General features: G+C 59.5%; 134 protein-coding genes and 1 pseudogene (1 of these 135 running past the window's edge). 105 read left to right on the top strand and 30 right to left on the bottom strand.

Annotated elements, in window-relative coordinates; genetic code table 11:
- Positions 1-172: 172 nt before the first annotated feature.
- Both O9H32_RS09130 and O9H32_RS09125 read right to left on the bottom strand, forming a co-directional pair.
- Positions 173-619: a hypothetical protein gene (locus tag O9H32_RS09130; RefSeq protein ID WP_269865690.1), complete on the bottom strand. Its 447-nt coding sequence runs from the start codon at positions 617-619 to the stop codon at positions 173-175.
- Between the two features lie 417 nt (positions 620-1,036).
- Complete coding sequence (locus O9H32_RS09125; RefSeq protein ID WP_269865689.1) at positions 1,037-2,476, bottom strand: hypothetical protein; 1,440 nt, start codon at positions 2,474-2,476, stop codon at positions 1,037-1,039.
- 219 nt (positions 2,477-2,695) lie between these two features.
- Here O9H32_RS09125 and O9H32_RS09120 point away from each other — a divergent pair, with 219 nt between their 5' ends.
- Positions 2,696-3,046 carry a VOC family protein gene (locus O9H32_RS09120; protein WP_269865687.1) on the top strand — a complete coding sequence of 117 codons (351 nt, stop codon included), beginning with the start codon at positions 2,696-2,698 and terminating at the stop codon, positions 3,044-3,046.
- A gap of 38 nt (positions 3,047-3,084) precedes the next feature.
- On the opposite strand, the gene O9H32_RS09115 is transcribed toward O9H32_RS09120, so the two are convergent.
- Together O9H32_RS09115 and O9H32_RS09110 are read right to left on the bottom strand one after the other, a co-directional pair.
- Positions 3,085-3,630, bottom strand: coding sequence for a hypothetical protein (locus O9H32_RS09115; RefSeq protein ID WP_269865685.1), 546 nt, complete (start codon positions 3,628-3,630; stop codon positions 3,085-3,087).
- On the bottom strand, positions 3,627-3,992 hold the full coding sequence (locus tag O9H32_RS09110) for a hypothetical protein (RefSeq protein WP_269865683.1): 366 nt from the start codon (positions 3,990-3,992) through the stop codon (positions 3,627-3,629). Before O9H32_RS09110 ends, O9H32_RS09115 begins: the two co-directional genes overlap by 4 nt.
- 309 nt (positions 3,993-4,301) lie before the next feature.
- On the opposite strand from O9H32_RS09110, the gene O9H32_RS09105 reads away from it, so the two are divergent.
- The gene (locus O9H32_RS09105) at positions 4,302-5,774 is read left to right on the top strand and encodes a protein adenylyltransferase SelO (protein ID WP_269865681.1); all 1,473 of its coding nucleotides are present in this window, start codon (positions 4,302-4,304) and stop codon (positions 5,772-5,774) included.
- Between the two features lie 112 nt (positions 5,775-5,886).
- Here O9H32_RS09105 and O9H32_RS09100 read toward each other — a convergent pair whose 3' ends face one another.
- From O9H32_RS09100 to pdxR, 4 genes are all read right to left on the bottom strand, one after another.
- Positions 5,887-6,294, bottom strand: coding sequence for a DoxX family protein (locus O9H32_RS09100; RefSeq protein WP_269865679.1), 408 nt, complete (start codon positions 6,292-6,294; stop codon positions 5,887-5,889).
- A 160-nt stretch (positions 6,295-6,454) separates the two neighbouring features.
- Positions 6,455-7,117, bottom strand: a complete 663-nt coding sequence (locus tag O9H32_RS09095) for a response regulator (protein WP_269865678.1) — start codon at positions 7,115-7,117, stop codon at positions 6,455-6,457.
- Complete coding sequence (locus O9H32_RS09090) at positions 7,114-8,340, bottom strand: sensor histidine kinase (protein WP_269865676.1); 1,227 nt, start codon at positions 8,338-8,340, stop codon at positions 7,114-7,116. The genes O9H32_RS09095 and O9H32_RS09090 overlap by 4 nt, the downstream gene beginning before the upstream one ends.
- A 157-nt stretch (positions 8,341-8,497) precedes the next feature.
- Entirely contained in the window at positions 8,498-9,901 is a 1,404-nt protein-coding gene (gene pdxR, locus O9H32_RS09085; RefSeq protein WP_269865674.1) for a MocR-like pyridoxine biosynthesis transcription factor PdxR, read from the bottom strand.
- Positions 9,902-10,032: 131 nt separating this feature from the next.
- On the opposite strand from pdxR, the gene O9H32_RS09080 reads away from it, so the two are divergent.
- Positions 10,033-11,022, top strand: coding sequence for an aldo/keto reductase (locus tag O9H32_RS09080; RefSeq protein WP_269865673.1), 990 nt, complete (start codon positions 10,033-10,035; stop codon positions 11,020-11,022).
- Between the two features lie 128 nt (positions 11,023-11,150).
- Here O9H32_RS09080 and O9H32_RS09075 read toward each other — a convergent pair whose 3' ends face one another.
- Positions 11,151-12,266, bottom strand: coding sequence for a site-2 protease family protein (locus O9H32_RS09075; RefSeq protein WP_269865672.1), 1,116 nt, complete (start codon positions 12,264-12,266; stop codon positions 11,151-11,153).
- A 281-nt stretch (positions 12,267-12,547) separates the two neighbouring features.
- On the bottom strand, positions 12,548-13,477 hold the full coding sequence (locus O9H32_RS09070) for a DMT family transporter (protein ID WP_269865671.1): 930 nt from the start codon (positions 13,475-13,477) through the stop codon (positions 12,548-12,550).
- Positions 13,478-13,646: 169 nt separating this feature from the next.
- Between O9H32_RS09070 and O9H32_RS09065 the strand changes: the two genes are divergently transcribed.
- Entirely contained in the window at positions 13,647-14,144 is a 498-nt protein-coding gene (locus O9H32_RS09065; protein ID WP_269865670.1) for a MerR family transcriptional regulator, read from the top strand.
- Here O9H32_RS09065 and O9H32_RS09060 read toward each other — a convergent pair.
- Positions 14,110-14,619 carry a dihydrofolate reductase family protein gene (locus O9H32_RS09060; protein WP_269865669.1) on the bottom strand — a complete coding sequence of 170 codons (510 nt, stop codon included), beginning with the start codon at positions 14,617-14,619 and terminating at the stop codon, positions 14,110-14,112. The genes O9H32_RS09065 and O9H32_RS09060 overlap by 35 nt on opposite strands.
- Before the next feature lie 496 nt (positions 14,620-15,115).
- On the opposite strand from O9H32_RS09060, the gene fabD reads away from it, so the two are divergent.
- The 4 genes from fabD (at position 15,116) to O9H32_RS09040 (ending at position 56,683) form a co-directional block, all read left to right on the top strand.
- Positions 15,116-17,524 carry an ACP S-malonyltransferase gene (gene fabD, locus O9H32_RS09055; protein ID WP_406627286.1) on the top strand — a complete coding sequence of 803 codons (2,409 nt, stop codon included), beginning with the start codon at positions 15,116-15,118 and terminating at the stop codon, positions 17,522-17,524.
- Between the two features lie 86 nt (positions 17,525-17,610).
- Complete coding sequence (locus O9H32_RS09050; protein ID WP_269865667.1) at positions 17,611-27,435, top strand: SDR family NAD(P)-dependent oxidoreductase; 9,825 nt, start codon at positions 17,611-17,613, stop codon at positions 27,433-27,435.
- Positions 27,436-27,446: 11 nt separating this feature from the next.
- Entirely contained in the window at positions 27,447-37,868 is a 10,422-nt protein-coding gene (locus O9H32_RS09045) for an SDR family NAD(P)-dependent oxidoreductase (RefSeq protein WP_269865666.1), read from the top strand.
- 11 nt (positions 37,869-37,879) lie between these two features.
- Positions 37,880-56,683: an SDR family NAD(P)-dependent oxidoreductase gene (locus O9H32_RS09040; protein WP_269865665.1), complete on the top strand. Its 18,804-nt coding sequence runs from the start codon at positions 37,880-37,882 to the stop codon at positions 56,681-56,683.
- 91 nt (positions 56,684-56,774) lie between these two features.
- Here the strand turns inward: O9H32_RS09040 and O9H32_RS09035 are convergent, their stop codons facing one another.
- From O9H32_RS09035 to O9H32_RS09020, 4 genes are all read right to left on the bottom strand, one after another.
- Complete coding sequence (locus tag O9H32_RS09035) at positions 56,775-59,093, bottom strand: glycosyl hydrolase family 18 protein (protein ID WP_269865664.1); 2,319 nt, start codon at positions 59,091-59,093, stop codon at positions 56,775-56,777.
- Between the two features lie 725 nt (positions 59,094-59,818).
- On the bottom strand, positions 59,819-61,063 hold the full coding sequence (locus O9H32_RS09030) for a serine hydrolase domain-containing protein (RefSeq protein WP_269865663.1): 1,245 nt from the start codon (positions 61,061-61,063) through the stop codon (positions 59,819-59,821).
- Positions 61,064-61,076: 13 nt separating this feature from the next.
- Entirely contained in the window at positions 61,077-61,940 is an 864-nt protein-coding gene (locus O9H32_RS09025) for a pentapeptide repeat-containing protein (protein WP_269865662.1), read from the bottom strand.
- A 13-nt stretch (positions 61,941-61,953) separates the two neighbouring features.
- Positions 61,954-62,283 carry a PadR family transcriptional regulator gene (locus O9H32_RS09020; protein WP_269865661.1) on the bottom strand — a complete coding sequence of 110 codons (330 nt, stop codon included), beginning with the start codon at positions 62,281-62,283 and terminating at the stop codon, positions 61,954-61,956.
- A gap of 161 nt (positions 62,284-62,444) precedes the next feature.
- On the opposite strand from O9H32_RS09020, the gene O9H32_RS09015 reads away from it, so the two are divergent.
- The 3 genes from O9H32_RS09015 (at position 62,445) to O9H32_RS09005 (ending at position 65,865) form a co-directional block, all read left to right on the top strand.
- Positions 62,445-63,371, top strand: coding sequence for an NAD(P)-dependent alcohol dehydrogenase (locus O9H32_RS09015; RefSeq protein WP_269865660.1), 927 nt, complete (start codon positions 62,445-62,447; stop codon positions 63,369-63,371).
- 214 nt (positions 63,372-63,585) lie between these two features.
- The gene (locus O9H32_RS09010) at positions 63,586-64,122 is read left to right on the top strand and encodes a hypothetical protein (RefSeq protein WP_269865659.1); all 537 of its coding nucleotides are present in this window, start codon (positions 63,586-63,588) and stop codon (positions 64,120-64,122) included.
- Positions 64,123-64,455: 333 nt separating this feature from the next.
- On the top strand, positions 64,456-65,865 hold the full coding sequence (locus tag O9H32_RS09005; protein ID WP_269865658.1) for a family 43 glycosylhydrolase: 1,410 nt from the start codon (positions 64,456-64,458) through the stop codon (positions 65,863-65,865).
- A gap of 215 nt (positions 65,866-66,080) precedes the next feature.
- Here O9H32_RS09005 and O9H32_RS09000 read toward each other — a convergent pair whose 3' ends face one another.
- Positions 66,081-66,524 carry a hypothetical protein gene (locus O9H32_RS09000; RefSeq protein ID WP_269865657.1) on the bottom strand — a complete coding sequence of 148 codons (444 nt, stop codon included), beginning with the start codon at positions 66,522-66,524 and terminating at the stop codon, positions 66,081-66,083.
- A gap of 240 nt (positions 66,525-66,764) precedes the next feature.
- On the opposite strand from O9H32_RS09000, the gene O9H32_RS08995 reads away from it, so the two are divergent.
- From O9H32_RS08995 to O9H32_RS08965, 8 genes are all read left to right on the top strand, one after another.
- Positions 66,765-67,346: a TetR/AcrR family transcriptional regulator gene (locus O9H32_RS08995; RefSeq protein WP_269865656.1), complete on the top strand. Its 582-nt coding sequence runs from the start codon at positions 66,765-66,767 to the stop codon at positions 67,344-67,346.
- 64 nt (positions 67,347-67,410) lie between these two features.
- Entirely contained in the window at positions 67,411-68,451 is a 1,041-nt protein-coding gene (locus O9H32_RS08990; protein WP_269865655.1) for an NADH:flavin oxidoreductase, read from the top strand.
- Between the two features lie 267 nt (positions 68,452-68,718).
- Positions 68,719-69,312 (top strand): TetR/AcrR family transcriptional regulator, encoded by a 594-nt coding sequence (locus tag O9H32_RS08985; RefSeq protein WP_269865654.1) that lies wholly within the window; start codon positions 68,719-68,721, stop codon positions 69,310-69,312.
- 6 nt (positions 69,313-69,318) lie between these two features.
- Positions 69,319-70,020, top strand: a complete 702-nt coding sequence (locus O9H32_RS08980; RefSeq protein ID WP_269865653.1) for an alpha/beta fold hydrolase — start codon at positions 69,319-69,321, stop codon at positions 70,018-70,020.
- 128 nt (positions 70,021-70,148) lie between these two features.
- Complete coding sequence (locus tag O9H32_RS08975) at positions 70,149-70,361, top strand: hypothetical protein (RefSeq protein WP_269865652.1); 213 nt, start codon at positions 70,149-70,151, stop codon at positions 70,359-70,361.
- A 256-nt stretch (positions 70,362-70,617) separates the two neighbouring features.
- On the top strand, positions 70,618-70,977 hold the full coding sequence (locus tag O9H32_RS32870) for a glycoside hydrolase family 95-like protein (RefSeq protein WP_406627281.1): 360 nt from the start codon (positions 70,618-70,620) through the stop codon (positions 70,975-70,977).
- Between the two features lie 150 nt (positions 70,978-71,127).
- Entirely contained in the window at positions 71,128-71,256 is a 129-nt protein-coding gene (locus O9H32_RS08970) for a hypothetical protein (RefSeq protein ID WP_269865651.1), read from the top strand.
- Between the two features lie 15 nt (positions 71,257-71,271).
- Complete coding sequence (locus O9H32_RS08965) at positions 71,272-72,081, top strand: metallophosphoesterase family protein (RefSeq protein ID WP_269865716.1); 810 nt, start codon at positions 71,272-71,274, stop codon at positions 72,079-72,081.
- A gap of 216 nt (positions 72,082-72,297) precedes the next feature.
- Here O9H32_RS08965 and O9H32_RS08960 read toward each other — a convergent pair whose 3' ends face one another.
- Positions 72,298-73,524 (bottom strand): epoxide hydrolase family protein, encoded by a 1,227-nt coding sequence (locus tag O9H32_RS08960; protein ID WP_269865650.1) that lies wholly within the window; start codon positions 73,522-73,524, stop codon positions 72,298-72,300.
- A gap of 33 nt (positions 73,525-73,557) precedes the next feature.
- Positions 73,558-74,004, bottom strand: a complete 447-nt coding sequence (locus O9H32_RS08955) for a MarR family winged helix-turn-helix transcriptional regulator (protein WP_269865649.1) — start codon at positions 74,002-74,004, stop codon at positions 73,558-73,560.
- 174 nt (positions 74,005-74,178) lie between these two features.
- Between O9H32_RS08955 and O9H32_RS08950 the strand changes: the two genes are divergently transcribed.
- The 5 genes from O9H32_RS08950 to O9H32_RS08930 all read left to right on the top strand — a co-directional run bounded on the left by O9H32_RS08950 (position 74,179) and on the right by O9H32_RS08930 (position 79,426).
- A complete protein-coding gene (locus O9H32_RS08950; protein ID WP_269865714.1) occupies positions 74,179-74,724 on the top strand; it encodes a GNAT family N-acetyltransferase in 546 nt (181 codons plus the stop codon).
- A gap of 163 nt (positions 74,725-74,887) precedes the next feature.
- Positions 74,888-75,595 (top strand): response regulator transcription factor, encoded by a 708-nt coding sequence (locus O9H32_RS08945; RefSeq protein ID WP_269865712.1) that lies wholly within the window; start codon positions 74,888-74,890, stop codon positions 75,593-75,595.
- Positions 75,596-75,695: 100 nt separating this feature from the next.
- Positions 75,696-76,703: a sensor histidine kinase gene (locus tag O9H32_RS08940; RefSeq protein ID WP_269865710.1), complete on the top strand. Its 1,008-nt coding sequence runs from the start codon at positions 75,696-75,698 to the stop codon at positions 76,701-76,703.
- A gap of 88 nt (positions 76,704-76,791) precedes the next feature.
- Entirely contained in the window at positions 76,792-77,556 is a 765-nt protein-coding gene (locus tag O9H32_RS08935; RefSeq protein ID WP_269865708.1) for an ABC transporter ATP-binding protein, read from the top strand.
- Positions 77,531-79,426 carry an ABC transporter permease gene (locus O9H32_RS08930; protein ID WP_269865648.1) on the top strand — a complete coding sequence of 632 codons (1,896 nt, stop codon included), beginning with the start codon at positions 77,531-77,533 and terminating at the stop codon, positions 79,424-79,426. The genes O9H32_RS08935 and O9H32_RS08930 overlap by 26 nt, the downstream gene beginning before the upstream one ends.
- A 131-nt stretch (positions 79,427-79,557) precedes the next feature.
- Here the strand turns inward: O9H32_RS08930 and O9H32_RS08925 are convergent, their stop codons facing one another.
- The 3 genes from O9H32_RS08925 to O9H32_RS08915 all read right to left on the bottom strand — a co-directional run bounded on the left by O9H32_RS08925 (position 79,558) and on the right by O9H32_RS08915 (position 81,011).
- On the bottom strand, positions 79,558-80,151 hold the full coding sequence (locus O9H32_RS08925) for an NAD(P)H-dependent oxidoreductase (RefSeq protein WP_269865647.1): 594 nt from the start codon (positions 80,149-80,151) through the stop codon (positions 79,558-79,560).
- Positions 80,148-80,294: an SRPBCC family protein gene (locus O9H32_RS08920; RefSeq protein ID WP_269865646.1), complete on the bottom strand. Its 147-nt coding sequence runs from the start codon at positions 80,292-80,294 to the stop codon at positions 80,148-80,150. Before O9H32_RS08920 ends, O9H32_RS08925 begins: the two co-directional genes overlap by 4 nt.
- Before the next feature lie 63 nt (positions 80,295-80,357).
- A complete protein-coding gene (locus O9H32_RS08915) occupies positions 80,358-81,011 on the bottom strand; it encodes a TetR/AcrR family transcriptional regulator (protein WP_269865645.1) in 654 nt (217 codons plus the stop codon).
- A 238-nt stretch (positions 81,012-81,249) separates the two neighbouring features.
- On the opposite strand from O9H32_RS08915, the gene O9H32_RS08910 reads away from it, so the two are divergent.
- Together O9H32_RS08910 and O9H32_RS08905 are read left to right on the top strand one after the other, a co-directional pair.
- Positions 81,250-81,786 carry a DinB family protein gene (locus O9H32_RS08910; protein ID WP_269865644.1) on the top strand — a complete coding sequence of 179 codons (537 nt, stop codon included), beginning with the start codon at positions 81,250-81,252 and terminating at the stop codon, positions 81,784-81,786.
- 2 nt (positions 81,787-81,788) lie between these two features.
- Positions 81,789-82,184 (top strand): VOC family protein, encoded by a 396-nt coding sequence (locus O9H32_RS08905; protein WP_269865643.1) that lies wholly within the window; start codon positions 81,789-81,791, stop codon positions 82,182-82,184.
- Positions 82,185-82,242: 58 nt separating this feature from the next.
- Here O9H32_RS08905 and O9H32_RS08900 read toward each other — a convergent pair whose 3' ends face one another.
- Positions 82,243-83,154 (bottom strand): LysR family transcriptional regulator, encoded by a 912-nt coding sequence (locus tag O9H32_RS08900; protein ID WP_269865642.1) that lies wholly within the window; start codon positions 83,152-83,154, stop codon positions 82,243-82,245.
- A gap of 204 nt (positions 83,155-83,358) precedes the next feature.
- Between O9H32_RS08900 and O9H32_RS08895 the strand changes: the two genes are divergently transcribed.
- From O9H32_RS08895 to O9H32_RS08885, 3 genes are all read left to right on the top strand, one after another.
- Complete coding sequence (locus O9H32_RS08895; RefSeq protein WP_269865641.1) at positions 83,359-83,826, top strand: DinB family protein; 468 nt, start codon at positions 83,359-83,361, stop codon at positions 83,824-83,826.
- A gap of 44 nt (positions 83,827-83,870) precedes the next feature.
- The gene (locus O9H32_RS08890) at positions 83,871-84,188 is read left to right on the top strand and encodes a hypothetical protein (protein WP_269865639.1); all 318 of its coding nucleotides are present in this window, start codon (positions 83,871-83,873) and stop codon (positions 84,186-84,188) included.
- A 94-nt stretch (positions 84,189-84,282) separates the two neighbouring features.
- Positions 84,283-84,450 (top strand): hypothetical protein, encoded by a 168-nt coding sequence (locus O9H32_RS08885; RefSeq protein WP_269865638.1) that lies wholly within the window; start codon positions 84,283-84,285, stop codon positions 84,448-84,450.
- Positions 84,451-84,690: 240 nt separating this feature from the next.
- Here O9H32_RS08885 and O9H32_RS08880 read toward each other — a convergent pair whose 3' ends face one another.
- Positions 84,691-84,813 (bottom strand): hypothetical protein, encoded by a 123-nt coding sequence (locus tag O9H32_RS08880; RefSeq protein WP_269865637.1) that lies wholly within the window; start codon positions 84,811-84,813, stop codon positions 84,691-84,693.
- Between the two features lie 158 nt (positions 84,814-84,971).
- Here O9H32_RS08880 and O9H32_RS08875 point away from each other — a divergent pair, with 158 nt between their 5' ends.
- The 19 genes and pseudogenes from O9H32_RS08875 to O9H32_RS08785 all read left to right on the top strand — a co-directional run bounded on the left by O9H32_RS08875 (position 84,972) and on the right by O9H32_RS08785 (position 114,875).
- Positions 84,972-86,576, top strand: a complete 1,605-nt coding sequence (locus O9H32_RS08875; protein WP_269865636.1) for an AraC family transcriptional regulator — start codon at positions 84,972-84,974, stop codon at positions 86,574-86,576.
- Between the two features lie 98 nt (positions 86,577-86,674).
- Positions 86,675-87,673: an ABC transporter substrate-binding protein gene (locus O9H32_RS08870; protein ID WP_269865635.1), complete on the top strand. Its 999-nt coding sequence runs from the start codon at positions 86,675-86,677 to the stop codon at positions 87,671-87,673.
- 47 nt (positions 87,674-87,720) lie between these two features.
- Positions 87,721-88,701: a FecCD family ABC transporter permease gene (locus O9H32_RS08865; RefSeq protein WP_269865705.1), complete on the top strand. Its 981-nt coding sequence runs from the start codon at positions 87,721-87,723 to the stop codon at positions 88,699-88,701.
- Between the two features lie 37 nt (positions 88,702-88,738).
- Positions 88,739-89,728: a FecCD family ABC transporter permease gene (locus O9H32_RS08860; RefSeq protein ID WP_269865634.1), complete on the top strand. Its 990-nt coding sequence runs from the start codon at positions 88,739-88,741 to the stop codon at positions 89,726-89,728.
- A gap of 281 nt (positions 89,729-90,009) precedes the next feature.
- Entirely contained in the window at positions 90,010-90,876 is an 867-nt protein-coding gene (locus O9H32_RS08855; protein WP_269865633.1) for an alpha/beta hydrolase, read from the top strand.
- A gap of 5 nt (positions 90,877-90,881) precedes the next feature.
- Positions 90,882-91,703, top strand: coding sequence for a 2,3-dihydro-2,3-dihydroxybenzoate dehydrogenase (locus O9H32_RS08850; RefSeq protein ID WP_269865632.1), 822 nt, complete (start codon positions 90,882-90,884; stop codon positions 91,701-91,703).
- Positions 91,704-91,730: 27 nt separating this feature from the next.
- A complete protein-coding gene (gene dhbC / locus O9H32_RS08845) occupies positions 91,731-92,957 on the top strand; it encodes an isochorismate synthase DhbC (protein WP_269865631.1) in 1,227 nt (408 codons plus the stop codon).
- A 54-nt stretch (positions 92,958-93,011) separates the two neighbouring features.
- Positions 93,012-94,649: a (2,3-dihydroxybenzoyl)adenylate synthase gene (locus tag O9H32_RS08840; protein WP_269865630.1), complete on the top strand. Its 1,638-nt coding sequence runs from the start codon at positions 93,012-93,014 to the stop codon at positions 94,647-94,649.
- 61 nt (positions 94,650-94,710) lie between these two features.
- Positions 94,711-95,664 carry an isochorismatase gene (locus tag O9H32_RS08835; protein ID WP_269865628.1) on the top strand — a complete coding sequence of 318 codons (954 nt, stop codon included), beginning with the start codon at positions 94,711-94,713 and terminating at the stop codon, positions 95,662-95,664.
- A gap of 25 nt (positions 95,665-95,689) precedes the next feature.
- Positions 95,690-102,901 carry an amino acid adenylation domain-containing protein gene (locus O9H32_RS08830; protein ID WP_269865627.1) on the top strand — a complete coding sequence of 2,404 codons (7,212 nt, stop codon included), beginning with the start codon at positions 95,690-95,692 and terminating at the stop codon, positions 102,899-102,901.
- 20 nt (positions 102,902-102,921) lie between these two features.
- Complete coding sequence (locus tag O9H32_RS08825) at positions 102,922-103,158, top strand: MbtH family protein (RefSeq protein ID WP_269865626.1); 237 nt, start codon at positions 102,922-102,924, stop codon at positions 103,156-103,158.
- Positions 103,155-104,609, top strand: coding sequence for a DHA2 family efflux MFS transporter permease subunit (locus tag O9H32_RS08820; protein ID WP_269865625.1), 1,455 nt, complete (start codon positions 103,155-103,157; stop codon positions 104,607-104,609). Before O9H32_RS08825 ends, O9H32_RS08820 begins: the two co-directional genes overlap by 4 nt.
- A gap of 42 nt (positions 104,610-104,651) precedes the next feature.
- Positions 104,652-107,771: an S-layer homology domain-containing protein gene (locus O9H32_RS08815; protein ID WP_269865624.1), complete on the top strand. Its 3,120-nt coding sequence runs from the start codon at positions 104,652-104,654 to the stop codon at positions 107,769-107,771.
- Positions 107,772-108,202: 431 nt separating this feature from the next.
- On the top strand, positions 108,203-109,249 hold the full coding sequence (locus O9H32_RS08810) for an MBL fold metallo-hydrolase (protein WP_269865704.1): 1,047 nt from the start codon (positions 108,203-108,205) through the stop codon (positions 109,247-109,249).
- A gap of 301 nt (positions 109,250-109,550) precedes the next feature.
- Positions 109,551-109,892 (top strand): annotated as a pseudogene (locus O9H32_RS08805) (family 1 glycosylhydrolase); the annotation flags it as partial.
- 32 nt (positions 109,893-109,924) lie between these two features.
- Positions 109,925-110,068 (top strand): family 1 glycosylhydrolase, encoded by a 144-nt coding sequence (locus O9H32_RS08800; protein ID WP_269865623.1) that lies wholly within the window; start codon positions 109,925-109,927, stop codon positions 110,066-110,068.
- A 259-nt stretch (positions 110,069-110,327) separates the two neighbouring features.
- Positions 110,328-111,545 carry an MFS transporter gene (locus O9H32_RS08795; RefSeq protein WP_269865701.1) on the top strand — a complete coding sequence of 406 codons (1,218 nt, stop codon included), beginning with the start codon at positions 110,328-110,330 and terminating at the stop codon, positions 111,543-111,545.
- Between the two features lie 209 nt (positions 111,546-111,754).
- Entirely contained in the window at positions 111,755-113,614 is a 1,860-nt protein-coding gene (locus O9H32_RS08790; RefSeq protein WP_269865622.1) for a diguanylate cyclase domain-containing protein, read from the top strand.
- Complete coding sequence (locus tag O9H32_RS08785) at positions 113,607-114,875, top strand: ABC transporter substrate-binding protein (protein ID WP_269865621.1); 1,269 nt, start codon at positions 113,607-113,609, stop codon at positions 114,873-114,875. The genes O9H32_RS08790 and O9H32_RS08785 overlap by 8 nt, the downstream gene beginning before the upstream one ends.
- A gap of 126 nt (positions 114,876-115,001) precedes the next feature.
- Here O9H32_RS08785 and O9H32_RS08780 read toward each other — a convergent pair whose 3' ends face one another.
- On the bottom strand, positions 115,002-117,278 hold the full coding sequence (locus O9H32_RS08780; protein ID WP_269865620.1) for a preprotein translocase subunit SecA: 2,277 nt from the start codon (positions 117,276-117,278) through the stop codon (positions 115,002-115,004).
- 283 nt (positions 117,279-117,561) lie between these two features.
- On the opposite strand from O9H32_RS08780, the gene O9H32_RS08775 reads away from it, so the two are divergent.
- From O9H32_RS08775 to O9H32_RS08765, 3 genes are all read left to right on the top strand, one after another.
- Positions 117,562-118,158: a DUF1349 domain-containing protein gene (locus O9H32_RS08775; protein WP_269865619.1), complete on the top strand. Its 597-nt coding sequence runs from the start codon at positions 117,562-117,564 to the stop codon at positions 118,156-118,158.
- 114 nt (positions 118,159-118,272) lie between these two features.
- Positions 118,273-119,154, top strand: coding sequence for a TetR/AcrR family transcriptional regulator (locus O9H32_RS08770; protein WP_269865618.1), 882 nt, complete (start codon positions 118,273-118,275; stop codon positions 119,152-119,154).
- 360 nt (positions 119,155-119,514) lie between these two features.
- Positions 119,515-120,747, top strand: coding sequence for a cytochrome P450 (locus tag O9H32_RS08765; RefSeq protein ID WP_269865617.1), 1,233 nt, complete (start codon positions 119,515-119,517; stop codon positions 120,745-120,747).
- 84 nt (positions 120,748-120,831) lie between these two features.
- Here O9H32_RS08765 and O9H32_RS08760 read toward each other — a convergent pair whose 3' ends face one another.
- A complete protein-coding gene (locus tag O9H32_RS08760; RefSeq protein ID WP_269865616.1) occupies positions 120,832-121,842 on the bottom strand; it encodes a LacI family DNA-binding transcriptional regulator in 1,011 nt (336 codons plus the stop codon).
- Between the two features lie 253 nt (positions 121,843-122,095).
- Here O9H32_RS08760 and O9H32_RS08755 point away from each other — a divergent pair, with 253 nt between their 5' ends.
- The 3 genes from O9H32_RS08755 to O9H32_RS08745 all read left to right on the top strand — a co-directional run bounded on the left by O9H32_RS08755 (position 122,096) and on the right by O9H32_RS08745 (position 125,207).
- Positions 122,096-122,938, top strand: coding sequence for an amidohydrolase family protein (locus O9H32_RS08755; RefSeq protein ID WP_269865615.1), 843 nt, complete (start codon positions 122,096-122,098; stop codon positions 122,936-122,938).
- Between the two features lie 343 nt (positions 122,939-123,281).
- The gene (locus O9H32_RS08750; protein ID WP_269865614.1) at positions 123,282-123,755 is read left to right on the top strand and encodes a hypothetical protein; all 474 of its coding nucleotides are present in this window, start codon (positions 123,282-123,284) and stop codon (positions 123,753-123,755) included.
- Between the two features lie 648 nt (positions 123,756-124,403).
- Positions 124,404-125,207 carry an SDR family oxidoreductase gene (locus O9H32_RS08745; protein ID WP_269865613.1) on the top strand — a complete coding sequence of 268 codons (804 nt, stop codon included), beginning with the start codon at positions 124,404-124,406 and terminating at the stop codon, positions 125,205-125,207.
- 130 nt (positions 125,208-125,337) lie between these two features.
- Here the strand turns inward: O9H32_RS08745 and O9H32_RS08740 are convergent, their stop codons facing one another.
- The gene (locus tag O9H32_RS08740) at positions 125,338-126,381 is read right to left on the bottom strand and encodes a LacI family DNA-binding transcriptional regulator (protein ID WP_269865612.1); all 1,044 of its coding nucleotides are present in this window, start codon (positions 126,379-126,381) and stop codon (positions 125,338-125,340) included.
- A 296-nt stretch (positions 126,382-126,677) separates the two neighbouring features.
- Between O9H32_RS08740 and O9H32_RS08735 the strand changes: the two genes are divergently transcribed.
- The 10 genes from O9H32_RS08735 (at position 126,678) to O9H32_RS08690 (ending at position 144,526) form a co-directional block, all read left to right on the top strand.
- Positions 126,678-128,111 carry an L-fucose/L-arabinose isomerase family protein gene (locus tag O9H32_RS08735; RefSeq protein WP_269865611.1) on the top strand — a complete coding sequence of 478 codons (1,434 nt, stop codon included), beginning with the start codon at positions 126,678-126,680 and terminating at the stop codon, positions 128,109-128,111.
- Positions 128,112-128,131: 20 nt separating this feature from the next.
- Positions 128,132-128,977: a transketolase gene (locus O9H32_RS08730; protein ID WP_269865610.1), complete on the top strand. Its 846-nt coding sequence runs from the start codon at positions 128,132-128,134 to the stop codon at positions 128,975-128,977.
- A gap of 2 nt (positions 128,978-128,979) precedes the next feature.
- Positions 128,980-129,951 carry a transketolase family protein gene (locus tag O9H32_RS08725; RefSeq protein WP_269865609.1) on the top strand — a complete coding sequence of 324 codons (972 nt, stop codon included), beginning with the start codon at positions 128,980-128,982 and terminating at the stop codon, positions 129,949-129,951.
- 10 nt (positions 129,952-129,961) lie between these two features.
- Entirely contained in the window at positions 129,962-131,563 is a 1,602-nt protein-coding gene (locus O9H32_RS08720) for an FGGY family carbohydrate kinase (protein ID WP_269865608.1), read from the top strand.
- Positions 131,564-131,883: 320 nt separating this feature from the next.
- Complete coding sequence (locus O9H32_RS08715) at positions 131,884-133,608, top strand: glycoside hydrolase family protein (protein WP_269865607.1); 1,725 nt, start codon at positions 131,884-131,886, stop codon at positions 133,606-133,608.
- Between the two features lie 116 nt (positions 133,609-133,724).
- Entirely contained in the window at positions 133,725-134,999 is a 1,275-nt protein-coding gene (locus O9H32_RS08710; RefSeq protein ID WP_269865606.1) for a ribulose-bisphosphate carboxylase large subunit family protein, read from the top strand.
- The gene (locus tag O9H32_RS08705) at positions 134,996-136,471 is read left to right on the top strand and encodes a four-carbon acid sugar kinase family protein (protein WP_269865605.1); all 1,476 of its coding nucleotides are present in this window, start codon (positions 134,996-134,998) and stop codon (positions 136,469-136,471) included. The genes O9H32_RS08710 and O9H32_RS08705 overlap by 4 nt, the downstream gene beginning before the upstream one ends.
- Positions 136,471-139,938: a glycoside hydrolase family 2 TIM barrel-domain containing protein gene (locus O9H32_RS08700; protein WP_269865699.1), complete on the top strand. Its 3,468-nt coding sequence runs from the start codon at positions 136,471-136,473 to the stop codon at positions 139,936-139,938. Before O9H32_RS08705 ends, O9H32_RS08700 begins: the two co-directional genes overlap by 1 nt.
- A 189-nt stretch (positions 139,939-140,127) precedes the next feature.
- The gene (locus tag O9H32_RS08695; protein ID WP_269865603.1) at positions 140,128-144,087 is read left to right on the top strand and encodes a hypothetical protein; all 3,960 of its coding nucleotides are present in this window, start codon (positions 140,128-140,130) and stop codon (positions 144,085-144,087) included.
- A 121-nt stretch (positions 144,088-144,208) separates the two neighbouring features.
- Positions 144,209-144,526, top strand: coding sequence for a hypothetical protein (locus O9H32_RS08690; RefSeq protein ID WP_269865601.1), 318 nt, complete (start codon positions 144,209-144,211; stop codon positions 144,524-144,526).
- Here the strand turns inward: O9H32_RS08690 and O9H32_RS08685 are convergent.
- Together O9H32_RS08685 and O9H32_RS08680 are read right to left on the bottom strand one after the other, a co-directional pair.
- Entirely contained in the window at positions 144,502-147,228 is a 2,727-nt protein-coding gene (locus O9H32_RS08685) for a family 78 glycoside hydrolase catalytic domain (protein ID WP_269865600.1), read from the bottom strand. The two genes, O9H32_RS08690 and O9H32_RS08685, sit on opposite strands and share 25 nt — an antisense overlap.
- Positions 147,229-147,232: 4 nt before the next feature.
- A complete protein-coding gene (locus O9H32_RS08680) occupies positions 147,233-148,255 on the bottom strand; it encodes a glycoside hydrolase family protein (protein ID WP_269865598.1) in 1,023 nt (340 codons plus the stop codon).
- A gap of 215 nt (positions 148,256-148,470) precedes the next feature.
- Here O9H32_RS08680 and O9H32_RS08675 point away from each other — a divergent pair, with 215 nt between their 5' ends.
- From O9H32_RS08675 to O9H32_RS08490, 38 genes are all read left to right on the top strand, one after another.
- The gene (locus tag O9H32_RS08675; protein WP_269865597.1) at positions 148,471-149,646 is read left to right on the top strand and encodes an iron-containing alcohol dehydrogenase; all 1,176 of its coding nucleotides are present in this window, start codon (positions 148,471-148,473) and stop codon (positions 149,644-149,646) included.
- 27 nt (positions 149,647-149,673) lie between these two features.
- The gene (locus tag O9H32_RS08670; RefSeq protein WP_269865596.1) at positions 149,674-150,972 is read left to right on the top strand and encodes a four-carbon acid sugar kinase family protein; all 1,299 of its coding nucleotides are present in this window, start codon (positions 149,674-149,676) and stop codon (positions 150,970-150,972) included.
- Positions 150,969-151,967 (top strand): 4-hydroxythreonine-4-phosphate dehydrogenase PdxA, encoded by a 999-nt coding sequence (gene pdxA / locus O9H32_RS08665; protein WP_269865595.1) that lies wholly within the window; start codon positions 150,969-150,971, stop codon positions 151,965-151,967. Before O9H32_RS08670 ends, pdxA begins: the two co-directional genes overlap by 4 nt.
- 66 nt (positions 151,968-152,033) lie before the next feature.
- Positions 152,034-152,939 (top strand): 4-hydroxy-tetrahydrodipicolinate synthase, encoded by a 906-nt coding sequence (gene dapA / locus O9H32_RS08660; protein WP_269865594.1) that lies wholly within the window; start codon positions 152,034-152,036, stop codon positions 152,937-152,939.
- A 67-nt stretch (positions 152,940-153,006) separates the two neighbouring features.
- Positions 153,007-153,645, top strand: a complete 639-nt coding sequence (locus O9H32_RS08655) for an SGNH/GDSL hydrolase family protein (RefSeq protein ID WP_269865593.1) — start codon at positions 153,007-153,009, stop codon at positions 153,643-153,645.
- Between the two features lie 166 nt (positions 153,646-153,811).
- Positions 153,812-156,544: a glycoside hydrolase family 78 protein gene (locus tag O9H32_RS08650; protein WP_269865592.1), complete on the top strand. Its 2,733-nt coding sequence runs from the start codon at positions 153,812-153,814 to the stop codon at positions 156,542-156,544.
- A 69-nt stretch (positions 156,545-156,613) separates the two neighbouring features.
- Positions 156,614-157,918, top strand: coding sequence for an alpha-L-fucosidase (locus O9H32_RS08645; protein ID WP_269865591.1), 1,305 nt, complete (start codon positions 156,614-156,616; stop codon positions 157,916-157,918).
- Positions 157,919-157,968: 50 nt separating this feature from the next.
- On the top strand, positions 157,969-160,683 hold the full coding sequence (locus O9H32_RS08640; protein WP_269865590.1) for a hypothetical protein: 2,715 nt from the start codon (positions 157,969-157,971) through the stop codon (positions 160,681-160,683).
- A gap of 96 nt (positions 160,684-160,779) precedes the next feature.
- Positions 160,780-163,269, top strand: coding sequence for a glycoside hydrolase family 95 protein (locus tag O9H32_RS08635; RefSeq protein ID WP_269865589.1), 2,490 nt, complete (start codon positions 160,780-160,782; stop codon positions 163,267-163,269).
- On the top strand, positions 163,266-164,264 hold the full coding sequence (locus O9H32_RS08630; protein ID WP_269865588.1) for a sialidase family protein: 999 nt from the start codon (positions 163,266-163,268) through the stop codon (positions 164,262-164,264). Before O9H32_RS08635 ends, O9H32_RS08630 begins: the two co-directional genes overlap by 4 nt.
- A gap of 125 nt (positions 164,265-164,389) precedes the next feature.
- Entirely contained in the window at positions 164,390-166,600 is a 2,211-nt protein-coding gene (locus tag O9H32_RS08625) for an MGH1-like glycoside hydrolase domain-containing protein (RefSeq protein ID WP_269865587.1), read from the top strand.
- On the top strand, positions 166,597-167,661 hold the full coding sequence (locus O9H32_RS08620) for a sialidase family protein (protein ID WP_269865586.1): 1,065 nt from the start codon (positions 166,597-166,599) through the stop codon (positions 167,659-167,661). Before O9H32_RS08625 ends, O9H32_RS08620 begins: the two co-directional genes overlap by 4 nt.
- 410 nt (positions 167,662-168,071) lie before the next feature.
- A complete protein-coding gene (locus O9H32_RS08615; RefSeq protein ID WP_269865585.1) occupies positions 168,072-168,989 on the top strand; it encodes an AraC family transcriptional regulator in 918 nt (305 codons plus the stop codon).
- Between the two features lie 194 nt (positions 168,990-169,183).
- The gene (locus O9H32_RS08610; protein WP_269865584.1) at positions 169,184-170,212 is read left to right on the top strand and encodes a dienelactone hydrolase family protein; all 1,029 of its coding nucleotides are present in this window, start codon (positions 169,184-169,186) and stop codon (positions 170,210-170,212) included.
- A gap of 143 nt (positions 170,213-170,355) precedes the next feature.
- On the top strand, positions 170,356-171,477 hold the full coding sequence (locus O9H32_RS08605; protein WP_269865583.1) for an ABC transporter ATP-binding protein: 1,122 nt from the start codon (positions 170,356-170,358) through the stop codon (positions 171,475-171,477).
- Positions 171,478-171,493: 16 nt separating this feature from the next.
- Positions 171,494-174,463, top strand: coding sequence for an extracellular solute-binding protein (locus tag O9H32_RS08600; RefSeq protein ID WP_269865697.1), 2,970 nt, complete (start codon positions 171,494-171,496; stop codon positions 174,461-174,463).
- Positions 174,450-175,424 carry a carbohydrate ABC transporter permease gene (locus tag O9H32_RS08595; protein ID WP_269865582.1) on the top strand — a complete coding sequence of 325 codons (975 nt, stop codon included), beginning with the start codon at positions 174,450-174,452 and terminating at the stop codon, positions 175,422-175,424. The genes O9H32_RS08600 and O9H32_RS08595 overlap by 14 nt, the downstream gene beginning before the upstream one ends.
- Position 175,425: 1 nt before the next feature.
- Complete coding sequence (locus tag O9H32_RS08590; protein ID WP_269865581.1) at positions 175,426-176,325, top strand: carbohydrate ABC transporter permease; 900 nt, start codon at positions 175,426-175,428, stop codon at positions 176,323-176,325.
- Positions 176,325-177,821 (top strand): DUF5060 domain-containing protein, encoded by a 1,497-nt coding sequence (locus O9H32_RS08585; protein ID WP_269865696.1) that lies wholly within the window; start codon positions 176,325-176,327, stop codon positions 177,819-177,821. The genes O9H32_RS08590 and O9H32_RS08585 overlap by 1 nt, the downstream gene beginning before the upstream one ends.
- Complete coding sequence (locus tag O9H32_RS08580; RefSeq protein ID WP_269865580.1) at positions 177,821-179,308, top strand: DUF5605 domain-containing protein; 1,488 nt, start codon at positions 177,821-177,823, stop codon at positions 179,306-179,308. The genes O9H32_RS08585 and O9H32_RS08580 overlap by 1 nt, the downstream gene beginning before the upstream one ends.
- Positions 179,280-181,640 (top strand): glycoside hydrolase family 95 protein, encoded by a 2,361-nt coding sequence (locus O9H32_RS08575; RefSeq protein WP_269865579.1) that lies wholly within the window; start codon positions 179,280-179,282, stop codon positions 181,638-181,640. The genes O9H32_RS08580 and O9H32_RS08575 overlap by 29 nt, the downstream gene beginning before the upstream one ends.
- 437 nt (positions 181,641-182,077) lie before the next feature.
- Positions 182,078-183,172: a Gfo/Idh/MocA family protein gene (locus O9H32_RS08570; RefSeq protein ID WP_269865577.1), complete on the top strand. Its 1,095-nt coding sequence runs from the start codon at positions 182,078-182,080 to the stop codon at positions 183,170-183,172.
- The gene (locus tag O9H32_RS08565) at positions 183,169-184,062 is read left to right on the top strand and encodes a sugar phosphate isomerase/epimerase family protein (RefSeq protein WP_269865576.1); all 894 of its coding nucleotides are present in this window, start codon (positions 183,169-183,171) and stop codon (positions 184,060-184,062) included. Before O9H32_RS08570 ends, O9H32_RS08565 begins: the two co-directional genes overlap by 4 nt.
- The gene (locus tag O9H32_RS08560) at positions 184,052-185,698 is read left to right on the top strand and encodes a hypothetical protein (RefSeq protein ID WP_269865574.1); all 1,647 of its coding nucleotides are present in this window, start codon (positions 184,052-184,054) and stop codon (positions 185,696-185,698) included. Before O9H32_RS08565 ends, O9H32_RS08560 begins: the two co-directional genes overlap by 11 nt.
- 14 nt (positions 185,699-185,712) lie before the next feature.
- Positions 185,713-188,805, top strand: coding sequence for a glycosyl hydrolase 2 galactose-binding domain-containing protein (locus O9H32_RS08555; protein ID WP_269865572.1), 3,093 nt, complete (start codon positions 185,713-185,715; stop codon positions 188,803-188,805).
- Complete coding sequence (locus O9H32_RS08550; RefSeq protein WP_269865570.1) at positions 188,769-190,883, top strand: hypothetical protein; 2,115 nt, start codon at positions 188,769-188,771, stop codon at positions 190,881-190,883. Before O9H32_RS08555 ends, O9H32_RS08550 begins: the two co-directional genes overlap by 37 nt.
- A complete protein-coding gene (locus O9H32_RS08545) occupies positions 190,880-192,946 on the top strand; it encodes a beta-galactosidase (protein ID WP_269865569.1) in 2,067 nt (688 codons plus the stop codon). Before O9H32_RS08550 ends, O9H32_RS08545 begins: the two co-directional genes overlap by 4 nt.
- Positions 192,943-196,215, top strand: a complete 3,273-nt coding sequence (locus tag O9H32_RS08540) for a glycosyl hydrolase (protein ID WP_269865568.1) — start codon at positions 192,943-192,945, stop codon at positions 196,213-196,215. Before O9H32_RS08545 ends, O9H32_RS08540 begins: the two co-directional genes overlap by 4 nt.
- 2 nt (positions 196,216-196,217) lie before the next feature.
- A complete protein-coding gene (locus O9H32_RS08535; protein WP_269865567.1) occupies positions 196,218-198,365 on the top strand; it encodes a YIP1 family protein in 2,148 nt (715 codons plus the stop codon).
- Positions 198,362-200,641: a DUF5696 domain-containing protein gene (locus O9H32_RS08530; protein WP_269865566.1), complete on the top strand. Its 2,280-nt coding sequence runs from the start codon at positions 198,362-198,364 to the stop codon at positions 200,639-200,641. The genes O9H32_RS08535 and O9H32_RS08530 overlap by 4 nt, the downstream gene beginning before the upstream one ends.
- Entirely contained in the window at positions 200,638-201,504 is an 867-nt protein-coding gene (locus tag O9H32_RS08525; RefSeq protein ID WP_269865565.1) for a carbohydrate ABC transporter permease, read from the top strand. The genes O9H32_RS08530 and O9H32_RS08525 overlap by 4 nt, the downstream gene beginning before the upstream one ends.
- Before the next feature lie 55 nt (positions 201,505-201,559).
- Complete coding sequence (locus tag O9H32_RS08520) at positions 201,560-202,525, top strand: carbohydrate ABC transporter permease (protein ID WP_269865564.1); 966 nt, start codon at positions 201,560-201,562, stop codon at positions 202,523-202,525.
- A gap of 34 nt (positions 202,526-202,559) precedes the next feature.
- Positions 202,560-203,321 carry a hypothetical protein gene (locus O9H32_RS08515; RefSeq protein ID WP_269865563.1) on the top strand — a complete coding sequence of 254 codons (762 nt, stop codon included), beginning with the start codon at positions 202,560-202,562 and terminating at the stop codon, positions 203,319-203,321.
- A gap of 13 nt (positions 203,322-203,334) precedes the next feature.
- A complete protein-coding gene (locus tag O9H32_RS08510; protein ID WP_269865562.1) occupies positions 203,335-204,048 on the top strand; it encodes a hypothetical protein in 714 nt (237 codons plus the stop codon).
- A gap of 167 nt (positions 204,049-204,215) precedes the next feature.
- A complete protein-coding gene (locus O9H32_RS08505; protein ID WP_269865560.1) occupies positions 204,216-205,535 on the top strand; it encodes an ABC transporter substrate-binding protein in 1,320 nt (439 codons plus the stop codon).
- 62 nt (positions 205,536-205,597) lie between these two features.
- Positions 205,598-206,680, top strand: a complete 1,083-nt coding sequence (locus tag O9H32_RS08500; protein ID WP_269865559.1) for a hypothetical protein — start codon at positions 205,598-205,600, stop codon at positions 206,678-206,680.
- Positions 206,681-206,759: 79 nt separating this feature from the next.
- Positions 206,760-208,100 carry an ABC transporter substrate-binding protein gene (locus tag O9H32_RS08495; RefSeq protein WP_269865558.1) on the top strand — a complete coding sequence of 447 codons (1,341 nt, stop codon included), beginning with the start codon at positions 206,760-206,762 and terminating at the stop codon, positions 208,098-208,100.
- Between the two features lie 5 nt (positions 208,101-208,105).
- Positions 208,106-209,515: an S-layer homology domain-containing protein gene (locus O9H32_RS08490; protein WP_269865557.1), complete on the top strand. Its 1,410-nt coding sequence runs from the start codon at positions 208,106-208,108 to the stop codon at positions 209,513-209,515.
- 118 nt (positions 209,516-209,633) lie between these two features.
- On the opposite strand, the gene O9H32_RS08485 is transcribed toward O9H32_RS08490, so the two are convergent.
- Both O9H32_RS08485 and O9H32_RS08480 read right to left on the bottom strand, forming a co-directional pair.
- Positions 209,634-209,918, bottom strand: coding sequence for a hypothetical protein (locus tag O9H32_RS08485; protein WP_269865555.1), 285 nt, complete (start codon positions 209,916-209,918; stop codon positions 209,634-209,636).
- Entirely contained in the window at positions 209,915-210,328 is a 414-nt protein-coding gene (locus O9H32_RS08480) for a MerR family transcriptional regulator (protein WP_269865553.1), read from the bottom strand. Before O9H32_RS08480 ends, O9H32_RS08485 begins: the two co-directional genes overlap by 4 nt.
- A gap of 189 nt (positions 210,329-210,517) precedes the next feature.
- Between O9H32_RS08480 and O9H32_RS08475 the strand changes: the two genes are divergently transcribed.
- The 3 genes in view from O9H32_RS08475 to O9H32_RS08465 are tightly spaced (at most 12 nt apart) and all read left to right on the top strand, a layout consistent with a single transcriptional unit that may run on beyond the window.
- Entirely contained in the window at positions 210,518-211,219 is a 702-nt protein-coding gene (locus O9H32_RS08475; RefSeq protein WP_269865552.1) for an ABC transporter ATP-binding protein, read from the top strand.
- Positions 211,191-212,234, top strand: a complete 1,044-nt coding sequence (locus O9H32_RS08470) for an efflux RND transporter periplasmic adaptor subunit (protein ID WP_269865550.1) — start codon at positions 211,191-211,193, stop codon at positions 212,232-212,234. Before O9H32_RS08475 ends, O9H32_RS08470 begins: the two co-directional genes overlap by 29 nt.
- Before the next feature lie 12 nt (positions 212,235-212,246).
- Positions 212,247-214,145: the 5' portion of an ABC transporter permease gene (locus O9H32_RS08465; RefSeq protein WP_269865548.1), read on the top strand. 1,029 nt of this gene lie beyond the right edge of the window; only the first 1,899 of its 2,928 coding nucleotides appear in the window; the start codon lies at positions 212,247-212,249; the stop codon falls past the right edge of the window.

Below are 214,145 nucleotides of genomic sequence, written 5' to 3'. Positions count from 1 at the left end.
GTCGGGCAAACCCGTTTTGAGCCATTAAAAAAGACATCTGCTCCCTAAAAAATGGAGGCAGATGTCTTTTTTGTAACTTCTATGAGACTCCCGATGAAAAAGCGTTAGTTCTTCAGTGGCCTCGAGAGCTCGACCGGGTTTTTCAGTATAGGAGCAGACCGGCTCCAAGCGATTAGAACGGGAACAAGAGCGGGAAACCGAAGATGTACGAAGCCTCCGTATCATAGCTGCCATCCACAGGGAAGACGAGGACGCTGTACTTATGACCGGCAACCAGGTTGGCCGTCATCGTCGTATAATTCCCGTACGATTGCTTATAGGCAACCGGTGTGCCGCTGCCGTACTCGTAGATTCCGATGGCATAGTTTTTGCCGTAAGGCGGGATGAGCCATACTTCCTGGCTGCCCGTTTTGGGGGAGACAAAATTCATATAATCAAAATCATTGCTGTATTGAATATAAGAAGTCCACGTATTCTGGCTAAACTGGTACGTGGTCGTGTAGCTGTTATTCACCGGTTCAAAGGGGTCCGACGAAGCCGGCATAGCGGATGCGCTCGAAATAAACAAGGCGGAGCCCATCAGGGCAATCCCGGCCAATCTGGCGATTTTCTTTAACATTTGTTTCTTCCTCCTACATGATAATAGGTTATTCCTTGCGCTATTCTAAGTATGAAGGGCGTCAGATGCTGGCCAGCGATCTACATCTCCGATCTTACCTTATTCTCTTTGGTAGATGGGTTACATAATTTGGTATTTATATTACTTTTTGGTTCATTTCAAGGTCTTCAGCTGCTTTTGCCGGTACGCATCACCCGGCGCCTGGCGGGCTCCCTTAACCGGAACGGGGCGAACCAACTTGAATTGTCTGCGTGCAGGTGTCCCAAGCGGCAGCCGGATTCAGCTTCAGCACGATCGACGTGTTGTCGAGAGGGGCGTTCTTCGGAACGCCTCATCTTCGTTGTCCCAGGCTGCTTCAACCCAAAGTAAAGAAGCCCGCCGCCTCATCTCTGAGGCGGCAGGCAAGAGGTGCTGCGATTACTGGGCTGCAGGCTTCAACTGGGCAAGCTCGTGATCGAACCAGGTCTTGGATGCCCCGGTAAGCTCGTTCACCAGGGTATTGTTAGCCTGCTGGACGAAGATGCTCCGGTTCTTGTCGAGATAGTATTCGCCGGACACTTGCTTGGACAGGCGGACGGTCTGGAGGCTTGTCTTCAGCTCATAGAGTCCGTCGCTATCCTTGACCGTGAAATCGTCCTTGCTTCGGCCGAGCAGCACGACATACAGACTGCCGTCGGGTCCAGCCGGATTCGCCAGGCCGGAGTTGTTCAACCCCAGCGCCATGACATCGGCTTCGTCAAGCAGCTCATTCACGAGGTGGAGCTTGCCTTCCCGGTCCAGCAGGGCCACTCTTGCGCTCCCGCCAATATACCCGCTGCGGCTGGGCAGCCGGGCGGATGCGATCCACACCGTACCGTCGGGATTCGGAATCACCCGGTCGATCTTTTGGTTGAAGTCTTTCAACTCGGTCACTTGTCCGCCCCGGATCAGGAACGTATAGGTGCTCCCGTAGTTCGGACCGATAACCGGCAGCGGCAGCCTGATGTTAACCGAGAGGATCGCCGCCCCTTCTCCGGCACGAAACTCGGTATACGTATGGACCGGAGCTCCCCAATCGGCCGACTCCCACACATCGGCGTCCGTTAAGGTATATACGTTCATGCCGCCATAATAGAGATCCCGGCCTTTGCGCTGCACTTCCGCCGGCTTGCCGGCATAGGGAGAGGATGGCGCAGCCGCTTTTCCCGTCATCTCCTTCAGAGCCTTCTGCCCCATCCACTCCACATGGTTGAAGGTTTTGTCTATCTTCAACATGGACTTGGCCGGATCGGCGGAGAGCATGGAGTAGAAGTACAGGGACCGGTCATCGTCACCGATCAAGGAACTGATGATGTGCTGGCCGCCGATCAGATGAAGGCCGTCCGCCTCGCTCCACCGGATGTCGATCTGCAGCAGATCATGTACATTACGCCAGGTTAACGGCATATAGGTTACATCCCTGAAGGTGATGAAGGGGTAGGGCTCCACTGCATTATCGATGGCCGTTTGGTTCAGCCTGATCGGCCACCCGGCCGCTTTCGCCGCATAATCAACAGAACCGTTGCGCTTGCCGCTCACATCCTGTTCGACCGGCGATTCGTGGATGGGGGGCGGGAAGTTTTGGTTCGTCCAAATCTTCAGTCCTTCGTCATCGCTCCACTCGGATTCGAGGCCTAATGCCTGAAGATGGTTCCAAGTCAGAGGGAGATAAGTAATGTCCCTATAGAACAAAAAAGGGTACTTACTGTAGGCTTGGTCCAGCTTCTGTCCATTGATGCTTAAGGGGAACTGGGGGATCGACGCCCGGATGGAAGAGCTGGCTGACGCCTGAATGGGCAGGCTGGTCAGAAGAACAAGAAGTGCGATTATTGCGGCCATGCGACTTTGTAAGAATAAATTCAACACACATCACCTGTTTCTTTCGAAGGAATGATTTACATAATAATCTAGATTAGACTTCTGGCTGGATCAAAAGTTGCGATCGTGCTGCCCGAAGTCCTATTGTAAAAAGTACAGGAAGTGGTAGGATGGAAAAAATCGGCTTTGCAAAGCGGGGTTTCGCTGGAGATCACCATGGGGAAGAGGGGGATGGAATCGATGAAAGTCAAACGGATCGTCGCGACGCTCCACACAGAGGATATCTCTGCCGCGGCACGGTTCTACCAGGAGACGCTCGGACTGGATTTGTTGATGGATCATGACTGGATCGCAACGTACGGATCGCATGAGATGATGTCCGTTCAGGTCAGTATGGCGACAGAGGGGGGGTCCGGCACACCTGTGCCTCACTTGTCGATTGAAGTGGATGATGTCGACGAGGCGTACCACCGGATGAAGCGGGCCGGATATCCGATTGAATATGGACCTGCCGATGAACCTTGGGGCGTCCGGCGCTTCTATGTCCGCGATCCCTTCGGCAAGCTTATCAATATTTTATCCCATATGTAGAAGGTTGTGTTCCGCGGCCCGGATGGCAGTAATGCCTCTCACTCAAACCTCCGCTTGAGCACGAGTTTGGGGGACTTCTTTTTCTTGGAAGGAGCCAAGATGGGTTCCCGGGCCTTCATCCGTTCCAGATAAATGCCTGATATGGTCTGGGTGATCAAAAATACGGGGAACGAATAGATCAGCTTATATCCTTTTTGGAACGTGATGATATCCAGCAGGTTGAACAGCCATTGTACGGCAACACCCACGGCAGCCCATGCAAGTACATAAGGAATGAAAGTCTTGGTGTGAATCCGGAAGGTTTCGTAGAAATAAAAAAAGAAATATCCGAATGGGGCGAACAGCAAGTAATAAAGAAAATCTGCGCCCTCCAGATGGTTGGAATCGTTCACCATATAGAAGTCGACTAAACCGCCGCCGATGGTAAAATCAAACAAGATGCCTATGGCATATCCCCATACCAAACTTAAGGCACTAATGTGGGCTTGAAATTTCTTCGGGAGAAGAAAGAAAAGCAGATAGGCGCCTGCATCCATAATCAAGAGGGAAATTTCATTTTTGTCAAAGCTTTGCCACAGGGTCATTCAACCTTCGCCTCGCTTTGGTGAATTCGGTGAAAGAACTTAAAGGCGTAATAAGCGATAAGATGCAGCATAACAAAATACAAGGCATCAAAAATCGCGTTCCAATGGACGATCTTCGTGATATGGAAAAAGCGTCCCATCATACCGAATGCCACAAGTAATGTCACGGATACAAACACGATGAGCAGGGAGGTCCAGAGGGATTTGGTTCTCCGCAGCAGATTGATGGCGATCACTACAAGCAGAGGGATCGAGATGCTCCGGTGGATCAGGAAGGACGTATAGTCGATAGGCTGTTGAGAGACTTGAAGCCACTTCATCTCTTCGAATAGAATCCACGACCCATTGACGCTTATAATCATGATGAGCAAAAAAACGAATGTATTTTCGACAAACGTCAGGGTTTTGTGCATTACCGCAAAGACAGCGGCTGCGAGCCAGGATACAAAGAAAAAGAACGCGAAACCCAACCTCATCACCCTCTTTGTACCATTGATGTTTATTCTCTATTTTGTTTCATCCTGCCAGTGATTATTCAAGGCAAGGAGGAGTGAGCCTGACATATAACCTGAAAAGGGCGTCATTCCGGAGTGAAAAGGGTATAATATGGGGGCAGAAGCAAACGAACCCCAGAACCTATCATCATCTTATGGTAAGAAGAAGGAGATCCGATGACTGAGAATAATGCAAGCATCCCTGCGGGGTGGAACTTCGACAACAGTTACGCCCGTCTGCCGAAATCATTGTTTACCGCGCAGGACACGAATCCTGTACGCTCACCGAAGCTGATTATGCTTAATAGCCCCGTGGCGGAATCCCTGGGACTCGACGTCTCGTCGCTGCGAAGCAACCATGGCGCCTGGTTCTCAGGCAATCAGATTCCCGAAGGGGCATTGCCCCTTGCCCAAGCTTATGCGGGGCACCAATTCGGGTATTTCAACATGTTGGGCGATGGACGGGCGCTGCTGCTTGGCGAGCAGATCACGCCCCAAGGGAAGCGGTATGATATTCAGCTGAAGGGCTCCGGCCGAACGCCGTACTCCCGCGGCGGCGATGGCCGGGCGGCGCTCGGGCCAATGCTGCGCGAATACATCATCAGCGAAGCCATGCATGCGCTTGGGATTCCTACTACCCGCAGCCTGGCGGTAGTGACAACGGGCGAGCCCGTTCAGCGCATGACCGAGCTGCCAGGCGCCATTCTAACCCGCGTCGCTGCCAGTCATCTGCGCGTCGGCACGTTCCAATACGCTGCCAAGTGGGGCACGGATGAGGATCTGAAGGCCCTGGCGGATTACACCTTGCACCGACATTTCCCGGGTTATGAGGCGCAGGAGAACCGCTATCTATTCCTGCTTCAGGAAGTGATCAAGCGCCAGGCTGCGCTGATTGCGCGGTGGCAGCTCGTCGGCTTTATCCACGGGGTAATGAACACCGACAATATGGCCCTCAGCGGGGAAACCATTGATTATGGCCCGTGCGCGTTCATGGATGCCTATGACCCGGCAACGGTATTCAGTTCCATCGATTCGCAGGGCCGCTATGCCTATGGCAATCAGCCGCGCATCGCCGCATGGAATCTCGCGAGATTCGCCGAATCGTTATTGCCGCTGCTGCATGACGACGAAGATCAGGCGGTCAAGCTGGCTGAGGATGCGATTGCCGGATTCAACGGGCAGTTCCACGGACACTGGCTCGCAGGGATGAGAGCGAAGCTGGGAATGACAGGCGAAGAGCCGCAGGACGAGGCCCTGATCGATGACCTGCTCCGGATGATGCAGGGGCACCGGGCGGACTATACGAATACGTTCCGCGCGTTAACCTTGGAGAAGCCGGAGGATACGGTGCTGTGGGGTACGGCGGAATTTGCCCGGTGGAAGGAGCAGTGGCAGGCCAGGCTGAGCAGGCAGGAGGAACCTCTAGACTCCTCGAAGCTTCTCATGCGCAGCAGCAATCCTGCGGTCATCCCCCGCAACCACCGGGTGGAAGAAGCGCTGGAAGCCGCGGAGAACGAAGGGGACTACAGCGTGATGCAGCGGCTGCTGGATGTTCTGGCGAACCCCTATGCCTATTCGTCAGAACAAGCGGACTACGCCTCGCCGCCCGAGCCGTCGCCCCGCGCGTACCGGACTTATTGCGGTACCTGAACATGTACAAATAAAAAAAGGCCATGCGCAATATGCGTAATGGCCCTTTTTGGAATTTCTGGAAGCTATATCCCACTCGCATAGCGAAGGATAACCCGGGGTCGTGCCGGGCTTATCGATTCGCCTGCTGCATGCCGGTTGGCAGGTTCACCTGCGGGCTTTTTTGCAGCTTTAGCAGCAAGTAGTAAGAAAGCAGCACGAACAGTAACACGACGACGGATTTGATGCTGCCCATCCCATTGCCGACCGCCTGTTCCGACCAGAAGGCAGCGATGCAGTCGATCGTAAAGCCGGCATAAGCCCATTCTTTGAGCCTGTTATAGCGGGGAAACAGAAGAACCGCAATCCCTATGAGCTTGGCCACCCCGAGAAGCGTCAGAAAGTAGGCCGGGTAGCCGAGCAGCTGGGTCGTTTCGAAGACGGTTTTGGGGGAGTAAGAAAGTTCATTGACCGCGCTGAGCAAGAATCCCAGAAGTGTACAACCCGTGATGATCCAATAGGTGATTTTTAGTTTTGACATGTTGCTTAACCCCTCCTCATTTCTAGTACCTTGATTGTACCGGGATGGGGGGGCAGGCAAATCTGTAAGAAGTCATGAATTCACACGGAAAAAGGGGGAACGTTTGATCGGTAGAAGATGACTCCTCTCATGCCCTATGCCAAAAGTCATGCCCTGCCCTTTAGATGGAATGACGGACTGCGTAGATGGCGGCTTGGGTCCGGTCGCGGAGGCCCAGCTTCGCAATCACATTCGATACGTGATTCTTCACCGTACCTTCCGTGATGAAAAGCCGGTCTGCGATCTCTTTATTATTGAAGCCTTGGCCCAGCCATGCCAACACTTCTTGCTCCCGCTCGGTCAGCAGCGTGTGCTCCATCGTCTTATGTACGGGGGTTGGGCCAGCTTGATGCGGGCTGCGTTCGGACATTTTGGCCAGCTCGTTCAGGAGCAGGGCCGTGATCTCGGGCTGAAGTACGGTCCCGCCGTTGTATACGGTCTGCACCGCACTGACGATCGCTTCGGACGGCATATCCTTCAGCAGATATCCGTGCACGCCGGTTTCCAGCGCGCGTACAATCAGCTCCGCGTCATCGAAGGTCGTGAGAACCAGCACCTTTGTCTGCGGCAGATGCCTCAGGATCAGTTCCGATCCTTCCACGCCATCCATTCCCGGCATCCGGATGTCCATGAGCACCACATCCGGCCGCCATTCCAGCGCTTTGGCATAAGCGTCTCTGCCGTCCACCGCCGTTCCAATGACTTCCATACCCGGTTCCAATCCGATGAGGACCGCCAGGCCCTCTCGCATCAGCCGCTGGTCGTCTACGATGAGGATTCTCATCGGGCTATCAGCTCCTTCTCCGCTGCAGAATAAGGAAACCGCACCTTCACGGCAAAGTCCGCATGCGGATCCATACAAAATTGCAGCTCTCCGTTCCACTCGCGGACTCGTTCCTGCAGATTGATTAAACCGAACCCCGGCTTCAGTTGGGCCGGGATTTCTCCATCATTGCTTATACTAAGCGTGAAGCCGCTCTCTGAATAATCCAACAGGATTCGGGCATGCCTCGCGCGACCGTGTTTCTGGGCATTCGTGAGGGATTCTTGCACAATGCGGTAAGCGGTTAATTGGAGGGTACCGGGCAGGGCGGCGGGAATGCCGTTCACTTCGAAGGCAGTCTGTACCTCGGCAAACCTGGTGAATTCCTCGCTTAACTTCCGCAGATTATCGTTCAAGGAAGTGGAGACTGCGGGCTCCTCCCGGATTGCCCTTACCGAGAGCCGCACTTCTTGCAAAGAGGAGCGGATGATCTCTTCGCATTCCAGGTACATTTGCTCGCTTCGCAAGGAATCAACGCGGCCCAGCTTGCGGGCCGCCTGCATTTGAACCAGCAATGCCGTCAATTTGTGGCCTACCGAATCATGAATTTCCCTTGAGATCCGTACTCTCTCCCTGGCTGCCGCCCATTCTTCCGTCCGGAGCGCATATGCTTGCACTCTCTCATGGGACTGCATCAATTGGGCGTATAACCGCTGCGTATCCTGATGCGCACGTTGATAGGAGCGGATTAAAGAGCTCACAATCCCCGCGAAAACGATAAACGAGCCTGAAATAAAATATCCGGTTGCATCCAAGCGCTGATATACATACCAGTCGATGCTGACCATCAAGGCGAGATAGACGGACAACAGCAGCAGGCAAGCTAAGATGATCCTCCGGGTGTTCTTGACGAAGAGCAATATGGCCAGGGCTGTCATGCCGATGAACAAATGGTTCGGGAATTGTCCGTCGATATACACATAACCATAGCAGGCGGATACGAAGAAATCGATGATCAAGATCGGAAACAGCCAGTTCTGCTTTCGCTTCGTGTTCAGGTAAAAATAATGAACGAGCAGAAAAAACACCAAGGAGAGGATCATGGTACTTAATTTCCAGAAGAGAGTCATCGAGTGTTCCCAATAAAAAGCGCCGGTTAAAGCGAGACCCAAGGCCAGCTTGACACCAAAAAACCATTTCCACGCTAGGGGACTCCCGCCAATTCCGACGTCTTCCCGTGCCATCCTTTTCCTCACCTCCCATATCCCAAGGTCTTGCGGTACACTTCGGCCGCCGAACGAGGGGACCAGCTTCATTATGTCATTTCGTTAACATGGAATACAAGATCGCGCGGAATATCCATGCGGGAGGTTAGCGGGAGAGAAAGGTTTACTAGAAGGCTTACTTAAAAGCTTCCAGAAAACGATGAAGCCGCTCAATCCCCATCTCCATGTCCTTCTCTTCGGTATTCCCGTAGCCCAGCAGAATATGGCGGGTATGGTTTCCTTTGATCAGGCAATAGTCCTCAACGGAATAGACCTTGACTCCATACGTAACGGACTGCTGCCAGTCCACCGGACCTTGCATACCCGTGTATTCCACCTGGAAGTGCATTCCCGCCTCATCGCCCAGGATGATCATCCGTTCGCCGAACATCCGGTGTATGGCGCCAATGAGCCGGGTTCTACGCTGTCTATATATCCCTTTCATGCGGTGAATATGGCGGTCCAGCCGGCCATCCCGCATAAACCGGGCTAAGGCAGCCTGCGCAAGGGACGGGGAACGGAGGTTCAATTCCTCCTTGAGATCGGCAAACACGCGCACCAAATGGCTTGGAATTACCAAAAAACCGATACGCAGTCCGGGTGCCAGCGTCTTGCTGAACGTCCCCATATAGATCACCCGGGTGGGGCTGAGGGTATAAAGCGGAGGGATGGGGACGCCTTTGAGGCGAAAATCGCCGTCATAATCATCCTCGATGATGTAGGAATCGGCATGTTCGGCGAGCTTGACGGCAAGCTGCCGGCGTTGGATGGACAGGATACTGCCGGTGGGGAACTGGTGGGAAGGCGTGAGCAGGATCAGACTTCCGGATTGGAACCGTTCGATCTCATGCAGCCTCATCCCGGATCCGTCCACCGGCACAGGCGTGATTCCATACTGCATATGCTTGAATATATGCTGGGCAATATCGATGGTGGGATCCTCCATGTACACGGACCGGTAACTAGGGGACAAGGCTTGGGCGATCAGCGAGAGCCCTTCCGATGAACCCGATACGATGATAATCTGGCCGGGATGGCAGCGCATCCCTCTGGTTCTGTAGAGATAGGACGTGATCTCGCACCGCAGATCTTCCTCCCCCCGGATGTCTCCGTAGTCGAACAGACCGGCGGGCGCATATTCAGCCGCCGCCTTCAAATATTTGGCCCACAGCAGGTTAGGAAAATGCTGCAAGTCGGGTGTGCCGATCATGAAGTCGATGGGTCTTTCCGTTGAGGGGAACGGTTCGGGCATGTCGAAGCTCTCTGTTCCGACGGAAGTGCCGGCATGCATCGTAACCAAGCCGCCCGCCACATAAGTGCCGGAGCCGGTTTGGCCCACCAAATATCCCTCTGCGATTAGCTGTTCGTATACGTCGAGCACGATATTTCTTGCGATACCGTATTCCTGCGCAAGTCTGCGGCTGGGCGGAAGACGGTATCCTTCCGTCAGCTCTCCAGCTTGGAGCTTGCCGCGGAGTTGGCTGCATAACTGAGAAGTGACCGATAACTCCGAATTCGAATCGAGATAAATACCGAGCATGCTCCCTCCGAATTGGCTCCCCAAATTGAACCGGAATTGGCTCTGATAGGAACCGGTTTCTATGATTATAATGGCTTAGAAAACATTTGTGAATCATTTGTGAATCATTTGTGAATGGAGGCTGATGGAGTATGGAGAAAAAGATGCTGGGTACATCGGGAATCGAGGTCAGTGCCTTAGGATTCGGCTGCTGGGCCGTAGGGGGGCCGTTCTGGCTGGACGGATTGCCGGACGGATGGGGTGAGGTCGACGACAGCGAATCCGTCCGGGCGATCCAGCGGGCATTGGAGCTTGGCATCCGATTGTTCGATACGGCGGATGTATACGGGACCGGACACAGCGAAGAAATACTGGGAAGGGCACTGAACGGCCGCCGCCATGAAGCGGTCATCGCGACCAAATTCGGATACACCTATGACGCATCCACCCGCCACGTGTACACCCGCTATGATATGTCTCCCGAATATATAAGGAACGCCTGCGAAGCGTCGCTGCGGCGTCTTGGGACCGATTATATCGATTTGTATCAGATTCATGTCGGCGATATTTCACTATCCGAGCTCGATTCGGTCATCGAATCGTTGGACCGGCTGAAGGGGCAAGGATGGATTCGCGCCTACGGGTGGAGCACCTGGGATTCGGGCCGTGTCGCCGCCTTCGCCGAGCGTTCGTCCTGTGATGCCATTCAGCATTCCTTTAATATCCTGGCGGGAAATCAGGAATTACTGGCGCTGTGCGAGCGCAGACAGCTCAGCAGCATCGTCAATTCTCCCCTCGCTATGGGATTGTTAAGCGGCAAATTCGACGCGGCATCCCATCTGCCGCCTGACGATGTACGCGGCAGCAAGCATGAGTGGGTCCCCTATTTCAAGGACGGCAAGCCGAATCCCCGCCATTTGGACGCGCTGGAATCGGTCAGAGACATCCTGGCCTCCGGCGGACGAAGCTTGGTGCAGGGTGCGCTTGGCTGGATCTGGGGACGGAGCGGCCGGGCGATTCCGATTCCGGGGCTCAAAACCGTCCGGCAGGTGGAGGAAGCGGCCGGGGCCTTGGAGTTTGGGCCGCTGCAACCAGACCAAATGGATGAAATCCAAGCCATACTTGATGGGCGGCTGCCGTAACGGCTGCCTTCCTTCGGCCTAGGAATTGGATGAATACCCAACGAATGGCCGAGATCAATCAAGAGAAGTCTGTGAGGAAGCAGGCTACCGTGGCGTATCTGCTCCTACATGTCCAATGGCTCCCTTGGTTACGCCCTCTTACTTAGCTGAATGTTATGGAGCTCCATAAGAGAAAAGCCATAGATCGAAAAGAGAATCAAGACCAGCGTAAGTCCAAGATAGGCGCAGAGCACCTTCCACTTCACCGAGGCCGGGGAATCGTAATAACTATGCAGCTGCAGCAGTTTCTTCTCCAGCTGATTCATCTGCTGCTCCGCTTCTTCTATGGACCGCTCCAGAGCGTCCTCAGCGGTTTTCATTTCTTCTGCCCAAACCCGTGCCTTCTCTGCATATTGGAGATCCAGCCGCTGCCGGTCGCGCTGCAGCTTTTCTTTATCGTGCACGAAGGGGATGAACCACTTGCGTTCCGGAGGGGAAGACGTCGGCTCCAGTGCCGCTGCCGTATTCCATTGCGTGCTCGGACTGCTGAATGGGGAATCAAGAGAGTCGGTGACCTGGCGGAGAACGGTCTGGTAGTCTTCCAGCTTGCTCTTCTCGTACAAAAGCACCGACCGCCGGTACCCTTCCCGAAGGCGTGCCCACCAGGTAAGAAACCCGATCAGCAGCAGCAGGATCGGCATGGGGCTAGGGGCAAGGATCACTAACGCTCCCAAGAGAAGCAGTCCGAGGAACCATATCCGCGTAGAGAGCACAGATACGATCCGGCCGCCGTCGAGCGGCGACACGGGAAGCAGATTGAACAGATTCAAGGCGGCTCCCATAAAGATGGTCAGACCCCAGAGAGGCTCACCGGTCAGCAGGTACAGCGGTACGGCGGGCAGGAAGGAGAGCAGACCGGCCAGCGGGCCTCCATAAGCAAGATAAGCTTCGGTCTGCGCATCGCGCGGCTGTTCCTTCATACCGATGAAAGCGCCGACGAAGGGAATGAAGATCGCAGGGGACGTGCGTATTCCTTTCTTCTTCGCAGCGATCACATGACCCATCTCATGAATGAAAATCAGGTATATCAGCACAGCCCCGAATCTCCATCCGTAAACCACCGCATAGCCTCCCATGCTGATGGCCATGGACAGCAGCGTACCGCCGAACTTGCTCCATTTAAGCAGCGCGAGGATCCATTTGAATTTTGCAGCCGCAAACACCCCGAGGGCAAGGAGCAGGGACCGGGTACGGTTCTCAGACAAAAAAGCACTTCCCTTCCAGTAACGTATTGTGGGTAATTTTACCATAAAATAATGGAAGAGGAAATTTTCGGGGGAATAGACCTACAAAAAACGCGGGCTCCATGGACGGTTAGGTCCAAGGCTGCCCGCATCATCATCGATAATGGCGCCGCTGCGGCTTAGGGAGGTCGGATCCAGGAATTCCGTCCGGAAGAAGCCTGGTTCAACCACGGTCGCCTGTATCCCATGGGGACAGCTCCGAGGCGAGCGACTCCGTAAGGGGAAGCTGGCCCGCCGCCAGTTCATCTAGGGCTGCCTTTGGCGGTGAGAGGAGGCGTCCCGGTGCGTACTGCGGTCCGGGACCAGGCCGAGGCGACCACCACGCCCATGATGACCATCGCGGTGCCGACCAGCTGCACACCGGTTATGTGGGTACCTGCTGCATACGAGAGGAGCATCGTCACCAGCGGCACGAGATTGAAGAAGATCGACGTCCGACTCACCCCGATCCGGGCGATGCCGTCGTTCCACCAGAGGTACCCCAGCACGCTGGTGAATACGGCCATGAAGGCGATAGCCCCCCAAGCGGCGGCGGGAATGTCGAAGACGGGGACCGGACTCGGGGCGCTCCAAGAAACTGCGATCAGGCAGAGGGCGCCGACGGTCATCGTGTAGGCTGTCGTAGCCAAGGAGGAGGAACCGCGGATATATCGCCGGTTCAGCACACCATAGAGCGCCCAGCAGAGATTGCCGCCCAGTATGCACAGATCCCCGCCCGAGAAGCTCAGCGTGCTGATCACCTGCCAAGATCCCTGGGTTATCACGAGCAGTACACCAAGCAGGGAGAAGAAGATCCCGATGACCTGACGCGCGCTTAGTGTATCCTTGATGAGGAAGCATGCCAACAGGGCAGACACGAGCGGGTTCGTGGCCATAATCAGCGCACCATTGAGCGGGGAGGTGGTTTTCATCCCTTCAAAGAACAGCATGTTGAAGCCGAATACGCCAAGAATCCCAAGCAGTACAAACATAGGCCAGTTCGACCTCCAGGCCGGCATGTTCAACCGTTCTTTGACGAATAACAAGAGAAGAATCAAGCAAGCAGCCAGACCGAACCTCCAAGCCGCAGCTGCGGGAGCCGAGAAGAAATGAACAGCGTACGATGCCAGATTGAACGACGCGCCGATAAATATCGAGACAGACAACAGCATGACATAAATATTCATTCGCATGAGCCAACCTCCTGGTTTAGGTAGAGTAAACCCAGCTTACAAGTTAGAGCCGGCTCGAAGTCAAGTGGAGAGCGGAGGTTCTGGAAAAAAGAGGGGAACAGGGTTGACTTCGAGCTAACTCTAAGTAGTATGATGGTTTCAAAACCGGCACGGAGACAGGAGAGATGGGATGCTTACCATAAGTCAAGTGGCGGAGCGGACGGGACTCACCCCTTATACGCTGCGTTATTATGAGAAGATCGGCGTGCTGAAAGCCCCGGGGCGCAGGGACGGCGGTGCGCGCACGTACACCGAAAGCGAAGTTACGCTTATTCGGTGTCTAAGCGGCCTGAAGAGGCTGGGTATGTCGCTTGAGGAGATTACGGAGTTTTTCTGCGACGGGTGTGTATTGGAGAAAATACAGCAGGGGGAAGACCCCGAGAAGTTAACCCCCTCGTTGAACAAGCGAACCCGCATCCTTGTGAAGCATCTGGCCTTGCTGGAAGAAAGACGCCAGGAGCTCGAAGGGATTATTGAGCTCACGAAGGAGAAGCTGGCCATGTACGACGAGCTGTCCAAGGAAGCTGGCCGGGGTACGATGGAGGTTGGCAGGAGTATGATAGAAGCTGGCCAGAGTATGATGGGAACCGGTCTTATTCTTGACCTACGGCGTAGTGCAGCTGAATGACGCCGCCGCCAAGGGACTTGAAATCGAGCAACTCCATATCCTTATACTGGTAATGGCCTTTATCCAGCAGGAGGTTGAGCCCCTTACCCTCGAGCACCGGGGCTATATTGAAGATTATTTCGTCGACAAGCCTGTGGCCGAGAAAAACGTTATGCAGATCCGCTCCGCCCGAGATCAGCGCTGTTAGATGGCCTTTGTGCTGCAGATAGGCCAGGGCTTCCTGCGGGGAGCAAGCCACGGTGACGCCCGGAATCTCTTTGGCGCCTCTCGACACGACGACGATGTCCAAATTCCCAAGCTCCCCGCCGCCGCTGGCCTGCATGCCTTCGAATGTCCGGCGGCCGACGATGAAATTGCCCGCCGCTTTGGCTTGAAGAACAAAATCAGTCAGCGCTTCCGGTTTGGGCGGATGCTCAGGACTGGACTGCGCGTAGTTGCCATTAGCGGTCAAGGTTGCCCATAGAATAGTTTTCATAGTAAATGTTCCTCCTTAAAATAGCAGCTTTCATGCGGGTTACGGGTATGCCGTAGGGTGTATGTTAACCCCGGCTTCACCGCATTCCCTTGCCTTTCACCATCGTAGCTAAGCGGAGTAGATTTGAAAAGTAGTTACAATATAGTGCAATAGTTACAAAAAATGAACTATGCGAAGCCGCTTTTCTTCTTTTCCGTTCCGACTCGCCGCCGGGCTGATAAAGCCTGTAATCATCAAGTTTTTATTAAATTTGCCTCTATACAAAATTTATTAACTATAGTACTATATGGAAGGTGGTTGTTCTGACGACATAACTTATGACTGCTTAATCGACGTTTAGGCGCGTTAAGTTAGGCGTAAGGGATCATACCCATACACGCGACTAAGTGTGAATGCTTGCGGCTCCTCCATCGGGTGGAGTGCCGCAGGCATTTTTTTGTTATTTCCGCATGAAGAAGGAAGAGAAACGTTGAACGGAAGGGAAGGTATGGCGCGTATGATCACTTATGTTTTTCCGGGGCAGGGAGCCCAACGAAAAGGGATGGGCGGGGCGTTGTTCGAAGAGTTTGCCGAATTGACCGCGCAGGCGGATGCGATCCTGGGGTATTCCATCCAAGAATTATGTCTGGAGGATCCGCATTCCCGGTTGAATCAAACACAGTATACGCAGCCCGCCTTGTATATTGCGAATGCGCTTACCTATTTTAATCAGGTCGTGGAGTCCGGCCGGACGCCGGATTATACGGCGGGGCACAGCTTAGGGGAGTACAATGCTTTGCTTGCGGCAGGCGTTTTTGATTTTCGGACGGGGCTGCTCCTTGTGCAAAAGAGGGGGGAGTTGATGAGCCGGGCCGAGGGCGGCGCCATGGCTGCGGTGGTGGGACTGAACGAACACCAGCTGGCGGAAGTTCTCTCTCGTGGAAGCCTGGATGGGGTGGACATTGCGAACCTGAACAGCCCCACGCAGATTGTGATCTCGGGACCCAAGGCGGACATCGACCGCGCCAGGCACATGCTGGACGGGATGGAAGGCGTCAAAGCCGTGGTCCCGCTGAGAACCAGCGGTGCCTTTCATTCCCGTTACATGACCGATGCGGCGAGGGAATTCGAGACCTTCCTCAGCCGTTTCCAGTTCGAAGAGCCGGTGATTCCAGTCATCTCCAATACGACGGCGAGACCTTACCGGTATGAGGAGATCAAGCAGAACTTGAGAGACCAGATTACGGGTTCGGTGAAATGGAGCGAGAGCATCCGCTATCTGTTAGGGCGCGGGGATATGAATTTCGAGGAGATCGGCGGCGGCAAAATCTTGACCGATCTGATCCAGCGCATACGTACCGAAGCTGGCCCCTTGGTTATCGAAGAGAACCCTGCGAGTAGGGAAGCGGCGTCTGTGGAGAACCACCCGCTCCATGCATCCGTAGGCCTCATGACGGCGCCGGCTGCCCCAGTTTCACCAGCAGAAGCGACATCATCAGCACCGGACGCAGTGGCGGTCGCACAAGAAGATCTCCTCTCAACCGGCACCCGGGCACCGGTACTGGCAGCCATTCGGCCATCGCACTTGGGAAGCCCGGAATTCAGGAAGGACTACGGCCTAACCTATGCTTACATTACCGGCGCGATGTACAAGGGGATCGCCTCGAAGGAGATGGTCGTGCGCATGGGGAAGGCCGGGATGATGGGCTTTTTTGGGGCAGGCGGTCTGAAGATGCCGCAGATCGAAGAGGCCATCCGTTATATCCAGGGGGAACTCTCGACCGGACAAGCGTATGGGATGAATCTCGTGCATGAACCGGCAGAGCCGCATATCGAAGAAAGTATGGTGGACCTGTATATGCGTCATGGTGTGAAGGTCGTCGAGGCAGCGGCTTTCATGACGATCACGCCCGCGCTGGTGAAATACCGGGCGAAGGGGCTGCGGCGGGATGTGAACGGGAGCGTAACGTCATCGAACAAGATCATCGCCAAGCTGTCTCGGCCCGAGGTAGCCGAAGCCTTCCTGTCCCCCGCGCCCGAGAGGATCACGGCGAAGCTGCTGGGGGAAGGCAAAATTACGCGCGAAGAAGCAGCGCTTCTCGGGGAGATTGCCGTAGCGGACGACCTGTGCGCGGAAGCGGATTCGGGCGGCCATACCGATGGAGCGGTGGCCTATGCCTTGATGCCGGCCATCTTAAAGCTGCGCGACGAGATGATGCAGAAGCACGGCTACGCCAAGAAGGTCAGGGTCGGGGCTGCTGGAGGGATCGGCACCCCGGATGCCGCTTTGGCGGCGTTCAGCCTGGGCGCCGATTTCATTGTCACCGGCTCCATCAACCAATGTACTGTGGAAGCGAATACAAGCCCGGAGGTTAAGAATCTGCTCGAGCAGATGAACGTGCAGGACACGGAATATGCGCCCGCGGGCGACATGTTCGAGATGGGGGCCCGGGTTCAGGTGCTGAAGAAGGGGCTGTTCTTCCCGGCCCGGGCCAACAAGCTGTATGACCTGTACCGCCAGTACAACGCGATTGAAGACATCGACGAGAGGACGAAGACCCAGCTTCAGGACAAATATTTCAAGCGCACCTTCCAGCAGGTATATGACGAAGTTCGGGCGTACCAACCGCCTGCGGTCATACAGAAGGCGGAGCGCAATCCGAAAATGAAAATGGCGCTGATCTTCAAGTGGTATTTTGGCTACAGCACCCGGCTCGCCTTGAGCGGCAACCCGGAGAATAAGGTCGATTATCAGATCCAGTGCGGGCCTGCCCTGGGGGCGTTCAACCAGTGGGTCAAGGGAACGGAGCTCGAATCCTGGCGGAACCGGCATGTGGATGTCATCGCCCTCCGGCTGATGAACGAAACGGCAGAGCTGCTGAACCGCAGAATCCAGAGCTACATGCAGGCGGCTAACGGCGGGTAGGCGGGAGGGATGGACAGGTTAAGAGAAAGTACCTTGTTGTGAAATCAGTCTGAGGCTGCGTGGAGCAGGAAAGGTGGAGAAATGACATGGTCGGAAGAACGGAGAACGATATCGCGATCATCGGGTTGGCGTGCCGGTTTCCGGGAGCGCAGAACGCGGAGGAATTCTGGGAGAACCTGAAGGCGGGACGCTCCAGTATCGAGGAGATCCCGAAGTCGCGCTGGGACTGGGAAACCTATTGGGGCGATCCGCAGAAGGAAAGGAATAAAAGCAGCAGCAAGTGGGGCGGCTTCATTCAGGATGCGGATCTGTTCGATCCGGGCTTCTTCGGCCTCTCAGCCCGGGAGGTGGAGGCGACGGACCCCCAGCAGAGAATCATGCTGCAGCTCGCATGGGCTTGTCTCGAGGATGCGGGTGTGGTTCCGTCCCGGGTGTCGGGGCAGAACATCGGCGTATACATGGGCGTGTTTAACTTCGACTATAAAGGACTGCAGGAGAGTAAAGAGAGAACGATAGAGACCTACCATTCGATCGGAACGGCTTCGGCCGTGATCGCGAACCGGATCTCCCATTATTTCAACTTCAAAGGGCCGAGCTTCCCGATCGATACGGCGTGCTCCAGCTCCTTCAATGCGATCCATTCGGCGGCCCAGTCCATCCTCCTCGGGGAATGCAGCATGGCGCTTGCCGGCGGAGTCAATCTGATCCTGACGCCGACGAGGCACATCTCGTTCTCCAAGGCCGGCATGCTGTCTCCGACAGGCTCCTGCAAAACCTTCGATGACAGTGCCGATGGCTATGTGCGCAGCGAAGGGGCGGGCACCGTCCTGCTCAAGCCGCTCCAACAGGCACTGGAGGATGGTGATTCTATCTACGGCGTACTCAAGGGGAGTGCCGTGAACCACAACGGCAGGACCCATACGCTTACTTACCCGAACCCGCAGGCACAGGCGGATGTCATCGTGGAAGCGCACCGGAGGGCAGGAATTCCGGTGGAGAGCGTCAGTTATATCGAGGCCCATGGGACCGGCACGCCCAAAGGGGACCCGCTTGAGTTCCAGGGGCTGCAGAAAGCGTTCGAAGAACTTGGATCCGCCGCCGGACAAGCGCTGTCAAAGAACTACTGCGGGCTCGGTTCGGTGAAGACGAACATCGGGCATCTGGAATCGGCAGCCGGCATCGCCGGGGTCGTCAAGGTGCTCATGAGCATGAAGCATAAACAGCTTCCCGGGTTAGCGGGCTTCCGCAAGCTGAACCACCGGATTGCGATAGAGGAGAGCCCCTTCTATATGGTCGACTCCCTCCGGGAATGGAACCCTCCGCTCAACCGAGAGGGACTGCCTTATCCGAGGCGCGCCGGGATCAGCTCGTTCGGCTTCGGCGGCACGAATGCGCATGTGGTGCTGGAGGAGGCGCCGTCCGGTGCTGCTGAAGGCAGCAAAGCGAGCGCGAAGTACCCAGCCTATCAGCTCATCTGCTTGTCGGCGAAGACCGAAGAAGCCCTGCTTCAGAAGCAGGAAGACCTGGCCCGGTGGCTTGATATGCATGGGGAAGAGCAGCCGCTCGCTGCTGTAAGCGCTACCCTGCTTCACCGTAGAGAGCACTTTGGGGTCAGAGCGGCCTATGTGGTCCAGGATCCGGCCGAGCTGCGGGACCGGTTGGAAGAAGTGCTGCGGACAGGCGAGGCCGAGGGCTATGCCAGGCCAATGACATTGCCGAGAGGCGGCGGCAAAGAGCGGCCGCTCCTGGAACGGCTCGCCAGGCTTCTGACCCAAGAGCTGCAGGCCGGAACGAAGCTGCCGGCCGAAGAATACCGCGGTCATCTGCTGTCTCTGGCAGAGCTGTATGTCCAAGGGGTAGAGGCGGACTGGAGGGTTCTTGTTCCGGAGAAGGGGCTGCCTCCCTTACACCTGCCCACGTATCCTTTTGCCAGGGAGCGCTACTGGATTCCCGAGGAGGAAGAGGCTGCGGAGGTACCGGCAGGGATGGTTACCAGAGCAGCGTACCAGCTTCACCCGCTGCTTCACCGCAATACATCCGATTTCACGGAGCAGCGCTTTACTTCGGTGTTCAGCGGCCGGGAATTCTTCCTGAAGGACCACATCGTGAAGGAGCGGCGGGTTCTGCCCGGCGTCGCTTACATGGAGATGGCGAGGGCAGCCGCAGCGCAGTCGCTGGGCACGGATATGGACACCGCCCGGCTCAGTCTCTCCCATATCGTATGGGCGAGGCCTATTGTAGTCGGCGATAGCCAGGAAGAAGTACATATCGGGCTCTATCCGGAAGACAACGGCGAGATTACCTTCGAAGTCTACACAGGGAAGGAAGACGAGCCTGATCTGCACAGCCGGGGCGCCGTGCTGGTGCGTTCGTCCGATGAGCACCCGGTAGAAGCCCCGAGGCGTTATCTGGAGGAGATCCAAGCCGGGCTTACCCGGTCACCTGTCACCACGGAACAATATTATGAGGGGTTCCGACAACTGGGGCTTGCCTACGGCCCGGCGCATCAAGGGGTGGACGAGGTCTATACGGCAGACGAGTCGCTCTTGGCCCGGCTGCTCCTTCCTCCCCTGGTCAAGGATACGGCGGATCAGTATGTTCTGCATCCGAGTCTGATGGATGCGGCGCTGCAGGCTGCCCTGATCCTGCTTGCCGGTTCACCCCGTCAGGGTTCCGGGGGATGGAAGGGGATGAAGCTGTTTCTGCCCTTTGCACTGGAGGAATTGGAAGTGCTTGGTTCATGCACCCCGTCGATGTGGGCGCATGTCCAATACAGCGGCAATCACGGCTCAAGTGAGCGGGGGAGGACCGTTGATATCGACCTCTTCGATGAGGAAGGCACCGTCCGTGTGCGTATGAGGGGTTTAGTCTGGCGGGAAGCGGAGGAGCGTGAAGCCTTCGAGAGTTCGCCGAAGAGAGCGGGGCTGTTCCTCCTCGCTCCCTACTGGAAAACCCAGGAAGCGGTGGAGATCCAAGGGGGTGTAACCTCCGGCGAGCGGCTGATCGTTCTCTGCGGCACGGATCCGCTGCTTGGAGAGCGGCTTGCGCCTTTATTAGAGAAAGCACGGGTAGAGGAAGTCCGGGTGCTGGACCTGACTTCCAGCCTGCCTGGAGGGGTAGCGGAACGCTATGAGGCTTGCGCAGCCGCCTTGTTGGAAGCAATCCAGAGCCGCCTGAGGGGCGGATCCGACAGCACGCTGTTGATCCAGGTCGTGGCAGCCGGAGAGAAAGAAGAGAGGTACGCCGGCCTCGCCGGTCTGCTGCAGACGGCCCAATTGGAGAACCCGAGGATCGCCGGGCAAGTGATTGAGGTCGAAGCTGCGGAGTCTCCGGAGAGCTTGGCAGCGAAGCTGAAGGAGAGCAGCTCCTCTAGGGCGGGCCGGATTCGGTACCGCGGAGCAGAGCGGTTCGTGCTGGACTGGAAAGAGCTCGAGACCCCGCCTTCGAAGGAAGAGCCGCTGCCTTGGAAGGACGGGGGCATTTACTTGATCACAGGCGGCGCTGGCGGTCTCGGCCGGCTGTTCGCCAAAGAGATTGCCGGGCACGCCAAGAGCCCGTGCCTGATCCTTACCGGGCGTTCGCCTCTTCATCCCGGCATCCAAACCGCACTGGAGGAGCTCTCGGCGGCAGGAGCACGGGCCGAGTATGTGCAGGTGGACGTATCGGACGAGGGTGCGGTAGAGAAGCTGTTCGAGGGAATCCGGGCTTCGCATGGTCAGCTCCACGGCATCCTGCATAGTGCGGGCATGATCAAGGACAACTACATGCTGAAGAAAACCGCCGGGGAGCTGCGGGAAGTGTTGGCGCCGAAAGTGGCGGGCCTGATCCATATCGATCAGGCTTCGAAAGGGTTCGAGCTGGATTTCTTCGTGATGTTCTCCTCGGTATTCGGTGCCATGGGGAATCCGGGACAGGCGGATTACTGCACGGCCAACGCGTACATGGATACCTACGCGGCGTATCGCAGCACCCTTGTCGGCTCGGGTGAGCGGAGCGGACGTACGCTGTCGTTGAACTGGCCGCTGTGGGCATCGGGCGGGATGCACGTCGATCCTGCCGCCGAACGGCTGATGAGGGAGAACCTTGGGATGGCGGCCCTGCCGACAAGCAGCGGGATGCGGGCGTTCTATCAGGCCCTGGCAGCCGGCACTGATCAGGTGCTTGTGCTGGAAGGGGAGCTGGAGCTGTTCCGCCCGAAGCTTACCGGACAGCCGGGAGCGCAGCCTACCTTGTCTGCAGAGCCCGCGCCGGCCTCCGCACCGGTTGCCGTGCCGGTTCCGGAGATGGCCGGGGAAGCGCTCGAGGAGAAAGCGGCCCATTATTTGAAGACGCTGATCTCTTCGGTCCTGAAGCTGCCGGTGCAGCGGATTGATACCGATGCGCCGATGGAGGAGTACGGGATCGATTCGATTATGACCACCCAGCTGACGCATGCACTGGAGAAGGCGTTCGGCACCCTATCCAAGACGCTGTTCTTTGAGTATCAGACCCTGCGGGAACTCACGGGGTACTTCCTGAAGGCGTACCGGGAGCCTCTGCTCGGGCTGCTGGGACCGGCGGTGCAGGTCCCGGCCCGGCCGGTCACGGACGCTGCAACTGCCGCAGCTGCCTCTCGGACCGAAGAGGCGCCGGCAGTGAAGCGGAGCCGAAGCCGCGCCCGCTTCGCCGCCGCTCCAGAGGTACGCCAGACCCGTGCCGCCGCAAGGCATGCCGCAGAGGATGTGGCCATTATCGGCGTGTCCGGCCGGTACCCCGGGGCGGAAGGCATCCGCGAATACTGGGACGTGCTGAGGAACGGACGCGACTGCATCACGGAGATCCCGCCGGACCGCTGGGATTATAGCGCTTACTTCGACGAAGACCGGGATGTGCCGGGCAAAACTTACAGCAAATGGGGGGGCTTCCTCCGGGATGTGGACAAGTTCGATCCTTTGTTCTTCCAGATCCCGCCGAGGGAAGCCGAGCGGATGGATCCGCAGGAGCGCCTGTTCCTGCAGTGTATGTATGAGACGCTGGAGGATGCGGGATACACCCGGGATACGCTGGCCAAGGCGGACCGATGGGGTCTGGAGGGGAACGTCGGCGTGTATGTCGGCGTGATGTACGAGGAGTATCAATTGTACGGAGCGCAGGCCCAGCTGCTGGGTCAGCCCCTGGCCTTGTACGGACTGCCGGCGTCCGTGGCCAACCGGGTCTCTTACTTCTGCAACTTCCATGGACCGAGCATCACAGTGGATACGATGTGCTCCTCTTCGCTGACCGCGATCCATCTGGCCTGCCAGAGCCTGCAGCGGGGAGAATGCGAAGCAGCGATCGCCGGCGGGGTCAATATCTCGATCCATCCGAACAAATACCTCCTCTTGGCGCAGGGACGGTTCATCTCCGGCAAGGGCCGCTGCGAGAGCTTCGGCGAAGGCGGCGACGGCTATGTCCCGAGCGAAGGGGTGGGCGCCGTACTGCTGAAGCCGCTGTCGCGTGCCATCGCGGACGGCGATCAGATCTACGGGGTCATCAAGGCGACGGCCGTCAATCACGGCGGCAAAACCAACGGCTACACGGTTCCCAATCCGAACGCCCAGGCGAGCGTCATCGGACGGGCACTGGGGGAGGCGGGAATCGATCCGCGGACGATCAGCTATATGGAAGCGCACGGCACAGGTACTTCCCTCGGCGACCCGATCGAGATCGCAGGCCTGACGAACAGCTTCCGGCGGTACACGGAGGACACTCAGTTCTGCGCTATCGGTTCGGCCAAGTCGAACATCGGGCACTGCGAAAGTGCGGCGGGCATCGCTGGGCTTACGAAGGTGCTGCTGCAGCTGAAGTACAAGCAGATCGTGCCCTCCCTGCATTCAGAGGTGCTCAATCCCCGGATCGACTTCTCGGCTACGCCGTTCGTGGTCCAGCAGGAGCTTGCAGCGTGGAATCGGCCGCTTCTGAATATCGACGGACAATCCCGCGAGTATCCAAGAATCGCCGGGCTCTCGTCCTTCGGCGCGGGCGGATCGAACGCCCACATCCTTATTCAGGAATACGATGGACCGGACAGCGGCTGCGCCTCGGGTACTCCCGGCCCGAATCCGGCCATCATCGTGCTGTCCGCCAAGAGCGCCGGGCAGCTCCATCAGCAGGCGGAGCGCCTGCTGGCGGAGATCCGCCTGCAGCAGTGGGGGGATGAACGCCTGACCGATATCGCTTATACGCTGCAGCTCGGGCGGGAAGCGATGGAAGAGCGGCTGGCTGTCCTGGCCTCCACGATGAAGGAGCTCGAGGAGAAGCTGACCGGCTTTGTGGAAGGCCGGGGCGGGATGGAGGATCTGTATGTCGGTCAGGTCAAACGGAGCAAAGAAGCCTTATCGGTATTTGCCCGGGACGAAGAGCTGCAGGAGGCCCTGGCCAAGTGGATGCAGCGCGGGAAGTACGCCAAGCTGGCCAGCCTCTGGGTGCAGGGGCTGAGCGTCGATTGGAGCGGGCTGTACGGCGGGCGGAAGCCGCGCCGGATGAGCCTGCCGGTCTATCCGTTCGCCAAGGAGCGCTGCTGGGCGCCGGACTTCGATCTTACGCCGATGTCACCGGGTTCGGCGTCAGCGGTACACGCGTACGCGAAGCAAGACCGCCCTTCGCATCCTCAGCGGGAGATGGGGCCTCTTCGCAGCAGAACGTGCATGCTCACCAAACAGTGGGAGCCGGCTCCGGCAGCTCTATCCCGCAGCGTGTCCCGTACGATTGCCATCTTGATGACTCCAGCTACCCTGGAGCTGGCCGTCACGGTATCCAGACATTTTGCCAATACCCAGATGATCGATGTGGGTGATATGGATAGGCTGCTCGCCCGCACGGATACAGACTGGCCGTCCTATGAGGGCTGCATCGATCTGGCGGGCTGCAGCGAGTGGAGTACGGAACGAACGGCTTGGCTGACCTGGCTCCAGAAGCTCATCGAACATGGACCGCGGGATGGCCTGATGCTGCTCGGGGTTACGAAGGACCTCGAAGCCCTCGCTTCGGACGGGGCCAGCGGTTCCTCGTTGTACGGCGCCGAGCGTGCCGGCTTGTACCGCATGCTGCAGAGCGAATACGGCCGCCTTCAATCCCGTCATGTGGATGTATCCGCTTCTACAGACCTGGATACGCTGGCGGAGCAGATCGCAGGCGAATTCCGGACAGACAGCCCGGATGCCGAGGTGATCTTCCGAGGCGGCGTGCGTTACCGAGCGTATTTGAAGGAGCTGCCGGCTGGAGTCGGCCGGGTACCGGCGCGTCATTTTCCCGAAGGGCATACGCTGCTGATTACCGGGGGGACCAGAGGGATCGGTTATTTGTGCGCCCGGCATTTCGTGGAGAAGTACGGCGTCAGGAAGCTGGTGCTGACGGGCCGGGAGGCTCTGCCCCCTCGGGAGACGTGGAACGAGACCGCAGGGCATCCGGCTTCAACCATGCGGAAGATCCAGGACATGCAGGCACTGGAGAGCCTCGGAGCGCAGGTCATCACGCTCGCAGTTGATCTGACGAATGAACAGGACGTGCGCCGGGCTGTCTCAGAGATGACGGGCACGCTCGGTCCGGTCGGAGGCGTGATTCATTGTGCGGGGGTTATGGATACGCAGAATCCGGCCTTTATCCGCAAATCGGAGGAGGGGATCCGCGAGGTCTGGAACCCGAAAATCCCGGGACTCCGCGTTCTGTACCAGAGCCTGAAGGGAGAGCCCCTGCAGTGGTTCCTTCTCTTCTCCTCGGTATCGGCCATTCTTCCCGGCCTCGGTGCAGGACAGAGCGACTACGCGGCGGCGAACGCTTATATGGATTACTTCAGCGCTTCCCTCGGATCTGGGAGTCCTGTCGTGAGCATTCAGTGGCCGAGCTGGAAAGATACCGGCATGGGCGAAGTCCGAAGCCGGGTGTATGAGCGGACCGGTCTGCTCAGCATGACGAATGAGGAAGGGCTGAAGCTGCTGGATCAGCTTCTCGCAGGGGAGCTCCACCCAGTGGTGCTGCCGGCCGTCGTTGACGCGGATCAATGGAAGCCCGGGAAGCTGATGCAGTTCGAAGCGCAGGAGACGCGGCAGCAGGGCCACCGGCCTCAGCCTGCGCAATCGGCAGGAAGGGGCTCCGGGCAGCCAGCAGGCAGCCTGCCGGCGAGGACACAGGCCTGGCTCACGGATCTTCTGGCTGAAGAGCTCAAAATCGACGCCGCCAGGCTTGATACGGAGACGACGTTCCAGGAGTACGGCGTTGACTCGATCATGCTGGTCCAGATGCTGCGCAAGATTAACGAGCAGGTGAACGAAGAGATGGAGCCAACCCTGCTCTTCGAATATCCGAGTATTGAATCGCTCTCGGCTTGGCTTGTCGACACGCATGGGGCTGCGATGGCGGAGCTTCTGGACTCCCCCGTTGAACCTCGAGGAGCGGAATCTCTACATCAAGATCACATCCAGGAACAGGCACAGGCACAGGCGGCTCCGCTGGTCTTTGATCCGATCCGTTCCTATGAGAGTCGTGTTGGGGTGCCTAAGCACGAACAAGCTGCCTCTGCACGCATTGCGGTGGTCGGGCTGTCCTGCCGCTTCCCCGGGGCCGATTCGCTAGATGGGTATTGGGAGCTGCTGTCCGAAGGCCGGTCGGCGATCCGCCAAGTACCTGCCAGCCGGTGGGGGAGACCGACGCCTTATTATGCGGGGGTGCTGGAAGATATCTCGGGATTTGATCCGTCGTACTTCCTCATCCCGGAATCGGATGCCCAGGCCATGGACCCGCAGGCGCTGCTGGCGCTGGAGGAGACCCTGAAGCTCCTGTGCCATGCGGGGTATACCTCGCAGGAGGTCAAAGGGAAAGCGGTCGGCGTCTACCTGGGCGCCCGGAGCCAGCACCGGCCGGAGCGGGAGCTCCTGCTTCAGGCGCGCAATCCGATTGTCGCGGTCGGGCCCAACTATCTGGCGGCGAATATCTCGCAGTTCTTCGATCTGCGCGGGCCGAGCGTCGTTGTGGATACGGCCTGCTCGTCGGCGCTCGTCGGCATGCAGATGGCCGTACAGGCTTTGCTCAGCGGCGACATCGAATCCGCCATCGTCGGCGGGGTGAGTCTGTTGACGACGCCAGGCTCTCACGGCATCTTCGAGCAGCGGGGCATCTTGAGCAGCTCGCAGGCGTTCCACCTCTTCGACGGACGGGCGGATGGCATTGTGCCTGGCGAAGGGGCCGGTATGGTCCTGTTGAAGACCGAAGAGCAGGCCATAGCGGACGGGGACTGTATCTATGCTGTGATCAGCGGGATCGCCGTCAATAACGACGGCAGGACAGCCGGTCCGGCTTCTCCGAATGTGAAAGCCCAGAGGGAAGTGATGGAGACCGCACTGCGCAGGAGCGGCCGTAGAGCGGAGCAGATTCAGTACGTCGAAGCCAACGGCTCCGGTACGGAAGTCACCGATATGCTGGAGCTCAAAGCTATTCAAGCCGTCTACCGCTCCATGGGAGGAGCTCCACTGGGGCTTGGCTCCATGAAGCCGAACATCGGGCATCCGCTCTGTGCGGAAGGCATAGCGAGCTTCATCAAGGTCGTCCTCATGCTCCGGCACGGGCAGTTCGTTCCCTTTATTTCCGCTGAGCAGCCGATGTCGCACTATGATCTGGCGGCTTCGCCGTTCTACTTCAGCAGAGCTGCGGACAGGTGGAACAGCAGTGGCGCGCCGCGTGCGGCAGCGGTCAACTGCTTTGCTGACGGAGGGACCAACGTCCATTTGATCGTGGAAGAGGGAATGGGACCGGAAACCGGCAGGCCGGTCAGACAGCCGCTTCCAGTTCCGTTCCTGCAGCGGAAGCCGATAGGGCGGATAACAGCTGAAGCGTATGCTGAACCTGTCGGCGCTGCGGCTGGCACAACCCCAGCGATGATCTGGGAAACACTGGGATAGGAGGGGAGAACATGATCCGCGAAACATTTGACCTGTCGGACAAGAATCCATTGATCGCGAACCACAGGGTGCACGGGCAGCAGCTGCTGCCCGGTTTGGCCTATATCGATATCCTCTTTCAAGTGTTCCGAAAGCACGGCTATGACTTCAAGACACTGGAGCTGAGGCAGCTGAGCATCTATCAGCCGCTGATCGTCACCCCGGGCGCTTCCTTGAAGCTTGCCATAAGCTGCAAGGAAACCTCGGCGGACTCCTGGGATATTCGTGTAGAAGGACAGCGGATGCTCGGAGGAGTGCCGGATACCGGCGGCGTGACCCTGTATGTTACGGCGCAGATGCACCGTACAGCCCCTGCCGTCTATACGGAGCGGCTGGATCTTAGCGGGATTCGGCATTCGGCCGCCGGCAGTCACGATCTGTCGGAGGCCTATGAGCAGTACAGCCGCCAGCAGTTGGTCCATACCGGATGGATGCGGGCTCAGGGACAGATCTACGAGTCCGGCTCGGCGCTATGGATGGACGTCTCCCTGGGCGAGGAGGCGAGTCCTTCCGCGCAGCAGTTTATGTTTCATCCGGTGCTCATCGACGGCAGCGGCGTAGGTTCCGGCAGGCTGTTCGCTCCGCCGGCCGAAGAGGAGCCCCGTCTCTTCCTGCCCTTGTTCTATGAGAGCTTCCGCGCCGCCGAGCTGCTGCAGGAGCGCTGCTTCACCCGAATCCGCAAGGCCTCCGTGCTGCCTAGAAAAGAACTCATCTACTGGACAATGGAATTCTTCAATGCGGCGGGACATCAAATCGCCGAGCTGACCCGCTTTGCCGGGAAGCTTGTCCGCGAAGCGGGACTCCTTCAGCAGCAGGCAGCCGCTGAGACGCCGGGGACTGCTGCCCCGGCTGAGGCAGTCCATAGGGCCAGTACGTCTGGTGACAGGCACGACAACCGGTACGGTGTGGACGTGGATCAAGGCGGATCTTCGCTCACCGCTAGCGCCAGGTCCTTCCTGCGCGAGCTGATGGCGGAGCGCCTAGGGATGCCGCCTGCAGATATCGATTCGCGCGCCGGCTATTACGAGCTTGGACTCGATTCGCCCGGTCTGCTTGGGATGGTCAGAGTCATCGAAGACCGCATCGGCATCGCTTTATCTCCGACGCTGCTCTTCGAGTATTCGACGATCGAGGAGCTGGCCGCTTATTTACTGGAGAACCACGCGTCCGCTTTCCGTCAGGGGGAGAAGAAGGAAGCGAGTGGTGAGCTCACCCATGAAGTTCCACAGCCTGGGAATGAAGGGAACACGGAGCCGCCGGTCTTCGCACCTACGGCATCTACCGTACCTGCGGCCCGCGGTGAAGAGATTGCCATTATCGGGATGGCCGGGCGCTATCCCAAGGCAGACAGCCTCGGGGATTTTTGGAATAACCTGCTTCAAGGGAAGGACTGCATCACCGAAATTCCAAGCTCCCGCTGGGCGCCGGAACAGTTGGAGGGCCTCGCGTCCCCTTCGGGGAAACCGATGTCGAGGTGGGGCGGATTCATTGACGATCCGGATGCCTTCGATCCGAAGTTCTTCCGGATCTCCCCCCGGGAAGCTGAGACGATGGACCCGCAGGAGCGTTTGTTCCTCGAGACGTGCTGGGAAGCAATCGAGGATGCCGGCTATACGCCCCGCACCCTGGTTCAGCCCCGCGGGAGCAGTGGCAGAAGGGATGTGGGCGTATTCGCCGGCGTTATGCACAAGGACTACACCCTGGTAGGGGCCGATGCCTTATCCCAGGGGCAGGCCGTGCCGCTGTCCTTGCACAGCGGGCCTATTGCCAACCGCGTCTCGTATGCCTGCAACTTTCATGGGCCCAGCATGACGGTCGATACGCTGTGTTCTTCCTCTCTGACCGCCATTCATCTGGCGGTGGAGAGCATCCGGCGCGGCGAAAGCGAGGTGGCGCTGGCGGGAGGAGCGAACCTATCCCTGCATCCGGCCAAATACATGACCTACGGCCTGTGGGGGATGCATTCGAGCGACGGACACTGCCGGACCTTCGGCAGCGGCGGGGACGGTTATGTATCGGCTGAAGGCATTGCGGCCGTTCTGCTCAAGCCCCTCAGCAAGGCGGAGGCCGATGGAGACCGGATCTATGCGGTGATCAAAGGCAGCAGCGTCAACCATGGGGGAACGGCCAGCGGAATCCTGGTGCCCGGCCCTGTGGCGCAAGGGGAGGTCATCACGGATTGCCTGGAGAGAGCGGGCGTGGACCCGCGGACGATCGGCTATGTCGAAGCCCATGGAACGGGGACCTCCCTCGGGGATCCCATCGAAATCGAAGGGCTGGTCAAAGCCTTCGGCAGCCGTACGGGGGACAAGCAGTTCTGCGCGATCGGGTCCGTCAAATCCAATATCGGGCATGCCGAGTCCGCCGCCGGGGTGATCGGCCTCCAGAAAGCGGCGCTGCAGCTGTATCATAAGAAGCTCGTTCCTTCGCTTCATTCGGAAGAGCTGAATCCGTACATCGACTTCCAGAATTCTCCGTTCTTCGTTCAGCGCACGGCCGAAGAGTGGAAGCAGCCGCGTATGACGCCGAACGGACGGGAAGCCGAGATCCCCCGGCGGGCCGGTCTCAGCTCCTTTGGGGCGACGGGCTCCAATGCGCATCTGATCCTGGAAGAATACACAGCCGAGCGTCATTCCAGGAACGGGAGATCCGAAAGTCAGGGATACACGGAGCAGCGTCCGGTGATCGTCCCGCTCTCCGCACGGAATGCGGACCGGCTGCAGGCATATGCCCGGAAGCTGCTCCTTTATCTCGAAGGGGCAGCCGCGCTTCCTGCGGTTCGCGAGGAAACTGCCGGCAGGAAGGCGGGGGAGGAAGCGGAAGCACAAAGACAACTGCAGCTCAAGCTCCGTTCCCTGCTGGCCGCCGTCATCCATGTCGAAGCAGAAGCGCTGGAGATTGCAGACGATTGGAGCGACTATGGCATCGAACCGGTTCACGTCCGCGAGCTGGTGGAGAACCTCCAAGAGGTGTTCCGTGTGGACCTGGAGCCCGGCGTATGGGTTCATTGGAGTTCGGTCGCGGACGCGGCAGCCTATCTATGGGGCCATCACCGTCCGGCCCTGCAGGGTTACGCTGCGGCACATACGGGTGCGGGCTTCGAGACACCGCAGGAAGATGAGAGCGGGGACAACTTGCTGGAGGATCTGGCCTATACGCTCCAGGTGGGGCGGGAGGCCATGGATGCCAGGGTCGTCTTCCTGGCGAACTCTCCAGATGAGCTGATCTCCCGGATCAGAGATTTCCTCCAAGGCGCAGAGGGCGGCCAAGGCTGGTTCCAAGGGAATGCCAAGGGGCTCAGGTCCGCTGCGCAAGAGCAGTCGAAAGCGGGAGCGGAACATCCGGCGGACGACAACCGGATGACCGTTGGCCGAATGACCCTCAGTGAAATGAAGTCTCTCGCAGAGCAGTGGGCACAAGGGGCCGACGTGAATTGGCAGATGCTCTACGGGGAGGGGAAGCCGCGCAGGATCAGCCTGCCTACCTATCCATTTGCCAAAGAGCGCTACTGGATTCCGGCAGACGCAGCGGCATCGTTCGGCATGCGGCCTTCCGGTACGCTTGAATCCGATAGGATCCATCCGCTGCTGCACAAGAACCGCTCGAATTTCTTGGAGCAGCGGTTCACGAGCACCTTCACCGGGCAAGAGTTTTTCTTGGCCGACCATGTCATCCAAGGCCGGAAGATCCTGCCGGGCGTGGCTTATCTGGAGATGGCGCGGGCTGCCCTGGAGGAGTCCGAAGGGGAGAAGCAGGAACAGCTCCATACGAACCTCCGGCTGAAGCAGGTGGCGTGGGTACGTCCCTTCGCCGTCACGGAGGAGCCGGCTGCACTGCAGATCCGGCTGAAGCTGGAGGAGCAAGGCGGGATCGCTTACGAGCTGATCAGCATGCCGGCAGACGGGGAAGAACCGGCTCTCTTCAGCAAGGGCCGGGCCGAGCGGGTACGCGGCAGCGTCATGCGGCAGACACTGGATCTGGAGGCACTTCAAATCCAGTGCCGGGAATCTTCGGTTGCTGCCGGGCCCTTCTATGATACGTTCCAAGCGATGGGCATGAACTACGGCCCAGGCCACAGGGGCGTCGAAGCGGTGTATACAGGATCCAACCAGGTCCTGGCGAAGCTGTCGCTGCCCATGAGTGTATTGTCGACCCTTGAGGATTATGTGCTGCACCCGGCGCTGATGGATTCCGCCCTGCAGGCTACCTTGCTGCTGCAGCCGAATGCGGGGAAGGGGCCAAGAAACCCCGTGATGCCGTTCGCCCTGCAGGAAATCGACATTCTGGGCAGATGTGCACCCCGGATGTGGGCTTGGATCCGGACAACGGGCCTTGGACATAGGGTAGATTCAGGCAGCGAGGGGCAGACCCTCAAGCTCGATATTGATTTGTGCGACGAGGAGGGACGGATTTGTGTGTCGATGAGAGGCTTCTCGCTGCGAACCTTGGCGGGAGAGCCCTCCGAGCGGAGCGGGCAGAATAACAGGCTTTCGTCAGCGGTTCAGCCGCCGCCTCCTGTGGGCAATCTGCTGCTCAGTCCGGTATGGGAGCCGGTGCCTGCCGCGATGGGGGGCAGAATGCCGCAACCTCAGGAGAAGGTGCTGGTCGTTGGCGGAACCGGGAGCCAGCGGGAAGCGCTGCAGGCCATCTATTCCCAGGCGGAGCACTTGAGCGTGGAGCCTGGCGATTCGATTGCAGCCCTATCCCGCAAGCTCGCTGCCTTCGGGCCTGCGGATCATATCGTATGGATCGCGCCGATGGGGACTTCGCTCTCCGTAACGGATGAGCGGCTGATCGAAGAGCAGGAGTACGGCGTGCTTGCGTGCTTCCGGCTGATCCAAGCGCTTCTGGCCGCGGGCTATGCTAGCCGCAGTCTGGGCTGGACCCTGGTGACATTCCAGGCGCTGTCCCTGAACAGCAGCGATCCCGTTCATCCGGCGCATGCCAGCCTGCACGGGTTGTTCGGTTCGATGACGAAGGAGTACCCGCAGTGGAGTATACGGATTGCAGACTTGGAGGAGACGGGCGAATGGCCGCTCGCCGGTCTGCTTGCTCTGCCCGCTGACCGGCGCGGCCACCCTTGGGTCTTCCGGCGCGGAGAATGGTACCGGCACCAGCTCATTCCTGTTACTGCTCCGGAGGATGCGCAGAAGATGGGAACGCTGTATCAACAAGGCGGCGTATATGTAGTGATCGGGGGCGCCGGCGGCATCGGGAAAGCATGGAGCGAATACATGATCCGCACCTACCGGGCGCAGATCATCTGGATCGGCCGGCGGCCTATCGATGCAGGCATTCGCTCGGAGCTGGAGCGTCTGGGGCAGCTGGGCCCGCCACCGCGCTATATTGCCGCGGATGCGGCGGAGCCCCTGGCGCTGGAGAACGCTTACCGTACGATCAAGCAGGACCACGCCCGCGTGAACGGTATCGTGCATTCCGCGATGGTCCTGACGGATATCCCTCTGTCTGAACTGAGCGAAGACCAGTTCAGGGCGGGACTTGCCGCCAAGGTGGAGACGAGCGTACGCATGGCCCAAGTGTTCGCAGGGGAGAGGCTGGATTTTGTATTGTACTTCTCTTCGCTGATCTCCTTCATCAAGAATGCGGGGCAGAGCCCGTATGCTTCCGGCTGCACGTTCAAGGATGCCTTCGCACACCGGCTCTCCCGGGAGTGGGCTTGCCATGTGAAGGTGATGAACTGGGGATATTGGAGCAGCGAGGAAGCCGCCGCCTCGGAGAGCGTGCAGCAGCTGGCCCGGATCGGACTCGGGCTCATCGAGCCTCCGGCGGGCATGCAGGCACTCGAGACTCTGCTCTCGGGACCGCTGGACCAGCTGGCTATGCTCCACACGACCAAGCCTCTGCCGGTGGAAGGCATGAACACGAATGACCGGCTGCACATTCGGCCGGCCGAGGGCTCCTTCCCCATGCGGGGTATCCTGAAGAGACTGCCGGACAAAGGGCCGGCCCTCCGGAGGATCAAGGAAAGGAGCTCGGGTCCGCAGCAGGAACTGCAGGATCTGCTGTGCAGACTGCTGCTGGCTGAGCTGTGGGCGATGGGACTTGGCCGCAGCACGAGTAAGGAGATCGGTGAGCTTCAGGCAGCCGCAGGCATACGCGACAGACACGGCAGATGGCTGGCCGAGAGCGTCCGGGTGCTTGCTGAGCACCGCTTCCTTGTGGCTGACGAATATTCGTTCGGCATCAGAGGAGGAGCCCATCCACAACATCCAGATACCTTGTGGAAAGAATGGGAGCAGAAGAGATCTTTATGGAACGGGGATGCGAGCCTGAGGCCGTGGATGCGTTTGGCTGAAAGCACGCTTCGCTCCCTCCCGGACATTCTGACCGGGCGGAAGCTTGCCACCGATGTTCTGTTTCCGAACTCGTCGATGGAGCGGGTAGAGGGGATATACAAGAACAATCCGGTTGCGGATTATTTTAATGAAGTGCTGGCCGATATGCTGCTCGCTTATATAGAACAGAAGTTGGAGGAGAATCCGGATGCCTCTATTCGCATCGTGGAGATCGGGGCCGGCACCGGCGGTACCAGCAGCCTGCTCTTCGAGAAGCTGAAGCCCTACCGTGCACAGATCGGGGAGTACTGCTATACGGACATCTCCAAGGCGTTCCTGCTCCATGCCGAGCGGGTCTACGGACCGGACAATCCTTACCTGACGTACAAGCTGTATAACGTGGAGGAGCCTTCCACGGGTTCCCAAGGTCCCTCCGGCGAATTCGACATCGCCGTGGCGACGAATGTACTGCATGCCACGAGGAACATCCGCCACACCATGAGACATGCCAAAAGGCTGCTGAAGCCGGCCGGCATGATGCTGATCAACGAGCTCAGCGACAACCGTCTCTTAACCCATCTGACCTTCGGGCTTCTCGAGGGCTGGTGGCTGTCGGAGGATGAAGGAGTCCGGATTCCCGGCTCCCCCGGTCTATATCCGGATGCCTGGCGGAGGGTGCTCGAAGCCGAAGGCTTCAGCCCGGTCCTGTTCCCCGCGCAGGATGCTCACGATATGGGGCAGCAGATCATTGCGGCGGGAAGCAGCGGGGTCGTCCGCACGCAAGTGAAGGCCGCGAAGGAAGGAGGGGCCGAGAAAAGCAAGGCGTCTGGTCCTGCTGTGTCTCATTCCGCTTCGTCCCATCCTGCGGTGACCGGCCCCGCTGTGACAGAGGCAGCACAGCCGAAGGTCAGGCCGGTACGGGAAGCGGTGCATGCGGATGCCGGGATGACGGACAGCCTGCTCGAAGATCATGTAAGGATGACGATCCTGAAGAAGCTGTCCGAGGCCTTGAAGGTAGATCCCGGTGAGATCGATCACGAAGAGTCTTTCTCGGATTACGGGCTCGACTCGATTATCGGCGTGAATCTGGTCCAGGTGCTGAACCAGGCGCTGAGCATCGAGCTTGATACCACCAGCTTATTTGACTACAGCTCCGTTGATCGGCTGAGTGCCTATATCCTGTCGGAGCACCGGGAGTCTGCGGCCGAAGCGTTAGCGGGGCGTTATCCATCGGCATTGGTGGATGAAGCCCCGGCTGTACTCCGGATCGAGCAGGAGAAGGTGAGTTGGACGGAGGAACCGGCGGCCAAGTCGTCCTCAGACAAGGAACTGCGCATCGGCGAGCACTCTGCTGCGGCACCCCGCCCATCCTCGCCGGATGTCACGAAGGAGCCCATTGCCATCATCGGCATGAGCGGAAGGTTCGCGCAGTCCGATTCGCTCCGCGAACTATGGCAGCATCTCGCCGAAGGGGCGGAGCTGATCGGGAAGTCGCCGCGGTGGGATTTGTCCGACTATTATCCCGAAGGGGGCACATGCTGCGACCGCGGTGGCTTTGTGGAGGATATCGACCGGTTCGATCCTTCCTTCTTTCATATCAACGCCCTGGAAGCGGGCTGCATGGATCCGCAGCAGCGGCTATTCATGGAAGAAGCCTGGAAGGCGCTGGAGGACGCCGGTTATGCCGGCGTCCGGATGAAGGACCGGCGGTGCGGCGTGTACGTCGGATGCCTCGGGGGCAGCAGCGACTATGCCCGGCTGCTTGGCGAACAGGCTCCGCCGCAGGCGTTCTGGGGCAACGCAGGCTCGGTCATTCCCGCCCGTATCGCGTATTATCTGGACCTTCAGGGGCCGGCGATCGCCGTGGACACGGCCTGCTCCAGCTCCTTGGTCGCCGTTCATCTCGCATGCCAAGGGCTGTGGGCCGGCGAGACGGGGATGGCCTTGGCCGGCGGCGTGTTCGTACAGTCCACGCCTTGGTATTATCTCAGCACCAACAAGGCCGGCATGCTGTCTCCGACCGGCCACAGTTATACCTTCGATGAGCGCGCGGACGGGTTCATCCCGGGCGAGGGCGTCGGGGTGCTGGTGCTCAAACGGCTCTCCGATGCCCAGCGGGATGGCGATCCGATCCATGGGGTCATCCGGGGATCAGGGATGAACCAGGACGGCACGACCAACGGGATTACCGCACCGAGCGCTGCTTCCCAAGAAAGATTGGAGTGCAGCGTGTACGATGCCTTCGGTATTGATCCAGGCGGCATCCAGGTCGTGGAAGCCCACGGAACCGGGACGAAGCTCGGGGATCCCATCGAATATCAGGCGATCTCGAGGGCGTTCCGCCGTTACACCGATAAGACGGCGTTCTGCGCGATCGGCTCGATCAAAACGAACATCGGGCATGCCGCCCATGCCGCAGGCGTGGCAGGGATCTTCAAAATTCTGCTGTCGATGAAGCACAAGATGATCCCGCCTACGCTCAACTACAAGAAAGGCAATCCGAACATCCCGTTCGACGGCAGCCCATTCTACGTCAATACGGAACTCCGGCCTTGGGAGACGGAACCGCAGGAGCCAAGGCGCGCTGTGGTCAGCTCCTTCGGCTTCAGCGGCACCAACGCGCATATTGTTCTGGAGGAAGCGCCCGAAGCGATAAGGACGCATGCCCGGAAGCACGGTTACTTGATGGTCCTCTCGGCCCGTACGCCGGAGCAGCTGCGGCAGATGGTCCTGCAGTGGATTGGATTCGGCGAAGAGAACCGGGAGCTCGACTGCGGGGACGTGAGCTACACGCTCCTGCTCGGAAGAAAGCCGTTCCCCTGCCGGCTGGCCTGCGTCGTAAGCGGCCTGGACGAGTTCGCCGGTCTGCTCCGGCAGTGGCTGGAACGCGGCAGGATCCCGCAGGTGTACGTAGCGGACCGTCCGGATCCAGACCGGCGGGAACAGCCTTCCTTACGGCGGTACGGCGATCAATGCATCAGGGAGAGTCAGGCTGCTGCAGGCAGCGAGTATCTCGAGCTTCTCTCGACGGCAGCGGAGCTGTTTGTCCAAGGGTATTCGCTTGTCTTTGAGGAGCTGTTCGCAGACGGGCGCTATAGAGTCGTTTCGCTGCCAACGTATCCGTTCGCCGATGAACGCTATGGGGTGCCGGCGGACAAGACGGTCCAGGCGCCGGCCCGTGACAAGAAACCGGGTGAGCTGCCGGCCGTCCTTCATCCGCTGCTTCACCGCAATACTTCCGACCTCACCGGCCTGAGATACAGTTCGGTCTTCAGCCGCGGCGGCTTCCGCCTGAGCCCTTACAGCGACCGGGAACTCGGTGCAGCTGCGGGACTCGCCCTGCTGGAGATGGCCCATGCGGCTCTGCAGCACTCGGGTGGTCCGTTCGCAGATGGGAAGGGAACCCGCCTGCGTCAGGTGGCTTGGGGAAGTCTGCAGGGATTGCGCAGGGAAGCGTTGACCCTGCATATCGAGCTCCTGCCCGAGCCGGGTGCAGCCGTGGCGTACGAAATCTACAGTGGTTCCGAGGCGGAGGGAGACGAGCCTGTCATCTTCAGCCAAGGAAGAGCAGAAGCTGCTTCCAGCCCGGCCCAGCGTCTCGATCTGGCCGGACTCCGGTCCTCATACGACCGGGTGGCTGTGGAGAGCGGCTCCGGCTTCGCCCGAGTGGATTATCCGGAGATTCAGCAGCTGTACGCAGGCCAGGATCAGGTGCTTGCGAAGCTGCAGGTACCGGCCATTCCTGCGGATTCGCTGCAGGGCTGGGCCTTGCAGCCTTCCTCTGCAGCAGCATTGCTGCAGGTATCCGCCTGCCTGTTGACCTCAGGTTCATTGCCTGCAGCCGGGCTCCCGGAAGTCCTGCCTTACTCCCTGGAGGAGATGGATGTGTACGGAGCGTGCCCATCCGAAGGCTGGGCTGTCGTCAGGTACAAGGGCTGGAGTAAGGAGGAGCATTCGCTCCGGGTGTTTGATATCGATTTTTGCAATGAAGAAGGGGTTGTCTATGTGCGGCTCAGGGGACTGGCCGTCCGCATGCCGCAGCCGAAAGGGCCGCGTGCCCTGCTGCCAGCCACACCGCTAGGGGAGGTTACCGTATGAGAGACCAAAGGATGAGAGATCAAAGGAAGAATGAAGATCAATGGTCTGCAGAGGAGACGGGCAGGACGGAATTCCCGGTATCCCTGCTCACTCCCTATTGGAGGGAGATGGAGCTTCCATTAGAGCTTTCATTGGAGTTTCCATCAGAGCTTCCATTAGAACTTCCACTGGATTACCCAAGGAACGAATATGACCGGCACCTCGTGATACCGTGCGGGTGGGAAGGGGCAGATGAAGAGCTTCTGAGCCGGATGCATGGGGCGGAGATCGTGCGGCTGCAGGATACGGACTCTTCGATGGAGGCCGATCTGCGCTTCGAGCACTGCGCAGCGCAGCTGCACGAAGTTGTCAGCGGCCTGCTGAAGAAGATGCCGAAGAGGAGCGTGCTGCTCCAGCTCGTCCTCTCCGGCGAGGAGCAGCAGGGGCTCCTCTCGGGCCTGTACGCTTTCCTGAGGACGGCTCATGCGGAACAGCCCCGTCTGATTCCACAGCTGATTGAAGTCGGAGCGGATGCGCGGGCTGAGGAGCTCGCCCGTCTTCTTCAAGCTAACAGCCGATTCGCGGCGCAGGGCAGGTTCCGCTATCAGGACGGGAAGCGCTGGGCCGCAGGATGGAAGGAAGAAGAGGCCCTGCCGGTCCATGCGCCGCACCCTTGGAAGGAGCAAGGCGTGTACTTGATTACCGGAGGAGCCGGCGGCCTCGGCATGGCCGTCGCCCGGGAGATCGTACGGCAGGCCGAGCGGCCGACCGTAATCCTGGCCGGCCGGTCGCAGCTGAGCGAAGAACGGGAGAGGGAACTGGAGCTCCTATCAGGAACCGGAGCCGTGGTGGAATACAAGCGTGCCGACGTCTCCCGCCGTACGGAGGCGGAAGCGCTGGTGCAGTCCATCCTGGCAGACTTCGGCGGTCTCCACGGCATTCTTCACAGTGCCGGAACGGTCAGCGACGGCTTCATCCTCACCAAAAAGAGGGAGGACCTCCGCCGGGTGCTTGCGCCCAAGGTGTCGGGGCTGGTCAACCTGGACCGGGCCAGCAGGGGGGCCCAGCTCCAATTCTTCGTGCTGTTCTCCTCGCTTGCAGGAGCGCTCGGCAATCCCGGGCAGGCCGATTATGCGGCAGCCAATGCTTTCATGGATACCTATGCCGCTTATCGCAATGAACGGGTATCTTCTGGCCTGTGCCAAGGGGTCACGCTATCCATCAATTGGCCGCTGTGGAAGGAAGGCGGGATGCAGGCGGATGAACAGCGGATGAGGCAGCACTGGGAGATGACGGCCATGGAGACGGGGCATGGCCTCCAGGCCTTATACCAGAGCCTCGCTCTCGGAAGGGACCAGGTGCTGGTCATTCCGAAGGGCGCGGACCCGATCAGGGAAGAGCTGCTCTCCTTCGGAGGAGGGCCGCAGGCCGCAGGATCCCCTGCAGCCGCCAGCACGCAAGCGGCATCCGCTTCGCTGAAGGAGACAACGGGGCACTGCCTCAAGGTCCTCTTCGGAGAGGCCACGGCCCTTGAGCCTTCCAAGATTAATCTGCGCGAGCCGCTCGAGAGCTACGGTATCGACTCCCTTCTGATCAATCAGCTGAACCAGAAGCTGGAAGCGGTCTTCGGCGGCTTGTCCAAAACCTTGTTCTACGAATACCAAACCTTGGGTGAGCTCGCCGAATACTTAAGCTCGGAGCATCCGCAGAACTGCCTGCGGTGGGCGGGACAGGCGGGGCAGACCGAGACTCCGCAAGATGAAGCGGCAGCACCAGCGGATTCCGGCGGCGAAGAGGATGATTTCCCTGTCCTCGTTTCTTGGAGAAAGGACAGAAGCAGGACCTCGCCTGTGGCTGCCGAGGCCGATCCACAGCCGGAGGAAGCCTGGGAGCCGGTCGCCGTCATCGGGCTGAGCGGAGCCTACCCGCAGGCACGGAACCTCCGCCAGTATTGGGAGAATCTGAAGGAGGGAAAGGACTGCATAACCGAGATCCCGGCGGAGCGCTGGTCCATGGACGGCTTCTATCATCCCGATCCCGAGGAGGCGGCGGAGCGGGGCATGAGCTGCTCCCGGTGGGGAGGCTTCCTGGAGGGATATGCCGAGTTCGATCCCTTGTTCTTCAATATCTCCCCGCGGGAAGCGATGAACATGGATCCCCAGGAACGCCTGTTCCTCCAATCGTGCTGGGAAGCACTGGAGGATGCGGGCTACACCCGCAGGCTCCTGGCCGAGAAGCACAACCGCCGGGTCGGCGTGTTCGCCGGCATCACGAAGACCGGGTATGCGTTGTATGGCCCCGGCTTGTGGGGGAAGGGAGACGCTTCGCACCCGTATACTTCCTTCAGCTCTGCCGCGAACCGCGTGTCGTACTTTCTTAATCTGAACGGTCCGAGCATGCCGGTCGATACGATGTGTTCCTCCTCGCTGACGGCGATTCATGAAGCCTGCGAGCACCTGCACCGGGGAGAATGCGAGATGGCGCTGGCGGGCGGAGTGAATCTGTATCTGCATCCATCGAATTATTCGCTCCTGTCCGGCCAGAAGATGCTCTCGAAGGATGGGAAATGCAGGAGCTTCGGCGCGGGTGCGAGTGGGTTTGTACCGGGCGAAGGCGTCGGTACGGCCGTGCTGAAGCCCTTGTCTCGCGCCCTGGCGGATGGGGATCCGATACACGCGGTCATCCGGAGCACGAGTGTGAATCACGGGGGCAAAACGAACGGCTACACCGTGCCGAATCCCGTGGCCCAAGCGGAGCTGATCCGGGCAGCATTGGATAAAGCAGGCATAGACGCCAGGGATGTCAGCTATATGGAAGCCCACGGCACCGGGACGGAACTCGGGGATCCCATTGAAATTACGGGGCTCACCCGGGCCTTCGCACACGATACGCGGGACACCGGATTTTGTGCCATCGGTTCGGCCAAATCCAATATCGGGCATCTGGAAGCCGCTGCCGGGATGGCGGGTCTGACGAAGATCATTCTCCAGATGAAGCATCAGACCCTGGTGCCGAGCCTGCATGCGGAGGAAGCGAACCCCAATATCAACTTTGGAAAGACGCCTTTTGTGCTGCAGCGCAGGCTCGAAGCATGGCAGCAGCCCGAGGTTACTTTACAAGGCAAACGCAGGGTAGTGCCGAGAACGGCTGGCGTCTCCTCTTTTGGGGCGGGCGGTTCGAATGCACACGTGCTGTTGGAAGAATACATACCGCAGGCGGCTGCCCGGAGTACCTGGAAGTTCGCATACTCCCCGGAGCATCCGGCGGTCATCCCGCTGTCGGCCAAGAACGAGGAGCGGCTGAGGGCAAAAGCGGAAGAGCTGCTGGCATGGCTCCGGGAGGAGCAGCATCCGGACAGCTCCCTGGCCGATGTCGCCTATACGCTTCAGGTGGGGCGGGAAGCGATGGAAGCGCGTGTGGCTGTACTCGCCGGTTCCTTCGAGGAACTTCGCGAGAAGCTCGGGCAGTATCTGAACGGCCAGGAGAAGATCAGCGGAGTGTACCGCGGAGGAAGGAAGAGCAGCAGGGAAGCCTCCGTTTCGGCTGAACAAGAGCCTCATGGCATGAGCATGATGCCTAGCAGCATAGAACGGGACCCCGATGCGATAGCCGAAGGGTGGGCGCGAGGAGGAGACTGGGATTGGGACCTCCTGTATGGTGAGGCCAAGCCCCGCCGGATCCGTCTCCCTGTGTATCCTTTTGCCAGAGAGCGTTACTTCATCGGTGAGAAGGCCCGTCAGGGAGAGACGACGCAGAAGGGGGCCGAAGAGGGTATGGCGGCGGAAAGTGCCGAATGGAGCCCGGAGCAACCACAGACTGCGGAGTTGGAGGCGGCCGCTGCTGCTGGCGTCCATGCCGCTTTTTCCGGCAGGGGATGGACCAAGGAATTGCGCGGACTCAGCCTGAAGATGTGCCTGGAGCGGGACCTCAAAGAACGGATCGGGCAGCTGCTCTGCATCCCGCCGGAGCAGCTGGATCCGGAAGAGAATTTGGCCGACTTCGGCTTTGACTCGATCAGCCTGTCCCGGTTGGCCGCTGTCCTCACCAAGCATTACGGCATCGAGATCTCGCCGGCCTTGTTCTTCGGCCATTCGACGATCGACAAGATCATCGAGTATTTTCTCAGGGAGCATGAGAGTGCCCTCCAGCTGTTCTACCGCGAACCGGACTCTGCCCTGGCGGTCGTCACTTCTCCTGTCCGGAAGGCAGCCGGCAAGCAGACGGTTCGCACCGCTGATGCACGGGCGGATCAGGACCATCCCGAGCCGATTGCCATTATCGGGATGAGCGGACGGTTCCCGGGAGCGAGAACGGTGGAGGAAATGTGGGCCTTCCTTGCCCAAGGGAAGAGCGCGGTCGAAGAGATTCCCTCCGACCGGTTCCGCTGGGAGGAGTATTATGCGCGGGACAAAGCCCCGGGCAAAACCGACAGCAAGTGGTGCGGCAGCATCCCGGGTGCAGGTGAGTTCGATCCGCTGTTCTTTGAGATCTCGCCGAAGGAAGCGGAGGAGATGGACCCGCGACAGCGGCTGCTTCTCCAAGAGGCGTGGAGGGCACTCGAGCATGCGGGTTACGTCGCTTCCAGGCTGAAGGCCTCCACCATCGGCATGTTCGTCGGCGCCGAGCAGGGCGATTACCAGCGACTGACTGGAGGGGTAGGCAGCATTACGTCCAACCACAACGCCATTCTGGCGGCCAGGCTGTCTTACTTCCTCAATCTCACGGGTCCGGTCCTGGCTCTGGATACGGCTTGCTCCTCGGGCCTTGCTGCCGCACATCAGGCATGCCTGAGTCTGCGCAGCGGCGAATGCGATACAGCCTTGGCCGCAGGGGTGAACCTTCTCCTGACGCCGGAGCCCTATATCGGCATGACCCAAGCCGGCATGCTGTCGAAGGACGGCCAGTGCTATGCTTTTGACAAGCGGGCCAATGGACTCGTCCCGGGGGAGGCGGTGGCGGTCGTCGTGCTCAAGCGGTTATCGCAGGCTGAAGCGGACGGGGATCCGATTCTCGCGGTGATCCGGGGCAGCGGCATCAATTATGACGGCAGAACCAACGGCATTACCGCTCCGAACGGATCGGCCCAAGCCGCGCTGCTGAAGTCCGTGTACGACCGGTCCGGCGTAGACCCGGGTGAGATCGAATATGTAGTAACCCATGGAACAGGGACCAAGCTGGGGGATCCGGTGGAGATGAACGCGCTTCATCAGGCGTTCAAGGAATATACTCCGCAGCGGGGATACTGCGCCGTCACATCCAACAAGACCAATTTTGGCCATACCTTCGCGGCATCCGGTGTGGTCAGCCTGATGAACCTCGTACAGTCCTTCCGTTACGAGACGATTCCGGCGAGCCTTCATGTGGAGGAGGAAAATGATTTTATCCCGTGGCAGGATACGCCGTTCTATGTCAACAAGATGAGCAGGCCGTGGCCGGAGCGGGCGGAGGGTCCGCGCACCGGAGCCGTCAGTGCCTTCGGCATGAGCGGGACCAACGTACATATGGTGCTGCAAAGCTATACGGCGCAGCGAACGGAACAGCCTGCAGCAGTGCCCCCGTTCTTCCTGCTGGTGCTCTCGGCGAAGACGCCGGAAGCGCTTGAAGACAAGGTGCAGGACATGATCAGCGTATGCCGCAGCAAGGAGCTATCCCGGAGAGAGCTGCTCGATATCGCGTATACCCTGCTCGAAGGAAGGCAGCATTTCGGTTGCCGTACCGCGGTCGTTGTGAGAGATGCGGAAGACGCCGTGTCGGCCTGGAGCCGCAGCGGCGGCAGGGACCGGCTGGCGAACCGGTTCGACGGGAAGGTGCCGCGGGACTTCGCCGGCCAGCCTCTCCTTCAGCAGTATCTCGGCGACCTTCTTGCCGGGGCAGGGGAACTTGAGGGACAAGCAAGCTCGTACCGGGAAGCCCTATGCGCCTTGGCGGACCTCTACTGCCAGGGATATGAGCTGGACGGCGGGAAGCTATACGGAGGTGCGGAGCCACGCATCGCCGAGCTGCCGGCGTATCCTTTTGCCAGGGATACGTATTGGATCTCAGGAGAGAGCCCTGCGGCCCAAGACAGGAAATCCGCCAGGAAGGCCGTCCTGCAAATGCAGGATCGCTCGCTGCTCGTGAAGAAGTCCGAAGGGGCGGTTCGGACTGCGGACGCAGCCGGCGCAGCCCAGGAAGCCTACGAGCTGATGACCTTCCGGGAGACATGGGAGGAACAGGCCTTGCCGGCGGCTTCTTCCCTTACCGCGAGAACGATCGTATGCTTCGTGTCCCAGAGGGAACAGCAAGAGGCGGTCCGCGAATCAGTGGTCCGGGCAGCCGGAGCGGAGGCGGAGATCATTTGCATCTCGCGGGATTCGGACGATGCCAAGCTCACCTCCCGCGAGTACCGTCTTAACGCGGCCAACGCAGACTCTTATGTACGTACGCTCCGCAGCATCGGGGCGGACTACCCGAGCATCGATGCGGTCCTCTATCTCTGGCCGCTGGAGGAGGCGGAGCTGGCGACGGATTATCATCCGGTCGTCTCCTTGCTCAAGGCGCTGTCTATTTCCAAAATCCGGCCTGCAAGGCTGCTGCTGGCCGGGAGCTATGAGAACTCTCTCCAGCGCTGCTACCTCGAATCGTGGATCGGCATCGCGCGCTCGCTGGGCCTCGTTCTGCCGCAGATGGAGGTAACGGCGGCCGCTGTAGACGGACAGGGACGGAATCGCAGGGAAGTGCTGGCGGAAGCGCTGCCTGGTCTGTGCGCGGAGCTGGGCGTACCGCATGTTCCCGGCGTGCTGTATCAGGGCGGCAGGCGGCAGGTATGCCGGATCACCCCGACCCTGCTGGAGCTGGGCGCCAGCGTCTGGAAGCCGGACGGCACCTATCTCCTGACCGGCGGATGCGGGGGACTGGGCTTGCTGGCTGCGGAATATATCGCCGGCAAGCAGCACGTGAACCTGATCCTGACGGGCAGGTCGCCATTGACGGAAGAACGGCGCGCCCGGCTGGCTGCGTTGGAGCGCTCGGGCAGCCCGGTCCACTATGTGCAGGCGGATATCAGCGATGAATCCGCCATGAAGGAAGGGCTGCGTGCGGCCAAAGAACGTTTCGGGCCGATCCATGGGGTACTTCATGCGGCGGGAGTCACCAGCGGGGTTACCATCCTCGAGAAAACGATCGAAGAGGTGGAGCAGGTCCTCTCGCCCAAGATCGAAGGAACCCTTGTCCTCGATGCGCTGCTTCAAGGCGAACCGCTCGACTTTGTATGCTACTTCTCATCCTCCGCAGCGGTTCTGGGGGATTTTGGGTCCTGCGACTATGCAGCCGCCAACCGGTTCCAAACCGCGTATGCCCGCTACCGCAGGGAAGAGGGCCTTCCCGGTAAGACCGTCGTGATGAACTGGCCGCTGTGGAAGGACGGGGGGATGGGCTTTGCGGACGAGAGCTCGACCCAGATGTACCTGAAATCCAGCGGCCAGCGTCTGCTGGAAGCGGCAGAGGGCATGGACATGCTGGACCGCGCTCTGTCGCAAGCGGACCTGCAGCATCTGGTGCTGGCGGGCCAGCGCACACGGGTCTACCGGTTCTTGGGACTTACAGAGGAGTCAGCGGCCGCTTCGGTGCCGGCATCCGGGCCGATTCAGGCAGGCAGAGGCTGGCGTGAGGAATACAGAGGCATGAGCCTCGAAGAGTGTCTGGAAAGAGACTTGAAGGAGCTCGTCAGCGTTCAGCTGAAGATCCCGCGGGACAAGCTCGATGTGCACGAAAACCTCGCGGAGTTCGGGTACGATTCCATCCTGCTGGCGGCTTTTGCCGATAAGCTCACACAGCATTACGGTACAGACATCACGCCTGCCGTCTTCTTCGGGCACTCGACCCTCCACAGCTTGGCAGGCTACTTCGCTTCCGAACGGCTGGAGACGGTCAAGGCATTCTACCGGGAAGGTTCCGACGCAACAGGTGGGCATCTTGAAGCGGAGGAAGCTTCGATTAAATTTTCCAAGAAAGCTATGAATGAAGTCTCGAATGAAGCTTCGAGTGAGGCTTCGAGTGAAGCCGCGAACGAAGATTTGAAGGAATCCTATCCCGACAAGGAACGGCCAATGTTCCGCCGGGTGAAGCGACGGAGCCAAGAGGCTGCCCGTCCGCAGGAAGAGCCGATCGCCATTATCGGCATGAGCGGCCGGTTCCCGGGTGCCCGTGACACCGGCGAGATGTGGAAGATTCTGGCCGAAGGGATCCATGCGGTACAGGAAGTTCCGGCCGAACGGTTCGATTGGCAGCAGCATGCACGGGCAGCAGGGACAGAGTCGGAGCCGGTTCACTGCCGGTGGTGCGGCACCCTTCCCGGGGCAGCGGAGTTCGATCCGCTGTTCTTCGATATTCCGCCCAAGGAAGCGGAGAGCATGGATCCCCGGCAGCGGCTCCTGCTTCAGGAGTCGTGGAAGGCGCTGGAGGATGCAGGGTACGGAGCCGAGCAGATCAAGGAGGGCCGGATCGGCATGTTCGTGGGTGTCGAAGACGGCGATTACCAGCTGCTCGCAAGGGAGCAGGGCAGCATCACCTCGACCCATACGGCCGTATTGGCCGCCCGGCTGTCGTATGTTCTGAACCTGACCGGACCTAACATGGCGATCAACACCGCCTGCTCGTCCGGACTGGTTGCCGCGCATCAGGCCTGCATGAGCCTTAGGAGCGGGGAATGCGATACGGCGCTTGCCGCAGGCGTCAACCTGCTGCTGACCCCTCAGGCTTACGAGGGGATCAGCCGGGCCGGCATCGTGTCGCCGGATGGCAAGTGCTATGCCTTCGAAGAGCGCGCCAATGGGACGGTCCCCGGGGAAGCGGTGGCGGTGGTTGTGCTCAAGCGCCTGTCGCAGGCCGAAGCGGACGGGGATCCGATCTATGCGGTCATCCGCGGCAGCGGCATCAACTATGACGGCAAGACGAACGGCATCACGGCTCCGAGCGGGGTAGCGCAGGCCCGTCTGTACCGGGAGGTCTACGACCGGCACGGGATCGATCCGGAAGAGATCGAATACATCGTCACCCACGGGACCGGCACGAAGCTGGGGGATCCCGTCGAGATCAACGCCTTGAATCAGGCTTTCAAAACGTATACGGCTAAGCAAGGCTTCTGCGCCCTTACGTCCGCGAAGACGAACTTCGGGCATACGTTCGCCGCATCGGGGCTCGTCAGCCTCATGAACCTGGTGCTCTCCCTGCGCAGCGGCTATATCCCGGCCAGCCTTCACTGCGAGCAGGAAAACCCGTTCATCGATTGGCAGGGCAGCCCGTTCTATGTCAACAAAGAAGGGAAGGCCTGGGAACCCGGAAGCCGAAAGGTACGGACAGGGGCGGTCAGCGCCTTCGGGATGAGCGGGACTAATGCGCATATGGTGCTTGGCAGCTATGAGGGCGCAGCAGCAGCCGGAGCGGCGCAGCAGCGTCCTCCGTATTATCTGCTGGCCTTATCGGCGAAGACGGCGGAGGCCTTGGAGGAAAAAATCCGGGACTTGACTGCTGATCTTCAGCATACGCAGCCAGCTGCCCAGCTGCTCGAGATGAGCTATACGCTGCTGCAGGGCAGGCAGCACTTGGCCCACCGCTGCGCTGTGGTGATCCAGGACCGGCAGGATGCCCTGCTCGTCTACGGGATGGCTCTTGCGGGCGAGCGGCTGCCGAATCTCTTCAGGGGCCGGGTGCCGCGGGAATTCGCCGGCCAGAAGGCGATCCGCCAGTATATGGACGAGCTCATGCTCCGCAGCCGTACCCAGCACACCGACGAAGCAGCCTACCGGGAGACGCTGCTGGCTCTCGGAGATCTCTACTGCCAAGGCTACGCGCCGGATTGGAGCCTTCTCTTCGGCGACAAGAAGCCGAACAAGCTCAGGCTTCCGACGTATCCTTTTGCCAGGGAATTGTACTGGGTGAAGCCATCCGAGGGCGGGGTGAAGTTAGCGGTGGAGCCGCAGGCTGTACGGATGGAGGAGAACTTAAGCGTCGAAGCCATGCCTGCTCCAAAGCCATGGAACGGCGCAGCCGAGTCTTTATCCCAGCCAGCAGCGAGCATGGAGGTTGCTGCAAGCGCATCTGCAGCAGGTGTGCCCGCAGCAAGTATACCTGCAGTGAACGAGCCAGCAGCGAGCATGGCTGCATCCACCGTTCCTGGAGCAACCGCATCTGAAGCAAGTGTGCCCGCAGTGAGTGTGCCTGCAGCTAGCATACCTGCAGTGAACGAGCCAGCAGCGAGCATGGCCGCATCCACTGTTGCTGAAGCAATTGCACCTGCAGCAAGCATGTCTGCAGCATTCATACCAGCAGCAGAGCCACTCACGGAAGCATCCGCTGCGGACCTGCCGTCTTCTGTAGTGAGCGCAGGCCCACTGCTCACGGCCTCGGCCGCTGCCGAGCGCCTCAAGGAGCTGCTGCAGGAGGTCACAGGCATTCCGCACGACCGTATGGAGAATGAGGCATCCTTCGAGGAACTGGGACTCGATTCGCTGATGATTACCCAGCTGAATAAAGAGATCCAGAAGTGGATCGGCAAGCTCGACAGCACCTTGTTCTACACATATAACAGCATTCAAGCGCTGGGCGCGTACATAGCCCAAACTTATAAGGCGCCTGCAGTCGTTTCGACCGGATACACGGCAATCTCTACTCGGCCTGCGTCTGACGTACAGGGGACTGTCCGGCAACCGGACTCCAGCAATCCGCCCGCTCCGGGAGCGGCGGCGTTCGCGCCGCCATCGCCAGCGAGCCCGCAAGCCGCCATCACGGAGGCGACCCATCCACCCGCTGCCATCCAGCCGGATGCCTCGGAATATACGGCGATGGCGTCTCAACCTCCTGCGCGGTCCCAAGCTGCCGTGCCGGAGACGGTCCGCCTATCGGCTGCTGTCCAGCCTCGCGCTTCAAGGCCGGCGGGCACTGAGTCGCAGCCGGTTGCGAGGCTTGAAGCCGCACTGGAGGAGATGCAGGAGGCCCTGTACAAAACATTCTCGGTCCAGCCGCCTGCTCCGAGCCCAGCGGCCAGTCCGCCGCAGCCTCCCGCACTGCCTGCCGGCAGTCCGGCGGATATCGCCATTGTCGGCGTCGCCGGCCGCTATCCTAAGGCGGAGACGCTGGAGCAGTTCTGGACCAATCTGTACGAGGGCAGAGACTGCATCGAAGAGATTCCCGCCGACCGGTGGCCGCTCGAGGGCTTTTTCGAAGAGGACCGCAAGAAGGCCGTCGAGCGCGGGCTCAGCTACAGCAAGTGGGGCGGCTTCCTGGAGCGGATCCGTCAGTTTGACCCGCTGTTCTTCAACATCTCGCCGAAGGAAGCCATGTATATGGATCCGCAGGAGCGGCTCTTCCTTGAAGTGGCTTGGTCCTGCCTGGAGAATGCGGGCTACACCCGGGACGCGCTCAAGAGGGACGGCTACGGGAACGGGATCGGGGTATTCGTCGGGGCCACGTTCAATAATTACCAGCTGCATATGGCGGATGCCGCGGGCCAGTCCGGACAAGAGGCCTACCTGGCGACGAGCCAGATGTTCTCCATCGCCAACCGCGTCTCGTATCTCATGAACTTCACGGGACCGAGCCTGACGGTCGACACGGCCTGCTCCTCGTCCCTCTATGCGATCCATTTGGCCTGCGAAAGCATCCGCAGCGGGCACTCTCGAATGGCCATCGCGGGGGGAGTCAATCTGACGCTTCATCCGAGCAAGTACATTACGTTGTGCCAGGGCCAATTCAGTGCATCGGACGGCCGCTGCCGCGCCTTCGGGGAAGGGGGAACCGGCTACGTGCCTTCCGAAGGTGTCGGCGCGGTATTCCTGAAGCCGCTCCATGAGGCGGTGAGCGACAACGATTGGATCTACGGGGTCATCAAGGGGACGGCGGTCAGCCATGCCGGCCGGACGAACGGCTATACCGTGCCGAGTCCGGTCTCCCAATCCCAGGCGATCGAACAGGCGCTGGCGCAGAGCGGGATTCACCCCCGGAGCATCAGCTGCATCGAGGCGCACGGCACGGGAACGGCGCTCGGGGATCCCATCGAGATCCGGGGACTGACGGATGTGTTCGGCAAGTACACCGGGGACACGGGGTACTGCTCCATCTCCTCGGTCAAATCGAACATCGGGCACGCCGAGGCGGCTGCCGGCATCGCGCAGCTGACGAAGGTGCTGCTGCAGATGCGCCACGAAACGCTGGTGAAGAACGTTATGCACGGACACGGGTTGAACCCGAACATCGACTTCGCGTCCACCCCTTTCACCGTGCAGGCGGAAACCGCTTATTGGCAGCGCCCGGTGATCGGCGGGCAGGAAGTGCCCCGGCGCGCCGGGATTTCGTCCTTCGGGGCGGGAGGAGCCAATGCCCACATCGTCATCGAGGAGTACCCGCCCGCAGGTTCCCGCATCACGAAACAAGGCGAGCGGCAGGGCCCTGCTCTGGTGGTGCTGTCCGCCCGCAGCGAAGAGCGGCTCCGTGAACAAGCGGGGCGTCTGCTGTACGCGATCCGGGAGCAGCGACTCAGCGATGCGGACCTGCCTGACATCGCCTATACCCTTCAGGTCGGACGGGAGGCGATGGAGGAGCGCATGGCTCTGCTCGTGGCTTCCATCGAAGAACTGGAAGAGAAGCTGCGGGAGTTTGCAGATGGCCGGCCATCCGTCAAAGGGATGTTCCGTGGACAGGTCAAGCGCAATAAAGAAACGATCGCTCTCTTCGAAGCGGATGAGGATATGCAGGAGCTCATCGGCAGATGGATCTTGCGCGGCAATTACGTGAAGCTGCTGGAGCTTTGGACGAAAGGACTTCACATCGACTGGCTGCGGCTCTATTCCGGTGGGCGGCCCGGGCGCATCCCGCTGCCTGCGTATCCATTCGCAGGGGAAGCTTACTGGGTGCCAGGGCCTGAACCGCGGCCTCAGGCGACAGCGGATGACCGCACAGGCGCAGCGCCTGTCACGGCCCCTGCATCGGCGCTTCATCCTCTGCTGCAGCGCAACACCTCCGACCTGACGGGCCTGCGCTTCAGCTCAGTGTTCACCGGCCGGGAGTTCTTCCTGGCCGACCATGTGGTGAAGGGGCAGCCGGTGCTTCCCGGCGTGGCCTATCTGGAGATGGCGCGGGCGGCGGCGGAGCATGGCGCCGGGCTCCGGCTGGAAGACCGGACACGCCTGAGGCTTCGCAATGTCGTGTGGGCTCGCCCGATCGTTGTCGGAGCGAAGCCGGTGGAGGTTCATGTCGAGCTCTTCTCCGGAGACGGCAGCGAGCTGGATTATGAGGTCTGCAGCGGCCAAGCGGCTGCAGGAGAAGCGGCGGTCTTGCACAGCCAGGGCAGTGCATTGCAGGAAAGTTACGAAGTGCGCCCGTCATGGGATCTGTCTGCCTTACTGGCGGAGTTCGGCGAAGACTTGGTGACTCCCGCCCGGATCTATGACACCTATGACTCCATGGGGATCAGCTACGGTCCGGCACATCAAGGGATCCAGCGCGTGTATACGCAGGGCGGCAGGGTGCTCGCGAAGCTCAGCCTGCCTGAGGCCGCAGCGGCAGCCGGGAAGGAGTTCATCCTTCACCCGAGCCTGATGGATTCCGCCCTGCAGGCCACCATTGCCTTGATGATGCGTCCCGGCGGCGGGGAATCCGCCCCAATGAAGCCGGGCCTGCCTTTTGCGCTGCAGGAGATGGAAATCTACGGAGGCAGTCCGGACGAGTTATGGGCGCTCATCCGGTACAGCGAAGGCAGCAGGCCGGGGGACCGGGTGCAGAAACTGGATATCGACCTGTTCGATGATGCCGGCCAGGTCTATGTCCGAATGAAGAGCTTCTCTACCCGGACGCTGGAGAGTCCGGCGCAGCCTTCACCGGATGCGGGAGCGATAGGAACCCTCATGCTGGAGCCTGTCTGGAACGAGCATTCCGGCGTAGAAGGGGCTGCCCAGGAGTTCGAGAAGCATCTGGTGGTTCTATGCGAGACGGGTGCCGACGCCGTGAGCCTCCTTCACAGCCGGATTAGCGGAGTACACTGCCTGGTGCTGAGGTCCGGGCCGGAATCCACCGGAGAACGGTTTGCAGCCCACTGCACCCGGGTCTTCGAGGAAGTGAAGGCGCTGCTGGCCGAGAAGCCGAAGGGTAAGGTTCTGGTTCAGATCGTCGTCCCGCTGCAGGACGGGGAGCCCTTCGCCGGGTTGTCCGGCCTGCTCATGGCGGCACAGAGCGAGAACGGCAAACTGGTCGGCCAGGTCATCGAGACGGAGGAGTCCGGCGCGGTCCTTGCAGACCGGCTGATCGAGTCCAGCCAAAGCCCAAGGGACAAGCGGATCCGCTACCAACAAGGCAAGCGTTGGAGCGGCGGCTGGGCCGAACTGAAAGAGGATACGGCGCAGGCCCGCATCCCTTGGAAGGATGGCGGCGTCTACCTCCTGACCGGCGGTGCGGGCGGACTCGGATTGCTCCTTGCACAGGAGATCACGGATCGGGTCCAAGCTCCCATCCTGATCCTTACCGGACGCTCCCCGCTCGGGGAAGAGCGGCGGGGGGATCTGGAGGAGCTGCAGTCCCGCGGGGCCAGAGCCGAGTACAGGCAGGTGGATGTGACGGACGCTGAGCAGGTGACCGGGCTGCTGGGCAGCATTGTTGCCGCATATGGCAAGCTCGACGGGATCGTTCATGGAGCGGGCGTCATTCGGGACAACCTGCTTCAGAAAAAAACAGCCGCGGAACTCCGCGAGGTCCTTGCGCCCAAAGTGCAGGGACTTGCCCTTCTGGATGAAGCGAGCAGGGACATCCCGCTGGACTTTATGATTGCCTTCTCCTCCGTGGCCGGAGCGACGGGCAATCCGGGGCAGACCGACTATTCGGCAGCCAACGCCTTCTTGGATGCTTACGCCGCTTATCGCAATAGACTGACGTCCGCCAAGCGGCGGCACGGCCGCATGCTCTCCGTGAACTGGCCGCTCTGGAAGGACGGCGGCATGCAGGTCGACGGCGAGGTGGAGAAAATCATGCTGCAGAGCCTCGGGACTGTCCCCATGCCGGCAGCGACAGGTATGGAGGCGCTGTACCGGAGCTGGGCTTCGGGCCGGGATCAGGTCATGGTTCAGGTCGGCCAGTTGTCTCGGATCCGCTCGAGGCTGCTGCCTGGCTCGTCCACCGCGCCTGTCCGTTCCAAGGCGGCGCCCGAAGCGAAGCAGGACATGGCTGGGCGGCTCGAGAACGTACAAGCCGTCTTGATGGCGGCGGTGTCCAAGCTGCTCATGGTGAAGCCGGAGGATATCGACGTGCATTCGGATCTGAACGAATACGGGTTCGATTCGATCTCCCTTACGCAGTTTGCCAACAGGCTTAATGATGAATTGGGGCTGGAGCTCACGCCTACCGTGTTCTTCGAATATACAACCCTGCATGAGGTTGCGGAGTATTTGATCGCCGAGTATCCCGATCAGTTGGGCGATGTGAAGCAGGACGCAGCCGTTCCGATAGAGGTGAAAGTGGCCGCAGTCCCGCCCTTGCAGTTCATGGATGAACCGGTACAAGTGCCTGCCACCGGGACCCGGAAGCCCCGGCTTCGTCCGGGGATGATGGGTACGCTTCCGGCAGTTCCCACACTTGAGGTACGTGAAGACCAGCCGGAGACTAACGCTTCTCCCGGCTCCTCTTCAAGCTCATCTCTCGGCTTATCCCCCGGTTCCCTGTCGGAACCGATAGCCATCGTAGGCATGAGCGGCCGCTTTCCCAAGGCCAAGGACTTGAACGAATTCTGGCTCAACATGATGCAGGATCAGAACTGCATCGTGGAAATTCCGGAAGAACGGTGGGACTGGAGGGAAGAGCTTGGCGATTCTGCCCATCCCGAGAAGAGCGGGCTTCGGTGGGGGGGCTTCATCGACGGCGTCGAAACCTTCGACCCGCTCTTCTTCGGCATTTCCCCTCGGGAAGCCGAGGCGATGGACCCTCAGCAGCGGCTGCTGCTGATGCAGGTGTGGAAGGCGGTCGAGGATGCGGGGATGGCGCCGAGGACCTTGTCGCAGCGTCCGACCGGCGTGTTCGTCGCAGCGGGACCCGGCGATTATATGAGCCTGGTGTCGATCTCCAAGGACAATCCGCAGGCCATGACCGGCGTGGTGCCTTCCCTTATTCCGAACCGGATCTCTTACGCTTTGGATCTCAAGGGACCGAGCGAATACTGCGAGACGGCTTGCTCCTCCACGCTGGTGGCGCTGCACCGGGCGGTTCGTTCCATTCATCAGGGGGAATGCGAGCAGGCGATTGTCGGAGCGGTCAACCTGCTCATTTCACCTGTCGGCTTCACCGGATTTGATGCCATGGGGTATCTGAGTCCGGACGGGCAGGCGAAGTCGTTCCAGCCGGAAGCCAACGGCTTCGTGCGGAGCGAAGGGGTGGGCGCTCTGCTGATCAAGCCCTTGTCCCAGGCGCAGAAGGACGGCAATCCGATCTACGCGCTCATTCGGGGAACCGGTGTTGCCCATGGTGGGGCAGGGATGTCCCTGACTTCGCCGCATGCCGCGGGAATGAAAGCAGCCATGGCGCAGGCGTTCAACGGATCCGGGATTCATCCGCGGACCGTATCGTATATCGAAGCGCATGGGATTGCCTCCCCTATGGCCGACGGTATTGAAGTCCAATCCCTGAGGTCCGGCTATCTGGAACTGGCTGCAGCCAGCTCAATCCCAGACCCGCAGGAAGCGCACGCCTGCTATATCGGCTCCGTGAAGCCCGTCATGGGCCACGCCGAAGTGGCGTCCGGACTGGCCTCGCTGATCAAAGCGGTCCAGGCGATCCGGCATCAGGTGATTCCAGGCGTGAGAGGCTTCACGGCGCCGAACCCGCATATCTCGCTGGAGGGCAGCCTGCTGCGTATGACGGATAAGCACCAACCTTGGGAGCCCTTAAGGGACGAGGATGGCAGAGCGCTTCCGCTTCGTGCAGCCATCAACAGCTACGGGATCGGCGGGGTGAACGCGCATGTGCTCATCGAGGAGTACGCCGCGCCGGAGCAAGCTGCCATTCACCCGTCTGGCTCACCCGAGGGACAGATCGTGGTTCTGTCAGCCAAAAACGCACAGCGCCTGGAAGAATCCGCCCGGCAGCTGCTGGCCTATGTGCAGCAGACCGAGGATGTCCGGCTGCCCGATCTGGCTTACACGCTTCAAGTAGGCAGGGAGGCTATGGAGGCCAGGCTGGCTCTGGTGGTACGGAGCCGGGAGGAACTGGTGCACGGCTTGACCGTGTATCTGCAGAATCCCGGCAGGAATACAGCCGACGAAACGACCACGGGGCTCTTTACCGGGGCAGTGCGAGTCACCGGGCCTGCTGCGAGGCAGCCGTTGTCCGGCACAGCCCATGAAACCGGCTTGCAAGCGCTGTTTGACGAGGCGAAGCTGGATGTTCTGGCCCGGAAGTGGACGGAAGGAGCCGTCATTCCATGGGAGCTCCTGCATCAGGGGAGACAACCAAGAAGGCTGTCGCTGCCGACATATCCTTTCGAGCAAAGAAGGTGCTGGCCGCTGCCCGACACGATCGGACGGGGCCGTGCCAAGAAGGACGCCGTATCCGCTCGCGGCAATGACCGGTCGGAATCGGATGCCGATCTGGCGCAGCGAGTTACGGGGATCATCGCCCGTCTGCTTGGGATGCATCCTTCCGAGCTGCATCCCGGCACGCCGCTCGATGAGTACGGGCTGGATTCGATCCTGCTCATGCAGCTGCTGCGGGAGCTGCAAAGAGAGGTTCACCCGTCCTTCGATCTCATGAAGCTTCAGGAATGCCGGACGCTGGAAGAGGTCCAAGCGGCGGTCCAGCCTTATGCGGAAGAACTACAGCCTTCGTCCAAAGAGTGTAATCGTGCCGCCCATCAACCTGTGGATGCGGCAGCATTCCCGGAGCTCATCCTCCTGAACAAAGGCGTGGAGGGATCTCCCGTATTCTGGTTCCACGGCGGCTTGGGCGGCGTCGAGATGTACCAGGCTCTCGCCCAGACGAGCCGGCGTCCGTTCTACGGCATCCAGGCGAGAGGCTGGATGACCGGACGTTCTCCGCTCCAAGGCATCGGTGCGATGGCCGCTTATTATGTGCACATCCTCCTGCAAGTGCAGCCCGAGGGTCCGTATGACCTGGGAGGCTACTCTCTCGGAGGCGTGATTGCGTATGAAGTCGTACGCCAGCTCCAGGAACTGGGGAAAACAGTAAATACAGTAGTCATGCTGGATTCGCCGTACGGTCCGGCATTCCAACAAGGGGCCGTCTCCCGAACGTCGGCGGTGCTGCAGGCCGTCAATCTGGCGCTGGCATCGAAGCATTTCCAGGAGCCGGACCAATTCGCCCAAACCCTCATTCACCGGGACGAAGTCAGCTTCGGCACGGACGAGGAAGATCTGCTGCAGCAGCTCATCAGGCTGGGCAGCGGGCGGGGGCTGACCAAGACGGAAGCGCAGCTGAAGTCTATGATTGAAGCCAACGTCAAGATCCAGCACGCTTACCAGTTCGACCGTTATACCGCTATGCCGCTGCCGGATCCAGGGTCGGTGACCTGCTACTATTTCCGCAACAAAGGCGGGCGTATCTTCGGCGAGCTCGAGCCCTTCTTCTCCACGACGGAGGACTCGTCGGTCCTGGACCGGGCCGCCTATTGGGAGGAGTGGGAGCGACAGTTCCCCCGGCTGCATATCATCGATGTGGATGCTTCCAATCACATGGTGCTGCTGTCGGAGGCCAAGTCGTATGAGCGGATCTTTGAATTCAGCGAGAGACTGTATTCCGGCAGGGGGATCACGGGGGACTTCCTCCAAGATTTCAAGGACAAAATGAAGCAGGTTCATGGAACCCGGTAACATAAGCGTGCAAAAGGGCCGTATTCCTTTCATTTCGAAAGGAATACGGCCCTTTTTGTGTTTCAGTACGTATAACTCGCTGTAGATCGTTTTAGTTTACCGTTACGTTCACAATCTGGCTCGTCGACGTGCCGAACGAGTTGATCAGCTCTACTTTGTACGCATAGGTTCCTTTGGCTTTGCCGGTGAACGCCTTCGTTCCCTTCTGGGCGCCGGGGCTGTTGTCCACCAAATTCTCCGTATGCACTAACGTATTGTTCTCATACAGCTTCCAGCTGCTTCCGTTATTGCCCCACCAAACATCAAAGGAGATCGTATAGCTGCCGTCGTTATCCCAGTTATCGTGGGTGACGGATGGGACCGCCGGTTTACCGGTGGCTTTCACCACACCGCCCACGTTCGTAGTGACGCTTAACGGAGCGCTTGCCGCAGACAGGTTGCCCGATGCATCCTTCGCCTTCACGGTGAAGCTGTACGCGGTGTTCGCCGCAAGACCGGTGACCGCATAAGCGTTCGTGGCCGATGAGCCGGCCAGCACGCCGTCCTTGAAGATATCATAGCCGGTAACGCCGACATTGTCCGTAGAAGCCGTCCATGTCAGGTTTACGGACGTATCGGTTTTAGCTGCGGCAGCAAGCCCTGCCGGAACGCTGGGAGCGGCAGCATCGGGAACCAGCTCATCTGTCGTGATCTGCACCTGGCTCGCCGGGGATTTGTTGCCGGCCGCATCCTTCGCGACCACCTTGAAGGTATAAGCCGTTTTGGGCGTCAGGCCGGTGACAGTATACGTTTTGGAAGAGGTCGTGGTAACGAGCGTGCTGCCGTTGTATACCTCGTAACCTGTGACGCCGTAGTTGTCCGTAGAACCGTTCCAGCTCAACGTAACCGTATTGGCGGTTTTGGCCGCTGTCAGATTGCCCGGAGCGGTAGGGGGTGTCGTGTCCGCCGGAACAGTGCCGCCCTGTAGATCGGAGGCTACCTTGTCCAGAAGCTTCGGACCGGAGCAGGCATATTTGGAGCTGGTGCGGCAGTCATTGGACAGCTCCCAGAACATCGCGCCTGCGAGGCCCTGCTGCTTGATATAGCCAGTTTTGAGGCCGATCGATTCCACATCGTCATAGCCAATGAAGATGCCGGTCGTCGGGTTATAGACGTACGGCACTTTGGCGTAATCGTTCCAATACCGGGTATAGCCGTTTTTGTTCACATAATTGGCTGCGAGATCGCCATAGTCAAAAATCCCGGAGTTCCCGGAAGCCCAGTCATCCCATGTTCCGGTAGGCACCTTGTTGCCGTCCCAGCCGCCTTTGCAGGTCTGGTACAAGCCGTCGCCGGCCGTTCCCGGATCGCAGCCTTTCCATCCGCGGCCGTAGAAGCCGAGGCCCAGCACCAGCTTGCTGCCCGGTACGCCTTTGCTGCGGTAAATTTGGACGGCACCGTCGACATAGAATTTCTTCGCATCGTAAGGATCGCGCGGATCGGAATAGAGCGGAGCATTGAAGCCGGTTTCCGATTCCCAAGCCCCGTGGAAGTCATAGGTCATGATGTTGATAAAGTCCACGATTTGGGCGATTTTGTCGAGCTCGGTGTTATCGGCATACTTCTGGCTTGCGCCGGAAGCGATGGTGAGCTCGTAATACTTGCCGTCCTGCTGTCCTGCGGCATCGAGCTCGGCTCGGATATCCTGCAGCAGCAGCGTGTAGTTCTGCTTGTCGGCAGGACGGTAACTGTTGCCGGCAATGCCGCCCTCAACCGGATATTCCCAGTCGATATCCACCCCGTCGAAGCCATAGGTACGAAGGAACGTAACGGCCGACTTCGCGAAGGTTTGGCGCAGAGCCGGACTTGCGGCCACATCGGAGAAGCGGTTCGACCACGTCCAGCCGCCAACCGAGATCAGCGTTCTAAGATGAGGATTCTGCGCCTTGAGCTGGCGGAACCGCTCGAAGTTGCCGCAGCCGCCTTCTTGGCATTCCGTATACGTCTTGCCGGGCACCGTCTGGTTGACGTCCGCCCATGGCTCGCCAAGAACAATCGTGCCGTCCGGCACGCTGCCGCGCTGCAGCGGAACGGCAGGATCGGTGCAGGACCAGGTGTTCTTGTTAGGCGAATCCGGGGCGGGGTTGCCGTGACGGCCGCCGAAGCATACATCGGCGAAGGCGTAGTTGATATGCGTCAGCTTGGAAGCATCGATATCCGTGACTTGGAAGTTGCGGCCATAGATTCCCCAGGAAGTAAAATACCCGACGACTTTGTAACCGTCTGCCGCGGCCTGGGCTGCGGAAGGCTTGGATCGTGGCGCAGCTGCGTCCGCGGCGCCGAGATAAGAGAAGGAAGAGGAGAGCAGGGAGAGGGAGAGCGCGGCCACGCGCGCCCGGTTGGCCCACTGGCGGCCGAATGGGTTATTCATCCTTATTGTAGCTCCTTTCGATTTTGGACTGCATGAGGAAAGCGGGCTGCCTTTCTTTGTGGCAGCGTTTACAAAACGAACGTGTCACTTCCTTTCGCTCCGGGAGGTCGAAGTCGGCTGCAATTCGGATGCGTTGCAGCGATACGAAGATGAATGAATATATTATATAATTCAACTATTCGTACTATATTATATAATAATACTATCCGTAATTATAAATATAGGAAAATATACCAATTATCATAGTATATTTGTCCTATTCTTGAAATGGGGCTGGCTTAATGTGAATTCCTTCTTATGAGAGGAGATCCACGAGAACCTGAGGGGGCAGATTAGGAGGCTGGTGGGAGGGCGTAGAGCGGCATGTGCGGAGTACCTCGGAACGTAGAAAAGCAGTCGGGCATAACAGCGGACGTCAGCAGTGGAAGCGGCGCACCGATCCGATCCGTGTGGAAGAACTATTCGATTGCGGATAGATACGGATGGGGAGGTGCAATAATCGTGCAGAAGATGCCGGATACGTATGCAACGTTAGAATATGGGGCGGAGGAGATTACGCGGGTGCTCGACGAACTCACAGCAAAGGATGCGTGGTCCACGGAACATTACCGGGATCCGAAGAAGAGGCCGCCCCGGCCGGAGCGACCTCTTTGCTATTTACATTTGAATGTTCTCGTTTAAGATTCCGGCACATCTTCCAACGAACGACGAACCGGGGCTCGATGTCAGTCTTCAATGGCCTGATAGACCGTGGTCCAGAAATCGTGGATAACCCGCGCTGAATCTGGGGTTGACATCCCGACCTGGGTGAGCAGGATTCCGGTGAGCTGGTTCTCCGGGTCGGCGTAGGTTGAGGTGCCGCTTCCGCCATCCCAGCCGAACTGGCCGATGGACGCGTAGTCGCCGCGGTAGGTGCGCACCGCCATCCCGAAGCCCCAGCCGCCGTGCTGCCCTTGGCCGAATGACAGATGGACGTTGTTCTTGGCCATGGCGTCTCGGGCGGCTTGTTGCTCGGGTGTGAGGCGGTTCGTGGTCATCAGCTGGACGGCGGGCCGGGACAGAATCCTCTCGGACCCATGCATTCCGTGATTCAACAGCATCTGGAAGTAGGCGTGGTAGTCGTCGACGGTAGAAGAAAGTCCGCCGCCGCCGCCCTGGAACGCCGGAGGCTGGCTGTGGAGTCCCCCCTTGGCCTCGTCCCACACGGTGAACTCTCCGGTTTGCGGGCTCGGGGCGTAGAGGGGCGGCAGCCGGTCGATCTTGCCCTCGGGGACGTGGAAACCGGTGTCCTTCATACCCAGGGGATCGAAGATGCGATCGCGCAGGAACGTCTCAAATGACTGGCCCGTGACCCTGGCGACGAGCACGCCGAGCAGATCGCTGCTGATGTGGTACTGCCAGCGCTCTCCGGGCTGGTGCATCAGCGGCAGTGTACCAAGGCGGCGCATCCACTCGTCCGGCCCGGGCATCGGCTCCGGCAGATTGGGCGTGAGCCCCTGCTCGAAGATCGCGTCCATGATCGGAGTGCCCAGCGATGTCATATCCATGCCGAGCCCGAATGTGGAGGTGAGCAGGTCCCGTACGGTGATCGGCCGCCGCGCGGGCACGGTATCGTCCAGCGGGCCGTCGGGCCGCTTCAGTACCCGCCTGTCGGCAAGTTCGGGCAGCCACGACTCTACCAGGTCATCCAGCCGAAGCCTGCACTCGTCGAGCAGAACCATCGCAGCTGCCATCGTGACCGGCTTGGAAGTGGACGCCATCCGGAAGATCGTGTCCCGGCGCATCGGCGCGCCGCCGTCATGTCGCATCGTGCCCATCGCTTCGACGTGCGTTTCCCCGTACCGGCTGACCAGGGCGACGAGCCCGGGAATCTTCCCCGACTCGACATGCCGTGCCAGTACGCCGCGCATTCTGCGCAGCCCTGTTTCGGAGAAGCCGCTATTGCTTTGTCCCGTTGTCATCTTCTTCATTTGGTTTCCCTCCTTATCGAATGGTAACCTTGGACACATCGGCTTCTATGCCTTTAAGCGCGGCATAGGTCAGCTTATCCACGACTGCGCCGTCGAAGCAGACGGTCCTGATGTCGCGGTAGTATTTCTTGGACAACAAAGACCCTTGGAATGAGGCATTCCGGAGTGTCGCACCCTTGAACGAAACTTCGTTCAACGCCGCTTTGTCGAACTTGACGCCGATGAAGGTTTGGCCGTCAAGCCGCTGCCCTGTCAGATCGGAAGATGTGAAGTCAACGCCGTCGAAGATACAGTGTTCAAAGACGGTTTTTCTAAGGTCGGTCATGTTCAGCTTAACGTCGGTAAGCTTTGCGCCAATGAACTTGGCTCCGGTTAGCCGCGACTTGCTGAAGCTTGTGCGCACAAGGATGGATTTGTTGAAGCTCGCATTCGCAAGGTCAAGGGCGGACAGGTTGCAGTCGGTCAGGTTGGCGCCGTCGAAACAGGCATCCCGCACGTCGCTGCTGGCAAACGAGCTGCCGGTCAAGTCCGCGTTCGTGAAGTCGGAGCCTCGCAGCACGCTTGATGTGAATTGTCCCTTATGCGCGGTAACGCCCCCGAAATCGCTCTTCGGCAGGTTGCTCGCGCTTAAGTTGGTCACCGCCTGCCGTTCCAGCGGGCGGGAGAGGTTAGCCATCTCTTGAATCGTTTGCTCAATGTCGCCGATGCTGTCAATGGTTATCGCAAAAGCCGTTTCATCGTCCTTGCCTTCGGCTTGGAGTTCACGGAATCGCTCCTGCAAATCGGAGAGCAGGTCGGCCTTTAATTCGGCGGCGCTTGTTACCCCATCGTAAGGTGCGAAAACGCCGTTCAAATAGTTGTTCAATTTCTCATTCATAACATCAACCTCCCTATAATAAGTTTTCAAGTATGCGTTTGGCATACTCCCAGTTGCTTTTGTTGCGGGCGTAAGTCGTCTTGCCCCTCTCGGTAATCCTAAAATATTTGCGGCGTCCGCCCTGTGACTCATCGCCCCAATACCACTCGATATCACCGTCCGCCTCCAGCCTGCGGACGCTGGAGTACATCGTGGCTTCCTTTAATTGGTACTCACCACCCGAGCGCTCGGCAATCAGCTTGACAATCTCGTAACCGTAGCGGTCAGCCTCGGACAAGAGCCGTAGAATCATCGTATCCGTATGCCCGCGCAGCAGGTCGGAAGTAAGTTTGTTCTCACTCATATCATCACCCTCATATGTATGGTACGGCATATTACTGTGTCAGTCAAGGTAGTGTTTTAATTATAATACTTTGTTTGTAGTATCTTTAACATAGGAGCTGCAGCCGTTATGCTGGATTCATCCATATGGCTCGTTTTTCGCAAATTCTTAGGAGGTGACTTATGAAGGCCATGCTGTGCACCACATACGGACCACCCGAAGTCCTTCAGCTGCATGAAGTGGAGAAACCCGCGCCGAAGGTCAAGGAAGTGCTGGTCAAAATTCATGCGACAACCGTAACTTCAGGGGACTGCAGGGTTCGGGGATTCCACAGCCCCCTCTTGTACTGGATTCCCATGCGACTTTTCTTAGGCCTGCAAAAACCAAGAAAAGCGATACTGGGCGTGGAGTTAGCCGGGGAAGTGGAAGCCGTAGGGCAAGAGGTGACACAATTTAAACCGGGGGATCCGATCTTTGCTTTCACCGGAATGCGCTTCGGCGCTTATGCCGAGTACATCTGCCTGCAGGAAGACGGACTGGTGGCCCACAAACCCGTCAATGCGACCTATGAGGAAGCCGCTGCCGTACTTTTTGGGGGGACTACCGCACTTCATTTTCTTCGCAAGGGAAAGATCGGGGGTGGACAGAAAGTGCTCATCTATGGAGCTTCCGGTGCGGTAGGGACTTCCGCGGTACAGCTTGCGAAGTCCTTCGGGGCGGAGGTGACCGGCGTATGCAGCAGCGCGAATAGCGAATTGGTGAAATCTTTGGGCGCCGATCAGGTCATCGATTACACGAAGGAGGACTTTACGCAAAGCGGGGAACGGTACGATATCATCTTCGATGCCGTAGGCAAAGCCTCCAAATCCCGCTGCAAGAAAGCACTGGCACCGAACGGGACTTACGTTTCCGTGGAAGGGCAGGGGGTAGCAAGGGAGCGCAAAGAGGATCTACTCCTCCTCCGACAGCTCATCGAAGCGGGGAAAGTAAAGCCGGTGATCGACAGACGCTATCCCCTGGAGCATATCCCGGAGGCTCACCGGTATGTGGAGAAGGGGCACAAAAAGGGGAATGTCGTCATCACGGTAGCACAGGATAAGCCCATCTAGTCTATGTTTGTACCACTTGTATACCAACCCCCTTAGGGGGCTGCCGAGCGGGAGCCCTCTTAAAGGGGGTACTCGCCCCGCAGGCCGCTCCGCACATCCACAGCGGCAGCAGACATAACCTTCCAACCTCAGGCATAGCTATGAATATATCAATGATGAAGTGGAAAGAAACAGAGATAGGATATGCAAAGAAACAGAGAACGGGAGGGATCTCATGAATGTTGAACTGTTTTTTTCGGTCGAAGAAACCGCCGTCATCCTGAGAAAAGAACCCCGCATCATCTATCAGTGGCTAGCCATCGGAGAGCTTAGAGGATACCAAAAGAAGGGGAGGAAAAGCAGGTGGGAAATACCTGCTTCCTCTATCCGGCCTCTCCTGCCTGGAAAGGTAAAGGAAGTGGACCGGCTGATCCTCGACCTTGTCGGGGAGATCAGAGGGATGGAGATGACCGCGGGGAATGAGCTGCTTCGCCGGCTGATGATTGGAATCGCAGACAGGCTGTCCACCGGTGCTCAGGATGTGGAGCGGAGCATGCAAAAGAAACAAGTATGCCGAGCGGCCGGCTTGCTTCCGATGGACAACCCGGGCTGGGAGGCGCTGGCACTGCACGAGCTTATCCAACAACACCGGTCAGGTTTCATTGGAAACGAGGACGTGCACCGAATCCTTATCGAGAACGACTGGATGGAGTGGTATGAATACGCGACCAACGAGCTGGTGTGCTCGCCCGTTTGTATACCGGTTGACTGATCCTATGCCCGCCTTCCGCCCGCTAACCGGGCAAAGGGGGCTTTTTGTGTTCAGCCATAGAGATATCAATAGATTCATACGTTGCTCAACTAAAAAATAAATAATATTAATCTATTGATATTTTTGTAAAATAAATATAATATATCTCTATATCCTGCTGAGGAGGTATCTATAGAGTCAAAGTAATGACAGCGCTTTCGAAACACCACATCCAGGGGAGGCTGCGACCTTTCCATACCACCCGACGAACGGACGATGCTCTAGCTGCAGACCTTTAAGCAGCCGTTGTTGGAACCGCTTACTTACTTATCCCACTAAAAGGAGCAACAACTCATGTCAGGAACAACACGTAGAAAAAAGCTCTCGCTAGCTGCTATCTTACTCGTATGGATCATGGCTTTTGCTATGGCACTGCCGGCTTCGGCAGCCGAATGGTCCGTATCGGGAAATGTCGAATCCCATGACCCTACGGTAATCAAAGAAGGGAACACCTGGTGGCAGTTCTACACCGGGGATTATCTCAAGGTGAAATATTCCGCCGACGGTAAAAACTGGACCCAGGGAACGCCCATGTTCAAAGGCCCTCTGTCCTGGTGGTCCGCGTACGTAACGAAAACCTCCGCCGTTAACGAAGTATGGGCTCCAGATGTCATCTATCAGAACGGCAGATATTGGCTCTATTATGCCTACTCCGAATTCGGTACGAACCGCTCCCTGATCGGTCTCATGTCCGCTACCAGCATAGCAGCAGGGGACTGGAGGGACGATGGGCTTGTCATCAGCTCCGATTCTTCCAAGAACTACAATGCCATTGACCCTGGTATTACCAAGGATGCTTCCGGGAACCTCTGGATGTCCTTCGGTTCCTTCTATTCAGGCATCAAGCTGGTGAAGCTGGACCCGGCGACCATGAAGCCCGCATCAGGCGCTGCCATCAATTCCATCGCCACCCGGCCCGGTGTAGCCAACAATCCGGTCGAAGGCGCCAAGATTGTGTACACGAATGGCTATTATTATATGTTCGTAGCCTTCGACTACTGCTGCCAAGCTGCAAACAGTACGTACAAGATCGCCTACGGCCGTGCCTCCAGCATCACAGGCCCTTATGTTGACAAAGCCGGAACCAGCATGCTGAACGGCGGCGGAACCATCCTGGAAACAGGAGACTCCAGATGGCGCGGACCCGGGGGGCAGGAGCCTTTTTGGGATGGAAGCAAATGGGTGATGGTCCGTCATGCTTACGATGCGAGCAACAGCAATTTCCCGACGCTCCGGGTAACGGATCTCTACTGGGATGCGGACAAATGGCCTTCATATAACGCCAGCAGCGGGTATTATAAGGTGCAAAACCGAGGGTACTCCGCCCTGTATATGGATGGTCTCGGTGCTGCGACGGACGGTGCGAATCTTGCCCAGTGGGCAAGCAGTACGAGCTACAACCAGCAGTTCGAGATTGTCAATCTCAGCAATCAATACTATAAGCTGATCAACCGCGGTACAGGCAAAGCCATTGATGGTCTGGGGAGCACGAGTGCGGGCTCCAGCGCAGCGCAGTGGAGCGGCAGCACCAACTATAATCAGCAGTGGGAACTGATCAACGCGGGCAGCGGCTACATCAAATTCAAGAACCGCGGTACAGGGCTGTATCTGGACAACGGCGGCCAGTCTGCGAATGGGTCCGTTGTGAAACAGTATGGTGACAGTACGAGCTACAACCTCCAGTGGCTGCTTCAAAAACAGTAATCTTCAGTCTTGAGTTAGACGATAAGAATCCAATGAAAAAAAAGGCCTGCCGGTATCTCGGCGGGCCTATTTGGATAGGGGACGGCAGTACAAGGAAAAAGCAGCAATCCCCTCCGGGGCAAAAACCTATCTATCTTACCGATGGATTTTTTTTGCTGCCGCCTGAGGGGGGAAACGCTCTATGAATCTACGTTCGCCGAGTTAAGGGCAACCGGTCAATCGTAGAAGGAAACGGTTGCGGTACCTCCGAAGGCCTTATACACATAGAATTCCGCCTTTTTATTATCACCGTCCACGAAACCTCCGATACTGCGGAAGGCGCCGCAGTCGCCGGCGGATAAGTGCACGTAGCCTACTCTTTCGTCGGCGTTGCCAGCCGGGTCATCTTCAAACAAGTTGTAATAGCCTGTAGGACCGGATTCCAGGCAGACGAGAAAATCCCCTCCGCTTGATTTGGCTACTGCGCTGCCGGTAGTGAATGTGGAAGAACCGAGGTAATCCCATTCTCCGGCTCCTGCAGGGACGGCCTCTGCTTTGGGTACAGTGGATGCAACGACGGCAGTATCAGCAGCGAATGCGGTACTGATCGGCAGCGCCAGCATACAAGTTAATGCCAGCGAGACCACACGAATCTTCTTGGAGAAAGGCTTCATTATCATTCATTCCTCCCATATAAAGTAATATATTAACAAATTATTGCATACAGAATGTAACATAGTGTCGGTGTCGAAGTAACCTATTTAGTGTCGAATGTCATTAAAAAGTAAAATTATTGTAAAGAATACAAGATTGGCACGTGCATTCTACTGACATCGTCGGTTAGTATCATCTGATGATAGAGAAAGTGATATCAAGAAGAAGTTATTGACTACGCAGTAAATAACTGGTACGATGCTCCCATGAGCAGACCTAGAGAATTTGATGCCGAGCATGCATTAGAGCAGTGCATGGAAGTGTTCTGGACAAAAGGTTATAAGTCGACCTCCTTCGATGATCTGACCCGGAGGACGCAGGTGAAGAAGCAGAGTTTATACTGCTTGTTCGATGACAAGCGGGCCTTGTTTCTGAAGGCCTTGGCGCTGTACCGCGAGCAGAGTTTAGCCATGCTGGAAGATCAGGTCTCCCGGGCCGGTACTCCCGTGCAGAAACTGGAGGCCATACGCGACACCATGCTTTTTCAAGGTGACGAAGCGTTGAGCAAAGGGTGCTTCATGGTCAATTCCACGCTGGAATTCGGAACCGGCGACGAGAAAGTAACCCGCGAAGTCGAGATCATGTTCGCCGGGGTGGAATGCATTCTCGAGAAGGTGATCCGCAGTGGTCAAGAGCAGGGTTGTATCACGAACCGGCATACCGCTGCCGCGCTCGCCGCGCATCTGGCCACTACCCTTCTCGGTGCGCAGATTATGGCAAAATCGGGTGCATCCCGCGAACGGATAGACACGGTATGGCAAACGTCCTTTGCGTTGATCCTGGCTTGATGCCCCTTTTTTTGCGCAGTTTTTGACCCTGTAGTCAAAAATAAAAACCCACTTGGAGGTATTTATGAATACAAATCTCTCTGTACAATCCTTGTTCAAACCTTTTGCCACCCAGAATCTCTCGCTGTCCAACCGCATCGTGATGGCGCCGATGACCCGCCAGCATTCTCCGGAAGGGGTGCCGGGAGCGGATGTGGTTTCCTATTATCGCCGCAGGGCGGAGAACGGCGTAGGCCTCATCGTGACGGAAGGTACGGTGGTGAATCACCCGGACGCATCGAATCAGCCTAACGTGCCGTATTTCCATGGCGAGGCTGCTTTGAACGGATGGGCGAACGTAGCGGCTGCGGTGCACGAGGCGGGCGGGCGGATCATTCCGCAGCTTTGGCATATGGGAGCGCGCGGCCATGCCGGTGATTACTCCGAACAGGAGATATCCGAGATCGTCGAAGCCTTCGCACAGGCCGCAACCGAAGCCAAGCGGATTGGCTTCGACGGCATCGAGCTCCACGGTGCGCATGGATACTTGATCGATCAATTCTTCTGGGAGCATACCAATCCGCGTACGGACCGCTACGGCGGCGGTGTGGTCGAACGCACCCGCTTTGCGGTGGAGATCATCGAGGCATGCCGCCGTGCGGTCGGACCGGAGTTCCCGATCGTGCTGCGGATCTCGCAATGGAAGCCGACGAACTATTCGGCGAAGCTGGCCGAAACGCCGGAGCTGCTCGAACAATTTTTGGCTCCGCTGGCAGATGCCGGCGTCGATATCTTCCACTGCTCTTCCCGCCGCTTCTGGGAGCCCGAGTTTGAAGGCTCGGATCTGAATCTGGCCGGATGGACCAAGAAGCTGACGGGGAAACCGACGATTACGGTCGGTTCGGTGGGCCTCGATGGAGATTTCACGAGTCTCTTTACTAATGGAGAGGGCGCGGGCAATGCGAAGGTGGACGGCTTGATCGAAAGACTCGAACGCGAAGAATTCGATCTGGTAGCCGTAGGCAGAGCTCTGCTGATTGATCCGGCTTGGGCGGACAAAATTCGTGACGGCCGTACGGACGAGTTGATTCCGTTTACGCCTGAGGCATTGAAGACTCTGTTCTAATTCGTATGCGAGCCGCCAAGCCGGCCGCCAAGCCGGCCGCCAAGCCGGCCGCCAAGCCGGCCGGCAGATGCCGGCCTTGGCGATTCGTGCTCGGGTCATCTCAACTGGATCACATGGTTACATGGAATGCCGCCTATAGGGCGGCTTTTTGTGTTGACTAAACATTCATTCAAAAATAAAATAGGATTATATTTACATGAGCGGACAGAATGCATCCAAGTGCGCTCTGCCGCCATATAACACAATGATTGGAGGAGTGACTTAGCCGTGCCGCGTTCCCCTGAAGAGAATGAACGCATTCGACAAGCCGCCAAGGAGAAAATCCATGGCGCGGCCATGACGCTTTTCATCAAAAAAGGGTACCATGCCACGTCCATCGACGATGTAGCCAAAGAAGCCCGCATCTCGAAGGGCCTGCTCTACAACTATTATAAAGGCAAAGAAGACCTGCTGGCGGCTATGGTCCGGGTCCGGATCGGAGAAGTGGCCGAAGTCATGGAGGCTGCCGCAGCCCAGAAGACGCCGTCCGATCAGCTTCGCTATATCGTCGAGGGCGCGATCCATAACGTATATCTGCGGCCTGACGTATACCGGTTCTATCTCAATCTGCAAACGCAGCCCGAAGACGACCATGTGCTCTCTGTCTACAGAGAACAGCTCAACGAAGAGTCCCGCCGGCAGTTTGAAGTGCAGTGCACGATGTTCGAACAGCTGGGGGCGAAGGAACCCCGGCTCAGATCGATTTATTTCTCGTCCGCGTTACAGGGCGCGATGCTGATGATGAGCACGTATCCTCGAGGATTCCCGGTAGAGGAAATCAAGGGGCAGATCATTCGAGAATATACGGTAGATGGGAGATGAACAGCGATGGAAACACGTGTACAACGAATCGATTTGAATGGATACCTCTTTCAATACCGCGAAACGGGGGAGAGATCGGCACCGCCGCTAATTGCCCTCCATGCGTTAGGTCACCAGGCGGAATCCTGGGATGAAGTGGCTGCCGGGCTTGCGGACCGCTACCGTGTCTTGGCCTTGGACCAACGCGGGCACGGGGGAAGTGCGCGAACCGGCAGCTATTCCTTTGAGCGGATGTGCGAAGACCTTCATTTGTTTGCGGATGCCCTGGGGCTGGGGCAGTTCACCTTGATGGGTCATTCGATGGGGGGAACCGTATCCTACCTCTTCTCCGAAACCTATCCCTCAAGAATTGAACGCCTGGTTCTTGAGGATACGCCTCCTCCATTTCACGATAAAAAGATCGAGATTCCTTCCGAACCCCTGGAGCCGCTGCCATTCGATTGGAACGTCGTGCCTTCGATCCTCCAGCAGCTTAACGAGCCGAATCCGCAGTGGTGGGCGCGTCTGCCAGAGATCATGGCACCAACCCTTATCATAGGAGGCGGGGCCGCCAGCCACGTACCGCAGAACCAATTGAAAGAGGCTGCCGCCCTTATTCCATCTTGTGAACTCGTGACGATAGAGGGAGCCGGACACCATGTTCATCAGGCTAATGCTCCTGCCTTTTTGGCCGCCGTCAGATTATTTTTATCCATATCCCAAGACTGACGTCCGCCAGGATCGGCAGTCTTTGCTGCTCCAGCAGAAAGCAAGCGTAATTATAACGAAATTGGATAAAATAGGTTTATAACAGACTAAGGCATGATAGCCAAAAAACATGTGAGGGTGAATGCACCGTGACCATTCAGGAAATGAGTGTGGAGGAAGCCGCCGATATCGTTAGAAATTGCATTGCGATGGAACTGAGAGTGAAGACGTCCGAAGTAGACCAGACCATCAGCAGGATGCAGGAATATGGTTTTACGTTTAAGAATTCATGGGCTTCTATGGAATTAAAGGATTACAGAATCATTGAATTCTGGAAAAAAGAGCTCGTGAAAGGGAGTTAAGGGGCAGGAGCGGGGGAGACCAGGCCGTCGGCTCTTATCCCTCAGTAACCCTCATACCCTCCGGCATTCTATTCAGCAGCGGCCCTTTGCCTGCGTACATTCGCAGTGCAGGGGGCCGCTTTGTCATGCCATGCGGGCCTGCGGATTGACGTGATCCTGCCGGGAATGTTAACGTTAATCCCTAAACATTCCGCGAGCTCTACATGCGGGTAAACGCAGCTCATACCTGAAACCCGGAGCCCTGCTGGCAGGCCGAGTGACCGGACTCCGGGCGCGCGGCGGCTTTGAAGTGGATCTAGCCTGGGGGGACGGCAGTCGGACGGAAGCAGTGATCCTGTCGGTAAGCGGGCAGCGCCTGGAGATCCGATATTCACAGCCCCTGGCTCTTGCCGCTGCCGGACAGCCGTTCCAGGGAGCGGACAGCAAGCCTGGCGAAGTATACCGGCTGAAGCCCTTGGCATTAGCTGCAGAGCTATCGACTATAAGTAAACGAATCTTCTCCGTAAGTCTACCTCCGGAAAATCGGGAAAAGTTGTTACGCATTTGCTCAAAGGGGTGTGCTTGGACGGATAACGGTTTCAGCTCATGGATGAAGCCAGGCAGCCCATTCCCATGAAAGCGACTGCTATCCAAAGAGCTGTCTGCTTGGGAGAAGAGTCGAAATGAGAATCAAAAGGGCGTGAGGGAAAACCTAACGTCCGCTTTGATGAGGAGGGCTGCGGAGCCACACTTTACTCTACGAATTGTACTTCGAAGGAGAGAGATCATGAGAAACCTGTGTTTTCGAGAAGATGGAAGTTTTACGATTGCCCAGTTCACCGATTTGCACTGGAAAAATGGAGAGCTCGAAGACCAGCAAACCTATCAGTTGATGAAAAATATTCTCGAGACGTAGGCGCCGGGTCTCGTTATCTTCAGCGGGGATGTGATTCATAGTGAAGAGTGCAAGGATCCGCTGGACTCCTACAAGAATGCGGTACGGGCGGTAGAAGAGGCGCAGGTTCCGTGGGCCGCTATTTTTGGCAACCATGATGCAGAGCATGAGAGGGGTTCGAAGGAAGACCTGATCCGCCTGCAGCAGCAGTTTCCCCACTGTTTGACGGAAGCGGGACCTGCCTTGGATAACCGTCTCGGGAACTATACGACTCGTATTCAATCCCGGGCAGGACGAAATGATGAATTGCCTGCTGCCGCACTATACTTATTTGATTCCGGAAGTCATCTGCATCATCCCGTTGGCGGGTATGAACGGATTACCCACAGTCAGATTGGCTGGTACCAAGAACAAGCAGGGGAGTTAAGAAGACAGAACAACGGCGAGCCTGTATTCGCTTTATCTTTTTTGCATATTCCGCTGCCTGAATATAACGAGGTATGGAACTATCACACCTGCTACGGCCATAACTACGAGGGAATGGGATGTCCCAAGGTGAATTCCGGTCTGTTCTCGGCGTTTCTTGAGATGGAAGATGTAAAAGGGGTATTCGCGGGTCATGACCATGTGAACGATTTTTGGGGCGAGCTTCACGGAATACGTCTGCATTATGGACGGGCGACGGGGTATAACTCTTACGGAAGGGAAGGATATCCACGCGGTGCGAGGATGATTCGTTTGACCGAGGGAGCGGCTTCATTCCATACTTGGATCCGACTGGATGACGGGACGATGATCTCCCGCCAGCCGGAGCATCCACCGGAGCAGATAAGGAAACGAATCTAGTGAAAGCAAATCTAGTGAAAACGACGGCCGGAATCCAATCAGGACAGGGAGGGGACGGATGGGTATGAGCCATTCGTCCACCCGGGTGAAGGGAGCAGACTGCCGCTGATATGCCCCCCCGATGGTTAGACACTCAGCTAACCATTGGGGGGCGGCTCAGAGCAGCTGCTTCTTTTTGTTGTCATGGGTTATCAGGATACCCTCTCACAATACCGGTCATCGACGTCCACGGAACGTCCGGCGCAAGTCCTGCACCCACTTGTCCGGGATTTCCCAAGGGATAAAGTGGCCCCCCTGTTCGTGAACGGAGATGTTCCGATGGTTATACCAGGGGGCGCGGTCACTGTCCAGAAAATTCTGTATGCGGTGTTCTGTCGTAACGCCCGGCGGATTCTCGTAAGCCACGAAAGTGATGCCCGTCGGCGCTTCAATGACAGGCCAGCGGTCATGAGCGGGTGCCCAGGGATAGCGGTTGGCATTCGCATAGATGCGTATCGAGGTTGCGATGGCGTTGTTGACCCAGTAGATGGTAGCGTGTGTAAGGATATCGTCCTTCGAGAAGACATTCTCAACGTTGCCGTTATTGTCACTCCAGCTGGCCCATCTCTCCAGGATCCATGCGAGCATACCTGCCGGCGAGTCGCTCAGTCCGAAGGCGAGTGTGCTGGGATCCAGAACGTGGACGGCGAGATGCGTTGCAAACCGGCGGTCGAATTTCAAGATATCCGTCCGGATGCTGTCCGGCATGTTGTCTGGAATGGGACGTCCTCCGGAGAAATCCCAAGCACGGTCCCCATTGAAAAAGCTCAGTTTTAGGGCAGACCCGATATGGATCGCGTAGAGCTCGTCGCTATATTTGTGTCCCAATTGACCGGTCACAAGAGCTCCGACATCGCATCCCCCAGCGGCGTATTTCTCGTAGCCGAGAATATCGGTCATTAGCGTATGCCAGAGATCTGCGATCTTCCAGAAGTTCATATCTGGTCGATCCGGCAGCGTAGCCGAGAATCCGAAGCCCGGAAGAGAGGGCACAATGACGTCGAAGGCATCAGCCGGATCGCCTCCGAATGCGCCGGGATCCGCGAGCGGACCGATAACCTTGGACCAATGCCAGAACGTCCAGGGCCACCCATGGGATAGAATCAACGGAACAGGGTTCGGTCCGACGCCCGGTTTGCGCATAAAATGCACAGGGACTCCGTCCACGCTGACTTTATAGTGTTCGTAGGCGTTGATCGCCTCCTCCGCTTTGCGCCAGTCAAACTCGTTGATCCAGTAATCCACGAGTTGTTCCATATAATTCCGGCTGACGCCATAGAACCAGTCCTCATTCCCTGCATCGGCAGGCCATCTAGTAGACTTCAGACGAGTCTGGAGATCGGCAAGCAATTCATCCGATACATGGATCGGACTCGGTTCAAGCGCAAAAGAAGCTGTTGTCATAAGTGTTCCTCCTCCAAGAATGGAAGGCTCTGATTATGAATGGTTTCCCAGCTCAACCAGATGCCGCAAGGCGGGTAATGCGGATGTAATGGCCTCTCTTTCCTCCAGGGTGAGTCCTTCCATAAGCTTCGCGAGCTGCGCCATACGGTCCAAGCGGCGCGAATCGATAACCTCTGCGCCAAGAGCGGTAATATGCACTTGAACCACCCGGCCGTCATGTGGATCGGGCCGGCGCTCGACGAGTCCGTCTCGTTCCAGCCGGGTCACCAGCTGGGTAATGGCCGACTGCGTAACTTGCTCGGTGGCTGTCAGCTCCGTCAGCCGCATGGGACTCTTGCGGGACAAGGTGTGGAGGACGGACAGTGTAGTGAAGCTTAGTTTTTCAATGGAAGGCAGCCGAATGAGGATCCTGGTCAAGTCTTCGATCACCAGGGCGAAATCGGCGGCATTCGGATCGGTTGTATGGTTTGTAGGCTTCATGGCCAAATTATATCACAAACTTATATAAGTTGTTAATATATATTTGGGATAATTTAGGGGTGGTCAGCAACAAATCGATCCTAACCAGCGTCCTAGGAACGGATATAACGGTAACGCAAATTCCGGAACAGGCAGAAGTGATTGTCCAGGCCGGCAAGGGGGAGGGGCATTCTTATAGATATCGTAATCAGAGAACGGTCTGCTGCAGACCTGTCCAAGGGGATGGATATCCGTGATTGTTTTATCGTTGATTCTATTCTTGACGTAACATATAAGGATCAATGTTTCGGGTATACGGTAAGGGAGATTCCGGCTTATACCAAAACCTACGGCGGGGAAGCCATGACCGATGATGAGTATTCCGAATATATCGATAATCCCGATGGAATCATCTACTTGGCGCTTCTGCAGGACCACGTTGTGGGTGAAATCATACTGAAGAAGAACTGGAACCATTACGCGATTGTCGAGGACATCAAAGTGGATGAATCGTACAGAAGATACGGAATTGGCCGCAAACTAATCGATCAGGCGAAATACTGGGCAAAGGCCGGCGGGATGCCAGGTCTCATGCTTGAAACACAAACCAATAACGTCAGGGCATGTAAATTCTACGAAAGCTGTGGCTTTGCGATAGGTGGGATGGACCTTTATTTATATAAGGGGGCAGAACCCCATCACAATGAAACTGCTATATTCTGGTACTTTTTGTTTGAGTGAGCCGCCTATGGTGCGGCATTTTTTTTTGCAGCATTCAGGGCAGGAGCGTGTTGTACAATCCATTGGATAGGGATGGGAAATGAAGTATATTATTGAGGAGGATTGAATCCGGTTAACCGGATGTGTCCGTTGTCATTGTTGAACGTGTTGGGAGGCGTCTGCCATATATAAGATTATGATCTGCGAGGATGATATGAAGTTGTCGGAGCTGCTTCAAACCCATATCGAAAAGTATGGATTCGAGGCGATCGTTGTGGAGGAATTCGGCCAGGTGCTGCAGCACTTTCAACGCACTGCCCCCCATATGGTGCTCCTGGATGTGAACTTGCCGCAATATGACGGATTCTACTGGTGCAGGCAGATCCGCAGCGTATCTACCTGCCCGATCCTCTTCATCTCCGCCCGTTCCGGGGGGATGGACCAGGTGATGGCGCTGGAATATGGGGCGGATGACTATATTACGAAGCCGCTGCACATTGAGGTGCTGATCGCCAAGATCCGGAGCCAGCTGAGACGGGTGTACGGCGAATATGCGGGGCAGGCGGAAGAGAAGATCGTGCAGCATGCCGGTCTGACCTTGTTTCCCGAACGGTTGGAACTTCACTGCGGAGAGCCGTCGGTTACCCTAACGAAGAAGGAGGCCGTGCTGCTGGAGGCACTCATGAAACACCATCCGCGCGTCACCTCCAGAGAAGAGCTCCTCGAGCTGCTGTGGGATGAGCAATCCTACGTAGACGAGAATACGCTCAATGTGAATGTGGCAAGGGCCCGGAAGAAGCTGCTGGAGCTTGGCATCCCAGACGGAATCGAGACCATCCGCGGCGCAGGATACAGACTGCATGAGCGAATAGGGACGGGAACAAGCCCATGAAGCTAGGGCTTATTATCGGGCGGGTGTGGATGTGTGCCAAGTCCGCGAACGGTACTGCGATGAGGGCACGATACGGCAAGCATCCGGGGAGGGCAAGACGATGAGGCTGTTTCTTCGTGATCATCTGCTGCTGATTGCAGCCCATGCCATCCAGCTGGCGCTTGTTCTGCTGATCTATGTGCTGGATGGTTTCCGCGACTGGAGAACGGGGCTGTATGCGGTTTTTCTCGGCATGTTCGTGCTTACCGGATATTTGGGCTTCCGGTATGCCACTCACCGCGAATACTACTCGCGGCTATCCCGCCCCATAGAATCGCTCGACGAGTCGATCCGGCCCGCCGGCCGTGCACCGGTCCCCTTGGCGCTAAGCGACCTGCTGCGGAGGCAGTACCGCCATTATCAGGTACAGCTCCAGGAAGAAGAACACCGGAAGCGGGAGCATCTGGCGTTCATCCATCAGTGGGTGCACCAGATGAAAACCCCGTTGTCCGTCATCCACCTCACCGTTCAGGACCGGCAGGATGAGCAATCCGCCAGCATACGGGAGGAGGCGGAGCGGCTCGACAGCGGCCTCGAGACCGTGCTGTACGCGGCCAGACTCGAATCCATCGAGCAGGACATGCAGGTGGAACCCGTGAGTATCCGGGAGCTGGCGAGTACCGTCATTCATGAGCACAAGCGGCTGTTCATCCGCAGCAAGGTGTTTCCCGAGAACCTGATCGATCCGGAGCTGTATGTGGAGACCGACGCGAAGTGGATGCGGTTCGTGATGAACCAGCTGCTGAGCAATGCGGTCAAATACTCTGCCGGCACGCAGGAGAAGGTAACCTTCACCGCAGTCCGGGAAGGAGAGGAGACGCTCTTCGAGATCCGCGACAGGGGCGTCGGCATCCCGGCCTCCGACATCCGGCGGGTGTTCCGCCCCTTCTTCACGGGGGAGAACGGAAGAATCTTCCGGGAATCCACGGGTATGGGACTCTATCTGGTCAAGCAGATCTGCGAGCGGCTGGGGCACCGGGTGGAGCTGGAGTCTGAACCCGGTCAAGGGACGACGGTCCGTATCCGGTTCCAAGGAACGGTACCTTACACCCGTGTAATGAAACTGTAAGCCGCTTCGATAGAAAGAATTCCGGCCTTTCTGTAAACTGAAGGCAATCGAACATTGCACAATGGAAAGGAGCCGATAGACCGTGGAGATGTTGAAGGTAGATCATGTGAGCAAAATATATGAGGGCAGCGTATCGCAGCGGGCGCTGCAGGATATCTCGCTGTCGGTAGAGCGGGGAGAGTTCGTAGGCATCATGGGGCCGTCGGGCAGCGGCAAGACTACGCTGCTGAACCTGGTGGCGACGATCGACAGCCCGACCAGCGGCAGCATTACGATTAACGGGCAGAGTCCCCATGCGCTGAACCGCAATGAGCTGGCCCGATTCCGCCGCAAGGAACTGGGCTTCGTCTTCCAGGATTTCAACCTGCTGAACACCTTGACCGTGGAAGAGAATATCGTGCTGCCGCTGACGCTGGACGGGGAGAAGGTGTCCGTCATGGAGCAGAAGGTCCGGATGTTGGCGGATCGTCTCGGCATCACCCCAATTCTGGAGAAGCGGACTTATGAGATCTCGGGAGGACAGGCGCAGCGGGCGGCTATAGCACGGGCTATCATTAACTCTCCCAGCCTGCTGCTTGCCGACGAGCCGACAGGCAACCTGGACTCCAAGTCATCCAGGGACGTCATGTCTACCTTGGAGGAGATCAATGCGAAGGAAGGGACAACCACCCTTCTGGTGACCCATGATGCGCTGGCCGCGAGTTACTGCCACCGGGTGATTTTTATTAAAGACGGGCAGCTGTACAACGAAATCACCCGGGGGGATAACCGGCAGGCGTTCTTCCAGAAGATTATCGACATGCTGTCTTTGCTGGGAGGGCACGCACATGACCTTGCGGCAATTCGCGTTTAACAATGTCCTCCGCAACCGCCGGATTTATGCAGCTTATTTTCTGAGCAGCGCTTTCTCGGTCATGGTGTTCTTCGTCTATTCCATGTTCGCTTTCCATCCCGAACTCAAGCAGGAGCCCATTCATGCCGAGGTGACGAAGACGATGCATTTTGCGGAATCGCTCATCTATGTGTTCTCGTTCTTCTTTGTCCTGTACTCCATGAGCTCCTTCCTGAAGACCCGCAAGCGGGAATTCGGGGTGCTGATCATGCACGGAATGACGAATATGCAGCTGCGCCGGATGGTGTTCATGGAGAATATGCTGATCGGCTTCGGCGCTACTGTCTTCGGCATAGGGATCGGGCTTGTATTCTCCAAGCTGATCCTGCTGCTGGCACAGAATGTGCTGCGGCTCGAGCAGACGCTGCCCTTCTATATGCCCTATATCCCCGTCGCCTTGACCTTCGCGGCGTTCATGGTGCTGTTCCTGTGCATCTCCTTGTTCACCGTATCGGTACTCCGGGGTCACAAGCTGATCGAGCTCATCAAGGGAACGGCCAAGCCGAAGGCCGAGCCCAAGGCATCCGCCTTCCTGGCGTGGACAGCAGCGCTCCTGCTCGCATCAGGTTACGCGGTCGCGCTGGTTGTGAAGGGGACGCTTGTCACCGCGGCGATGATTCCGGTCACGATCATCGTTACGGTCGGCACGTACCTGCTGTTCACCCAGCTGAGCGTCTATCTGATCCGCCAAGCGCGCTCGAACCGCCACTTCTTCTGGCGCCGGACGAACCTGATCCTGCTGTCGGACTTGTCGTACCGGATGAAGGATAATGCCTGGACCTTCTTCATGGTTGCCATCCTGTCCACCGTGGCATTCTCGGCGATCGGTTCGCTCGTCGGCTTCAAATCCATGTATACCGAGGTGATGAAGAGGGAGAATCCGTTCGCCATGGAATATTATTCCCGTGCGGGGAATCCGGAGGAGCTGGCCGGCAAGCACGTAGACGCAGTTAAACAGGCACTTCGGGAAGCAAAGCTGGACTACCAGGTATGGGAGGCCGGCATAGGGTACGCCCAACTGGAGAACGGAAAATCCGCAGCTTTCGTGCGTGCCTCCGAGTTCAACCGGATTGCCGAAGCGGCCGGAGAGCCGCAAGCTATGGCGACGGGATACGAGACGGCCGTTGTTTATTACGGCGGCGCCTCGGCCAAGAATCCATCCGACCGCTCATCCGTCCGGGTTGCCGGCTCGGATCTGATCATGGAGCCGGTCCAAGATATCCAGTCGGTGACCTTGCCGCTGTATAAGGACTATTACGTGGTAAGCGATACGCTGTTCGAAGAGATGAAAGGCCGCTTTCAAGCAGAGAAGCAGGAGCACTTCTACGCGTTCGACGTCAGGAATGCCGGTAATCTGAAGGACCTCGGGAAGCAATTGTCATTGAAGCTGGAGCAGGATAAAGGCAGCGGTAAATTCAGATACCAAAGCACGGACTATGAGCTGTACGAAGCAGACCAGAGTTACGGCGTTGTCCTCTTCATCGGCTTCTTCATCGGTATCGTGTTCTTCGTAGGGGCGGGAAGCTTCCTGTACTTCCGGCTCTATACCGATCTTGAGGAGGAGAAGCGCAAGTTCCAGGCGATCCGGAAGGTGGGGCTCAGCGACCGTGAGCTCTCCGGCATCTTGACGAAGCAGGTGATGATCTTGTTCTTCGTCCCTATCCTCACTGCAGTCATTCACGGGTCGGTTGCCTTAACGGCGCTGCAGAACATGTTCGACTACAGTCTTCTTCGGGAGTCGGCGGCCGTGATCGGATCGTTCGTGCTGATCCAGACCGCCTACTTCTTCTTGATTCGTTCACGTTATATTGCGAACGTGACACGGAGCTGAAGAAGGCCGGGCTCCTGTTCCGTACCGAGCAACAGATCTATTGCAGCAGAACAGCCCGCCAGCCTGGCATCCAGGTATGGCGGGCTGTTCTGGCTGGACAGAACATGCATGCAAGCAGAGGGGAAAATGGATTATACGGAATTTGAAGCAGCCTTACTCATTGCGTCCAGCATTCGCTTTCGAATGAGAATCGGGTTGATGTCGGGGGAGGAGATGTGCGCCACATAAGGTGAGGCACTGGTGTTGATTTGGTCGTCAGCCGCCTTGACTGCCCCATAGAATGTATAATGCGGCAAAAAGGTCATGCCGATTTGATTGGCCCAAGCTTGAAGGGGCCGGGTCAGTTCGCTGATCGTGTAGCCAATTAAGCCGCCCGACTGATACGAAGCAGCATCGCCTCCAATCGAAATTGCCAGGATCAGTTCTTTGCCGGCTATGGCTTTGCCTCCGGCTCCGAACAGCCATGATGTCGTGAATACGTCATCGATCCATTGTTTGAGCAAAGCAGGCATGCTGTACCACTGGAGAGGAAATTGGAGTACGATCCGGTCATGCCGGGTGATGAGGTCTTGTTCATTCTCCGCATGGATTGCAAAGTCGGGGTACGCCTTGTATAGTTCATGAACCGTGATGGAATCGGGGGATTCACGGAGCTCCGACAACCAGCGTGTATTGACTCGTGAGCGTTCTATGTTCGGATGGGCTGCTACGACTAGAATATTCATTGGTCTCCTCCCGCCTCGTTCCCTTCGAATGTTCCGGTATAGCCGGGGACCGGACGATGAGGGACAGCACCGACGTCGCTGCCCGCGTCCCATACCTGTTCGGACGGGGCATCAATCAAGCTCTCTCTGTGAATCTTTGGCAAATGATCACGCTCCTTGAACTCATTATATTTTTGATTGAGTTCTTAGTCAACCATAAATTACCATCAGTCCGGCCTGAACAATGAAGTGGCTGATTCGGCGATTTGTTGGAATTTTTCGCTCATTGCGTTGTTCATTTCAGTCTCTTCCCATCCTTGAGCGGCGAAATCCTGAGCCAGCTGATCCAGATAATTCATCCCTTGGGAAACAGCTCCCCAAAATTGCATGGCCATCAGGTTGGCGTCTCCCTGACGGATGGCGCCTTGTTGAATTCCTTTGTCTATCGCTTGTGCCATCGGCTTGATAAATCGCTTCATCCATTCAAAGGGCGACAACTCTCCAGGCGCATACAGATGATGCAGATCCAGGCTGATCCGCATATAGAAACGCTGGGTCTCAGGCTCCTTGACGACCCGTTCACAGACGAGTACGGCATAGTTTTTGAATTGCTCGAGCGCCGGTACATTCTGTTCGAAGTACGCTGTCGTGTAGTGGAGGGATTGGTCCATCATATGTTCGTACAGCTCACGAAACAGCTTCTTCTTATTCTTGAAGTAGTAATACACCAGTCCGTGGGCTAGACCCGCCTGCTCTGCAACATCGCTTAGTGCCGCAGCCGAATAGCCCTTGGCCGCATAGACCTGAATGGCTGCCTTCAAAATCTCTTGTTTGCGCTGCTCACGAATGGACTCATTCTGTTGCTTTGTACGTGGAGACATATCTTCACACCTTGTCTACATTTTGTTTACCAGTATACGTTACTGTAATCCAGATGGAAAAAGCAAGGAACGATCACCGTTGGAAGATCCAGGCGGTGCCCCAGTCAGCCAGGCAGCCGGCCGGCAAGGAGCTTCAATAGAGCAATCGATAAGAACTCTCCCTGCTTCAAGTATTATAAAATGAATGTGGATATCAGCCGCGATGATCGACTGGGTTGGATCTATACCTAGTGAAGGAGTGAATCGTCTGGAACTCATTGAGGTATACAAAAGCGATCTCCAGCGCTATTCCATGGAGCAGCTAAGGCATGTACCCCAGCACGGGGGCTGGTCTCTCGGCCAAATGTACCATCACTTGATCGCTGCAGCTCTCGACTATCTGGACCAAGTGGAACTCTGTATATCGGCAAGTGAAGAGCAAGTGGGAGGAAAGACGGAGGCCGGAGAACAATTGTATGCGGCCGGCGCCTTCCCGCAGGTAAAAATCAAATTGCCCGAAGGATACGGAGACGCCCCGAGCAATTCGGAAAGCAAGGACGACCTAAGGCGCGGACTTGACTTAGTCCTGAAGCGAATGTCGGAATGCGAGAAGAGTGTCCATGCGGCCAGCCCGAATTGCAAAGTCCAACATGGCGGTTTTGGCTGGCTGAATTCACGGGAGTGGTTCGATCTCATCGGCATGCACTTCCGCCACCACCTCCGCCAGAAGAGTGAACTGGAGCAGCATCTTGAAGCTTGTATGGAGATGGACCATCCAAAACGGGGAGGGGTATGAGAATGGGGAATTTAGGGGCAAAACCAATCGATGTGATCACTTTGTTCGTGGAGGATCTGAAAGGCGCGATATCGTTCTATCAAGAGGTGTTTGGACTTCCCATCGTGTTCGAAGACGACAACTCCGCCGTATTCGAATTCGGGAATATGTGCATCAATCTGCTTCATATCTCCGCGGCGCCGAAGCTTATCGATCCCGGCACGGTCGCAGGCCGCGAAGCAGGGGCCCGTTTTCAGTTCACCATCCGTGTGGAGGATGTGGATGCCGTATGCAGTGATCTGGCTGCACGCGGGGTTGCTCTTCTCAACGGGCCGATGGACCGGCCGTGGGGGGTGCGGACGGCAAGCTTCGTTGATCCGGGGGGTCATATCTGGGAGATCGCTCAGCAGTTAACTTGATCTGTGGAGACTTACGGTATTCGACCGGCTGTCTTGTCCTATCGTGAGCCTCCACAACCTATCCGAGCGACCGCTGGGCACGATCCATCACGCTCTGAATGTAAGTCTGCAGTACGTCAATGAACAGCTTAGCCGCCTGCCCCATGAATCGGTCCGTACGGTATAGGATACAGATGTCCTGGCTTGGTGTAGGATTCAGCAGCTTGACGGTGGATATCTGCTCCCGGTTCAGATGATCGAGCAGCAGACGGGGGAGAATACAAGCCCCAACTCCTTGTTCCACGAGGGAGAGAAGCGTCGATAACGTGGAAGTGACGATCGGATTGTCAATCGATAACCCTTGTGCCTGACAGCAGGAGTGGATCACCTTCGTAATCTGATGCTCCGGGCCGAACATGACCATCCTCAGCTGCCCCAGCTGCTCGAACGGAATGGCCTTCGACTTGGCGAGAGGGTGGTCCGACCGGATCGCCAGTGCGAACTCCTCGTGGAACAAGGGGATGACGGCGATACGCTCATCGGGATGGACAGGAACCGTGGTAACCCCGAGATCCCGGGTGCCGGCGGCAACCTGTTCATACACATCCGTGCATTCCGTGACATGGAGCGAGAGCTTGGGATATGTCCGGTGGAAGTCGACCAGCAGCGCCTCGAACAGCAAGTCCCCGTCACCCGGGAGGATTCCGATGTCCAGCCGGCCGCCCTCCATCTTCTTCAGATCCGCAATCGCCCCTTGGATATAATCGACGCGTTCGAAGATGAGCCGGCTTTGCTCCAGTAAGATGTTCCCCGCTTCCGTCAATGCAATCCGCTTCCCGATACGGTCGAACAGGGGAAGACCTAACTCATTCTCCAAAAACTTGATCTGCTGGCTAAGATTCGACTGTGTCGTGCAGAGCTTCTCGGCCGCTCTGGAGAAGTGCATCTCCTTACATATAGCGGCAAAATATTCAAGCTGTCTCAGTTCCATACACCGTGCTCCTTTCGATCCGCGTGACTCTCTCTATCATTATAACTGGGCTCAGCCCCATTTTACACAATTTTCCTGGCCATCATTACTGAAACCGATCCATATCATCGGAATTACGTGATTGTTGCACAGCGGAGGAGAAGGTATTCTTACATTACGAAAGCGAACCACATACCAACAACAAACCGGGAGGCGTTATCATTTATGGCACAAGCGATTATCAATACGGGTAAAGTACTGCATCAGATCGTGATCGGGAAGCTTCAGGGAGTCGAGGAGGCCACGCTCGACGTCCAGCCGGAAGGCTTCAATAATACCATCCGGTGGAATGCCGGCCACATCGTTTGTTTACTGGATAAGTTCTCTACACTCAGCTTCGGCTCCCCTTCGGCTGTACCGGATTCCTATGAGGCGTTATTCAACACCGGGACCAAGCCTGCAGACTGGTCGTCGGCGCCTCCGTCGAAGGAAGAGCTGCTCGAGCTCTTGACGGCCCAGCTTGCCCGCCTGTCCGAGCTCACGCCAGACATGCTGGAAGAGAAGCTGGAGGCGCCGGTGACCCTCGGACCGTTCCAATTTAATACCGCCGGCGAGCTGTTCAACTTCGCTTTGATTCACGAAGCCATTCACCTCGGCATGATATCGAGCCAGCTCAAGGTCCAGTCGTGCTAATCCATGAAGAGCCGGCGTCAAGCGCTGCCGCATGAGGGCGGCCCATGAACCACGTCAACAGAAATAAGAACGAGCCGCAGACCCAGTTCCGCATCGGCGGTGTGGACCAAGGCGGGGTTACTACAGCGCTGCCGGCCGGCTACGACTATACGAAGTGGCATAGCCTGCGGGTGGAGAAAGCGGATAGCGCCTTCAAGATCTTTGTGGACGGCATGCTGAAGCAGACTCGCAGCTATGCCATGGGCGGCGGCAAGATCGGCTATACGACGCAGGACGCCCATGCGGACTTCGGCTATGCGGCGTTCAGCAACAAAGTGAGCGGCAGCAATGCTTTGGACGCGTACAAGCCGGTAACCTTCTGAAGAAAATCGGCGGCATGCCCTGTTTCGATAAGCCCACTTAAAAGCATCGAACCCTTCAGCCCCTGCAGCGCTGGCCACCGGAGCGGTTCACCATATGAAAGTAGTCGTCAGCGGTGCCAACATCAAGGTGTATGTGGGAGATATGGCGGTACCGAAGATCAATTACACCGATAACAGCCCGAATCCCTTCACACACGGCAAGACCGGGCTGCGGGCGAACAACAAACTCACGCAGTTCGATCATTTCAAAGTGGCTCCTTAAAGAATACAAGCCCTCTTCGACCGAAGGGGGCTTCTTCTTTGTTGCAAGCCAAAAAAAACGAATATACTCTCAATCAATATACTTGTTATCAACCTTTCACTGCAACAAAAAAAGACCCCCTTGTTTTAAGGGGACTACAGGATTTAAAAATATATTTTGGAATCTTCGGTGCGGAGAAACCAGGCGGCATCCGCAATCATCTTCACGAGCGCGGCGTCGGCGAGAGAGCCGTTCACCGCACTATGTTCCAAGCCGTTCCAAGCCGAACCGGGTATAGAGCCGGGAGCTTGTCGCCGCCGTGCCGAACAGCTCGTTCTCGTCTGTGCTTACATCCAATTCGTTCAAGGCCGAAGGCGTCTTCATTATACGCCGGTTGTCCTAGCGGCCGCGGATGCAGAGGCGATAGGTGCGCTGAGCATTTCGAGGGTCAAAGCTGGCCAAAGAGTTGACGGGATCAAGGTCATATGATAACTTATCATCGAGAATGATTCTCATTTTCGATTGCAAGGAGGAAATTCACGTTGACAACCTATAATATCCAGGGCAGCGATCCCATGAACCCGGTCTTACTCCAGTTTCGTTCTGCCCAGTTCATCCAGGAGGGGGGCCTGGAGCCCCGGTTGATTTCTTCCTACCATATGATTGTCGCCAAACAAACCGAATGCTATATGACGCTGGACCTTCAGGAGAAGCGCCGGTTGTCTCAAGAAGCCGTATACATAGCTGCGCCGGGTCAGACGGTAGCCATTCACCATGAAGAAGGGAAGAAGCTGAACGTCTTTCTTATTGAGTTTGATGTGCATCAACCGGGGGACTCCACGCCGGACTTCCTGCTGGCCGGCGACATTCCTGTCCGTTACGACCTGCGGTTAATTCAGTATTGTGAACATCTCTGCGAATGCAGCCAAAGTGGCCGGAGTACCGAATGGCTGCACGGTCAGTCCATCCTGTATGAGCTGCTCTATTGGATCATGACGCACAGGCCTGACAACCAAGGGAGTCTCGATTCGCGCGCTTCCATGGAGAGGACCAAAGCGTATATCGACACGAACTACGGGGACAGTCTGAACCTGGAGCAACTGGCCCAAATGGCCGGGATCAGCCCTAAATATTACGGCAGTTTATTCAAAAAAATGTTCGGTAAAACCGCCATTGACTATTTGACTGAAGTTCGAATCCGGAACGCCAAACGGCTCATGATGCAGTCGGATCTACGTCTGCGGGATGTTGCGTTCAAGGTCGGATATCACGATGAGTTTTACTTCAGCCGTATGTTCAAGCGGGAGGTCGGCGTGTCGCCTACAGCCTACCTGAAGAACCGGAGCCATAGGATTGCGGCTTACTCCGCCCCCATTCTGGGGCAGCTCCTTACACTCCAAATCATTCCCTACGCGGCACCGCTGCACCCCAAGTGGACCTCATATTACTATGACAAATACCGTTCGGAGATCCCGCTGCACTTAAGCGGCTTCCGCTTCAATGAAGATTGGGAATCCAACCTGCAGGCGCTGGCGGGCAGTGAGGTGAGTGTGATCATCACTACGGATCAGCTGCATCCGCACGAGAAAGAACGGCTTGAACATATTGCGCCGGTACATATGATTTCCTCATACGAAGCAACATGGCGTGAACAGCTGCAATCGACCGCACGCATTGTAGGCGCTTCCGATAAGGCAGAGGCCTGGCTGGACGGTTATGACCGGAAGGCAGCCGTGGTTCGCGAGAAGCTGCAGGATCAGATGAAAGAAGAGCTGGTGCTGATCGTCAGCCAGTTTAAAGACGGCTATCATATCTTTCCCACCCGGGGGATGAAAGAAGTGATCTATGGGGATCTGCAGATGAAAGCTCCCGAGGAAGCCCATGGCTATGCCATTGGACAGAAGCTGAGCCTGGAGCAGATCGCTTCCATGGATGCGGATCATCTCTTGCTGAATATATGCCAGGAGAGCGAAACCCTGCATCACTGGGCACAGATCCAGACTTCCGCCTTATGGAGGAACATGAAGGCGGTGAGAACGAACAAGGTGCATTTGATTTCTTCCGATCCTTGGCGGGAATACTCCGCTTATGCGAGCGAGCGGATGATCAACGATCTTCATCACCAGTTATGCGGGAATTGTACATGAAACCTTCGGCAGATCGTTCATGTACCTGCAGGCACCCATCTACTATACTCTACTGAGAATGATTATCATTAACAACGAGAAAGAAGGTACCTTTTTTGATGAAGAAAATATGGACTATCGGCGCCGCGACGCTGACACTGATGACACTGATGGCGTGCGGCAAAGCGGAGCCGGCCGCCGCGGTGAATCCACCGGCCCAGAATGCCGGCAGCACGTCCCAGGCGGCAGGGGAGCCGGCAACCGCCGGAACCAAAGTCATCCAATATGGCGGCAAGAGCTACACCGTTCCGGCTAAGTCGGAGAAACTGGTCATTACCGGCGCGCTGGAATCGATGGAGGATGCCCTGCTGCTGGATGTGAAGCCGATCGGCGCCATTACGGTCGGCGGTGCCTTCCCGCCGCTGTTCGCCCCTATTACGGGTCAAGCCGAAGGCATCGGCGAGAAAGCCCAGCCGAACCTGGAGGCCATTCTGAAGCTGAAGCCGGACGTCATCCTGATGAGCACGAAATTCCCGGCCGAGACGATCGAGAAAATGAGCAAGATCGCCACAACGATTCCCGTATCCCACATTGCCAGCGACTGGGAGAATAACCTCGGCCTGCTGGGCGAACTGACCGGCAAGCAGGATAAGGTCAAGGAAGTGCTGACCCAATACAAGGCGGATACCGCAGCCCTCAAGGAAAAGATCGGCCCGGTACTCAAGGATAAGAAGGTGCTCGCCATCCGTGTGCGGGCAGGCAGCATGTTCGTTTATCCGCAGGACGTGTTCTTCAATCCGTCCATTTATGCCGAGCTTGGCGCCACTGTCCCGGACGTGGTCAAGGGGGCGAAGGCGCAGCAGAACATCTCCCTCGAGAAGCTGTCCGAGATCAATCCGGATTACTTGTTCGTACAGTTCTCCGAAGACGAGAACAAGGAGACGCCGAAGGTATTCGAGGAACTGAAAAGCAATCCGATCTTCCAGAGCATGAATGCGGTGAAGAACGGCCAATTGTATACGAACCTGGTTGACCCGTTGACGCAGGGCGGGACCGCCTACAGCAAAATCAAGTTCCTGGAAGCGCTGAGCCGGAGCAGCATCGTGCAGGCCAAGTGATCCAGGCTGCCTCAACTACCATCAAACGCAGAGTTCCCGTGCATAGAATGATTCTGGCCGCAGCCCTGCCGGTCCTGCTCCTCACCATGCTCCTGTCGGTCATGTACGGGGCCAAGAGCATGGAGGCCGGCCGGATCGCCGAAGCGTTCCTGCATTTTGACGCCGCGAGTGTGGACCACCAGATCATTATGCACTCCCGGCTGCCCAGAGTGATCGGCGCGCTGCTCGTCGGCGCTTTCCTGGCGGTGTCGGGAGCGCTCATGCAGGGGATCACCCGCAACGACTTGGCTTCCCCATCCATTATGGGCATCACGGACGGATCCGCCTTTGCCGTTACCGTCTGCATGGTCGCCATGCCCTACGCTTCGTCGATGGGAATGATCCTTGCCTCGTTTGCCGGCTCATTGCTCAGCATCGCGATGGTCTTCGGCATGGCCTCGCTGCTGCCCGGCGGGATGTCTCCAGTGCGGCTTGCGATCCTCGGCACGCTGACCGGCACCTTCCTGAGCAGTGCTGCGTCAGCCATTGCCATGTATTTTCAGGTCTCGCAGAATATCAGCTTCTGGTACAACGCGCGCCTTCATCTGATGGACCCCAAGCTGATCGTGCTCGCCGTGCCGTTCGCTGCTGCAGGCCTGCTGATTGCGCTGGGAATATCGAAGTCCATCACGATCTCCGCGCTGGGCGATGAGATGGCCGTATCGCTGGGACAAAATACCGTACGCATCAAGCTGCTGGCGACACTCAGCGTCATCCTGCTTACAGGCGTATCCGTTGCTATAGGGGGGCGTATCGGCTTCGTGGGACTGATTATTCCCCATTTGACGCGCTTTCTTACCGGTCTGGATTACCGCCATATCCTCCCCTGCTCGGCGGTGATCGGCGGCGTATTCCTTGCTCTGTGCGACGTGCTCAGCCGGTTCCTGAACTATCCTTACGAGATGCCGATCGGCGTCGTCACCGCGATCATCGGGGTTCCCTACTTCCTCTATCTGATCCGGACGAGGGGAGGGAAGAGCCATCGGTAAGGCTGCTGCAAAAACAAGACTGCCCTTCACCGTCCTTATGACGGGGGGCCTTGGGCTGGTGCTGCTGATCGCCTACATCTCGCTGACGAACGGTGTCTTCGACATCTCCGTGAGCGATACGGTCCGCACCATACTGCGGAGGGATCCGCGGCACGATTACGATCTGGTGATTCTCGAGTTCCGGCTGCCCCGGATTGTGATCGGGGCGCTTGTCGGCATGGGCCTTGGCATGGCGGGAGCCGTGATCCAGAGTCTGACGCGCAACAACCTGGCCGATCCGGGCATCCTCGGGATCAATGCCGGAGCAGGGGCCGCGATGGCGGTGTTTCTGTTCTTTTTTCAGGGGAGCATCAAAGGAACCTCCTGGGGCGCCGTAATGGCGATGCCGCTGGCCGGCTGGGCCGGCGGTCTGGGTGCTGCGCTGCTCATCTATGTCTTCGCGCTCCGGCAGGGGCGGCTGGACCCGCAGCGTCTGCTGCTGACCGGGATTGCGTTGTCCTCGGGACTCTCGGCAATCTCCGTCTTCGTCACCCTCAAGATGAACGCCCAGGACTTCGAGATGTCTGCCGTCTGGGTATCCGGCTCGATCTATAACGCGAACTGGAAGTACATCCTGGCGATGCTGCCCTGGCTCGTGGTGCTGATGCCGCTCCTGCTGCTGCGCTCGCGCAAACTCGACTTATTCCCCCTGCATGAAGACAGCTCCCGCGGACTGGGTATGGAGGTCGAGAAGGAGAGGGGGCTGCTGCTGCTCTGCAGCATCGGGATCGTCAGCGCCTGCGTCAGCGTATCCGGCGGCATCGGCTTCATCGGACTGATGTCTCCCCACATCGCACGCCGGCTTACCGGCCTGGCGCACCGGCGGCTGCTGCCTCTCAGCGCCATCATCGGCGCATTGCTGGTCATGGGGGCCGATTTGATCGCGAAGACGGTATTCGCCCCGGTCGAGCTGCCGGCGGGCATTGTGGTTGCCCTGATCGGCGTGCCTTATTTTGTCTGGCTGATGTACCGCAGCAAGCATTCGTAGAGAAGCCGCCCGCAAGGGGCGGCTTCTTGTATGATGAACCAGGCCGTCAGGGCCTGTCTCATCTGTACTTGCATCAGGGAAAATCCGGGTGCCGGGAGACCAGGCTGGAATGGGACCCAAGCTGGAATGGGACCCAAGCTGGGGTAGAGCCAAGCGGCGTATTCGGTAAATAGTACATCCGGATATGGGGAGATCGTTCATGTTCCATCGGGGAAGATGGCTTTATAATTAATAATGATAATCATTCTCATAAAGGGTGATTGAAAAGAGGTGCAGACCCGTTGAACCGTTATCAGGAAGCAGCCCCGCCGTTCAAGGAGCAGGGGCACAGCAGCGAATCATACGTACTCCCTGGCACGAAGCAGTTTCTACTGCATACGGAAGACCGGGAGCAGTCTTACCGCATCATGGTGGCCTCCCCTCCGCAGGCTCCGCCGCCGCAGGGTTACCCGGTGATGTACGTCCTTGATGCCAACGCACTGTTCGGCACGATCGTGGAAGCGATGCTTGTACAGTCACGCAGGCCTGAGAAGACCGGTGTCCATCCGGCCGTGATCGTGGGGATCGGATATCCGCACGACGAGCCCTTTGACCCGAGCCGGTTTTACGACTTTACGATGCCTACCCCCTCGGAGGTGCTCAGCGCTCTCCCCGTCAGGAGACCCGGTCAGGAATTACCCCGCACCGGAGGCGCCGACAAGCTCAGAAGCTTCATAGAGCACATCCTAAAGCCCCGCATCGAGCAGGACTATCCGATTAACCGCAGCCGCCAGTCGGTGATGGGCCATTCCTTGGGCGGACTGTTCGTCCTTCAGACGCTGCTGACACAGCCGCATACGTTCCAGTCCTATATCGCCGGAAGCCCTTCGATTCATTGGAACAAATCGCTGATCGCAGAGCAGGTGAAGCAGCTGTCCGCCCGCCTGCCTCTGATCAGCCCCCCGCTGAATCTGCTCATCACCGTCGGTGAGCTGGAGAGGGATCATCCCAGCCGGATGTGTGACAATGCCAGAGAGCTGTATGAGCGCCTATCCCGCTTGTCCTTCAAGGGCCTGCACACCGGGTTCCATGAATTCGAAGGGGAAGGGCATGTGTCCGTGCTTCCTGGAATGGTCAGCCGGGGTCTGCGCTTTGCACTGGGAGGGTAGACCTAATGCACAGAGATAAGTTCAGAGATGAGTTCAGGGCTGGGATCAAAAATGAGTTCCGAGATCAGGTCGTGCTCGTGACCGGTGCCGCCCAAGGGATTGGAGCGGCTGTCGTCCGGGCCTTCGCCGAGCGGGGGGCCAAGGTTGCGGCTGTCGATCTGCAGCTCGCAGCATTGGAGCGTCTGGCAGGCGAATGGTGCGCCGAAGGCCTGGCCGTCACCGCTGTTGGAGCAGACGTCCGCTCGGCCGATGCGGCTAAGGAAGCCGCCGAACATGTAGAGCGCGAGCTTGGTCCGATCCGCGTGCTCGTCCACGCTGCAGGCATACTCCGTACCGGTCCGCTGGACACGTTGAGCAGCGAGGACTGGTCAGATACCCTGGCTGTCAATATCGGCGGCGTGTTCCACATGTCGCAGGCCGTCGTATCGTATATGAAACCCCGCCGCAGTGGCGTGATCGTCACGGTGAGCTCCAATGCGGCAGCCGTCCCTCGCATGAACATGGGAGCTTATGCGGCTTCCAAGGCAGCGGTCACCATGCTGACCAAGTGCCTCGGTCTGGAGCTGGCCGGCGACGGCATCCGCTGCAATATCGTCTCGCCGGGCTCGACGGATACGCCGATGCTCCGGTCCATGTGGACAGACGACGAAGGGATGCAGGCGACCCTTCACGGTTCGCTCCCGGGTTACCGGACGGGAATCCCGCTGAACAAATTGGCGACGCCCGAAGATATAGCCTGCGGCGTGTTGTTCTTGGCCTCCGAGCAGGCAGGCCATCTGACCATGCATGACCTGCGTATCGACGGAGGAGCTACACTTGGCGTTTAACCCAGCGAAGGAGGCGAAACTCAGCCTATGAATACGAATATTCAGCTTCAATCTCCCCCATGCGCCGAAGCTCTCCTTGAAGAGTACCAGCCGGGAACTTCATTCTTCTTTGCTTCCCCGAGCGCAACCCTGCTGGCTCAAGGGACATTGGCCGTCCTTCCGGGTACTGCCGGACCGAACGAGCTTGCCACTCTGCCGCAGCGGGCGGCCCAGCTGCTCGCCCATATCCGGCAGCCGGGCCGGGATATACCGGTGCTGGTCGGTGCTGTGCCGTTCGACCCGTTGCAACCGTCGCAGCTCGTGGTGCCAATGACCGTACATAAGCTTGGGCCGCTGAACGGCAGCCAAGCGGGGAACGCCCCTCTTCCGGTGGGATCCGACTTTACCTCTATGCCGGTCCCCGCTCCAGGCATGTACGTGAGCGGCGTGGAGCGGGCGCTGTCCCGGCTGAGATCCGGCGAGCTGGACAAGATCGTCCTCGCGCGGTCTCTGCAGCTTACTTCAACGAATCGGGTGGATATCCGGCAGCTTCTGCGCAACCTCGCAAGGCATAATGCCCACGGCTACACGTTTGCCGTAGATCTGCCGAAGCGGATCGACGGCACTGCCCAGGCGAAGCCGTCCGTGGAGGGCCGCACGCTGGTGGGAGCAAGCCCAGAGCTGCTCGTTGCCCGGAAGGGGCGCGAGATTACCGTCAATCCGCTCGCAGGTTCCATTCCGCGCAGCGACGACCCGGCGGAAGATGCACGGCGGGCTGCATCGCTGCTCGCCTCGCCCAAAGATCTTCGGGAGCACGCTCTGGTTATTGATGCGGTTGCCGCTGCGCTGCGCCCCTACTGCCAGCCGCTGCATGTGCCTGCGCCAACCTTAGTGCAGACGTCAACGATGTGGCATCTGTCGACCGAGATTAAGGGGCAGCTGACCGATCCGGATGTCTCCTCGTTAGAGCTCGCGGTTGCCCTGCATCCGACGCCGGCCGTCTGCGGATCGCCTACCGAGCTGGCGCGCGAAGCGATCCGCGAGATCGAGCCGTTCGACCGCGGGTTCTACACCGGCCTTGTCGGCTGGTGCGACGCAAGCGGAGACGGGGAATGGGTCATCACCATCCGCTGCGCCGTAGCGGAGAGCCGGACCTTAACGCTGTACGCCGGAGCAGGCGTAGTAGCGGAATCGAGCGCCGAAAACGAGCTGAGGGAGACGACGGCCAAATTCCAGACCATACTGCAGGCCATGGGGGTCACCCATAAGGAATGAGCCGGAATGATCAAGCCGGAGAGAATGAGACAAAATGATCAAGGAGGAAAGCGAATGTTAACGGGATTTGAGGCGTGGCCAGAATCCGTCGCAGCACGGTACAGGGAAGAAGGACTCTGGCGGGGACAAACCTTGGGCGCGATGCTCACCGAGTGCGCCGAGCGCTTCGGAGACCGGACCGCTGTGGTCGGCGGGAATGACCGGTGGAGCTACAAGGAACTGGAAGCGAAGGTCGATGCTTTGGCTGCAGGCTTCCTGCAGCTGGGGCTGCATCGCGAGGATCGGGTCGTGGTGCAGCTGCCCAACACGGCGGTCTTTTTCACCGTCATCTTCGCCTTGTTCCGGATCGGGGCGATCCCCGTCTTCGCGCTTCCCCTGCACCGCCGGAGCGAAATCAGCTACTTCTGCGAACATAGTGAAGCGACTGCTTACATTATTCCGGATATCGAGGGCGGGTTCGATTACAGGGGACTGGCCGCTGAGGTCCTAAGTGCGGTTCCGTCACTGAGGCATGTCCTTGTCGCCGGCGAAGCCGGTCCGTTCGTCTCGCTGGACGAAGCAGCCGCCATGGGGGACAGCAGGGCTCCCGGCGGCTGGCCGGAGGTGAAGGCCGGCGATGTGGCCTTCCTGCAGCTCTCTGGAGGCAGCACCGGTCTGCCGAAGCTGATCCCGCGCACGCATGACGATTATGCGTACAGCTTCCGCCGGAGCGCCGAGGTCTGCGGCCTCAGCGAGCAGAGCGTCTACTTGGCGGCCCTTCCGGTCGCCCATAACTTCCCGCTGAGTTCCCCCGGCGTCCTCGGCACGCTGTATGCGGGCGGGACGGTAGTGCTGTCGCCAAGACCCGGACCGGACGACACGTTCCCCCTGATCGCCAAGGAACGGGTGACAATCACCGCGGTCGTGCCGCCGCTCGCCTTGATCTGGATGGAAGCCGCCGCCTCCCGCGAATGCGACTTCTCCAGCCTGGAGGTGCTTCAGGTCGGCGGAGCCAAGTTCAGCGCGGAAGCGGCTGCCCGGGTGGGGCCGGTCCTCGGCTGCAGGCTGCAGCAGGTGTACGGGATGGCCGAAGGCCTCGTCAACTACACGCGCCTGGACGATCCGGATGAACTGGTCCTCCACACGCAGGGCAGGCCGATGTCCCCCTGGGATGAGATTCGCGTGCTGGACGAAGATGACCAAGAGGTGGAGCCGGGCGAGGCAGGGGAACTCTGCACCCGGGGCCCCTACACCATCCGCGGCTACTACAAAGCGGCGGAGCATAATGCAAGAGCCTTCACGGTGGACGGATTCTACCGGACAGGGGACCTCGTGAGGGTCAACCCTGCAGGCTATATCGTTGTCGTAGACCGGGCCAAGGATCAGATTAACCGGGGCGGGGACAAGATCGCTGCCGAAGAGGTGGAGAACCACCTGCTGTCGCATCCGGGGATCTACAACGCCGCTATGGTGTCGGTTCCCGACGCCTTCCTGGGCGAGCGTTCGTGCGCCTTCATCATTACACGCGAGCCGGGCACACCGTCCGCTGCCGAGATCAAGAGCCATTTGCGGGAACGGGGCCTGGCACCGTACAAAATTCCCGACCGCATGGTCTTTGTGGACCAATTCCCGCTGACGTCTGTCGGCAAAGTGAGCAAAAAGGCGCTTCGCGAGTCACTGGCAGCGGCGCAGGGGACGCAGCCAGCCAAATAACAATAACCATCCAATTACTGAAATGTACAAATTACGATCAAATCATGAAAGAAGGTATATTATGGCTCTTCCGAAGATTGCACCATATGAAATGCCGACAGCTTCCTCGCTGCCGGCAAACCGGGTATCGTGGACCATCGAACCACACCGGGCTGTCCTGCTGATTCATGACATGCAGCAGTATTTCGTGAACGCCTTTAACGTGCAGGCATCGCCGGTCACCGAGCTGCTGGCCCATATCGGACTCCTGCACAAACAGTGCAGGGCACTTGGCATTCCCGTCGTGTATACGGCTCAGCCTGCCGGACAGACCCCCGAGCAGCGCGGACTGCTCTTTGACTTCTGGGGATCGGGCCTCAATGATCATCCCCATCAAGTGCACATTGTTCCCGAACTTGCCCCGCTGGAGGGCGACATCCAGTTAACGAAATGGCGCTACAGCGGCTTCCGGAAGACCGAGCTGGCCGAGATTCTGAAGCGCAGCGGACGGGATCAGCTGATGGTCACCGGTGTCTATGCCCATATCGGCTGCCTCATGACCGCCTGCGAGGCGTTCATGCAGGATATTCAAGCGTTCTTCGTCGCCGACGCGGTAGCAGATTTTTCCCTTGAGAATCACCGGATGGCCCTGAACTATGCCGCCCAGCGCTGCGCCATGACGCTGACCACGCAGGATGTGATGGGGCAGCTGGAAGCCGGATCTTCTGCCGGATTCCCGGAAGAGAAGCAGCCCCACGAACGTGCGCAGGACGTGTCGCTGCCGTACAGCCGGCAAGCCCTGCGTGAACAAATCGCGGGTCTGCTTTTCGAAGCGCCCGAGTCCCTGGGGGAGGATGAGGATCTCATCGAAGTGCATGGGCTCGACTCCATCCGGGTGATGAGCCTGGTGGAGAACTGGAGACGGGCCGGTGTGGAAGTGTCGTTCGTCGAGCTCGCGGAGCGCCCGACGATTGCAAGCTGGCATGAGCTGCTCGCATCCAAAGTGAAGATTACGGTTCCCAATCTGGACTACTAGCTAAGAAGAGAGGAGGCATGCAAGCATGCTTGTCCAAGTACAGACCCGGCGGCCTCTGTCCGGCGCTCAAGCGGGCATTTGGTTTGCCCAGCAGCTTGATAGGGAGAACCCGATGTACAACACGGGGGAGTTCATTGAAATAGGCGGACCTGTCGATCCAGACCGGTTCGAGCAGGCTCTAAAGCAGGTGATCCACGAAGCGGATGCGCTTCATGTGACGTTCGAAGAGGACGGCGAGGGACCTTGGCAGATTACCCGCGATGAGCCCCAGTTTCCCTACCGGTATTTGGACCTGCGCGGGGAATCCGATCCTTACCAGGCGGCACAGGACTGGATGAAGAGGGACCTGGCGGTCCCTTGCCTCTTGACGGAAGGGCCGCTCTTCGCCGAGGCCCTGATCCGGATCGGCACCGAGCGCTTCCTCTGGTATCAGCGGATTCACCATATCGCGATCGACGGGTATGGCTTCGGGCTGCTGGCCAAACGGGTGGCAGAAGTATACTCGGCCGCTATGAACCAGCAGCCGGCTCCGCACGGCGTGTTCGGATCATGGCAGCAGGTGCTGGAAGAGGATGAAGTGTACCGCAAGTCGGAGAAAGTGGAGCAGGACCGCCGGTTCTGGCTGAACCTCTTTGCGGACGACCCGGATGCCGTCTCCCTCGCTGACCGCTCGCAGCGTCCCGCGAGAAGCTTCTTCCGGCAGTCAGCACGGCTGACGCCCGAACATACCGCGCGGCTGCGCACCGTCGCCGAGCTCCACAACGTCACGTGGCCGGAGCTGGTGCTGGCCGCCACGGCAGCTTATATCCATAGACTCACAGGCTCATCGGATGTCATTCTCGGATTTCCGATGATGGGACGCATCGGCTCGGCGGCTCTCGGTACGCCGGGCATGGTGATGAACATCCTGCCCTTGCGGTTGTCCGTGCGCCCGGGGATGAGCGCTGCCGAACTGGCACAGCAGGCGGCCCGCGAGGTGCGCATCATCCGGAAGCATCAGGGCTACCGGCACGAAGAGCTGCGCCGGGATCTGAAGCGGGTCAGCGATAACCGGAGGCTGTTCGGTCCGCTTGTGAACATCATGCCGTTCGACAACAGCCTCCGCTTTGGCGGCTATGCCGGCCGCAAGACCAATCTGTCGGCGGGTCCCGTGGATGATCTGACTCTTCACATCTATCCGCATACGGATGAGGGGAGCCTGCAGATCGATCTGGACGGACATCCGGGGCTGTATTCGGAAGAGGAGCTGCTCGCTCATCTCCGCCGTTTCACCCGGTTCTTATCTACATGGGGAGAAGCCATGCCCGGAGAGCCGATCGGCCGAATGGAGCTGATCTCCGGGGAAGAACGCCGGAAGGTGCTCCAAGATTGGAACGATACGTGCCAGCCGCCGGCCGCGTCCAGAACCAGCGTGCTCTTCGAAGAGCAGGCGGCTAGGACCCCGGAGCATGCCGCCGTTACCTATGAACGGGACACGGTCAGCTATAGAGAGCTGAACGAACGAGCGAACCGGCTTGCCCGGCTGCTGATCGGTCTCGGAGCAGGACCTCAGACGATCATCGCCTTATCGCTGCCTCGCTCCATGGAGATGATCGTCTGCATGCTCGCCGTCCACAAGACAGGGGCGGGCTATCTGCCGCTGGATCCCGAATATCCGGCGGACCGTACCCACTACATGCTGGAGGATGCCAAGGCGCTCGTGCTGCTGACGGTCCGGGAGACGGCCGGGAGACTGCCGGAGCTGCAGGGGACAAGACAGGTGCTTCTCGATGATGCGCAAACGCTGGAAGAGCTGGAATCCCTGTCTTCCGCGAATCTGGAGGACGCCAAGCTGTACGCAGTGCCTGCCCTCACGGATCCGGCTTACATCCTGTATACCTCCGGGTCGACCGGAATGCCCAAAGGTGTGGTTATTGGCTTCGGCAGCCTGACGAACTTCCTGCTCGCCATGCAGGAGGGGCTCTCCCTCGGCACCGAAGATCATCTGCTGGCCGTCACGACCGTGGCTTTCGATATTTCCATCCTCGAGATCTTCTTGCCTCTGTTGAACGGTGCCCGGCTCACGGTAGCGAACAAAATCACCGTGCAGGACCCGGTCGCGCTGTCCCGTCTCCTGGCCGAGTCGGCTCCCACCCTGATGCAGGCGACGCCGTCCCTCTGGCAGTCGCTCGCCGAACGGCCCGAAGCGCCGCTCCAGGGACTGAGGGTACTGGTGGGCGGAGAAGCGCTGTCCCCGGAGCTTCTTCATGCGCTGCAGACCCGGGGCTGCGCGGTAACGAATCTGTACGGGCCTACGGAGACGACGATCTGGTCGACGGTACACGATATTCCTCCCGGGACGGTCAAACCGACGATCGGCAGACCGATCCGCAATACGCAGGTCTACATCCTCGACAGCGGGCTGCAGCCTTTGCCGGCCGGGGCGGTAGGAGATCTATACATAGCAGGGGAGGGCCTGGCGATCGGCTACAAGGACCGGGCGGCCCTGACGGCCGAACGGTTCACAGCCAATCCGTACGGGCCTCCGGGCTCGCGGATGTACCGTACGGGCGACCTGGCCCGCTGGCTGCCTGACGGCACGCTGGACTACATCGGCCGGGCCGATCATCAGGTCAAAATCCGCGGGTTCCGGATCGAAGTCTCCGAAATCGAGTCGGTCATTGCAGGTTATCCCGGGATCCTCAAGACTGCAGTTGTCGTCCGGGAAGACCGGCCCGGCGACAAGCGGCTTGTCGCTTATGCCGTAACGCAGGAAGCGGCAGGCATCGACCCGGCGGCCGTGCGGGAGTACGCCGGCGGCATGCTGCCGGACTACATGGTGCCGGGGGCTGTCGTGCTCCTGAGCGAGCTGCCGCTGACGCTCAACGGCAAACTGGACCGCAAGGCGCTGCCGGCGCCAAGCTACAATACGGCCGAAACGAAGCGGACGGCCCGCACACCGCAGGAGGAAATCCTGGCCTCGCTGTTCGCGGAGCTGCTGGGGGTTCCGTCGGTCGGGATCGACGACGACTTCTTCGAGCTGGGCGGCCATTCCTTGCTGGCCGGGCGGCTCATGAGCCGCATCCGCGACGGGCTGGACGTGGAGGTGGGCATCTCCGCCTTGTTCGATTCGCCTACCGTCGCGGCATTGGCCAGGAAGCTGGATCAGGCGGCGGCCGCCCGGCCTCCGATCCGGGCGGCCGAGAGACCCGAAGAGATCCCGCTGAGCTTCTCCCAGAAGCGGCTCTGGTTCCTGAACTGCCTGGAGGGGCCCAGCCCGACTTACAACATCCCGCTCGTCGCGCGTCTTCATGGACCGCTGGACTCCGGTGTGCTTCAGGAAGCGCTCTGCGATCTCGTGCGGCGGCATGAGAGCCTCCGCACGATCTTCCCGGAGCAGGATGGAACGGCCCGTCAGCAGATCCTGGAGCCGGCTGCTGCGTATCCCGGTCTGATTACAGCTGAGGTAACGGAGAAGGAGCTGGACGAAGAGCTTGAGCTCGCGGTGCGTTACGGATTTGATCTGGCGGCGGAACCGGCATTCCGCGTTACTCTGTTCCGCATCATCCCCGAACATCCGGGAGCAGGGGAAGCGGGCGCCGGGGAGACGGAAGAGCACGTGCTGCTCCTGCTGCTGCACCACATCGCGGGTGACGGCTGGTCCCTGCACCCTCTGACGCAGGATCTGTCTACAGCCTATACCGCGCGGTCCAAGGGAGAAGCGCCTGACTGGCCAACGCTATCCGTACAGTACGCGGATTATGCGGTATGGCAGGAACGCCTGCTGAACGAGAGCGATGCGGACAGCCTGATCGCCGGCCAAACGGCTTATTGGCGGCAGGCGCTCCGGCAGCTGCCGGACCAGCTGGAGCTGCCGACGGACTTTGCACGGCCGGCAGAAGCCACACACTATGGCGATACCATCCGCATGAGCATCCCACCGGTGCTGCACGGCCGGCTCGCCCTACTTGCCCGGGAGTCGCGGACGAGCCTCTTCATGGTCATCCAATCGGCTCTTGCCGCAATGCTGACCCGCCTTGGGGCCGGAAGCGATATTCCCCTCGGCAGTCCGATCGCCGGACGCAGCGACGATGCGCTGGGCGGGCTCATCGGCTTGTTCATCAATACGCTGGTGCTCCGTACGGATACCTCGGGCGACCCGAGCTTCCGGGAACTGCTGGAACGCGTGCGCACAGCCAACCTCTCGGCATACGAGCATCAGGATGTGCCGTTCGAACGGCTCGTTGAAGTGCTTAATCCGCCCCGGTCGCGTGCAAGACACCCGCTCTTCCAGATCATGCTGGCCTTCCAGAATACGCCGGAGCCGCGTCTCCAGCTCCCGGGCATCCGTTCCGAGCTGATGCTGCATACGGTCGGCCGGGCCAAGTTCGACATGACCATCGAATTCCGCGAGCGCCTCACGGACGCGGGGGCACCGGACGGGATCGACGGCTGGCTGGAGTATTCCAGCGATCTGTATGAGCGGGAGACCGTAGAGACGTTCGCCGAACGGCTGCTGCTGCTTCTGGAGCGCGCAGAGCAGCATCCCGATCAATCCATCGGCATGCTGGACATCCTGACGCCGGAAGAAGAGAAGTATAGACGGATCCAGCCCCAGCTGGGCAGGGTTACCGTGAGCCTCACGGATCTGTTCGAAGATCAGGTGAGGCGCCATCCGGATGCCGTTGCTGTGGTGTACGGGGAAGAGTCTCTCACGTACAGCGAACTGAACCGCCAAGCCAACCGGGTGGCCCGGCTGCTGATGGCCCATGGGGCCGGTCCGGGACATATTGTCGGCTTGGCACTGCCTCGTTCGGCCCTGATGCTCGTCGGCATTCTCGGCGTGCTGAAGTCCGGAGCAGGCTACCTGCCCCTGGATCCCGATTATCCCGCCGACCGGCTGGCGTACATGCTGGAGGATACGCAGCCGCTCTCCGTGATCGGCTGCCGTCAGACCAGGGCAGTGCTGGAAGAGCTTGGTGTTTCTCGGCCGGTCATTCTCGACGATCCGCATACCGCGCAGAGCCTCGCACAGCTGCCGGACACGAATCCCGCCGGAGCCGAGCGGCATCCGGAGCTGACGCCCGAGAACACGGCCTATATCATCTATACTTCCGGCTCCACCGGCAGGCCCAAGGGCGTCGTCATCGAGCACCGCAATGTCGTCAGGCTGTTCACGTCGACGGACGCGTGGTTCCGCTTCGGACCGGAAGACACATGGACGCTGTTTCACTCGTACGCCTTCGACTTCTCCGTGTGGGAAATGTGGGGAGCCCTATTGTACGGCGGCCGCCTCGTCGTGGTGCCGCATGCCGTCAGCCGTTCGCCGGAGGAATTCCTCCGTCTGCTTGCTGAGGAGCGCGTAACCGTACTGAATCAGACGCCTTCCGCCTTCTATCAGCTCATGCAGGCCGACCGGGAGCATCCGGAGGTGGGGGCGAAGCTGGCCCTGCGATATGTCGTATTCGGGGGAGAAGCCCTGGATCTGCGCCTGCTCGGCGACTGGTACGGGCGGCATCCGGAGGATGCTCCGCGTCTGGTCAATATGTACGGCATTACCGAGACGACGGTTCACGTAAGCTACAACCCGCTGTCCAAGGAAATGACCGAGAGCAAGGCGAACAGCCTGATCGGCGGAGCCATTCCAGACCTTGGCGTGTATGTGCTCGATTCGCACATGCAGCATGTGCCTCCGGGTGTGACCGGCGAGATGTTCGTCTCCGGAGCAGGGCTGGCGCGCGGGTATTGGCAGCGTCCCGGTCTGACCGCCGAGCGGTTCATCGCTAATCCGTACGGGGAGCCTGGCTCCCGCATGTACCGTACAGGGGATCTGGCGCGGTGGCGCAAGGACGGCACGCTGGATTACATCGGACGGGCCGACCAGCAGGTCAAAATCCGCGGCTTCCGCATCGAGCTCGGCGAGATTGAGGCGGTCCTTACGCAGGCGCCGGGAGTACAGCAGACGATTGTCGTAGCCCGCGAGGATGTGCCGGGGGACAAGCGCCTCGTCGCCTATGTGATCGCCTCTTCGGAGACGGCGGGCAGCCTGGACCTCAGCGTCCTGCGGCAGACCGCTGCCGATGCACTTCCGGGGTATATGGTACCGTCCGCTTTCGTGGAGTTAGATACCCTGCCGCTCACCGTGAACGGCAAGCTCGACCGCAAAGCGCTGCCGGCACCGGAAGTCTCCCGTTCGGCCGGCGGCAGAGGGCCGCGTACGCCGCAGGAAGAGATGCTGTGCAGCTTGTATGCCGAAACCCTGAATGTTGCACGCGTAGGCATCGATGAAGGCTTCTTTGATCTCGGCGGGCATTCCCTGCTGGCTGTGAAGCTGATGAGCCGGATCCGCGAATCCCTCGGGGTCTCCCTCGGCATCGGAACCCTGTTCGAAGCGCCGACGGTAGCGGAACTCGCGGAGCGGCTGGAGGGAGGGAGCAGCGAGAAAGCGCTGGAAGTGCTCCTGCCCCTCCGTCCGGGCGGCGCCCGCCCGCCGCTGTTCTGCATCCACCCGGCAGGGGGTCTCAGTTGGTGCTACGCAGGGCTGATGAAGTCGCTGGGCCCGGACTACCCGATCTTCGGGCTGCAGGCCAGAGGCATTGCCCGCAAGGATGTGCTCCCCGGCAGTCTGAAGGAGATGGCCGCGGACTATATGGCCCACATCCGAAGCGTTCAGCCCAAAGGACCGTACTATCTGCTCGGCTGGTCGCTGGGCGGCAACGTGGCCCACGCCCTGGCCCAGCTGTTCCAGGAAGCGGGGGAAGAGGTGGCCTTGCTCGTGATGCTCGATGCGTTCCCAAGCCACTTCCTGCCCCTGCGCGAAGGGCCGGACGAGAAAGAAGCGCTCATCGCCCTGTTGGCGCTTGGCGGATACGATCCGGACAGCCTGGGCGACCGGCCTCTGGATATGGACGGCGCCATCGAGATTCTGCGCAGCGACGGCAGCGCGCTGGCGAGTCTGGAGCCGCCCGTGATCCGGAGTCTGAAGGATACGTACGTCAATTCCGTGCGCATTCTGGCGGAGTTTAAGCCGGGCGTCTTCCAGGGGGATCTGCTTTTCTTCCATTCGACCGTCATTCCCGATTGGTTCACGCCGATCTCGCCGGATACCTGGATGCCTTATGTCCAAGGGAAGATCGAGCGGTATGATCTCGCGTGCCGGCACAAAGACTTGTGCCAGCCGGCCCCGCTGGCCGAGATCGGACGCATTCTGTCGGAGAAGCTGGAAGCCATGCACCGGCCTCACCAACCAAATCACTAACCGACAAAGGAGATCAAGCTATGAGCAACCCATTTGAAAGTGCGGACGACACCTACGTCGTCCTGATGAATGAACTCGGCCAGTATTCCCTCTGGCCGTCCTTCGCCCTGGTGCCTGCAGGCTGGACGCAGGTATTCGGGCAAGCCTCCCGGGAAGCGTGCCTGAGCCATATCGAGACCCGCTGGACGGATATGCGCCCGCAGGCCGGGCCGGCGGAAGCTGCCGCATCGGCTCCGTCTGCCGGAGCTGGGGGATGAAGGCATCCGGCACGCTGACCCTCCGCCTCGTGTATGTGGCGGCCATGTTCCTAGTCGCCATGGATGCGACGATCGTCAATGTGGCGCTGCTCTCCATCGGGAGCGAGCTTCACGTGCCTTCGGCACAGACCGGCAGTATCAACATCGGCTATCTCACCGCGGTAGCCCTGTCCCTGCCGGTGGCCGGCTGGCTCGGCGACCGGTTCGGCGCGAAGAGGGTGCTGCTTAGCGCGATCACTCTCTTCACAGCGGCCTCGGTCTGCTGCGGGCTGGCCGCCAGCCTGGAGCAGCTGACCTTGTTCCGCATTATTCAAGGGGTCGGAGGCGGTCTCGTTGCTCCTGTGGGCATGGCCATGCTGTTCCGCGCGTTCCCTCCCCAGGAGCGGGCCAAGGTGTCCCGGTCGCTGATTCTGCCCATTGCGGCCGCTCCGGCGGTCGGGCCGGTGATCGGCGGACTGCTGGTCGAGGAGCTGTCCTGGCGATGGTGCTTCTACTTGAACCTACCTGTCGGCATGGCCGCCGTGCTCATCGGATGGCTGCTGCTCCAAGCGGAGCAGCAGCCACCCGCCGGGCGGCTCCACCTGCCGGGACTGCTGCTCAGCGGACCGGGCTTCGCGATGGTGATCTATGCGCTGACCGAAGGAGCATTCCAGGGCTGGACATCCCCTTCCATTGTGCTCACTGGTCTGGGAGGGCTCGCCATGCTGGCCGCGCTGGTCGTTACCCAGCTCCGCGCGAGCCAGCCGCTGCTGCAGCTCCGGCTGCTGGGAGACCGGCTGTTCCGCACGGCAGCACTTATCGGATTCTGCCTGTCGGCCGGACTGCTCGGGATGCTGTATGTGTTCCCGCTCATGTACCAGGATGTGTACGGCGCTTCGGCGCTGGCTTCGGGACTCACCACCTTCCCGGAGGCGCTCGGTTTGATGGCCGCTTCCCAGCTCATGCCCAGGTCTAACCGGCGTCTGGGCCCCCGCAAGCTGATGGTGAGCTCCTTATTAGGGGCTGTTATCCTCTTCTCGCTGATGTGTCTGGTCCGTTCGGACACCAGCCCTTGGCTGATCCGCGCGTTGATGTTCGGCGGCGGCTTCACGCTGGGGCACGCGGTCGGGGCCGTCCAGCTGCTCGCATTCGCGCGCATGCCAGCAGCCAGCATGGGCCAGGCCTCTACCTTATATCAGGTACAGAACCGTCTCGGTTCGGCCCTGGGCGTTGCCCTGCTTGGCAGCATCATGACGTATGCCGGCGCAGCGGATTCGGCGGCACCGTCCGCTTCTACCGGATTCGCCTACCAAGCGGCGCTGCTGGGAGCCGCCGGCTTCCTGCTTCTGGCGTGGTGCCTCGCGCTGACGATCCGCAGGGAAGATGAAGAGGCCGTCCGCCCGGCGTCCAAGCCTGCTAATCCGCCGGTACAAGCGGCTCATGCCAAGCAAACCATCAAGCAAACCATATAGAATAGAGAATTCATTGGGTTTCATTAGAAAGGGAGACACAGCATGAACAACAAATACATACATATCTTCGTATCGGCCATGACGGCATTCACCATGTTCACCTCCACTGCCCTGGCCGCCGATTCGGCTGCCGGACCGGCTGCACCGGTAAACGCCGGGAGCGGAGGCAGGACGTCTGCCGATTACAAAGATCTGGCGGATACCGATGCTGCCTTGAGAGCCAAGATCGACGCACTGCTGAAGGCCGGCGTGCTGGAAGGAACCGGGCCGGATACCTTCGGGATCGGGGAGAACCTGACCCGGGGGCAATTTGCCAAGGTGCTTGTCGGAATCTACGGCGTACCCGTCGACCACACCTTAACCGCTTCAAGCTTCAGCGATGTCCTGCCGGAAGATCCAGCGAATGGATGGGCGCTTCCCTACATTGAGGCAGCCAAGAAAGCAGGCCTCGTGAACGGCAAGTCCGACACCCTCTTCGATCCCGGTGCCCCGCTGACCCTAGGGGAGATTGCGGCAGCGCTGCTGAGAGGCATCGGCATAACGCCGGATATGCAGGGCACACCTTGGTACCAAGATGCCATCCGGCAGGCCGCAGGGCAGCGCCTTCTCCCTGAAGGGGCGGACGGGGCCAGGACGGCTACCCGGGCCGATCTGGTCGTCGGGGCTTATGGCGGCAGGCAGGCCTATGCCGCTGCGAAGGTGACGGAGCCGGTATCTGTCGCTTCCGTGAAGGCGATCGGAGTGAGGAAGGTCCAGGTCGACTTCGACCGGGAGGTTGATACAGAGAAAGCCACACTCACCTTGATCCAAGGTACCGCCGCTCTTGCCGCCGAAGCGAAGTTCGCAGAGGACAAGAAGTCCGCCGTACTGACATTGTCTGACGTCAATCTCCGATCCGGAGAATACAAGGTCACGCTGGGGGGGCTGGATGCCTCGTCCATCGGGACGAACTCCGGCACGTTCACCGCTGAAGACGAATCCGTTAAGACGCTGGAGTTCGTCCACACGGGCGATACGGTCGCCCAGTCCTCACACGTCACCGTGAAGCTCAAAGCGACCAACCAATATGATGAGCTTGCGACGATACCTGCAGGGAATTACAGCACTTATGGGGATATCGTCAAGCTTGCCAGAAGCGCCGACGGTTACCTGCTCGCAACGCTCGATTCCAGCGGTGCGGTGTCAGGTGCCGGCGTGGTGACAGCCTCGGTCGTGAACCAAGACAGCCGGGTGAGCGCAGACGCCTCATGGAAGGTCGGCACGAGCCCGTTCCTGACCAAGGTGGAGCTTGGGGCGGTACAGTATGGAGACGGCCGGGCCATTCAGACCGCGGGGGACCATGCCAAGTTCGGGCTCGCCTTCTACGATCAATACGGCAGCCAGATGGATTACGACGCGGTCACCGAGCTGGACGCCACGCCTGCGCTGCGGTGGAAAGACGATCTCGAGGGGCTGACCTATGAGATGGAGGAAGATGGGGACGGCCTTCCTATCCTGGATATTACGCTGACGCGGAATGTGGATAAGGGGGGCGAATTCCGCTTCACCTTCATGAATCAGGCGGCGGCTGCTGAAGGATCGGTGCTGATCAAGCCGGGCAAACTGGCAGCCAAGGTGGAGCTCGGAGAACCGGCGGATGTCATTGCGGCGGGCGACCTCGCAGCGTACATCCCTTTTACCGCCTACGATGCACAGGGACAGAAGCTGAGCACCGACGACATCTTGAGCACGGAGAACCTGAAGCAGATCCACATCAGCTCGAACGATTCCTCGGCAGCGATCGCTACGGCCGGCGAACATAGAGGGAAGATCAAGATCGGCTCGGTCCCTGCCCGAAAGAACGGCTCTGTAACCGTCAGTGTCTTGGTTGCTTCAGCGAACAGTACCAGCAGCGACTCGAAAACCTTCCAGGTTCAGCCTGCCCGGGTTCCGGACCGTATCAAAGAAGTCACTGCGCCGCTGAAGGGAATGGTTCCGGGTGCGACCACGGTATTCACCTATGTGGTGCTTGACCAGTACGGCAAGCAGCTCGACAGGCTGATTGGTGTGGATGACCAGGGCAATGCCGTGGCAAGCGGCGGCTCAACGTATCAGGTGCAGATGGCCGCCAAAACCTACGGCCCTGCTAGTTCTACACCGGATTCGGTCACCGGGGATTTGACATCGGCTGCTCCCGAGACTGCCGGCACCCCGCTATCCACGGAGCATCCGGTACTGGTGATCGGGGATAAGGAAGCGGCGCTTGGCAACCGGGCGCTGATTGGCGGCGAACCGACCGTGCTGACGAACCTGAGAAACCAGATCAATAACAAGAAATTCCGGTTTGCCGCTCTGAACCATACAGGGGCTGTCGATTACCGGATGGAACTTGAGATCACCATCTTAAAAGATCAGGCGGAGGTCAGCACGTTAAAAAGATCAATTAACGTCATGGATCCTTCGACGGCCAATCTGACGTACTCCCTGAACAGCATCCCTGCGCTTAGGAATACGATAGACAGCGGGTCCGTATTCGACAGTGTGTACAATTCCGTTACAGACGCTACCTATACCTTCACCAAGGACAGCCAGCTTCGGGCTGACAGCAAGTTCGGGCGTGGGGTAGCCTACACGGCCAAGAATGCGGCAGGGGATGCGATCGCCATGCGGCCGAAGCAGATCGTGTCCGTCGCTTCATCCGACCAGAACGTCGTTAATACCTTTGCGAACGGTGCCGGTTCGGGTTATGTGATCGGCAACAAGGCGGGCACGGCCAAGGTATCGGTCAGCTTCATAGCAGCCGACGGGTCCACGAAGTCGCTGTCCACGACCGTGACCGTCAAGGCCGATCCGCTGCGCATCGACAAGCTGACCTGGGACGATAGGGAATACAACGAAGGATTCAGCTTTAACGCCTTCACCGGATTGAATATGACGGACAATTACGGCATTCTGTACGAGAACGCGGAGGCTCAGAAATATAATCCGGTCCTCGGGGCCGCATTCTCCATCTCGGGCATCAGCGATGACAGCCATTCGATCCTCATCGATGCCTATGGCAATGTGAGAATAACCGGCCCGGGCCCGGTATCCTTTGATTTGACCGTCACTTCCGCAGCGGGAGTATCGGCGACGGTAACGATCTATGCCTCCCCGGAGACGACAGTTCGAACGGCTCGTTAACTTAATTGGATTCTTGCTGGTTAGGGTGCGTTAAACCAACGAGTGCGAACTGAATCAAGTGTGTGGGATTGCGTTTGCCATAGCATGGCTAAAAAGATGCTTGCACAAAGAAAGAAATGACGGTGATCTATGCGAAACAAGGAGCATCTGCCAGGCTGGCAGCGTGCTCCTTGTTTTATTGTGTAAGCTCATTTATAGATTTCTATCGAGCAATATGCCTGCCTGCTCTGCGATAACACGAGACGGTAAAGGCATCTCGTTTGCGAACCACCATTCCGTATTTTTGTCTTAATACATTAAATAAGCCGGAATGGTTGGAATCGGTAGCGGATGAGTACTCCAATAATATAAAATAAATGGAGCGGCAGCCTACATGGCTGCCTTTTCTAAGAAGAAGTGCTTGCCGAGCAAGATGAGGAAGGGAGTTCGTGATGTTGATGAATCCGCATCCGGTATTTGGAGGGAATCCAAGTAACGAACAAAAACAACAGTACACCAAATTCGAAAATTACGTGAATGGGAAGTTTGTCAATCGACAGCCAGCCATGTTGAAAATGGGAGCACGTGATTACTTCTCTATGTTTAAGGACTCTATATCGGGCGGAAAGGACCGAAAACCCGTCGGTCCATTACCTGTTTCAGTAATAGATTGGAACAAAATAAACAGCGAAGAAAACAGTTTAACCTGGTTTGGACACTCCGCCTTTTTACTCCATATCGATCAGAAGAAGATTCTTGTAGATCCGATGCTTGGACCGATTGCTTCGCCCGTATCATTCGCAGGAAGCAAGCGTTACAGTGGGAGCATGCTGCACACAATCGATGAAATGCCTCCAATCGATGCGGTCCTCATTACACATGACCATTACGATCACTTAGACTATCGATCGATAAAAAAACTGAAAGATAGGGTCGGTCATTTCTTTGTTCCATGCGGAGTAAGCGCTCATTTGATCCGGTGGGGAGTTGCTAAAGGAAAAATTACGGAACTCAATTGGTGGGAAGAAACCAAGTTTCAGGGGCTGACCTTCGCCTTCACTCCTTCCAGACATTTTTCGGGCAGAGGGCTCATGAATAGAGACACGACGTTATGGGGCGGGTGGGTGATTCTCGGGGAACAAACCCGGTTCTATACCAGCGGGGATGGTGGTTACGATGTGCATTTCAAGGAGATTGGTAAGAAATATGGACCCTTCGACATCACATTGATGGAAGGAGGCCAATATGATCAGCGTTGGCCTTGGGTTCATATGACACCCGAAGAAGCTGTACAAGCGCACTTGGATGTACAAGGCAGGAAAATGATGTTAATCCATTGGGGAGCCTTCACCCTTGCTTTTCATGGTTGGACAGAACCGATAGAACGAGCATTACAAAAGGCAGCTGAAGCGAAAGTGAATCTTATAGCCCCTCGTATCGGAGAGACCATTCCCATTAGGGGGCAATGGTCTGCTGCTTCATCTTGGTGGAAAATATAACTTGTTGCTAGACCAAAAGAGCCGCAGATTTCTCCGCAGCTCCTACAGTTGGCTATAAATTATTGTCCGGCAGTATTGCTTGCCCAAACAGGATACCAACCTCTACTAGGGTCCTTCGTACCTCCATAATTTCACGGGGCATGTATTGCATGATTTATTTTATTCCCAGACCCCATACTATAGTTGGCAGGAATTTGGCATATCCCATAGAGCGGCTAGGTACATCTTGCTCTCTGTAACGCGTTTCATACATTATACTCATCCTCTGAACGCGATTATCCATTCCAGGAGGGAACAATTGATGATCCATCGTCATGTGCGATCTTTTCCCCCGGCATTCCTCTGGGGCTCCGCATCGGCTGCCTACCAAATCGAAGGCGCTTGGGACGAAGACGGCAAGGGGCCGTCGGTCTGGGATGTATTCACCAAAATAGAAGGAAAAACTTATCAGGGAAGCAACGGCGATGTCGCCATGGACCATTATCACCGGTACCGGGAAGATGTCGCCCTCATGGCGGAGATGGGCCTCAAAGCGTACCGCTTCTCGGTGAGCTGGCCGCGGATCTATCCCTCCGGTTCTGGCGAAGTGAATGAAGCGGGACTGCTCTTCTATGACAACCTGATCAACGAACTCCTGGCCCACGGCACTGGTCGTTCACCGATGTACTCAGCTGGTTGAACGGATACCAGAAGCGCTATGGCTTCGTCTACATTGACCGGGACGAAACGGATGCAAGGTCGCTGCGCCGGATCAAGAAGGACAGCTTCCACTGGTACCGGGAGGTCATCCGGTCCGGCGGCAGAAGCTTGTCTACTTAACCGCCTGTCAGAATAGGAGCCGTCCATGGCGAACATCAGAGAAATTGCCAAAGCTGCACAAGTATCCGCTGCCACGGTATCCCGGCAGGCGGAACAGCGAGAGCAGCCGCCGAAGGTACGAGGCCTATGCGGACGCGCTGCGTGAGGCGGGGCAGCCGCCGCTGCTTTTTGAGATTGACATCCTTCCCGCCCATCCCTATAATTCCTGTATTTCATTTCATAGAGGAGGGTAGGGCGAGTGGAGAAACGTTGGGAGAAGATGAATCCCATCTATGCCATGCAATTGGCAACCATTTTTTTGGGCTTCATTGTGTTTGGCTTTTCGGAGAATATCAAAGGACCCGCCATACCGCGAATTCAATTCGATTTTGGGTTGGATGAATCGCAGCTCGGCACGCTCTTGGCGCTCAATGCGCTGGGCTATCTCATAGCTTGTTCATTCACGGCTTTGCTGACACGCAGATGGGGCATCAAACTCGTAACTATTTCGGCCTTTGGCGTTATGGTTCTTTCGGGGCTGCTTATTTATCTTTCCCGCAGTTATCCGATGTTTTCGGCGTCTTATTTTCTAATGTACATCGGCAATGGGATGCTTGAGATTGCACTCGCTATTCTCGGAGCCCGAATCTTCATCAAAAATACGGGGCTGATAATGAATCTGACCCATGGCTTCTATGGACTGAGCTCCACTGTCGCTCCGTTGATTGCAACGGGGCTTATGAAGGTTAGCCTGTTCGGTCATGTACTCGATTGGCGCGGGATGTACCTCGTTATGCTTTCCTTGTCCCTTCTTCCGATTCTGTTTGCCTTGCGCAGCTCGTTCCCTGGCGATGAGCTCCCGCAGGAGGAGCGGATTCCACTGAAGAGCCTGATGCGGGACCCCGCCTTATGGCTTATGGTGCTGGTCCTTTCCTTTGGCGTCGTATCGGAGCTGGCTGTGGGCGGTTGGCTGGTTAATTTTCTGGAGAAGGCGTATGCGTGGAATACCGTGACAGCTTCCTCCATGCTGTCTGCCTTTTTTTTCTGTTTTACACTCGCAAGACTTCTGTTAGGACCGGTTACAGATAAGATCGGCTTCACCTTGTCGCTTATTCTATTCTCCGGATTTTCTGCCCTCTGCACGTTTGCGGGAATCTGGGGCGGAGACAAAGCAGCCTTCCTGCTGGCCGCCTCGGGAATCGGGATTGCCATGATTTATCCGACGGTAATGGCTTTCATTGCCAGACGGTATCCGGGCGGCAGCGATACCGCCATTACGTTTACGGTTACGCTCATGGGGGTGGGCAGCGTCCTAGGCAACTATGCTATTGGGGGCGTCATTGAAGCGGTTGAACATCTGTACGGAGCCGGCACCCCAACCGGGTTGATTCGTGGTCTTCAGGCCGGCTACGGGTTTATCGGATTGTGCGCAGCTGTATGCTCTCTATGCGGCTTAATCTTGTACCGCTATTTAACAAACCGCAAGGAACTCATCTAGGGGGAATCCGGTGTCCGAACGGAGTTGAGGTCTGCGGCTTCCTTACATGACGGCGAAGCCGTATATCTTAGTGTTGTGGTATCAAGTGGTTGCCTCTCAAAGCAATGTACCGGGCATCCGATAAATACTCTTAGAAACCATGAAGTCGATGGTGTCCGCATGCAGGTCGGGATTACCTGAACTTCTCATGGATGAAGGAGCATGAAACGATGTTACGGATCACGAATATCACGCCAAGCAAGCTTCGGACCACCCTTGTCCTGCTGATCTTGAGCCTGGGGGCAGACTGGTTTTCTATCCCAATGCTGTATGGACTCCACTATCATTTCTCATCGGTCTTCCTTATCCTTGCACTCTTCCTGCTAGGCGGTCCTGCGGCCATCCTGCTATCGTTGTTCGTGGCTTGGAGTAATTATTTCCTCCTGGAGATGCCGCTATTCAACGCGGGGATCGTCATCTTGGAAGTTGTTTGTCTGGCGGGGCTTGTCCGCATGCGGCAGAAGTCGGTGTTTCTGTGTGACCTGCTATTCTGGTTCGTGGCAGGCGTCGGTACGCTGATCGGATGGTATGGATATTCCGCAGCCGCCTACCCGGGCGATATTATGCTCCACATCTTGGGGTACAGCGTGAATGGAGCAGGGAATGCGCTGGCCGCTGAGATGATGCTGACTTATCTGCCCATTCTGCCCATGTCGCTCTTCAAAGAGCAGTACAAGCCGATCACGCTGCAGCAAATTTTGATCCACCTGGCCATCAGCGGCCTGGTGTTCCCCTTCATTGGTTTTATGATCGTAACCGGAATATCGCAGAACCACATGATCAATCTGCGCGCGCACCAAATCGCCGAATCCACTTCCAATTCGATTAAAGAACAGCTGAACCACTGGGGACCAGCGGAGTATAGGGCCCTTGAGCTGCAGGATGTGATCCAGCTCGGCAAGCTGAGCGCGATGGTCGACAAAAGCGTGTACCCGTCAGCCCGCCTTGTGGTGACGGATCGGAACGGAAACACGCTGGCGGACAGCTCCAGAGCTGCCGAGACGGTGTGGGATTGGCGCCCCGGAGGCACCATCTATCAATATCAGGATTCCATGTATCTGTGGCTTCCAGCCCAAAGGCCATTCATTGAGCCTTCCGCCTGGCGTGAAGCGTTCTACTTGTATGAGTCAACGATGGAAGAGAAGGCTGGCATTCGGATCAGCGTGAAGCTGCCGGTTTCGCTTTTGCTTGCGGACGTAGAGGGAATCTACATCCTGGATTTTGTCCTCATTCTGGCATATATCCTGCTTGTTCTCAGTACGGCCACCTGCATCAGCCGGTTTATTGTGCACTTCCTGGTGAGATTAACTCATGAAACCACGGGGCTGCCGGACAAAATCACCGCTCATTTCGAAATCTCCGTCCAGAACAGCCATGTTATTGAGTTCGATAAGCTGCACGAGAATTTCCGTCAGATGGCCCTGAAGCTCAAGGCCATGTTCGCTGAGGCGATTCACATGAATACCGTATTGAAGGAGCAGGCCGATCTCATCAAACAGTCCGAGATCCAGTTCCAGAAGCTCGCCTTCACGGACGCTTTGACGAAGATTCCGAACCGGCATTATTTTCACTCTCATCTGCGGGAAGTGCTGGAGGAACCGGGTGCTTGCGGCGCTCTTCTGTTCATGGATTTGAATCAGTTCAAACGCATTAATGACACATACGGCCATGAAGCGGGAGATGCGCTGCTGCAGCACGCCGCCCATCTCCTGACCCAAGCGGCCGGCCGCGGTACGGTCTGCCGGCTTGGGGGGGACGAATTTGTACTCATTCTTCCAGCGGCCGGCCTTGAAGAGATCCAAAGAACCGCCGAGGATATTCTCGTACGCTTCAACGAACCTCTGAGCTACCAAGGCTTGGTTCTGCAGCCGAACACCAGTATTGGGATTGCCCGTTACCCGGCAGATGCCGACCGCCCCGAAGAGCTGCTGAACTTGGCCGACCAGGCCATGTATGGGGCCAAGCAGCGGGGAAGTGGAGTAGAGTGGTACCGGGATCCGGGCAAGGAGGGGGAGGAAGAACATGAATAAGCTGTTCCAATGGATATCGCTCCTGCTGGTCCCGGTTGTGACCACCGCCTGCCACCAGCATGTTACCGATATGAAGCGGGTACCGCCTCAAGCGTCCGTGCCCGTACAGCAGGCAAACCCGGATTCCTCCGAGGAATTGGTCGTCTGGTCATTCTATGATACAACTGAAAACGACAAACACTTTGCTTCGGTTCATCCGGACATTAAAGTAAAGTCCGAGCTGCATACGTATGAAGAGATCGCCGATGCCCTCATCGAGTCCGTGATCACGGGGGAGGCGCCCGACGTAGTCATTCTGGACAGCGCCCATACGGGAAAGATCAACGGGATCGATATCCTGGACAACCTTCGCGAGGCGCCCTACCAGGCCAAAGAATACGAAGCGCGGATTCCCGAAGGGATGCTGCCCATGTACTCGAACTTGGCAATGGACAAGCTCATTACGCTTCCCATGGAATTGCCAAGCGCAGTCACCTATTACCGTGCCGATCTTCTGGAGGCGAACGGCTTCCCCTCCGAACCGGAAGCCCTTGCCGCTTACATGAGCAATCCGCAGATGTGGGTCGATATGGCCATGAAACTCAAAGAGAGCAACATCTTCCTGTTTCAGTATTACTCGGATCCCTTCGAAACGGCAGCGCTGTCTGCAAGCATGTTGGACCGGGAGATGAAATTTGCCCGCGGAAGCCAAGCGTTCGTGGATGCCTTCTTCGTTTCCCGCGAAGTCCGCAGGCATGGTCTGGCTCTCCGAAGCTCGATATGGGATACCTCCGGCCAACAAGCCCTGCGAAGCGGACAGCTCGCGATGCTGTACGGAGGAACGTACTTGACCCAGCAGCTGAAGAGCTGGGCTCCGGAGCTGGCCGGACGCTGGCGGACTGCGCGGCTGCCGCTGAACCTCTACGGCTACAGGGACGGAGCCATGATTGCGGTAACGAAGCAAAGCCAACATAAGGCGGAAGCTTGGAAGTATATCGAGCAAAGCACGGCTCTGCTGCAGCCGGATGACCAGCCGGGCACGGAAGCGTATCTGGGGGGCCAGGATGTTAAGGCCTTGGTGCGGGACCTCGCACCGCACAATAAGGGGATCTTTCCAACCCCCATGGACGCCAGGCTTAAGGAGCTCTGGGACAAGAAAAGCGTGGGGATCGTGGAGTCCGAGAGGCCTATATCCGAGCAGTTGCAAGATTTGGGGCAGCAGACGGAGCAGATCACATCGGAGGACCGGAAGATGATAAGCGACTATCTGAGCCAGCCCTAACCCGGCCACGGCAGGGCTCCTTGAAGGACAAGAACATGCCCTCCCGTTAGCGCATAAGATAACCCGTTCAGCGCAGAAGCGTTCGCTCGCATTCGTCCCGAACTTCCTTGATTAAGCTATGCTGCACTAAAAAGGTAACAGCCTGAATATCGGCCGCAATATTTTGCGAATCCCAAAAGCAAATACAGTCATTGCGGTCCATGAGCTGCGCTTATTCTGGATGTATTGATCGTTGATGATATAAGTCCGGGTGGAAGTAGGGCTCTTCAGACCGAGCGCTTCCCACTTTGCCGGATCATCCGAACCTCCAAGCCGTGCAAGCATATGTTCCGACTCGCTATTGATTTTAGCCGGAATTTGCTCGTATGCTTGGGTGATTAGGGTATGAAATTCGTCGATCGGATTGGCGCTGGCCAGGCTCTCCAAGTGGATGCCTTCGCGAATGTAAGAAACGTAGGCCAGATGGTCAGCCCAGAACTCGTCGATATAAAAAAGCCGTACCCGCTGCTCCGAAGGGCTCATCGGCTTCTCGCCTTTCAATATTCCGAGTCTCTCCGCGTATACAATTCGTCTCTGATCCTCCACCATATCCGAATAACGGTTCAATTCTTGGCATATATCGTAGTTTTGGCCCATAATCACACGCTGAATATGCGCGATATGGCTGCGGAGCACCGGGTCTTCGAGAGCGTCGTCCTGCCTGGAAGCGCGAATCGTTTTATGGATGCCGAACCGAAGCAGCAGCTCGTCCTCCAAGCTTATGAAAAATACGGAAGCTCCCGGGTCGCCTTGGCGGCCGGAACGCCCGCGCAGCTGGTCGTCGATCCGAACGCTTTCATTCACATGCGTACCGATCACGTACAACCCGCCCAGCTTGGCGACAATTTCGGCTTGCGCGGGGCTGCCGCCGCCGAGCCGAATGTCGACGCCGCGTCCCGCCATATTCGTAGACACCGTCACGGCGCCGATTTCTCCCGCTTTTGCGATGATATCGGCTTCTTCTGCGTCGTTTTTCGCATTCAGCACATGGCAGGCTACGCCGGCAGACGCTAGCGCTTCCGCCAGCATGTCAGACTCCTCGACGCTTGACGTACCTATGAGTATGGGACGTCCCGTCGCATGGACGGAGGAGATTTCGTGTACAAGCGCCTTAAGCTTGGCTTCTTTATGGGTATAAATCCGGTGCGGATGGTCGATCCGTAGGTTTGGCCGGTTCGGCGGAATTTGCACGACCTGCAGCGCATAAATCTCTTTGAATTCCATGGCGGAAGCGTGCGCCGTAGCCGTCATTCCGCTAATCTTCGGATACAGGCTAATGAAGTGTTGGAGGGTAATCATCCCGAGAATTCTCCCGCCGGCTTTCGGCTGCAGTCCTTCTTTGGCCGCAAGCGCGGCTTGCAGCCCGTCCGGCAAATACCTGTTCTCCGCCACGCGTCCGGTATATTCTTCGATCAGCTCGATGTTACCGTCCCGGACGATGTAATCGACGTCTTTCTTTAATAACGATTCCACATGCAGCGCGCAATTCAATGACGTTAACAAATGACTGTTATGGCTATCGTACAAATTGCCGCATCCCAGCAGTGCCTCCGCTTTCGCTGAGCCAGCTTCATTCAAGTACACGTTCCGCTGGAACTCATCGAAGTCGTAATGTTCATCTTGCTTAAGCTGCCGAGCTACTTGTGCGAAACGAATGCGATCGTCGCTGGAAGAGCCCGACTCGCCGGTGATAACCAGCGGCAGCCGCGCTTCGTCGAGAAGCAGCGAATCCGCTTCGTCGACGATGACGTAGTGGAAAGGACGATGCACGGTATCGGCTTCGGTTAGGGCGATCGTGTCGCGCAGATAATCGAATCCCGCCTCTTTAGCCGTAACATAGGTTATATCTGCCGCGTATGCTTCCCGTTTCTCGAACAGACTCATGCCCGCTTGAACCGAGTTGACGGTTAACCCAAGGAAACGATAGATCGGACCCATCCACTCCGCATCCCGACTTGCCAAATAATCGTTAAAAGTCAGCACATGAACGCCTTCGCCGGTCAGCGCATTAAGATAAGCAGGCATAACAGCAGAGAGCGTTTTTCCTTCACCGGTACGCTGCTCGATCACAAATCTCTCGTGCAGGGCGATGGCAGCCATGATCTGGACATCGTAAGGCTGTAATCCGAGCTTTCTCTTCGCTGCCTCGCAGACTAATGCATAAGCATCAACAAGCAGCTCATCCAAAGGCATACCCGTTTTTGCTTCTTTTTGCAGCCGGAGGGATTCCGTCTGAAGCTGCCCATCGTCCCACGCTTCCAAATTCCGTCTCCTGATCAGCTCCACTTTGTCCTGATAGACTCTCAGCTTATTCCGGGTATCGCGGTCTTTGAATTTTTGCATGAGCTTGACGGCTAAATTCATCGGAACTTGATACCTCCTCGGTAGAACTTCGCGATTCAATTGTGGCTAAAGTATAATCAAAGTCTATAAAAATAGCAATATTTGGAACGTTACATACTCGCTTCGCTTCTCTTACGGCACTCGTTGCCGTTAACCGTATCCCCGTCTGAGACACGGCATTTTTTTGCTCTATTTTTATGGGTTATGTGACAAGGACAAGCACCGGCGGCCGGCGAATTAGTACATCACAGCGAGGGAAGTCCAGATGGAGGAACGAAAAAATCATTCGAGAGTGGGTTCGAAAATGAATACCAATTTGTTGCTTGCAGAAACCAGGGTTGGGATGAGCTGGACAAACAAACCGGAGCAGTGGAACTTTACCGAAGGGGGAGGGTTGATGATCGAAGCCCCGCCTGCAGCGGATTTTTTTCAGGATCCGGCCGGAAAGCACATCGTAAGCTCTGCGCCGTTCTTCCATCTCCCAGTTGATGAGTCGTTCGAGCTGACTACACGGCTGCGAGTGGAGATGCGGACAATCTACGATTCCGGATGCTTGATGCTCATGTCGGATGACCGCAACTGGGCCAAGCTCTGCTTCGAGTATAACGGGCAGTACCCCACGATCGTGTCGGTCGTGACACGGGACGGTTCTTCGGATGATTGCAATTCAGAGCGGGTGACGGCCGAGAATCCGTATCTGCGGATCACCAAATCCCAAGACTGCATTTCGTTCTTTTATTCTCCGGACGGAGGAGATTGGAAGCTGATCCGGTATTTCGGCATGACATTCCCCTCTGCCGTTGTGGCAGGCGTAGTGGCCCAATCTCCGAAGGGAGAAGGCTGCCGAGTTCATTATGATGAGCTGTTCCTGTCTCGGCCCGAAGCGGACAGCCGATTCTAGAATGAAGACCATTATAGATTTCCAGGGAGCGAAACGAGGAGCAGTGCGCCGCGGCGCTGCTTCTTGTTGATACAATCAAGGCCAGCGTCATTGCAGCTGCTAAGGAGCGCATCCATGAACAACAAAAAACAAGTATTGTTAGACACGGCTCTTACTCTATTCATCGAACACGGCTTCGCCAACACGACGATTCAGATGATTCTGGATGCGTCGGGGGTATCCAAAGGGACATTCTATAAATTTTTCGATTCCAAAAACGAGCTGATCGTCGCTATTTTCGAGCACCTCCAGCAGGAGGATTTACTGCTTCGAAAAAGCTTGGAAAGCCTTCACTATGCGTCCGATTTGGACCTGTTGGTGGATCAGATTGCCATCCCCATGTCGCTCCCGGAAAAGCAGCGGGTGTCGGAATTGTTCTGGAGAGGCTTCTATTCCGGGGAATTTGATTTGGCCAACCTGGCCGGTATGCAGCTCAAGTGGTTATCCGAACGGCTGGTTCAGCTGTATGGGGAAGAGACCAGGCCGTATGCCTATGAGGGGTCAATCTTATGTCTCGGGATGCTGCATCAGATAGGCAATACATGGCGAAACTTTCGGCGTCAACAGCCGGTGTGGAAAGAGGTGGTTCCCCGGGTCTTAACTTATGTGGAAGTGCTGCTGCGTACGATGCAGGACAGGGGGGAGCATCTGATTGATATTCAGACCTTGTCTCTGATCAGCTCCCAGGAGAACAAGAAGATCCAGGACAAGACTGAGCTGATAGAAGATTTGCAGGAGCTCGAGAGATCCATCCGGAAATCCACAGAAACAGCGAGAACAAAGGAAATGACCCAGGGTCTCCTTTCCATACTGAAGCAAGAGGAGACTAATATCTCGCTGCTGGAAGTGGTCTTACGGGCGTTTCAGACGGAATTGGAACACAGCGCATTCCGCTTGGAGGCAAGAAGGATTGCGAAAGCGTGTTGGTGGTATATGGAGCACAGCAAGCAGGAATAGTCCGGCGGCCGGCAGCGATGCGGGCTTTTTTTAATACTAGAATTTATATCTCGCCAGGGCTCGATCCTGACTTCTTGTATTTCTTATAAACGCGCATCGTCCTTTCAAGGACGGCGAAGCCGTATATCTTGGTTATAGAAACGACGATAAAATGAACGATCCGTATATGATAAATATCCTTATTTAATAGGAAATACTGCTACTATCCTCGCTAAACTTGAATAAAAATATACGGATAGTATAAAATTGGAGGTGCAATAAACTGGAAATAGAAAGGAGGCCGGAGTGAAGTTATCGTCAGACTGCTGTACGGGACCGGGCGTTAGAAAGCGACCCATGATGATGGAGGTGGAATCGATAATGAACAAACAGCTTATTCCCATCCAAGAGATCACAAACTTTCAATCGCGCTCCGAAGAGTTCTTTCCACTCGGTTGGTATAAGAAAATGCTGACGGACACCCCCGTGTATTATCACGAAGCAACCGATACCTGGAATGTGTTCCGGTATGAGGATGTCAAACAGGTGCTCAGCAACCACGAATTCTTCTCTGCGGAGGGACCAAGAACCACGATCCTGATCGGAGCGAAGAACAGCGAAGGGACCGCACCGGACAAAGTAAGTATCTCGAGTATGGATCCGCCCAAGCATCAAAAATACCGGGCGCTGCTGTCGGCCGCCTTCACACCCCGAAGCCTCAAAAACTGGGAGCCGCGGATCCGGCAGGTGGTAACCAAGTTGATTGACGACATGCCCGCAGGCACTACGGTGGATATCGTCCAATCCCTCGCAGGCCCGCTGCCTTCTATCGCCATGGCTGATCTGCTCGGTGTTCCTTCCAAGGACAGCCATTTGTTTAAGAACTGGGTGGACATCCTGTTCCAGCCTCACCGCGTGGGGGATGAGCAGGAGAGCGAAGCGAGGAAGCAGGCGGCCGCCAAGGAATACTTCCAATATCTATATCCTATAGTGGTGCAAAAGAGGTCCCATCCCGCGGAGGACATTATCTCGGATCTGCTCCAGGTGGAGCTCGAGGGGGAGAGGTTCTCGGACGATGAGGTGGTCAAGACCACCATGCTCCTGCTGGGGGCCGGGATCGAAACGACCAGTCATACGCTCTCGAGTATCTTTTATTCCCTGCTGTACGATGACCCGGCCTTATATGAAGAAGTAAGAAATAACCTGGAGCTTGTTCCGCAAACCGTAGAGGAGATGCTCCGCTACCGGTTCCACTGTTCGAAGCGGCACCGCACGGTGAAACAGGACAACGGTCTTCTCGGTGTCGAACTCAAAAAAGGGGATGTTGTGATTGCCTGGATGAGTGCTGCCAATATGGACGAAACGGTGTTCGAGGACCCGTTCACGCTCAACATTCACCGGGCCAATAATAAGAAGCACCTGTCGTTTGGGAACGGCAATCATTTTTGTCTTGGCGCCCCGCTGGCACGCATGGAATTGAATCTGGCCCTGACGGCCTTCCTGGAGCGGGTTGCCCGGATAGAACCTGTGGAGGCATTCGATTTGGAGAAGAATTTGACGACTTCAGCTCCGGGCCAATCTCTGACTCATTTGCCGATGAATATATACAAGTAAGGGATGGAATGAAGACGATGAGGAAAAGGGTGTAAGACCATCGCCTCAATGAACAAGGCCTGCCGGCATGGCAGGCCTTTTCACTTATTGCTCACCGGATGAACGGCGTACGATAATTTCTGCCGGCAGTACGATTCTGCGGTACGTGGAGGGGGCATTGCCCTGGATTCGTTCGATCAGCAGCTGCATGCCGACGAATCCCATATCATAAGCAGGCTGATTCGCCACGGTCAGGAACGGGTTGTAATCCGGAATGATGTCTGGGTCGTCGAAGCAGGCGACGGCTGTTTCTTCCGGGACCCGGATCTGAAGAGCCTGGAGCGCTCTTAGTGTGTTGACGCCGATGAAATTATTCGCGGCAACAATCGCTGTAGGGAAGTCCGAATCGCGGAGCTCCTTCAGCTTGTCGATAATTTCATTCAGGTTATCCTTCTTGAAATGGGTCTCGATCTTGTAAGCAGGCTGTGGTGAGAGGCCGGTGAGCATCAGGGCTTCGTCGAAGGCCATCTCGCGTTCTCTCGCGTTCGATAGGAAGCCGGGACCGTTGATCAGGGCGATGCGGGAATGCCCCCGCTCCGTCAGATGGTGTACGAGCTGCCTGATGGTGGACGGATTATCACCGGTCACCGAATCCGCGGGCACCGCTTGAACCGTCCGGTCCACATAGACGAACGGGATCCGGCGCTTCACTAGCTTCTTCATATGCGCCGCGGATTCGTCGCCGGTCGGTGCGATCAAGACGCCATCCACACCGGTCGACATCAGCATGTTCACGTATTTCTCCTCTTTGTCTTGATTCTCATCCGTGTTGCCCAAGATGAGCTGATAGCCATGCTGCAGGGCTTTGTCCTCGGCTCCGCGGGCAATGTTGGTGAAGAAGGGATTGGAGATATCCGGAATCACGAGGGAAACCAGCCGCGTTTCCTTGGAGGTGAGGCTGCGGGCCTGCTTGTTCGGCACATAATCCAGCTCGCGTATGGCCTGCTCCACCTTGAGGCGGGTAGACTCTTTGATGGAGGGGGAATTGTTAATGACGCGGGAGACCGTCATGGGCGAGACGTTCGCTCTTTTGGCTATATCATAAATAGTTACCATGGAACACGGGACATCCTTCCAGACCTTACTACTTCTTAGATAGTGATACTACTTAATAATGGGACAAGGACAAGCAATAATCAAGCCCGGAACCGTTGACCTGCCCGGAAGGCTGTGCTAGTATTTTTGTTACCGGTAACATAACGATGCCAACACAAGGGAGAGCAGCCGGAAAGCGGCGTCATCAAGGCTGTTGTGGAGCTGTCAGGATAAGAGGAAGAACTCCAGGAACAAGAGGAGAAGAGGTGGATTCATGCGCATCGATGCCCATCAGCATTTTATAGACTATTCGACAGAAGAATATCCCTGGATTGGGGAGGGGCATGAGGTTCTGAAAAGATCCTTCCTGCCGGGGGACCTGAAGCCGCTTCTCGAATCGATCGGATTCGAAGCTTCAGTCGCCGTCCAGGCGAGGCAATCGCTCAAGGAAACGGAGTGGCTGCTGCAGCTCGCAGAGGAGCATGACTGGATCAAGGGGGTTGTCGGCTGGGTGGACCTGTGTTCTCCGGAGGTGGAGAGGCAGCTGGAGCAGTTCGCCGGGCACCCCAGGCTGAAGGGGGTCAGGCATGTCATCCATGACGAGCCGGACCTTGATTTTATGCTTCGTGAAGATTTCCTCCGCGGCCTGTCCCGCTTGAGCGCCTATGGTCTGACGTATGACCTGCTGCTCTTCGAGCAGCATCTGCCGAACGCCGTCACGGTTGTGAATCAATTCCCGGAGCTGCGATTTGTGCTGGATCATCTCGCCAAGCCGCGGATTGCCGGGAAGTCTGCAGCCGGGTGGAGCAGGGACGTCCGGCGGCTCGCCCAGTCGCCGAATGTATACTGCAAGCTCTCGGGGATGGTAACCGAAGCGGACTGGGGCGGATGGAAGCCGGAGGAATTCACGCCGTTCCTGGATGTGGTCTTCGACGCTTTCGGGCCGGAACGGCTTATGATCGGCTCCGACTGGCCGGTGTGTACCCTGAGCCGCGATTACCGGGCAGTGATGGGGATCGTCACCGGGTACTTGGAGGCGTATCCGTCCGATGTCCGGGACCAGGTGCTCGGAGGGAACTGCGCCCGGTTTTACGGCATAGACCAGGGACAAGCGTAACCCAAGTACGACCCTTAAGTTCAGCGGCTTCGCCGTATCGCAGGAACGCTGTGTGTTTCACGCGGATGACCAATGACGAATCCGGCTTCGATGATGGCAATCTCAAATACGGCAATCTTAAATATAGCAATCCCAAACAAAAGGCAGGGGACCGGAAGCATCCGTTCTCCTGCCTTTTGGGGCTGTAATCACCCTCATCTTGATATGACAAGGTGCGGGGTATTTTGACGCATGCGTATATAACCTCATCAACTTTGTTAAAATAAGCAGGAAAAGGAATTCCACTTCTTGGATTAGGACGTGGAACGGATTAGAGACAAACGATGAAATAGGAGATGGGGTCTTGATTTTCATATTTTACCTTGTTGTAAATATGGGATTCCTATATGTGTTCTTCAACATCCAGCGAAAGCAGCTTGTACCGCTGGAAATCCTCCTTTACTGGTGCCTCAGCTCCCTTCTCACACAAAATTATTCCGCTCTACAGACCATGAATTTCAAGAGCTCTATGATTCCGGACCAGCTCAGCCCGGAATTCGCCCAATTCTTCAACCGAACCGTTCTGTATCCTATACTTGCCCTTTTGTTTCTTCATGCGTACAATGCTTCCAAAAAGGCAGGACCCAAGGTGGTCTGCATTGTTGGATTTTCTTTACTAATGTATGGCTTCGACTATCTGTCCAGTGTATTAGGGGTTTTTGTCCACGTCACGGTGAAGGAGTGGTGGTCAGCAGCTTTCTGGCTGCTTCATAACGTGATTTTGGTCGGAGTGATGAGCATATTTCGCAAAAAGCTTCAGTCCGGAGGTATCCATTAGCCAATGAATTTTCGATTTGACGGAAACGAATGGTTTGTGGTCGCATGCTCCATCGTTTTGTTAACCTGTGTATGGATCATCCGAAAGCATTTCCCGCGTATGCTAATCATCATACTCTGGGTGTACCAATTCACCTTCGTCGCGACAATAGACTATGCATTGGCCGCCACGCCGTTTCATTTGTACGACTGCATGGACAATGAAACCTACGAGCCCATGGCAACATACTCCCATCTATTCCTATATACACCCTATGCGTTCATTTTCCTGTACTACTACGACAAATGGTCAATAAGCAGAGACAAGCGGTTCTTGTTTCTATACCTGTTGCTCTGGACAAGTATTGCCATTAGTTTCGAATGGATCTGTTTGAACGTCGGCTTCCTGGATTACAGCAGGGGCTGGAAATTGTACTGGTCTATTTTTACCTATCCGCTCTCAGCCCTGATCCTGATCCGGGTATATGGGTTTATTCAGAATCAACTGTGCAATCACCCATTTCGACCTCAAGAATAATCTGATAGCAGTTAACGTCGAAATGGAGGAACCCCCTTGTATCCCCATGACCCGCAAGTGACAAAATGCGAAGAAATCCCGGTCGAGTTCCCGCCCCAGTATCAGCCCGGACAGCCTGGATTGGAATTTCTGATGATACCAAGACCTGTTTCGGAGCTGCCGGGAGGCGTCGGACCGGGCAAGCTACAGAATAAGGTTGCGATCATTACCGGAGGGGACAGCGGAATCGGGCGGGCGGTCGCCTATTTATTTGCCCGGGAAGGCGCAGATATCACGATCGTCTACCTCAATGAGCACGCCGATGCCTCGGAGACGCAGGAGAGGATCCGGCAATTGGGCCGCAGCTGCTTGACGATTGCCGGGGATATCGGTGATGAGAACTTTTGCAGACAGGCCGTAGAGATTACCTTGTCCAGATTCGGACGGGTGGATATCTTAATCAATAACGCGGGAGAACTGATTTATGAAGATCATTTGACCAGCCTGACATCTGAGCAGCTGCTGCGGATCTTCCAGACGAACGTCTTCTCCTGTTTCTATTTTGCCAAAGCTGTGCTCCCCCACTTAAAACCGGGCAGTACCATCATCAATACGAGCTCTGTCGCGGCGGACAGCGGCTATCCGGCCATGGCGAGTTACTCCGCCACCAAGGGTGCCATCAATGCACTAACCCGGTCCTTAGCTGTTTCTCTAGCCGAACGGGGCATCCGGGTCAATGCCGTAGCCCCCGGACGAACATGGACCCCTCTTATCCCGTCTTCACTCCCGCCTGAATTTTACATGTTTTACGGGTCATTGAATAATCCGGGACCGGTCAAAAGAACGGCACAACCTTACGAGATCGCTCCGATCTTTTTATACCTGGCATCGCCGGAATCCAGCTTCGTCATCGGCCAGACGATTCATGTGAACGGTGGAGAGTATCTGGGATTGTGAGGATTGCGCCGCAGGCTCAGAACTCCTAAGGAAACCACGCGTAAGCGTCAAACAGCCCCCATCTTGTCTATAGATAGGGGCTTTCGATATTGCAGCTAAGCTTAGGGCCGTTGACGGCAGCTGAATCCCATCAGGTTGGGATGGGGGAGCGGGAGGAGTAACGTTCGACAAGACGGGTATCGACCTTGATCTTGGTCCTCACATCCGAATTCGATGCAATCGACTGAAGCAGCAGTTCGACGGCCAGGTGGGCCATACGTTCCTTCTCTACATGCACCGTGGTCAGCTCCGGCGTCACGATCCGCGCCTCCGGGATGTTGTCGAACCCGACCACCGCGACTTCCTCCGGAATCCGGTAACCGAGCTCTCCCAGCGTCTTGACGGCGCTGATGGCGATATAGTCGCATTCGCAGAAGAAGGCTGTCGGCATCGTGTTCCCGGCGTCCAGATAGGCGGCCAGCTGGCGCTTCAACGATTCCTGGGAGGAGAGGATGGTGGGGGCCACGGAGAATAGGCAATCGGGCGCTACTTCCATCCCCCTCTCCTGCAGAGCGTGCATGAATCCGCTGCGCCGCTCGTCGAAATTATGAATCCGGACATTCGAGGCGATATAGCCGACCGCCCGGTGCCCGGCCTCGCAGAGATGGCTTCCGGCTTGATAGGCCCCCATGCGATTGTTAATCTCGACAAAATGGACAGGCAGTGTCTCAAAGCAGGTGTCGAGCACGACAAGCGGCAGGGACAGTTCTCCCGCAATGAAGGACACTTGAGCGCGGCTCAGGTTGGTGCCGAGCAGAATGATTCCTTCGCTGCCTTTCTCCTCAGAGAGAGAACGCAGTTCCTCGGCAGACGGCTCCGGTCCGATGGTAGTGTACATGAGCGAATATCCGCCCGATCTGCAGCGCTCCTCAATATAGTGGATCAGCTCCCGGAAGAAGGGCTGCTGATAGTAATCCTCGAGCACAATCCCGGCATTGGCGGCAGCAAGGAAGGTCAGCGAACGGGGTCCCCGTTCTGCTGACGGAGCCTTGGATCTGTGGGTATACCCGTGTTCGCTTGCCAGCTGCATAATCCGCCTGCGCGTTTCCTCGCTGATTCCCGGCTTTCCGCTCAGCGCAAGCGACACAGCCGCCTTGGAAACGCCGGCCAGCTTGGCGATATCCTCCATTTTCACCGAAACCCTACCCCCATTTCTCTGTATCCTTCAGGTTGTTTAGTAAGTTTAGTTTATACATCTTCCTTGGTTTATGCAAGATAAGCTTAAAAAAGAGTCATATGTTTAGTTATTATAACTTAAATTAAGTGTATAATTTAGAAAAAAAGATTGACTTATCGTGGAATTCGGTGATAAATTCAAAGAAAATAATGGAATCCATGCATGTCTTCCATTGATTCTTCTAGATTATTAAACTAACGTTTATTTATTGTTTAGTTTGTTTAGTTAACCTAATGGATACAGGAGAGTGACCCATGAAGAAATTCAAGCTGGGCTATGCGCCCACACGCCGGTTTGTGTTCAGTGCCGAAGACGCTTTCCGTTACAAGACGATGATCCGGGAGAAGATCGCAGGCTTCGGGATGGACATGGATATTGTGGACCTGGAGGGACTGAACCCGGAAGGGCTGCTCTATGACGACCATATCGGCGCGGAACAGATCGCAGACCACCTCAAGCGGGAGAACGTCGATGCTGTCTTTTTCCCTCATTGCAACTTCGGGACGGAGGATACGGTGGCCCGTGTCGGGAAGGCACTCGGCAAGCCGGTCCTGCTGTGGGGACCGCGGGATGAATCTCCGCTGGAGGACGGGATGCGGCTTCGCGATACGCAGTGCGGCTTGTTCGCGACGGGGAAGGTGCTCCGCCGGTTCAACGTCCCGTTCACCTATATCACGAACAGCCGGGTGGACGATCCGGTGTTCGAACGCGGCTTCACGAATTTCATTGCCGCCTCGAATGCCGTACGGCACTTCCGCAGCCTGCGCATTCTGCAGATCGGTCCCCGCCCGTCCTCCTTCTGGACGATGATGTGCAATGAAGGGGAACTGCTCGAGCGCTTCGGCATCGAGATTCACCCGATTACCCTGGTGGATATCCAGCGGGCGTCGAAGCGGATCGAGAACGGACAGAGCTCCGAACTCGCTGAGGCTGTGGATTATATCAAGGAGAAGCTGGATTGGTCCGAGGTGACCGAAGCGGATGTCCGCCGTATCGCCGCCCTGAAGGTAGCCATGAAACAGTACGCAGCGCAGACCGGAAGCTCCGCCATCGCTATCCAGTGCTGGTCTTCCCTGCAGGACGCCATGGGGATTATGCCCTGTCTGGCCAACGCCATCCTCACGGATGAGCAGATTCCCGTCACCTGCGAGACCGATATCCACGGGGCCATCACCTCTGTTCTGGTCCAGGCGGCGTCGATGAACCAGCATCCGACCTTCTTCGCGGATCTTACGGTCCGTCATCCGGAGAATGCGAACGGGGAGCTCCTGTTCCACTGCGGGAACTTCCCGGTGTCGTTATCGGTAGAGGAGCGTCCCAAGCTGCGCAAGCACTTTCTGTTCGACGACCATGCCCCCGGCACGCATGAGGGAGAGATCCGGGGAGGGGGCATGACCCTCGCCCGTTTTGACGGGGATCACGGGGAGTATCAGCTGTTCCTGGGCAGGGCCCGCGGGATACAAGGCCCGTACACGAGAGGCTCCTACGTGTGGGTGGAGGTGAACGATTGGCCGCTGTGGGAAGAGAAGCTGGTCCGGGGGCCGTATGTGCACCACTCGGTTGGCATCCATGCGAATGTCATTGCGCCTCTGTATGAAGCCTGCCGGTATATTCCGGGACTGGAGGCCGATCCGGTCGATCCGACAGAGAGGGAGATTGAGGCTTGGCTGCGCGGTGCAGCACGCTAAACAAGAAGGGGAGAATGCCGATGGACACGAGAGCATTGAAAGCCAAAGCCGCCCAGATCCGCATGGATCTGCTGCGCATGATCCACCGGGCCGGGACCGGGCATACCGGCGGCTCGCTGAGCAATACGGATATTCTGACGGCGCTCTATTACCAGGTGATGAAGATCGACCCTGAGAATCCGAAGTGGGAGGAACGCGACCGGTTCGTTGCCAGTAAGGGACATTCCGTCGAATCCCTCTGGTGCATCCTGGCAGACCTCGGCTTCTTCCCGAAGGAGGAGCTGCTGACGTTCAGCCAGTTCGGCACACGGCTGATCGGTCATCCCAACAACAAGGTGCCGGGGATCGAGATGAATACGGGGGCCCTCGGGCACGGGCTGGCGATCTCGGTCGGGATGGCCCTCGCCGCCAAGCGCGACGGACGGCGCAGCCGGGTGTTCTGCCTAATGGGGGACGGCGAGCAGGCCGAAGGCTCCGTGTGGGAGGCCGCCATGGCAGGCGCGCATTACCAGCTTGACAACCTGGTCGGCATCATCGACCGCAACCGGCTCCAGATCAGCGGGCCTACGGAGGACGTGATGGGACTGGATCCGCTGGATGCGAAGTGGGCTTCCTTCGGCTGGCATGTAGTGTCCGCCGACGGGAATGATGTGGAAGAGCTCGTGCGGGTCTTCGAGGAAGTGCCCGCCGCTCCCGCGAAGCCTACACTGGTGCTGGCCCATACGGTCAAGGGCAAAGGCGTTTCGTTTGCGGAGCACGTGCCGAAGTGGCATCATCATGTGCCGAGTGACGAGGAACTGACGCTGGCCTTGGCGGAGCTGTCTGCCGCACGGGAACACGATGAGAAGGAAGGGAGAGTGCTCTAACGATGGCCGAACACGTACCAAGTATACCGAACCGCGCCGCCCATCGGATTCCTAACCGCCAGGTGATCTGCGAGACGCTGCTGGGGCTGGCGAAGGACGATCCGGACCTGATGGTGCTCGCCAGCGATTCCCGGGGCTCGGCGGCTATGGCGCCGTTCGCCGCAGCCTACCCCCGGCAGTTCGTCGAAGTGGGCATAGCCGAGCAGAATATTGTAGGGATCGCTGCCGGCTTGGCCCACAGCGGCAAGAAGCCGTGGGTCACTTCGCCGGCTTGCTTCCTCAGTATGCGAAGCATCGAGCAGATTAAAGTCGATGTGGCATATTCGGCGACGAATGTGAAGCTGGTCGGGATCAGCGGCGGCGTAAGCTACGGGGCGCTCGGGATGAGCCATCATTCCCTGCAGGACATCGCAGTGGCCAGGGCGATCCCGGGACTCGCCGTGGTGCTGCCATCCGACCGGCATGAGACCAGGAGGATGACCGAAGCGCTGGCCCGCCATGGGGGGGGCGTCTACGTCCGCATCGGGCGCAACCCGGTGGAGGATGTCTATGAGTGCGAAGACGGCGAATTCGTGATCGGCAAGGCCGTCACCCTGAGGGAGGGCGGCGATCTGACGATCATCGCGGCCGGGGAGACGGTGCGCGCCGCCCTCGATGCGCAGGAGCTGCTGCAGGGAGCGGGGATCTCGGCCCGGGTGCTTAATATGCATACGATCAAGCCCCTGGATGTAGAAGCGGTAGTGAAGGCCGCCCGGGAAACCGGCAGGATCATCACCGCCGAGGAGCACAGCATCCATGGGGGGCTCGGGGCTGCGGTCGCGGAGGTCGTCGTGCAGCACTGCCCGGTGCCGGTCCGTATCCTGGGCATTCCGGACGAACCCGCTATCGCGGGGAAGTCTGCCGAGGTATTCCGGCATTACGGGCTCTGCGCAGAGAATATGGCGCGGATGGCTCTCAGCATGCTCGGAAGATAGGAGGAGCCCTGTGGACAAAAGCTATCTGCTCACGATAGACCAGAGCACTTCCGGCACCAAGGCACTTCTGGTAGACCGTGCCGGCCGCATTGTCGCGCAGCGCACGGCGGAGCATCGGCAGTACGCCCCCTTCCCCGGCTGGGTGGAGCATGACCCGGTAGAGATCTATGCGAACGTGCTGCAGACGGCACGGTCCGTCATGGAAGAGGCGGCGGCACGGCCGGAGCAGCTGGCGGCCGTCACCTTGACGAATCAGAGGGAGACCGCTGTCCTCTGGGACCGGGTGACAGGACTGCCGGTATACCCGGCGATCGTATGGCAGTGCCGGCGGACGGCCGAGATCTGTCGCAAGCTCAAGGCCGCAGGTCATGAGGGGGAGGTCCGGGCCAAGACCGGCCTCCTGCTCGACCCGTATTTCTCCGCCTCCAAGTGGGGCTGGATGCTCGCCGAAGTTCCGGAGGCAGGGCAGAAGCTGAGCGAAGGCCGGCTCCTCGCCGGTACTATCGATTCTTGGCTGCTGTGGAAGCTGAGCGGCGGCCGGGTCCATGCGACCGATGTGACGAATGCCAGCCGTACGTCCCTGTACGATATTCATAAGCTGCAGTGGGATGCGGAGTTGTGCGCGCTCTTCGGAGTGCCCCTAGAGATTCTTCCCGAAGTCAAAGCCTCGGATGTCATCTATGGGTACACGGACGAGCCGCAGCTGTTCGACGTGCCGGTGCCGATCGCCGGCATCATCGGGGATTCCCAAGGCGCGCTGCTCGGCCAGTGCTGTCTCGAGACCGGCACGGCCAAAGCCACCTACGGGACAGGAACGTCGGTTCTGCTGAATGCCGGCGAACAGCCTCCGGAAGCAGGCGGCGGCCTGGTGCTGACCATCGCATGGGGGCTCGGCGGCAGCGTGACCTATGCCCTCGAAGCCGTCATCCGGACCTCGGGGGATTGCATCAAGTGGGTCCGGGATAATCTCGGGCTGTTCGGCAGCTTCGGCGAGCTCGAGCGTTGGCTCGCCGAAGCGCCGGATTCCGAAGGCGTGTACCTGGTCCCTGCCTTCGTCGGACTCGGCGCCCCTTATTGGGAGCCCCAGGCCAGAGCGGCCGTGACCGGCATGTCCCGCGGGACCGGCAGGGCCCACATTATCCGTGCCGCCTTGGAGAGCATGGCCTATCAGGTCAGGGATGCTGCCGAGCTCATTGCGGCGCAGACGGGGATTGAACTGAAGGGGCTTCATGCGGATGGCGGCGCGAGCGCCAATGAGGCGCTCATGCGGTTTCAGGCCGACCTGCTGGGCCGGCCGGTGTGGCGGTCCTCCGCTGCCGAGCTGTCCGCCATGGGGTCAGCTTATGCGGGGGGACTCGCTGCCGGGCTCTGGACATCCTTGGGCGAGATCGCCGGGCTGGAACGGACGGGCCAAGTCTTCGAGCCGAAGCTGGATGCCCTGGAGCGGGAGCGGAAGTACCGGGGCTGGCGCAGGGCGGTGGCTGCTGTGCTGCACAGCAGCCATGCCGAGCAGGCGGAGGAGGCGGCCGCAGAGGCCTGTGCGGCAGCGCTGCAGAACGCTGTCCCTGGAGCGGCGGGGACGGAACCGCCGGTACAGAAAGGGTTGGGCTGAGGCTCAAGAGACATATAGCATGCTGCCGGGATGAGAGTAAGATCTCTGAACCTCTTAGCCCTTCGCGCTCCCGTTTGGGAGCGGGGAGGGCTTTTCTTTTTGAATGGAGAGCGGAGGCGGAGCTCTTCCCGATTGGAAGAGAAGGGGAAGAACATGCCCGTTTCCCCCCATTGTTATTGATGGGTTGAGGATTTACGATGAGAAGACTTGGAGATCACCTTGGAATGCACACTTCCAATGAACACTTAGAATGAACACTTAGAATGAACACTTAGAATGAACATTTAGAATAGAAAAGCCTAAAGACAAGGAGTGAATGTATGACTACCAGACAAATACCGGATACGCTGCTGCTCGAGGAACGCGCAGGGCACGCACTTCACGCGATGGTGGGCATGGCGGACCGCGATTTTGGGTATGTGCCTTTTTTTAGTGCCAATCTGATGACCGAACCGCCGTTCATGACCCATGGGGATTGGGATTACGGGTCCTCGCACGGCCGCATGGTGGACGGGATGCTGCTCGCCCGGCATATGTCCGGAGAGACATTCGGGGAGGATGTGGAGGCGAAGTATAGGGCGAATCTGCTCTCCTTCTTCAAGGAGGACGGCCTGAGCTACCGGCAGATCAGCCCCAAGGGGCATTGGGAGGCGAACGCCAACCTGATCGACCAGCGCGCCGTCATCCTGTCACTTACCACCTGGTACATGGCCACGGGGGATCCGCAGGTCAAAGAAGCGGCCGACAAGCATGTCGCCGCCCTGAAGCGGATCGCCGTCAAGGAGCGGGATGTCTGGTACTATCCGGCTTCCGAATATACCGAAGAGGGCTGGCCTTCGGCCAACGGGGTGCAGCTGCGCCTCGCACCCGATCCTGCGGCGTTCTGCGGGCGGCTCATTATGCCGCTGCTCAAGTATCATGAGCTCACGGGTAACGGGGATGCGCTGGAGCTGTGCCGTTATTTCAGCGAGCTGATCATTCACCGCAGCGGCGTGTTCAACAAGGACGGCAGCTTCAACGATGCGCTCGCTTACCGGAGCGGACACTTCCATACCCGGCTCGGCACGCTGGATGCCATCGCCCGGTTCGGCGCGTTCCTCGGGGACGCCTCCATGGTCGCGTGGGTGCAGAAGTGCTATGAATGGGCGCTGACGAAGTGCACCTCCTTCGGCTGGACGCCCGGGGATCTGCAGGAGCAGGCGTACGAGCATGAGACCTGCTCCCTGGTCGATCTGATCTCCACCGGAATCACCCTGGCGAAGAGCGGGTATGTGCAGTATTGGGGCACCGTGGAGCGCTTCCTGCGCAACCACCTGACGGAATCCCAGCTGCTTGACTTGAGCTGGGTGAAAGAAGAAGGGGCGAAGCCGGAGAATATCCACGGCTGGCTGACGTATGACCGTGTAGCGGAGCGCACGCGGGGCTCGTTCGCCGGGTATTCGGCGCCGAATGATTTTTGCTGCGATGTCAATGAAGGCCGGGGACACACGAGCGATCTCCAGCTGTGCTGCCTTGGTTCGGGTACCCGCGGGCTGTTCATGGGGTGGAGCCATATCGTAACGGAGAACCGGGGGACGGTAAGCGTGAACTTCCTGCTCAGCCGGGGTTCGGAATGGCTCGACGTCAGCAGCTATCTGCCCCATGAAGGCAAGGTTGTGCTGGAGGTGAACCGGGATATCCCACAGCTGCAGGTGCGCATCCCCGAGTGGGCCGGCTACACCAAGATCCGTTTCTCCCGCGAGCTCGGAAGCTCCGTCACGGAAGGCAGCGGAAGCGAGCCGAGCCGCTGGCAGAGCCGGCACTTCCTGCAGCTGGGGTCCGCGCAGGCCGGGGAACGCATTACCGTCACGTTCCCGCTCTCGCTCCGCCGTACCGTAGAGACGGCGATGAACCAATCGTTCGAAGCGCAGTGGCGCGGAGACGATGTGGTGGATCTGACGCCTCGGGGGACGAAGCATCCGCTGTATAGCGGCCGCAAGGTGTACGACCAGGCGCCGATACGCGAAGGAGCGTACCGCCGTCCCGAGAAGGAATGGACCTGGTGAGAAGTCGTAGAGCGTCGATCGAGAGCGGGGGCTGCAGAGGATGAATACTCTTAAGCAAGGAAGCGTTGAGCATAGAAGTATTTCGCCGATGAACCGGCCAGAAGGGAGGGACAGCCATGCAGCATGAGCAGGTTACGGCCGTATATCTGGTCGAAACGCCTTACTCTCTTGAGCGGGCGGCTGAAGTGATCGCGGGGGAGCAGTCCACCGGGACGTTCACGGCGGTGCCCGGGGAAACCGACTCCCTCAAGGAGAAGCACGGAGCACGCATCCTTTCGGTCGAGAAACTGGAGGAGACGGACTTCCCGTCCCTGCCTGGTGCCAAGTTGCCCCATGGGCAGGACGGGAAGTACCGGCGGGGCTTGGTCAAGGTCGCTTTCCCGCTGCATAACTTCGGTCCTTCCCTGCCCAACCTGATGGCAGCCATCGCCGGGAACCTCTTCGAGCTGCAGGAGCTCTCGGGTCTGCGGCTCGTGGATCTGGAGCTGCCAGCGTCGTTCGAAGCCGCCTACCCGGGGCCGAAGTTCGGCGTGGAGGGGACCCGCCGGCTGACCGGCGTCTACGGCCGGCCGGTCATCGGGACGATCGTCAAACCGAGCATCGGACTTTCCCTGGAGCAGCTGGGTTCGCTGGTACGGGAGATGGCGGCGGCCGGGGTTGATTTTATCAAGGACGACGAGCTCAATGCGAATCCTCCTTACGCGCCCCTGAAGGACAAAGTGAAGGCAGTCATGGCCGAGGTGGAGAGGGCGGCCGATCAGACGGGTCGCCGGGTGATGTATGCATTCAACATAACCGGGGATCTTGACGAGCTGCGCAGGGGCCACGATCTGGTGGTCCAGGCAGGCGGAACGTGCATCATGGTGAGCGTGAACAGTATCGGGCTGGCCGGACTGGCCTGGCTGAACCGGTACAGCGAGGTGCCGATCCATGCGCACCGCAACGGCTGGGGGATGCTGACGCGATGCCCGATGCTCGGCATGGAATTCGCGGTGTATCAGAAGCTGTGCCGCCTCGCAGGCGCCGATCATCTGCATGTGAACGGCCTCGGGAGCAAGTTCTACGAGAGCGATGAATCCGTCATCCGTTCCATCCGGGCTTGCAGGCAGCCGCTGTTCGGCGGATATGAGACCATGCCTGTCGTATCGTCGGGACAATGGGCCGGCACGGCCGGAATCACCTATGAGCAGACGGGGACGACCGATCTCATGCACCTGGCGGGGGGCGGCATACTCGCGCACCCGGACGGTGCGGCAGCCGGCGTCGAGAGCATGAAGAGGGGCTGGGAAGCCGCTGTGCAGGGGATATCCGCCGGTGTGTATGCGCAGTCGCATCCCGTACTCCAGCGGGCGATCGACAAGTTCGGTGCGGCGGGAGGCGGCAGGGGATGAAGCATGAGTTAAGGCAGGGGACAACGATGAAGTCAGACTCCAGCCGTCAGCCGCTGCTCTGCTATTACGGCGATGATTTCACCGGCTCGACGGATGTGCTGGAAGCGCTGTCTGCAGCCGGACTGCAGACCGTGCTGTTCCTGGAACCTCCGGACGAGGAGCGGATTCGGGAACGCTTCCCGCATGCCGATTGTATCGGCGTGGCCGGTGTAAGCCGGTCGATGACTCCGCAGGAGATGGAGGCCGAGCTGGATCCAATCTTCAGGAAGCTGAAGGCGCTGGGTCCGAGGTTTGTGCATTACAAGGTCTGCTCGACCTTCGACTCCTCTCCGGAAGTCGGAAGCATCGGCCGAGCGATCGAGATCGGAACGGCCGTGTTCGGGGCAGGCCGCTATGTTCCGCTGATTGTAGGCGTGCCGCTGCTCGGCCGCTATACGCTGTTCGGCCATCATTTTGCGGCAGCCTCGGGAGGCGTGAACGAAGTATTCCGGCTCGACCGGCATCCGACCATGGCCCGCCATCCCGTCACGCCGATGGAGGAAGCGGACCTGCGGCTGCATTTGGGCCGCCAGACCCAGCTGACGGCCGCTTCCATGGATATCCGCGCCTTGGGCGGGGCTTTCCCGGAAGTGGAGCGGCGTCTGGATGCGCTGCTTCAGCACTCCCCCGGCGTAGTGCTGTACGACGTCCTAGACGAGAGCAGACTGGCTGCGGCGGGGCGGCTGATCTGGGAGGAGGCGGGGAGAACCGGCGGCGGGCCGCTGTTCGCCGCCGGTTCCTCCGGCATCGAATACGCGCTGACCGCCTATCTGCGCGAGTCCGGGCAGCTGCAGGCGTCTTCGCCCCCGGGTTCAGCGGGGGGGCTCGGCCGGGCCGAGCCGCTGCTTGTGGTCTCGGGCAGCTGCTCGCCCGTCACCGCCGCACAAATCTCCCGGGCCATGGCGTCCGGCTTCACCGGCATTCGTGTTCCTGTGCCGGCGCTCTGCGGGCCGGACGGCGGCCTGAAGGCGGCCCGCAGTCTGCTGGCGGCTTCCTTGGCATGCCTGCGGGAAGGCCGGAGCGTGGTGCTGTATACGGCTGCGGGTCCCGGGGATCCCGCTGTCCAGGAAGCCCAGGAGCTGGCAGCATCCCTCGGCATCGCGCCGCAGGAGTGGAGCCGTCTGCTCGGCGGCCGGCTGGGTGCTCTGGCCCGCGAGCTGATCCTGGCAGCGGGTCTGAAGCGCATCGTGATCGCAGGCGGGGATACGTCGGGTTACGTCACCCGCGGACTTGGCATCCATGCGCTCGAATGGCTGGCTGCCACAGCCCCCGGCGCCCCCGTATGCCGGGCACACAGTCAGGACGCACGGCTCGATGGGCTGCAGCTGGTCCTGAAGGGCGGACAGATGGGGGGCGAAGACTTTCTAGCGGAAGTGCTTCAAGGCGGAAGGTTGGAACACAGCGGGCAACTTGGACAGGAGGAACGGCCGTGATGAAGAGTACCGGTACCCAATGGATTCCTGATAGGAATCAAAGTCAGACGGAAGATACGGCGGACACTTGGGCGGACGATTGGAAAAATCCGCTGATGCTCGGACGCGGAACGGAGAGGCCGCATGCGCTCTCGGTACCCTACCCTGACGAGCTGTCGGCCCTGCGCGGGGAGAAGGAAGCGTCGTCTTATGTGCTGCCGTTGAACGGGGTATGGCGCTTTTATTATGCGGGCAGTCCGCAGGAAACTCCTGACGCGTGTGAGCTGCCGGGGTATGACGACACGCAGTGGGATGACATCCCCGTGCCCTCGAACTGGCAGCTGCACGGGTACGGGATCCCGCATTATTCCAGCTGTCCGTACCCTTTCCCGGTCGATCCGCCGCATGTGCCCCGCCTGAATCCGACCGGCATCTACCGCCGCCGCTTCCGGCAGCCGCAAGACTGGACCTCGAGGAGGACGCTGCTCGTGTTCGAAGGCGTGGATGCCGCCTTCCATGTCCATGTGAACGGAGTGCCCGCAGGCTACGGCCAGGGCAGCCATTACCATCATGAATTCGACATCACATCGTACCTGAAGCCGGGAGAGAATACGATCGTCGTCCGTGTGTACCAGTGGTGTGCGGGCAGCTATTTGGAGGATCAGGACAAATGGCGGATGAGCGGCATTTTTCGCGACGTGTACCTGGTCTCCGTTCCGCCGGCGGGACTCTCGGACGCTTGCGTCCAGGCGGTTCCGGTGGGCTCCGAAGAGGGAGAGCTGAAGATCGCCGTGTCGATGATCCGCCGTGACGAGAGACTGCGGCATGGCAGCACTCTGCAGCTGAAGCTGTTCGATGAAGAGGGAGCGCTGATTCATGAATGCTCCTTGGACGACATCGACCTCAGCCTGCACCCGCAGGAGGTCCGTGAGCTTGGGACCACGGTTCGCTTATCCGGGGTGCGCAGGTGGTCGGCGGAGACCCCCCATCTGTATACGCTCCTACTGATCATCAGGGATTCGGATGATGCCGTGCAGGAGGTGCGGAGGGTGCCGGCCGGCTTCCGGGACATTGCTGTCAAGGACGGGAAGCTGCTCGTGAGCGGAACGCCGGTCATCTTGAAGGGCGTGAACCGCAACGAGTTCGATCCGGAACTCGGCTTCGCCGTAACGTACGCATCGATGATCCGCGATATTGAGCTGATGAAGCAGCATAACATCAATACGGTGCGCACCTCGCATTACCCGAACGATACGCGCTGGCTTGACCTGTGCGACCGCTACGGGCTGTACGTCATCGACGAGGCCGATCTCGAGACACACGGCTTCGTTCTGGCGGGAGGGGATGAGAGCCGGCTGTCGGACGATCCTGCTTGGAGGGCGCCTTATGTGGACCGTATGGTCCGGCTCGTGGAGCGCGATAAGAACCATCCGTCGGTCATCCTCTGGTCGCTCGGCAACGAATCCGGTTACGGGAGCAATCACGATGCCATGGCGGAGTGGGTCAGGGGACGCGATCCTTCAAGGCCGATTCATTACGAAAGAGCTTATGAAGCGCCCCTGGTCGACATCGTCAGCTCCATGTACCCTTCGGTCAGCATGCTGGAGGACGAGGGGAAGAAGGACGATCCCCGTCCGTATCTTATGGTGGAATTCGGACATGCGATGGGCAACGCACTTGGGAACCAGAAGGAATACTGGGACGCGGTGTACCGGTACACGAGATTGCTTGGCGGCTTGATCTGGGAGTGGACGGATATGGGCCTGCGCCGGAAGGATGCGGGAGACCTCCCGGCCTATGCGTATGGGGGCGATTATGGGGAGGAACCGCACAGCGGGCACTTCTGCATCGATGGTCTGCTGTTTCCTGACCGGACGATCAAGCCGGCTCTCCTCGAATTCAAAAAGGCGATCGAGCCCGTTATTGTCGCATGGGAGGATCCCGGACAGGGGTCTGTGAGAGTAACGAACCGCTATGATTTTCTTGATCTGTCGCATCTGCGCGCAGAGTGGAGTCTCTTCTGCGATAACGACGTACTGGAGAGCGGGGAACTGATGGAACTCGCCGTCCCGCCGGGCGGGGAGCGGACGGTCCGGGTTCCTTATCTGGATGGTCTCGGACGAAGGGAAGGCGAATATTGGCTGCACATCCGATTCGTCCTGAAGGAAGACACGCTGTGGGCGCCAGCCGGGCATGAGGTGGCCTGGGGTGACCTGCTGATGGGGCAGGCTGGGACAGTGTTCAAGGCGGCAGGGGAAGGAAGTCCGCCACCCCCCCGATCGGAAGGTGAGGGAAGTCCGCCACCCCTCCGATCGGAAGGTGAGGGAAGTCCGCCACCCCTCCGATCGGAAGGTGAGGGAAGTCCGCCACCCCTCCGATCGGAAGGTGAGGGAAGTCCGCCACCCCTCCGATCGGAAGGTGAAGGAAGTCCGCCACCCCTCCGATCGGAAGGTGAGGGAAGTCTGCCACCCCACCTGTCGGAAGGTGAGGGAAGTCTGCCGCTTCTCCTATCGGCAGGCCCCGAAGTACCGCGTAAGGCTGTGGGCGCCGGAACGCCGCCTCCGCTCATGGCTGAGCTGGAGGGGGCTGCTCTTAAGGTGAAGGGCGCCGATTTTACAGTAAAATTCTCCATGGATACGGGGCATGTGACGGACTGGTACAGCCAGGGAGTGTCTATTCTACAGGACGGACCCGCCGTCTGCCTGTGGCGCGCGCCCGTCGATAATGATGTTCATCTGGCGAAGGAGTGGCGTAAGGCCAAGTACGACAAGCTGGCTTGCGAAGTCCGCAGCATCGCCTATCGTACGGCTCAGGATGAAGCGGTGCAGGTTCGCGTACGCCAAGTGCTTGGCGCCAAAGGGGAGGCTGTCGCATTCACCGCGGAGACGCTGTATACGCTGTATGGCACCGGCGTACTGACCGTGGATGTCAGGCTCACGCCGGCGCGGGAGGCGCTGCCGTCCCTGCCTCGCTTCGGGGTGATGCTGGCTCTGCCAGAGGCTTACGACCGGATATCCTGGTTCGGCCGGGGACCCCATGAATGCTATCCCGACCGCAAGGAAAGCGGGAAGCTTGGCGTATACTCCGGCTCCGTGGCGGAGCAGTTCGTCCCTTACATCAAGCCGCAGGAGAACGGAAACAAGGCGGATGTGCGGTGGGCGGCGGTTACGAATGAATCCGGAGCCGGTCTGCTGATCGCGGGAATGCCGCTGGTCGATGTGACCGCCCGCCAGGTGGCGCCCGGGCCGCTCGCTTCCGTCAAGCACCGGGAGCAACTCGTACGGGCCGACCGGACGTACGTCCACATCGACAGCCGGCAGAGCGGGCTGGGCAACCACAGCTGCGGATACGCGCCAACGCTTGAGGAATATCTGCTTCCGGCCGGGGAGGAGCGGAGGCTGCAGTTCCGGCTGACGCCGATGATTCCCGGGATGGAGCCCATGACGGCCGCCAAGGGCGGGCCGGAAGCGATCGAGTGGGTTGATTAAGCGAAGCCCTAGAGGTACAGGACGCTGCGATAACCGGCGAAGGGCAATCCAATGGATGCGAAGCCGATTAGAAAAAGTGGTTAGGATGAGAAAGGTTAGATAGGAAAGGTTGATAAGAAAGGTTCGAAGGGAAAGGTTAGATAAGAGTGGTTAGATGAGCGAAGTTAGTCGAGAAAGGCGGGATACGGCATGGAGGAGCTCAAACAAAGGTTTGCGGAGGCGGACCCGCGGTTCGGTCCCGTTCCCTTCTGGTGGTGGAGCGGCGAGACGGTCACGGAGGAGAGGATCATCTGGCAGATGGACAAATTCCGCCGGGGCGGTCTGCGCAACATCGGGATCATCAATCTGGCGCCGACCGGTCCGCAGTATGGGTGCGCCGCCGACAGCCCCCCTTATGCCAGCGAGGCATGGTGGCAGTTGTTCGGTACGGTGCTTCGCGAAGCGAAGAGGCTCGGGATGTTCGTCTGGTTCTATGACCAGATCGGCTTCTCGGGCGCCAATATGCTCGCGCGGATCGTGGCCGAGAAGCCGGACTATGCGGGCTACCAGCTGCGGAGAGCAGGCAGCGGGGAGACGCTGCCGGAAGGCTCGCTGGTGCTGCACGAGGAGGCCGGAACGGTCTACGCGGCAGTGCGGCAGGGCTTTAACTGGCTGGACCCCGAAGCCTCCGCCGAGCTGCGGATCCGTGTGCACGGCGAGATGGAGCGGCGCTACGGGGAGGAGCTGGGGCGCACCATCGCAGGCAGCTTCCAGGATGAGCTGCCGCCGCTTCCCTTGTGGACGCCGAGGCTCGAGACCTTGTACCGGGAGCGGTTCGGCACCGGTCTGGCTCCGCTGTTGCCGGCTCTGTTCGACCCCGTGCCGGGCTGCGAGGCGATCCGGAGGAGGGTGTACCGGCTGGCGGCCGAGCTCGCGGAGCAGTCGTGGTTCTTTCCGCTGGGAGAGTGGCACCGGCGCCACGGCCTGCTGATCGGCTGCGATCAGGCGGGGCCGGCCCGACGGGGCGATCCGAACGGCGCACAGCGGCTGTACCTGGATTACTTCCGCACGCACCGCTGGTACAATGCGCCCGGCTCCGATATGGACGGGGAGATCAAGCCCCACGCTTCCATGGTCCATCTGCACGGAGGCTCGCGGGTATGGCTCGAAGGGTTCCATACCAGCGGCTGGGGCGGAACGCTGGAGGAGACGATGCACTGGCTGATTCCCTGGCTCCAGGCCGGGGCGACGCTGTACAGCCCCCACTCCGTGTATTACAGTACCCGGGGCGGCTGGTGGGAATGGGCGCCGCCGGATTCGGGCTGGCGCCAGCCGTATTTCGAGCACTATGCGATCTTCGCCGATACGGTCAGCCGCGTATGCTCGCTGCTAAGCGAAGGGACGCATGTATGCGACATCGCCGTGCATTATCCCTCTTATGCGGTAAACGGGCAGCTCTCCCTGAGTGACGGGGGTACCCTGGAGCATCCCATGGCGGTCGCCAACCGGGAGCCCAATGAGAGGGTATCGCACATCCAGCGCATATACCGGGAGCTGGCGTCCGGCTGGAACCGCAGGGATCAGGCACAGCCGGGCATGCTGCGCCGGAATCACCTGGATTTTGATATCGCCGACGATTCCGCCTTGGCCAAGGGAGTTCCGGACGGCAGCCGGCTGCGGATCGCGGATGAAGCCTTCACCGTGCTCCTGCTGTGCGGCACCACGGAGATGGACGATGAAGCCCTTACCCATGTCACAGCTTGGATCAGGCGAGGAGGACTTGTGGTCGGTGTCGGCGTTCCGCCAGAGGAACAAACGCTGGCGGGTGCCCGGTATGTGGACAGTGCGGAAGAGGCGGTTGCGCTTATAGGCCCATGGCTGCCCCGCAGGGTAGAGGGCCCGGGGGCGTCGCTGCACCGCCGGACAGCGGATGCCGATATCTTCCTGCTGCTGCCCGAGGATGGTGAGCTGCTCGGCATGCACGAGCCGGCAAGGGAGGACCGCCCGGGTCCGGGGAAGGCCCGGTACCGGCTGCATACGGAACGCAGCCCCGAGCTGTGGGATCCGGTGACGGGCCGTTCGGAGCCGCTGCCGTACCGGCGGGTAGACGGCTGGATCGAAGTGGAGCTCGCATTCGATGCCTGGCCGGCTGCGCTGGTCGTCTGCGGGGATCAGGCGGCGGCTGCCCAGCTGGAGGTACAACAAGGACCGGCAGCGGAGGATAGAGCCTCTGGGGAACATGCGGAGCAGGAAAGCATCGCTCCTTATGGATTGTTGGCCGCATCCCTTGAGGTGCCGGCCATGCGGCCTGTGTCGCAGCCTGTGTCGCAGCCGGGAACCGGCGTTCATGTGGCGAATTCGACAGAGGCAGTCTCCAAACCGCTAGTCCTCCGCGTGGAGGACTGGCAGGTGAACGCCGTACCGATGCTGGAGAATCGGTATGGCGACTTTGATCTGCACGGAGCGGAGCGGGAGCTGCTGCCGGTCGAGCGCAGGAGGGTCCGCTTCAGGACGGAAGCTCCCGGCGAAGAAGCCGGGAACTGGCAGGAACCTGGATTGGACGACTCCGGATGGACCGAGCGGCTGTGGAGCGAGGCTGCCTACTTCCGGGTGTGCATAGGCGAATACTTCGTGGAGAACGAGTCTGTGCCGGCGGTGTACAGCCGGGTCTTCGGCGACCTCTCGGTCCGTCCCTGGGCCGGTAGGATGGGTAGGGTGCCGCGCCGGTTCCTGAACTTGGGCCGGGCGGAGCAGGTCTGGGCGAGAACCTATGTGGTCGCGCCGAAGTCAGGGATCTACTGGATCCGGGTGGAGAGCAATACAGACTTGTCCGGCACGGTGAACGGCGAGGCCATCCCATGGCAGGGCGGACCGGAGGAACAGACGGCCCACGTGCAGCTGAGGGAAGGGGACAACGAACTGCTGCTCTGTGCGACTCCTCTAGGCAAGGGGGCGATGCGGGCTTCGGTGGAGGTCAGCGCGGAGGCTCGTCCTTCTCTTCCCAAATGGCTGTACAGCCTGCATCCCCATCCGGGGTCCCGGCTGACCCAAAGGCTGCCTGCCCTGTCCGGACAGCCGCCGCAGCGAGTCCGGTTGGTCTTCGCGGCACGCGGGCGCGCAGCGCTGCTCGTTAACGGCGTGAAGGTCACCGAACACGGTGACTATAACCCGTATATCCGGCAAGGGCAGGAGGAAGTCGACGTGACGCCCCTGTGGCGAAGCGGAGAGAACGACATCACCCTGGAGCTGCCGGAAGGCAAAGGCGAAGTGTTCGTAGACGGCGTAGTGGAATGGGCCGGCGGCGAGGCGCTGCCCTTCTGCACGGGGACCGATTGGCGGGATGAAAGCGGCGGGGAACCCGGCATTTATCATTCGTCGGTATTGCAGTACGCCGAGACGGAGTCCCTCTGGCTCACGCCAAGGCCGCACCCGCTGCCGGATGTCGGATGGCTGATGCCGGAGCACGTGCCGCAGCCTGCGCCGCTTCCCCTAGTGGCAGGTCCCGAGGAGATCGGGCGGCCGGTATGGCTGCGTTATCCACTGCCGGCAGGCGCACACAGCATGAAGCTCGATTGCGAAGGTGAGATGCGCATATGGGTGGACGGAATCGAAGCCGAGGTGTCGGATGGACTTGTGCGGTTCCCTGTACAGCGGGCGGGCGCAGTGGCTGCCATCCGGATCCTCCCGTCCGGATCGAACACCCAAGCCGCCGTGCTGCGGTCCCCGATCCGCTTCGAGACCGCCCCGGTGCCCGGCGGGCTCGGAGATTGGAGGAGCGTGCTCCAGCTGCCCCATCACAGCGGAGCCGTCGATTATGAGACGGTGGTGGAAGCCCCGGCGGAGTTATCGGCAGGGCTGATCGATCTGGGCCATGTCAGAGGCACAGCCGAAGTATGGCTGGACGGCCGTCCGCTCGGCGTGCGGCTCTGGAAGCCTTACCGCTTCAAGCTGGAGGAGCCGCTGACCGCCGGCAGGCATGAGCTACGCATCCGCGTGGCAAGTACACTGGGCCCGCATTATGAGATTGGCCGGCCTACGCTGCTTACCGGAGGCAGTCCGGAGATGACTTACTGGAGCAAAGGCAGGACGGAGGAAGAAGCCTGGCAGCCTTGGTTTGCTTCTGCCGGACTGTACGGCCCGGTGACCGTGACGCAGCAGGATGAAGCATGACATGGTGCAGCGGTGGATTGAGGAATTCTATAGCTTCAAGAGACGATGAACTTATAAAGCTGATGGGATAAATGTGATCCGCCATAGGAAGCAACAGCGGCCGCTAGGGAGCGGCCGCTGTTTGGTTTGTACATCATCAGAGAGGAGGAGGGGAAGAAGTTGCGCGGAGATGATTACACACATTCAGGAGGCTGAAGGAGGAGATGGAGGCGAAGATCATAGGGGAAAGGAGAGGGAGGAGGCAGAGGCGTTTGTGGAAGTGGGTCTGGGGAGGGGGCAAGTAGGAGGGAAAGTAAGGGGAGAGAGGGGGAGAACGGAAAAGATCGAGATGGTGGAGAGGCGGAAGGGAGCGCAGGGGAAAGGAAGGAAAGGCCGCCGCTCCGAGAAGAGCTCGGGCGGCCGCGCTTACCGGTTTCATACCACGCTGCGAAACCGGTAAGCGCCGGACCCGAGCTTCAGAACCGCACAGCCGGCTTCCCAGCCGTGAACTCCGATCCCCCTGGCACCGGGAAGTGCGCTGCCGCTCTCCTTGACCGCATCCATCGATGAGGCCGGAAGCCGGAGCTCGGCGGTACAGTTCACAGGGATATCCGCTTCGAGAACGAGTCCGCCGTCTTGAAGCCTCTCCCAAGCGACGCGAACGGTTCCGCACGGCAGCCGGTGGGAAGCCCGGACATAGGTCACCCCTTCCGGGAATGCCGGCTGGAGCTCGAGCGCAAACCTTTCGGTCTCGGGGTCGAACCGATAGCTGATCCCGGCCAGGCCCGCATAGAACCATTCTTCGATGTGGCCCAGCATGAAGTGGTTCTGCGATTTGCCGACGGTAGGTCCGTCCCAGGCTTCGGTGAGCGTGGTGGCCCCGTGCTTGATCTGATAGGCATAGCCGGGATGCTCCGACTGGCGGGCCATCCCGTACACCAGGTCCGAATGGCCGGACTGCATCAAAGCGTGCAGCACATAGCGGTGTCCCACATCGCCAGCCGTGGTCCGCAGTCCTTGAAGGCGGATCACTTCTATGAGACCGGCCAGCAGCCTGGGCTTGTGCTCCTCTGCAGCAAGGCCCAGAACCAGCGGCATCGCGTATGAGGTTTGGCTGCCTCCCGCATACCTGCACTCCTGCGGATCGAAGAATGCCTGCTGGAACGCCAGCTTGATTCTGCCGCACAGACTCCTGTAGCAGGATGCATCTTCATGATGCCCGAGCAGCTGCGCGATCCCGGCGAATACTTCGGTCATGTGATAATACATCGCCGTTTCGGTCAAGGCCACGGGTGTGTTCTGTGTAAATCCCGGGCCGCCCGGTCCCGCGTCATACCAGTCGCCGAGACCGTAATCGACCAGATGCTCTTTCGCCTTCCCGCTCACATAATCGACATAAGCTTTCATTCCCGCGAAATGCTCCTCGAGAATCCGGCGTCTGCCGTATAGGGTCAGCAGATTCCACCCGGTGAGCACATAAGCCGCCCCCCACGATACGGAGTCGCGGAAGACCTCCCAGGGCTCGGGAAAGACGACATATTCGGGTGCGGTGGTCGGTACCATACCGCTGGGCAGCTGGGCGTCCCGGATGTCTTCCATGGTTTTGGCGAGCAGCCTCTCGATATCATGATTAAGGGCGGCCGAAGGCCCCATCAGGTGCACCTGCTCCAGCCAGCCCAGCTTCTCGCGGTGCGGGCAGTCGGTGAAGATGCTCTTGGTATTGCTGAGTATGGCCATGTTGATCATGTCATGCGTCCGGTTCAGAAGGGCATCCGAGCATTCGAAGCTTCCCGCGGTCCCCATCCCGGGATAGATCATGCAGCCCTCGAGCTCAAGCAGTTCGGCAGCCGCTCCGTTAGCGTGTTCAGCAGTATCGGCAGCGGAAGCATCTGAACCCCAGGACGGTACTGCGCCTTCCACCTGCACATAGCGGAAGCCGTAATAGGTGAACCGGGGGGACCAGATCTCCTCGCCTTCCCCGCGCAGTGTATAGTGGAACCGGTAAGGGGAGCCGGTCCACTTCTGATTCACCGTGCCATCCTCCCGCAGCAGCTCGCCGGGGGAGATCGTGATGCGCGTTCCGGCAGCCCCCCGTACCTTGATGCGGACCCAGCCGGACATATTCTGCCCGAGATCGGCGACATAGACGCCGGGGGTCGGCTGAGAGTAATCGGCCGGGCGATAGGTACGGCGGACCTGGAGCGGCGGCGCCGCCTGCGCCCGCAGCTTCCCGGCCGGCGGCTCTACCTGCGGGGCGGAGGTCCAGCTGCCGTCTTCGGCATACCCGGCCCTGTCCCAGCCGTGCCGCTCCAGCCGGGCATCGTAATCCTCTCCGCCATAGATGCAGGAGAAGGTAATGGGGCCTGCGGCGGTCCGCCAGCCGTCTCCGCTCACTACGGTCACCCTAGAACCGTCGGTGAGCTCCGCTTCCAGCTGCAGCAGGCATTTCGGACGGCCGAAAGAGCCTTTGTACTTCGTGTACCGGCCTCCCGTCACATGGTAGAATCCATTGCCGAGCAGCACCCCTGCGGCATTGACGCCCTCCTTCAGGTACGCTGTGACATCATAGACGGAATAGAGGCACGTCCGGTGATAGTTGGTCCAGCCCGGCTCGAGCACCCGGTCGCCGACCTTGCGTCCATTCAGCCGCAGCTCATAATGGCCAAGGCCGCAGAGATAGACTCTGGCGGACTTCACAGGGTGGCCGAGCTTGAACTCGGTGCGGTACAGCGGCAGTGCGGTGGATGCTGCCTCGTCTCCAGGAGGAACGCCGGCGTTGCCGCCGGCCTGCACACCCATCCAGGCCGCCAGCCAATCGCTGGGATTCATCAGCGCCGTCTCGAACCAGGAGACCTCGCTGGTGCACATCTCCCCGGCCGCTTCTCGCACTTCGACGCGCCAATAATACCGGGTGCGTGACTTCAGCGGCCGTCCGTCATAGGGTACATGCGAAGAGTTCGCACTCGCTACGAACCCGCTGTCCCACATCGTGCCGGCTCCGCTGCGGGCCTCCCGCTCGTTCTCTGCCACCACGATCCGGTAAGCGGCCTGCAGGCGCCCGCGTTCCTGCTCCTCCGCGAAGCTCCACCGGAAAGCAGGCGCACTCACGTCAATCGCGAGCTGCGTCTCCTGCGACTCCACATCCATGCGGTCGATTCTCACCGGATCACCCTCCTTGCACCGGGCAGTCCCGGCCGATCGGCTGCGAAGCGGCAACCGAGATTGTACGGAATTCGCGGCCGTAATTGACGGTCGGATCGCCCGGACGGGTGGGCCTGCACGAGCAGTAAAAATGGTACAGCACTCCATCGTGCGTGATGACGGAGGGCTTATGGGCGAAGATGGAATCGACACTGCCTTCCTCACCGACCCGGAGAATCGGTTCCGGATGCTTGGTCCAGTGGAGCAGGTCCGGTGACAGTGCGATGCCCTCCTGGGCTTTGCGGTAATCGTAGCCGAAGTAGTACATGATCCAGCCCGCATCATCCTGAAGTACACACGGGTCGCTGACGAACCTGCTGTCCCAGGCGTCCGGCGTAACCTGCAGGACCGGATTCTCCTCATGCCTCTCCCAGTGGATGAGATCGGTGGAGAAAGCGACACCGGTTTGCTCCAGCCAGCGGCCTTTCGTTTTGTTCTTGGCATTATAGAACAGGTAGAAGCGGTCTTGGTGCTCGATCAGGCATTCCTTGTACAGTCCGCCGCGCTCCCAGTCCGCCCCGTCCTCGGGCGTCAGGATCGGTTCCGGGCACCGGTGCCACTCCAGCAGATGCTCATCCTCCGTCCAGGCAAGACCGATCTTCGCCGAGCCCGTCTCATAGCCATACTCGGGATAGGCATGGTAGACGAGCCAGTATTTGTTCTTCCACTTTTTGAGGAGGGGAGGGGCGTCTATGCGGTTCTCCTTGAGAATCCAGGTGCCGGCCACATTCTTGGCATCCCAGCGTTCCCCTTCGCTTCTCGGCAGAATGACAGCGAGGTGCTTCCAATCCAGCAGATTGTCACTGCGAGCCAGAGCCGTCTGGTACCCTGTCCCGTCGAAGCCCACATACATCATATAAAAGGCGCCGTTATGCTGGAAAACAAAAGGGCAGTCAACGGCATCTCTGTCAAAACGGTCCGGATGGCCGGAGCCGACCAATACGGGTTCATCCAGCTTGAACGGGGTCAAATAAGGTTCGATCGTCACGAAACACACTCCTCGGTTCTCTGCGTCAGCCGGCGCTCCCGGCCAGGGACGACGGCTGCTATCAGATTACTATCCGGGCGGAGGTCACTGTGGGGGTGGAAGGAATCCGAACTATAGGGTGATCGCACCGTGAAGCCCCGGCCTCATTGACTTCCCCCCGGGAGCGGGCGTAGGATGGGGGCAAATCTGCAAGAGGGACAGGTGAACAGCCTACGATGACGATTGAAAAAGCAGCCTTATACGGATTCCGTACGGCCGGCAGCATCTTGGCCGGACGCCATGCGCTGGAGCAGCTTCCCGAGAAGGTTCGCGAGGTGGGGCAATTCCGCCGGGCGGCGGTCATCGCCCAGCCGTCGATCCTCGCTCAGGGGACGGTCGACCGCGTGATGACCGGCCTGCGGGAGGTGGGGATCCCTTCGTTCTGCACGACGGAGGTACAACCGGAACCCACAGCAGAGAATATCCGCGAAGTGTTCGGGCGGATCTCTGCCGAGAGACCGGACCTGATGATCGGGATCGGGGGAGGCAGCGTGCTGGATGCCGCCAAGCTCTTCTCCGTCCTGCTCACCGATCCGGTGGAGGTCGAGACGCTGATCGGCATCGACCGGGTAGCCCGGCCGGGGCTGCCCACGGTGCTCATCCCGACTACGTCAGGCACCGGGTCGGAAGTGACCCCGAATGCTATTGTTACCCTGCCGGAGCAGGAGCTCAAGGTCGGGATTATTTCCCGGCACCTGCTGCCGGCGCTGGTCATTCTCGACCCGGTGCTGACGATCTCTCTGCCGCCGCACATTACGGCGGCTACAGGAATGGATGCGTTCACCCACGCATTCGAATCGCTGATCTCGAACAAAGCGAACCCGCTCAGCGACATGTTCGCCATGGAGTCGATGCGCCTCATCGCCGGAAGCCTGCTGCAGGCATACCGTGACGGCGGGGATCTGGATGCCCGGGAGAACATGCTCCTCGGCTCCATGTACGGCGGAATGGCCCTGACCGCTGCCGGGACGGCGGCCGTTCATGCGCTGGCTTATCCGCTCGGCGGCAAGTTCGGCATCCCTCACGGGGTGGCGAACTCGATGCTGCTGCCCCATGTCACGGCCTATAACCGCGATGCCATAGGGGCCCGCCTGCTCCTGGCGGCGCAGGCTATGGGGCTGTCCGGGCCGCAGATGACGGAGGAGGAGGCCGGAGACCGGGTGATCGGCACCCTGCTGGAGTGGACCCGGGAGCTCGGGATCCCGCAGAGTCTGCGAACCTACGGAGTAAGTGAAGAGGATGTCGAAGCCCTGACTACGGCGGCGCTCCAGGTCACGAGGCTGCTCGCCAACAACCCGAAGGCGGTGGATGCCGAAGCGGTATCCGGGCTGTATCGCAAGCTTCTGCCTTAACACCCGAAGAGAAGAGGGGGGAGACTGGTGAAAACCGTTGTGATTGCCGATGATTTGACCGGCGCCTGCGACACCGGGGTGCAGTTCGCGGGGCTGGGGCTGAACGTGTCCTTATGGCTTGACCCGAATGGAGATGCACATCCTGACGCCGGTCACGAAGTGATTGTGCTCGACACGGACAGCCGTGCTTCCGATCCCGCGGAAGCCTACCGGCGTACGGCCGCCGCCGCCCGCTTCGCGAAGGGACTGGGAGCGGACTGCGTCTACAAGAAACTCGACTCCACCCTGCGCGGCAACCTCGGAGCAGAACTGGATGCGGTGTACGATGAGCTGCAGCCTGACTTTGTCCTGGCGGCCCCAGCTTATCCTAAGATGGGCCGAACCGTGAAGGAAGGGCGGCTGTACGTACACGGAATCCCGCTGCACGAGACGGAATTCGCCCGTGATCCGCGGACGCCGGTAAGAAGCTCGGTGATCGCGGATATTCTTCGCGGCCAGACGCAGCGGGACAGCGGGCTGGTACCGGCGGCGCTCTGGCGGGACGGGGGAGGAGAAGCAGAGAGCCTGCTGCGCAGCTTCGCGAGGCGCGGGATCCGCTATCTGATCGCAGATGCCGAGGAGGATGGGGACCTGGCCCGCATGGCGGAAGTATTGTCCCGCCTGCCGTATGCCATCGTATGGGCAGGATCCGCCGGCCTGGCAGGCGAGCTGCCGATCCGCCGGCCGGAGAGCAGGGGGGGCTTCGAGCTCCCGGCTGCCGACGGACCGGTGCTGGCCGTGGTGGGAAGCGTCCATCCGAGCGCGCGCCGGCAGCTGGCCCTGCTGCTTGAGCGGGAGGATGTACGCGGCATCCCGCTCGTCTCCTCCCGGCTCCTGTTTCCTGGAAGGGAGAGGGAGGAGCAGGTGGCCTCAGCAGCCGGGCAGGCTGCGCGGATTCTGGGTGAGGGGCACCACGCGGTGCTGTTCTCGGCCGCAGACCCGGAAGAGATCCGGCGTACCCAGGAAGCGGGCCGGTGCGGAGGCATGGACGACCGGGCCGCAGGCGCAGCGATAGCAGAGGCGATCGGGGAGGCCGCTGCCCGTGTGGCGGGACTTGTACGTGTCGGCAGGCTCATCCTCACCGGAGGGGATACGGCAAGACACGTCTCCACAAGTCTCGGCGCATCGGAGATTCAACTGCTGGGGGAAGTGGAGAGCGGCGTACCGATTGGCCTGCTCCGAACCGGGCATCCGCTGACCGTGGTCACCAAAGCGGGCGGTTTCGGAACGGACGGGGTGCTGGTGCGTGCGCTGGAGTATGGGAGAGGAGAGAGAAGGAATTTATGAAACCGCTTATCGGCATTACCATGGGAGACGCTGCAGGCGTGGGGCCGGAGATTATCGTGAAGGCGCTTGCTCAGTCGGAGGTGTATGACAAGTGCCGGCCATTCGTCATCGGTGATCCTGCTCAATTAGAGCGTGCTGTCCGCACTACGGGTGCTGCCGTATCCATTCGTCCTTGTGCCGGACCAGAAGAGGGAAGGTATGAGAAGGGGATGGTCGATTGTACGGATCAGCGGCTGCTGCCGACGGACCTGCCCATGGGGGTCCTATCCGCTGAAGCGGGGCACGCCGCTTACCTCATGTTGAAGCAGGCTGTGGAATGGGCTGCGGAGCGCCGGATCGACGCGATATGCACCGCCCCGCTGAACAAGGAGGCACTGCATAGGGGCGGGCATCTGTATCCCGGGCATACGGAAATCCTCGCTGCTTTGACCGGTTCCGAGGATTATTCGATGATGCTGTCTTCACCGAGGCTGAAGGTGATCCATTTGACTACTCATGTCGGCCTCATCAGGGCCATCTCGATGATTGATGGAGAACGGACCTATAAGGTCATCAAGCTTGCGCACGATACTCTGGTGAGGGCAGGAGTCAGCCGTCCCCGGATCGCGGTCTGCGGCATTAACCCGCATGCCGGCGAGAACGGCTTGTTCGGCTGCGGTGAAGAGGAGGAGAAGCTGCTTCCGGGAATCCGTCAGGCACAGAGCGAGGGAATCGAAGCAATGGGTCCCTATCCGGCGGACACCGTGTTCTACCGTGCGGTGCGCGGGGATTTTGATATCGTGGTTGCCTGCTACCATGACCAGGGCCATATTCCGATCAAGGTTCTTGGTCTCGAAGAGGGCGTCAACATCACTGTCGGCTTGAAGGGCGGGGTGATCCGCACTTCGGTCGACCATGGTACGGCCTTCGACATAGCCGGCACGGGCCGGGCGGATGAGCGGAGTCTGCTCGAAGCCATACGCGCTGCCACGGAGCTGGCGCCCCGCAGCTTTTGATACGGATTCCGTTAGAGAAACTTACCAGTCTAAGAACGAACCAACCAACCCAAAGGAGAGAACCCCATGATGCTGAACCCTGCCGGTATCATTCCGGCTATGATCACGCCATTCGACCGCGAGCAGCGGTTGGATGAAGATGCTCTTCGCACGCTTGTACGGCGGCTTGCCGCCTCCGGCGTGCACGGCCTGTTCGGGCTCGGCACGAACGGCGAATTCTTCTCCCTGACCGAAGGGGAGAAGCTGCGTACGGCCGAGATCATCATGGAGGAGGCCGGAGGCAAGCTTCCGGTCTACATCGGCGCGGGCTGCGCCTCAATGCATGAGACCATCCGGCTCGCCAGACATCTGGAGCGTCTGGGAGTAGACGCGCTGACGGTGATCACCCCTTACTTCCTGGCGTACACGCAGCAGGAACTCATCGGGCACTTCCGCGCGGTGGCCGATGCCACAAGCCTGCCCATCCTTCTTTACAATATCCCGGCGCGGACGGGCAATGCACTATCGCCGAAGACGGTGGGAGAGCTGAGCCGGATCCCGAATATCATCGGGATCAAAGACAGCAGCGGGAGCTTCGATACCATCCTGCAGTATCTGGAGTATGCAGGAGCGGAGTTTGCGGTGCTGGCCGGTACGGATTCGCTCATTCTGCCGACGCTCCTGGCCGGCGGCCAGGGAGCTGTCGCGGCAACCGCGAACGTGTTCCCGGAGACCGTGCTCTCGATCTACGAGCTGTGGAAGATGGGCCTGCCCCTGGAGGCGGAGGAGCAGCAGCGCAAGCTGCGCGCGCTGCGGAGCGCCTTCGCGCTAGGAACGCTGCCTTCGGTTCTGAAGGAAGCGATGAACCGGATCGGGCTGCCCGCCGGCCTGCCGCGTCTGCCGGTTCAGCCGCTGGGAGAAGCGGCCCGCGCGGAGCTGTCCGCCGTCATGGACCGTTATCTGGCGGATGGCATGCAGCCGCTCAGGAAGTAAAGCTCACCAGAGGAAGATGGCCCGCTGCCATCATCTCAAACCATACCGCCAAGGAGGATCACCGCCCATGCCTTTTCAAGCCAACGACCGCATCGTATTCATCGGTGACAGCATCACCGACAAAGGAAGAAAGAAGGACCCTCTGAAGCTCGGCAGCGGCTATGTCCGGCTGCTCCGCGACTACCTGATCTCGAGCTATCCGCAGCTATCGCTGAAGGTGATCAATGAAGGCGTATCCGGCAACCGGGTGACCGATCTTGAGAAGCGCTGGACCCTCGATGTGCTCGACCACCAGCCTCATTGGGTATCGATCTCCATCGGCATCAATGATGTATGGCGGCAGCTCGATTCACCCGATGTGGAGCAGGTGTACCCTGAGAGGTACGAGGAAATATACGCCAGGCTGCTCGAACGGGTAAGGGGGATTCCGGACTGCCGCCCGATCCTGATGGAGCCGACGGTGATCAAGGAATATCCGGATTCCACCGGCAACCGGCTGCTGCAGCCCTACGTGGAAGCCGTCCATCGGCTGGCGGACCGGTTCGACGCCATCCTCGTCCCGACGCACCGGGCTTTCATTGACTATCTCCGCTGCGAGACGGGGCACGATCTCACTACCGACGGCGTCCATATGAACCCGCTCGGCGACATGCTCATGGCGTCAACTTGGCTGAAGGCGGTTACGGGTGCAGGCGGCCGCCTATAATCATGGCCTGTTCAGCCTATAACCGGGGTGGTGTATTCCTGTAAACTGAACACAGTCACACCGCCCCCTCCATAGAGGCCGCCATTCCCTTATGCCGAGTCGTAAGTAATGGCTTCTGCGGAGGAGGACGAAGTGCTTATAGTGAACGATACAGGGGAGTGAATCCATGAGAATCTTCGGGCTTCGTACGGAATACGCCGAGAACCCGCTCGGCCTTGATACCCCATCCCCACGCTTCAGCTGGCAGCTGGAATCCGGAAGGAATCACGATGTGCAGAGGGCTTACCAGGTGCTCGTAGCAAGCCAGCCCGGACTGCTGCGCGAAGGGGCGGCCGACCTGTGGGACAGCGGCCGGGTGGAATCCGGCCATTCCGCTCATGTGATCTACCAGGGGGCGTCGCTCGAGTCAAGGCGGCACTATTATTGGAAGGTCCGGGTGTGGGACGGCGAAGGAGAGGCTTCCGGCTGGAGCCGGAGCGCCCATTGGTCGACAGGCTTCCTGAACGGCGAGTCTTGGACGGCAGGCTGGATTGGCAGAAAGCAGCCTGAGATGGAAGATGCGGCAGCGCACACGCTTCCTCCGGTGCCTTACCTGCGCAGGGCGTTCCGCGTACAAGGGCCGGTCCGCCGGGCGATGCTGTATGCCACAGCCCTTGGCGTGTATGAAGTCCACCTGAACGGGGAACGGATTGGAAGCGATTACCTGTCCCCCGGCTGGACGGATTATCATACACGGGTCCAGTACCAGGCTTACGATGTCACGGAGCACCTTACCCCAGGGGAGGCTGTCCTGGGAGCGCTGCTCGGCACCGGATGGTACGCCGGTCATGTCGGCATGTTCGGAGCGCACCGGTACGGGACCAACCCTTACCTGCTCCTGGAGCTGCATGTCGAGCTCGAGGACGGTTCGCGTCAGGTGGTGACGACAGACGGCTCCTGGAAGGTATCCACCGGAGGGATTTTGTACTCGGATCTGCTCAAGGGCGAAGCTTACGATGCGCGACTCGAGCCTGCAGGGTGGAAGCTGCCCGGGTATGATGACGGAGACTGGGACGTTCCCGCTGTGCTGGAGCGTTATCCGGGAGCCCTGACCGCTCAGGTCGATCCGCCGGTCCGCGTCATGGGCGAGCTGCTGCCCGTCAGCATGAAGAAGACCGCCAGAGGCACTTACTTATACGACATGGGTCAGAACATGGTCGGCTGGGTACAGCTCCGGCTCGAGGAGAGCAGGGAGGGCCAGGAAGTGACCGTGGGCTGTGCCGAAATGCTCAATGAAGACGGATCGCTGTATACGACCAATCTACGGGAAGCGGTGCAGGAAGAGCGGTACATCCTGCAAGGGGACGGTTCGTGCGAGCTGGAGCCGCATTTTACATTCCACGGCTTCCGGTATGTCGAGGTATCGGGTCTCACCGCCTCTCCTACGCTGCATACGGTCGTCGGCAGGGTGGTGCACTCGGCGGTACCGGATACGGGCAGCCTGGAGACATCCGACCCGAGGCTTAACAAGCTGCTGGCGAACATCCGGTGGGGGCAGCGGGGCAACTTCCTCAGCGTGCCGACGGACTGCCCGCAGCGCGACGAGCGTCTCGGCTGGACGGGCGATGCCCAGATCTTCGCCAGAACGGCCAGCTACCAGATGGATGTGGCGCGCTTTTTCCACAAATACATGCTCGATGTGATCGATGCGCGTCTGCCCTCCGGAGCCTTCCCCGACGTGGCGCCGGATGCCGGGTGGGAGGCGTTCAAGCACGCCAGCCAGGAGCTGAACTGGCATGCGCCGGACAACGGAGGCTGGGGTGACGCGGGTGTGATCATCCCTTGGACCGTATACCAGATGTATGGCGATCAGTGCATACTCGAAGCTTGCCTTCCGGCCATGATGCAGTGGGTGGACTATTTGGAGCGGCATTCGCCGGGCCTGATCCGACCCGGCTACTCGAATTACGGCGACTGGCTCTCGATCGGGGCGGACACGCCGAAGGATGTGCTCGATACGGCCTATTTTGCCTACAGCACGGCATTGACGGCGAAGAGTGCCGGCGTGCTGGGGCGGGACGAGGAGCAGCGGAAATACAGCGGGCTGTTCCAGCGCATCCGGCAGGCCTTCCTAGACGCTTTTGTGAGCGAGGACGGCCGGATCCTAGGCGGGACGCAGACCGTCTATGCGGTGGCGCTGCAGATGAACCTGTTGGAGGGGGAGCTTCGCACGAAGGCAGCAGGACACCTGGCGGCAGACGTCAAGGCACACGGAAACCGTCTGACGACAGGCTTCCTGGGCGTCGGGTACCTGCTTCCCGCACTTTCCGGGAACGGCCACGAAGACACCGCCTATGCGCTGCTTACACAGGAAGCATTCCCTTCCTGGCTCTATTCCGTCAAGCACGGCGCCACGACGATCTGGGAGCGCTGGGACGCATGGACGGAGAGCGGGGGCTTTCAGAATCCCGGTATGAATTCGTTCAACCATTATTCGCTCGGATCGGTCGGGGAATGGATGTACGCGAATCTTCTGGGGCTCCGGCCCGCCGAAGCGCATCCGGGCTTCAAGCAGTTTGAGATCCGGCCGCTGCCGGGCGGGGGGCTCACCTACGCCAAGGGTGAATTCCAGTCCGTCTACGGCACGATCCGGATCGGATGGAAGCTGGAGCGGTCCCTGTTTACCCTGCAGGTGGAGATTCCGGTCAATACGGCGGCGGACATCTATCTGCCGGGCATCGCGCTTCCTGACGAAGGGGCAGAGGGGGAAGGCGCCCGGTTCATCGCATCCGGCGTTGAAGGTACCGTTTATAAGGCAGGCTCGGGCAGCTACACCTTCGTGTCCAGGCTGACTACGCCAGGCGGTGCCGCCCACGCGGAGCTGCAGGCCGGTTCAGCAGGCGAGGAGATCGGCGCTTGACTTGAAGCGAGGTAACGTGGATAGCCGCTGACTTGGCGTCTGTCCACACAATGAAGGAGGAGCAAACGTATGACCTATGAAGTTCAGCCTACGGCCGGGGACAGCGAATGGTTCACGCAGGACCGGTTCGGGCTTTTTATCCATTGGGGATTGTATTCGCTCGGCGCCCGGCACGAATGGCTGCAATCAAGAGAGAAGTCGAGCACGGAAGTCTATGGGGCCAAATATTTCAATCGGTTCGATCCCGATCTCTACGATCCCGAGCTCTGGGCGCAGCTCGCTCAGGAGGCGGGTATGACCTACTTCGTAGCGACGACGAAGCACCATGAGGGGTTCTGCCTGTGGGACAGCAAGCTGACCGGCTTCAAGGCGACGAATACGCCGGCACGCCGGGATGTGCTGCGCCCGATGGTCGATGCCTTCCGTGGCAGAGGGATGAAGACCGGCTTCTACTATTCCTTGCTGGACTGGAACCACCCGGATTATACGGTGGATCCCAAGCACCCGCTGCGCACCGATGCCCGGTTCATCGAAGAGAGCGGCACGAAGGACTTCTCCCGGTACCGGGACTACCTGTACGGCCAGACGGAAGAGCTGCTGACGCAGTTCGGCAAGGTAGATCTGCTGTTCTATGACTTCTCCTTCCCGGGAGAGGGCGACCTGGCAGGCAAGGGCAAGGAGGACTGGGGCAGCGAGGCGCTCGTCCGCCGGATCCGCGAGCTGCAGCCGCATATTCTGCTCAATGACCGGCTGCAGGTCGGCGGCGATATTACGACCCCGGAGCAGTACATTCCGAAGGCCTGGGTGCAGGTGAACGGGAAGAGGGTCGTCTGGGAAACATGCCATACATTCAGCGGTTCCTGGGGCTATCACCGTGAGGAGTCTTCCTGGAAAAGCGTCGAGATGCTCGTCAAAATGCTGATCGATGTCGTCGCCAAGGGCGGCAATCTGCTCCTGAACGTGGGGCCGACCGGCCGCGGAGAGTTCGACGAACGGGCGGTCGACCGCCTGAAGGGCATCGGCGTGTGGATGCGCCGTCATAACCGGTCCATCTACGGGTGCACGCAGGCCCCCGAGTCGTTCCCCTGTCCTCCGGACTGCCGGCTGACGTACAATCCGCAGCTGAACCGGATGTATCTGCACGTCTACAGCTGGCCGTTCCGCAATATTCATCTGCCGGGCTTCGCCGGCAAGGTGGAGTATGCCCAGCTGCTCCACGATGCTTCGGAGATCCGCATGAAGGAAGGCTTCGTCCCAAGCGGCATCGAAGAAGGCGCCTTCCGCGAAGGCCGGGATGAGACGACGCTGACGCTGTCCATTCCCGTGAAGCAGCCGGACGTCGCCGTACCTGTAATTGAGCTGTTCTTAAAATGAGGACGCCAACGGTTCAGCACCGGATGGCGCAAGAGAAGGGAGCACCCGAGATGAGAGCGATGACCATCGCAATGGAGCCGGGAGCCGCGCCGCGCGTGGCCTATGGCGTACACAAGCTCCGGGAGGCGCTGGAAACCTGCGGGTACACCGTCCAAGTGGAGGAGGAATCCTGGACCTGGGACGGATACCGGGCGGTGCCGGGACCCAAGATCTATGCGGGGAACCGGAAGGAATCCCCGCTGCTGCAGGAGCTGGAGGCGCGGGATGTTCTCCTGTATCATACGACTGCGCCCGAGGAGGAAGGCTTCTATCTGGCCTCGCTGCCGGGAAGCTTGACGGCTGTAACGGGAGGGAACGACTCCGGGGTGCTGTACGGGTGCCTGGAGCTGGCACGCCAGGTATACGCCGCCGGTCGTCTGCCGGACGATCTGGCCGTCGGGGACGCCCCGCAGATGAAGCTGCGCGGACCTGCGATCGGCCTGCAGAAGACCACGGTCGAGCCGCCGAGGCTGACGTATGAGTATCCCGTGACGCCGGGCCGCTTCCCCTGGTTCTACGACCGGGAGCTGTGGACGGACTTCCTCGATATGATGCTCGAGGAACGCTGCAACGTCGTGTACCTGTGGAGCGGTCACCCATTCTCGTCCTTCGTGAAGCTCGACGATTATCCGGAAGCCCTCGAGGTGACGGAAGAGGAATTCAGGCTGAATACCGAGACGTTCCGCTGGATCACGGAGGAAGCGGACCGCCGGGGGATCTGGGTGGTGCTCAAATTCTACAATATCCACATCCCCCTGCCCTTCGCAGAGAAGCACGGGCTGAAGCAGCACCAGCCGAAGCCGCTGCCGATCACCTCCGATTACTACCGCAAGTCCATCGCCGCCTTCGTGAGCACCTATCCGAATGTCGGTCTGATGGTCTGTCTCGGGGAAGCATTGCAGGGACAGATCTACGGGGTGGAATGGTTCACGGAGACCATCATCGCCGGTCTGCTCGACGGTCTGGCGAAGTCGCAGGTAAAAGAAAAGCCGCCGATCATCCTCCGTTCGCATGCGATCGAGCCGATGAAGGTGATTGAAGCGGCCCTGCCGCTGTATCCCCGTCTGTTCACGGAAGCGAAGTACAACGGGGAGTCGCTGACGACCTATACTCCGAGAGGCAAATGGCAGGAGACGCACAACCGTCTCGGCTCGCTCGGGTCGATCCACATTGTGAATGTACATATTCTCGCCAATCTGGAACCGTTCCGCTTCGGCGCACCGGCGTTCATCCAGCGCTGCATGCAGGCGGCCCGGTACCGGCTCGGCTCGAACGGGCTGCACCTGTATCCGCTGTTCTTCTGGGATTGGCCGTATTCGCCGGACCAGGCGCAGCCCAGGCTGCGACAGCTCGACCGCGACTGGATCTGGTTCGCGGCCTGGTTCCGCTACGCGTGGAATGCCGACCGCGATCCCGAAGCCGAGCGCGCGTACTGGAGCGGGCAGCTCGCCAGGCGCTATGGCAGCCGGGAGGCAGGGGAAGCGGTGCTGGACGCCTATGAGGCGTCCGGGGCGTGCGCGCCGAAGCTGCTCCGGCGCTTCGGCATCACGGAAGGCAACCGCCAGACGATGAGTCTCGGCATGACGATGAGCCAGCTGACCAATCCGGAGCGGCATATGCCTTGGCCGGACCTGTGGGAGTCCCAATCTCCACAGGGGGAGCGGCTGGAGGCCTACGTCCAGAGGGAAGTCCGGGGCGAACCGCACGTCGGGGAGACGCCGCCGGAGATCCTGGAGGCATGCCTGCGGCATGCGGACGAAGCGGCGGACGCGATCGAACGCGCGCGGGCCCATGTGAACGGCAGCCATGAAGAATTCGAACGGCTGGCAGACGACGTCGCGGCCATCCGGCTGATGGTCCGATCCTATGCGTGCAAGGTGCGGGCAGCCATCCGGGTGCTGACCTACAAGCATACGGTGCAGGGCGATTACTTCCAGCGGCTGGATCTGCTCGAGTCGGCGGCGGGACTTCTGGAGGAAAGCCTGGCGTACTACCGCGAGCTGGCTGGGCTCACGGCCCGGACGTATACGTTTGCGAACAGCATGCAGACGCCCCAGCGCAAGGTGCCGGTCCGGGGCGGCCTCGAATACGGCCACTGGCAGGCCTGCCTGCCGATGTACGAAGCGGAGCTGGAGCACTTGCGCAGCCATCTTGGCGAGCTGAGGTCCGGGGTGCTGCCGGAGGCGCTCCGCACCCGGGAAGAGCCCATCACCGCCTACCGCGAGGCTCCTTTCACCCTGCTGACGAAGGAAGCCGAGGTGTACCGGGTCAGCAAGGAGGCCTGCGTCTTCACGGACGGCGATATTCATATCGTCGGCTGCGCGGAGGAGCTCGACGGGCTGACCGGCATCCGGTTCAGCCAGATGGCGGCCGGACGGGAGGGCGTGGCCCTGGAGCTCGAGCTTCCGCAGCCGGCGAAGGTGCTCATCGGCTATTTTAACTCGAAGGAGGAGCAATGGCTCCAGGTGCCGAGCCTCGAGGAGAATACGCATGCGGACGACCAGGGGGGCTACGCGCCGATCCTGCGCAAGGGCCTGCGGCTGTATGCGTATCCTTCGGTGAATGTCCACGCCTTCCGCTTCGGTGCGGGCCGTCATACGGTCGATCTGGGCAGAGGGGCGTTCCTCGTCCTCGGCGTGATCGCAGACGATCAAGTTCTCCGCCCGAGGGATGTCGAGCACAAGAATAATGGCGTCGATACGCTGGATTGGCTGTACGAGGCGTGAGGCTGGATGAGTGCGTCGGCAGTCCGGCAGTCCGTTAGGTCGTTAGATCGATAGCACGGCAATGACGATGGAAAAAAGCCGTAGAGGAGGGCACAGATGACAAGCCATCGATCGATCCTGTGGTACGAACAGCCGGCAGGCAGCTGGTTCGAGGCGCTGCCTGCCGGCAACGGCCGGCTCGGCGCCATGGTATTCGGCGGCACAGGGCGGGAGAGAATCGCCCTGAATGAGGATACGCTGTGGTCGGGCGAACCGAGGGACACCGTCCGGGAGGACGCGCATCTCCATCTCGATCCGGTAAGGAAGCTGATCTTCGAGGGCCGCCATGCGGAGGCGGAGGAGATCATCGAGCAGTACATGCAGGGACCGGACATCGAGTCTTACCTGCCGCTGGGGGATCTCGAGCTTCTCTTCGAGAAGGAAGGGGAGATGACGGACTACCGGCGGGAGCTCTGCCTGGACGAGGCGGTGATCCGCACGCAGTACAAGGAGGACGGGGCTCGCCATACCCGGGAGCTGTTCGTCTCGGCTGCCGATCAAGTGCTGGCGCTGCGGATCGACAGCGAGCAGCCGCTGAGCTTCACCGTCTCGCTGGGCAGCCCCCTGCAGCATGCCGTACGCCGGACGGGAAGCGGCGGGATGGCGCTCTCCGGCCGCTGCCCCGTGCAGGTGCTCCCGAATACGGTGCGCTCGTCCGAACCCGTCCGGTACGAGGACGGGCGCGGGATCGCCTTCGAGGCGGCTCTTCTCGTCACCGCCGAGAAGGGCCGGATCGAGTCCTCCGGCGGCCGGATCCGCGTGGTCTCCGGCCGGGGCGTCACGCTGCTGCTCGCAGCCGCGACTAGCTATGACGGCTTCGGCCGCGATCCGGCAGCCCCTTCGCTGGCTGGACGGCCGGGCGACCTGTGCGCGGAGCGGCTCCGGGAGGCGGCGGCGCTGGGCTACGACCGGCTGAAGGAGCGGCATGTCCAGGAGCATGCGGAGAAGTTCGGGCGCGTGTCGCTCGAACTCGGCGGAAGCGCCGCAGCCATTGGCGGCGCGGATGCCCTGCCGACCGACGCCCGCATCCGGGCCGTCGCCCAAGGCGCGGACGATCCCGGACTCGCGGCGCTGTTCTTCCAGTACGGCCGCTATCTGCTGCTCTCGAGCTCCCGGCCCGGCACGCAGCCGGCCAACCTGCAGGGCATCTGGAACGACAAGATACAGCCGCCCTGGTGCAGTTCCTGGACGGCGAACATCAACGTCCAGATGAACTACTGGCCTGCGGAAGCCGCCAACCTCGCCGAATGCCACGAGCCGCTGCTGCGGCTGGTGGACGACCTGCGGATTACCGGCCGCCGGGCCGCCTCTGTGCATTACCGGTGCCGGGGCTGGACCGCCCATCATAATATCGATCTGTGGCGGACGGCCACCCCGGTCGGCGGGTCGCCGAGCTGGGCGTTCTGGCCGATGGCCGGCGCCTGGCTCTGCGAGCACCTGTGGGAGCATTACGCCTTCAGCCAGGACGAAGCCGACCTGATCCGGGCCTACCCGGTAATGAAGGAAGCAGCGCTCTTCGGGCTGGATTGGCTCGTGGAAGGCCCGGACGGCTTCCTGGTGACCTGCCCGTCGACCTCGCCGGAGAATCATTTTCTTGACGGGAACGGCAGCAGAGGCTGCGTCACTTATGCCTCCACCATGGACATCGCGCTGCTGCGCAATCTGTTCAGCCGGTGCATCCAGGCCAGCCTGGAGCTGGGGAAGGATGAGAGCTTCCGGGAGCTGCTGGAGCAGACGCTCCGGCGGATGCCGCCTTACCGCATCGGCCGGCACGGCCAGCTGCAGGAGTGGGCCGAGGACTACGGGGAGGCGGAGCCGGGCCACCGCCACACGGCGCACCTCGCTGCGCTCCATCCGCTCGAAGAGATCACGCTGGAGGACGATCCGGAGCTGGCCGAAGCCTGCAGGAAGTCGCTCGAACGCCGGCTTGCCCACGGCGGAGCCCATACAGGGTGGAGCTGTGCCTGGATGATCTCCATGTGGGCCAGGCTGCGTGAGCCGGAAGCCGCTGACCGCTTCCTGAGCGAGCTGCTGGCGGGACTGCACCCGAACCTGACCAATGCGCACCGCCACCCGAAGGTGAAGATGGACATCTTCCAGATCGACGGCAACCTGGCAGGCACCTCCGGCATTCTCGAGCTGCTGCTGCAGAGCCACCGGGGAACGATCCGGCTGCTGCCTGCTCTGCCCGAGAAGTGGCGGCAGGGCCGGGTCCGGGGGCTCCGGGCCCGCGGGGGCTTCGAGATCGACATGGACTGGCAAGACGGCAGGCTGGGCCGTGCTTCGCTGGTTTCCCTGGCCGGCCGGACTTGCCGCTTGTCGACGGATGGGCCCGTCGTTATTACAGCTGCGGATGGGGCGGCTGTGGCCGTGGAGACGGAGGACGAATCAACCGTACGGTTCCCGACGGAAGCGAGAAGGCGGTATGAGATCAAGGCGGCGTCACCGGCCGGAGCTTCCGCACTTCCCCCCACAGCGTGCCAACCCGTGAGGGTTCCTGCCGCAACCCAACCCCCTGCGGCATATCAAGGAGGCGAACTGCAATGACCGCTAAGCTGCAAGTGATCCATCCCCGCAAGGAATATATCTTCGAAGACGAGCGGCCGTTCGCGAGCTGCCATGCGTCCACGATCGTGCTGCTGCCGGATGGCGGCGCTGTCGCCGCCTGGTTCGGCGGCTCGAAGGAAGGCGCCGGGGATGTGGCGATCTGGGCTGCACACCGCAGTGCGCAGAGCGGATGGACCGCTCCGCGTCAGGTGGCCGGCGAACCCGGAGTGCCGCATTGGAACCCGGTGCTCTTCCGCCGGGAAGACGGTACCCTCCTCCTCTACTACAAAACAGGTACACGCATCGAGCATTGGTCAACCTTCGTCATGGAGTCCAAGGATGACGGTCACACCTGGTCGGCTCCGGCAGTGCTCGTTCCCGGGGACCGGGGAGGCCGGGGGCCCGTCAAGAACAAGCCGGTCCGCCTGGCGGACGGTACCATCGCCGCTCCGGCTTCCCTGGAGCCGGCCTGGGATGCCTTTGTCGACCTCTCGCCGGACGGAGGGCGAACCTGGGTCCGAAGCGATGCCGTGCCGATGCCTGCGGACCGGAGCGCTTTTCTCGGCAAAGGGATCATCCAGCCGAGCCTGTGGGAATCGGAGCCGGGCTGCGTGCACATGCTTACCCGGAGCACGGCCGGCGCCGTCTACCGCAGCGACTCCGCCGATGGGGGACGCTCCTGGTGTCCGGCTTATGCCACCGCGCTGCCGAATAACAACAGCGGCCTCGACCTGGCGAAGCTCGCGGACGGCACGCTGGCGCTGGTCTGCAATCCGACCCGCCCCGAGCCCGGCAAGCTGAAGGGGCCCAGGTCCCCCCTGGTTCTGCTGCTCTCGCGGGATAACGGTCTGAGCTGGGAAGGGGAGACGGTGATCGACGAAGGGGAGAAGCAGTATTCGTATCCCGCGATCGTCGCGGAGGGCAGCAGGGTGCATGTGACCTATACGTGGCGAAGAGAACGCATCGCTTATTGGTATGCGGACCTCCTTTTGTAAAGAGTATGGCCTGTAAGCAGGATTGCCCTATAGATTGAGACGATAACCACCTCGGACCGATCATGTGGACATTTTATAATGAATGATAATAAAAACCTCAGGACAGAGAGTAGGGCGAGAGAACAATGATGTCAGGAGCTAGGCGGCTGGATGATGTGCTCCAGGCAGGGAAGAAATCGCTCCGCACGCTTCCGGGAGCACTCCTGCTCGGGTCCACCGGGGCCCGCCTGTGGGCGGATTATCTCGATCCCGTACCGGGATTTTCAGGCCGATTCGATTTTATTCACAAGGTGAACATTCCCCTGCTGTTTGCTGTACAGAGCAGCCTCATCTCAAGTTACGACCCGTGCCGGACCGTCTGGCGTCCGAGCCACCTGAGCATGGACTACGAAGGGAACCGGCTGGCTCTCAGCGAACGCAAATTCATCACCTGGGACGACTGCGCGGTGTCCTGCCAGACGTGGACGAACCGCAGCCGGGAAGAGCTGGTGCTGCGACTCGAAACCTACGGGGAGGCGTTCGGGCAGCGAGAGGGGGGCCGGCTGAGCGGATCGTTCTCCATCGAGCACTACAGCTTCACGATAGACGGCACCATAGCCGTCAGCGATCCGCAGCTGCTGGATGGTCTCCGGGTGCCCCCCGGAGAGTCCCGTTCCTTGGTCATTGCCGCCGCCTTCGGGATCCAAGGAGCAGATGACATCCGCACGCTCTCTGAGCGCGCCGCCTCTTACGCGGAGAGCGGCAGGACAGCGGATGAAGTTCTGGAAGCCCAGCAGAACGAATACGAAGCCTGGTTCAGCCATACGCCAAGCTTCGCCAGCAGCGAGGAATTGCTGGACCGCACTTGGAGCTACCGCTGGTTCCTGCTCCGCCACAATCTGGCGGATCCGAAGTACGGCAACTTGAGACACCCGCTCTTCTATGAGGGGAGGTCTCACAAGAAGAGCAAGACGCCCTTCGGCAAAGGGGGCTGGGAATTCAGCAAGCTCATTAACTTGTCCGTTCCCCTCCATACGATGGACGCGAGGTGGCACCATGACCCCGCCTATGCGCTCGGCGCATACCGTAATATGCAGGCTTCGCCTGGGGAAGACGGCATGCTCAGCTGCCTGACGGTGGACACGGTGATGCATTCCTTCGCGAACTTCGGAGGCTGGGCGGCGTATCAGCTGTTCCTGGTGCACCCGGACAAAGAAGCGGCAGCAGAGCTGCTGCCCGCGCTGAAACGGAATTCCGAGGCCTGGTGCAAGGTATACGCGAATGAGCGGGATGCCCTGATGATCGAATACAAGCATACGCGTACAGGCAAGGAATACCAACCGAGCTACTGGTATTTTCACGACTACCCGAGGAATCCCAAGGACAAATCAACGTATACGCCGCTGAAGCGGGTGGACCGGACGGTATATCACTATCTGAATCTGCTCGGCATTGCAGGCCTCGGCGAAGCGCTTGGCGACCAGGAGGCGGAGCATTACCGGGAGCGGGCGGAGGCGGTCAAGGCCGGCGTGCTGGACAAAATGTGGGACGAAGCCACGCAGTTCTTCTACGACCTGCATCATGAAACCGACGAGAAGGCGTTCGTCAAAAATATCGTCGGCTTCTACCCCAGCTGGGCTCAGATGCTCGATGAGCGCCACGACGGCTTAATGGGGCACCTGTTCGATGAGCGGGAGTTCGCTACGCGCTGCCCGTTCCCCTCCGTCTCGGCCGACTGTCCGGCCTATGCCAAGGAAGGCGGCTGGATGGGGCATTTCGTCAAGGGACGCAACGGCTGCGTATGGGACGGACCGACCTGGCCGTATACGAATTCGATTGCCCTGGACGCGCTGGCCAAGGAGAGCAGGCGCAGAGGCCACCGCTATGACCGGGAGTTCGGCCATTATCTCCGGGAATACGCATTCCTCCATTATCAGCAGCGCGACCTGAACCGTCCGGGACTCGTCGAGCACTACAACAGCGACACCGGCGAAGCCCTGAGCGACGAACAGGAATACAACCATTCGTATTTTATCGACCTCGTCGTCTCCCACGTCGCCGGCTTGTCCGTCGGACGGGAGGGGATCGTACTCGATCCGCTGGACATCGGGCTGGACTGGTTTGACCTCGACCGCGTGAAGACGGCCGGCTCCATGCTGAGAATCACCTACCGCCGTCCCGGAACGCCTTGGCTGGCGCCGGAGATGCCGGAGATCGAAGAAGGCTTCCGGGTCTATGCCGACGGCAGACTCGTATTCTCGGACTCTGGGCTGACGGAGACGGAGCTGAGCTGGGAGAAGCTGCGGCAGGATGGAACGGACGGAACAAATACCAAGCAGGGAGTGCTGCACATATGACCCGATTTAACGGAATGGTTACGGAACATGAGGCCGATCCAAGGATACGGGAAGCGTTCTTGCCCGTGCTTCATCCGAATGACAGCCATGCGGCCAATCTGCTAGCTCTGGATAACGGAGATTTGCTCTGCACCTGGTTCACGGGCAGCGGAGAGGGCAACCCGGATACGAATGTCGTCCTCTCGAGGCTGCCGGCCGGCTCGGACCAGTGGACCGCACCCGAGCTGCTGTCCTCAGACCCGGAACGCTCCGAGCAGAATCCGGTTCTGTTCCAGGCACCGGACGGCAGATTGTGGCTGCTGCATACCTCGAATGAACCCCACAACCAGAAGACCTCGCGCATTGTCACCCGCCTCTCGGGGGACCGCGGGCTGACCTGGGGCCCGGCCGAAGTAATCACGGACCGGCCCGGAATCTTCCTGCGCCATCCGCCGGTGGTGACCGGGAACGGGGATTGGGTGCTGCCTGCTTATTACTGCCGGCTCGACGGACATTACAGCGTGGTGCTCCGCAGCACCGACCAGGGCCGAACCTGGACGGAGACGGAAGTGCCGGACAGCATCCACCGGGTGCAGATGAACATCATTCCCCGCAGCGACGGATCGCTCCTGGCCATGTTCCGCAGCCGGCAGGCCGACCGGATCTACATGAGCGAATCGACGGACGAAGGACGCACATGGAGCCCGCCGGTCAAGAGCCCGCTCGCGAATAACAATTCCTCCACGCAGTGGGCCAAGTTAGCCGACGGCCGTATAGCGCTCATCTACAATGACTCGACGATGGAGCGCGACCAGTTCCGCTGGGTACAGCGGAAAGGGGAGACCCGCAAGAAACCGCTGCGCACGCCGCTCACCCTGTCCATCTCCGAGGACGGCGGCCGTTCCTGGCCCCATACACGCAACGTTCAGATGGCGGATCTGGAGTACAAGGAGTCGGAGGTCGGCTACTCCTATCCTTCGATTATCGCACCCGGAGACGGGCGGCTGCATATCGCCTTCTCTTATCTGCGCAAGGGAATCAAATATGTGTGCGTTCCTGAGAATTGGTTAGTTGAAAGCTGAGAGAAGAGAAAGAAGAGAAAAGAAAAGAAAAGAAAAGAAAAGAAAAGAAAAGAAAAGAAAAGTCGAAAGGCTTGGCGAATGCCCTGCAGCCTGCCAGCCGATTCTACGATCTTGCAGCTGCTGTCGAAACGAGTGCTAACCGATAGCTCTTGGATAACTTTGCATGATTCTACGGGGGAATACAGGCTTTTCGGCCGCCGGCGGACATACGGTTTGCCGGCAGCCGAAAAGGTTGGCCCGAGTACCGCAGGTTCTGCACTACACAAGAACGGTATGGGGATCAACCAATACGATTTGGGTGTCGAAAAACGGATTCGTTGATTGATATGAATGCGTTTTCATGTCATATTGGGGTACATCATTTCCACCAGAATACAGCCGGGAATCGGATCGTCGGGAAGGGTGTCGAAATGCAAACTTTACCTGGGGTGATGGTCATGACCGGGAGAATCGGACATTTAAGCGGAGACATGTTTTTTGAAGAAAATTTGGATATTTTCGTCAACAGGGAGCTCGAATCGTTTACGCTTTCCCAGCATACGCACGATTTTATTGAAATTTGCTTTGTCGGCGAAGGCTGCGGCTACCATTACATTGAGGACCGGGTTCTCCCCGTGAAGCAGGGGGATCTGTTCGTCATCCCTATGGGCACCTCGCATGTGTTCAGACCGTCCTCGCCGACGCAGGACAAGATGCTCGTTATTTATAACTGCATCTTCCGCAGCTCCCTGCTGGATCGCTGGAAGGGGATGCTGCAGGAGCACTCCCAGACCTGCAACGCCATCTATCATCCTGCTGCACTTTCGGTCCCCTGGCTCCACATTCAGGACAAGTATGACACCTTCCAGACGCTCATCGGCTCGATGCACAGTGAATACCTGAAGCGCAGCACCGGGTTCGACACCGTTCTCACCGCTCTGCTGATTCAGATGTTGGTCATGCTTCAGCGCTTCGAGCAGCAGAGCGAGGCGGAGCCCGTTCCCTCACGGATGCTCGAGGAGGTTGTCCATTTCATCAAATCGAACTATACGCAGAATGTGACGGTACAGCATGTGGCGGATTACTTCTTCCTCAGCGCCAGCCATTTCCAGCGGTTGTTCAAGAAATCGACGGGGGTGTCGTTCACGCAGTATCTTCAGAATGTACGGATCCAAAAGTGCTGCGAGCTGCTCAAAACCACCGACATTCCGATCTACCAGATCGCAAACCAGGTCGGCTACCAGGACATGAAGTTCTTTCATGCGCTGTTCCGCAAAAAAACAGGCGTCACGCCAAGACAGTACCGGCAGAACTTCCAGGAGATCGAAGAGAATGCGAGCTCGATGTAACCGAGCTCGATGTAACTGAGCTCTATAGAGAACGGAAGTAGAGACTTAGGGAGAGAACGGCATACCCTAATAATTCAACCGTTAGAGAGGACTTGAAACGCCTGCCGTCCCGTTTGGGCGAGAAGGCGTTTATCTTCTTTTCATAGCAAACCCGGTGTCCGTCAAGGCGGCTGCCAAGAGAGGAGATCTGACCCATGTGGAATCCCGACGAATATTTGGAGGAAGCCTACCAGGCGGCATGCCGGCAGAACGCCGTATCACGTGCCCTGCCGTGGGGAGAGCGCCGGAGCGGCGTGCATCGCGCCCTGCTGGAAGCGCTCGGCACCATGCCGGCATCGGACGCTCCACTGCAGCCGGAAGTCATCGGGGTGTGGGAGCTGGAGGTGGGACGGCTCGAACGCGCCGTCTACACGACGCATGCTGGTCTGCGTGTGCCGGCCTATGTGCTCGTGCCCAAGGGCCTGAAGGGCCGGGCGCCTGCCGTCCTAGTCTGGCACGGCCATGGCATCGGCAGCCGGGAGCTCGTCGGAGGAGGGGCGGACGGCACGCCGGAAGAAGTGCCTGCCGGCGGCAGGCAGCCTGTGGCCATGCAGCTCGCAGAGCGCGGGCTGATCGTCATCGCCCCGGAGATTATCGGCTTCGGGGACCGCAGGCTTGCCGCCGACCTGCCGAAGGAGCCCCGCACGACCAGCTCCTGCTTCGCACTGGCCTCCCGGCTGCTGATGTGCGGACAGACGCTGGCCGGTCTGCGTGTATTCGAGGCGGGACGGGCGCTGGATTACACAGCTGGACGGGAGGATGTCGATCCGCAGCGGATCGGCTGTATGGGGTTCTCGGGCGGCGGGCTCATCGCCGCCTTCTCCGCAGGGCTGGACGATCGTCTGAAGGCGGCCCTGCTGTGCGGCTTCACGAATACGTTCGCCGGCAGCCTGTGGAAGCGGACCCACTGCATCGACAATTATTTGCCAGGGATCCTGCAGAAGGCGGAGCTGCCCGAGCTGATCGGATTGATCGCACCACGGGCGCTGTTCGTGGAATCCGGAGAGCACGACGGGCTGTTTCCTGCGGGTGCCTTCAGGGAGGCGGCAGCAGTCCTGGAGACCCTCTACCGGGAAGAAGGGGTGGCTGAACGGTTCAGCTCCGATCTGTTCCCCGGCAAGCACGAGATATCCGGCCGGCATTCGTTCGGCTGGCTGGCACAGCAGCTGCTGCACCATACCTAAAGCGCAATGCCCCTATAGAGTAAGCCCCCACCGCCTATAATCGTCTCACGGGCAGACGATATAATGAAGGTCATTCAGGGTGTATGTAACCGTTCACATTAAAGATAGAACCAAGAGCAGAGAGTTTTGAGGGAGGTGCGGAAGTGGGAAGAATCCTGTTAAAACAGATTGAAAAGCGCTTCGGCAAGGAGCGGGGCTATGCGGTCAAGGATTTTAACCTGGAGATCAAGGACGGCGAATTCCTCGTGATGGTCGGACCTTCAGGCTGCGGCAAATCGACTACGCTGCGGATGATTGCGGGGCTCGAGGACATCTCCTCGGGCGAGCTGTATATCGGCGACCGGCTGGTGAACCATCTGCCGCCGAAGGACCGGGATATCGCTATGGTCTTCCAGAACTATGCCTTGTATCCGAACATGAGCGTCTTCGAGAATATCGCCTTCGGCCTGCGGCTGCGCAAATCGCCCAAGCATGAGATCGAGCAGTCGGTGAAGCGGACCTCCCGGACGCTGGAGATCGAGCCGTTCCTGGAGCGTAAGCCGAGGCAGCTGTCCGGGGGCCAGCGGCAGCGTGTCGCGCTGGGCAGGGCGATCGTGCGTAATCCGGAAGTCTTCCTGATGGATGAGCCGCTCTCCAACCTGGACGCGAAGCTGAGGGTGCAGATGCGCACGGAGATCATCTCGCTGCACAAGCAGCTTGGCGTAACGATGGTCTACGTCACGCATGACCAGGTAGAGGCCATGACGATGGGCCACCGTATCGTCGTCATGAAGGACGGCCTGATCCAGCAGGTCGACACCCCGCAGCGAATCTACAACCATCCGGCCAACATGTTCGTCGCGGGCTTCATCGGCTCGCCCCCGATCAACTTCCTGGAGGGCAAGCTGCTGGAAGCGCCGGACGGCGGACTGGAATTCCATACGAAGCAGTATTATCTTCGCATTCCCGCCCAGGCCTCGGAACGGCTCAAGGAGAAGAAGAAGGTGAACCGTACCGTGTTCCTCGGCATCCGCAGCGAGCATATCGGGGTCGCCGCTTATGGGGACGGGATGCAGCCGCAAGACGGCATGACCGGGGTTCACAAATTCGGCGAGCTTATGGGTGCAGACCGCTATGTGTATGCCGATATCGGAGCCTCGAAGCTGCTCATAGCCCGCACGCCGTCTGACCTGGATTTCGCCGATGAGGAGAAGGTCACGCTGACCCTTAATATGCAGAAGGCGATCTTCTTCGACGGCGAGACGGAAGAGAATATCCTTGATTAACAGCAAAGGCGGAGGGATGGAGTTGAAAGCGTTACGTCGATTACGGGCCGGGCTGGCCGCCCTGCTTGCCGCTGCCCTCACGCTGGTCACCGTCCTGTACGGATCGCCCGAGCCCGCAGGGGCAGCGGAGTCGCCCGCTCCCAAGCAGACAGCAGGCGAAGCGGAAGAAGGGGGCGGCCTCACCGGCCGGAATGATCCGTATTACATGGAAGTGCTGGAGCGCTGGAAGAAGGAGGGGGCATCCGCCGATCATGGAACGCAGATTGTGATCCCCGGCTCCCAAATCGCGGGCCGCTCCGGCGGGGCGAAGGTTGCGGTCGGCTCCTACCAGGGCAAGGACAATGTGCTGATCTGGAGTGCGGGGCGAGCCGAGTGGATCGAATATGAGCTGGATGTGCAGCAGGGGGGACTCTACACCCTGACAATGTCCTATCACCCGTTCGTCGATTCGAAGAACCGCAAGCCGATTGCGCTCAATATTACGGTCGACGGGGCGAATCCGTTCCTCGAAGCGAAGTCGATCGAGCTGTACCGCCACTGGAAGGATAAGCTTCCGATCCGGACGGACGACCGCGGAGACGAGATCCGGCCGGTGGCCGAGGATATCTCCGGCTGGGAGACCTGGGAGCTGCGCGACAAGGCGGGCGCTTATGAGGACGCGCTTCAGTGGTACCTGACCCCAGGGAAGCATAAGCTCCGCCTGATCGGAAGCGACCCCCTGGCCTTGGAATCGATCCTGCTACAGGCGCCCGCGAAGACAGGGGCTTATGAAGCCGTGAGGGGAAGCCAGCCGGCAACAGGAGCGGTCAAGGCGGAGCCGGTGGCCTTTGAAGCGGAGCGGGTGCTGTGGAAGAGCGATTCCTCGCTGTCGCTTGCCTATGACAACGATATTGCCAATACCCCTTATGTCCAGGGGAAAATCACCTACAATACGATCAACGGCGAGAGGTGGAACGCCGGGAATCAGGAGATCACCTGGAGCTTCGAAGCGCCGGAGACCGGCTACTACCACATTGCGATGCGGGCCCAGCAGGGCTTCGTGTCGAACCGCTCCTCGTTCCGCACCATCCTCGTCAACGGCAAGGTTCCCTTCTCTGAGCTGAAGGCATACCGGTTCCTGTACCACTCCGGCTGGCAGGGGTTAGCCCTGGCGGACGAGCAGGAGCGGCCCTATGAATTCTACCTGGAGAAGGGTGCCAACACAATCTCCATGCGGGTCACGCATGCCCCGCTGAAGCCGCTCGCCATCGAGCTCGAAGAGGTGATCGGAGAGCTGCGGAAGCTTTTCGCGGATGTAAGAGCACTGACCGGCGGCGTAGATGACAAGAACCGAACCTGGGACATGGACCGCGATCTGCCGGGCTTCGTCGACGGACTCCGGGCCACCGGGGACCGGATCGACGCGATCCGGGAGAAGCTGACCGCGGTCAACGGCCGGCCGGACTCCGTATCGCAGGGGCTCGTGACCGCACGCAAGGATATCGACGCGATGCTGGAGGATGCCGATGAGATCCCGTATGATCCGGGACGCTTGGTTGAGATCCAAGGCAAGGTCGCGGACCAGATCGAGGCGCTGAGCTCTCAGCCGCTCCAGCTCGACCGGCTGTTCGTCGTGCCCGCCGGACAGCCGCTGCCGAAGATGGTGGCGTCGGCGGGAGAGAAGTTCTGGGGCGGATTCGCCAACTTCTTCGATTCGTTCAAGGCCAAGGGCAAGTGGAGCGAAGACGACGGGGAGGCGCTCGACGTCTGGATGTTCCGGGGGCGGGATTATGTGAACCTGCTGCAGGGTCTGGTGGATGAGCAGTTCACGCCGCAGACCGGTATCAAGGTCAAGGTGAATCTGCTCAAGGATGAGAAGCAGCTCGTGCTGATGAACGCAGCGGGCATCGCTCCGGATGTGGCTCTCGGCATGCCCCAGGATATTCCGTTCGACTATGCGATCCGGGGCGGGATCTACAACCTGAAGCAGTTCCCCGACTTCGACACCTACTTCAAGCGGTTCGCGCCCGGCTCGTGGACCCCGTTCTACTATGACGGGGGATATTACGGCGTACCCGAGACCCAGTCGTTCCAGATGATGTACTACCGCAAAGATATTCTGGACAGTCTCGGCCTCCAGGTGCCGGACACCTGGGAGGATCTGTACCGCTTGCTGCCAGTGCTGCAGCAGAACGGGATGAACTTTACGCCGGTCGAACACAATGCGTTCATGCAGATGCACGGCGCGGAGTATTATACGCCGGATGGCACGAAGACCGGACTCGGCTCGGACAAAAGCTACGAAGCGTTCAAGCAGTGGACCGACCTGCAGAACAAATTCGCCGTAGACCAGCGGATGGACAGCTTCTACCAGCATTTCCGCGAAGGCTCGTACCCCATCGGGATCGCGGATATCAACACGTATATCCAGCTGACGGTAGCCGCTCCGGAGCTCAACGGCTTGTGGGGGCTTGCTCCCGTGCCCGGCGTCCGGCAGGCCGACGGCCAGGTGGCGCGGTGGCTCGGAGGCAGCATGCAGTCCTCGGTCATCATGAAGAATGCGAAGCGGCCGGCGGAAGGCTGGGAATTCATCAAGTGGTGGACCTCCGCCGCCGTGCAGGAGCGATTCGGCACGGATCTCGAGACACTGAACGGCGTGACCTTCCGCTGGAACACCTCGAATATCGAAGCCTTCACGAAGATGCCGTGGAGGGATGATGATCTGGCGGCCATTATGCAGCAGTGGAAGTGGTTCCGCGAGATCCCGAACGTGCCCGGCAGCTACTTCATGGAGCGGGAACTGCGCAATGCATGGACACGAACCGTCATCGGAGGCATGAACTACCGGACTTCGCTCGAGACGGCCGTGAAGGAAGTCGACCGCGAGATCCGGCGGAAGGTCCAGGAGTTCGGATTCATTGAGGCGGACGGAACCGTCATCCGCAGGATGAACCTGCCGTCCATCACGAAGCCATGGGAAGGAGTGGAGCCGTATGTCCAAAAGTGAACTGATCGTGCAGCCGCCCGGGCTGAGTCTCGGGCAGCGGCGCAAAGGCAGGCTGGCGACGGCTCTGCAGACGCTGTGGTCGTACCGCGTGTCCTATTTGTTCATCGCCCCGTTCATGATCTGTTTCATCCTGTTTATTCTGCTGCCGGTGATCGCCGCCGTGGTGCTCAGCTTCACCCATTACAATTCCATTGAACCTCCGCGCTTCGTCGGCTGGGATAACTTCCGTTATATGCTGACACAGGACCTCATCCTGATGAAGTATGCGCTGCCCAATACGCTGACCTTCGCGCTGATTGTGGGGCCTGGCGGCTATGTGTGCGCGTTCCTGCTCGCATGGCTGATCTCGATCCTGCCCGCCACGTTCCGCAAGTGGTTCACGCTGGCGATGTATACGCCGTCGCTGGCCTCGCTCGTGGCCATGAGCATTATCTGGACACCGCTGTTCTCCAGCGACCGGATCGGGTATCTGAACCACTTTCTGCTGAACCTGAATCTGATCAGCGAGCCCGTGCCGTGGGTCACGAGTAAGGAGCATCTCATGTCGTCCATGGTGGTCGTTACTTTATGGAAGAGCATGGGCATCGGCTTCCTCGGCATGCTGGCCGGACTGCTCAACGTCAACCCGGAGATGTATGAGGCCGGCAAGCTGGACGGCATCCGCAGCCGGCTGGAGGAGATCTGGTATATCACCATCCCGGCAACGAAGCCGCAGATGCTGTTCGGCGCCGTCATGGCGGTCGTGGGCGCCGTACAGATCAGCGAGATCGGCACCGTGCTCTCCGGCATGAACCCGACACCCGAATATGCGGCCCATATGATCACCACGCATACCGACGATTATGCGTTCACCCGCTTCGAGCTTGGCTACGCCACGGCGCTGACGGTGTGTCTGCTGACGATCGTTTACCTCGCACAGAAGCTGTGCTGGAAGCTGTTCGGTACGAAGGAGGACGAATAACATGAATTTCGCGGCCAAATTGCGCGGATGGATCCCCTGGCGAAGGCGCTCGAAGCTCGGGCGCTGGAGCCCGGCCGAGAAGGTGGCGTTCGTGGTGCTCGCGCTCATCAGCATCTTCATGATGCTGCCGATCGTGTATATTTTCAACCACGCGTTCAAGCCGTACCAGGAGCTGTTCGTGTACCCGCCGAACATCCTCGTGCGCGACCCTTCCATCCAGAGCTTCATCGAGCTGCTGGCTTCGACGAAGACGACGGCTGTTCCGGTGACCCGGTATATGTTCAACAGCTTCGTCGTCACGGGGCTGTCCGTTACGCTCATTACGCTGTTCAGCGCCATGTGCGCCTATGCCATCTCCAAGCACCAGTTTCCCGGACATAAGGCGGTCTTCGCGACCATCCTGCTGACCCTCGTTTTTGTCCCGGAAACTGTGGCCATTCCCAAATACCTGGTGGTCAGCCAGCTCGGTATCTTCAATACGTATTGGGGGCATGTACTGCCGCTCGTGGCCGTCCCCACCGGGGTCTTCCTGATGAAGCAGTTCATCGATCAAGTGCCGGGCGAGCTGCTGGATTCCGCGAAGATGGACGGGGCGAAGGAGTGGACGCTCTTCCTGCGTATCATTATCCCGGTCGTACTGCCGGCGATCGCGACCATCGGCATTATCGCGTTCCAGAGCGCATGGCAGAATACAGAAACCTCGATCTCCTACATGCAGGATGAAGAGATGCGGACCTTCCCGTTCTACGTGGAGACACTGACCAGCGGCATGGCCAACAGTGTGGCTAGGCAGGGCGCGCTGGCTGCGGCGACGCTGCTGCTGTTCCTGCCCAACCTGATTATCTTCCTCGCCTTCCAGAGCAAAGTCATCGCCACGATGGCGCATTCGGGGATCAAATGATGGAGAGGAGAACGATTGGCGTGAACAGAGCAGGAACCGCTGTGGCTGACGGCCGGGAGACGATAGAGCAGTGGGACCGGTTCGAGCTGGTTCTGGAGGGCCCGCAGGAAGGCAATCCGTTCCAGGACATCCGCTTGTCGGCCCGGTTCCAGTACCGGAACCTGACGATGGAGCCGGAAGGCTTCTATGACGGGAACGGAGTCTACCGGGTACGCTTCATGCCGGACCGGCCGGGCGTTTGGCGGTATGTGACGCATAGTAATTGTCCGGAGCTGGACGGTCACCGGGGCGAGTTCGTCTGTGCGGATCCGGGGGAAGGCAACCATGGCCCGGTCCGGGTGAAGGGCCGGTACGGCTTCGCCTATGAGGACGGGACGCCGTATATGCCGTTCGGCACCACCTGTTATCACTGGACGCACGGGGGGAATACGGAGCAGGAGGAGCTGACCTTGCAGTCGCTGGCAGGTTCCCCCTTCAATAAGGTGAGAATGTGTCTGCTGCCGACCCGGGATATGCAGCCTCCGCTGGAGACGGTCTTTGCCGGCTCCTCCCCGGAGGATCTCGACCGGACACGGTATAATCCTGCTTTTTTTCAGCATCTCGAACATCGTCTTGACGACCTGCTGAAGCTGGGGATCGAGGCGGACCTCGTTCTTTTCCATCCGTATGACAAAGGGTGGTGGGGCGTCGACAACATGGATGCGCTCCAGGACGAGATGTATCTGCGGTACTGCATCGCAAGGCTCGGCTCCTACCGCCACGTGTGGTGGTCGCTGTGCAACGAGTTCGACTTCAACAAATATAAGACGGTGGGGGACTGGGACCGGCTGCTGCAGCTCACCCAGCGGTTTGACCCGTACCAGCACCTGCGCTCGATCCACAACGGGACGAAGATGTACAAATCCTCCAGTCTGTATGACTTCACGAAGCCCTGGATCACGCACCAGAGCATTCAGCACTGGGATGCGGAGCTGACGACGGGGTGGCGAGAGACGGCGGCGAAACCGATCGTTATCGACGAAATCTCCTACGAGGGCAACAGCTCGCGGCGCTGGGGGAATATTTCGGGACAGGAGCTCGTACACCGGTTCTGGGAAGGGGTGAGCCGGGGCGGCTTCGTCGGGCACGGGGAATCGTTCGTTGACCGGGAGACCCGGGCGTGGATCTCCACCGGAGGGCGCCTGTATGGGGAAAGCGTACCCCGGATCGCCTTCCTGAGGCGCATCCTGGAAGAGGCCCCGCCGGAGTGGATCGAGGCGCTGGGCGAAGGAAGCTGGCGCCTGTTGTACTTCGGCCGGCGGCAGCCCGGCAGTCATTGGCTGGAGCTGCCGCCGGAGGGAGCTTATCAGGTGGACCTGATCGATACTTGGGACATGACGATTCAGCCCCTCCCGGGCTTGTACAGCGGGCGGTGTCGAATCGGACTGCCCGGCCGGCCTCAGCTGGCTCTGCGCGTACGGCCTGCAGAAACGGCTTTGGAAGGAGGGGGAAGTTGATGACGGTGGAGTCGATCGTGGAACGCTGGGGGCTGTTCGAGCTGCTCCTGCAGGCCCCGGAGGAGGGGAATCCTTACGTGGATGTAACCCTGTCGGCGAGCTTCTCCTGCGGTAGTGAGTTCGGGGAAGTCGAAGGCTTCTATGACGGTGACGGGATCTGCCGGATCCGGTTCATGCCGCAGGTGGAAGGCACATGGACGTACCGGACGCAGAGCAGCGTACCAGCGCTGGACGGCCTGACCGGGCAGTTCGTCTGTGCCGCCCCGTCTGCAGGGAACCGTGGCCCGGTAAGGGTGCGGGGAGAGGCCCACTTCGCTTATGCGGACGGCACAAGGTTCATCCCCGTAGGCACCGTCTGCAGCCAGTGGCACCTGCAGAGCGAAGCGCGCCGGCAGGAGACGTTGGAGGCGCTTCGGCACTCCCCGTACAACAAGGTGCGGATGACTGTCCTTCCGCTGGCTGATGAAGCGCCGGAAGGCCTGCCGGAGCCGTTCGAACGGCATACGGACGGCCGGCTGGACGGCAGCCGTTTGTGTCCGGAATATTTCCAGACGCTGGAGCAGCGGATCAGCGAGCTCTCGGCGCTTCACATCGAGGCGGAGCTTGTGCTGCTGCGTCCGGATGTCTTCGGGGCTGGGGAACGCAGCAGAGAAGACGAGGAACGCTATGTCCGGTACTGTGCGGCCCGCTTCGGTGCCTATCGGTCGGTCTGGTGGTCAGCAACCGAAGATACAGGAGGCTTCGCCGGCCGGACGCCGGGCGACTGGAACCGGCTGCTCCGCCTGATCGCAGAGCAGGACGGCGGACGGCATCTGCGTTCGGTCCGGAGCCGGCCGGGCGAGGCGGACTTCGGCTCGCCCTGGGCGACGCACGTGAGCCTGGAGACGCCGGACGTCAAGGCGGCTTCGGATTATACCCGGGCGTACGCCAAGCCGGTGTTGATCGAGGGCGCCGGATATGAGGGCAACCTCGACCATCCCGAAGCAAGCCTGACGCCTGAAGAGATGACAAGCCGCCTGTGGGAAGGCGCGGTTCGCGGAGGCTATGTAAGCTGCAGCGAAGCGTATGCGGAGAAGGATGGGGATCTGCTCTGGTCCAAGCACGGAGGGAGCTTCCTGGGGAAGAGCACCGCCCGTGCGGCTTTCCTCCGGCAGATGCTGGAGGAGCTGCCGGAGGGCATGCGTTACAACAGCGACCGGTATGATGCCGCTACGCTGGAGATCCGGGGGGAGTGCTATCTGCAGTACTTCGGCCCGCACCGCTTCGCGTTCCGGGGCTTCGAGCTGCCGGAAGGCCGCTATACCGTGGATCTGATCGATACTTGGCAGATGACGGTGGAACCGCTTCCCGGCGACTATGAGGGACGCTTTCGGATCGACCTGCCGATAAAGGAATATTTGGCCCTGCGCATTCGCAAATTACCCGGAGCCCTGAGCGGACCGGCGGAGGAGGAACGAGATGGAACAACGGAGAGCATCCAAGCATGACAGACTGTGGTACGAGAAGCCGGCGCGCGCCTGGACCGAAGCGCTGCCGGTCGGCAACGGCAGGCTGGGCGCCATGGTATTCGGCAAGGTGAACCAGGAGCGCCTGCAGATCAATGAGGATTCCGTCTGGTACGGCGGTCCGCTGAACGGGGACAATCCCGACGGGAGGAAATACCTGCCCGAAGTGCGGCGCCTGCTGCTCAAGGGAAAGCAGCTGGAAGCGGAAGAGGCGGCACAGATGGGACTGATGTCGATCCCCAAATCCATGCGTCCTTATCAGCCGCTCGGCGATCTTCATATTTACCATGACGGCGAGAAGAAAATGATCTCGAACTACTACCGCGACCTGGACATCGAGGAGGGCATCGCGCATGTGGGCTACTGCCTCAATGAAGTCAGGCACGAACGCGAAGTCTTCTCCAGCGCGGTCGACGGCGTGCTCGTCGTCCGCATTACCTGCGGGCCGGAAGCCAAGCTTAATCTTCGGATGAATGTGAGCCGCAGGCCGTTCGACGAAGGCACGCAGCAGCTTGCCCACGATACGATCGCCATGTGCGGGGATAACGGGAAGAATGGCGTGTCTTACTGCATGGCCGTCAAGGCGGTGCCCGAAGGCGGCTGGGTCAATGCCTTCGGCGATTTCCTGGCTGTCCGGGACGCAGACGCTGTCACGCTCTACATCGCGGGAGGCACGTCGTTCCGCTCGGAGGATCCGCAGGCCGAATGTGTACGCCAGCTTGAGGCGGCGGAGCGCAAGGGCTATGATGCGGTGAAGCGGGAGCATATCGCAGACCATCTCTCCCTCTACCGCCGGGTGAAGCTCGATCTCGGACAGGAGCCTGTGCAGGGACCGGACCCGTCGCTGCTGCCGACCGATGCGAGGCTCCTGCGCTTCAAGGAGGGCGGAGAAGATCCGGGATTGTTCCAGCTGTATTTTCAATTCGGACGGTATCTGATGATGGCCAGCTCGCGGCCAGGTTCGAATCCGGCCAACCTGCAGGGGATCTGGAACGAGAGCTTCACCCCGCCCTGGGAGTCCAAGTATACGATCAACATTAATACGGAGATGAACTACTGGCCGGCCGAGAGCTGCAATCTGCCCGAGTGCCATGAGCCGCTGTTCGATCTCATCGACCGGATGCGGCCGAATGGCCGCAAAACCGCAGAGCAGCTGTACGGCTGCCGGGGTTTCGTCGCCCACCACAACACCGATATGTGGGGCTCGACCCAGGTGGAAGGCAATTATATGCCGGGCTCGATCTGGCCGATGGGCGCCGCCTGGCTGTCGCTGCACCTGTGGGAGCATTACCGGTTCGGCCTGGAGGAGCCGTTCCTGCGGGAGAGGGCTTATCCGATTATGAAGGAAGCGGCGGAGTTCTTCCTCGATTATTTGTTCGAGGACAAGGAGGGGCGCCTCGTCACCGGGCCATCCACCTCTCCCGAGAACAAATTCATCGGCCCGGACGGGAGTGTGGGCACGCTGACCATCGGACCTTCGATGGACATCCAGATCGTGTACTCGCTGCTCCGCGCATGCGCTGACGCTGCGGGCATCCTGAGAACCGACGATCTCCTGCGCGCCAAGTGGGAAGAGGTGCTGCGCCGGCTGCCCCAGCCGCAGATCGGCAGGCACGGCCAGCTGCAGGAGTGGACGGGCGACTGGGATGAGGTGCATCCGGGCCACCGGCATATCTCCCATCTGTTCGCTCTGCATCCCGGCGAAATCATCCATGTGCGCCATACGCCCGAGTGGGCGCAGGCCGCCAAGGTCACGCTGGAGCGCCGGCTCGAGAACGGGGGCGGTCACACCGGATGGAGCCGCGCCTGGATTCTCAACTTCTATGCCCGGCTGGAGGACGGCGTGAACGCGTATGGGCATCTGCGTGCGCTGCTGTCGCAGTCGACGCTGCCGAACCTGTTCGATAACCATCCGCCGTTCCAGATCGACGGGAACTTTGGCGGGACGGCAGGGATCGCCGAGATGCTCCTGCAATCGCACCGTGGGGAGATCGCGCTGCTGCCGGCTCTTCCGCCGGCGTGGCGCAGCGGCCGTGTGTCCGGACTGCGCGCTCGCGGAGGCTTCGAGGTAGACCTGGAATGGGCGGAGGGGGCGCTGGTCCGCTGCGTGATCCGGGCGGACCGGGACGGCGAATGCCGGATTGCCTGCCGGCAGCCGCTGTCTCCCCTGCGGGTGGAGGCGGACGGGACGGCAGTCGGCACCACGGACGAGAGCGGGCTTACCCGCTTCGCGGTCCGGGCGGGCCGGTCGTACGTGCTGGCGCCGGAGACGCAGTCCGAGCCTGCTCCGCAGCAGATTGGGGAGTCCGTATAGCTGTGCAATGCAATGGGAGGGCCACCGGAAGGTGGTCCTTTTTTCGCATCGTCCTTAAAGGACGGCGAAGCCGGTTAACTTACTATTGAATTTATAAAATTTCGGGGAGGAGCTTGTTTTCCATCTCGGTTTGTTCTTGGTAAGGTAGGAGCCAAGCAGAGAGTAGTAGAGAGGGAATGGGTATGGGGTGGAAAGTGTACGGGCCGCCTTTGAAGTCGTGTCCTTACCACTACGGAAATTCAAATGGGACACGACTTCAAGAGCGGCTGAAGCCCCATACCCATTCCTCCCCACGCACAAACGTTTGGACAAGCACGCGAAAGGACCGTCTGGGCAACCCTGCGCGCCCGGTGCACGAATGCTCCCCAATCTAAGCAGAAATCGCCTATAACCCCTAGAGCGGAACGGTGTATTGTTAGATGCAGAGAGGTGAGCTTATGGAATTCATCAGACCCGAACATTATGCGCCCGGCAAGCTGAAGACAGCGGACGGGAAACGATACGGTATCGGTATCATCGGCTGCGGGAGCATCGCCAACACGGCGCATCTGCCCGCATACCGCAAATATGGCCTGCAAGTAGTCGCGTGCTGCGATGTGAACGAGGAAGCCGCACGCGCAACGGCCGAAGCATTCGGCATCCCGTTCTGGACGACCGACGTGAGGAAGCTACTGGAGCGGGAGGATGTGGGGATCATCGATCTCGCCATCCATCCGGAGCCGAGGCTTGAGGTGCTGCGGCTGATCGCCGAAGCGCCGAGGCCGGTGCTCTGCCAGAAGCCGCTGGCCCTGGATCCGGAGCACGCGCAGCTGCTGGCGCAGGAAGCGGAGCGGCTCGGGATCGTGCTCGGCGTGAATCAGCAGGCTCGTTGGGCTCCGGCCCACAAAGCTTTGAAGACCGTGCTGGAACAGGATCTCATCGGTGAGGTGTACAGCCTCCACCATGTGCTCCGTTCGTACCAAGACCAGGCCGGCCGGTGGTGGACGAATATGAAGGACTTCAATATCGTAGACCACGGCGTCCACTATATCGATCTGTGCCGGCACTTTAACCCTTCTGCTGAGGAGTGGTCCAGGGTGCATTGTACGACAGCCATGCTGCCCGGCCAGAATGCGGTGGACCCGCTGATCTATTCGGCGAACGTGGAATTCGGCGCTCCAGGCGGAAGAAGCCTGCTGATGGCTTCGCTGCAGTTCAACAATATCGTCAAAGCGAGCCGCTCGCACAGCCACACCTGGTGGATCGACGGGACGGAAGGCAGCCTGTGGTGCACGCAGGATACGCTCTACATGGCGCTGAACAAGCACAAGAATGTCATCCACGAGATCAAGCTCAAGGGCTCGTGGTTCCCTGACGCTTTCGCCGGATCGATGATCGCCTTCATCAACGCGGTCTCGGAAGGGCAGGCTCCGCCGGTGACGGCTCAAGACAATCTGCAGACCGTTGCCTTGACGGCGGCCATGGTCGTGTCGAGCAAGGAGGGCCGGGTTGTCGAGCGGTCCGAGATTCTCGGAAGGACGGTGACGGCATGAATCCGCTCGGTTTTATGAGCTATGTGTATATGGGCATGACAGTGGACGAAATGCTGCGGGAAGCCCGCAGGCACGGATTCACCTGCATCCAGCTCGATCCCAGACAAAAGCTGGGCCTGATGGACGATGAGCCGCTGTCACCGATACGCGCCAAACGTCTGCGGTCGCTGTTCGAGGAACAAGGGATCACCGTGGTCGGCTTATCCGGTTACACCAACCTGATGCAGCCGGACCCGGCCAAGCGGGAGCAGAAGCTGCGGCAGCTCGAGAAGATGATCGACCTATGTCCCCACTACGGAACAAGGTATATTCTGACGGAGACCGGCAGCCTGCATCCGACCAATTCATGGCGTGACTGCCCCGAGAACCGGTCGGAGGAGGCCTGGAAGCAGCTCACGGGGATCATCGGACGGCTGCGGGACCGTGCGTTGAAGAACGGAGCGGTGCTGGTCATCGAAGGTTTCGTGAACAATGTCCTTGGCAGTCCCCGGCAGGCGGCACAGATATTCCAGGAGCTGGGGACGGAAGGGCTCGCGATCGTGATGGACCCGTTCAACTATCTCACACGCGAAGACCTGCAGCAGCAGCGGCAGGCTATGACGGAGCTGTTCGACGCAGCCGGTGCCGGCTGCCCGATGGCGCATGCCAAGGATGCCCTGTATGCGGAGGACGGCACCTTCACGACTCCGCGGGTGGGCACCGGGCAGGCGGACTGGCCGCTCTATGCCGGGCTGCTGACACAGCGGCTGCCCGGCGTGCCTCTGATTCTCGAGCATGCGAAGCCCGAAGAGGTGGAGGAATGCCTCGAGCGGATCGCAGCGGCATACGGCGCCCCAGGCACGGGGCATGGGAAGCCATCCGCGGAAGGGACGGCCCGCCATGGCGCATGAACCGAGACTCGGCATCCAAGGGCCGGTAGTCGGCTGGCCGGACCCTTGGGCCGGCGAGGCGTCGGAGCAGATCATGCGGACGGGTACGGGAAGCCCCGTTCCGTCCCAGGACCCCCGGCCGGAGCCAGCAGCATTCTTGAAGGCGCTGTCGGATCTCGGAGCTGACTTCTATGTGCATCATGTGATTCCGGAAGCGGAGAACGTACAGCAGGTCATGTCGGATGCCGCCGAGGCGGGCCTCGATGTATGCCTTGGCAACGAATACGGGAACATTAACGGGCCTTGGGCCGAGGGAACGAACCGGTACGACTTGACGGACACAGCCACGGTGCAGGCTGCAGGATCTGGCCGGTGCATCGGGCTGCTCTACGATGAGCCGGAGCACCTGCAGATCAATGCCGCCCAGTACCGCAAGGATGGCTGGTACCCGCACTGGGGTTCCGTCGACGGCCTGAGCCTGGAGGCTTCCCGCCGGAGGGTGGGGGATGCAGTCTCAGACAGGCGCCTTCATGTAGAGCGTCTGCTGGAGCAGGCCGGGAAGGCGGAGGCCCCCATGCCGCTGATCAGCGAGCACGTATTCCCGGTGATGTACCATACCTTCGCGAGGGCCGGCATGGATCTATGCCCCAAGATCATGAAGGAATCGTTCCAATCGCTCCAGCTGGCGACCGCGCTGGGAGCCGCCAAGCAGTACGGCCGGTCCCTCTGGATCTGCGCCGACCTCTGGGGACCCGACGCCGGAGAATGGTTCACCCGCTATCCCGGATTCCCGGGGCATTCCCCCGAGGAATTCGAATCGGCTCTGAAGCTGGGCTATCTGATGGGCCCGAGCCACCTGTTCGTGGAGAATGTGGACGTTCTGCTAAGGCATACTCCGCAGGGCTTCCGGAAGACGGAATACGGCGAAGTGTGGGAACAGTTCACGCGCTCGTTCGTTCCGGCCCATCCGCTGTCCTGGAACCACTCGCAGGCGGAGGCGGATATCGCCGTGATCGCCTCGGATGACGCGAACTACGGACAGAATGAACGGGTATTCGGCAGCCGGACGCTCGAGTCCGGTGAAGCGCAGAAGAGCGTGTTCCACATCTGGCACCTGCTGAGCCGGGGAACGATTCCCTCCCATGGCAGCTGCATGCACATTCCCGGCTATGAGTTCCCGCGGCATGAGCTGAAGCGTACGGTGGCGCCGGAGGCATTCCCGCTGGAGAACGGCCGTACCGCCGCCGGCTTTCCTGTCCACGGACTGTTCTACCCTGCGCGCAGTGTGCTCGTGTTCGACGATGAAGTGACCAGGGAGACGCTTGGCAAGCCGGGCCTGATTCTAACCGGCGGCACCTCGCTGTCCGAGCGGACCTTCCGGGCGTTGGTCACCCGTGCAGAAGAAGGCGGGGTTGTGGTGATCGCCAAGTGGCTGATTCCCGAGGGCTGCCCCCAGGAACTTACGGTCAGCGGCCGGCGGGGAGCCGGGCAGTGGATCGTCACAGACCACTTTCTGGAAGAACAGGTGAAGGAAGCCGCGGAGCCTTTCCTTGGCGAGCCGGGATGCTGGACCCAGCGGTTCGGCACGTCGGAAGTGAGGATCGCCGCGATGAATAAGGAAGGAACCCGGTTAGCGTTTGATATTGCCTCGAAGTGACGGGAGTGAGACCGATGAGCGTGCAGCCTGCACAACACGGGGATGCGTTCGCAGAGATTGCCTTCCGCGAGCATCCCGGCAGCCGGGACGGAATGAGTGAACTTCCTCCCGCTGCCTATGACAAAAGCTATTTTTACCCGTCCGCCGAAGCGGCTCCGGATGGCTCGGAGCCCTCGTACGAGACCCGGCTGCTCGCATTCCGTGAAGAATTGGAGAGCCTGCGCGAGGCCTATCTTCCGTATATGCGCTCTCTGATTCCGCCGCCGCGGCTGCAGCGCCGCCGGCAGGGCTGCAAGCAGTTCCAGTTCCGGTACCAGAGCGGGGAGGACGCTGATTTTAACCGGGTGCTGGAAGGCGCAGGAGACTGGCAGCAGGTGACGGTGCCTGACTTCCGCGGACCGACGGGGGAGAACGGCAGGTGGACGGGGTTCTACCGGACGGAATTCACCCATGAGCCGGTTCCGGAGGGGAAGAGGGTCTACCTTGTCTTCAAGGGAGTCGACTACAAGACGGTCGTGTACCTGAACCGCAAATGCATCGGCAGCCACGAAGGCTTCTTCGCCCCGTTCGAGTTCGATGTGACGGACTGCCTGCAGCGGAATAACACGCTCGTGGTCGAGGTCCACAATGACTACCCGATGATGGGCGTAGGCGGGACGAAGCTGGACGGCGACAAAATGTATGCGGCCACCGGGCCGGGCTGGGACGATCCCTACAGCGGGTGGAAGCATTGTCCTCCGGGAGCCGGTATCTACAATCAGGTATATCTCGAAGAGCGTTCCGCTCAGTTCGTGCAGGATGTGTTCGTGCGTCCCGATGTGGACGGGGGCTTCGTAGAGGTATGGATCGACGTCTTCCAGACGGAGAACGGGCTGAAGGAGAATTTCGGCCTGCAGCTGCAGATCATGCCGAAGAACTTCGAAGGTCCCCCGGTAGGCCCTATGACCTTTGCCGTGGCTTACGCGGGACCGGGGCTGAATTATTACCGGTATAAGGTCGACTTCCCGTCCTTCCGGCTCTGGCAGCCCGATGCTCCGTACCTGTACACAGCCCGGGTGGAGCTGCTCATAGACGGCCGGCCCGTGGACGGCTTCGACCGCACCTTCGGCATGCGGAAGTTCCATATGGATGAAAGCGGCCCTGTCAAAGGGACGCTGCAACTCAACAACCGGCCGGTCATCCTGCGGGGGGCCAACGAAATGGGCCATCTGCAGCTCTGCGTCATGAAGGAGGATTACGGACAGCTCATCGACGATATTCTGATCGCGAAGCTGGCGAACCTGAACTTCTACCGTATCACCCAGCGCCCGGTGCAGGAAGAGATCTACGATCACTTCGATATGCTCGGCATGATGCACCAGTGCGACCTGCCGACCTTCGGCTTCATCCGCCGCAGCCAGTTCGTGGAGGGCGTGCGCCAGGCGGCCGAGATGGAGCGGCTGATCCGCAGCCATCCTTCGTCGGTGATGGTCTCCCTGATCAACGAGCCCTCCCGGACGGAGAAGCGCCGCAAAGGCCACCGTCATCTGCACCGCACCGAGCTCGAAGCCTTCTTCGTAGCCTCGCGGCAGGCGATCTATGTGGAGAATCCGGACCGGGTCGTGAAGAATGCCGACGGCGACTATAACCCGCCCACGCGGGAAGGGCTGCCGGATTTTCACTGTTACAACCTGTGGTACACGAACAACGGCATCTCGGTGGGCAAAATGTACAAGGGCTTCCTCCCGGCGATCCGCGAGGGCTGGAAGGCCGGCTGCGGGGAATACGGCACCGAAGGGCTGGACCGCTTCGAGCTCATGCAGGCCAGCTACCCTGGGGAGTGGCTGCCGGCTTCGAAGGAGGAGAGGTGGCTCCCCAGCCGGATCCATGGAGCCCAGACGTATGCGCTGCACGGAGACTGGTATGCCGAGCAGCACACGGTGGGGGAATGGATCAAGGCCAGCCAGAAGCACCAGGCTTTGGCCGCCCGGCTCATGACCGACGCTTGGCGCCGGCGCGCCGACCGGGTCGTATCCACGGCGATTCATCTGCTCATCGACGCTTGGCCTTCCGGCTGGATGAAAGCGCTTGTCGGTGTGGATCGGGTGCCGAAGCCCGCCTATTTTACATACAAAGACTGCCTGGTGCCGAAACGCGTGAGTCTGCGCTGTGACCGCTGGAAGGCTTATGAGGGAGAAACGCTGGAGATCGAGGCATGGCTGCTGAACGATACGCCCGAGGAGCTGGACGGGTGCCGGATTGTCGCTACGCTGCGGGATGATGCGGGAGATTACGCGCATTATGAGATGGCGGGTACGCTGGCGGCAGCCACCTCGAGGTATGCGGGGACGATCCGGGTGACCGTGCCGCAGACCGATGACCGCAGGTCCATGTATGTGGATGCCTGTCTGATCGACGGGCAGGGCCGCCGGCTGGCCCTCGAACGCTTCACCTTCGAAGCGTTCGCCAGAGTATCCCCTGCGTGTCCGAAGCCGGCCAAGGTCACCGCCGCAGAGAGCGGCGCCCGGATGCTGTGCACGCTGCTCGATCTCCCCGCCGAACCGCTGGCGGGTGAATTCACGGCAGCAGACGCACCGCTGCTGGTCACTTCCCATGAAGCGTACACGGCGAACCGGACGCAGATCCTGGAAGCGGTGAAGGCCGGAGGGACCGCCGTGCTGGTGCTTACCGGCGGAGCGGACGGAACGGTATGGGATCTGGGGGATTCCTCCGTCAAGGCTGCGAAGCTCCGGGAGGTGTATACGCTGGCCTGCAGCCCGGATGCCGATGAAGGAACCTTCGGCTGGATGAAGGAGGACGACTTCGCCTACTTCTACAACCTGTCGCAGGACCGGCTGGACGGCATCGCCGGCTGCTGGCTGGACGGGGAAGGCATCGAACCCATCCTCTGGAGCTACCGCTCGGAAGGAGAGCGGGACGGCAAGCGCCGTCTGCCGGTTGCCGGTTCGATTGCGCTGGATCAGGGACGCTTATTCCTGATCTGTATGCCGCTCGCCGGCCGGGTCGGCTGCAATCCGACACTGGACCGGCTGCTGCTCTCGATGCTCGGCCCGAAGGAGGAGATCATGCCGTGCATACCATTGGCAGCCGAGATGGGCGAAAGCTAGCCGAAGCGGATGTGCTGCCTGCGGGCGGGAGGCTCCGCCTCGGTCTTCGGGGCCAAGGCGGGGAGGATTGGTTCCTGGATGAAACGCTGGAGGGGCTGCTGACCTTCTCCGAAGGCCGCCCTTGGCAGCTGGCTGCCCCCGCTGTGGAAGAGGTGTGTGTCTGCCCTTCCGGCGGACAGGAGCCGGCCCTCCGGGTCAGCGGGCTGATCAACGGGGCGGTTCGCATCAAGCTCGAGCTGAGCTTCGATGATCTCCACCGGCTGCGGCTTAAGCTATCTTGGACGAACGTTACTGCACGGACGCTGCAGGATGCGGTCATGGGCCTGCTGATTCCTCTGCCGGCAGGGGAGAAGAGCCGGGTGACGATCCCCCATACGATCTACAACAACAATCCATCCTCCGATCCTGGGCGGATCGTGCCCAAGCTTGGCGCGGGTCCCGGCCGCGGGTTCGTCTGCGAGGAGCACCGGCTGCCGATCCCCTGCGTGAATGTCGAGTGGCAGGAAGGTGCGGCATCCGCCGGGACTGACGCTTGCTGCTTCTCTCTGTTCTCCATCCCGGGCTTCCGGGAAACACAGGAGGGGGCCGTACAGTACGATTCGCTGGGCGCGGTGGACCAAGGGGACCGCATTCTCGCAGCCGCACTGAGCGGCGTCGTGATGTTCAACGGGGAGAAGGATCTTATCCTCACGGCAAAAGGCAGGACGGACACCTGGAGCGGCGGTTATACCGACCTGGCGCCCGGGGAGACGATGGCGAAGGAATATACGCTCGATTGGAGCGATGGCATCCGCCCCGGGCGCGGATTCCGGGAGATCGTCCGGCAGGCGCCGCAGCTGTACGATCCCCGGGGGGCTCATCCGTTGACGGCGGAAGAGATCGTCCGCCTGAAGACGAAGGCCCTCGACGGGCGCTGGAGATCCGGCGAACGCGGGGAAGCCGGTTACGTGAAATTCGCCCCCGAAGCCGTGCCCGGCCGGGCAGCCAAGCATCCGCCGCACTTCATGTACGGCTGGACGGGGCAGTGCCTGAAGCTCGCATGGTGCGAGGCCATGATCGGCCTTCGCCACGGGGAAGAGCACCGCGTCAAGCGGGCCCTGCAGGCGGCTGAGTTCTACCTGCAGGGCAGCCGGACAGAGGTGCCGGGGCTGCGGCGGGGCATGTACCACCTCGCGGATGCGAGATGGGAACACTTCCGCTGGAACGGGGAAGAGGTCATCCCGAGCCGTGCCCTGGGCGAGACGATGGCGGATCTGACGGATCTGGCCCTGCTCCTGCGCAGCCATGGCCGGGAGGTGCCCGCCGGGTGGATGGAGGCCATCCGCGAAGCGGCAGACTGGTTCCGCAGCGCAGGGCTGGCGTCGGGCGTCTATCCGCTGGCTTGGCTGACGGACGGCAGACCTGCCGACGACATGATCACCGCGGCAGGTCTGCCGTGTACGATCGCCCTGGCCAAAGCCTACCGGCTGGGCGGAGCTTCCGCCGACCTCGATGCGGCCGAAGCCGGACTGCAGCGCTATTATGAGCTGCATGCCGCGACGTTCGACCGGCCGTTTGCCCGATCGACGCTGGATGCGCGATGTGAGGATAAGGAGGCGGGCATGTACTTTTTCCTCGCTGCATACGAGCTCTATACCCTCACCGGCCGCGAACAGCACCGGGAGTGGGCGGAGATCGCGGCCGATTGGATCCTGACCTTCGTCTTTCACTGGAATCCGGTGTATGACCGCGGCACGGCCTTCCGTGAGCGGGACTTCAAGGCGGCCGGCTGGCCTGGTGTCAGCGTGCAGAACCACCATCTCGACGTCTACTTCCCGACCTATGAGCTGTGGAAGTTCGGCAGCATGACCGGCAGCACCCAGTACGAGAGCATGGGGCGGATGTCCTTCGAAGCGATGGGCCAGGGGATCTGCACCCAGCCCGGCGAGTATGGATTTAGCACGATCGGAGAGCAGGGGGAAGGATTTTTTCAGACCCATTGGAACGGCAGGGGACACAGCAATACATGGAACCCGTCCTGGGTCATTGCGCTTGTGCTGCAGAATGCCCTGCGGTTCAGAGAGGAGGAGGGCGGATGACGGCAGTTCGGTTCGGCAAAATCCTGTTCGGCGGCGACTATAACCCGGAGCAGTTCCCACGGGAAATCTGGGACCAAGATATGAAGCTGTTCGGCGAGGCAGGCATCGATATCGCGACGGTCAACGTGTTCTCCTGGGCCCTCAATCAGCCGGATGAAGAAACATACCGGTTCGAATGGCTGGACGAGGCGCTGGATCTGCTGCATGCTTCCGGCGTCCGGGCCTGCCTCGGCACGGGAACGGCGGCCCATCCCGCTTGGATGGCCCGGAAGTATCCCGACATTCTCGCCGTCACGTATGACGGTAAGAAGCGGAAGTTCGGGCGCAGGCATAACTCTTGCCCGCACTCTCCTGCCTTCCGGCGGTTCGCCGCAGAGATGGTGAAGAGGCTGGCGGAGCGCTACCGGGAGCATCCGGCGGTCTCGCTGTGGCACGTGAACAACGAGATCGGCCTCCGCTGCTACTGCGAACGGTGCGAGGCCGCCTTCCGGGTATGGCTGAAGCAGCGATACGGCACGCTGGAGGCCTTGAACAGCGCCTGGTATACCCGCTTCTGGGGGCACACGTATTACGATTGGGAGGATATCGTACTCCCGAGCGGGCTCAGCGAGGGGATGCAGGGAGGCAACTCCGACCAGACCGCCTTCCAGGGGATGACGCTGGATTATTACCGGTTCAACTCCGACAGCTGGCTGGATTGCTATCTGCTCGAGGCCCGGGAGATCAAGAAGGTCATCCCGGACGCGCTTGTTACCACGAATTTCCAGGGGAACGGCACCTACAAGCCGCTGGATTACTTCCGGTGGGCACCCCACCTGGATGTAATCGCCCTGGACATGTATCCGGAGAACGACACGCCGGCCAGTGTCATGGCGCTCCGGTACGATCTGATGAGGGGGTTAAAAGGCGGAGAGCCCTTCCTCCTCATGGAATCGACCCCGAGCGTGATCAACTGGAAGACGGTGAATCCGGCGAAGCCGCCGGGCGTCATGCGGCTGCGCAGCTGGCAGGCGGTGGCGCGCGGGGCGGATTCGGTCATGTTCTTCCAGCTGCGCCGGTCGCTCGGCGCTTACGAGAAGTTCCACGGCGCGGTCATCGACCACTGCGGACACGGGAACACCCGCGTGTTCCGGGAATGCGCGCAGCTTGGGGCGGAGCTGAAAGAGCTTGGCGGCCGGCTGCCCGGAGCCCGTACGGAGAACCGTGTGGCGCTGCTGTTCGACTGGGATAACTGGTGGGCCGTGGAGATGGGCGGCGGGCCGTCCGCGTACCTCAAATATGTGGATGCGATCCAGCAATATTATAATTCGCTCTTCGACAGCGGCATCGGGGTGGATCTGATCCCGCCGGACAGTGACTATGCACCGTATGATCTGGTGCTAGCGCCGCTGCTCTATATGGTGAAGCCGGGTACGACCGAGAAGCTGGAGGCGTACGTGGAGAACGGAGGCACGCTCGCCGTGTCGTACTACAGCGGCATTGCCGACGAGCACGACCGCGTGGTGCCCGGCGGCTATCCCGGGAAGCTGCGGAGACTGCTCGGCCTCTGGGTCGAGGAGATTGACGCCCTGTTCCCGGACCAGCGGGGCGGAATGCGCCTGCTTCAGGATATGGGCGGGCTGCCGATGGGGAGCGAGCATGCCTGCGGACTGGTCTGCGAGGTCGTCCATCTCGAAGGCGCGGAAGCGGCGGCTTCGTTCACGGACCGGTATTACCGTGGATCGCCCGCCCTCACGCGCCACCGGTTCGGCCGGGGCGAAGCCTGGTATGCGGCGACCCGCCCGGACCCCGGCTTCCTGCGGGAGTGGCTGCGCCATCTCTGCGAAGAGAAGGGCATCCGTCCGCTGTATGAGCCGGTGGCCGGGGTGGAGGTCACCCTCAGGCAGCAGGGCGGAATCGGATATACCTTCCTGCTGAATCACAGCGATGAACCCCGGGAGATTCAGCTGGGGGACGCTGTACAGCTGGAGCTCTTGAGCGGAGCTGCTCTCGCCGGTTCCACGATCCTGCCCGCCTATGGCGTCTTGATCTTGACCGCGCAAGAAGGGAGTGACGGCGTATGAGCCGTGCGGAAATACTTCGCGAACGGTTCGACAGACCGCCGGCCGAGTGCCGCTCGGCCCCGTTCTGGGCCTGGAACGATGAGCTGCGGGAGGAAGAGGTGCTCCGGCAGATTGGGGAGATGAAGGAAGGCGGCATGGGTGGCTTCTTCATCCACTCCCGCGACGGCCTGGAGACCGAATACATGGGCGCGGAGTGGATGAAGCTGGTGCGCTCAGCCGTAGAAGAGGCCGAAGCCCAAGGCATGCAGGCTTGGCTGTATGACGAGGACCGCTGGCCGTCGGGCTTCGCCGGCGGATTCGTGCAGGCCAAGGGCGGCGATGCGTACCGGGCCAAGGGGCTGACCCTGGAGGTCGTCAGGCTGGAGGACGCGGCAGCGGGCCGCTTGGATGAGAGGCTGGCTGACGGGGCACCCGTGGCGGTCTTCCAGGCGGTCATTGCCGGGAGAAGCCTGCTGGGCTGCACCCGGCTGGACCTGCAGGCGGCGTTCGCCGAACGGGTTGAGGCTGCAGCGGCGGCGGAGTACGCCGAGCTTGCGAAGGCGAAGCTGCCGGGCACAGAGCTGCCGAATGCGGAGCCGCAGAAGGATCAAGAGCAGCCAAGCGAAGATGTGTACCTCATCTTCCGCGTGGAGGTATCGGGGCGCAGCGAATGGTTCAACGGCGAGGCGCCCCCGGACCATCTCAACCCGGATACGGTGCGAACGTTCATTGAGCTCACCTATGAGGCTTACGAGCGGGAGGTCGGCACGAAGTTCGGAACGGTGGTGCGCGGCGTGTTCACGGACGAACCGAGCATCCACGACCGGCACTGCCGGTTCACCGCCGGCCGCGGCTGGATGCCGTGGAGCGGGTCGTTCCCGGACTTCTACCGGGAACGGCGGGGCAGTGACGTGCTGGATACCGCCCCGTACCTCTTCTTCGACGGCAGCTTGTCGCCGCAGGCCCGCCACGATTACTGGCGGACGGTGACGGAGCGGTTCAGCGAATCGTTCTCCGGGCAGATCGGCGAGTGGTGCGGTGACCGCGGGCTCGCTTTTACAGGGCATTACCTGTGGGAGAACAATCTGGGGACGGCTACCCGGGTTTGCGGGGCCGTCATGCCGAACTACCGGTACCAGCATGTGCCCGGCATCGATATGCTGGGGGAACAGACGAACGAGACGATCACCGTCAAGCAGTGCACCTCTGTAGCTCATCAATACGGGCGCCCGGTGGTGCTGAGCGAAACGTACGGCTGCACGGGCTGGGGCTTTACCTTCGAGGGACAGCGGTGGGTCGGCGACTTTCAATATGCGCTAGGCGTGAACCTGCGCTCCCAGCATCTCGCCCTGTACTCGATCAAGGGCTGCCGCAAGCGGGATTACCCGCCCGTCTTCCATTACAACACGAGCTGGTGGAAGTACAGTCGGGTGATCGAGGATTACTACGCGAGGCTCTCGGCGGTGCTGACCGAAGGGCAGCCCGTGCGCGACGTCCTGGTCCTCCATCCGTCCACCACCGCGTGGAGCATGGTCGGCACGGGGCCGTACGGCTTCCCGGCAAGGGGCAAAGACCGCGACGTGTCCTCCGCCAACCGGTACGGACATGAATTCAATGCTTTCCTGCGGGGGCTGCTCGGCGCCCATTACGACTTCGATCTGGGGGACGAGATCATCCTATCGGAGATCGGAAGTGTCAGGGAGACGGAGAATACCGTCAAGCTGGCTGTCGGGCAGGCAGCATACCGCGTGGTTGTCCTGCCGGAGATCCGTTCGATGCTGCGCAGCACATTCGGGCTGCTCACCGGCTTCCTGGAAGCGGGCGGCAGGGTGATCGCCGTGGGTGAGCCGGCGGCCATGCTCGAGGGGCGCCCCGCGCCTGAGCTGTCCCGGCTGTACGGCCACCCGGGCCTGACGCTTGTCCCGGATGGCGGGGCTGCGGCCGCCGCGCTTGGGCAGTCGCTGCCCCGGCGCGTCAGCATGACGCACCGTGCGCCGGGCTCCCCGGAAGCCCCCGAGCTGCTGTACATGCTGCGGGAAGCGGAGGACGGACGAACCTTGTTCGTTGTCAACAATGACAGAGAGAGCAGCCACCAAGTCCGCATCACGTTGGAGGGAGAGGGACGGCTCGAAGAGTGGAATGCGCTTACAGGTGAAGTGACGGAAGTTCCCGTCCGGCATGGCCGCGATGGCAGGCTGGAATTCGATGCCGACTTCGGTCCGGCGGATTCAAAGCTGTACGTGCTGCATACGAACTGTGAGGCGCAAGCCGTCCCGACTGCAGTACCGGCATCCCTAGCTCATGGGTTGATCGAGGCTCCAGGTATCACCTGCATCGAACTCCGCGCCCCCGCCTCCTTCGAACGCACGGCCCCGAATGCGCTGACGCTGGACGTATGCTCCTACCGGCTCGGGGAGCGGGAGTGGTCCGAAGAGATGGATGTATGGAGGGCGCAGCGGGCAGTCCGCGAAGCACTCGGCATGAGGCAGGTGTATGGCAACGGGCTCGAGCAGAGATACCGGTGGGTGCACGAACTCCATCCGGGAGACGGTACACCCGCCGCGTTCCGGTTCGTCCTTGAAGTCACGGACATTCCGGAAGGAGCGGTCCACCTGGTCGTGGAGTCCGCAAGGGAATATGAGATCCGCCTGAACGGAGTCCGGATTCCTGCGGAGCCTGACGGATGGTTCCTGGACCGTTCGTTCGACCGTGTGCCCCTCGGCGCGCTGAGGCAGGGCCGCAATGAACTGGTCCTGCTCTGCCGGTACCATCAGCGGATGGAGGTCGAGGACCTCTATCTCATCGGGGATTTCGGAGTGGATGACGCCAGACGCATCATCCGCGAACCGGCAGCGCTGCAGCTCGGTGACTGGTGTCTGCAGGGCTACCCGCATTATGCAGGAAGCATGGTCTACCGGTTCCCGGTGGACGGTGGACCGTTCCCGTCCGGTCCGGCCTGGCTTGAGCTCCGCCGCTTCGAGGCGGTGACGGCCGAGGTGCGGATCAATGGAGAGACTGCAGGCCACGTGCCCTGGCGGGCCGCAAGCCGGATCGACATCAGCGGTTCTCTGGTGGAGGGGGAGAATCACATCGAGGTGGAAGTGATGGGAAGCCCGCGCAACCTGCTCGGTCCGTTCCACCACACCGCCGCAGACCCGTCCATCACGAGCTGGGCGTCCTTCCGGAAGGAAGGCGACGGCTACAGTCCGGCTTATGAGCTGCGGCCGTACGGTTTACTTGACGGAATCCGGCTCTACCGAGCACAGGAACAGGGAGGAAAGGGAGGTTAGGCATGAGAAGTATAGGCAGCTGGCGGATGCTCTTCGCGGCCCTTATGATCCTGTGCACCGCGCTGATGCCGGGGGCCGTACAGGCAGAAGTGAAGTATCCCACATTTACGAAGGACAGCTATGGCAATCTGATCTGGCTGCAGCCCGCCTATTATCCGATGGGCGTCCTCGGGGGAGACCTGACGGCTCCGGAGGGCAGCGGGAGCGCTGCAAGGGTCGCTTCGCCGATGCGGAATCCGAAGGATATTTTTATCGATACGAAGAACGAGGTCTATATTGCCGATACGGGCAATAACCGGATCGTTCATATGACGGAGCAGGGGAAGCTGATCCGCTACCTGACCCTGCCGGGGAGCCCGCTGCAGAAGCCCGAAGGGGTCTTCGTGACAGCCAGCGGTGAGATCTACATAGCGGATACGGGGAACAAACGGGTTGTGAAGCTGGGACCGGACGGCAAGCTGCTGCAGGAATTCGGGCGGCCGGATTCCCGCTTCATCTCCGAGACGTTCACCTACGACCCGGCCAAGGTCATGGTCGACGAACGCGGGTTCCTGTATATTGCGGTGCATGGGGGGTATGAAGGGCTGGTACTGCTCGACTCCCGCGGCAAATTCCAGGGCTTCTTCGGCGCCAACCGGACGGCTCTCTCCCCGCTCGACGCGCTCAAGAAGATGCTCTATACCAAGCAGATGTATGCGAACGAGATCGCCAAAAAGCCGGAGACGATCAACAGCGTAGCGACGGACCCGAACGGCTATATTTATACTGTTACCGGGGGAATGACCAAGAGTGACCAGCTCAAGAAGCTGAACACGAAGGGAGCCAATCTGCTGCGGAGCTCGGTGAAGTCTTTCGGCGAATCGAGGCCGGGAGATGCCGCAGCCGCTGCTGCTGCGGCCGCGTCCACGACAGCGCAGGGACCTCCAACCCCGCAGCTGATCGATGTGGCGGTGGACCGCAGCGGCAATATGATTGTAGTCGACCAGCAGTTCAAGTATATCTCTCATTATGATTATGCCGGGAACCTGTTGTACTTCTGGGGGGGCCCGTCGGCCGCAGGCTCCTCGCAGGTCGGACTGCTCAAGAGCCCGGCGGCGCTGGATGTCAACTCGCGCAGCGAGCTGTTCGTTCTGGACGACCAGGAGAATATCGTCCAGGTGTTCCGGCTCTCGGAGTTCGGCCAGAAGGTCGATGATGCCAACCAGCTGACCTTGGCCGGGAATTACAACGGCAGCGAGAAGCCGTGGGGGGATGTACTGCGGATGAACGCGCAGTTCACCCCCGCGATCCTGGGCCTGGCCAAGGCCGCCTTCCATAAGGAGGATTACCCGAAGGCCCAGGCGCTCTTCAAGGAGGCCGGGGACCGGGAAGGCTATTCCGAATCGTTCTGGCAGATCCGGATGCTCTGGTTCCAGAGCAATTTCTCGTGGATCGCGAGCGTGACGGTATTCGGCAGCGTGCTCTTCCTGGCGGCAGGCCGCTGGACGGCTGGCTCGGCCTTCCGGGTCCGCTGGAGCCGCAGGCCGGAGCCGCGCAGTTCCTTCCTCCGGAGCCTGAAGCACACCTTCTACATCCTGAAGCATCCGGTGGACGGCTTTACGGCCGTAAGGTATGAAGGCAAAGGCACGTATGCGAGTGCGCTCGTCCTGCTCGCTGCGGTCTACCTCGCGCTGGTGTTCAAGGAGTCCGTGACCGGCTTCGCCTTCAATATGACCCGCATGGTGGATGTGTACACCCTGTTCCTGCAATGCTTCATCGTATGGGCTGCATGGGTCCTCTCGAACCATCTGGTGAGCTCCATCTACCGCGGTGAAGGACGCTTCCGCGACATCGTGATCGGCAGCTCTTATGTCTTCGTTCCGTATATCGTGGTCGGCGTGCCGCTTGCCCTGCTGTCGAACGGCATGACGCTGTCCGAGGCGTCCGTCTATTCCATGGTGCTCACCGGCATGACGCTGTGGACCGGGCTGCTCCTGTTCTGGAAGGTGCAGTTCATCCACAACTACAGTGTCAGCGAGACGGTCATCAACATCGTACTTACGCTGTGCACCATGCTCGTGATCGGCGTCATGCTGTTCGTCACGGGCGGTCTGACCAGCGATCTGCTTTCCTTAATCCGTGAGATGCTCCAGGAGGTGGTTAACCGATGAGCAGGTTCCGCATTCCCAGTACAACCCGCATCATCATCGCGGTCCTTCTCGCCGCCGCCCTGATCTACGGAGCCTTCCGCGTGCCCGTGGAGTTCAAGTCGGCTGCGGGCGACCGTACGGCGCTGGGCGCGCCGGAGCAGGGGGGCTCGGATGCCCCGGCCTCCGCCGTGCCGGCCCGGCTGCCGGAGGAGAAGGACTTCAAGCAGGTGGCCGAGTCCGATACTCTGAAGCTGAAGCTTGATCCGCAGACGGGACATTTTATCATCGAGGACAAACGTTCGGGAAGCCTCTACCGCTCCTACCCCGAGCCGAGCTTCTGGGCGCAGGAGACGATCTCCGAGAACTGGAAGAAGCATCTTGCGTCTCCCTTGATGGTGCAGTATGTCGACTTTTCGAAGAGCAACGTACAGGCCAAAGAGACGAATCTGGCGGCAGAAGGGGGCCAGGCCAAGGAAGTCAAGGAGATCCCGAACGGATTCTCCCTGGTGTATGAGCTTCCGGCTACAGGCTTCCGGATTCCCGTCGAGGTGACGCTCCAAGGCGATTATATCCAGACGCGGATCCCCCGCGACGGCATTCAGGAGACGAAGATGGGCTTGATCTGGGTCCGCCTGTATCCGTTCCTCGGAGCGGAGTACTCTGCAGGCCAGGACGGTTACATGTTCATCCCTGACGGGGCAGGGGCCCTGATCCGGTACAAGAACAATGGAACCAACGTCAACAAGATCTACGACGAGAGCGTCTATGGGCAGGACCAGACGTTCGCCGGGCTAGGCAGCAACCGCAACAAGATCATCATGCCGGTGTTCGGGATGAAAACCGGCAGCAGGGGGTTCCTGGCCGTGCTGCATGAGGGAGAGGAGTATGCCAGCATCGTGGCAGCCCCCGCAGGCGTGCTCAGCGGTTACAACTGGGTAACGGCCCAGATGAATTACCGGGCGAGCTTCCTGCAGTTCACGAGCCGCAATTCGCCGGACGAATGGGGCTATGTCGATTACAACCGCGATGAACTGTTCGGAAGCGACCGGACGGTGAGGTACTATATCCTCGGTCCGGAGAGCACCGATTATGTCGGCATGGCGAAGCGGTACCGCGAGTATCTCATGCAGGAGAAGGGGATGAAACCGCGTGCGGAGGAGGATGCGAACCTTCCCATGCATGTCGATCTCGTCGGCGGGGACCAGGAGGAAGGCGTACTCAGCGACCGGTACATCAAGCTGACGGATACGTCCGACGCGTCCCGCATGGTCGATACCTTGACACAGAAGGGCGTTCCCCGGCTGTCATTGACTTACATGGGGTGGCAAAAGGGGGGCTACAGCTCCTTCGGCCGTTCGCTCCCGGCAGACTCGCGGATCGGCGGCAGCGCCGGGATGAAGTCCTTCATCGACAAGGCGCGCGGATACGGCTATCCGGTCTATCTGGATACGGAGTATTCGGCCAACAATACGGGAGGCAGCGGATACGACGACAAGTTCCATGCCAAGGTCAACCTCGCCGGCCGCAATCTGACGCTCGGGATGCTCTACAACGGGGAGAAGGTACCGGCCGTCAGTGACAAATTCGCCGAGAAGAGTATGCAGGAAGCGCTTCCGGCCTATCAGGAGCTGGGGGTGAGCGGACTGGCCGTGAACGGGATCGGACAGCGCCTGTACAGCGACTACAATACGGGCTACGGGGCACCCCGCGACGAGGCCCGCGATGTGCAAGAACGGGTGCTCGGCAAGGTAAAAGATTCGCTCGGCGGGGTCATAGGAAGCCAGTCGAATTTCTACGCATTGCCTTATCTGGACCACATCCGCAAGCTGGTCTACGACCACTCTTACGATCTGTTCACGGATGAGAGCGTGCCTTTCGCGCAGATCACGCTGCACGGCCTCATCTCCTATTCTTCGGAGTATGTGAACAACCGGCAGGAAGACGTGAACGACTTCCTCCGCGATATCGAGTACGGCGCGGAGCCCTCGTTCATCTTCACCCAGGCGCAGACCAAGGATTTCGTGAATGCTTACGGCATCCGGTATTACAACACGTATTTCCCGGCATGGGAGGATGCGGCCGCCGAGCAGTATAAGCGGTACAACGAAGCGCTCGGACCTGTACAGAACCGGTTCATCACGAACCACCGGACGCTGGCGCCCGGCGTGAAGGAGACGACCTATGCCGGCGGCAGGAAGATTGTCGTGAATTACAACCGGGAGCCTTACCGGACCGCCGATTACTCGGTGCCCGCACAGGACTTTGCCGCTATCGGGGGAGGAGGAGGGGAACCTTGAGAAAGAAGCTGAGACTGAACACATCCTTGACGGAGTATCTCGAGGGCACGCTCTTCATCGCCCCCTGGCTGATCGGCTTCCTGGTCTTCATGGCATTTCCGATCGGCTACTCCCTGTTCATGAGCTTCCAGAACGTGACGATTACGGCGTCGAGCACGACGACGGAGTTCATCGGGTGGACCCACTACCGGACCATTCTCTTCGAGAACGGAAGCATCCTGTACAATGACCTGCTGCCGTTCCTGCGGCAGGCCCTGTTCATGATCCCGATCATCGTCATCTTCGCTCTGCTTATCGCCATGATGCTCAACCAGCCTTTTGCCGGCCGCACCTTGTTCCGGGCCATCTTCTTCCTGCCGGTCATTCTCGCGACAGGCGAGGTGGTCAAGGAATTCCTGATGCAGGGCGAAGGGGAACTGGGCTTCATGGCCAAATACAACGTCACCGGCATTATCGGCGCGTACCTGTCCCCGACCTGGTCCTCGCCGCTGATCTCCATTCTGAATTCGTTCGTGCTCATCCTGTGGTACTCCGGCGTCCAGATCCTGATCTTCCTCGGAGGGCGCCAGACGATCTCGAATTCGGCTTACGAGGCGGCCCGGATTGACGGGGCGGGGCCGTGGGAGACATTCTGGAAGATCACGCTGCCGGCCATGACGCCGTTCATCTTCCTGAACATGATCTATACCGTGGTCGACCTCTTCACTTTCCCGACCAATCCCATTCTGCAGCGGGTGCGGGAGAGCGAGTACGGACAGTACAGCGCGCTCATCTGGATCTACTTTGCGATCATCAGCGTGTTCCTGGCTCTCATCTTCTATGTGTTCCATCTGGCGACCAAGTCGCAGAGCGCTGCGAGATGACCTCAAGGCGATACGAATAACAAAGTGAATCAGAACGATTGGAAGGAGGGGCGGCATGCTGAATACCAAGCTGAACAAAATGGTGCCGAGGAAGCGCAGCGAGCTTCCGCTGTGGCTGGAAAGAGTCCGCTGGAAGATCATCGGCAGAGAGGCGGACAAGGGGCTGCTGTTCAAATGCTTCATCTATCTGATCCTGCTCGACGCCGCTTATATCTATCTGAAGCCGGTGTTCCATATGCTGGCTACCATGCTGAAGAACTCCGGCGACCTGCTGGACCCGTCGGTGAAGTGGTTCCCGAACACGCTCTATCTCGGCAATCTGCAGGAAGCCTGGGTATGGCTTAAGTACCCGAAGGCGCTGGGGATTTCACTGACCCTGTCCCTGTCTGTTGCCGTACTGCAGACGATCTCCTGCGCCGTGACCGGCTATGCCTTTGCCAGGCTGAAGGTGCCGTTCAAGCGGCTGCTCTTCGGCTGCCTGCTGCTGACCTTCATCGTCCCGATGCAGGTAACGATTCTGCCCAATATCATTTATGCCAGAGAGCTCGGGATGCTCAATACGATCTACCCGATCATCGTGCCGGCGTTCTTCGGCCTCGGGCTCAAGGGCGCGCTCTTCGTGATCATCTACCGGCAGTTCTTCTCTACCCAGCCGAAGGAGCTGGAGGAAGCGGCACGGATCGACGGGGCGGGCGTATTCAAAATCTTTTATAAAGTGATGATGCCGCTCGCCAGACCCGCGATCCTCGTCGTCTTCCTGTTCTCGTTCGTATGGACCTGGAATGACTTCTATCTGCCGAGCATGTATTTGTCCGATATCGAAACCGCACCGCTCTCCATGGGGATCTCGAGGATTGCCTCGGCGCTCCGCCAGCAGGCCGAGGTGTACGGCCCGTCGGTCACGGACGAAGCGATCCGTATGGCGACAACCTTCCTGATGATCATTCCCCCGATGCTGCTCTACTTGTTCACGCAGCGGTGGTTCATCGAAGGCGTGGAGCGGACCGGGCTGGTGGAATAAAGGACACTACGGACACCGCAGAAAGGAGAGAAGCATGAAGCGTTCGATTGGATGGCTGCCGCCTGTTCTGCGGCAGGTACTGACCGCTGTGCTGCTGACGGTCATGCTGGCTGTATCCCTGTCCGCCTGCTCCGGGCAGGCAGAGGGACCGGCGGGCTCAGGGACCGGGCAGGATGCGGCGCCGGGGCAGGCGAAGAAGCTGCTCCTCCTCAAGAAGAAGGAGGGCAGCGGCGATCCCGTGCTGATCGCCCATCTGGAGAAGCTCGGCTACCTGGTCATGGATATGTCCGAGAATGAATTCAAGGCGGAGGCGGCCAAGGGCTACAGCGTGGTGTATGTCAGCGATTCGGTCAATGCCTCGCGGGTGGACAACAGTCTGAAGCAGGTGGCTGCAGGGATTGTCTATGCCAAGCCCCAGCTGGCCGAAGCCTCCGGATTGGCGCAGCCTCTGAGCTCCGGCCAGTTGACCGGGGAGACGAAGGCCCGCATTCTGGCGCCGAAGCACCCCCTGGCGGCCGGTCTTACAGGGGAGCCGGCCGTGTACTCGGCCTCCGGCCGGATGGGGTATGCCCAGCCGGGTAAGGAAGCGTCTATCATTGCGGCGGCTCCCGGTGATGAGTTGAAGGCGCTTGTCTTCTCTTATGAGAAGGGGGCGAAGGCCGCGAGCGGCGAGCCTCTGCCCGGGCGCCGTGTGTTCTTCTATCTGCCGACCGGCGAAGAGGCGAACCAGACGGAGGAGGGCTGGAAGCTGCTCGACACGGCCCTCGTGTGGGCTGCTCAGCAACCCCAACCATAAGGAGGTAAATACCATGAAACGGATGATGGGTTTGATGGCTTTGGCCGGTGCGCTGCTGCTCTCTTCAGCCTGCACGCAGGAAGGGGCTGCTCCGGCAGCCGCCCCGCAGAACCAAGCGAAGAAGGCGCTGCTCGTCGGCAGGGACGGCGGAGGGGATGCAATCCTCGCCAAACGGCTGCGGGAGAAGCACGGGATGGAAGTTACCATCGTGGCGGATAAAGAGGTGACCACCGAATCCGCCAAAGGGTATGGACTCATCTATGTCAGCGAATCCGTGAATTCAGGCAAAATTCAAGACAAATTCATTACGCTTCCTGTACCCGTCATCTATGCGGAGGTCCAAGCGGCCCCCCAGATCGGTCTGTCCGACGAGGAAGCTTACGGGCATCTGGAAGGGAGCAATGCGGCGAAGACGCTGGAGATCAAGGACAGCGCGCATCCGCTGGCGGCCGGGCTCTCGGGCAAGGTTGACGTCTACAAGGACAACGGAAAAATGGGGTATGCGACGCCGGGAGAAGACGCGGTCGTGATAGCCACCGTCCCCGGCGAGGAGCAGAATGCGGCGATCTTCGCCTACGAGAAGGGGGCGACGAAGGCCAGCGGACAGCAGGCGGCCGCCCGCGAGATCCTCTTCTACCTGTTCAACGGGGAGGAGATCAACCAGACGGAGGAGGGCTGGAAGCTGTTCGACGCCGCCGTGGAGTGGGCGACCGGATCGAAGCAGTAAGCTTTTGAAGCTCGCCTCCTATGATGCGCCGAATAACCTATAAAGTCGAACTGCCCCCCTAATGTCCCGTCCGTCTTTTCATACTAAAGTAGAACAAGTAAGCGGTTACCAAGTAGACATGACACAGCCATAGCACCGAAACGCAAAAAAGGAGGTTCCGTTCAGGCATGAACAAGAAAAAGTGGATTGCCGCCGCATCGGCGCTCGCATTGACGATGTCCGTCGCAGCCGGTTGTACCGATGCACCTGCGGCCAGCGAGAAGGCTCCGGAGGCCAGCAAGGGAGAGAAAGCGCCGGATAATGAAATTTTCATTTATACCGTGTATCCTGCTTTCTATGCCAAGGAAGAGAACTTCGAGAAGCAGATCGGCCAGCATCTCAAGAAGAAATTCCCGGACCTTAAGTTCAAGCACGTACACTGGGACAATCCCGGCCGGCAGTATAAGGACCTGATCGCCGCCGGTACGATTCCCGACATTATTATCGATAATGCCCGGATGAACCTGCAGCGCTACATTATGAAGAATGACCTGCAGTACGACATGTCGGAGCTTATCAAGAAATACAACTTCGATACGAGCAAATTGAACCAGGCGGCTTTCGCACAGATGAAGAATGTGACACCGGAAGGGCATATTTACGGTCTGCCGTTCCAGCTCAGCGATTTTGTCCTCTTCTATAACAAAGACATCTTCGACAAATTCGGGGTCGACTATCCGAAGGACGGGATGACCTATGACGAGGTCTACGAGCTTGCCAAGAAGCTGACCCGCGTAGAGGGAGAGAATACGTACAAGGGGTACCAGCAGCACCCCGGGCTCTACATGAACTACAACCAGATGTCGCTCTCCCCGCTCAGCCTGACCGAAGACAAGGCGGAGCTGAGCACGGACGGCTGGAAGAAAGTCGTCGATAACCTGCGGCGCTTCTACGAAATTCCGGCGAACCAGTTCACCTCGGTCGATGACTTCCCGAAAGGCAAGATGGCGATGTCCGTACACGTATCCGAGAAGATCATCCAGTGGCACGAGCAGAACAAGAACCTGAACTTTGACATTGCCTCCATGCCGTCGTTCCCGGATGCGCCGCAGACCAAAGCGCAGCCCAACATGTACTCGGCCTACATCACGAAGCAGTCCACCAAAAAGGATCAGGCGTTCCAAGTGATCTCCTACCTGCTGTCCGAAGAGATGCAGATCGAGTTCGCGAAGGAAGGCATGATCGGTCCGCTGGAGAGCAAAGCGGTGCAGGATGCGTTCGGCAAAAACCTGCCGCAGATGCAGGGCAAGAACACGAAAGCGATCTTCGCAAGCAAGAATGCGATGCCGCCGGCCGCCCGTGCGAACGGGCTCACCTATGTCGATGTGCCGGTGCATAACGTATTCTCCCCGCTGATCTTCGGCGAATCGAAGGATTCGGCCACCGCCCTGCGGATGATCGAGGAGCAGACGACCAAGGGCATCCAGACGGAGAAAGCCGCGAAATAAGAACGGGGATAAGAACGGTGGATAAGAAGTGAAATTATAGCAGTGCAAAGGAGCTGAATTGCGTGAAGCGAGTGATTGCCTGGCTGACTGTCGTAATCTTAGCTCTGACGCTGGCCGCCTGCTCGGACGGCGGCAGCACGAAGCCTGCGGAGTCGGCCCAGCCAGCCGCAGAAGCGGTGAAGCCGCCGGCCGAGGGGAGCACGCCGGCGACCGATGCCGGCAAGACGGAGCAGACGCCGAAGGCGGAGAGCCAGCCGGAGGCGAAGCCGGCAGAGGCGCCGAAGGCGGAGAGCAAGCCTGAGGCGAAGCCGGCGGAAGCGCCGAAGGCGGAGAGCAAGCCCGAGGCGAAGCCGGCGGAAGCGCCGAAGGCCGAGAGCAAGCCCGAGGCGAAGCCGGCGGAAGCGCCGAAGGCCGAGAGCAAGCCGGCGGCCCAGCCTGCAGCGAAACCGGCGGAGACGCCGAAGGCGGCTGCGCCCGCAGCTCCTGCAGCGGAGCCGGCCCCAGCCCAGGCCCCTGAGATTTCGGCCAAGGGCAAGAAGGTGCTCTTCGTCGGCCGGGAACGCAATCCGGCGGAGGACGTTGCGGTAGCCCAGCGGCTGAAGAATCTCGGCTTTGTCGTAACGAATATCGAGGACCGCGATGTGACGGCCAATGAGGTGAAGGGATATGATCTCATCTACGTCAGCCAGACCACGAATTCCAAGTACCTCAAGGACGGCTTCATGAAAGAGGTCGCCATTCCTACTGTATATGTGAAGAACCACGGCATGTACTACCTTGGGCTCTCTTCCGTGGAAGAGAACACGACGGCGATGAACTCAAAGTCCATTGAGATCGTTGACCCTAAGCATAAGGTAGCCGGAGGCCTGTCCGGTACGATCGACGTGTTCAAAGAGGCCGGGGACAAATTCGGCGTGAGCTACGGGGTGCCGGGCAAGGAAGCGAAGATCATCGCGACGGTGCCGGGCGACAAGAAGAAGGCCGCCCTCTATTACTACGACAAGGGCACGAAGGCGGACAACGGGTATACGACCAAGGCGAGAGTCTCCTTCTACTACTGGAGCAACGGCATGCACGAGAATTCGACGGACGCCAGCTGGAAGCTGCTCGATAACCTGGTGCTCTGGACGCTGCAGAACGGCTAGTCCCGGCCCACAATCCATGCCATCCCCGGGTACCGTTCCACGGCCGCCCGGGGACCTGGCAGAGAGGGGGAAGAGATCCATGCCCAAGCTGACGGGAGCCTGCTCGGCAGCCATCGTGCTTGCCCTCCTGTGCGGCTGCACGGATGCTCCGGCCGGAACTCAGCCGGAAGCCGTGAAGACCAAAGATTCGGGCACGGCGGAGAAAGCCACGGCGGAGAACGAGCTGTTCATCTACACCGTCTGGCCGGCCTTCTATGCCAAAGAAGAGATTTTCGAGAAACAGATCGGGGCCTGGATCCGCAAGAAGTTCCCTGATATCAAGGTGAAGCACGTGCATTGGGATAATCCCGGCAGGCAGTACAAGGATCTGATTGCCGCCGGCACGATTCCCGACATCATCATGGATAACACGCGGATGAATGCCTACCGGTATCTCATTGCGAACGACCTGCAGTACGACATCAGCCCGCTCGTCAAGAAGTACAACTTCGATACGGGCGCCCTGAATCCGGCCTATATGGCCCAGCTCCGAAGCATCTCGCCGGAAGGGCAGCTGTACGGGCTTCCTTATCAGAACAGCGATTTCGTCCTCTTCTACAACAAGGATATCTTCGACAAGTTCGGGGTCGACTATCCGAAGAACGGGATGACCTACGACGAGTTCTACGAGTTGGCCAAGAAGCTGACACGGGTGGAAGGCGAGATCACGTATAAGGGCTACTCCCAGAATCCCGGACATTATCTGAACTACAACCAACTCTCGCTCTCGCCCCTCAGCGAGACGGAGGACAAGGCGGACATGCGGGATCCGGGGTGGGTCAAAGCTGCCGACAACCTGAGGCGGTTCTATGAGATTCCCGCCAACCAGTTCGATACCGTGGAGAAGTTCCCCGAAGGCAACATCGCGATGGCTGTAGCTACCATCGACCGTCTCGCGCTCTTTCACGAGCAGAACAAGAACCTGAACTTTGACATCGTCTCCGTCCCGTCGTTCGCTGATGTGCCGAATACCTCTTACCAGCCGAATCTGTATTCGATGTTCATTACGAAGCAGTCGGCCCAAAAAGATCTGGCGTTCCAGGTCATGGCCTCTCTGCTGTCGGAGGAGCATCAGACCGAGCTGTCCCGGGAGGGCGTGATCGGTCCGCTGCAGAGCCGCACGGTGCAGGAGGCCTTCGGGCAGAACCTGCCGCAGATGCGGGGCCGCAATACGGGCGCCGTCTTCGCAAGCCGCAACGCGATGCCGCCGGCTGCCCGGGCACAGGGCCTGCTGTGGTACGATGTGCCGCTGCAGAACGTATTCGCTCCGCTGATCTTCAAGGAATCGAAGGATTCCGTCACTGCGGTGCGCATGATCGAGGAACAGTCCACCAAGAACATTCAGGAGATGAAAGCTTCTAAATCCAGTCCAGGAAGGTGAACTCAATGAAGAAAACCCTAATGACATTCTTGTCCCTAGCGCTCGTGTGGATGACCCTCCTGCCGTTCGCGGCTTCGGCCGCTGCACCGGGAGAAGTGCGGATTGCGGCAGCGAAGAAGGCGGATGATTTCAAGGATCTCGCCGGCCTGCCGAAGGATCAGAAAGACAAATTCAATACGCTGCTCTCCGAAGGCGTCTTCAACGGCCTCTCGGATGACACGTTCGGTCTGGACGTGCAAATGAACCGCGCCCAATTCGCCAAGGTGGCGTCCATTATATTCAAGCTGCCGGTGGACGGGACACTGACTTCCTCGTCCTTCAAGGATGTCTCCGCGAATGATCCGGCCAATTCGTATGCGCTTCCTTACATTGAGGCGCTGAAGAAAGCCGGCCTGACGAACGGCTATGATGCCGAGGGCGTCCTCTATAATCCGGCCGGTCCGGTATCGAGACAAGAGCTGTCGGCGTTCCTGATCCGCGGCCTGGGCCTCGAAGAGGCTGCGAGCAGTGCGGCGCCTGTGGCGGACGCTACGGTAGCCGACTGGGCGAAGCCGTATGTCGCGCTCGCTCTGGAGAAGAAGCTGATGACCGCGGAGGGCGGCAGCTTCGACGGAACATCGCCTGCAACCCGCCGTATGCTGGCCCTAGCGAGCTACGAGGCGAAGAACCTGCTTGCCGGCGGCAGCGCGGACGCACCAGAGAAGCCGGCTGCCGGCACGCAGGACAAAGAGGAGCCTGCGGCCAAACCGGATGACAAACCCGATACGTCCAAAGACGATGAACCGGCCGCAACGGTGTCCCCGAAGGGCAAGAAACTGCTCATCGTTGGCCGTGAGAAAGCCGCTGAGGATGTCATCATCGGGGACCGGCTGAAGGCCCAAGGCTTCGTGGTCAGTTACCTGATCGACCGCCGCCTGTCCCCGGAGCGCATCAAGGGCTTCGATCTGATCTTCATCAGCGAAACGACGAACTCCAAGTATGTCAAAGAAAACCTGGATCATATGAAAACGCTGGAGATCCCCGTCATCTACAATAAAGCTATTGCGATGGGCGATCTCGGCATGTCCTCCACTTCGGAGAACAGCAGTGTGGAGAAGGTCAAGAAGATTACGATCAAGGATGCCAGCCATCCGATCGCTGCGGGCGTAACCGGATCCCTCGACGTGTACACCGAGGACGGCCGGATTGACTATGGCGTGCCGGGCAAGAGCGCGACGGTCATTGCGACCGTTGCCGGTGATGAGAAGAAAGCGGCCATCTACACTTATGAGAAAGGCTCGAAGAATATGAAGGGCGAGACCGTTCCGGCCCGGACTGTGTTCTTCTACATGGCTGCAGGCATGTCCGGCAAAACGACGAACGACGCGTGGAAAATTTTTGAGGCGAGCTTCCTGTGGGCGCTTCAGAGCAAATAAGTCCCTGCTGCCCGTACAAACCAGACGGGCAATCAGGATAGGAATGAATCAGGCAGCGGTTTACCGGGGAGGCGGTCCTTCCCCCGTACCGCTGCCTCTTTTTTTACTCATAAGCGGTTCATGACAAGCTCTTCTTAAACAGATGGTGCAGGACCTTCCGGATGTTCCCCTGCTGCAGGGAGTCCATATCGACGAGCTGGCCATCGACGGCGACGGACGGCAGTACCGTCACGCCATAGGCTTCGGCTTTGGCCCGCATCGTCTCGAGCGCATCCGGCTGATGGGCATCGTATACCGTGATGACACATCTTGGACAGGCAACGTCCTTGACCCGTTCCGTAAATTGGTCTCCGTACTTCCCGCTGTCCGTGAACACTTCGATCCGTTTACCCACATCATTCACCCTTTCATCAGTCTGGTCAGAAGAGGACACTCCTGCTTGGGCAGGGGAGGAGCCGCATCGTAAGGACGCCGTGCGATCTGCTCGAGCAGCTCCTTGAAGCTCTGCAGCCGGCGGATCTGCCGCTCGAGTTCTTCCACTTTCCGTACAGCAAAGGCATGCATCTCCTCCGTCGGATAATCGTCTTCCTCCCGGACCATCGTAAGCAAGTGGCGGATTTCCTGCAGGGTAAATCCGATCTCCTGAGCGCGTTTGATCAATGCCATATCGACAGTCGCGCTCTCCGGAAACATCCGGTAGCCGGACTCCGTTCTCGGAGGCTTGGCGAGCAGTCCCTTCCTTTCATAGAATTTAATCGTCTCGACCGTAACCTGTGTTTCCTTGGCCAATTGGCTGACGGTAAGCCATCGCATCCTTCATCACTCCCCGTATGCCGTTATTATAAACCCGGTACCTAGGTACCGGGTCAACTTTATTTTTTGAGCGTCCGGCCATGCCCGAATGACCCTATAAATTCGCACAGAACCCCCTAAAAAGGGTGTCGTTTTTCATTGTATGGTTAACCTAGGGAATCGTACCGTGTAGAGAAGGAAGGGTGGGGGATGATGAAGGAACAACCTGCAGAGCCGCTCGTGAAGGCGGTGGGCATCACCCGGGTGTTCGGCAAAGGAAGCGCTTCCATCAGTGCTCTGAGGGGGGCGGACCTCACGATTCCTGCCAGGCGGCTGATCGCGCTGCGGGGAAGGTCGGGCTCGGGCAAGACCACGCTGATCAACATTCTGGGGATGCTGGACCGGCCGACGGAAGGTACGGTCATGTTCGCAGGAGAGGATCTGGCCCGGTATCCCGAGAAAAAACGGAGCGAGCTGAGGCGCAGGCAGATGGGGCTGATCTTTCAGTCCTTCGGTCTGGTTCCGCTGATGACCGCCTACGAGAACGTGGAATTCGGGCTGCGCATCGCCGGTGTGAAGCCGGCTCTATATAAGGAATACGGGGAGTATGCGCTGGAGCTCGTCGGGCTCAGGGCCCGGATGAAGCACAGACCCTACGAGATGTCGGGGGGCGAGCAGCAGCGGGTGGCCATCGCAAGAGCCATCGCCCACAAGCCTTCACTGATTCTGGCGGACGAGCCGACCGCCGAGCTCGACAGCAAGATGGGGATGCAGGTCATGCAGGCTTTCCGGAGCCTTGTGAGAGACGAAGGAATGACCGTGATCCTGACCACGCACGACCCTGCGATCATGAGCGCTGCTGATCAGATCTACACACTGGAGGATGGTCGTATTGCTCACGAAGAAGAATAGGAAGATGCTCTATGCCGCAGGCATCTGGGGCCTGGTGTTCCTGCTCGCCGGCTGTTCGCTGCTGCCAGTCGAGGAGCAGGAGCTGCAGCCGCCGCTCGTCGAGCCGGTCAAGGAGACGCTGACGATCTATGAGGCGAAGCGTTCCGATATCGCCAAGGGCATCACGGGTGATGCCACGTTCGTATCCGAACGGATGGATTATCTGCATTTTACCGAATCCGGTGCCCGCCTTGTCGCGCTGCATGTAAAGCTGGGTGACAAGGTGAGAGCGGGGGATGTGATCGCAGAGACGGAGACCAGCGACCTGGATGACAAAATCCGGCTGCAGGAGATTGCCATCGAGAAGATCGAGATCGGATTGAAGCAGGAGCTGCAGAGTAAGCCGGCGGACGATCCCGCCCTCCGGATCAAGGCGCTCGATCTCGAAAGCGCCCGGATTCAGATGAACTCTCTGCAGAACCAGCTCAAGCGGTCGAGGCTGGTGGCCGAAGTGGACGGCATCGTCTCGTATCTGGATCCGATTAAGCCGGGTGATGAAGTAACCGCTTACGAGGATATTGTGACCGTCTCCGATCCGAAGCAGATGAAGCTGGTCTACACGGCGGCGGGACCGAACGATCTGGCGGGGGTGCAGATCGGAATGGAGGCGAGCGTCAAGATCAAAGACAAGGCCTATCCGGGCCAAGTCGTTCAGACGCCGCTGAGCGCTCCGCCGAGCGGAAACAAGACGGCCGACGAGATCAATGCGAAGTCGGTGGTTCTCAGTGTCGAGGGGCTGCCGGCCGACACGGCGATCGGTTCCCATGCGGATATCACGATCGTGACGGAGCAGAGGGCCGGCGTAGTCGTCATTCCAAGAGCGGGGCTGCGCAGCTATATGGGAAGAGATTACGTGCAGGTGATGGAAGGCGAAAGCCGCAAGGAGGTCGATGTGGAGAAGGGCATCGTATCCGCAACCGAGGTGGAGATTCGCAAGGGCGTCAGCGAGGGGCAGCGGATTATTCTGGACAACTAGGAGGCTGGGACGTTGGCACTCTTTCTGATGATCCTGCGCAAGATGATGAACAACAAGTGGCTCGAGATCAGCCTGCTGCTCGGGCTCGTCCTGTCCGTGGCGCTGGCGAGCAGCATGCCGGTCTACACGAACGCGATCCTGCAGCGCCTGCTCGTCCAGGAGCTGAGGCAGCTGCAGCTGGAGGGCAGCCAGTATCCTGGCATCTATTGGCTGTCCGCACAGCTGGGTGAGGACGCGGAGAACAAGAAGATCAGCCTGCCGGAGACCGACGCGCTGATGCGGGAAGCAGGCGAGCGCTTCGGCCTCCCCCTGCAGGCGTATGTCCGCGAGAGGTCGACCCAGCGCTACGGCCTGCTCCCCGCCCAGTCGAATAAGGCGGACCCGAACAAGCAGCGGTCGGCCGACCTTACCGCGCTGGACGGCATGGAAGAGCATATCCGTCTTATCGACGGGCGGATGCCGGCGAAGGAGCCGGTGGACGGCGTCTATGAGACGCTCGTTGTGGGTGAGGCGCTGACGGAGCTGTCCATGGTACTGGACGGCGTATTCGCCCTTCGGCTCGAGCCCGGCAGCGAGCCGGTCTATGTGAAGCCAGTCGGGATCTTCGACCGCAGCGATTACGGGGACCTGTACTGGTACAACATTCCGAGCAGCTACAAGAACAGCTTTCTGATCGATTTTGGGCTGTTCGAGCGAGATTTTACAGAGGGCGGCAAGCTGAACGTACAGGCTGGCTACTGGTACGCCGCGCTGGACTATACCCGGATGACGCTCGCCTCGGCATCCGACTTCGAGCGGGCGGACCGCGAGATCCAGGAGCATATGGATGCCCGCTACGAGAGCCATAACAAGAATGCGCCCGCGATGCAGACGCTGGCCGCCTATCATGCCAAGGAGAAGAGCCTGCGGACGATGCTGTGGTCGCTGAACGTGCCGGTGATGCTGATGCTGGCCTTCTACTTGTATATGGTGGCCGCACTGATCACCGACCGGCAGAAGACCGAGATCGCCGTCCTCCGCAGCCGGGGCGCGAGCCGCCTGCAGATCATTCTCAGCTATGCTGCGGAAGGACTGATCTTAGGGGCGTGCGCCCTGTTCCTCGGGCCCTATGCCGGTGTCTGGCTGACGAAGATGCTGGGAGCCTCCAGCGGCTTCCTCGAATTCGTGCAGCGTGCGAAGCTCGAAGTGAACCTGAACGGGGACGCGTATGTCTATGCCCTGGCTGCGGTCGGCGTGTCCCTCGTTATGACGCTCATCCCGGTCTTCCTCGCCACCCGGCTGAGCATCACCCAGCATAAGCAGCAGTCGGCGCGGAAAGACACGAGCTCGTTCTGGCACCGATTCGGACTGGACGCGATCCTGATCGGGCTGGCGCTCTACGGGCTGTACAATTACCGTACGCGTATGAAGGACCTGTTATCGCTTGGGCTCTCTTCCAACGATCTGAGAGTGGATCCGCTGCTGTTCCTTATTCCGGCGCTGTTCATCCTCGGAACCGGTCTGCTCGTGCTGCGGCTCTACCCGTGGCTGATTATGCTGGTGTACCGGGCCGGGCGCCGCTGGTGGCCTCCGTCGCTGTATGCTGCGATGCTTCAGGTCAGCCGTTCGATCGTACAGTACCAGATCATCATGGTATTCCTCATCGTTACGATTGCCACCGGACTGTTCGGGGCGAGCGCGACCCGCACGATCAACGCCAATACCGCGGATAAGATCCGCTATGCCGCCGGCGCCGATATTACGATGCAGATCCGGTGGGAGAACGATGCCCCTCCGGTCATTCTGTACAGCGAGCTTCAGGAGGAACAGGAGCAGGAGGTGGTGCAGCCCCTGGCTGCGGAGGAGGACACTCCCCCCGAGCCGCCTCGGAGAACCCAGTATACGGAGCCGTCTTTTCTGCCGTTCACCCAG

Source organism: Paenibacillus caseinilyticus, assembly GCF_027533645.1.
GTDB lineage: Bacteria > Bacillota > Bacilli > Paenibacillales > NBRC-103111 > Paenibacillus_G > Paenibacillus_G caseinilyticus.
This window is presented reverse-complemented; position numbering and strand designations above follow the sequence as displayed.

Bases quoted from the DNA above. Each gene is read 5' to 3' on its own strand.
- O9H32_RS09130 (WP_269865690.1), bottom strand. From the start codon at position 619: ATGTTAAAGAAAATCGCCAGATTGGCCGGGATTGCCCTGATGGGCTCC.
- O9H32_RS09125 (WP_269865689.1), bottom strand. From the start codon at position 2,476: ATGGCCGCAATAATCGCACTTCTTGTTCTTCTGACCAGCCTGCCCATT.
- O9H32_RS09120 (WP_269865687.1), top strand. From the start codon at position 2,696: ATGAAAGTCAAACGGATCGTCGCGACGCTCCACACAGAGGATATCTCT.
- O9H32_RS09115 (WP_269865685.1), bottom strand. From the start codon at position 3,630: ATGACCCTGTGGCAAAGCTTTGACAAAAATGAAATTTCCCTCTTGATT.
- O9H32_RS09110 (WP_269865683.1), bottom strand. From the start codon at position 3,992: ATGATTATAAGCGTCAATGGGTCGTGGATTCTATTCGAAGAGATGAAG.
- O9H32_RS09105 (WP_269865681.1), top strand. From the start codon at position 4,302: ATGACTGAGAATAATGCAAGCATCCCTGCGGGGTGGAACTTCGACAAC.
- O9H32_RS09100 (WP_269865679.1), bottom strand. From the start codon at position 6,294: ATGTCAAAACTAAAAATCACCTATTGGATCATCACGGGTTGTACACTT.
- O9H32_RS09095 (WP_269865678.1), bottom strand. From the start codon at position 7,117: ATGAGAATCCTCATCGTAGACGACCAGCGGCTGATGCGAGAGGGCCTG.
- O9H32_RS09090 (WP_269865676.1), bottom strand. From the start codon at position 8,340: ATGGCACGGGAAGACGTCGGAATTGGCGGGAGTCCCCTAGCGTGGAAA.
- pdxR (WP_269865674.1), bottom strand. From the start codon at position 9,901: ATGCTCGGTATTTATCTCGATTCGAATTCGGAGTTATCGGTCACTTCT.
- O9H32_RS09080 (WP_269865673.1), top strand. From the start codon at position 10,033: ATGGAGAAAAAGATGCTGGGTACATCGGGAATCGAGGTCAGTGCCTTA.
- O9H32_RS09070 (WP_269865671.1), bottom strand. From the start codon at position 13,477: ATGCGAATGAATATTTATGTCATGCTGTTGTCTGTCTCGATATTTATC.
- O9H32_RS09065 (WP_269865670.1), top strand. From the start codon at position 13,647: ATGCTTACCATAAGTCAAGTGGCGGAGCGGACGGGACTCACCCCTTAT.
- O9H32_RS09060 (WP_269865669.1), bottom strand. From the start codon at position 14,619: ATGAAAACTATTCTATGGGCAACCTTGACCGCTAATGGCAACTACGCG.
- fabD (WP_406627286.1), top strand. From the start codon at position 15,116: ATGATCACTTATGTTTTTCCGGGGCAGGGAGCCCAACGAAAAGGGATG.
- O9H32_RS09050 (WP_269865667.1), top strand. From the start codon at position 17,611: ATGGTCGGAAGAACGGAGAACGATATCGCGATCATCGGGTTGGCGTGC.
- O9H32_RS09045 (WP_269865666.1), top strand. From the start codon at position 27,447: ATGATCCGCGAAACATTTGACCTGTCGGACAAGAATCCATTGATCGCG.
- O9H32_RS09040 (WP_269865665.1), top strand. From the start codon at position 37,880: ATGAGAGATCAAAGGAAGAATGAAGATCAATGGTCTGCAGAGGAGACG.
- O9H32_RS09035 (WP_269865664.1), bottom strand. From the start codon at position 59,093: ATGAATAACCCATTCGGCCGCCAGTGGGCCAACCGGGCGCGCGTGGCC.
- O9H32_RS09030 (WP_269865663.1), bottom strand. From the start codon at position 61,063: ATGAAGAAGATGACAACGGGACAAAGCAATAGCGGCTTCTCCGAAACA.
- O9H32_RS09025 (WP_269865662.1), bottom strand. From the start codon at position 61,940: ATGAATGAGAAATTGAACAACTATTTGAACGGCGTTTTCGCACCTTAC.
- O9H32_RS09020 (WP_269865661.1), bottom strand. From the start codon at position 62,283: ATGAGTGAGAACAAACTTACTTCCGACCTGCTGCGCGGGCATACGGAT.
- O9H32_RS09015 (WP_269865660.1), top strand. From the start codon at position 62,445: ATGAAGGCCATGCTGTGCACCACATACGGACCACCCGAAGTCCTTCAG.
- O9H32_RS09010 (WP_269865659.1), top strand. From the start codon at position 63,586: ATGAATGTTGAACTGTTTTTTTCGGTCGAAGAAACCGCCGTCATCCTG.
- O9H32_RS09005 (WP_269865658.1), top strand. From the start codon at position 64,456: ATGTCAGGAACAACACGTAGAAAAAAGCTCTCGCTAGCTGCTATCTTA.
- O9H32_RS09000 (WP_269865657.1), bottom strand. From the start codon at position 66,524: ATGATAATGAAGCCTTTCTCCAAGAAGATTCGTGTGGTCTCGCTGGCA.
- O9H32_RS08995 (WP_269865656.1), top strand. From the start codon at position 66,765: ATGAGCAGACCTAGAGAATTTGATGCCGAGCATGCATTAGAGCAGTGC.
- O9H32_RS08990 (WP_269865655.1), top strand. From the start codon at position 67,411: ATGAATACAAATCTCTCTGTACAATCCTTGTTCAAACCTTTTGCCACC.
- O9H32_RS08980 (WP_269865653.1), top strand. From the start codon at position 69,319: ATGGAAACACGTGTACAACGAATCGATTTGAATGGATACCTCTTTCAA.
- O9H32_RS08970 (WP_269865651.1), top strand. From the start codon at position 71,128: ATGAGAAACCTGTGTTTTCGAGAAGATGGAAGTTTTACGATTGCCCAG.
- O9H32_RS08960 (WP_269865650.1), bottom strand. From the start codon at position 73,524: ATGACAACAGCTTCTTTTGCGCTTGAACCGAGTCCGATCCATGTATCG.
- O9H32_RS08955 (WP_269865649.1), bottom strand. From the start codon at position 74,004: ATGAAGCCTACAAACCATACAACCGATCCGAATGCCGCCGATTTCGCC.
- O9H32_RS08940 (WP_269865710.1), top strand. From the start codon at position 75,696: ATGAGGCTGTTTCTTCGTGATCATCTGCTGCTGATTGCAGCCCATGCC.
- O9H32_RS08935 (WP_269865708.1), top strand. From the start codon at position 76,792: ATGTTGAAGGTAGATCATGTGAGCAAAATATATGAGGGCAGCGTATCG.
- O9H32_RS08930 (WP_269865648.1), top strand. From the start codon at position 77,531: ATGACCTTGCGGCAATTCGCGTTTAACAATGTCCTCCGCAACCGCCGG.
- O9H32_RS08925 (WP_269865647.1), bottom strand. From the start codon at position 80,151: ATGAATATTCTAGTCGTAGCAGCCCATCCGAACATAGAACGCTCACGA.
- O9H32_RS08915 (WP_269865645.1), bottom strand. From the start codon at position 81,011: ATGTCTCCACGTACAAAGCAACAGAATGAGTCCATTCGTGAGCAGCGC.
- O9H32_RS08905 (WP_269865643.1), top strand. From the start codon at position 81,789: ATGGGGAATTTAGGGGCAAAACCAATCGATGTGATCACTTTGTTCGTG.
- O9H32_RS08900 (WP_269865642.1), bottom strand. From the start codon at position 83,154: ATGGAACTGAGACAGCTTGAATATTTTGCCGCTATATGTAAGGAGATG.
- O9H32_RS08895 (WP_269865641.1), top strand. From the start codon at position 83,359: ATGGCACAAGCGATTATCAATACGGGTAAAGTACTGCATCAGATCGTG.
- O9H32_RS08890 (WP_269865639.1), top strand. From the start codon at position 83,871: ATGAACCACGTCAACAGAAATAAGAACGAGCCGCAGACCCAGTTCCGC.
- O9H32_RS08885 (WP_269865638.1), top strand. From the start codon at position 84,283: ATGAAAGTAGTCGTCAGCGGTGCCAACATCAAGGTGTATGTGGGAGAT.
- O9H32_RS08880 (WP_269865637.1), bottom strand. From the start codon at position 84,813: ATGAAGACGCCTTCGGCCTTGAACGAATTGGATGTAAGCACAGACGAG.
- O9H32_RS08870 (WP_269865635.1), top strand. From the start codon at position 86,675: ATGAAGAAAATATGGACTATCGGCGCCGCGACGCTGACACTGATGACA.
- O9H32_RS08865 (WP_269865705.1), top strand. From the start codon at position 87,721: ATGATTCTGGCCGCAGCCCTGCCGGTCCTGCTCCTCACCATGCTCCTG.
- O9H32_RS08860 (WP_269865634.1), top strand. From the start codon at position 88,739: ATGACGGGGGGCCTTGGGCTGGTGCTGCTGATCGCCTACATCTCGCTG.
- O9H32_RS08850 (WP_269865632.1), top strand. From the start codon at position 90,882: ATGCACAGAGATAAGTTCAGAGATGAGTTCAGGGCTGGGATCAAAAAT.
- dhbC (WP_269865631.1), top strand. From the start codon at position 91,731: ATGAATACGAATATTCAGCTTCAATCTCCCCCATGCGCCGAAGCTCTC.
- O9H32_RS08840 (WP_269865630.1), top strand. From the start codon at position 93,012: ATGTTAACGGGATTTGAGGCGTGGCCAGAATCCGTCGCAGCACGGTAC.
- O9H32_RS08835 (WP_269865628.1), top strand. From the start codon at position 94,711: ATGGCTCTTCCGAAGATTGCACCATATGAAATGCCGACAGCTTCCTCG.
- O9H32_RS08830 (WP_269865627.1), top strand. From the start codon at position 95,690: ATGCTTGTCCAAGTACAGACCCGGCGGCCTCTGTCCGGCGCTCAAGCG.
- O9H32_RS08825 (WP_269865626.1), top strand. From the start codon at position 102,922: ATGAGCAACCCATTTGAAAGTGCGGACGACACCTACGTCGTCCTGATG.
- O9H32_RS08820 (WP_269865625.1), top strand. From the start codon at position 103,155: ATGAAGGCATCCGGCACGCTGACCCTCCGCCTCGTGTATGTGGCGGCC.
- O9H32_RS08815 (WP_269865624.1), top strand. From the start codon at position 104,652: ATGAACAACAAATACATACATATCTTCGTATCGGCCATGACGGCATTC.
- O9H32_RS08810 (WP_269865704.1), top strand. From the start codon at position 108,203: ATGTTGATGAATCCGCATCCGGTATTTGGAGGGAATCCAAGTAACGAA.
- O9H32_RS08795 (WP_269865701.1), top strand. From the start codon at position 110,328: ATGAATCCCATCTATGCCATGCAATTGGCAACCATTTTTTTGGGCTTC.
- O9H32_RS08790 (WP_269865622.1), top strand. From the start codon at position 111,755: ATGTTACGGATCACGAATATCACGCCAAGCAAGCTTCGGACCACCCTT.
- O9H32_RS08785 (WP_269865621.1), top strand. From the start codon at position 113,607: ATGAATAAGCTGTTCCAATGGATATCGCTCCTGCTGGTCCCGGTTGTG.
- O9H32_RS08780 (WP_269865620.1), bottom strand. From the start codon at position 117,278: ATGAATTTAGCCGTCAAGCTCATGCAAAAATTCAAAGACCGCGATACC.
- O9H32_RS08775 (WP_269865619.1), top strand. From the start codon at position 117,562: ATGAATACCAATTTGTTGCTTGCAGAAACCAGGGTTGGGATGAGCTGG.
- O9H32_RS08770 (WP_269865618.1), top strand. From the start codon at position 118,273: ATGAACAACAAAAAACAAGTATTGTTAGACACGGCTCTTACTCTATTC.
- O9H32_RS08765 (WP_269865617.1), top strand. From the start codon at position 119,515: ATGAACAAACAGCTTATTCCCATCCAAGAGATCACAAACTTTCAATCG.
- O9H32_RS08760 (WP_269865616.1), bottom strand. From the start codon at position 121,842: ATGGTAACTATTTATGATATAGCCAAAAGAGCGAACGTCTCGCCCATG.
- O9H32_RS08755 (WP_269865615.1), top strand. From the start codon at position 122,096: ATGCGCATCGATGCCCATCAGCATTTTATAGACTATTCGACAGAAGAA.
- O9H32_RS08745 (WP_269865613.1), top strand. From the start codon at position 124,404: ATGATACCAAGACCTGTTTCGGAGCTGCCGGGAGGCGTCGGACCGGGC.
- O9H32_RS08735 (WP_269865611.1), top strand. From the start codon at position 126,678: ATGAAGAAATTCAAGCTGGGCTATGCGCCCACACGCCGGTTTGTGTTC.
- O9H32_RS08730 (WP_269865610.1), top strand. From the start codon at position 128,132: ATGGACACGAGAGCATTGAAAGCCAAAGCCGCCCAGATCCGCATGGAT.
- O9H32_RS08725 (WP_269865609.1), top strand. From the start codon at position 128,980: ATGGCCGAACACGTACCAAGTATACCGAACCGCGCCGCCCATCGGATT.
- O9H32_RS08715 (WP_269865607.1), top strand. From the start codon at position 131,884: ATGACTACCAGACAAATACCGGATACGCTGCTGCTCGAGGAACGCGCA.
- O9H32_RS08710 (WP_269865606.1), top strand. From the start codon at position 133,725: ATGCAGCATGAGCAGGTTACGGCCGTATATCTGGTCGAAACGCCTTAC.
- O9H32_RS08705 (WP_269865605.1), top strand. From the start codon at position 134,996: ATGAAGCATGAGTTAAGGCAGGGGACAACGATGAAGTCAGACTCCAGC.
- O9H32_RS08700 (WP_269865699.1), top strand. From the start codon at position 136,471: ATGAAGAGTACCGGTACCCAATGGATTCCTGATAGGAATCAAAGTCAG.
- O9H32_RS08695 (WP_269865603.1), top strand. From the start codon at position 140,128: ATGGAGGAGCTCAAACAAAGGTTTGCGGAGGCGGACCCGCGGTTCGGT.
- O9H32_RS08675 (WP_269865597.1), top strand. From the start codon at position 148,471: ATGACGATTGAAAAAGCAGCCTTATACGGATTCCGTACGGCCGGCAGC.
- pdxA (WP_269865595.1), top strand. From the start codon at position 150,969: ATGAAACCGCTTATCGGCATTACCATGGGAGACGCTGCAGGCGTGGGG.
- dapA (WP_269865594.1), top strand. From the start codon at position 152,034: ATGATGCTGAACCCTGCCGGTATCATTCCGGCTATGATCACGCCATTC.
- O9H32_RS08655 (WP_269865593.1), top strand. From the start codon at position 153,007: ATGCCTTTTCAAGCCAACGACCGCATCGTATTCATCGGTGACAGCATC.
- O9H32_RS08650 (WP_269865592.1), top strand. From the start codon at position 153,812: ATGAGAATCTTCGGGCTTCGTACGGAATACGCCGAGAACCCGCTCGGC.
- O9H32_RS08645 (WP_269865591.1), top strand. From the start codon at position 156,614: ATGACCTATGAAGTTCAGCCTACGGCCGGGGACAGCGAATGGTTCACG.
- O9H32_RS08640 (WP_269865590.1), top strand. From the start codon at position 157,969: ATGAGAGCGATGACCATCGCAATGGAGCCGGGAGCCGCGCCGCGCGTG.
- O9H32_RS08635 (WP_269865589.1), top strand. From the start codon at position 160,780: ATGACAAGCCATCGATCGATCCTGTGGTACGAACAGCCGGCAGGCAGC.
- O9H32_RS08630 (WP_269865588.1), top strand. From the start codon at position 163,266: ATGACCGCTAAGCTGCAAGTGATCCATCCCCGCAAGGAATATATCTTC.
- O9H32_RS08625 (WP_269865587.1), top strand. From the start codon at position 164,390: ATGATGTCAGGAGCTAGGCGGCTGGATGATGTGCTCCAGGCAGGGAAG.
- O9H32_RS08620 (WP_269865586.1), top strand. From the start codon at position 166,597: ATGACCCGATTTAACGGAATGGTTACGGAACATGAGGCCGATCCAAGG.
- O9H32_RS08615 (WP_269865585.1), top strand. From the start codon at position 168,072: ATGCAAACTTTACCTGGGGTGATGGTCATGACCGGGAGAATCGGACAT.
- O9H32_RS08610 (WP_269865584.1), top strand. From the start codon at position 169,184: ATGTGGAATCCCGACGAATATTTGGAGGAAGCCTACCAGGCGGCATGC.
- O9H32_RS08600 (WP_269865697.1), top strand. From the start codon at position 171,494: ATGGAGTTGAAAGCGTTACGTCGATTACGGGCCGGGCTGGCCGCCCTG.
- O9H32_RS08595 (WP_269865582.1), top strand. From the start codon at position 174,450: ATGTCCAAAAGTGAACTGATCGTGCAGCCGCCCGGGCTGAGTCTCGGG.
- O9H32_RS08590 (WP_269865581.1), top strand. From the start codon at position 175,426: ATGAATTTCGCGGCCAAATTGCGCGGATGGATCCCCTGGCGAAGGCGC.
- O9H32_RS08585 (WP_269865696.1), top strand. From the start codon at position 176,325: ATGGAGAGGAGAACGATTGGCGTGAACAGAGCAGGAACCGCTGTGGCT.
- O9H32_RS08580 (WP_269865580.1), top strand. From the start codon at position 177,821: ATGACGGTGGAGTCGATCGTGGAACGCTGGGGGCTGTTCGAGCTGCTC.
- O9H32_RS08575 (WP_269865579.1), top strand. From the start codon at position 179,280: ATGGAACAACGGAGAGCATCCAAGCATGACAGACTGTGGTACGAGAAG.
- O9H32_RS08570 (WP_269865577.1), top strand. From the start codon at position 182,078: ATGGAATTCATCAGACCCGAACATTATGCGCCCGGCAAGCTGAAGACA.
- O9H32_RS08565 (WP_269865576.1), top strand. From the start codon at position 183,169: ATGAATCCGCTCGGTTTTATGAGCTATGTGTATATGGGCATGACAGTG.
- O9H32_RS08560 (WP_269865574.1), top strand. From the start codon at position 184,052: ATGGCGCATGAACCGAGACTCGGCATCCAAGGGCCGGTAGTCGGCTGG.
- O9H32_RS08555 (WP_269865572.1), top strand. From the start codon at position 185,713: ATGAGCGTGCAGCCTGCACAACACGGGGATGCGTTCGCAGAGATTGCC.
- O9H32_RS08545 (WP_269865569.1), top strand. From the start codon at position 190,880: ATGACGGCAGTTCGGTTCGGCAAAATCCTGTTCGGCGGCGACTATAAC.
- O9H32_RS08540 (WP_269865568.1), top strand. From the start codon at position 192,943: ATGAGCCGTGCGGAAATACTTCGCGAACGGTTCGACAGACCGCCGGCC.
- O9H32_RS08535 (WP_269865567.1), top strand. From the start codon at position 196,218: ATGAGAAGTATAGGCAGCTGGCGGATGCTCTTCGCGGCCCTTATGATC.
- O9H32_RS08530 (WP_269865566.1), top strand. From the start codon at position 198,362: ATGAGCAGGTTCCGCATTCCCAGTACAACCCGCATCATCATCGCGGTC.
- O9H32_RS08520 (WP_269865564.1), top strand. From the start codon at position 201,560: ATGCTGAATACCAAGCTGAACAAAATGGTGCCGAGGAAGCGCAGCGAG.
- O9H32_RS08515 (WP_269865563.1), top strand. From the start codon at position 202,560: ATGAAGCGTTCGATTGGATGGCTGCCGCCTGTTCTGCGGCAGGTACTG.
- O9H32_RS08510 (WP_269865562.1), top strand. From the start codon at position 203,335: ATGAAACGGATGATGGGTTTGATGGCTTTGGCCGGTGCGCTGCTGCTC.
- O9H32_RS08505 (WP_269865560.1), top strand. From the start codon at position 204,216: ATGAACAAGAAAAAGTGGATTGCCGCCGCATCGGCGCTCGCATTGACG.
- O9H32_RS08495 (WP_269865558.1), top strand. From the start codon at position 206,760: ATGCCCAAGCTGACGGGAGCCTGCTCGGCAGCCATCGTGCTTGCCCTC.
- O9H32_RS08490 (WP_269865557.1), top strand. From the start codon at position 208,106: ATGAAGAAAACCCTAATGACATTCTTGTCCCTAGCGCTCGTGTGGATG.
- O9H32_RS08480 (WP_269865553.1), bottom strand. From the start codon at position 210,328: ATGCGATGGCTTACCGTCAGCCAATTGGCCAAGGAAACACAGGTTACG.
- O9H32_RS08475 (WP_269865552.1), top strand. From the start codon at position 210,518: ATGATGAAGGAACAACCTGCAGAGCCGCTCGTGAAGGCGGTGGGCATC.
- O9H32_RS08470 (WP_269865550.1), top strand. From the start codon at position 211,191: ATGGTCGTATTGCTCACGAAGAAGAATAGGAAGATGCTCTATGCCGCA.